This is a genomic window from Aeromicrobium sp. Root472D3 (assembly GCF_001426485.1).
Lineage (GTDB): Bacteria > Actinomycetota > Actinomycetes > Propionibacteriales > Nocardioidaceae > Aeromicrobium.
Map to the genome: position 1 here is coordinate 632,534 of NZ_LMET01000001.1, position 224,670 is coordinate 857,203.

225 protein-coding genes, 3 tRNA genes, 1 other RNA gene, 2 pseudogenes and 1 riboswitch (2 of these 232 only partly in view) are annotated in these 224,670 nt (G+C 70.5%); of the genes and pseudogenes, 118 read left to right on the top strand and 113 right to left on the bottom strand.

Going from position 1 to position 224,670, the window contains the following annotated elements; all coding sequences use genetic code 11:
• A protein-coding gene (locus ASD10_RS19000; RefSeq protein WP_056604447.1) for a hypothetical protein crosses the window boundary here: on the bottom strand, positions 1–467 show its 5' portion. It extends 103 nt beyond the left edge of the window; only the first 467 of its 570 coding nucleotides appear in the window; its start codon is at positions 465–467; the stop codon falls past the left edge of the window.
• Positions 468–591: 124 nt separating this feature from the next.
• On the opposite strand from ASD10_RS19000, the gene ASD10_RS03155 reads away from it, so the two are divergent.
• Positions 592–1,623, top strand: a complete 1,032-nt coding sequence (locus ASD10_RS03155; protein WP_056604450.1) for a sensor domain-containing diguanylate cyclase — start codon at positions 592–594, stop codon at positions 1,621–1,623.
• Here ASD10_RS03155 and ASD10_RS03160 read toward each other — a convergent pair.
• Entirely contained in the window at positions 1,613–2,041 is a 429-nt protein-coding gene (locus tag ASD10_RS03160) for a VanZ family protein (protein WP_056604452.1), read from the bottom strand. The genes ASD10_RS03155 and ASD10_RS03160 overlap by 11 nt on opposite strands.
• Positions 2,042–2,142: 101 nt before the next feature.
• On the opposite strand from ASD10_RS03160, the gene ASD10_RS03165 reads away from it, so the two are divergent.
• On the top strand, positions 2,143–3,048 hold the full coding sequence (locus tag ASD10_RS03165) for a sialidase family protein (RefSeq protein ID WP_157432426.1): 906 nt from the start codon (positions 2,143–2,145) through the stop codon (positions 3,046–3,048).
• On the opposite strand, the gene ASD10_RS18615 is transcribed toward ASD10_RS03165, so the two are convergent.
• On the bottom strand, positions 3,049–3,201 hold the full coding sequence (locus ASD10_RS18615; RefSeq protein ID WP_157432427.1) for a hypothetical protein: 153 nt from the start codon (positions 3,199–3,201) through the stop codon (positions 3,049–3,051). It lies immediately after the preceding gene.
• Positions 3,202–3,319: 118 nt separating this feature from the next.
• On the bottom strand, positions 3,320–3,769 hold the full coding sequence (locus ASD10_RS03170; RefSeq protein ID WP_056604462.1) for a MarR family winged helix-turn-helix transcriptional regulator: 450 nt from the start codon (positions 3,767–3,769) through the stop codon (positions 3,320–3,322).
• 62 nt (positions 3,770–3,831) lie between these two features.
• On the opposite strand from ASD10_RS03170, the gene ASD10_RS03175 reads away from it, so the two are divergent.
• Complete coding sequence (locus ASD10_RS03175) at positions 3,832–4,200, top strand: VOC family protein (protein WP_056604468.1); 369 nt, start codon at positions 3,832–3,834, stop codon at positions 4,198–4,200.
• A gap of 7 nt (positions 4,201–4,207) precedes the next feature.
• On the opposite strand, the gene ASD10_RS03180 is transcribed toward ASD10_RS03175, so the two are convergent.
• The 12 genes from ASD10_RS03180 to ASD10_RS03230 form a co-directional block, all read right to left on the bottom strand.
• Complete coding sequence (locus tag ASD10_RS03180; RefSeq protein ID WP_056604527.1) at positions 4,208–5,989, bottom strand: DUF4012 domain-containing protein; 1,782 nt, start codon at positions 5,987–5,989, stop codon at positions 4,208–4,210.
• Between the two features lie 97 nt (positions 5,990–6,086).
• The gene (locus tag ASD10_RS03185) at positions 6,087–6,470 is read right to left on the bottom strand and encodes a hypothetical protein (protein ID WP_056604530.1); all 384 of its coding nucleotides are present in this window, start codon (positions 6,468–6,470) and stop codon (positions 6,087–6,089) included.
• Between the two features lie 210 nt (positions 6,471–6,680).
• Positions 6,681–8,072, bottom strand: a complete 1,392-nt coding sequence (locus ASD10_RS03190) for a polysaccharide biosynthesis tyrosine autokinase (protein ID WP_056604531.1) — start codon at positions 8,070–8,072, stop codon at positions 6,681–6,683.
• A gap of 145 nt (positions 8,073–8,217) precedes the next feature.
• Complete coding sequence (locus tag ASD10_RS18230; RefSeq protein ID WP_082555989.1) at positions 8,218–9,492, bottom strand: oligosaccharide flippase family protein; 1,275 nt, start codon at positions 9,490–9,492, stop codon at positions 8,218–8,220.
• Between the two features lie 46 nt (positions 9,493–9,538).
• Positions 9,539–10,069 carry a DapH/DapD/GlmU-related protein gene (locus ASD10_RS03200; protein ID WP_056604536.1) on the bottom strand — a complete coding sequence of 177 codons (531 nt, stop codon included), beginning with the start codon at positions 10,067–10,069 and terminating at the stop codon, positions 9,539–9,541.
• Complete coding sequence (locus ASD10_RS03205; protein WP_056604542.1) at positions 10,066–11,394, bottom strand: hypothetical protein; 1,329 nt, start codon at positions 11,392–11,394, stop codon at positions 10,066–10,068. The genes ASD10_RS03200 and ASD10_RS03205 overlap by 4 nt, the downstream gene beginning before the upstream one ends.
• Positions 11,394–12,131, bottom strand: a complete 738-nt coding sequence (locus ASD10_RS03210) for a glycosyltransferase domain-containing protein (protein WP_162248819.1) — start codon at positions 12,129–12,131, stop codon at positions 11,394–11,396. Before ASD10_RS03210 ends, ASD10_RS03205 begins: the two co-directional genes overlap by 1 nt.
• A 55-nt stretch (positions 12,132–12,186) precedes the next feature.
• A complete protein-coding gene (locus ASD10_RS03215; protein ID WP_056604547.1) occupies positions 12,187–13,221 on the bottom strand; it encodes a glycosyltransferase family 2 protein in 1,035 nt (344 codons plus the stop codon).
• A complete protein-coding gene (locus ASD10_RS18235; protein ID WP_082555992.1) occupies positions 13,218–15,083 on the bottom strand; it encodes a glycosyltransferase family 2 protein in 1,866 nt (621 codons plus the stop codon). The genes ASD10_RS03215 and ASD10_RS18235 overlap by 4 nt, the downstream gene beginning before the upstream one ends.
• A gap of 81 nt (positions 15,084–15,164) precedes the next feature.
• The gene (locus tag ASD10_RS18240; RefSeq protein ID WP_082555993.1) at positions 15,165–16,244 is read right to left on the bottom strand and encodes a glycosyltransferase family 1 protein; all 1,080 of its coding nucleotides are present in this window, start codon (positions 16,242–16,244) and stop codon (positions 15,165–15,167) included.
• A 54-nt stretch (positions 16,245–16,298) separates the two neighbouring features.
• Positions 16,299–17,420, bottom strand: coding sequence for a DUF1972 domain-containing protein (locus ASD10_RS18245; protein WP_082555994.1), 1,122 nt, complete (start codon positions 17,418–17,420; stop codon positions 16,299–16,301).
• On the bottom strand, positions 17,421–18,980 hold the full coding sequence (locus ASD10_RS03230) for a sugar transferase (RefSeq protein ID WP_200938118.1): 1,560 nt from the start codon (positions 18,978–18,980) through the stop codon (positions 17,421–17,423).
• A gap of 190 nt (positions 18,981–19,170) precedes the next feature.
• Between ASD10_RS03230 and ASD10_RS03235 the strand changes: the two genes are divergently transcribed.
• Both ASD10_RS03235 and ASD10_RS03240 read left to right on the top strand, forming a co-directional pair.
• Positions 19,171–20,343, top strand: a complete 1,173-nt coding sequence (locus tag ASD10_RS03235; RefSeq protein ID WP_056604565.1) for a nucleotide sugar dehydrogenase — start codon at positions 19,171–19,173, stop codon at positions 20,341–20,343.
• Between the two features lie 356 nt (positions 20,344–20,699).
• A complete protein-coding gene (locus ASD10_RS03240; protein WP_056604566.1) occupies positions 20,700–20,882 on the top strand; it encodes a hypothetical protein in 183 nt (60 codons plus the stop codon).
• Between the two features lie 81 nt (positions 20,883–20,963).
• Here the strand turns inward: ASD10_RS03240 and ASD10_RS03245 are convergent, their stop codons facing one another.
• From ASD10_RS03245 to ASD10_RS03250, 3 genes are all read right to left on the bottom strand, one after another.
• The gene (locus ASD10_RS03245) at positions 20,964–21,158 is read right to left on the bottom strand and encodes a hypothetical protein (protein ID WP_056604568.1); all 195 of its coding nucleotides are present in this window, start codon (positions 21,156–21,158) and stop codon (positions 20,964–20,966) included.
• A gap of 73 nt (positions 21,159–21,231) precedes the next feature.
• Positions 21,232–21,387, bottom strand: a complete 156-nt coding sequence (locus ASD10_RS18620) for a hypothetical protein (protein ID WP_157432428.1) — start codon at positions 21,385–21,387, stop codon at positions 21,232–21,234.
• A gap of 34 nt (positions 21,388–21,421) precedes the next feature.
• The gene (locus ASD10_RS03250; protein ID WP_235501746.1) at positions 21,422–21,622 is read right to left on the bottom strand and encodes a hypothetical protein; all 201 of its coding nucleotides are present in this window, start codon (positions 21,620–21,622) and stop codon (positions 21,422–21,424) included.
• Between the two features lie 73 nt (positions 21,623–21,695).
• On the opposite strand from ASD10_RS03250, the gene ASD10_RS03255 reads away from it, so the two are divergent.
• Entirely contained in the window at positions 21,696–22,487 is a 792-nt protein-coding gene (locus ASD10_RS03255; RefSeq protein ID WP_056604573.1) for an MBL fold metallo-hydrolase, read from the top strand.
• A 13-nt stretch (positions 22,488–22,500) separates the two neighbouring features.
• Here ASD10_RS03255 and ASD10_RS18625 read toward each other — a convergent pair whose 3' ends face one another.
• From ASD10_RS18625 to ASD10_RS03265, 3 genes are all read right to left on the bottom strand, one after another.
• Positions 22,501–22,656: a hypothetical protein gene (locus ASD10_RS18625; RefSeq protein ID WP_157432429.1), complete on the bottom strand. Its 156-nt coding sequence runs from the start codon at positions 22,654–22,656 to the stop codon at positions 22,501–22,503.
• Between the two features lie 93 nt (positions 22,657–22,749).
• Entirely contained in the window at positions 22,750–23,175 is a 426-nt protein-coding gene (locus ASD10_RS03260) for a type II toxin-antitoxin system VapC family toxin (protein ID WP_056604582.1), read from the bottom strand.
• Positions 23,172–23,426 (bottom strand): type II toxin-antitoxin system Phd/YefM family antitoxin, encoded by a 255-nt coding sequence (locus ASD10_RS03265; protein WP_056604585.1) that lies wholly within the window; start codon positions 23,424–23,426, stop codon positions 23,172–23,174. The genes ASD10_RS03260 and ASD10_RS03265 overlap by 4 nt, the downstream gene beginning before the upstream one ends.
• 182 nt (positions 23,427–23,608) lie before the next feature.
• Here ASD10_RS03265 and ASD10_RS03270 point away from each other — a divergent pair, with 182 nt between their 5' ends.
• Positions 23,609–25,519: an NAD-binding protein gene (locus ASD10_RS03270; protein WP_082556245.1), complete on the top strand. Its 1,911-nt coding sequence runs from the start codon at positions 23,609–23,611 to the stop codon at positions 25,517–25,519.
• A 216-nt stretch (positions 25,520–25,735) separates the two neighbouring features.
• Here ASD10_RS03270 and ASD10_RS03275 read toward each other — a convergent pair whose 3' ends face one another.
• On the bottom strand, positions 25,736–26,635 hold the full coding sequence (locus tag ASD10_RS03275; RefSeq protein ID WP_056604589.1) for an SDR family oxidoreductase: 900 nt from the start codon (positions 26,633–26,635) through the stop codon (positions 25,736–25,738).
• Between the two features lie 89 nt (positions 26,636–26,724).
• Between ASD10_RS03275 and ASD10_RS03280 the strand changes: the two genes are divergently transcribed.
• From ASD10_RS03280 to ASD10_RS03290, 3 genes are all read left to right on the top strand, one after another.
• Positions 26,725–27,288 (top strand): TetR/AcrR family transcriptional regulator, encoded by a 564-nt coding sequence (locus ASD10_RS03280; RefSeq protein WP_056604596.1) that lies wholly within the window; start codon positions 26,725–26,727, stop codon positions 27,286–27,288.
• Between the two features lie 154 nt (positions 27,289–27,442).
• Complete coding sequence (locus ASD10_RS03285; RefSeq protein WP_056604599.1) at positions 27,443–28,891, top strand: MFS transporter; 1,449 nt, start codon at positions 27,443–27,445, stop codon at positions 28,889–28,891.
• Positions 28,884–30,329, top strand: coding sequence for an MFS transporter (locus tag ASD10_RS03290; protein ID WP_082555995.1), 1,446 nt, complete (start codon positions 28,884–28,886; stop codon positions 30,327–30,329). The genes ASD10_RS03285 and ASD10_RS03290 overlap by 8 nt, the downstream gene beginning before the upstream one ends.
• A 69-nt stretch (positions 30,330–30,398) precedes the next feature.
• Here ASD10_RS03290 and ASD10_RS03295 read toward each other — a convergent pair whose 3' ends face one another.
• The 3 genes from ASD10_RS03295 to ASD10_RS03305 form a co-directional block, all read right to left on the bottom strand.
• On the bottom strand, positions 30,399–31,160 hold the full coding sequence (locus ASD10_RS03295) for a hypothetical protein (protein ID WP_056604606.1): 762 nt from the start codon (positions 31,158–31,160) through the stop codon (positions 30,399–30,401).
• A 38-nt stretch (positions 31,161–31,198) separates the two neighbouring features.
• Complete coding sequence (locus ASD10_RS03300; protein WP_157432430.1) at positions 31,199–31,786, bottom strand: hypothetical protein; 588 nt, start codon at positions 31,784–31,786, stop codon at positions 31,199–31,201.
• Positions 31,787–31,957: 171 nt separating this feature from the next.
• Positions 31,958–33,316 (bottom strand): CDP-glycerol glycerophosphotransferase family protein, encoded by a 1,359-nt coding sequence (locus ASD10_RS03305; protein ID WP_056604612.1) that lies wholly within the window; start codon positions 33,314–33,316, stop codon positions 31,958–31,960.
• 94 nt (positions 33,317–33,410) lie between these two features.
• Between ASD10_RS03305 and ASD10_RS03310 the strand changes: the two genes are divergently transcribed.
• On the top strand, positions 33,411–34,376 hold the full coding sequence (locus ASD10_RS03310; protein ID WP_056604613.1) for an SDR family oxidoreductase: 966 nt from the start codon (positions 33,411–33,413) through the stop codon (positions 34,374–34,376).
• A gap of 9 nt (positions 34,377–34,385) precedes the next feature.
• Here the strand turns inward: ASD10_RS03310 and ASD10_RS03315 are convergent, their stop codons facing one another.
• Positions 34,386–35,144, bottom strand: a complete 759-nt coding sequence (locus ASD10_RS03315; protein WP_082555996.1) for a nucleoside phosphorylase — start codon at positions 35,142–35,144, stop codon at positions 34,386–34,388.
• Positions 35,145–35,197: 53 nt separating this feature from the next.
• Here ASD10_RS03315 and ASD10_RS03320 point away from each other — a divergent pair, with 53 nt between their 5' ends.
• Entirely contained in the window at positions 35,198–36,217 is a 1,020-nt protein-coding gene (locus ASD10_RS03320; RefSeq protein ID WP_056604615.1) for an LLM class flavin-dependent oxidoreductase, read from the top strand.
• 56 nt (positions 36,218–36,273) lie between these two features.
• A complete protein-coding gene (locus ASD10_RS03325) occupies positions 36,274–36,669 on the top strand; it encodes a tautomerase family protein (RefSeq protein ID WP_056604617.1) in 396 nt (131 codons plus the stop codon).
• Between the two features lie 266 nt (positions 36,670–36,935).
• On the opposite strand, the gene ASD10_RS03330 is transcribed toward ASD10_RS03325, so the two are convergent.
• Both ASD10_RS03330 and ASD10_RS03335 read right to left on the bottom strand, forming a co-directional pair.
• Entirely contained in the window at positions 36,936–37,223 is a 288-nt protein-coding gene (locus ASD10_RS03330; RefSeq protein ID WP_056604624.1) for a GIY-YIG nuclease family protein, read from the bottom strand.
• 425 nt (positions 37,224–37,648) lie between these two features.
• Positions 37,649–40,018, bottom strand: coding sequence for a GH92 family glycosyl hydrolase (locus ASD10_RS03335; protein WP_056604627.1), 2,370 nt, complete (start codon positions 40,016–40,018; stop codon positions 37,649–37,651).
• A 763-nt stretch (positions 40,019–40,781) separates the two neighbouring features.
• On the opposite strand from ASD10_RS03335, the gene ppc reads away from it, so the two are divergent.
• Complete coding sequence (gene ppc, locus ASD10_RS03340; RefSeq protein ID WP_200938119.1) at positions 40,782–43,604, top strand: phosphoenolpyruvate carboxylase; 2,823 nt, start codon at positions 40,782–40,784, stop codon at positions 43,602–43,604.
• An 89-nt stretch (positions 43,605–43,693) separates the two neighbouring features.
• On the opposite strand, the gene ASD10_RS03345 is transcribed toward ppc, so the two are convergent.
• The 3 genes from ASD10_RS03345 to ASD10_RS03355 form a co-directional block, all read right to left on the bottom strand.
• Entirely contained in the window at positions 43,694–44,128 is a 435-nt protein-coding gene (locus ASD10_RS03345) for a hypothetical protein (RefSeq protein WP_157432431.1), read from the bottom strand.
• A 91-nt stretch (positions 44,129–44,219) separates the two neighbouring features.
• Positions 44,220–44,534: a hypothetical protein gene (locus tag ASD10_RS03350; RefSeq protein ID WP_056604635.1), complete on the bottom strand. Its 315-nt coding sequence runs from the start codon at positions 44,532–44,534 to the stop codon at positions 44,220–44,222.
• Positions 44,531–45,400, bottom strand: a complete 870-nt coding sequence (locus ASD10_RS03355) for a helix-turn-helix transcriptional regulator (protein WP_056604640.1) — start codon at positions 45,398–45,400, stop codon at positions 44,531–44,533. Before ASD10_RS03355 ends, ASD10_RS03350 begins: the two co-directional genes overlap by 4 nt.
• Before the next feature lie 100 nt (positions 45,401–45,500).
• On the opposite strand from ASD10_RS03355, the gene ASD10_RS03360 reads away from it, so the two are divergent.
• Complete coding sequence (locus ASD10_RS03360; protein WP_056604641.1) at positions 45,501–46,298, top strand: SDR family NAD(P)-dependent oxidoreductase; 798 nt, start codon at positions 45,501–45,503, stop codon at positions 46,296–46,298.
• Positions 46,299–46,379: 81 nt separating this feature from the next.
• Positions 46,380–47,306 (top strand): NADP-dependent oxidoreductase, encoded by a 927-nt coding sequence (locus ASD10_RS03365; RefSeq protein ID WP_056604643.1) that lies wholly within the window; start codon positions 46,380–46,382, stop codon positions 47,304–47,306.
• Positions 47,307–47,788: 482 nt separating this feature from the next.
• On the opposite strand, the gene ASD10_RS03370 is transcribed toward ASD10_RS03365, so the two are convergent.
• Together ASD10_RS03370 and ASD10_RS03375 are read right to left on the bottom strand one after the other, a co-directional pair.
• Complete coding sequence (locus ASD10_RS03370) at positions 47,789–49,612, bottom strand: phosphoenolpyruvate carboxykinase (GTP) (protein ID WP_056604645.1); 1,824 nt, start codon at positions 49,610–49,612, stop codon at positions 47,789–47,791.
• Between the two features lie 273 nt (positions 49,613–49,885).
• On the bottom strand, positions 49,886–51,772 hold the full coding sequence (locus tag ASD10_RS03375) for a hypothetical protein (RefSeq protein ID WP_056604648.1): 1,887 nt from the start codon (positions 51,770–51,772) through the stop codon (positions 49,886–49,888).
• A gap of 146 nt (positions 51,773–51,918) precedes the next feature.
• Here ASD10_RS03375 and ASD10_RS03380 point away from each other — a divergent pair.
• Positions 51,919–51,991: transfer RNA gene (locus ASD10_RS03380), tRNA-Arg, on the top strand.
• Positions 51,992–52,061: 70 nt separating this feature from the next.
• Here ASD10_RS03380 and ASD10_RS03385 read toward each other — a convergent pair.
• Positions 52,062–52,436: a hypothetical protein gene (locus tag ASD10_RS03385; RefSeq protein ID WP_056604650.1), complete on the bottom strand. Its 375-nt coding sequence runs from the start codon at positions 52,434–52,436 to the stop codon at positions 52,062–52,064.
• Between the two features lie 297 nt (positions 52,437–52,733).
• Between ASD10_RS03385 and ASD10_RS03390 the strand changes: the two genes are divergently transcribed.
• Complete coding sequence (locus ASD10_RS03390; protein WP_056604652.1) at positions 52,734–52,994, top strand: hypothetical protein; 261 nt, start codon at positions 52,734–52,736, stop codon at positions 52,992–52,994.
• 11 nt (positions 52,995–53,005) lie between these two features.
• Here ASD10_RS03390 and ASD10_RS03395 read toward each other — a convergent pair whose 3' ends face one another.
• The 12 genes from ASD10_RS03395 to ASD10_RS03450 form a co-directional block, all read right to left on the bottom strand.
• Positions 53,006–53,776 (bottom strand): hypothetical protein, encoded by a 771-nt coding sequence (locus tag ASD10_RS03395; RefSeq protein ID WP_056604656.1) that lies wholly within the window; start codon positions 53,774–53,776, stop codon positions 53,006–53,008.
• A gap of 9 nt (positions 53,777–53,785) precedes the next feature.
• Positions 53,786–54,583 (bottom strand): ABC transporter ATP-binding protein, encoded by a 798-nt coding sequence (locus tag ASD10_RS03400; RefSeq protein WP_056604659.1) that lies wholly within the window; start codon positions 54,581–54,583, stop codon positions 53,786–53,788.
• A complete protein-coding gene (locus ASD10_RS03405; protein WP_235501747.1) occupies positions 54,580–55,623 on the bottom strand; it encodes an iron ABC transporter permease in 1,044 nt (347 codons plus the stop codon). Before ASD10_RS03405 ends, ASD10_RS03400 begins: the two co-directional genes overlap by 4 nt.
• Positions 55,620–56,669 (bottom strand): ABC transporter substrate-binding protein, encoded by a 1,050-nt coding sequence (locus ASD10_RS03410; protein WP_056604666.1) that lies wholly within the window; start codon positions 56,667–56,669, stop codon positions 55,620–55,622. Before ASD10_RS03410 ends, ASD10_RS03405 begins: the two co-directional genes overlap by 4 nt.
• Before the next feature lie 58 nt (positions 56,670–56,727).
• A riboswitch (cobalamin riboswitch) is annotated at positions 56,728–56,911 on the bottom strand.
• 104 nt (positions 56,912–57,015) lie between these two features.
• Positions 57,016–57,831 (bottom strand): ABC transporter permease, encoded by an 816-nt coding sequence (locus ASD10_RS03415; protein ID WP_056604669.1) that lies wholly within the window; start codon positions 57,829–57,831, stop codon positions 57,016–57,018.
• A complete protein-coding gene (locus tag ASD10_RS03420) occupies positions 57,828–58,754 on the bottom strand; it encodes an ABC transporter ATP-binding protein (protein WP_056604671.1) in 927 nt (308 codons plus the stop codon). Before ASD10_RS03420 ends, ASD10_RS03415 begins: the two co-directional genes overlap by 4 nt.
• A gap of 100 nt (positions 58,755–58,854) precedes the next feature.
• Entirely contained in the window at positions 58,855–59,364 is a 510-nt protein-coding gene (locus ASD10_RS03425) for a fimbrillin family protein (protein WP_056604674.1), read from the bottom strand.
• A complete protein-coding gene (locus tag ASD10_RS03430) occupies positions 59,361–59,852 on the bottom strand; it encodes a hypothetical protein (protein ID WP_056604677.1) in 492 nt (163 codons plus the stop codon). Before ASD10_RS03430 ends, ASD10_RS03425 begins: the two co-directional genes overlap by 4 nt.
• Positions 59,849–61,540: an Mbeg1-like protein gene (locus ASD10_RS18630; RefSeq protein ID WP_056604680.1), complete on the bottom strand. Its 1,692-nt coding sequence runs from the start codon at positions 61,538–61,540 to the stop codon at positions 59,849–59,851. Before ASD10_RS18630 ends, ASD10_RS03430 begins: the two co-directional genes overlap by 4 nt.
• Positions 61,537–61,833 carry a type VII secretion target gene (locus ASD10_RS03440; RefSeq protein WP_082555998.1) on the bottom strand — a complete coding sequence of 99 codons (297 nt, stop codon included), beginning with the start codon at positions 61,831–61,833 and terminating at the stop codon, positions 61,537–61,539. Before ASD10_RS03440 ends, ASD10_RS18630 begins: the two co-directional genes overlap by 4 nt.
• A 100-nt stretch (positions 61,834–61,933) precedes the next feature.
• Complete coding sequence (locus tag ASD10_RS03445) at positions 61,934–63,769, bottom strand: phosphoenolpyruvate carboxykinase (GTP) (protein WP_056609830.1); 1,836 nt, start codon at positions 63,767–63,769, stop codon at positions 61,934–61,936.
• A 147-nt stretch (positions 63,770–63,916) separates the two neighbouring features.
• Positions 63,917–64,327, bottom strand: a complete 411-nt coding sequence (locus ASD10_RS03450; protein ID WP_056604687.1) for a cyclic nucleotide-binding domain-containing protein — start codon at positions 64,325–64,327, stop codon at positions 63,917–63,919.
• Positions 64,328–64,486: 159 nt separating this feature from the next.
• On the opposite strand from ASD10_RS03450, the gene ASD10_RS03455 reads away from it, so the two are divergent.
• The gene (locus tag ASD10_RS03455; protein WP_056604690.1) at positions 64,487–66,028 is read left to right on the top strand and encodes an adenylate/guanylate cyclase domain-containing protein; all 1,542 of its coding nucleotides are present in this window, start codon (positions 64,487–64,489) and stop codon (positions 66,026–66,028) included.
• On the opposite strand, the gene ASD10_RS03460 is transcribed toward ASD10_RS03455, so the two are convergent.
• Positions 66,021–66,614: a TetR family transcriptional regulator gene (locus ASD10_RS03460; protein WP_056604693.1), complete on the bottom strand. Its 594-nt coding sequence runs from the start codon at positions 66,612–66,614 to the stop codon at positions 66,021–66,023. The two genes, ASD10_RS03455 and ASD10_RS03460, sit on opposite strands and share 8 nt — an antisense overlap.
• A 109-nt stretch (positions 66,615–66,723) precedes the next feature.
• Between ASD10_RS03460 and ASD10_RS03465 the strand changes: the two genes are divergently transcribed.
• A complete protein-coding gene (locus tag ASD10_RS03465) occupies positions 66,724–68,160 on the top strand; it encodes an MFS transporter (RefSeq protein ID WP_056604696.1) in 1,437 nt (478 codons plus the stop codon).
• Positions 68,161–68,169: 9 nt separating this feature from the next.
• Here ASD10_RS03465 and ASD10_RS03470 read toward each other — a convergent pair whose 3' ends face one another.
• A complete protein-coding gene (locus ASD10_RS03470) occupies positions 68,170–68,850 on the bottom strand; it encodes an NUDIX domain-containing protein (protein WP_056604699.1) in 681 nt (226 codons plus the stop codon).
• Positions 68,851–68,937: 87 nt separating this feature from the next.
• On the opposite strand from ASD10_RS03470, the gene ASD10_RS03475 reads away from it, so the two are divergent.
• On the top strand, positions 68,938–69,735 hold the full coding sequence (locus tag ASD10_RS03475; RefSeq protein ID WP_056604701.1) for a cyclase family protein: 798 nt from the start codon (positions 68,938–68,940) through the stop codon (positions 69,733–69,735).
• Between the two features lie 15 nt (positions 69,736–69,750).
• Here the strand turns inward: ASD10_RS03475 and ASD10_RS03480 are convergent, their stop codons facing one another.
• From ASD10_RS03480 to ligD, 5 genes are all read right to left on the bottom strand, one after another.
• The gene (locus ASD10_RS03480; RefSeq protein WP_056604704.1) at positions 69,751–70,089 is read right to left on the bottom strand and encodes an STAS domain-containing protein; all 339 of its coding nucleotides are present in this window, start codon (positions 70,087–70,089) and stop codon (positions 69,751–69,753) included.
• Positions 70,086–72,365 carry a SpoIIE family protein phosphatase gene (locus ASD10_RS03485; protein WP_056604707.1) on the bottom strand — a complete coding sequence of 760 codons (2,280 nt, stop codon included), beginning with the start codon at positions 72,363–72,365 and terminating at the stop codon, positions 70,086–70,088. Before ASD10_RS03485 ends, ASD10_RS03480 begins: the two co-directional genes overlap by 4 nt.
• Before the next feature lie 82 nt (positions 72,366–72,447).
• Positions 72,448–72,828 (bottom strand): TraR/DksA C4-type zinc finger protein, encoded by a 381-nt coding sequence (locus tag ASD10_RS03490; protein ID WP_056604710.1) that lies wholly within the window; start codon positions 72,826–72,828, stop codon positions 72,448–72,450.
• Between the two features lie 73 nt (positions 72,829–72,901).
• The gene (locus ASD10_RS03495) at positions 72,902–73,423 is read right to left on the bottom strand and encodes a hypothetical protein (protein ID WP_056604714.1); all 522 of its coding nucleotides are present in this window, start codon (positions 73,421–73,423) and stop codon (positions 72,902–72,904) included.
• Positions 73,424–73,488: 65 nt separating this feature from the next.
• Positions 73,489–74,469 carry a non-homologous end-joining DNA ligase gene (gene ligD / locus ASD10_RS03500; protein WP_056604719.1) on the bottom strand — a complete coding sequence of 327 codons (981 nt, stop codon included), beginning with the start codon at positions 74,467–74,469 and terminating at the stop codon, positions 73,489–73,491.
• Positions 74,470–74,725: 256 nt separating this feature from the next.
• Between ligD and ASD10_RS03505 the strand changes: the two genes are divergently transcribed.
• Together ASD10_RS03505 and ASD10_RS03510 are read left to right on the top strand one after the other, a co-directional pair.
• Positions 74,726–75,502, top strand: a complete 777-nt coding sequence (locus ASD10_RS03505) for a sigma-70 family RNA polymerase sigma factor (RefSeq protein WP_162248821.1) — start codon at positions 74,726–74,728, stop codon at positions 75,500–75,502.
• A 114-nt stretch (positions 75,503–75,616) separates the two neighbouring features.
• Positions 75,617–75,841: a hypothetical protein gene (locus tag ASD10_RS03510; RefSeq protein ID WP_157432434.1), complete on the top strand. Its 225-nt coding sequence runs from the start codon at positions 75,617–75,619 to the stop codon at positions 75,839–75,841.
• On the opposite strand, the gene ASD10_RS03515 is transcribed toward ASD10_RS03510, so the two are convergent.
• Positions 75,832–76,332 carry a hypothetical protein gene (locus tag ASD10_RS03515; protein ID WP_157432435.1) on the bottom strand — a complete coding sequence of 167 codons (501 nt, stop codon included), beginning with the start codon at positions 76,330–76,332 and terminating at the stop codon, positions 75,832–75,834. The genes ASD10_RS03510 and ASD10_RS03515 overlap by 10 nt on opposite strands.
• Before the next feature lie 212 nt (positions 76,333–76,544).
• Between ASD10_RS03515 and ASD10_RS03520 the strand changes: the two genes are divergently transcribed.
• Complete coding sequence (locus ASD10_RS03520; RefSeq protein ID WP_056604732.1) at positions 76,545–77,258, top strand: GAF and ANTAR domain-containing protein; 714 nt, start codon at positions 76,545–76,547, stop codon at positions 77,256–77,258.
• Here ASD10_RS03520 and ASD10_RS03525 read toward each other — a convergent pair.
• A complete protein-coding gene (locus tag ASD10_RS03525; protein ID WP_056604735.1) occupies positions 77,251–78,180 on the bottom strand; it encodes a Ku protein in 930 nt (309 codons plus the stop codon). The genes ASD10_RS03520 and ASD10_RS03525 overlap by 8 nt on opposite strands.
• Before the next feature lie 49 nt (positions 78,181–78,229).
• The gene (locus ASD10_RS03530; RefSeq protein ID WP_056604738.1) at positions 78,230–78,961 is read right to left on the bottom strand and encodes a CatB-related O-acetyltransferase; all 732 of its coding nucleotides are present in this window, start codon (positions 78,959–78,961) and stop codon (positions 78,230–78,232) included.
• A gap of 23 nt (positions 78,962–78,984) precedes the next feature.
• On the opposite strand from ASD10_RS03530, the gene ASD10_RS03535 reads away from it, so the two are divergent.
• On the top strand, positions 78,985–79,608 hold the full coding sequence (locus ASD10_RS03535; RefSeq protein WP_056604741.1) for a Pr6Pr family membrane protein: 624 nt from the start codon (positions 78,985–78,987) through the stop codon (positions 79,606–79,608).
• Between the two features lie 37 nt (positions 79,609–79,645).
• Positions 79,646–80,998, top strand: coding sequence for an NAD-dependent succinate-semialdehyde dehydrogenase (locus ASD10_RS03540; RefSeq protein ID WP_056604744.1), 1,353 nt, complete (start codon positions 79,646–79,648; stop codon positions 80,996–80,998).
• 83 nt (positions 80,999–81,081) lie between these two features.
• On the opposite strand, the gene ASD10_RS03545 is transcribed toward ASD10_RS03540, so the two are convergent.
• Both ASD10_RS03545 and gabT read right to left on the bottom strand, forming a co-directional pair.
• Complete coding sequence (locus ASD10_RS03545; RefSeq protein ID WP_056604745.1) at positions 81,082–82,521, bottom strand: NAD-dependent succinate-semialdehyde dehydrogenase; 1,440 nt, start codon at positions 82,519–82,521, stop codon at positions 81,082–81,084.
• Positions 82,518–83,849 carry a 4-aminobutyrate--2-oxoglutarate transaminase gene (gene gabT / locus ASD10_RS03550; protein ID WP_056604751.1) on the bottom strand — a complete coding sequence of 444 codons (1,332 nt, stop codon included), beginning with the start codon at positions 83,847–83,849 and terminating at the stop codon, positions 82,518–82,520. Before gabT ends, ASD10_RS03545 begins: the two co-directional genes overlap by 4 nt.
• A 70-nt stretch (positions 83,850–83,919) precedes the next feature.
• Between gabT and ASD10_RS03555 the strand changes: the two genes are divergently transcribed.
• Positions 83,920–84,810: a LysR family transcriptional regulator gene (locus tag ASD10_RS03555; protein ID WP_056604755.1), complete on the top strand. Its 891-nt coding sequence runs from the start codon at positions 83,920–83,922 to the stop codon at positions 84,808–84,810.
• Here the strand turns inward: ASD10_RS03555 and ASD10_RS03560 are convergent.
• Complete coding sequence (locus ASD10_RS03560) at positions 84,780–85,121, bottom strand: DUF3817 domain-containing protein (protein WP_056604757.1); 342 nt, start codon at positions 85,119–85,121, stop codon at positions 84,780–84,782. The two genes, ASD10_RS03555 and ASD10_RS03560, sit on opposite strands and share 31 nt — an antisense overlap.
• Before the next feature lie 55 nt (positions 85,122–85,176).
• Between ASD10_RS03560 and ASD10_RS03565 the strand changes: the two genes are divergently transcribed.
• Positions 85,177–85,821 (top strand): ACT domain-containing protein, encoded by a 645-nt coding sequence (locus ASD10_RS03565; protein ID WP_056604760.1) that lies wholly within the window; start codon positions 85,177–85,179, stop codon positions 85,819–85,821.
• Positions 85,822–85,911: 90 nt separating this feature from the next.
• On the opposite strand, the gene ASD10_RS03570 is transcribed toward ASD10_RS03565, so the two are convergent.
• Positions 85,912–86,793: an SDR family oxidoreductase gene (locus ASD10_RS03570; protein ID WP_056604761.1), complete on the bottom strand. Its 882-nt coding sequence runs from the start codon at positions 86,791–86,793 to the stop codon at positions 85,912–85,914.
• 58 nt (positions 86,794–86,851) lie between these two features.
• Entirely contained in the window at positions 86,852–87,241 is a 390-nt protein-coding gene (locus ASD10_RS03575) for a DUF4180 domain-containing protein (protein WP_056604764.1), read from the bottom strand.
• A 51-nt stretch (positions 87,242–87,292) separates the two neighbouring features.
• Between ASD10_RS03575 and ASD10_RS03580 the strand changes: the two genes are divergently transcribed.
• Positions 87,293–88,228 (top strand): 1,4-dihydroxy-2-naphthoyl-CoA synthase, encoded by a 936-nt coding sequence (locus tag ASD10_RS03580; RefSeq protein ID WP_056604767.1) that lies wholly within the window; start codon positions 87,293–87,295, stop codon positions 88,226–88,228.
• A 12-nt stretch (positions 88,229–88,240) separates the two neighbouring features.
• Here ASD10_RS03580 and ASD10_RS03585 read toward each other — a convergent pair whose 3' ends face one another.
• Entirely contained in the window at positions 88,241–88,660 is a 420-nt protein-coding gene (locus ASD10_RS03585; protein WP_056604770.1) for a hypothetical protein, read from the bottom strand.
• A gap of 116 nt (positions 88,661–88,776) precedes the next feature.
• On the opposite strand from ASD10_RS03585, the gene ASD10_RS03590 reads away from it, so the two are divergent.
• Positions 88,777–90,321, top strand: coding sequence for a Re/Si-specific NAD(P)(+) transhydrogenase subunit alpha (locus ASD10_RS03590; RefSeq protein ID WP_056604771.1), 1,545 nt, complete (start codon positions 88,777–88,779; stop codon positions 90,319–90,321).
• Between the two features lie 9 nt (positions 90,322–90,330).
• Positions 90,331–91,719 (top strand): Re/Si-specific NAD(P)(+) transhydrogenase subunit beta, encoded by a 1,389-nt coding sequence (gene pntB / locus ASD10_RS03595; protein WP_056604775.1) that lies wholly within the window; start codon positions 90,331–90,333, stop codon positions 91,717–91,719.
• Positions 91,720–92,190: 471 nt separating this feature from the next.
• Here the strand turns inward: pntB and upp are convergent, their stop codons facing one another.
• On the bottom strand, positions 92,191–92,832 hold the full coding sequence (upp, locus tag ASD10_RS03600; protein ID WP_056604778.1) for a uracil phosphoribosyltransferase: 642 nt from the start codon (positions 92,830–92,832) through the stop codon (positions 92,191–92,193).
• A gap of 113 nt (positions 92,833–92,945) precedes the next feature.
• Here upp and ASD10_RS03605 point away from each other — a divergent pair, with 113 nt between their 5' ends.
• The 9 genes from ASD10_RS03605 (at position 92,946) to ASD10_RS03645 (ending at position 100,754) form a co-directional block, all read left to right on the top strand.
• Entirely contained in the window at positions 92,946–93,413 is a 468-nt protein-coding gene (locus tag ASD10_RS03605) for a tRNA adenosine deaminase-associated protein (protein WP_056604783.1), read from the top strand.
• A 14-nt stretch (positions 93,414–93,427) separates the two neighbouring features.
• A complete protein-coding gene (locus ASD10_RS03610) occupies positions 93,428–93,859 on the top strand; it encodes a nucleoside deaminase (RefSeq protein WP_056609832.1) in 432 nt (143 codons plus the stop codon).
• 66 nt (positions 93,860–93,925) lie between these two features.
• Positions 93,926–94,951, top strand: a complete 1,026-nt coding sequence (locus tag ASD10_RS03615) for an NADPH:quinone reductase (RefSeq protein WP_056604786.1) — start codon at positions 93,926–93,928, stop codon at positions 94,949–94,951.
• Entirely contained in the window at positions 94,948–95,919 is a 972-nt protein-coding gene (locus tag ASD10_RS03620; protein ID WP_056604789.1) for an MsnO8 family LLM class oxidoreductase, read from the top strand. Before ASD10_RS03615 ends, ASD10_RS03620 begins: the two co-directional genes overlap by 4 nt.
• Positions 95,920–95,930: 11 nt before the next feature.
• Positions 95,931–97,016, top strand: a complete 1,086-nt coding sequence (locus ASD10_RS03625; RefSeq protein WP_056604792.1) for a GNAT family N-acetyltransferase — start codon at positions 95,931–95,933, stop codon at positions 97,014–97,016.
• A 24-nt stretch (positions 97,017–97,040) separates the two neighbouring features.
• The gene (locus ASD10_RS03630; RefSeq protein ID WP_056604795.1) at positions 97,041–97,817 is read left to right on the top strand and encodes an SDR family NAD(P)-dependent oxidoreductase; all 777 of its coding nucleotides are present in this window, start codon (positions 97,041–97,043) and stop codon (positions 97,815–97,817) included.
• An 87-nt stretch (positions 97,818–97,904) separates the two neighbouring features.
• Entirely contained in the window at positions 97,905–98,999 is a 1,095-nt protein-coding gene (locus ASD10_RS03635) for an LLM class flavin-dependent oxidoreductase (protein WP_056609834.1), read from the top strand.
• A complete protein-coding gene (locus ASD10_RS03640; RefSeq protein WP_056604798.1) occupies positions 98,996–99,601 on the top strand; it encodes a CE1759 family FMN reductase in 606 nt (201 codons plus the stop codon). The genes ASD10_RS03635 and ASD10_RS03640 overlap by 4 nt, the downstream gene beginning before the upstream one ends.
• Positions 99,602–99,701: 100 nt before the next feature.
• Positions 99,702–100,754, top strand: a complete 1,053-nt coding sequence (locus ASD10_RS03645) for a hypothetical protein (RefSeq protein WP_056604801.1) — start codon at positions 99,702–99,704, stop codon at positions 100,752–100,754.
• Here the strand turns inward: ASD10_RS03645 and ASD10_RS03650 are convergent.
• Positions 100,744–101,373: a nucleoside/nucleotide kinase family protein gene (locus tag ASD10_RS03650; protein WP_056604804.1), complete on the bottom strand. Its 630-nt coding sequence runs from the start codon at positions 101,371–101,373 to the stop codon at positions 100,744–100,746. The genes ASD10_RS03645 and ASD10_RS03650 overlap by 11 nt on opposite strands.
• A 63-nt stretch (positions 101,374–101,436) precedes the next feature.
• On the opposite strand from ASD10_RS03650, the gene ASD10_RS03655 reads away from it, so the two are divergent.
• Positions 101,437–101,523: transfer RNA gene (locus tag ASD10_RS03655), tRNA-Ser, on the top strand.
• Positions 101,524–101,679: 156 nt separating this feature from the next.
• Here the strand turns inward: ASD10_RS03655 and ASD10_RS03660 are convergent.
• From ASD10_RS03660 to ASD10_RS03670, 4 genes are all read right to left on the bottom strand, one after another.
• Positions 101,680–101,910 carry a hypothetical protein gene (locus tag ASD10_RS03660; protein ID WP_056604810.1) on the bottom strand — a complete coding sequence of 77 codons (231 nt, stop codon included), beginning with the start codon at positions 101,908–101,910 and terminating at the stop codon, positions 101,680–101,682.
• Positions 101,911–101,972: 62 nt separating this feature from the next.
• A complete protein-coding gene (locus ASD10_RS18635; RefSeq protein ID WP_157432436.1) occupies positions 101,973–102,212 on the bottom strand; it encodes a hypothetical protein in 240 nt (79 codons plus the stop codon).
• A 60-nt stretch (positions 102,213–102,272) separates the two neighbouring features.
• Entirely contained in the window at positions 102,273–103,463 is a 1,191-nt protein-coding gene (locus ASD10_RS03665) for an acyl-CoA dehydrogenase family protein (RefSeq protein WP_056604812.1), read from the bottom strand.
• A complete protein-coding gene (locus tag ASD10_RS03670; RefSeq protein ID WP_157432437.1) occupies positions 103,460–105,721 on the bottom strand; it encodes a bifunctional diguanylate cyclase/phosphodiesterase in 2,262 nt (753 codons plus the stop codon). Before ASD10_RS03670 ends, ASD10_RS03665 begins: the two co-directional genes overlap by 4 nt.
• 109 nt (positions 105,722–105,830) lie before the next feature.
• Here ASD10_RS03670 and nemA point away from each other — a divergent pair, with 109 nt between their 5' ends.
• On the top strand, positions 105,831–106,934 hold the full coding sequence (nemA, locus tag ASD10_RS03675) for an N-ethylmaleimide reductase (RefSeq protein ID WP_056604818.1): 1,104 nt from the start codon (positions 105,831–105,833) through the stop codon (positions 106,932–106,934).
• A 108-nt stretch (positions 106,935–107,042) separates the two neighbouring features.
• On the top strand, positions 107,043–107,579 hold the full coding sequence (locus ASD10_RS03680; RefSeq protein ID WP_056604820.1) for a hypothetical protein: 537 nt from the start codon (positions 107,043–107,045) through the stop codon (positions 107,577–107,579).
• Positions 107,580–107,857: 278 nt separating this feature from the next.
• Here the strand turns inward: ASD10_RS03680 and ASD10_RS03685 are convergent, their stop codons facing one another.
• The gene (locus tag ASD10_RS03685; protein ID WP_082556001.1) at positions 107,858–109,600 is read right to left on the bottom strand and encodes a CapA family protein; all 1,743 of its coding nucleotides are present in this window, start codon (positions 109,598–109,600) and stop codon (positions 107,858–107,860) included.
• Between the two features lie 50 nt (positions 109,601–109,650).
• On the opposite strand from ASD10_RS03685, the gene ASD10_RS03690 reads away from it, so the two are divergent.
• Positions 109,651–110,442, top strand: coding sequence for an adenylate/guanylate cyclase domain-containing protein (locus tag ASD10_RS03690; RefSeq protein ID WP_056604826.1), 792 nt, complete (start codon positions 109,651–109,653; stop codon positions 110,440–110,442).
• 16 nt (positions 110,443–110,458) lie between these two features.
• Here ASD10_RS03690 and ASD10_RS03695 read toward each other — a convergent pair whose 3' ends face one another.
• Together ASD10_RS03695 and ASD10_RS03700 are read right to left on the bottom strand one after the other, a co-directional pair.
• A complete protein-coding gene (locus ASD10_RS03695; RefSeq protein WP_056604829.1) occupies positions 110,459–112,039 on the bottom strand; it encodes an AMP-binding protein in 1,581 nt (526 codons plus the stop codon).
• 95 nt (positions 112,040–112,134) lie between these two features.
• Positions 112,135–113,112, bottom strand: coding sequence for an aldo/keto reductase (locus tag ASD10_RS03700; RefSeq protein WP_056604832.1), 978 nt, complete (start codon positions 113,110–113,112; stop codon positions 112,135–112,137).
• A gap of 229 nt (positions 113,113–113,341) precedes the next feature.
• On the opposite strand from ASD10_RS03700, the gene ASD10_RS03705 reads away from it, so the two are divergent.
• The 3 genes from ASD10_RS03705 to ASD10_RS03715 are packed head-to-tail and all read left to right on the top strand — an operon-like array spanning position 113,342 to position 116,569.
• Positions 113,342–114,592 (top strand): family 16 glycosylhydrolase, encoded by a 1,251-nt coding sequence (locus ASD10_RS03705; protein WP_157432438.1) that lies wholly within the window; start codon positions 113,342–113,344, stop codon positions 114,590–114,592.
• A 41-nt stretch (positions 114,593–114,633) separates the two neighbouring features.
• Positions 114,634–115,497 carry an aldo/keto reductase gene (locus tag ASD10_RS03710; protein WP_056604838.1) on the top strand — a complete coding sequence of 288 codons (864 nt, stop codon included), beginning with the start codon at positions 114,634–114,636 and terminating at the stop codon, positions 115,495–115,497.
• A 25-nt stretch (positions 115,498–115,522) separates the two neighbouring features.
• Entirely contained in the window at positions 115,523–116,569 is a 1,047-nt protein-coding gene (locus ASD10_RS03715) for a biotin/lipoate A/B protein ligase family protein (RefSeq protein ID WP_056604841.1), read from the top strand.
• A gap of 21 nt (positions 116,570–116,590) precedes the next feature.
• Here the strand turns inward: ASD10_RS03715 and ASD10_RS03720 are convergent, their stop codons facing one another.
• The 3 genes from ASD10_RS03720 to ASD10_RS03730 all read right to left on the bottom strand — a co-directional run bounded on the left by ASD10_RS03720 (position 116,591) and on the right by ASD10_RS03730 (position 119,347).
• Positions 116,591–117,010 (bottom strand): hypothetical protein, encoded by a 420-nt coding sequence (locus ASD10_RS03720; protein WP_235501748.1) that lies wholly within the window; start codon positions 117,008–117,010, stop codon positions 116,591–116,593.
• A complete protein-coding gene (locus ASD10_RS03725; protein ID WP_056604848.1) occupies positions 117,007–118,194 on the bottom strand; it encodes a fatty acid desaturase in 1,188 nt (395 codons plus the stop codon). Before ASD10_RS03725 ends, ASD10_RS03720 begins: the two co-directional genes overlap by 4 nt.
• Positions 118,195–118,258: 64 nt before the next feature.
• Entirely contained in the window at positions 118,259–119,347 is a 1,089-nt protein-coding gene (locus tag ASD10_RS03730; protein ID WP_056604851.1) for a ferredoxin reductase, read from the bottom strand.
• 110 nt (positions 119,348–119,457) lie between these two features.
• Here ASD10_RS03730 and ASD10_RS03735 point away from each other — a divergent pair, with 110 nt between their 5' ends.
• The 4 genes from ASD10_RS03735 (at position 119,458) to ASD10_RS18255 (ending at position 122,394) form a co-directional block, all read left to right on the top strand.
• Positions 119,458–120,609 (top strand): MalY/PatB family protein, encoded by a 1,152-nt coding sequence (locus tag ASD10_RS03735; protein ID WP_056604853.1) that lies wholly within the window; start codon positions 119,458–119,460, stop codon positions 120,607–120,609.
• Positions 120,610–120,694: 85 nt separating this feature from the next.
• The gene (locus tag ASD10_RS03740) at positions 120,695–121,654 is read left to right on the top strand and encodes a diguanylate cyclase (RefSeq protein WP_056604856.1); all 960 of its coding nucleotides are present in this window, start codon (positions 120,695–120,697) and stop codon (positions 121,652–121,654) included.
• 53 nt (positions 121,655–121,707) lie between these two features.
• Complete coding sequence (locus ASD10_RS03745; RefSeq protein WP_056604858.1) at positions 121,708–122,157, top strand: hypothetical protein; 450 nt, start codon at positions 121,708–121,710, stop codon at positions 122,155–122,157.
• Positions 122,158–122,220: 63 nt separating this feature from the next.
• The gene (locus ASD10_RS18255; protein WP_082556003.1) at positions 122,221–122,394 is read left to right on the top strand and encodes a CsbD family protein; all 174 of its coding nucleotides are present in this window, start codon (positions 122,221–122,223) and stop codon (positions 122,392–122,394) included.
• Positions 122,395–122,474: 80 nt separating this feature from the next.
• Here ASD10_RS18255 and ASD10_RS03750 read toward each other — a convergent pair whose 3' ends face one another.
• Together ASD10_RS03750 and ASD10_RS03755 are read right to left on the bottom strand one after the other, a co-directional pair.
• Positions 122,475–123,164: a 1-acyl-sn-glycerol-3-phosphate acyltransferase gene (locus ASD10_RS03750; RefSeq protein WP_056609835.1), complete on the bottom strand. Its 690-nt coding sequence runs from the start codon at positions 123,162–123,164 to the stop codon at positions 122,475–122,477.
• A gap of 20 nt (positions 123,165–123,184) precedes the next feature.
• On the bottom strand, positions 123,185–124,015 hold the full coding sequence (locus tag ASD10_RS03755) for a S9 family peptidase (protein WP_082556004.1): 831 nt from the start codon (positions 124,013–124,015) through the stop codon (positions 123,185–123,187).
• 107 nt (positions 124,016–124,122) lie between these two features.
• Here ASD10_RS03755 and ASD10_RS03760 point away from each other — a divergent pair, with 107 nt between their 5' ends.
• Complete coding sequence (locus ASD10_RS03760) at positions 124,123–125,613, top strand: potassium/proton antiporter (RefSeq protein ID WP_056604861.1); 1,491 nt, start codon at positions 124,123–124,125, stop codon at positions 125,611–125,613.
• Between the two features lie 18 nt (positions 125,614–125,631).
• On the opposite strand, the gene ASD10_RS03765 is transcribed toward ASD10_RS03760, so the two are convergent.
• Entirely contained in the window at positions 125,632–126,138 is a 507-nt protein-coding gene (locus ASD10_RS03765; RefSeq protein WP_056604864.1) for a LytR C-terminal domain-containing protein, read from the bottom strand.
• Between the two features lie 8 nt (positions 126,139–126,146).
• A complete protein-coding gene (locus ASD10_RS03770) occupies positions 126,147–126,449 on the bottom strand; it encodes a type II toxin-antitoxin system VapB family antitoxin (RefSeq protein WP_056604867.1) in 303 nt (100 codons plus the stop codon).
• Between the two features lie 48 nt (positions 126,450–126,497).
• Between ASD10_RS03770 and ASD10_RS03775 the strand changes: the two genes are divergently transcribed.
• A complete protein-coding gene (locus ASD10_RS03775; RefSeq protein ID WP_056604869.1) occupies positions 126,498–128,240 on the top strand; it encodes a helicase HerA-like domain-containing protein in 1,743 nt (580 codons plus the stop codon).
• A gap of 159 nt (positions 128,241–128,399) precedes the next feature.
• Positions 128,400–129,212, top strand: a complete 813-nt coding sequence (locus ASD10_RS03780; protein ID WP_056604872.1) for a phosphatase PAP2 family protein — start codon at positions 128,400–128,402, stop codon at positions 129,210–129,212.
• On the opposite strand, the gene ASD10_RS03785 is transcribed toward ASD10_RS03780, so the two are convergent.
• The 4 genes from ASD10_RS03785 to ASD10_RS03800 form a co-directional block, all read right to left on the bottom strand.
• The gene (locus tag ASD10_RS03785) at positions 129,209–130,786 is read right to left on the bottom strand and encodes a DUF2142 domain-containing protein (RefSeq protein ID WP_056604878.1); all 1,578 of its coding nucleotides are present in this window, start codon (positions 130,784–130,786) and stop codon (positions 129,209–129,211) included. The genes ASD10_RS03780 and ASD10_RS03785 overlap by 4 nt on opposite strands.
• A 78-nt stretch (positions 130,787–130,864) precedes the next feature.
• Complete coding sequence (locus ASD10_RS03790) at positions 130,865–131,815, bottom strand: NAD(P)-dependent oxidoreductase (protein ID WP_056609839.1); 951 nt, start codon at positions 131,813–131,815, stop codon at positions 130,865–130,867.
• The gene (locus tag ASD10_RS03795; RefSeq protein ID WP_056609841.1) at positions 131,805–132,782 is read right to left on the bottom strand and encodes a glycosyltransferase; all 978 of its coding nucleotides are present in this window, start codon (positions 132,780–132,782) and stop codon (positions 131,805–131,807) included. Before ASD10_RS03795 ends, ASD10_RS03790 begins: the two co-directional genes overlap by 11 nt.
• Before the next feature lie 219 nt (positions 132,783–133,001).
• Positions 133,002–133,089: transfer RNA gene (locus tag ASD10_RS03800), tRNA-Ser, on the bottom strand.
• A 64-nt stretch (positions 133,090–133,153) separates the two neighbouring features.
• Between ASD10_RS03800 and ffs the strand changes: the two genes are divergently transcribed.
• Positions 133,154–133,244: signal recognition particle sRNA small type (ffs, locus tag ASD10_RS18260), an RNA gene on the top strand.
• Positions 133,245–133,284: 40 nt separating this feature from the next.
• Here the strand turns inward: ffs and ASD10_RS03805 are convergent.
• On the bottom strand, positions 133,285–134,028 hold the full coding sequence (locus tag ASD10_RS03805) for a bifunctional 2-polyprenyl-6-hydroxyphenol methylase/3-demethylubiquinol 3-O-methyltransferase UbiG (protein ID WP_056604884.1): 744 nt from the start codon (positions 134,026–134,028) through the stop codon (positions 133,285–133,287).
• Between the two features lie 98 nt (positions 134,029–134,126).
• Between ASD10_RS03805 and ASD10_RS03810 the strand changes: the two genes are divergently transcribed.
• Complete coding sequence (locus ASD10_RS03810) at positions 134,127–134,912, top strand: hypothetical protein (RefSeq protein ID WP_056604886.1); 786 nt, start codon at positions 134,127–134,129, stop codon at positions 134,910–134,912.
• Here the strand turns inward: ASD10_RS03810 and ASD10_RS03815 are convergent.
• The 6 genes from ASD10_RS03815 to ASD10_RS03840 all read right to left on the bottom strand — a co-directional run bounded on the left by ASD10_RS03815 (position 134,902) and on the right by ASD10_RS03840 (position 141,595).
• On the bottom strand, positions 134,902–135,717 hold the full coding sequence (locus ASD10_RS03815; RefSeq protein ID WP_056604888.1) for an ABC transporter permease: 816 nt from the start codon (positions 135,715–135,717) through the stop codon (positions 134,902–134,904). The genes ASD10_RS03810 and ASD10_RS03815 overlap by 11 nt on opposite strands.
• Complete coding sequence (locus ASD10_RS03820; RefSeq protein ID WP_056604890.1) at positions 135,714–136,616, bottom strand: ABC transporter ATP-binding protein; 903 nt, start codon at positions 136,614–136,616, stop codon at positions 135,714–135,716. Before ASD10_RS03820 ends, ASD10_RS03815 begins: the two co-directional genes overlap by 4 nt.
• Positions 136,613–137,710 carry a sigma-E factor regulatory protein RseB domain-containing protein gene (locus ASD10_RS03825; RefSeq protein ID WP_056604892.1) on the bottom strand — a complete coding sequence of 366 codons (1,098 nt, stop codon included), beginning with the start codon at positions 137,708–137,710 and terminating at the stop codon, positions 136,613–136,615. The genes ASD10_RS03820 and ASD10_RS03825 overlap by 4 nt, the downstream gene beginning before the upstream one ends.
• 146 nt (positions 137,711–137,856) lie before the next feature.
• The gene (locus ASD10_RS03830) at positions 137,857–138,999 is read right to left on the bottom strand and encodes an acyl-CoA dehydrogenase family protein (RefSeq protein WP_056604897.1); all 1,143 of its coding nucleotides are present in this window, start codon (positions 138,997–138,999) and stop codon (positions 137,857–137,859) included.
• A 1-nt stretch (position 139,000) separates the two neighbouring features.
• A complete protein-coding gene (locus tag ASD10_RS03835) occupies positions 139,001–140,179 on the bottom strand; it encodes an acyl-CoA dehydrogenase family protein (RefSeq protein WP_056604899.1) in 1,179 nt (392 codons plus the stop codon).
• Between the two features lie 111 nt (positions 140,180–140,290).
• A complete protein-coding gene (locus tag ASD10_RS03840; protein WP_157432440.1) occupies positions 140,291–141,595 on the bottom strand; it encodes a threonine/serine exporter ThrE family protein in 1,305 nt (434 codons plus the stop codon).
• A 96-nt stretch (positions 141,596–141,691) separates the two neighbouring features.
• On the opposite strand from ASD10_RS03840, the gene ASD10_RS03845 reads away from it, so the two are divergent.
• The 13 genes and pseudogenes from ASD10_RS03845 (at position 141,692) to ASD10_RS03900 (ending at position 157,310) form a co-directional block, all read left to right on the top strand.
• Complete coding sequence (locus ASD10_RS03845; protein WP_056604902.1) at positions 141,692–142,675, top strand: alpha/beta hydrolase; 984 nt, start codon at positions 141,692–141,694, stop codon at positions 142,673–142,675.
• A gap of 16 nt (positions 142,676–142,691) precedes the next feature.
• Positions 142,692–144,188: a fused MFS/spermidine synthase gene (locus ASD10_RS03850; protein WP_056604905.1), complete on the top strand. Its 1,497-nt coding sequence runs from the start codon at positions 142,692–142,694 to the stop codon at positions 144,186–144,188.
• Positions 144,189–144,242: 54 nt separating this feature from the next.
• Complete coding sequence (locus ASD10_RS03855; RefSeq protein ID WP_056604908.1) at positions 144,243–146,231, top strand: DNA polymerase III subunit gamma and tau; 1,989 nt, start codon at positions 144,243–144,245, stop codon at positions 146,229–146,231.
• A pseudogene (locus tag ASD10_RS18265) lies at positions 146,209–148,173 on the top strand (aminodeoxychorismate synthase component I); the annotation flags it as partial. The gene ASD10_RS03855 and the pseudogene ASD10_RS18265, both read left to right, overlap by 23 nt.
• Before the next feature lie 147 nt (positions 148,174–148,320).
• Positions 148,321–148,893, top strand: coding sequence for an aminodeoxychorismate/anthranilate synthase component II (locus ASD10_RS19585; RefSeq protein ID WP_369797574.1), 573 nt, complete (start codon positions 148,321–148,323; stop codon positions 148,891–148,893).
• A 157-nt stretch (positions 148,894–149,050) separates the two neighbouring features.
• Positions 149,051–150,853, top strand: a complete 1,803-nt coding sequence (locus tag ASD10_RS03865) for an amidohydrolase family protein (RefSeq protein ID WP_056604910.1) — start codon at positions 149,051–149,053, stop codon at positions 150,851–150,853.
• 53 nt (positions 150,854–150,906) lie between these two features.
• Entirely contained in the window at positions 150,907–151,458 is a 552-nt protein-coding gene (locus ASD10_RS03870) for a TetR/AcrR family transcriptional regulator (protein WP_056604912.1), read from the top strand.
• Between the two features lie 60 nt (positions 151,459–151,518).
• A complete protein-coding gene (gene recR / locus ASD10_RS03875; RefSeq protein ID WP_056604915.1) occupies positions 151,519–152,115 on the top strand; it encodes a recombination mediator RecR in 597 nt (198 codons plus the stop codon).
• 81 nt (positions 152,116–152,196) lie between these two features.
• On the top strand, positions 152,197–152,631 hold the full coding sequence (locus tag ASD10_RS03880; protein ID WP_157432441.1) for a hypothetical protein: 435 nt from the start codon (positions 152,197–152,199) through the stop codon (positions 152,629–152,631).
• A 75-nt stretch (positions 152,632–152,706) separates the two neighbouring features.
• Positions 152,707–153,699, top strand: a complete 993-nt coding sequence (locus tag ASD10_RS03885) for a LysR family transcriptional regulator (RefSeq protein ID WP_056604922.1) — start codon at positions 152,707–152,709, stop codon at positions 153,697–153,699.
• 90 nt (positions 153,700–153,789) lie between these two features.
• Entirely contained in the window at positions 153,790–154,908 is a 1,119-nt protein-coding gene (locus ASD10_RS03890; RefSeq protein WP_056604924.1) for a S1 family peptidase, read from the top strand.
• A 93-nt stretch (positions 154,909–155,001) separates the two neighbouring features.
• The gene (locus tag ASD10_RS03895; protein WP_056604927.1) at positions 155,002–156,282 is read left to right on the top strand and encodes an aspartate kinase; all 1,281 of its coding nucleotides are present in this window, start codon (positions 155,002–155,004) and stop codon (positions 156,280–156,282) included.
• Positions 156,279–157,310 carry an aspartate-semialdehyde dehydrogenase gene (locus tag ASD10_RS03900; RefSeq protein ID WP_056604930.1) on the top strand — a complete coding sequence of 344 codons (1,032 nt, stop codon included), beginning with the start codon at positions 156,279–156,281 and terminating at the stop codon, positions 157,308–157,310. The genes ASD10_RS03895 and ASD10_RS03900 overlap by 4 nt, the downstream gene beginning before the upstream one ends.
• Positions 157,311–157,317: 7 nt before the next feature.
• Here the strand turns inward: ASD10_RS03900 and ASD10_RS03905 are convergent, their stop codons facing one another.
• The 3 genes from ASD10_RS03905 to ASD10_RS03915 form a co-directional block, all read right to left on the bottom strand.
• Positions 157,318–158,598, bottom strand: coding sequence for an HAD family hydrolase (locus ASD10_RS03905; RefSeq protein ID WP_056604933.1), 1,281 nt, complete (start codon positions 158,596–158,598; stop codon positions 157,318–157,320).
• On the bottom strand, positions 158,598–159,860 hold the full coding sequence (locus tag ASD10_RS03910; protein ID WP_157432442.1) for a helix-turn-helix domain-containing protein: 1,263 nt from the start codon (positions 159,858–159,860) through the stop codon (positions 158,598–158,600). The genes ASD10_RS03905 and ASD10_RS03910 overlap by 1 nt, the downstream gene beginning before the upstream one ends.
• 137 nt (positions 159,861–159,997) lie before the next feature.
• Positions 159,998–161,107: a hypothetical protein gene (locus tag ASD10_RS03915; RefSeq protein ID WP_157432443.1), complete on the bottom strand. Its 1,110-nt coding sequence runs from the start codon at positions 161,105–161,107 to the stop codon at positions 159,998–160,000.
• 241 nt (positions 161,108–161,348) lie between these two features.
• On the opposite strand from ASD10_RS03915, the gene ASD10_RS03920 reads away from it, so the two are divergent.
• The 3 genes from ASD10_RS03920 to ASD10_RS03930 all read left to right on the top strand — a co-directional run bounded on the left by ASD10_RS03920 (position 161,349) and on the right by ASD10_RS03930 (position 163,413).
• Positions 161,349–161,984: a hypothetical protein gene (locus ASD10_RS03920; protein ID WP_157432444.1), complete on the top strand. Its 636-nt coding sequence runs from the start codon at positions 161,349–161,351 to the stop codon at positions 161,982–161,984.
• A 93-nt stretch (positions 161,985–162,077) separates the two neighbouring features.
• Positions 162,078–162,710 (top strand): hypothetical protein, encoded by a 633-nt coding sequence (locus ASD10_RS03925; protein ID WP_056604944.1) that lies wholly within the window; start codon positions 162,078–162,080, stop codon positions 162,708–162,710.
• Positions 162,711–162,780: 70 nt separating this feature from the next.
• The gene (locus ASD10_RS03930; protein ID WP_056604947.1) at positions 162,781–163,413 is read left to right on the top strand and encodes a hypothetical protein; all 633 of its coding nucleotides are present in this window, start codon (positions 162,781–162,783) and stop codon (positions 163,411–163,413) included.
• Positions 163,414–163,546: 133 nt separating this feature from the next.
• Here the strand turns inward: ASD10_RS03930 and ASD10_RS03935 are convergent, their stop codons facing one another.
• Both ASD10_RS03935 and ASD10_RS03940 read right to left on the bottom strand, forming a co-directional pair.
• Positions 163,547–163,759: a helix-turn-helix domain-containing protein gene (locus tag ASD10_RS03935; RefSeq protein WP_235501749.1), complete on the bottom strand. Its 213-nt coding sequence runs from the start codon at positions 163,757–163,759 to the stop codon at positions 163,547–163,549.
• A 65-nt stretch (positions 163,760–163,824) separates the two neighbouring features.
• Complete coding sequence (locus ASD10_RS03940) at positions 163,825–164,148, bottom strand: hypothetical protein (protein ID WP_056604952.1); 324 nt, start codon at positions 164,146–164,148, stop codon at positions 163,825–163,827.
• A gap of 305 nt (positions 164,149–164,453) precedes the next feature.
• Between ASD10_RS03940 and ASD10_RS19115 the strand changes: the two are divergent.
• From ASD10_RS19115 to ASD10_RS04010, 15 genes and pseudogenes are all read left to right on the top strand, one after another.
• Positions 164,454–165,050: pseudogene (locus ASD10_RS19115) on the top strand (ABC transporter ATP-binding protein); the annotation flags it as partial.
• 414 nt (positions 165,051–165,464) lie between these two features.
• The gene (locus ASD10_RS19120; RefSeq protein WP_056609844.1) at positions 165,465–166,229 is read left to right on the top strand and encodes an ABC transporter permease; all 765 of its coding nucleotides are present in this window, start codon (positions 165,465–165,467) and stop codon (positions 166,227–166,229) included.
• 1 nt (position 166,230) lies between these two features.
• Entirely contained in the window at positions 166,231–167,070 is an 840-nt protein-coding gene (locus tag ASD10_RS03950) for an ABC transporter permease (protein WP_056604956.1), read from the top strand.
• Positions 167,067–168,365: an MCE family protein gene (locus ASD10_RS03955; protein WP_056604959.1), complete on the top strand. Its 1,299-nt coding sequence runs from the start codon at positions 167,067–167,069 to the stop codon at positions 168,363–168,365. Before ASD10_RS03950 ends, ASD10_RS03955 begins: the two co-directional genes overlap by 4 nt.
• Complete coding sequence (locus ASD10_RS03960) at positions 168,362–169,369, top strand: MCE family protein (RefSeq protein WP_056604962.1); 1,008 nt, start codon at positions 168,362–168,364, stop codon at positions 169,367–169,369. Before ASD10_RS03955 ends, ASD10_RS03960 begins: the two co-directional genes overlap by 4 nt.
• Positions 169,369–170,391, top strand: a complete 1,023-nt coding sequence (locus tag ASD10_RS03965) for an MCE family protein (protein ID WP_056604966.1) — start codon at positions 169,369–169,371, stop codon at positions 170,389–170,391. Before ASD10_RS03960 ends, ASD10_RS03965 begins: the two co-directional genes overlap by 1 nt.
• Positions 170,388–171,422, top strand: a complete 1,035-nt coding sequence (locus tag ASD10_RS03970) for an MCE family protein (protein ID WP_082556009.1) — start codon at positions 170,388–170,390, stop codon at positions 171,420–171,422. The genes ASD10_RS03965 and ASD10_RS03970 overlap by 4 nt, the downstream gene beginning before the upstream one ends.
• Positions 171,419–172,738, top strand: a complete 1,320-nt coding sequence (locus ASD10_RS03975) for an MCE family protein (protein WP_082556010.1) — start codon at positions 171,419–171,421, stop codon at positions 172,736–172,738. Before ASD10_RS03970 ends, ASD10_RS03975 begins: the two co-directional genes overlap by 4 nt.
• On the top strand, positions 172,738–173,943 hold the full coding sequence (locus ASD10_RS03980; RefSeq protein ID WP_056604972.1) for an MlaD family protein: 1,206 nt from the start codon (positions 172,738–172,740) through the stop codon (positions 173,941–173,943). Before ASD10_RS03975 ends, ASD10_RS03980 begins: the two co-directional genes overlap by 1 nt.
• Entirely contained in the window at positions 173,940–174,536 is a 597-nt protein-coding gene (locus tag ASD10_RS03985; RefSeq protein ID WP_157432445.1) for a hypothetical protein, read from the top strand. The genes ASD10_RS03980 and ASD10_RS03985 overlap by 4 nt, the downstream gene beginning before the upstream one ends.
• Positions 174,533–175,033, top strand: a complete 501-nt coding sequence (locus ASD10_RS03990; protein ID WP_056604978.1) for a hypothetical protein — start codon at positions 174,533–174,535, stop codon at positions 175,031–175,033. The genes ASD10_RS03985 and ASD10_RS03990 overlap by 4 nt, the downstream gene beginning before the upstream one ends.
• 90 nt (positions 175,034–175,123) lie before the next feature.
• Positions 175,124–175,588 carry an RDD family protein gene (locus ASD10_RS03995; RefSeq protein WP_056604980.1) on the top strand — a complete coding sequence of 155 codons (465 nt, stop codon included), beginning with the start codon at positions 175,124–175,126 and terminating at the stop codon, positions 175,586–175,588.
• 65 nt (positions 175,589–175,653) lie between these two features.
• The gene (locus tag ASD10_RS19290; protein WP_056604982.1) at positions 175,654–175,893 is read left to right on the top strand and encodes a biotin/lipoyl-containing protein; all 240 of its coding nucleotides are present in this window, start codon (positions 175,654–175,656) and stop codon (positions 175,891–175,893) included.
• 125 nt (positions 175,894–176,018) lie between these two features.
• Positions 176,019–177,095: an acyl-CoA desaturase gene (locus ASD10_RS04005; protein WP_056604984.1), complete on the top strand. Its 1,077-nt coding sequence runs from the start codon at positions 176,019–176,021 to the stop codon at positions 177,093–177,095.
• Positions 177,088–177,846 carry a hypothetical protein gene (locus tag ASD10_RS04010; RefSeq protein WP_056604987.1) on the top strand — a complete coding sequence of 253 codons (759 nt, stop codon included), beginning with the start codon at positions 177,088–177,090 and terminating at the stop codon, positions 177,844–177,846. The genes ASD10_RS04005 and ASD10_RS04010 overlap by 8 nt, the downstream gene beginning before the upstream one ends.
• Positions 177,847–177,850: 4 nt before the next feature.
• On the opposite strand, the gene ASD10_RS04015 is transcribed toward ASD10_RS04010, so the two are convergent.
• Both ASD10_RS04015 and ASD10_RS18640 read right to left on the bottom strand, forming a co-directional pair.
• Positions 177,851–179,095, bottom strand: a complete 1,245-nt coding sequence (locus ASD10_RS04015; protein ID WP_056604989.1) for an NADH:flavin oxidoreductase/NADH oxidase family protein — start codon at positions 179,093–179,095, stop codon at positions 177,851–177,853.
• Positions 179,096–179,150: 55 nt separating this feature from the next.
• Positions 179,151–179,297 carry a hypothetical protein gene (locus ASD10_RS18640; protein WP_157432446.1) on the bottom strand — a complete coding sequence of 49 codons (147 nt, stop codon included), beginning with the start codon at positions 179,295–179,297 and terminating at the stop codon, positions 179,151–179,153.
• Positions 179,298–179,518: 221 nt separating this feature from the next.
• On the opposite strand from ASD10_RS18640, the gene ASD10_RS04020 reads away from it, so the two are divergent.
• Positions 179,519–180,583 (top strand): DUF222 domain-containing protein, encoded by a 1,065-nt coding sequence (locus ASD10_RS04020; RefSeq protein WP_369797575.1) that lies wholly within the window; start codon positions 179,519–179,521, stop codon positions 180,581–180,583.
• On the opposite strand, the gene ASD10_RS04025 is transcribed toward ASD10_RS04020, so the two are convergent.
• Genes ASD10_RS04025 through ASD10_RS04045 form a run of 5 tightly spaced genes read right to left on the bottom strand, consistent with a single transcriptional unit; the run spans position 180,584 to position 184,771 of the window.
• Positions 180,584–180,973: a nuclear transport factor 2 family protein gene (locus tag ASD10_RS04025; RefSeq protein ID WP_056604994.1), complete on the bottom strand. Its 390-nt coding sequence runs from the start codon at positions 180,971–180,973 to the stop codon at positions 180,584–180,586.
• On the bottom strand, positions 180,970–181,839 hold the full coding sequence (locus ASD10_RS04030) for an acyl-CoA thioesterase II (RefSeq protein ID WP_056604996.1): 870 nt from the start codon (positions 181,837–181,839) through the stop codon (positions 180,970–180,972). The genes ASD10_RS04025 and ASD10_RS04030 overlap by 4 nt, the downstream gene beginning before the upstream one ends.
• Positions 181,839–182,648 carry a DUF1295 domain-containing protein gene (locus tag ASD10_RS04035; protein ID WP_056604998.1) on the bottom strand — a complete coding sequence of 270 codons (810 nt, stop codon included), beginning with the start codon at positions 182,646–182,648 and terminating at the stop codon, positions 181,839–181,841. The genes ASD10_RS04030 and ASD10_RS04035 overlap by 1 nt, the downstream gene beginning before the upstream one ends.
• A gap of 42 nt (positions 182,649–182,690) precedes the next feature.
• The gene (locus ASD10_RS04040; RefSeq protein WP_056605000.1) at positions 182,691–183,581 is read right to left on the bottom strand and encodes an SDR family NAD(P)-dependent oxidoreductase; all 891 of its coding nucleotides are present in this window, start codon (positions 183,579–183,581) and stop codon (positions 182,691–182,693) included.
• Complete coding sequence (locus tag ASD10_RS04045) at positions 183,578–184,771, bottom strand: acetyl-CoA C-acyltransferase (RefSeq protein ID WP_056605003.1); 1,194 nt, start codon at positions 184,769–184,771, stop codon at positions 183,578–183,580. Before ASD10_RS04045 ends, ASD10_RS04040 begins: the two co-directional genes overlap by 4 nt.
• A 112-nt stretch (positions 184,772–184,883) precedes the next feature.
• Here ASD10_RS04045 and ASD10_RS04050 point away from each other — a divergent pair, with 112 nt between their 5' ends.
• From ASD10_RS04050 to ASD10_RS04080, 7 genes are read left to right on the top strand one after another with little or no spacing between them, the layout of a single operon-like run.
• Positions 184,884–186,122: an acetyl-CoA acetyltransferase gene (locus ASD10_RS04050; RefSeq protein WP_056605006.1), complete on the top strand. Its 1,239-nt coding sequence runs from the start codon at positions 184,884–184,886 to the stop codon at positions 186,120–186,122.
• Between the two features lie 32 nt (positions 186,123–186,154).
• Positions 186,155–187,672: a carotenoid oxygenase family protein gene (locus ASD10_RS04055; protein WP_056605007.1), complete on the top strand. Its 1,518-nt coding sequence runs from the start codon at positions 186,155–186,157 to the stop codon at positions 187,670–187,672.
• A gap of 16 nt (positions 187,673–187,688) precedes the next feature.
• Positions 187,689–188,660: a helix-turn-helix domain-containing protein gene (locus ASD10_RS04060; RefSeq protein WP_056605010.1), complete on the top strand. Its 972-nt coding sequence runs from the start codon at positions 187,689–187,691 to the stop codon at positions 188,658–188,660.
• The gene (locus tag ASD10_RS04065) at positions 188,657–190,198 is read left to right on the top strand and encodes a long-chain-fatty-acid--CoA ligase (protein WP_056605013.1); all 1,542 of its coding nucleotides are present in this window, start codon (positions 188,657–188,659) and stop codon (positions 190,196–190,198) included. The genes ASD10_RS04060 and ASD10_RS04065 overlap by 4 nt, the downstream gene beginning before the upstream one ends.
• Entirely contained in the window at positions 190,195–190,908 is a 714-nt protein-coding gene (locus tag ASD10_RS04070) for a hypothetical protein (protein WP_056605016.1), read from the top strand. The genes ASD10_RS04065 and ASD10_RS04070 overlap by 4 nt, the downstream gene beginning before the upstream one ends.
• A 58-nt stretch (positions 190,909–190,966) precedes the next feature.
• Positions 190,967–191,785, top strand: coding sequence for an alpha/beta fold hydrolase (locus ASD10_RS04075; RefSeq protein ID WP_056605020.1), 819 nt, complete (start codon positions 190,967–190,969; stop codon positions 191,783–191,785).
• 1 nt (position 191,786) lies between these two features.
• Entirely contained in the window at positions 191,787–193,535 is a 1,749-nt protein-coding gene (locus ASD10_RS04080) for a bifunctional diguanylate cyclase/phosphodiesterase (RefSeq protein ID WP_056605022.1), read from the top strand.
• Between the two features lie 276 nt (positions 193,536–193,811).
• On the opposite strand, the gene ASD10_RS04085 is transcribed toward ASD10_RS04080, so the two are convergent.
• Positions 193,812–194,648: a helix-turn-helix domain-containing protein gene (locus tag ASD10_RS04085; RefSeq protein WP_082556013.1), complete on the bottom strand. Its 837-nt coding sequence runs from the start codon at positions 194,646–194,648 to the stop codon at positions 193,812–193,814.
• A 106-nt stretch (positions 194,649–194,754) separates the two neighbouring features.
• On the opposite strand from ASD10_RS04085, the gene ASD10_RS04090 reads away from it, so the two are divergent.
• From ASD10_RS04090 to ASD10_RS18650, 9 genes are all read left to right on the top strand, one after another.
• Positions 194,755–195,453 carry an SDR family NAD(P)-dependent oxidoreductase gene (locus ASD10_RS04090; protein ID WP_056609860.1) on the top strand — a complete coding sequence of 233 codons (699 nt, stop codon included), beginning with the start codon at positions 194,755–194,757 and terminating at the stop codon, positions 195,451–195,453.
• Positions 195,454–195,538: 85 nt separating this feature from the next.
• Complete coding sequence (locus ASD10_RS04095) at positions 195,539–196,705, top strand: CaiB/BaiF CoA-transferase family protein (RefSeq protein ID WP_056605026.1); 1,167 nt, start codon at positions 195,539–195,541, stop codon at positions 196,703–196,705.
• A complete protein-coding gene (locus ASD10_RS04100) occupies positions 196,702–197,508 on the top strand; it encodes a citryl-CoA lyase (RefSeq protein WP_056605031.1) in 807 nt (268 codons plus the stop codon). Before ASD10_RS04095 ends, ASD10_RS04100 begins: the two co-directional genes overlap by 4 nt.
• A gap of 8 nt (positions 197,509–197,516) precedes the next feature.
• On the top strand, positions 197,517–198,383 hold the full coding sequence (locus ASD10_RS04105; RefSeq protein WP_056605034.1) for a dioxygenase: 867 nt from the start codon (positions 197,517–197,519) through the stop codon (positions 198,381–198,383).
• Positions 198,384–198,386: 3 nt separating this feature from the next.
• Positions 198,387–198,905 carry a DoxX family protein gene (locus ASD10_RS04110; protein WP_056605038.1) on the top strand — a complete coding sequence of 173 codons (519 nt, stop codon included), beginning with the start codon at positions 198,387–198,389 and terminating at the stop codon, positions 198,903–198,905.
• On the top strand, positions 198,902–200,326 hold the full coding sequence (locus tag ASD10_RS04115; protein ID WP_056605041.1) for an amidohydrolase family protein: 1,425 nt from the start codon (positions 198,902–198,904) through the stop codon (positions 200,324–200,326). Before ASD10_RS04110 ends, ASD10_RS04115 begins: the two co-directional genes overlap by 4 nt.
• A 219-nt stretch (positions 200,327–200,545) precedes the next feature.
• Complete coding sequence (locus tag ASD10_RS04120) at positions 200,546–202,633, top strand: KAP family NTPase (protein WP_056605046.1); 2,088 nt, start codon at positions 200,546–200,548, stop codon at positions 202,631–202,633.
• Between the two features lie 451 nt (positions 202,634–203,084).
• A complete protein-coding gene (locus ASD10_RS18645) occupies positions 203,085–204,470 on the top strand; it encodes a hypothetical protein (RefSeq protein WP_157432447.1) in 1,386 nt (461 codons plus the stop codon).
• 340 nt (positions 204,471–204,810) lie between these two features.
• A complete protein-coding gene (locus ASD10_RS18650; protein WP_157432448.1) occupies positions 204,811–206,172 on the top strand; it encodes a hypothetical protein in 1,362 nt (453 codons plus the stop codon).
• 216 nt (positions 206,173–206,388) lie between these two features.
• Here the strand turns inward: ASD10_RS18650 and ASD10_RS04130 are convergent, their stop codons facing one another.
• Positions 206,389–206,880: a hypothetical protein gene (locus ASD10_RS04130; RefSeq protein WP_056605052.1), complete on the bottom strand. Its 492-nt coding sequence runs from the start codon at positions 206,878–206,880 to the stop codon at positions 206,389–206,391.
• Entirely contained in the window at positions 206,877–207,449 is a 573-nt protein-coding gene (locus tag ASD10_RS04135; RefSeq protein WP_056605055.1) for a TetR/AcrR family transcriptional regulator, read from the bottom strand. Before ASD10_RS04135 ends, ASD10_RS04130 begins: the two co-directional genes overlap by 4 nt.
• 84 nt (positions 207,450–207,533) lie before the next feature.
• Here ASD10_RS04135 and ASD10_RS04140 point away from each other — a divergent pair, with 84 nt between their 5' ends.
• The 4 genes from ASD10_RS04140 to ASD10_RS18660 all read left to right on the top strand — a co-directional run bounded on the left by ASD10_RS04140 (position 207,534) and on the right by ASD10_RS18660 (position 209,741).
• A complete protein-coding gene (locus ASD10_RS04140; protein WP_056605058.1) occupies positions 207,534–208,250 on the top strand; it encodes an SDR family oxidoreductase in 717 nt (238 codons plus the stop codon).
• A gap of 64 nt (positions 208,251–208,314) precedes the next feature.
• Positions 208,315–208,737, top strand: a complete 423-nt coding sequence (locus ASD10_RS04145) for a hypothetical protein (protein ID WP_056605062.1) — start codon at positions 208,315–208,317, stop codon at positions 208,735–208,737.
• 116 nt (positions 208,738–208,853) lie between these two features.
• Complete coding sequence (locus ASD10_RS18655; RefSeq protein ID WP_157432449.1) at positions 208,854–209,459, top strand: M48 family metallopeptidase; 606 nt, start codon at positions 208,854–208,856, stop codon at positions 209,457–209,459.
• A gap of 81 nt (positions 209,460–209,540) precedes the next feature.
• Positions 209,541–209,741, top strand: coding sequence for a hypothetical protein (locus tag ASD10_RS18660; protein WP_157432450.1), 201 nt, complete (start codon positions 209,541–209,543; stop codon positions 209,739–209,741).
• A gap of 67 nt (positions 209,742–209,808) precedes the next feature.
• Here ASD10_RS18660 and ASD10_RS04155 read toward each other — a convergent pair whose 3' ends face one another.
• Both ASD10_RS04155 and ASD10_RS04160 read right to left on the bottom strand, forming a co-directional pair.
• Complete coding sequence (locus ASD10_RS04155) at positions 209,809–210,453, bottom strand: CPCC family cysteine-rich protein (protein WP_056605066.1); 645 nt, start codon at positions 210,451–210,453, stop codon at positions 209,809–209,811.
• A 57-nt stretch (positions 210,454–210,510) separates the two neighbouring features.
• On the bottom strand, positions 210,511–210,912 hold the full coding sequence (locus ASD10_RS04160) for a DUF6855 family protein (RefSeq protein WP_056605069.1): 402 nt from the start codon (positions 210,910–210,912) through the stop codon (positions 210,511–210,513).
• A gap of 214 nt (positions 210,913–211,126) precedes the next feature.
• Here ASD10_RS04160 and ASD10_RS04165 point away from each other — a divergent pair, with 214 nt between their 5' ends.
• Positions 211,127–211,960, top strand: a complete 834-nt coding sequence (locus ASD10_RS04165) for an alpha/beta fold hydrolase (RefSeq protein WP_056605073.1) — start codon at positions 211,127–211,129, stop codon at positions 211,958–211,960.
• Positions 211,953–212,525 carry a TetR/AcrR family transcriptional regulator gene (locus ASD10_RS04170; RefSeq protein WP_082556014.1) on the top strand — a complete coding sequence of 191 codons (573 nt, stop codon included), beginning with the start codon at positions 211,953–211,955 and terminating at the stop codon, positions 212,523–212,525. The genes ASD10_RS04165 and ASD10_RS04170 overlap by 8 nt, the downstream gene beginning before the upstream one ends.
• A 7-nt stretch (positions 212,526–212,532) precedes the next feature.
• Here the strand turns inward: ASD10_RS04170 and ASD10_RS04175 are convergent, their stop codons facing one another.
• Positions 212,533–213,162: an FMN-binding negative transcriptional regulator gene (locus tag ASD10_RS04175; protein ID WP_056605076.1), complete on the bottom strand. Its 630-nt coding sequence runs from the start codon at positions 213,160–213,162 to the stop codon at positions 212,533–212,535.
• 265 nt (positions 213,163–213,427) lie between these two features.
• Here ASD10_RS04175 and ASD10_RS04185 point away from each other — a divergent pair, with 265 nt between their 5' ends.
• Positions 213,428–214,555: an HNH endonuclease signature motif containing protein gene (locus ASD10_RS04185; RefSeq protein ID WP_082556015.1), complete on the top strand. Its 1,128-nt coding sequence runs from the start codon at positions 213,428–213,430 to the stop codon at positions 214,553–214,555.
• Between the two features lie 13 nt (positions 214,556–214,568).
• On the opposite strand, the gene ASD10_RS04190 is transcribed toward ASD10_RS04185, so the two are convergent.
• Together ASD10_RS04190 and ASD10_RS04195 are read right to left on the bottom strand one after the other, a co-directional pair.
• Complete coding sequence (locus tag ASD10_RS04190; protein ID WP_056605085.1) at positions 214,569–214,931, bottom strand: hypothetical protein; 363 nt, start codon at positions 214,929–214,931, stop codon at positions 214,569–214,571.
• 2 nt (positions 214,932–214,933) lie between these two features.
• Positions 214,934–215,146: a PLDc N-terminal domain-containing protein gene (locus ASD10_RS04195; RefSeq protein ID WP_056605088.1), complete on the bottom strand. Its 213-nt coding sequence runs from the start codon at positions 215,144–215,146 to the stop codon at positions 214,934–214,936.
• A gap of 126 nt (positions 215,147–215,272) precedes the next feature.
• Between ASD10_RS04195 and ASD10_RS04200 the strand changes: the two genes are divergently transcribed.
• Positions 215,273–215,665, top strand: coding sequence for a hypothetical protein (locus ASD10_RS04200; protein ID WP_056605092.1), 393 nt, complete (start codon positions 215,273–215,275; stop codon positions 215,663–215,665).
• Here ASD10_RS04200 and ASD10_RS04205 read toward each other — a convergent pair.
• Genes ASD10_RS04205 through ASD10_RS04215 form a run of 3 tightly spaced genes read right to left on the bottom strand, consistent with a single transcriptional unit; the run spans position 215,658 to position 219,093 of the window.
• On the bottom strand, positions 215,658–217,277 hold the full coding sequence (locus ASD10_RS04205) for a long-chain-fatty-acid--CoA ligase (protein WP_056605095.1): 1,620 nt from the start codon (positions 217,275–217,277) through the stop codon (positions 215,658–215,660). The two genes, ASD10_RS04200 and ASD10_RS04205, sit on opposite strands and share 8 nt — an antisense overlap.
• The gene (locus ASD10_RS04210; protein ID WP_056605098.1) at positions 217,274–218,326 is read right to left on the bottom strand and encodes a dihydrodipicolinate reductase; all 1,053 of its coding nucleotides are present in this window, start codon (positions 218,324–218,326) and stop codon (positions 217,274–217,276) included. Before ASD10_RS04210 ends, ASD10_RS04205 begins: the two co-directional genes overlap by 4 nt.
• Positions 218,323–219,093, bottom strand: coding sequence for an SDR family oxidoreductase (locus tag ASD10_RS04215; protein WP_056605101.1), 771 nt, complete (start codon positions 219,091–219,093; stop codon positions 218,323–218,325). Before ASD10_RS04215 ends, ASD10_RS04210 begins: the two co-directional genes overlap by 4 nt.
• Before the next feature lie 112 nt (positions 219,094–219,205).
• Here ASD10_RS04215 and ASD10_RS04220 point away from each other — a divergent pair, with 112 nt between their 5' ends.
• The 6 genes from ASD10_RS04220 to ASD10_RS04245 all read left to right on the top strand — a co-directional run.
• The gene (locus ASD10_RS04220; RefSeq protein ID WP_056605105.1) at positions 219,206–219,937 is read left to right on the top strand and encodes an ABC transporter ATP-binding protein; all 732 of its coding nucleotides are present in this window, start codon (positions 219,206–219,208) and stop codon (positions 219,935–219,937) included.
• Positions 219,934–220,641: an ABC transporter ATP-binding protein gene (locus ASD10_RS04225; protein WP_056605108.1), complete on the top strand. Its 708-nt coding sequence runs from the start codon at positions 219,934–219,936 to the stop codon at positions 220,639–220,641. Before ASD10_RS04220 ends, ASD10_RS04225 begins: the two co-directional genes overlap by 4 nt.
• A gap of 10 nt (positions 220,642–220,651) precedes the next feature.
• Positions 220,652–221,548, top strand: coding sequence for a branched-chain amino acid ABC transporter permease (locus tag ASD10_RS04230; protein ID WP_056605111.1), 897 nt, complete (start codon positions 220,652–220,654; stop codon positions 221,546–221,548).
• On the top strand, positions 221,545–222,657 hold the full coding sequence (locus ASD10_RS04235) for a branched-chain amino acid ABC transporter permease (protein WP_056605115.1): 1,113 nt from the start codon (positions 221,545–221,547) through the stop codon (positions 222,655–222,657). The genes ASD10_RS04230 and ASD10_RS04235 overlap by 4 nt, the downstream gene beginning before the upstream one ends.
• Before the next feature lie 67 nt (positions 222,658–222,724).
• Positions 222,725–224,020, top strand: a complete 1,296-nt coding sequence (locus ASD10_RS04240; protein WP_056605117.1) for an ABC transporter substrate-binding protein — start codon at positions 222,725–222,727, stop codon at positions 224,018–224,020.
• Positions 224,021–224,029: 9 nt separating this feature from the next.
• A protein-coding gene (locus ASD10_RS04245) for a class I adenylate-forming enzyme family protein (protein ID WP_056609872.1) crosses the window boundary here: on the top strand, positions 224,030–224,670 show its 5' portion. 1,090 nt of this gene lie beyond the right edge of the window; only the first 641 of its 1,731 coding nucleotides appear in the window; it begins with the start codon at positions 224,030–224,032; its stop codon lies off the right edge, out of view.

Sequence of the window (224,670 nt, forward strand, 5' to 3'; positions counted from 1 at the left end):
TCGACGACGGCGGCAGCCCCCAGCGTCAGCACCGTCGCGAGGGCCACGTCGCCGAGGTCGGAGTCGCTGTCGGCCACCGCGAACAGCACGATGACCGCCAGCGCGGGGGTGAAACGGACGACGACGCCCACGACCACGACGGCCGTCAGGCTCGCCACGAACAGCACGACCGTGAGCACGTCCCACCGGCCACCCTCGTCCTCGACGTCGTCCGTGCCCGCGGACGCCTCTGCCTCTGCCGCCGAGGAGCTCCTCGGCGCGATGCTCGCGGGGTGGTTGCTCCGGTGCCAGAGCATGACGGCGGTGCACGCCACGGCCGTGAGCAGGGCAGCCAGTAGCGCGTCGTCGCGCGACCACGTCGCGACGACGAGGCCGGAGCAGAGGACCGCGGCCGTCACCGGCACGGCGAAGCTCAGCGTCTCGAGCGTGATCTTGCGCCGCGTCTGGCGACCGTCACGACCCGTCATGGGCCCATCGTCCCACCGAAAGGTGTCGCTCCGTCTCATTTCGCGTTCGACCTCCCGTGCTGCCCGGCGGAGGTACGCTGGGATCCGCTGCGGGGACTGGGCAGCGGCAACTGACCGGAGTGCGATGAGCGAGGCGACGAGCGGTCTGCAGAGCCTGGCCGCCATGGCCCACATGCTGGCCGACCAGCACGAGCTGGACGACATCCTCGAGACGGCCGCCGAGCAGGCGCGCACGGCCCTCGGGGCCGCGACGGTGTCGATCAGCCGCCTGAACGACTCGGGCGAGGACGTCCGCACCCTCATCAACGTCGGCGACCTCGGCGACGGCGAGGAGCGGTGGCCCGCCGACGAGACGTATCCGGTGTCGGGCCTCAGCCGTCTGACGTCGGCGATCCGCGAGCGTCGCACCTTCGTCGACAGCATCGACGACGAGGAGCTGCCCGAGGAGGAGCGCTACCTGCTCGAGCGCTTCGGCAAGGGCTCGTCGTTGTCGACGGCGATCGTCGTCGACGGTCGCTCGTGGGGCGAGTTCTACGCGACCCGGCACATCGGCGAGAAGGTGTTCGACGACGACGGCGTCGCCTACACCGACGTGCTGGTGGCGATCCTGGGCGCCGCCGTGTCGCGGGCGATCCGCGAGGCCGACCTGCAGAAGCTCGCCTACCGCGATCCGCTGACGAGCCTGCTGAACCGCCGTGCGCTCGACGAGCACGCGGCCAGGCTGTTCGACCTGGGCGACGAGGCGTCGCGCGAGATCGCGATCGTCGCGATGGACATCGACGGCCTCAAGCTCGTGAACGACACCGAGGGCCACCCCATGGGTGACCAGATGATCCGTGCGGTCGCGGCGGCGCTGACGTTCATGTTCGACCGCGTCGAGTCGAGCGTCGTGGCCCGGGTGGGTGGCGACGAGTTCACGATCCTGGTGTCGGGCGACGACGTCGGGGTGATCGAGAAGCTCGTGAACACGCTGTGCCGCGACGTGGCCGAAAAGAGCAACCGCATCGGTCTGTCGGCCGGCATGGCGTCGGTGGTGCTGACGCGTGACTCCACCAGCACGCTGACCGACCTGTTCGCGGCGGCCGACAAGGCGCTCTACGTGGCCAAGCGGACGCAGTCGACGATCGCCGTCCTGGCCGATCCGCTCAGCGACTGACGGGCTGCCGCGGGCGCAGACGACGTCCGGCCACCACCAGCAGGCCGCCGATCGCGCCGCCGGCGGTGTTGGCGACGACGTCGCTGACGCTCGCGAACCGCTCGGGTCGCAGCAGTTGCTGCAGGATCTCGATCGTCAGGCTGGTCGCGAACGCGACCCCTGCCGCGTGCAGCCACCCGCGGTGGCGCCACCACAGCAGCAGCAGGACGCCGAGCGGCACGAACAGCGCGATGTTGGCGGTGAACTCGACGAGGTCGTAGCCCTGCCACGGGTCGAGGCCCAGCCGGTCGATCGTCCACGCGACCGGGGCGAGGTCGACGACGGCGACGTTGCGGTCGACGGGGGTCTTCCAGAGGCCGATCAGGGCGAGTGCGAGCGCGTACGCCCCTGCTGCCAGCAGGAGCCATCGTGAGCGCATCCCTCGATCGTAGTGAGGGCGTGGTGGCCGGGCACGGGTCAGACGTGTCGGGTGGGACACGTGGGACCTAGGTCTCGGTGCCAGCGACTAGGCTCGGACAGGTGAGTCCCCTCGTGCAGCGCCTCCTCCTGGCCGTCTTCGTGGTCGTCGACGTGATCCTGGTCGTGGGCGCCGTGCGGCACGTCAACGGCACCCCGCCGGAGTCGGACGTGCCCCGGACGTCGGCGTCCGCGACGGCGCCGACCCCGTCGGCCAGCGAGCCGACCGAGGCCGGGACGACCCAGCAGATCCCCTACGACTTCACGGCGGCAGAGGCGGTCGCGATGTCGGCGGCGAACGACGGCACGATCGTCTACGGCACCCGCGGACGGTGCACCGACCCGGCCGCCACGGTGCAGGTCTCGACCGACGGCGGCGCCGACTTCGCACCGTCCGAGACCGGTCTGACCTCGACGCTCGCGGTGCGCGCGACCGACGCCAGCTCGATCGCGGTGGTCGGCACGACGTCCGACTGCGACGTCCGCCAGGTCACCAGCTCCGACGGTGGACGCACGTGGACGACCGCCGACGACGTCGACCTCTGGTACCCGCGCCCCGACGACACCGCGTCGGTCGTGACGCCCGACGGACGCTCGAAGCCGGCCGAGGGGTGCGTCGTCACGTCCGTCAGCCAGGTCACGGCCGAGTCGGGGCGCGTGTCGTGCGCCGACGGCTCGATCATCGGCTCGGGCGACGACGGCCGGACGTGGGTGGCGCTGGGGCGTCTCGACAACGTCCGGGTCAGCACCTTCCTGACGCCGAGCGCGGGCTTCGCGCTGGCCCGTTACAACGGCTGCGCCGCCAACGCGTTCACGACGGCCGACGGGGGAGTGACGTGGACGCCGGGCGGGTGCATCTCGGGCGAGCCGGCGAGGGCCATCGCCGCGACGTCGAGCGCGCTCTTCGCGGTCGTCGACGACGGCGTCTACACCAGCACCAACAATGGCCTGGCCTGGATGCAGCCCTGATCAGTCCGGGCGCCGTGCCGTCGACTGGTGCACCGGGTGCACGAAGATCACGGTGCGGCCGTCCTCGACGCTGACGTAGTACGAGTCGGGGCGGATGGCCCTGACGTAGACGACCTGGATGTCGGGATCGTCGGCGAGGAACCGCGCGAGCACCTGACGAACTCTGTCCGGAATGTCGCTCAGCCCTTCCCGTGCGTTCCGCCAGCCATGTTACTGACCGGTACGAGCTGCCATCATAGGCAGAACGCGGGTCAGCGCCAGAGGGCTTGCGTCACACCGGGTCGGCGGCGCGCAGCGATCGGGTCATGCTCTGCAGGGCCGCGAACGCCGCTGCCTGCTCGGTGCGGCTCATGCCCGCGAGCATCCTGATCTCGACGGACCGCACCGCCGCGGTGGCCTTCGCGAGGCTCCGGCGCCCGCGCGGGGTGAGCCGCGTCGGCAGCGCCTTGCCGACCGGCGCCTCGGCCGGTCGGGTCACGTATCCGTCGCGCTCGAGGGCCTGCAGCAGGACGTTCATCGACTGCCGGGTGACGAAGGCGCCGCGGGCGAGCTCGGAGTTCGACAGGCCGGGTCGTTGCGACAGCAGCTCGAGGCACGAGTAGTGCGTGACGGTCATGCCGAGCGGCCGCAGCACCTCTTCCATCGCTGCGCGCAGTGCGCTCGACGCCTCCTTCAGCAGGTACCCGAGGGATGTCTCGAGGTCGATGCCGTCTTGACTCATGTCAGTATTCTGACATATGTTTCACATGTCAGATAACTGACACACAGCGAAGGAGCAGCACCATGCCCGTCACCGGACCCGACTTCATCTCCCTGCAGGCCACCGACCTCGACGCCTCGCAGGCGTTCTACGAGCAGTACCTCGGCCTGGTGCGCTCACCGGCCGGACCGCCCCACGCCGTGGTGTTCGAGACCACGCCGATCGCGTTCGCCCTGCGCGACGTCGTCGAGGGCACCGACATCGCCTCGGCGCCGCAGCCCGGCATCGGTGCCGCGATCTGGCTGCACGCCACGGACGTCCAGGCGATCCACGACTCGCTGGTCGCCGACGGTCACACCATCGTGGCGGCACCGATCGACGGACCGTTCGGCCGCACGTTCACCTTCGCCGACCCGGACGGCTACCGGGTCACCCTGCACGACCGCGCCTGAGCGACGTCTAGCAGGCGCTGCGGATGACCGAGCTCTCGGAGCCCGGCTTGATCGACGGGGTGGCCAGCAGGCGCGTCGCCCAGCGCTGACCGTCCTTCCCGCTGATCGTCGCCTTCACCGTGACGGTCTGGCCCGGGTCGAGCTGCACCGTGGTGAGGTCGACGCCGCGTCCGTCCTGTGTCAGGGGGTAGGCGGCGTCCTCGCCGTCGATCGTCAGGGCCGTGACCTTGCCGCCGTCGGGCGCGTAGACGTAGTAGTTGAGCAGCATCGAGCCCGGCTCGGCGCCGAAGCCCGGCCCGCGGATCGACTCGGGCAGCTGGGCCGAGTCGGCGGGAGCGGACGACGTCAGCGTCGTGGTGGTCTCGAAGGACTGCGTGCCGCTCTCGGTGCACCGGGTGGCCTTGGCGGAGATGTCGTAGTCGAGGTAGTACTGCATCTTCGCGCCGGTGGCGTCGTTCAGGTAGATGCCGATGGAGGAGTCGGCGGCCGTGCCCGTCGGCAGCTTGCCGGCGACGGCGGAATCGCCGAGCGCGTCGGTGATCGCGCTGTCCTTCGTCCACACCTGCACGCGACGCTCGTCGGTCGCCTTGGTGAGCGCCTTGAGCAGGGCGGTCGGATCGCCTTGGCCCGCCAGCACCTTGTCGAAGATCTTCTGCGTGGCCGAGGCGAAGAACGCGTCCTGCGCGTCGGGCTCGGGGTAGTTCACGTAGACGCCGTTGAGCAGCACGTCGACGGCGTTGGACGACGTGAGCGTCGAGCCGTCGTCGAGCGTGATGGGGCCGATGCCGTCGAGCACGTACGACAGGGTCACGGGGTCGACCGACAGCACGCCGTCGACGTCGATGTTCTTCTCGCGAGCGAGGATGGCCGTGCCGATCTCGGCGGCGCGTGGGAAGTCGGGGGTGAAGTTGATGTCGCGGAAGTCGCTGACCAGCTTCGTGTCGAAGAGGTCGGTCTCCTCCTGCGAGATGGGCGTCGCTTCGTACGGCAGGTCGCCCATCGACGCTCCCGAGCCCTGTTCGCCGAGCGAGATCTTGCCGTCGTTGACGTCGAGCACGGCGTAGGCGCCGGGCAACCCGCCGGTTGCCCGGATCTCGGCATTGTTCTGGAAGATCAGCAGGTAGCGGTGCTTGCCCGTCAGCATCTGCGGCACGACGGTCGAGGCGGTGGTGGCGCGCTGCGCCACGGTGGCCGCGTGGGCCAGCTTGCTCTGCACGTCCTCGACCGGGCCCCGCAGCGAGCCGTTGAGCGACGAGGCGTCGATCGCGTCGACGTCGGCCGAGGCGGCCTCGATGACGCGGGCCGACGTCGTGACGTTGGGGCCGATCGCGGCGATGGCCGCGACGTCGATCTTGCCGCCGGCGGGGTTGAACGTCTTGCCGTTGAACTGGTCGGCGATCTCGACCAGGGGCGGCAGTCCGTCGTCGGCCACGGTGCTCAGCGACGAGGTGACGGTGCGTGCGGCCTTGACGTTCTTGCCGGCGACCGGCAGCTTCGCGGCGACGGAGAAGATCGCGCCCGAGAGGGTGGAGTCGGCGTCGCCGATGCTCCGCTGCAGCTGTTCGAGCGACGTCTGCGCGGCGGGCTGGTCGCCCGACTCGAGCGCGGTCTGCAGCTCGGACGCGCTGGTGGTGGCGACGTCGATGTCGTCACGCGCCGACGACAGCTGTGTGTAGGCGTAGACGGCGAGTGCGACGCCGATGACGACCAGCAGGCCGAGCACGGCCAGGACGATCGTGAGCCGGCGCGGCTTCTTCTTCGCCGTCGGCGCGGTGCGTGAGCTGCTCACGATGGTGTCCCCCTGCTGCTTGGTGCCCTACACACGCAGAAGTGGGGCTGCCGATGGGCAGCCCCACTTCTGAGATGAACGCTGGAGCGCTCGATGACTACTTCTTGATCTTGACCTTCGTCTTGCCCTTGCTCGCCTTGAAGACCGAGTTCTTCGAGGGCTTGAAGGTGTACTTGATCGCCTTCGTGCCGGTCGACTTGGGCGCCTTGCCCTTGAACTTCGCGACGCCGTTGCGCACCTTGACGGTGTACTTCTTGCCGTTGAAGACGACGCGCAGCGTGCCGTTGGCCTTGGCGTTGCCGGCCTTGATCTTGATCGTGATCTTGAAGTTCGAGCCGGGCTCGATCGTCTTGACCGGCGGGGTGGAGGGGGCCGTCGGAACGGTGCCCGGGTAGTCGGCTGCCGAAGCGCCGCTCACGAAGGCTCCCGTGCCGAGAACCAGAGCGATCGATGCGACGAGCGCAATCAGAATCTTCTTCATGGTTGTCCTTGTCTTTGGCAAAGGTGCCAGGTGGGTGGTGCTACAGGTGGAATTCTCCGCTAAGCGTAGGGGACTTTCGGCCCTACTAGTGCCGCTCTCAGCACATTTCATGAACACGAAACATGAAGTGCCCCTCATCTTCGGCGATTTGTTCGTAACTTCGGCGGTGTGAACTCGTTTCCGCCCTCCGCAGATGTGACTCAAATCACGTCAGGCTTTCGCAGATGCGTCCTGCGATGCGGACGCTTCGGGGGCGTAGCCGTACCCGTATCCATACCCGTAACCGTCCCCGCCCTTTGCCGGAGTGCGGTTGAAGATCACGCCGACGGGCGCAGCGCCGACGGCTTCGAGGCGCTCGACGGCGAGCGTGACCTGGTCGGTCGTGGTCTTGCCGTGCCGGACGACCAGCAGGGCCCCGTCAGCCTGGGCGGCCAGCAGTGCGCCGTCGGTGACGGGTAGCAGCGGCGGTGCGTCGATCAGGACGATGTCGTAGGTCTCGCGTAGCGAGGTGATGAGCGCGGCCATCGAGCTCGACTTGAGCAGCTCGGCGGGGTTCGGGGGCGTCGAGCCACTGGTGAGGACGTGAAGATCCTCGTTGGCCGTCGTCTGGATCGCGTCCTCCAGCGAGAGCTTGCCGATCAGCACCGTGGTCAGGCCGACGGACGACTCGAGCCGCAGGTACTCGGCGACCTTCGGACGACGCAGGTCGCCCTCGACCAGGATGACCTTCTCGCCACCCTCCGCAAGCGCGAGAGCGAGGTTGGCGGCTGTCGTCGTTTTGCCCTCGCCGGGCAGCGAGCTGGTGACGACAAACACCTTGTGGTGCGCGTCGGGATCGATGAACTGCAGATTGGTCCGCAGCACGCGGAACGCCTCGGATCGCGGCGCGTACGTGTCGAGATTCGTGATCAATGGGGTGTCAATGGCGTCGGAGTCATAGCTGATGGCACCGATAATTGGCGCCGGCACGAGCTTCTCAAGGTGCCCGGCCGACTTGATCGTGCTGTCGAGCGTTTCGCGCAGCACGGCTATCGCAACGCCAATAGCCAAACCCAAGACAAGTCCCAATGCAAGATTTCGCATCGCGTTGGGCGAGACGGGCGTGGTTGGCAAGGAGGCCTGATCGACCACCGTTGCCTTGATGGTGGCTTGGTCCTTGCCAGGGGGGGTCTCTAACTCAGCGACGTAGGAGACAAACACGTTGGCGACCGCGTCAGCGAGTACGCGGGCCCGCTTTGGATCGGGATCGGTGACAGTGACCGTGAGGATCACTGTGTCGAGCTTGGAGGAGGCCGAGATCTGGCTGGCCAGTGCTTTCGGCGACTGGTCGAGGTCCAGCTCGTCGACGACGCGCCGCGCGATCGCTTGCCCGTTCAGAAGGTCTGCATAGGACTTGACTCGCTGCAGAGAGAACTGTCCGCCCTGATTTGCCTGAGTGTCGTCGGTCGAGCCCTGCGTGGAGACGAATAGCCTCGCCGATGAAGCATACTGCGGGGTGGTTCTCCACGTAAGCAGAGCCGAGATGGCGACCAGCAGAAGTCCACAGACGAGAATTACGTTCCACTGCGAACGGCCCAACCTCAGGTAGTCGCGTAAGTCCACAGTGGCTCCGTCCGAATTGCGTTGATGCTGCTCGTCCGCTGGATTCTATCTGTCACGAAACTCTCTAGGACCGTCATTGCCCACCCCTCGCCGAGATGCTGCAGAAACTCACCGGGCCGTGGCCCTTGGGCAACGCCTGTCACCGCTAGCCGCCGCGTCGCTCGAACAGTTGGGTCTTGACGAGTGCCAGGTCGCGAAGACGCAGTTCGTAAAAGGCAAGAGGCCGTACCGCCGTCAGTCTCCACATGAATCCGATATTGATGTTGCTCGAGACCAGGTTCCCGACCAGGGTTGCGATGGCGGCGCCATTCGCCCCGAGGCTTGGCACAAGCACGAGGAGACAGGCTACGTTCGCGACGCAGGCGATGATGAGACTGACACTTCGACGGCCCGGGTAGCCCAATGCCGTCAGACCGACCCCGGCCATGGAGCCCGGGTTTCCTACCACGACCGCGATGATAAGGATCAAAGAGACCGGGATTGCGGGAGCGAAGTCAGATCCGAAGACGAGTGGCAGCAGGCCGATGCAGGCGGCAGCCGTGCACATCCCGACCCCCAACGCGGCCCACGTAGAGACTCTGGAGGCCACGGTCAACCGATGTCGGTCGAACTGCGTCGACAAGTTGGTGAACATTACTTCTCTAATCGATGTGTTGGCGACTAGGGCGAGCTCGCTGATCGACACCGCGACGGCGTAGTAACCGAGTTGCTCGGTGTCGCTGAGCGGCACGATCAAGGTTTGATCTATCCGCGATAAGAGAATGCCGGATATCGCGCCAACCCATATGCGCATGCCGTATTTCAGAAGGTCACCGTTAGCGGGTGTGTTGACCGGGTCTGTTCGGCGTCGTGGATGAATGTATGCAAGACCGCCGATCAACGGCGCTGTGGCTAGAACGGCGATGGCCGAGAGGGGTGTCAACCGATCGTTGAGCAGCAGGAGTGAAATAGTGAGAACACGGAGGAAAGATGAGATTGCTCGCTCCGCAAGGACCCTCTTCCACTGGTTTAAGCCTGCGGCGACAGCTTGAAGCAGGACAACTTGCATTGTCGGTACGACGAGCAACGCGGCGACGGCTATCATCCGAGCCAGCTCGACGTCCCCGTCGCTAAGCCATCCCCGTAGCGAGAAGATTGTTGTCGTTGCGATTACTCCAGATATGACCAGCATGAGTGCGGCAAATCTTGATACGTAACGGGAGACCGATGGCGCCCGAGCGACAAAGTAGGTCGCAGCGTTTGGTAGGCCGACTGTGGCTATTGTTGCGCCCAAGACGAGGGGTGCGACAGCGGCTGCTACTTCGCCTCTCCCATCGACACCCAGCCCGCGGGCCAACATCGGGGCTGTGAGAAGACTTGCAAGAGGGCCGAGCGCATTTCCAATTAACGTAGTAACGACCCGGCGAGAAATCGTACCCATCAGTTGGCTAGGATCGCCGGTCGGATTCGCAAGAATCGACCACGCATCACTGACCGAATCTCTTGACGAGTTCCTCGCGCCACCGAGGTCCGTAATCGCCCGGCTCCCACCTGAAGCTTTCTCTTATGGCCGAGGCACGATACTCATCGATGGTGCGGATCCGTCGTGCCGGCACTCCTGCCCACACCTCGCCCGCCGGTACGCTTCGGGTGACTACGCTACCGGCACCGATAATCGATCTGTTCCCAATGCTTACGTTTGGCATAATGATGGCGGACACACCGATGAAGACGTCGTCCCCCACCTTGATCGGCCCGTAGAGATGAAGGTCCGGAAGTTCGTCTCGAAGGACGCGCACGGCGCCATCGTGGGTTATAAATCTGACGCCGTCGGCGATCGTCACACGCGAGCCGAGACTAACGAGGAACGGTTCCGACCCGAAATTCACATCGCCGGTCAAGCGGACGTCGCGGCCATGTTCGACATCCGGGTAGTAGGCGATGCGTTCAGTCTCCGAAGCCGTCCTTTGCCTGAAGAGTCGAAGCATGGTCGCGAGTAGGAGGAAGAGATTTCTCATGGAACCAGTCGATTCGTCGAGGGTATGGCGTTGGCAGGGTTGATGTCATGCGTCGTCGCACTTGTAGTCGGCGAAGGTGAGGTCGTGGTGCCTGCTCCGAATGCCATCAGACCTAGGACGATCCACTGAAGCAGAGAAACGGCCGACTGGTTGGCCGTCGAACTGAACGTCTGCACGCTGATGAGCGCGAAGGCTGCGGACGTTGCCGCACCGGAGATAGGGACGAAAGCCTTCGATCGGAAAGCGCTTATAAAAATGAGGATCTGTCCGCCGAAGTACGCGATGCCGAAGAGAATCCCGAAACTGATTGTCAGACAGGCGAGGGCGCTCTCGAAACTCGTAGGCATTCCGAGAGACTGTGCAAGCCGCGCATCGGCACCCGGGCCCATGCCGTAAGGCGAGTAGCTGGACAGGTTGTCGAAGAAATTTGACCACGCGACGCTCCGCGCCCCAGCAGAGCCATTGTCGTACTGGAAGCGGGACGTCACACCGCTCGCGAGTCCGTACCGTGTTGTCGCTGCGTAGGCGATTGCTATCAAGATCGAAGCGGCGATCCGGGTCCGGAACGCAGACCGCCGTTGGAAGATTAGGAGAAGCACGCCGATGGCACACAGAGCGACGCCAGTGCGGGACTGGCTCGCCAAATTAGCGAAGATCGCCAGAGAGGCCAACGCTACTTTTGGCACCACGCGACGCTGAGATCCGATCAACGGCAAGGCGACGGTCCCGGCGAACGCCAGGACAAGCGGACCGTCCAAGGTGCTTGATTGCCGAGTGACGGCGACACTGGAATCGAACCAAAGATAGGTGGCTCTCATTTGCTCCGTGAACGGTGACGTGAAGTCTTGAAGCGTCCCGAGGATCGCGAAGCCTGCGACCGCGGCCGAGCCCCATACGACCGTTTTGACAACGGCCATGGTCGATGACGGTGACAGATGACTGCAGAGACCTATCAAGCTGAACGCGACAACTGGCGCAGCTAGTTGATTGAGTACAAGGGAGTAGCCGGTGCCGTAGGCGATGCAGGTCACGAAAGACCAGAGAACGCCGAACCAGACTATCGCCAAAGGCACGCGGTACCTGCTCGAGGCCTGCAGCACCTGATCGCCGCGAGTTGTCACCTGCACGAGGAACGTGAGAAACAGGATCGCTGTTGAAGGGTGCAGAAACGTGTTGCTGTCCAGAGTGGCCCCCGCGCTGACAGCCACCACCGCAGCGGGAACTAGCAACCACAACAGGATTGAGACCTGCACGGCCCGCCACGGCTTGTCGCGGGTCCAGGCAGCGACCGCGAAGCCGATGAAAAGACTCATCAGTGCGATCATCAGGCTTTTCCTCGGCTGGTCGCTGCGCGCAGCCGCCGTCTCGCGCCCACCGTTTTGCCGTGGGCTCGACTGGTAAGCCAGCGATCTCGGATGTCGTCGGACAACGGGTAGATGAACGAGCGATCCTTCAGGATTTTCTCGTCCTTCTTCACGCCGAGCCAGGTGTGATATTCGGACGTGAAGTTGTCGAGCGCGAGAGCGTTCACCGTCAGCGACGATCGGTTCAGGATCGCGTTGACGGACAGCTGATCCCGACGCGAGTGCCGAAGCACATGAAACATCCAATCCGTCATTGCGTCCTGCATAGAAGGACCGTGTTGACGGGCCAGAATGGCAGTCCAGTAGGGCTGCTGCGTCAGCACCTCAGGCTGGTGCGTGGTCATATGGTGCAGTTGTTCTCGGACGCGTTCGGCACGGTCGAAGCCGTGCTGCAGGACTGCATAGAACTCCTCCCGCACAGTCTCGCGGAAGCTGTGCAGAGGTAGAGAAATCTCGGCATCACGGATGAACGTCGGTAGAAAGAGCTCGGGCGGCATTGCGAGTTGAACACGATTGTCGATCCAGAGCGACGTTCGGTACTCGAGAATTTCCGGATGGCCCAGAATCTTGAGCTCTCGGGCTGAGCGGGTCGGGTCCCAGGGGAATCGAGGTTTTACTACGCGTAACTCCCACGTGTCGCTCTCTAGCCTGGGGTTGTCGGTGAAGCAGACGAATCGTAGATCCGACTTGTCAGCCACTGGCTGCTCATTCAGCTTTTCGTAGGAGCCGAAGAGGGCCGAGTACACCACAGCGCTATCTGTCACGAGTGTTTCGATTCGTCATGGATGAAGCCTTCCGCCAAACGGCGCGCAAAAGGTCAAGATCAGGGCGATGGGGCGGGAAGTCTGGGACCATCAGGGCTTCGATCTGCCCCAGGCTGAGGACGCTGGTTGAGAGGATATTCTCGCGGTCTTTGCGCTTCTCGACGAGAAGGCGAACTGCGCGCCCATGACCTGTCAGGGCTGCACGACCCTGATGGCGTCTAAAGGCCCAACAGGTCAGCAGAAGCTGAGAAAGGACGAACCGAGGCGCGATCTTGCACAGCAGTCTGGTGGGAACGTTCCGGTAGAGGACAAGCGGGAGGTTCTTCATCGTCTGATGTGTCGTGAAACCGTGTGATCTTGAGCTGGTCATGCCCATCACGTGGTGAACACGAGCCTTCGGGCAGTAGGTGATCTGCCACCCCGCGTGGCGGATCCGGAAGCTCAGGTCAATGTCCTCGAAGTACGCAAAGAAGTCCTCGTCGAACAGTCCGACCGCTCTTAGAGTGTCGGCTCTGAATAGGCAGGCAGCCCCACTCGCACCGAAGACGTCGGTCGGCGAGTCATATCGACCGTCGTCGACTTCTCCGCGACCCCGCGGGAACGCTAAGCCCCAAGTCGTAAAGCAGTCGCCAGCGCTGTCTAGCCGGGTGCCGTCGGCACTTAGGACCTTGCTGGTCGCCACGCCGACGTCAGGACGTTGCGCAAGTGTCGTAGCGAGCTCCTGCAGCCATCCTCGCTGAGCGACGGCATCATCGTTGAAGACTCCGACATACGTGAACCCTCTGCCCAAGGCCCACTGGACCCCCGGGTTTACGCCGCCAGCGTAACCCCGATTTGTGGAGTTCTCGATGATATGTACTGACGGGAAGGCGAACCTGACCTTCGAAATGGACCCGTCCGTCGAGGCGTTGTCGACAACTACAACCTGCGGAACGGGGTCCTGCGAGACAAGCGAATCGATCGCGTCGAGGAGCGCATCGCCTCCATTGAGGTTCGGTATGACGATGGCAGCGTGAAGAGTCACGTCGTAGCCGTCCTCCGGTTGAGGGGATCTTCCTCGGTCAGGACCGCCCGGTGAGTAGATGTGTAGCAGAGTTCGATCTGTCGATCGTTCAGGCCCAGATCGACGTTGTGGAGAGCCAAAGACTCACCCCCGGTACCCGGAATCGCGCGCACCGACGAAGCTTGGGGACGTACCTGGCGCGTCCTATAACGGTTCTCAATGGCGATCGAGTTCAACCAGACGTCGTCGGCCCTCGGGGCCTTGGTCAGAAACTGGCGTCCTTTCTCCCGAACGTGATGTAGGAAGGATGGCGGATAGAGCACGCCGCCGACACCCGTAGCGAAGGTTCGAAGACTTGCCTCGGACGACGTGCACTCCTGCCAGTCGATGTACGGCTCAATGTGGTCGTGTGCGATCCCTATGGTCCACCCGCGATGGCACAAGATGTCCTCTGGATGCGTTCGGTGCAGCTCAACAAGGTCTTCGAGCCAGGTCCTTGAAAGCATCGAATCGTCGTCCATGATTACCAGCGGAGATTCTGGGAAAGTGTCGAGGTCCTCGCTCACGTAGGGAAAGTACTTCTTGTGTGGTCCGAGATCCTGGCACTGTCGGATCTCTAGACCGCGACGCTCCAGCCGCCGAACGGAGTCCGGTAAGGGGCGGTCCTCATCTAGCCACAGCACGATGCGGGAGGGGAGGCGGCTTCCACGACCGACGCTTTCGATGGCGATGGCGACCACGTCGAGACGTGTGCCGTAGGAAGTCAGAGAAATAGTGGCACCCGAGTCGCCAAGTAAGGAGCGTCGGCTCCAGCGGCCCACCGTTCGGAGGTGCATACTCTGGCAGACCAGGCCCGCATAGCGGATGCGCTCATGAAGCGAGGGCTGCGAGCCGTTTTGGCTGGACTCGCGCAAAGGCTGCCTCAGGATCGCATGAGCATGGCTTCTGAACTTCAGCGATTCTTGCGTCCAGTCGATTGGCGACGGCTCTGGACAGTTCGCTGACTTCAGCGCACGCCGGCCGTAGCCGATGGCACGGCTCCACAGACCGGCGGCAACGACTGCGCGCCAAGTCCATGCCGTAATTCTGCTTGGTCGCCGACGCAGCTTGAACAAGTCGAACGTGTTGGTGACCCAGGCGTGGCTGACCGGACCTCCTGCGCCGCTGCCCGTTGAATCGCTCTGACCGATCCCATGTTCGGCCTTCGCCGATGTCAGAACTCGTATTGTGAAGCCGGCGTCGCGAACTCGGAGACATAGGTCGGTGTCCTCCGCATACATGAACCATCTCTCGCTTAACCCGCCCACGGCTTCCCAAGCCTCCCGCGAGACAAACATGCACGATCCAGAGACCCAGTCGACCTGACGCGAGTTTGGCACCTGGTCCGATCTCAGGAAGTGTCCTTCGAGCACTGGTAGGGCGCGAGCGAAGCGCGACAACCCACTCCAATGAGTCGCGACTCTCCAGAGCGTGGGTTCGCGCCCGGCCTCAAGCGTTTGCAGGCGCCCTTCGGGGTGCTCCACCAGCGGCGCAATGACTCCACTCGGAACTGGATCGTTGAACGCTTGTAGGCACACCTCAATTGACCGAGCAGAGATGTGAGCATCTGGATTGATGAGAAGCATGACGGGGGCGCGCGACGCTTGCGCCCCTATGTTGACGGCCTTGGCGAAGCCTAGGTTGGCGTCCATCGGCACAAGCAAGATCTCGGGAAAAAATTCTTTGATGTACGGGACGGACTCATCCGTGCTGCCGTTGTCGACGACGATGATCTCAACTCCGGGCACGGGTAGGAGTGACGCGAACAGCCGACCGAGGAGGTGACGACTATTGAAAGAGACGACGATGACGCTGAGACGAGGCGGCTCTAAATTCTGCGGCATCGACGAACCCTCTCTGGTGGCACTTGGGAAAGATGCAAAAAAGAATCCCTCTGACGGGCTTGTCCTCGCGATTGGACGCGGTCAGTCATTAACGAACTCCTCGGCTGCGTGCCGAATGGAGGACACCACCTGTGCCCACGTCAACGAAGATCCGTGCGCGCGAAGGGACTGAATGCGCTCTTGGGTCAATTCGGTCGACGCCTCATACGTCATCGCCTGTGCTATCGAGGCAACATCGGTTGGATCGGCATAGGTTGCGTGTATCCCCAAATTCTCGCGCATTACATCGATGTCGCTAACCACGACGGGTGTGCCCAGCGCCAAGGATTCGAGGGGCGGCATTCCGTAGCCCTCGTCCATCGACACGTAAACCGAAAGGCGTGCGTTCTGGTACAACCACTTCAGTTCGATATCGGTGACAAAGCCGGTGAATATCAAACGGCGGTCATTCACGGCTTCGTCTGAACCCGGGGGAAGGGCAGCCGAAGAGCCCTCTGCAGCGCCAACAACGACCAAAGGGAACTGGGGCGTGGCGAGATCAGCTTCGAGAGCGGCCGCAATCGTCCTTGCCAAGTTCTTGCGTGGCGTAAGTCTGCCGACCGCAAGCATGAAGCGTCTGCTGGTCAGCGTGCTGAATCCGTCAGTCGTGGGGGCTTCGAGCAGGCCGCCAGCAACGCTGATTCCCGCCGCCACGACAGGCGTTTCTCGAACAAAGCGCCGTATCCTTGAGGCTTCGTTTCTAGAGGACGCGATGACAACGTCTGAACGTCGTGCCAGCGGAATCATGGTTGAGAAGTAGATACGTTCCTTAATCGTGAACCACTCCGGGTTGGTCTTGAATAGAACATCGTGCAGAAATACTGCGGAGTTCTTGCTCAGCGAGGCGAAGTTGTGAGAGATCACGAGATCCGGTTTGAAGGTCCGTGCTGCGTACGACGTCCCTAGCACCGCCAAGGCTGCTTGAGGCCTCATCCGCGAGGGCACTAACAGTGTCTCAGGTGCGACTTCTTTGCGGACATCTTCGAGGTGCCTGCGACGAACTACGAGGCATATGTGGTCGTCGGGGAACTCTGCGGCCCAGGCGATGACGACTTCGCGCATCACTCGGCGGACGGCCGCTGACCCGCTGCACCACCAGTAGGCATCGAACAGAACTCTCATGCGATCAGTTTCCGAGGGTGGGTGGCTTCGACCCGGGACGTTGTCGCGGCCTTGCTAGCTGAGTGCATCGGACTTAAGAAGTGTCTCGTAGTCGGCGCAGACGCCGTCCCAGCCATAGTGCAGACGCGAACGCTCCACCGCTTTCACACTTGCGTCGCCAGGATTGTCGAGCATGTCGCGAATGCTCCGTGCGATGTCGTTCGCCGACGGTTCGCAGAAGATGCCGGTGTCGCCTAGCACTTCACGGTTGTACACGGTGTCGCGTGCGACGACGGGAGCACCCGCAGCCATTGCCTGAACGAGCGCGGGGTTAGTTCCTCCGACGCTGTGGCCGTGGAAATAGGCGCCTGCATGCTGCCAAAGAGAAAACAGTCGTTGGTCGTCGCTTAGGTGTCCTAGCCAGTGGATCGTAGGAAATGCTGCGTCGAGTTCTCTAGCCTGGTCATCGAGCGGTCCGCCATCCGACCCTGACGATCCAACGATGACTACGTCAATTCCACTCTCTGCTAGGCCCACTGATGCCTTGAAGAACTCGCTGACAGTGTTCTCAGGGACGAACCGAGCGACCATGAGGACGTACTTTCCAGAGGACAGCCCCGATTCGACGGGGAGGTCCGGCACGGGGTCTCCGCCGTACGGGATGAACGTCCCGTCCCGTCCGAACTCCCGCAGCCAGAAATCTTGAATGGCTCTCGCATCGAAGACGAGATGGTCGGCGTGCTTGGCGGTGAGTCGCGCCCCCCACCTGAATACGGCTTTAGCGAGCCGCCCCCATTTAGCTCTGTGCCATTCGATGCCGTCAACATTCACGACAGTGCGAATGCCACGAAGTTTCAGAAGAGGTAGCCAAAATCCGTTAGCGACATTCATAACGAGTGTTACATCGGGCTTGTGTCTTACCGCGTGGATCACCGACGTAAGACCGAAGGAGAGCGTGCTTAACGAGTTGCTACTGATCCCCCGCGTCTCGACTGTCTGTACTGAGGGGTGGGTTGAAGGGTCATCGTTCCGGGTTGCTCCAGGGCGGCCATAAACGACGACGTTCCAGTTGTTGTCAGCCAAGAACGGAGCCAACCTTCTCACTGCCGTCTCAAATCCTCCGTAGTAACTGGGGTACCCGCGGGTTCCGACAATCGCCACTGATCGTGGCGCAGCTTTGCCGTGCTGGCGCGTCATTCAGTAGGCCCCTTCACTTCTTGTAACCGCCTTCAAGGTCCGCCACACGATCTGCAGGTCTCGCAACATTGACCAGTTCTCGACGTAGTCGAGGTCGAGTCGAACGGTCTCCTCCCACGTGAGGTCGGAACGCCCACTGATCTGCCACAGACCGGTAATGCCCTGTTTGACTAGGAGGCGGCGCTGGGTCGCTCCGTTGTACTGCTCCACCTCGCGGCCCAGAGGGGGGCGGGGTCCGACGACGCTCATATCGCCGCGGAGGACGTTGATGAACTGCGGGAGCTCGTCTAACGAGTAGCGGCGCAGAAATCGGCCGACCCGTGTGACGCGGGGGTCCGACCTCATCTTGAAGAGGGGGCCAGAGCCCTCGTTCCTCGCGGACAGATCGGCCACCTGGCGATCGGCGCCTTCGGCCATCGACCGAAACTTCAGCATGAAGAACGGCCTACCTCCAACCCCGATGCGCTCGCTTCGGTAAAGAACGGCCCCGGGGCTGTCGAGCTTCACCGCAACGGCGATAGCGAGCAGCAACGGCAGCATGGTGACGAGGAAGAGTAGAGCAAATGTCTTATCGAAGGCTGACTTCGCGAACTTCGCAGCGCCGGCGTAGGTGGGGCGCTCCAAGTGGATGAACGGCATGTTGGAGACGCCGCGAACGTGGATGCGGGGCCCCGCCACATCAAACACGTTCGGCGAAACCATGAGGTCGATCGCGGCACCTTCAAGCTGCCATGCGAGATCCTTAAGGCCGTCGTGCCCCAGGTGTTCGGTGTCGGTGACGATGACGGTGTCGGCTTCGGAAATCGACAGGGCTCCGACGAGGGATCGCTGAGTCCCCATGACAGGGATGAAAGCAGTAGGGACGTCGAGCCACTCGTTTCGAGCGCCTTGGCGATCAGGCACCCAGACGCCGGTAACCCGGTACCCATCTGCGTCGCCTGCGATGAACCCCTCGGCGATACGCTTGGCCGATCGGACCCCGCCTACGACCAAGACGCGCGAATGCGCGCGTCCGCGTGCGCGCTCCCGGCCTAACCAGTTGCGCCACGATTTGCGGGCGGCGAGGAGTCCAACGAGGCCGAGAGGAAATGCAATGGCGAGGTAACCGCGAGAAGCATCTAGCTTGAATAGCAACGAGAAGATGGCAACCATACCGAACACCGAGACGGTCGTTTTGGCGACGCGGGTGTATTCCTCGGCGCCGTGACCCACGATGCGTTGGTCGCGCGAGCCCGAGATGGTGAGAGCCACCCACCAGAGCGTGGCTACGAAGATGCCAAGCATCATGTAGGACGTCGGATAACTACCAAGGTTGATGGAATTGGATGCGTCTGCTCCAAAACGCAGCACCCCGGCAGTCGCTGTCGCAAATATCAGCACAAGCGCGTCGGTCACCCGAAGGCGGCTGGCGTACCCGCTTTGCCACGAGCTCTCCCGAGGGTTGAGCTCGCTGGCGGAGGCGGGTACTTCGGGGCCGGAGGGGATGGACGTCACGGTCATGTACGTCTCTCCGGGTGTACGGCTCTGAAGCGTCTTGAAACCGCGCGAATGATCAGTCATGCTGCCCCCCTCAAGCCTTGAACCCACCCTGGAGATTCCCCCGTGCTCCCAGGGTCACCTTACGGGTGGATGAGGGCCGTAGGACCCTTGTTCACCAGATGGTTACGTGCTGTCTGGGTGATTCGTGTCTCTTTCGAGTTGCGGAGACGCGTTGCGTAGGCAACTTCGGCCCAGGCCCTAGGCTGGCGGGGTGAGCACCAAGATCGCTGTTGTCGGGCTCGGCTACGTCGGGCTGTCCATCGCTGTGCTGCTGTCGCAGAGCAATGAGGTCGTCGGCCTCGAGATCGACGAGGGCAAGCTGCGCCTGCTCGAGCAGCGCAGGAGCCCCATCCACGACGCCGAGATCGAGCAGTTCCTCGGTCGCGATGACCTTGACCTGACGTTCACGAACGACCCCGCGACGGCCTACGCCGACGCCGAGTTCGTCGTCATCGCGACGCCGACCGACTACGACGAGCAGACCAACTACTTCAACACCCGCACCGTCGAGAGCGTCATCGCCGACGTCGTGAAGCTGGCGCCCGACGCGACGATGGTCATCAAGTCGACGATCCCCGTCGGCTTCGTGCTCGACGTCCGCAAGCGGCTCGCCACCGAGAACGTGCTGTTCTCGCCGGAGTTCCTGCGTGAGGGCAAGGCGCTCTACGACAACCTGCACCCGTCGCGCATCGTCGTCGGTGAGCGGAGCGACCGCGCGCAGCGCTTCGCCGACCTGCTGATGGAGGGGGCGGCCGAGAAGGGCTGCCCCGTCCTGCTGACCGAGCCCACCGAGGCCGAGGCGATCAAGCTGTTCGCCAACACCTACCTGGCGATGCGCGTGGCCTACTTCAACGAGCTCGACTCCTTCGCGATCAGCCACGGCCTGTCGTCACGTCAGATCATCGACGGCGTCGGCCTCGACCCGCGCATCGGCACGCACTACAACAACCCGTCGTTCGGCTACGGCGGCTACTGCCTGCCGAAGGACACCAAGCAGCTGCTGGCGAACTACCAAGACGTGCCGCAGACGCTGATCAGCGCGATCGTCGACGCCAACAGCACGCGCAAGGACTTCATCGCCACCGACATCCTCAGCCGCAACCCGCGGGTCGTCGGCATCCACCGGCTGATCATGAAGTCGGGCTCCGACAACTTCAGGGCCAGCAGCGTGCAGGGCATCATGAAGCGACTCAAGGCCAAGGGCATTCAGGTCGTCCTCTACGAGCCCGAGCTGGCCGAGGACGAGTTCTTCCACTCCCGGGTCATCCGCGACCTCGACGAGTTCAAGAAGGTCTCGGACGTCATCGTGGCCAACCGCCGCGTCGACGAGCTCGAGGACGTCCGCGAGCGCGTCTACACGCGCGACCTGTTCGGCTCCGACTGACGCACGAAGGCGGGATGTACTCCGCGTTGCGTCTAGTGCGAGGTGAGGTGTCGTTTGCCGCTGACGAGCGGCTTGGTCGGTCGACTCGAGCGCTGGTCATGCAGAGTGCTCATCAGTCGGCGAGCAGGAAGAACCACCGCGATTCGACTGATCTCGACCACAGCGAGGCAGATCATGAATGAAATGCCTAGGACAAGCGCGGCGAAAGCGCTCGGGAGCATCCGTAGGTTCATGTATCGGTAGAGGCGGGAACTCCGAAGTCATGACGCGGGGCAATATCACTGCGCCGCTCGTAATTTGGCCAGTCCGATGAACGGCAGGCGTTACCTCTCCCGCTCAATGTCGTTGAAGACGTCATGGAAACGGTGCTGTGGGTGACGCTGGTGATCGTGGGCGTCAATGTCCTCGTGGTCGCGGCGCTGTTCGCGCACTACGTGCGGGAGCGCCGCTCCGACGACGACAACCAAGCCGCGCGCATGGTCGACCTCGCCGAGCGGTTCGAGACGTTCAGCCAACGCCGCGACTCGATCGCCGCTTGAACCTGCTGTCAGCGGTGCTTCGGACTGTGCGGGCAGGCGCTGCCGTACTTGACCTTGCAGCGGACCCTGCGACGGAACCGTCTAAGCGAGTGCGCGATCGCCATGGGCGGGCACCTTCGAACGGGCTGCAGCGGCGGCCGGGCGGATGGCGACGTCATGCAGCGGCTCGGCTGAGCCCCTGCGACGGTGCGAGCGCTCGTCGAGCACCACGATGACGGTGACGACCGCGCCACTGACCCCCCAGACAGCAGCGAGCACGACGAAGAGCTCACTCATGCGGCGAACCTACTGACCGCATGTGTCAGAGGAGTGAACGTGTCACATCGGTCGGGTCAACTGCGCAGGCCGATCAGGCGGCGCGGTTCTCGTCATCGTCGTCGACGGGCTTCGAGCCCGTCGAGCCGGCGTGGAAGCCGGGGTCGGACGAGCCGGCGCGCAGTGCGGCCAGCAGGACGACGAACGCGACGAGGGCCACGACCGCGAGGCTCACGACCAGGACTGTCACCACCTGAGGCTACCGGGGTGCCGGGTCAGGACGGTCAGCCGGCGGTGCTGGCGGCGAGCTGTCGCGCGGGGGCGTGGGGGGCGTGTCGGACGTCCGCATCGGCCGACCGGTCGTGCGGCGCCTGCTCCGTCGCGAGCCGACGGAACGCTCGCTCGTCGACGGCGAAGATCGCGACGACCACGACGGCGCTGACTCCCCAGATGACGGCGACCGTCACCAACAGCATGTGAAACACACGAGACACGGTATCTCCTATCGTGCCCGCGCTGAATGGCCCGAAAGGACCATGTTGCAGGGAGGATGAGGGGATGCGAGTCCACCACCTCAGCTGCGGAACGTTCACCCCACCGCTCACCGGCACGATCGTCTGCCACGTCCTGCTGTGCGAGACCGACGACGGTCTCGTGCTCGTCGACACGGGGCTCGGGCTCGGCGACTACGCCGATCCGCGGCGCATGGGCCCGGCACGGCACCTGCTGAAGGTCGCGTCGACGCCGGCCGCCTCGGCCGTGCTGCAGCTGCAGGCGATGGGCTTCGACGCCACCGACGTCGTCCACGTCGTGGTGACGCACCTCGACTTCGACCACATCGGCGGCCTGTCCGACTTCCCGGCCGCGACCGTCCACACGACCGCCGACGAGCACGCCGCCGCGGTCACCGCGCCCGATGCGCTCGACCGCCGTCGCTACCGTCCGGCGCAGTGGGCGCACGGGCCCGCCTGGCAACTGCACGGTGGCCGCGGCGACACCTGGATGGCGGGGCTGACCGGCCACGAGGTGCTGCCCGGCATCACGCTCGTCCCCATGCCGGGGCACTCGCGCGGGCACGCGGCGGTCGCCGTCGACGCGGGGGAGCGGGGTCTGGTCGTCCACGCCGGCGACGCGGTCTTCGACGCCGCCTCGTACGCGGACACGACGCCGTCGGGACAGCCCCTCCAGCCGATGCGGAAGCTGCGGGCGTTCGAGCAGGCGGTGGGCCGCGACCGGGCTGCGATCGCCCGCAACCACCACACGCTGCGTCAGCTGAACGCGACGGACGGGGTCACGGTCGTCCCGGCGCACGACCCGAGGATCTTCGACGACGTCGCTGGGAGTGCCTAGCGACGTCGGAACGTCAGTGGCGGCCGGCGGCGCGGGGCGTCGTCGAGGACGAGGAGGGCTTCGCGTCGAGCGTCTGCTTCTTGTCCTTCAGGCCCCAGTCCTGACGAATGGTGCCCACGACGGTCTCGAACTCCTCGATGAGGCGCTTCTTCTCAGCTTCGTACGACATGGGATTCCCTCCGGTGACTACTGCTTACGGTAGGCCATCGACGGGGCGGCGGCGCCACAGGACGAGGTTATGAGCCACTCGAGGTGCCGCGACTCAGCGAGTGACGTCGACGGTCGCGAGTCCGAGATCGTGCCAGGCGTCGAGCAGTCGGCGATCGCCCGCGGCCGCGACCATGTCGACGTCGGACACCGCGACCGCGCTGGCGCAGTGGACGGCGTCGTAGCCGCGGAGGGCCTGGGTGTCGGACAGGCGAGCAGCGTGGGCGACCAACGTCTCGTCGACCGGCACGACGGAGATCTGCGACCAGACGTCGTCGAGGCGGGCGACAGCGGCCCGGTGGTCGGAACGGGTGATGCGTCCGGCGTGTCGAGCCGCGGCCAAGGCGGCTGCGCCCTCGACGTAGGCCAGCTGGCTCGTCACCACGTCGTCGGCGGTGTCCCACAGCGCGGCGCACGCGGGGCTGGACGGCTCGGCGATCAGCAGCGGGACCAGGACCGACGTGTCGAGGTAGGCGATCAACGACGCTGCTCGTCCAGCAGGTCGGACACCGTCCCGGCCGTCTGCAGGGGTGCCTGTGCGACCCGCTTGCTCCGGTGGGGCTCGCGGACGTGCCCCGCGGCCCGCAGCTGCTCGAGCTTCGTGGGTTGATCGACCGGGACGATGCGGGCCACCGGCTTGCCGTGGGACGTGATGGTGACGGTGTGGCCGTCCCTCACCAGGGCAAGCTGCTCGCTGAGAGAGTTGCGAAGCTCTCGGATGCCGACGTCCATGCCTGCTCCTTTGTGTACACAACTGACCAGTCGAGTGTATCTACATCGCCCAGGACGGGATTGACGATTTCCACACGGGACACCCGCCCTTCCGCCAAGATGTCGTGTCGGGGGTCGACAGGCTCAAGGGGCATGCAGTGGGACAGACCGGACGACAGATGCGTCAGCGCACCGTCAAGCGCATGAAGACGACGAACACCAAGCAGGGCAGAGCCCGTCCGGAACCGTCGCGCGGGGCGAAGCTGCGCTACTGGTTCGACGCCACGATGGCCCGCGGCACGTCCGCGCTGGTGGCATGGCTCGCCGTCGTGACGCTCGCGCTGATCATCGTGTTCACGGTCATCGTGCAGGTCACCGGTATGGAGCCCGGGTCGCCCAACGCCAAGGGCGGCTTCTTCGGGCAGATGCTCGCGACGCTGTTCCACGCGCTCGACCCCGGCACCGTCGCCGGCGACTCCGGCTCGTGGCGGTTCATCGCGACGATGCTGGTGCTGACCGTGGCCGGCCTGTTCATCGTCAGCGCCCTGATCGGCGTCATCGCCACCGGCATCGACGACAAGCTCGCCGAGCTGCGCCGCGGACGGTCACTGGTCATCGAGCGCGACCACACCGTCATCCTCGGCTGGTCCGACTCCGTGTTCGCGATCGTCCGCGAGCTGTCGATCGCCAACGAGAGCCGCAAGCGTCCGGCGATCGTGATCCTCGCCGAGCAGGACAAGGTCGACATGGAGGAGCAGATCCGCGAGAAGCTCGACGACCTGCGCGGCACCCGCGTCGTCTGCCGCACCGGCTCGGCCCTCGACCTCGGCGACCTCGCCCTCAGCAACCACTCGCTGGCCCGCTCGATCATCGTCCTGTCGCCCGGCGGCGACGAGCCCGACAGCGAGGTCATCAAGACCCTGCTCGCCCTGACCCACGACGGCGACGGGCCGCACATCGTCGCCGAGATCCAGGACCCGCAGAACCTCGAGGCCGCCCGCCTCGTCGGCGGCGACCGCACCGTCATCGTCGACAAGCGCGAGACCATCGCCCGCCTGATCGTCCAGACGTCCCGCCAGTCGGGCGCCGCCGCCGTCTACACCGAGCTGTTCGACTTCGACGGCGACGAGATCTACTTCCACTCCGACGCGTCGCTGTCGGGCAGCACCTTCGGCGAGGCGGTCGCCGCGTACGAGTCGGCGTCCGTCATCGGGCTCGTGTCGCCCGACGGCTACGTCGAGCTCAACCCCGCGATGGACACCGTCGTCGGCGGCAGCGAGCTGGTCGTCGTCGCCGAGGACGACTCGGTGCTGGCGAGCGCCGCCCGCAGCACCGCGGCCGTCGACGAGTCGCGCATCAACACCGCCCCCGTCGAGCCCGAGGCGCCGTCGAAGGTGCTGATGCTCGGCTGGAACGAGCGCGCCGCCACGGTCGTCCGCGAGCTCGACGAGTACGCGCAGGAGGGCTCGACGCTCGAGATCCTCACCGAGCTCGGCACCCCGGACGTCCCGACGCTGGCCAACCTGTCGGTCACCGTCACGCGCGGGCGGACGTCCGACCGGGCGACCCTCGACCGCTTCGACGTCCGCCAGTACGACCAGATCATCGTGCTCTGCTACTCCGACGAGCTGCCCGTGCAGCGCGCCGACGCCCGCACCCTCGTGACGCTGCTGCACCTGCGCGAGATGGTCGGCGACCGCGCCAAGGGCGAGCGGCCGTCCGTCGTCAGCGAGATGCTGGACGACCGCAACCGGGCCCTCGCCCAGGTCGCGCACGTCGACGACGTCATCGTCAGCGACGAGATCCTCAGCCTGATCCTGTCGCAGCTGTCGGAGAACGAGCGGCTCGAGGCGGTCTTCCAGGACCTGCTAGACGCCGACGGTGCCGAGATCTACCTGCGGCCCGCGCGCGACTACGTGCTCGAGGGCGAGCCGGTCACCTACGCGACGGTCGTCGCCTCGGCCGCGCGCCGCGGCGAGACCGCGCTCGGCTACCGCGTCTCGTCCGAGGCGGACGACGCCGACGCGAGCTTCGGCGTGTACGTCAACCCGGCCAAGTCGGCGCGGTTCGGCGTCCTGCCGGCCGACCGGGTCGTGGTGCTCGCGGAGGACTGAGGCGACGTCGCGCTTCCCCGACCGGGCGTGAGGTGTGCGCGGTAGGTTAGGACGTGCGATGGGTGCCGGCCGCTGGGCCCCTCGGCGGCGCGTGACCTGGCCGTCTCCCCGGCCGCCACGACGGCACCGTCGCAGGCGTGTTTCAGGGAGGGAGTCCCAGATGCGCCGACGTCCCCGGAGTCGCGCGACTCCGGGGACGTCCTGCATCGGGGCGGCTCAGCCGTAGTGGCCCGCCTCGACGTCGTCGAGCAGCGTCGGGCCGGTGGGCGTCCAGCCGAGCGTCTCGCGGGTGACGGCGCTCGACGCGGGGATGTCCATGCCGACGAGGCGACCCAGCCAGCCGAAGTGCGCGGCGGCGTCGTCCGGCGAGACCGACCGTGCGGGCAGGCCGAGACGGCGGCCCAAGGCCTCGGCGAGGTCGCGGATGGCCACGCCCTCCTCGGCGCTGCCGTGCAGCACCGACCCGGGGGCGGCCTTCTCGACCGCGAGCCGGAACAGGGTCGCGGCGTCGGAGCGGTGCACGGCCGGCCACCGGTTGCCGCCGTCGCCCACGTAGCCGGCGAAGCCCCGGTCGCGGGCGACCTGGGCCAGCGTCGCGACGAAGGCCCCGTCACCCTCGCCGTGGACGCTGGGCGAGAGTCGCACGATGGACGCCCGCACGCCGCGATCGGCGAACGCCAGGGCGGCGGCGGTGTTGGCGACGCGAGGTGCGGTGTGACCCTCGGGCAGGGCGACGTCCGCCTCGGTCGCCACGCGGCCGGGTGACAGGCCGGCGAGACCGGCCGCGACGACGAGCGTCGGGTCGTCGCCGCCCACGGAGGTGCCGAGGGCCTCGATCGCGACGCGGTCGGCCTCGGCCGCCTCGGCGAACCCGCCCGAGAAGGCCAGGTCGTGCTTGAACGCGAGGTGGACGACCGCGTCGGCGTCGGCAGCGGCCGACCGCAGGACGTCGAGGTCGTCGAGCGAGCCGCGGACGACCTGCGCGCCGAGGGACGTGACGGTGGCGGCGGACGCGTCGCTGCGGGCCAGGCCGGTGACCTGGTGGCCGGCGGCGACGAGCTCGGGGAGGACGGCGGAGCCGATGAAGCCGGATGCTCCGGTGACGAAGATGCGCATGGGATTCCTTGGGTGGACGAAGTGATGTCAGTGACTGACATGAACGGTAGCAGGTGATGTCAGGAACTGTCATCGCCTAGGATCGACGCATGAGCCGATGGGATCCGGATGCGAAGGGCCGCCTGGCCGAGGCCGCCCGCACCCTGTTCATCGAGCAGGGCTTCGACCGCACCACCGTCGCCGACATCGCGGCGCGCGCCGGTCTCACCGAGCGCACCTTCTTCCGCCACTTCACCGACAAGCGCGAGGTGCTGTTCGCCGGCGACATGCTGAGCGGGCGGATGTCCGACGTCGTCGCGTCCGCGCCGTCCGACCTCGCCCCCATCGAGGTCGTCACCCTGGCCGTCGAGGACGCCTGCGACGCGATCACGTCCAGCCCCGACTGGTCGCGCGACCGCGCGCGCATCGTCGCCGAGCACGCCGACCTGCGCGAGCGCGAGCTCGCCAAGATGGGAGTCCTGGCGGTGGCGCTCGCCGACGGGCTGCGCGCCAGGGACGTCCCGACGTCCACCGCGGTCGTCGCCGCCGAGCTCGGCGTGCTGGCCTTCCGGCTGGCGTACGAGCGCTGGGCCGTCGGGCCGAGGTCCGAGCGGCTGGCACCCATGGTGCGGGTCGTGCTGGCCGAGCTGGCGGACGTCGCCGGCCACCGCTGAGCGTCCGCGCCTGGAGCGCGGTCGAGCGTGAGGCCGCCCACGTTCGGTGGGATCGGGAACAGGACCGCCCGTAAGATGGTTGCAGCAAGCAATCGCCTTCCGCGTGCTTGCTCACGCGCTCTCTTGTCGCCCTCCTGATCGTGAAAGTTCTTCTGTGTCCTCCTCTGCCGTCCGCCGCACCCACTACTGGGTGACGTTCGCCGTCCTCGCCGTCTCCGTCGCGTCCTACACGCTGATGCAGTCGCTGACGATCCCCGTCCTCACCGAGCTCGAGACCGAGTTCAACACCGACCAGAACACCGTCACCTGGCTGCTCACCGGCTACCTGCTGTCGGCCTCGGTGTTCACCCCGATCATGGGTCGGCTCGGCGACGCCTACGGCAAGCAGCGGCTGCTCGTCATCTCCCTCGCCGCCCTCGCGATCGGCTCGCTCGGCGCCGCGCTGGCCCCGTCGATCGGCCTGCTGATCGCCGCCCGCGTCGTCCAGGGCGTCGGCGGCGGCGTGCTGCCGCTGGCCTTCGGCATCATCCGCGACGAGTTCCCGAAGGAGAAGATCGGCGGCGCCGTCAGCGTCGTCTCGTCGCTGCTCGCGGTCGGCTTCGGGGCCGGCATCGTGCTGGCCGGTCCGATCGTCGACGCCCTCGGGTTCCGCTGGCTGTTCTGGCTGCCGTTCATCGTCACGGCCGTCGCCGCCGTCGTCGCCGCGGTCGTCGTGCCCGAGTCGCCCGTCCGCACCCCCGGACGCATCGCGATCCTGCCCGCCGTGCTGCTGTCGGCCTGGCTCGTCGCGCTGCTGCTGGCCCTCAGCCAAGCCCCCGAGTGGGGCTGGGGCGACGTCAAGACCGTCGTCCTGCTGGTCGCCGCCATCGTCCTGCTCGGCGCATGGATCCGCACCGAGCTCGTCGTCGACGTCCCCCTCATCGACATGAAGATGATGCGCCTGCCCGGCGTCTGGACGACCAACCTCGTCGCCCTGCTGCTCGGCGTCGGCATGTACGCGTCGTTCGGCTTCATCCCGCAGTTCAACCAGACGCCCAGCGCCAACGGCTACGGCTTCGGCTCGTCGATCACCGAGTCGGGCCTGATCCTGCTGCCGTCCGCGATCATGACGTTCCTGACGGGCCTCGTCGCGGCGCCCATCGCCCGCCGCATCGGCCCCAAGACCGTCGTCGTCGTCGGCTCGGTGCTCGGCGCCGTCGGCATGTTCATGATGGCCGTCTGGCACGCCGAGCCGTGGCAGGTCGCGGCGTCCAACGCCGTCACCGGCACCGGCATCGGCCTGGCGTTCGCGTGCCTCGCCGGCCTCATCGTCGCCGCCGTCACCCCCGAGCAGACCGGTGTGGCCAGCGGCATGAACGCCAACATCCGCACCATCGGCGGATCGATCGGCACGGCCGTCATGGCCAGCATCGTCACGGCGCACTTCCTGCCCAGCGGCTTCCCGAAGGAGATCGGCTACACCGCCGGCTTCGTCGTGCTGGGTGGCGCGCTGCTCGCCGCCGCGATCGCCGGGCTCATGATCCCGTCGATGTCGGAGCAGGCCATCGAGGACAAGCTCGAGCAGGAGCGCCTCGACCGCGAGCTCGCGGTCATGGGTGCCTGACCCCTCCGTGAACCGTCCTGCAGGAGCCCGGTCGACCGTCGCGGTGCTGGCGGTCGGCACGGGCGCGTTCGGGCTCCTGCAGTCGCTGATCGTCCCGGTGCTCACCGAGGTGCAGGACCGCTTCGACACCGACCAGTCGACCGTCACGTGGGTGCTGACCGCGTACCTGCTGTCGGCCGCCGTCGCGACCCCGCTGATCGGGCGCATCGGGGACGCCGTCGGCAAGCAGCGGATGCTGGTCGTGACGCTGACACTGCTCGCGATCGGCTCGGCCATGGCCGCCGTGGCGCCCAGCATCGAGTGGATGATCGTCGCCCGCGTGGTGCAGGGGCTCGGCGGCGGCGTGCTGCCGCTGTCGTTCGGCATCGTCCGCGACGAGGTCTCGCCCGAGCGGTCGGGGACGGCCGTCGGCCTGCTCGCCTCGCTCGTGTCGGCCGCCTTCGGCATCGGCATCGTGCTGGCCGGGCCCATCGTCGACGGGCTCGGCTACCCGTGGCTGTTCTGGCTGCCGGCCATCGCGACGGCCCTGGCCGCGGTGGGCGCCGTCCTGTTCGTGCCCCGATCGCCCGTCACCGCGAGCGGACGCATCAGCGTCCTGCCGGCCCTGCTGCTGTCGGGGTGGCTCGTCGCGCTGCTGCTCGCGGTCAGCGAGGGCAACGACCGGGGGTGGACGTCCGCGACGATCCTCGGGCTGCTCGCCGCCGCCGCGGTGTTCTTCGTGGGCTGGATCGCGTCCGAGCGACGGGCCGCCGTCCCCCTCATCGACCTCGACCTGATGCGCGAGCGGGGTGTCTGGACGGCGAACGTCGTCGCCTTCGTCGCCGGCTTCGGGACGTTCGCGTCGCTTGGCTTCCTGCCCCAGCTGCTGCAGACCCCCACGTCGTCCGGCTACGGCTTCGGCGAGACGATCTCGCAGTCGGGCTGGGTGCTGCTGCCGTCGTCGGCGTCCGCGTTCGTGATGGGGTTCGTCGCACCGCGGCTCGTGCGGCGGCTCACCGCCCGTCGGGTCATCAGCATCGGCGCCGCGGCCAACGCCCTGGCCTTCGGCGGCATCGCGCTGTTCCACGACGAGCTGTGGCACATCAGCTCGCTCATGGTGCTGCAGGGCATCGGGATCGGCTGCATCGTGTCGAGCATGGCGGGCGTCGTGCTGGCGTCCGTGCCGTCGCACCAGACCGGGGTCGCCAGCGGCATGAACGCCAACATCCGGCTGATCGGCGGCTCGATCGGCACCGCCATGATGGGCGGCGTCATCACGGCCCGCACCGGGGCCGGCGGCTTCCCGCTCGAGGCGGGCTACCGCGACGGCTTCCTCGTGCTGTCGGTGGCGGCGATCGTCGCCGTCGGGCTCGCGCTGCTGATCCCGCGGGTGCCCGGACGTCATCACGGAAGCGGCACCGTACGTACTGAAGTGATGACGTCCGCGGTGGGCGCCTAGGACGTCATCACCGATGCGGTGACGCAGGTACCGATGTGATGACGTCCCCGATGGGGCGTAGGCGACGTCCTACGGCTTCTCGCCGGGCGCGCGCTCGACGCGGACCTCCGCCGAGTCTCGGCGGGCGCGGATCGCCAGCTGGGCGCGCTCGTCAGGGGGCTCGGCCATGTATGGAACTGCGAAGGGATCGGCCTCGGTGTGAGCGAGAAGCGAGGCCACTCGGTCCACTGTCCTGCCCTGGACTGCGGATACAGCAGAGCTGACGCGCTGCCCCGCGCCCGCCGTGACCGTGGTGGGATCGCTGGGCGAGATGGGAACGATCGAGTCAGGGCTCAAGGCAACCCATCCGGGCACGCTGGTGTACGCGCTGGCACGAAGCTTGGTCAGCACCATCACGTACTCCGTCCCTACCTTGTCGAGCGCAGGTTGCCCCTCCATCCGTAGGGGAGCGGTTGACGTCGCGTCGAAAACTGACCCATCCAGTCCGAGGGCGACGCGAGCGGGGGCGTCGGGCGCGCCCTGGCGAGACCACACGACTCTGCGGACGTCAAAGGACACCTGGCGCGGGATGTACCCCTCGCCCGCCTTCTTCTCCTCGTCGCTCGTATCCAGGTCGCGGGTGGAGGTCAGCTTCGCCACGACGACGTGGTCGCCGTATGTGACCCAGTCGCGCAGGGTCTCGCTGGGGAGAAGATTGAGTCCTTCGGCGGTCAAGGGTGTGGCTGAACTCGTGGCCGCGACCGGCGTCGGTGAGGCGTGGTCGGGCGCCCCGTGCCGGGCGGGCAAGGTGTACGAGAGTGCCCCGCAGAGCACTCCCGCGAGAGCGGTCATGGCCGCAGCAGAAGATGTCCTCATCATGTGCTCCGCATCTAGTAGGTCGCGTTGATGTTGTCGGAGTTGTTGTCACCCAGATACTTGTTGTCGTGGTCGTGCGCGGCGACCATGCATGCAAGTCGCGGGTCGGTCTGTCCGAGCGCCGGAAAGGCCTGTGCGCCGTGCGTGAGTCCCACAGCGTGGCCCGTCTCGTGGCAGGCGGCCATCCGATCGATCCCGGTACCTTCGCGGAATCGGATGTAGTGCTGGTCACAACGTTCGATGTCGGTGGCGTCGTTGCACCACGTCCGTCCGAGGGTGCTTGATGGGAGGCCGGTCGAGTCCTGTTGGTAGATGACGTCCGTCTCTCCGGAGCCGCTCGTGACTGGCGACGACACCTCCCCGGTGTTCAGGTGTGTCGCGTCATAGCTGCCCGTGAGACCCGCTCGGACAGACGCTTTCGTACCGGCGTTGACCGAGCTCTGGAGGTAGACGGACAACTCTGCGTTGTCGGTCTGGCAGTAGTAGGGATCGGACAAGCTCGCGCCGTGGCAGTACCACGACGTGTTCGACGTGCGAAACATGTTGTCGGTGACTGCGGCAGTGGCCGATCCGAGCGGCAGGCAGAGAGCGAAGATGCTCACGAGGCCCGTCATCATTGCGGGAACCCTGTGTCGTGTTGCTTGCCCGGTCCGTCGATCATCGCTCATGAGCGATGATCCGCTCGGGAGGCGCATTCTCGTCAAGACGATGAGCGAACATTGGCCGTCGTTGAAGCGAAAGTTGTCAGCGACGTGACAACAATTCGCGCCAGGTCAGCGGCCCGCGAGCTCCTCGAGCAGGTCGATGAACGGCTGGGCCGGGTGGGCGCGGTCGGGGCCGAGGTAGTGGTCGGCCCGCTCGCGGCGGACGCTCGCGAGAGGGTCCTTGCCGAGGGCAGCGTCGAGCGCGGCGTCGAGCTGCGCCAGACCGCGGTCGACGACGTACGCGGCCCGCGCGGTCGGGTGCGCCGCGCGGAACGCCTCGACGTCGTCGAACTGCGCGGCGTACATCACCAGCGGCTTCAGGCTCGCCATGAAGTCGACCACGATGCCCGAGATGTCGGAGACCATCGCGTGGACGGAGTTGAACGTCGCGATGAGCGGCTCGTCCATCGCGTCGACGCCGAACCGGTGCGGACGTCCGGTGGCGCGCGCGTCGGCCGCGAGCAGGTCGTTGACGCGGACGATCATCGCCTCGGCCTCGACGTGGTTCTGCCCCGCGAAGTGCCGGCGGAACACGACGGTGCACCCGCGGTCGAGCAGCGCCTGCACGATGCGGTCGGCCACCGCGAGCGACGAGACGTTGAGGGTGTCGTCGGCGTGCCGCCACGTGGGTGCGTAGAGGACCGACGGGTGCTTCGGCATCCGCCCGGCCCCGACGTCGATGCCCTCGGTCTGCGGACGCCCGATCACCCGGATGCGCTCGGGCGGCACCACCAGGCCCGCATCGGCGAACCGGTCGATCGCCGCCTGCCCCGCGACCGCGACGACGTCGTACGCCAGCACCCGCTCGGACGCGCTCATCGGCTTGTCGCTGTCGCCGTGACCGAGGAACACGTGGGTCGCGTCGGACGCCTCGATGAACTCGGTGTTGCTCGCCGCACCGTGCGGGTAGAGCGCGACCCGCACGCTCGGCGGGACGGTGCCCTGCACGATCGGCGTCGTCGGGTACGTCGTCGCGAGCTGCTCGAACAGGGCAGGCGTGCGCGCCACCACGACCCACGGGATGCCGGTGCGCTCGATCCACGGCGACCACATGCCGATGTGGTGGCCCGCGACACCGGCGTAGGGCATCGCGATGCGCGGCTCGAACGCGTCGACCGCGGCCCGCACCTCGGCGCAGCCGCTGCGATAGCGACGGAAGATCGCGGTGATCAGCCCCAGCACGGCCAGCCCCAGGAACGCCGCCGCGACCTGGAACACGGGCTGGAACACGATCGCCACGAGCGTCAGGACGACCGACAGCCCGGCTGCGACCGCCCACACGCGGAAGCGGAACGGCGGTGCCTGCCGCACCCAGATCGGCTGGCCCGGCACGTGCGCCGCCAGTGGGGGACGGGCGACGGCACCGGAACGGGCGAGGGGAGCGGTCGCCAGCCCGAGGGCCAGGATCACGAGGGCGACGACGATCACGCCACGACTCTAGCCGTCCGACCGGTTGGGACCCTCCCACCACGGGTACCTGACGGGCAGGGCCGCCAAGGGTCCTCCCGAGGAGCGTGCAGACATGTCAGAGCCCACCCGACGTCCCGTCGTCGTCGTCACCGGCGGCAGTGCCGGCATCGGCCGAGCGGCGGTGCGCGAGTTCGCCACGGCCGGCTACGACGTCGCGATCATCGCCCGCGGCCAGGCCGGCATCGACGGCGCGGTCGCCGACGTCGAGGAGCTCGGCGGGACGGCCCTCGGGCTGTCGGTCGACGTCTCCAAGATCGACGACGTCGAGGCGGCGACCGACCGCATCGAGGCCGAGCTCGGCGAGATCGACGTGTGGGTCAACAACGCCTTCGTCGGCTCGCTGGCACCGTTCTGGGAGACGTCCCCCGACGAGTTCGAGCGGATGACCGACGTCACCTACTACGGCCAGGTCAACGGCACCCGGGCGGCGCTGCGCGTCATGCGCGCCCGTGACCGCGGCGCGATCGTCAACATCTCGTCGTCGCTGGCGCACCGCGCGATCCCGCTGCAGTCGGCGTACTGCGGGGCCAAGCACGCCGTGAAGGGCTTCACCGAGTCGGTGCGGGTCGAGCTGCGGGCGTCGGGCAGCAACGTCACGATCGGCCTCGTGACGCTGCCGGGCGTCAACACGACGCAGTTCAACTGGAACCTCAACCGCATGCCCGACCACCCGCAGCCCGTCGCGCCGATCCTCGAGCCCGAGACCGTCGCCAAGGCCATCGTGTCGGCCGCGCAGCACCCTCGTCGCAACACGTGGGTCGGCATCGCGACGGCGTACACCGTGCTCGGCAACCGTCTCGCGCCGTCGTTCCTCGACTGGTACCTCGCGCGGACGGGCATCGACGGCCAGCAGACCGACGAGGACGCCCCGCGCTGGGGCTCCAATCTGTTCGAGCCGCAGGACGAGGACGTCGACCGCGGCGCCCGCGGGCCGTTCTCCGACAAGTCGGGCACGTTCGACCCCGTGTCGCTGGTGTCGCGCAAGGCCGCCGCGCTCAAGTCGCGCATCGGCCTCTGACGGCCTCGGCTACAGCCGGGTCACGAGCTCGAGCGACAGCTCGAAGAGGTCGCGGCGGGCGCTCGACGACGACCAGTTACGGTGGTCCCAGGCCTCGCCGCTGACGTCGTCGCCCGCGTAGAGCAGCTGGACGAGGTCGACGCCGCGGAACTGCGCGATCGCCATGAGCGCGGACGCCTCCATCTCGACCACGAGGCAGCCCTCGTCGCGCCGGCGGCGGATCTTGTCGGGCGTCTCGCGGTAGATCGCGTCGGTCGTCCACGTGCGGCCCGTCAGGTGGGGGACGTCGCGCTCGTCGAGCAGCTCGACGGCCCGCGCGACGAGGGCCGCGTCGGCCTCGATCGTCCGGCCGGGCGGGACGTAGTGGAACGACGTGCCCTCGTCGCGGACCGCCGACGTCGGCACCACGACGTGGCCCAGCGCGAGGCCCGGCACGACGGCGCCCGCGCCGCCGCACACCACGAAGCGTCCGACGCCGGCCGCGATGCACTCCTCGAGCATCCCGCCGGCCAGGGGCGCGCCGACGCCGGAGACGTACACCGCGACGTCGACTCCGTCGCGCGTCACGCGGTAGAGGTCGTGGGCGCCGTCCTCCCAGACGAACGAGCCGATCCACGTCGCGCGGCCCGCGTCGACCTCGGCATCGACGACCTCGTGGAAGAAGCACACGACGGCCCGGTCGGGAACGTCGGTGAACCCGCCCGTGTAGGGCGCCACGATCGCGGCGCGCTCGGGGTCGAACTCGGTGAGCGCGATGTCGTCCGTCATAACCCTCATCATGCCTCGGGAACATCTGACCGTCCGAGATGGTTGAATCTTGTATGAAGAACGTCGGATTCCTGTCCTTCGGCCACTACCAGGCCGTCCCCGGCTCGCAGACCCGCACCGCGAGCGACGTGCTGCTGCAGTCGATCGACCTCGCCGTCGCGGCCGAGGAGATCGGCATCGACGGGGCGTACTTCCGCGTGCACCACTTCGCCCGGCAGCTCGCGTCGCCGTGGCCGCTGCTCGCGGCGGTCGGCGCGCGCACCAGCCGCATCGAGATCGGCACCGGCGTCATCGACATGCGCTACGAGAACCCCCTCGCGATGGCCGAGGACGCCGCCGCGGCCGACCTCATCAGCGGCGGACGACTCGAGCTCGGCATCAGCCGGGGATCACCCGAGACCGCGCTGAAGGGCTACGAGTCGTTCGGCCACGTGCCGCCCGAGGGCATGTCGGACGCCGACATGGCGCGGGCGCACGCCGGCCTGTTCCGGGCCGCGATCGACGGCGCCGGCGTCGCCGACTCCGACCCGCGGATGACCGGGCGCTCGGTGCGCCTGCCCGTCATGCCGCAGGCGCCCGGCCTGTCCGACCGCATCTGGTGGGGTGCCGGCACCCGCGCGACGGGTGAGTGGGCCGCGAGCGAGGGCATGAACCTGATGAGCTCGACGCTGCTGACGGAGGACACGGGCGTCCCGTTCGACGAGCTGCAGCTCGAGCAGATCCAGCGCTACCGGGCCGCGTGGGAGAAGGCCGGGTGGGACCGCGAGCCGCGCGTCTCGGTGAGCCGCAGCGTCATCCCGCTCCTGGACGCCCAGGACCGCGCGTACTTCGGCGAGCGGTCCGGCGACGACCAGCTCGGGCACCTCGACGGCGGCATCGCCCGCTTCGGCAAGTCGTACGTCGGCGAGCCGGACGTCCTGGCCGAGGAGCTCGCGAAGGACGTCGCGGTGCGCGAGGCCGACTCGCTGCTGCTGACCGTCCCGAACCAGCTCGGCGTCGCCTACAACGCCCGCCTGCTGCAGGCCCTGGCCGATCACGTCCTGCCCGCCATCGGCTGGTCACCGCGCACCTGACCCAGCCACACGCCCGCCCCGGGCGACATCCCACTGCACGACGAAAGGACGACGACATGCCTCTGGTCATGGTCGACACCATCCGCGGCGAGTACGACGAGCCCCAGCTGCGCACCCTGCTCGACGCGGTGCAGGACGCCGTCGTCGAGGCGTTCGACGTGCCCGCGTCAGATCGCTACCAGATCCTGACGCAGCACGAGCCGTTCGAGCTCGTCGCCCTCGACACGGGGCTCGGCATCGAACGCAGCGACCGCCTCGTCATGGTCCGCCTGTCGTCGAAGGCACGCACGCAGGAGGCCAAGGTCGCCCTGTACGAGGCCCTCGCGCGCAACCTCGCGGACCGTCTCGACATCTCCGGCAACGACCTCGTGGTCACGATCAACGAGAACGGCGACGCCGACTGGTCGTTCGGGCACGGCACCGCCCAGTTCCTCACCGGCGACCTCACCTAGGCCACCGGTCGCCAGGGAGGCCGCTTGCGGCCGACCGTGAGCGAAGCGAGGCGACCTACCCAAGCCTTCACGCTGTGATGCGCCTCGGGCTCCGCCCTCACGGTCGCTGCGCTTCCTGGCGAACGAGGGCATGCGGTCGCCAGGGAGGCCGCCTGCGGCCGACCGTGAGCGAAGCGAGGCGACGTGACGCAAGCCTTCACGCTGAGATGAGCCTCGGGCTCCGCCCTCACGTTCGCTCCGCTCCCTGGCGAGCGAGGGCTCATCACTCACGCGGATCCGAAGAGGTGGGTGTCGTCGTCGACCCTCACCCCCGGACCGTCTCGGACCAGCATGCGCTTCTTGCCGTGCGTCCAGCCATGGATCTTCTTCTCGCGGTAGAAGGCCTCGTTGATCCGTTCGTACTCCTCGTAGTAGACGAGCCTCACCGGCAGACGTCTGCTCGTGTACGCAGCACCTTCTCCTGACCGGTGCTGCCGAAGTCTGGTCAGGAGGTCCCAGGTGCTGCCGGTGTAGTAGGTCTTGTCGGCGCAGAGAAGGACGTAGGTGAAGGGCACCCGGCATGGTCGATCGCGCTGGTTCGGAGGGTCAACGCGATCGTCCACAGGCGGTTCGCGCGCGAAGCGAAGCGAGGCGACGGGATGCGAGCCTGATCGCTGTGGTTCGCCTCGGGCTTCGCCCTCAGGGGCCCCCACTCGCTGCGCTCGCGGGAGGTACCCCCAGCTTCGCTCCCTGGCGAACGGCCACTCGGTCGCCAGGGAGGCCGCCCGCGGCCGAGCGTGAGCGAAGCGAGGCGATCTGCGCAAGCCCGATCGCTGTGGTTCGCCTCGGGCTCCGCCCTCACGGTCGCTCCGCTCCCTGGCGAACGGGGGTGATCGGTCGCCAGGGAGGCCGCTTGCGGCCGAGCGTGAGCGAAGCGAGGCGACGGGACGCGAGCCTTTCCGGTGTGGTTCGCCTCGGGCTCCTCCCTGGAGCGGAGGAGTCATCGGTCCTTCGGGACGTCCTGCGGGCGCGAGCCCCACGACGTCGGTTTCGTGCCGACCCGGACGGTCACGGTGCCGCCCTCGTTGAGCACCCGCGACGGGATCCACGACCGACGCCACGTGCGTCCGTCGACCGTGGCCGAGCGGACGTAGACCGTCCCGGCCGCGGTGCCCGGTGCCTTGACCGTGATGGTCGGGCCGCCCTTGCGGTGGACCCAGGCCGTCGGGAACGTCGGGCTCGACAGCAGCATCTCGGCGCGGCTCGGCGTCTGCGGGTACATGCCGAGCGCACCCCAGACGTACCACGCCGACATCGTCCCGAGGTCGTCGTTGCCGGGCAGTCCGCCGGGACCGGTGCCGTAGACACGGTTCATGTAGTCGCGCACCGTCTTCTGCGTCTTCCAGGGCTGGCCCAGTGCGTTGTAGAGCCACGGGGCGTGGATGCCCGGTTCGTTGGTGGGGTCGTAGCCTGTCTGGAAGAACTCGTCGAGTCGCGCCGCTGCCTTCGCGTCGCCGCCCATGAGCCTCGACAGCCGGTGCACGTCGTGCTGGACCATCCACGTGTACGTCGCGGAACTGCCCTGCGCGAAGCCGAGGTCGCTCGTGGGGTCGAACGGCTCGACCCACGAACCGTCCGCGTTGCGCGCCTGCTGGTATCCGGCTCCGGGGGTCGCGGCCGGGTTGAAGGTGTTGCGCCACCAGCCGGAGCGGTCGTCGAAGTACCGTGCCTGCTTCCGGTTGCCGAGGCGCTCGGCCCACTGGGCGAGGCCGTAGTCGGCGGCGCTGTCCTCGAGGGTCTCGGCCGCGCCGCCCCAGCAGTGGCAGTCGTCCTGGGGTGCGTAGTGCAGGCGCAGGTACTCCTTGAGGTTCGGACGCATGCCGGCGCACTGCCCGGGGCAGCCGTAGTCGGACAGGCCCGCGGCGTTCGGCTTGATCGCCTGCTTGACGAGGGAGTCGTACGCGGCCTTGACCTCGAAGTTGTCGACGCCGAGCGCGGTGATGCCGGCCAGCGTGGGTGCGCTCGGGTCGCCGTTCATGACCCGCGTGGGGCCGTTCACGTGCACCCACCGGTCCCACACGCCGCCGTTCTGCCGCGACAGGTTCAGCAGCGACTGGGCGAAGTCGCCGGCGACCCGTGGCTCGAGCAGCGCGAGCAGCTGGGTGTGGGCGCGGTACTGGTCCCAGCCGGAGAAGTTGCCGTACTGGGCCCTCTGCCCGCGCTTGAGGCGGTGGACCTTGCGGTCGGCGCCCAGGTACGTCCCGGCGACGTCGCTGGTGACGTTCGGCTGCAGGAACGAGTGGTAGAGCGCGGTGTAGAACGTCGTCAGCTTCGCCCGTGACCCACCGGCCACCTCGATGCGGCGCAGCTGCCGGTCCCAGACCTTCGTGCCGGCCGCCGCGACCTTCTTGACCGTGGCGCGGGGCGCGACCTCGGCCCTCAGGTTGGCCTCGGCCGCCTTCTGACTGGTGTACGAGATGCCGATGCGCATCGTGACGGGACGCCCGCTCGTGAAGCCGACCCACCCACCCGATCCGCGTCCGGCCCGCGCGGCGCCCTTCTCGTAGCCCTCGCCGCCGCCGGCGGACCGGGTGCCCGGACGCACGCTGTCGTTCACCCACGTGCCGGTGCGGGTGAAGGCCCGGTCGAAGTGGGCCGTGAAGTAGAGGCGGTAGTAGCTGAACTTGTTGCTGCCGCCGCCGTTGCCGCGCCGTCCGCAGAACCCGCCCGTCAGCACCGACCCCGTCACGGTGCGCGCCTTCACGTCGATGCGCGTCGTGGCGTCCTCGCTGCCGTTCAGCGAGTTGGACGTGCGGAACAGCAGGTTCGCCTGCTTGCCCTTCGGGAACGTGATGGTGCCGACGCCGGCGCGGGTCGTCGCGGCGAACGACGTCCGCGCCCCGTTCGCGAGGTCGAGGGAGTAGCGTCCCGGCTTCGCGACCTCGTCGTCGTGGGAGAAGTCGCTGGCGTACGTCGCGTCCGTGGTGTCGGCCGTCGGCGACGACGTCACCGCCCCGACGTGCGGGAAGATCGGGACGTCGCCCGCGGCGCCGGGGTGGCAGCCCGCCCCGTTGACGTGGGTGAGCGCGAAGCCCCGGGTGCGGGTCGTGTCGTACTGGTAGCCGTTGGCCGCGCCGGTGTCGGTCTGGTCGCCCTTGGTCGTCGTCGGCGACCACGACAGCATCCCGAACGGGCGGACCGCGCCGGGATAGGTGTTGCCACCGTTGGAGCTGCCGATCAGCGGGTCGACGTACGACACCACGTCGCCGCGGGGTGCCGGCTTCGCGGCGGCGGAGGCGGGCGCGGTCAGGCCGACCGGGACGAGTAGTCCCATCGTCAGTGCGCCGGACAGCATCAGTCGTGCGTTCATCGATCCCCCGATAGTGGTCGGCACCTGCGTGACAGTGTGCGCAGGTCCGAGCGTCCAGCGGAAGACCTGGGGGCGAACGGGGGTGTGCGGTCGCCAGGGAGGCCGCTTGCGGCCGAGCGTGAGCGGAGCTGGGGGTACCTCCCGCGAGCGCTAGCGAGTGGGGGCGGCGACGTGACGCAGGCCTGATCGCTGTGGTTCGCCTCGGGCTCCGCCCTCACGGTCGCTTCGCTCCCTGGCGAACGAGGGCACCGGTCGCCAGGGAGGCCGCCCGCGGCCGACCGTGAGCGAAGCGAGGCGACGGGACGCAAGCCTTCACGCTGTAATTCGCCTCGGGCTTCGCCCTCACGGTCGCTTCGCTCCCTGGCGAACGAGGTGTGCGGTCACGGTCGCTGCGCTCCCTGGCGAACGAGGTGTGCGGTCGCCAGGGAGGCCGCTTGCGGCCGAGCGTGAGCGGAGCGAGGCGGCGTGACGCAAGCCTGATGGCTGTGGTTCGCCTCGGGCTTCGCCCTCACGGTCGCTTCGCTCCCTGGCGAACGGGGGCACCGGTCGCCAGGGAGGCCGCTTGCGGCCGAGCGTGAGCGGAGCGAGGCGACATGACGCAAGCCTGATGGCTGTGGTTCGCCTCGGGCTCCGCCCTCACGGTCGCTGCGCTCCCTGGCGAACGGGGGTGTGTGGCACGGTCGCTGCGCTCCCTGGCGAACGGGGCAGGCGCGGAAGTGAGACCGGACACATAGGCGTCACACGAGTTCGGCAGACTAGGGGCGTGACTCCTCAGAGCCGTACGACCGAGCAGATCCTCGCGTCCGACCGTCGCCAGCCCGACGCCGCCTCGTTCGGGGGCGGTCTGTCGTCCGACGCCGAGCACACCGCCCTGCGGGCGTCCGTCCGACAGCTGACGACGCTGCTGGGCGAGGCGCTGACCCGCCACGAGGGTGCCGAGCTGCTCGAGCTCGTCGAGACGGTGCGCGGCCTCGCGCGTCAGCCCGACGACGCCGAGCTGCGCCAGGTGCTCGACGGCATCGACCCGGCCACCGCGGTCGTCCTGGCCCGGGCGTTCACGGCCTACTTCCAGCTCGTCAACACCACCGAGCAGCTGCACCGCTGGCAGGAGCTGACCGCCGAGGGCGAGGGCCCGCTGGCCGGCACGATCGACCGCATCGGCGCCGCCCTCGACGACGGCAGCCTCTCGCGCGAGCTGCTCGAGCAGGTGCTGCAGCGCGTCGAGTACCGCCCCGTCTTCACCGCCCACCCCACCGAGGCGAGCCGTCGCAGCGTCCTGCGCCTGCTGCGCAAGGTCGCCGAGACCGTCCGGACGATGGAGGACCCGCGTCGTCCCGCGTCGCAGAAGCAGGCCGACGAGCGTCGTCTCGCCGAGCTGGTCGACCTGCTCTGGCAGACCGACGAGCTGCGCGTCGTCCGCCCCGAGCCCAAGGACGAGGCGCGCACCGCGGTCTACTACCTGCGCTCGATCGCCGACGAGGTCGTGCCCGACCTGCTGGCCGAGCTCGACCGCCAGCTCGCCCGCGTCGACGTCACGCTGCCCGCGACGGCCCGCCCGCTGCGCTTCGGCACGTGGGCCGGCGGCGACCGCGACGGCAACCCCAACGTGACGCCCGCCGTGACGCTCGAGATCCTGCACCTGCAGCACACGTCCGGCATCTCCCAGCTGATCGACGCCGTCGACGAGGTGCTCACCGAGATGACGGCCTCGACCCGCATCGTCGCCGCGACCGACGCCCTGCGCGACAGCCTCGCCGCCGACGCGGAGGCGCTGCCCATCACGTGGGAGTCGATCCGCCGCCTGAACGCCGACGAGCCCTACCGGCTCAAGCTCAGCTTCGTCCGCGTGCGCCTGCTGCGCACGCGCGACCGGCTCGTCGACGGCACGGCGCACGAGCCGGGCCGCGACTACCTGTCGTTCGACGAGCTCGTGCACGACCTGTCGCTGGTGCGCGACTCGATGCTCGCTGCGGGCGACCACCTGACGGGTGACGGCGCGATCCTGCGGCTCATCCGCACCGCCGTCACCTTCGGCGCGGGCCTGGCCACGATGGACGTCCGCGAGCACAGCGCCAAGCACCACGCGGCGCTCGCCGAGCTGTACGCGCGCATCGGCGAGACCGACTACGCCTCGCTCGAGCGTCCTGAGCGCATCGAGCGGCTCGCGCGCGAGATGGCGTCGCCGCGCCCCCTGACCGGCGCCGGGGTGACGGACGTCGGCGAGGCCGCGTCGGCGTCCCTCGGCCTGCTCGAGGTCATCCGCGAGGCGCTCGACACGTACGGCCCCGAGGTCATCGAGACCTACATCGTCTCGATGACGCACGACGTCGACGACCTCTTCGCGGTCGTGGTCCTGGCCCGCGAGGTCGGGCTGGTCGACCTGGCCGGCACGGACGTCGTGGCGCGCATCGGCTTCGCGCCGCTGTTCGAGACCGTCGCCGAGCTCGAGGCCGCCGGCCCGCTGCTCGAGGCCCTGCTGAGCGACCCGACGTACCGCAGGATCGTCGCGGCCCGCGGCGACGTGCAGGAGATCATGCTCGGGTACTCCGACTCGTCCAAGGACGCCGGCATCGCGGCCTCGCAGTGGCAGGTGCACCGGGCCCAGCGGGGCCTGCGCGACATCGCTCGCGAGCACGGCGTCGTCCTGCGGCTGTTCCACGGCCGGGGCGGGTCGACCGGCCGCGGCGGCGGCCCCACGGCCGAGGCGATCATGTCGCAGCCGTACGGCAGCCTCGACGGACCGATCAAGATCACCGAGCAGGGCGAGGTCATCTCCGACAAGTACTCGCTGCCGGGTCTCGGCCGTCAGAACCTCGAGGGTGCGCTCGCCGCGGTGCTCGAGGCGTCGGTGCTGCACCGCACGTCGCTGCTGCCGGCCGACCTGCTGGGCGGCTGGAACGCCACGATGGACCTCGTCGCCGAGAAGGGCAAGGACGCGTACCGCGCCCTCGTGCGCGACGACGCGCTCGTCCCGTTCTTCGTCGCGGCCACGCCGGTCGACGAGCTCGGCAAGATGAACATCGGCTCGCGGCCCGCCAAGCGTCCCGGTGGCGAGGGCGGTCTCGACGACCTGCGCGCCATCCCGTGGGTGTTCGGGTGGACGCAGTCGCGCATCATCCTGCCGGGCTGGTTCGGCGTCGGCTCCGGGCTCAAGGCGGCCTTCGACGACGGACGCGGCGAGACGCTGCAGGAGATGTACGGCTCGTGGGCGTTCTTCCGCACGTTCGTCTCGAACGTCCAGATGACGCTGACCAAGACCGATCTCGACATCGCGGCCGAGTACGTGCAGGCCCTCGTTCCGGACGACTCGCGGGCGATCTTCGACGTCATCCGCCGCGAGCACGAGCTGACGCTCGAGCAGGTGCTGCGGGTGACGGGCGAGCAGGCGCTGCTCGAGTCGGCGCCGATCCTGCGTCGCACCCTCGAGCTGCGCGACTCCTACCTCGCGCCGCTGCACGCCCTGCAGGTGTCGCTGCTGCGCTCGGTGCGGGACGTCGCGGACGGGGCCGAGCCCGACGACGACCTGCAGCGCGCCCTGCTGCTGACGATCAACGGCATCTCGGCGGGCCTGCGCAACACCGGATAGACGTCACGTGCCCGCTCGCTCGGCCGCCGGGCCGACTGACGAGACCATCAGGCGCGAGACGTGGTCCGGCTCCGCCGCAGGACGGTGCGTCAGCGCGCCGGGTGCGCGTCGAGCTGCACGGACGCCCGACGCGCCGCGATGCCCGCGTCGGTGCAGAAGCCGGACGCGCTGGACTTGAGGCACAGCAGGCCGAGCAGCAGACCGTGCTCGTCGACGACGGCCCGTCGCCGCTCGCCGGCCCGCGCCATCGCGTCGTGCAGGGGTGCCAGCGCCTGGTGCGGCAGGACGAGGCGGCCGACGAGGCGCGCGCGGGTCAGGGCAGGGGCCGTGTCGTCGGCCGCGTCCGGCAGGTCGTCGCGGGCGACGGTGCCGAGCAGGCGGCGACCCGACACGATCAGCAGCAGGTGACGGTGCGGGTCGGCGAGCGCGACACGGGCGTCGGCGACGGTCAGGGACGCCGGGTGCACGACGGGGTGACGCACCATGGCATCGGCCACGGTCGTCGGGCAACGGTTCGTGGTCATGGCTCACCCCCTGGCAGGACCTGTCGGACGGACGTCTCCCCTCCACGGTAAGCGGCCGGGCCGTGAACCGCTCACGGCGGGCGTGGCCGCCTCAGAGGTCGATCGTGCCGACCCAGCGCTCGCCCTCGTCGCCGCCCCAGGCGTCCCACGCGACGCGTCCCGGGGACGGGAACCCGTCCGAGCCGTGCGTGAACCCCTCGGCGTCCTTGTCGACGGAGTGCCGCTTGAAGTAGGCCTTCATCTTCTTGACGTCCTCGTCCGACAGCGCCTCGCCGTCCGCGAGCTGGTGGGCGCGGTGGTCGCCGGTGTCGGTGAAGCCCTGACCGGCCTTGCCGTCCTCGATCCAGCGGACGGCTCGCCGGCCGACCTCCTGCACGCCCTTCGGCGGTGTGTGTCCCGTGGTCATGACTCCATCGTGGGCGCGGCAGCGCGGCTCTGCACGTCGGCCTCCCAGCTCGCGACGAGGGGCAGGGCTCGGGCGGTGGGGGAGTCGGGTTGCACGGTGTAGACGATCAGGTGCTGGTCGGGCAGGTTCGCCATCGTGACGAGCTCGATGTCGAACGAGAGCGGGCCGGCGACGGGGTGGTCGATCTGCTTGGGCACCGACGCGTAGTCGCGGACGCCGTGGTCGTCCCACCACCGGGCGACGTCCGGGTCTGCCCCGCGCAGCTCGGCGACGAGCCGCTGCAGCTGGACGTCGTCGGGGTGCAGCCCCAGCTCGCGTCGCAGCGCGCCGACGGACGCCTGCGCGAAGCTCGGCCAGTTGACGATCCTCTGGCGCGCGTCGGGATCGAGGAACAGGTATCGCATCAGCGAGCTGCCCGGCTCGAACCGGCGGCCCAGCACGCAGCGGAGCAGGTGGTTGGTGGCCAGGATCGTTCCGCTGCGACCGAGCACGAGGGCCGGGACGTGGTCGAGCGTCGTCATGAGCCGCAGCAGTCCGGGATCGGCCTGCTGGTGCGTGGTCGTCGGGCGGGACGCGCGACGGCGCTGCGGGGCCGCCAGGGTGTGCAGGTGGGCGCGCTCGGTGTCGTCGAGGCGCAGGGCCCGCGCGAGGGCGTCGAGCACCTCGGCCGAGACGTTCGGCTGACGGCCCTGCTCGACCCGGCTGTAGTAGTCGGGGCTGAGGCCGGCCAGCACCGCGAGCTCCTCGCGCCGCAGGCCCGGCACGCGGCGGGCACCCGGGAAGGCGGTGATGCCGGCCTGCGGGGGGGTCAGCCGGTCGCGGCGGCTGCGGAGGAACGCTCCGAGGGCGCTGCGGTCGGCGGGCACCCGTCCACTGTACGAGCGCGGACGCCGTCGAGCCTGGTCACGTCCTGCCCAGGTTCGACGCGATCTGGTTGATCGCCGCGGACGTCCGTAGACAGGACGCATGACCTCACACGACACGACCCAGACCATCTCCCGTCCGGCGCGCCTCACGTCGCGCACGGCCCTCGTCACCGGATCGACCAGCGGCATCGGTGCCGCGACCGCTCGGCTGCTCGCCGCCGAGGGCGTCCACGTGCTCGTCAGCGGGCGCGACGCCGCGCGTGGGCAGGCGGTCGTCGACGACATCGTCCAGGCAGGCGGCCGCGCCGACTTCGTGGCCGTCGACCTCGGTGGCTCGTACGCCGAGCTGCGCGCCTTCGCCGCCGAGGCGACCGACGTGCTCGGCGGACGCGTCGACGTCCTGGTCAACAACGCCGGCATCTACCCCGCCACGCCCACCGCCGACCTCGCCGACGCCGACCTCGACGCGATGCTGGCGGTCAACGTCCGCGCCCCGCACGTGCTGGTCGCCGCGCTCGGTCCGGCGATGGCCGAGCGCGGCACGGGTGCGATCGTCACGATCGGCTCGTGGATGGCGCAGACCGGCATGCCGTTCGGTGCGATGTACTCGGCCACCAAGGCCGCGGACGAGCAGCTGACCCGTTCGTGGGCCGCCGAGTTCGGCTCTCTCGGCGTGCGCGTCAACGCCCTGGCCCCCGGAGCGACCCTGACCCCGGGCAACGAGTGGAGCCGTGACGTCCTCGACGCGATGACGGCCGGGACGCCGGCCGGCACGGTCGTCTCGCCCGACGACATCGCCCGCGGCGTCCTGTTCCTCGTGTCGGACGACGCGCGGATGGTGCACGGCACGACCCTCTACGTCGACGGCGGCATCTCGGCCACCCACCAGGTGGGCTGAGGGGCGGCGGTCACGCCGCGTGCACGGCGCAACCCGTAGGCTCGGCTCAAATTGTCAACAGTTTGTCGCCGAGGAGTGCTTGTGCGGATCGTGACCCAGAACGTGTTCGGCGGACCGGACGTCCTCGAGATGGTCGACCGGCCCGCCCCCGAGCCGGGCGACGGCGAGGTGCGCGTGGCGGTCACGGCGATCGGCGTCAATCCGCTCGACGTCGCGGTGCGCGAGGGCTGGTACCCCATGATCGGCGAGCCGCCGTTCAGCCTGGGGTGGGACGTCGCGGGGATCGTCGACGCCGTCGGCGGGGGCGTCACCGACTTCACGGTCGGCGACCGCGTCTTCGGGATGCCGCGCCTTCCGGGGGCCGGCAACACGTACGCCGAGCAGGTCGTCGTCCCGGCTGCGGAGCTCCTGGCCACCCCCGACGCGCTCGACGACGTGCAGGCCGCGGCGCTGTCGCTCGTCGCGCTGACGGCCCACCGATCGATCGTCGAGGTCGCCGACCTGCAGCCGGGCCAGCGCGTGCTGGTGCAGGCGGCCGGCGGGGGAGTCGGTCACGTCGCGGTGCAGATGGCGAAGGCGCTGGGGGCCGAGGTCGTCGCGACGGCCAGCGCCGGCAAGGTCGACTTCGTCCGCGGGCTCGGCGCCGACCGGGTCATCGACTATCGCGAGATCGACTTCGTCGACGAGCTCTCGGGCCTCGACCTGGTGATCGACCCGTTCGGCGGCGAGAGCGTCGGACGCTCGCTCGCCGTCGTGCGAGACGGGGGAGTCGTGGCGTCGCTGCTCGACGTCCGCGACGAGGACGTCGTCGCGGCCCGCGAACGCGGCATCGTGCTCGACCGCATCCGCATCGTCCCGAGCCGGTCGGCGCTGCAGACCGTCGTCGACCTGGTCGAGGCCGGGCACCTGACGGTGCACGTCGCCGCGACCTACCCGCTCGAGCAGGCCGCCGTCGCCCACGAGGAGCTGGGCCGGGGGGTGACGGGCAAGCTGGTCCTCATCCCCTGAGACCGGCCTGCGCTGGCACCGCGCCCGGTCGGCGTCGAACAGCAGCAGGAGGAGCTGGCTCGGTGCGGACCCCAGGACGTAGTCGACGTGGATGGCCCACACGGGGCTCGCGTCAGGCGCGTCCGGCACGGCCTCCTGGGCCCGTCGCCGCCGACGGATGCCGGAGAGGTTCGGCAGCTCCACGTACCCGGACTCCAGCACTCCCTCGGCGCCGGTCGAGCAGGGCTCGGTCCACAGCTGGGCGGTTTCGTCCGGACCGAGGTCGAGATCGAGGGGGAATCACCGTCGACCGCGCCGAACTCGACGTTCTTCTGCGCCACTCGGCACCAGGACGACCCGGGCGATCTCGCCCGGCCGGGCCACCTCGTCACCGAAGACCCGCCCGTGGGCCGGGGAGAGGACCGCGCGAGTCATGGCCGCGCGCGTATCGAACGACGGCGCCCCGAACCAGAAGGTCCGGGGCGCCGCGGGTGAGGGGACGGTCAGAGACCCAGGCGGGCCTTCAGGCCGTCGAGCTCGGTCCAGAGGACGGCCGGCAGGGTGTCGCCGAACTTCTCGAACCACTCGTTGATCTGCGGCAGCTCGGCCGCCCACTCGTCGGTGTCGACCGCGAGCGCCTTGGCGAGCTGCTCGTCGGTGACGTCGAGGCCGTCGGTGTCGATCGACGACGTCGGCGGGACGAGCCCGATCGGCGTCTCGTGGGCCTCGACCTTGCCCTCGACGCGGTCGATGACGTACTTCAGGATGCGGCTGTTCTCGCCGAAGCCGGGCCACAGGAAGCCGCCGTCCTCGTCGCGACGGAACCAGTTGACGTAGAAGATCTTCGGGAACTTCGACTCGTCGTTGTTCTTGGCCATGCTGATCCAGTGGCCGAAGTAGTCACCGGCGTCGTAGCCGATAAACGGCAGCATCGCCATGGGGTCGCGGCGGACGACGCCGACGGCTCCGGTGGCGGCGGCGGTCGTCTCGGACGACAGCGTCGCACCCATGAACGTGCCGTGGGTCCAGTCGCGGGCCTCGGTCACGAGGGGGATCGTCGTCTTGCGGCGGCCGCCGAACAGGATCGCGTCGAGCGGGACGCCGTTGGGGTCGTCGTACTCGTCGGCCAGCGTCGGGCACTGCTTGATCGGGGTGCAGAAGCGGCTGTTGGCGTGGCTCGAGAGCTGGTCGCTCTCAGGCGTCCAGTCGTTGCCCTTCCAGTCGGTCAGGTGGGCCGGCGGCTCGTCGGTCATGCCCTCCCACCACACGTCGCCGTCATCGGTGAGGGCGACGTTGGTGAACACCGAGTTGCCCTGCTCGATCGTGCGCATCGCGTTGGAGTTGGTGTCCCAGCCGGTGCCCGGCGCGACGCCGAACAGGCCGAACTCGGGGTTCACGGCGTACAGGCGGCCGTCGGCACCGACGCGGATCCACGCGATGTCGTCGCCGATCGTCTCGACCTTCCAGCCGGGGATCGTCGGCTCGACCATCGCGAGGTTGGTCTTGCCGCACGCGCTCGGGAAGCCCGCGGCGACGTACTTGACGACGCCCTCGGGGTTCGTCAGCTTGAGGATCAGCATGTGCTCGGCCATCCAGCCCTCGTCGCGGCCCATCACCGAGGCGATGCGCAGCGCGTAGCACTTCTTGCCCAGCAGGGCGTTGCCGCCGTAGCTCGAGCCGTACGACCAGATCGTCCGCTCCTCGGGGAACTGCACGATGTACTTGGTGTCGTTGCACGGCCACGGGACGTCGGTCGCGCCGTCGACCAGGGGTGCGCCGAACGAGTGCAGCGCGGGGACGTAGTCGGCCTCGGTCGCCTCGATCTTGTCGAGCACCTCGCGGCCGATGCGGGCCATGACCGTCATCGACGCGACGACGTAGGCCGAGTCGGTGATCTCGACGCCGAACATCGGGTGGTCGGAGTCGAGATGACCCATCACGAACGGGATGACGTACATCGTGCGGCCCTGCATGCAGCCGTCGTAGAGCCCCCGCATGAGCTCCTTCATCTCGTCGGGAGCCATCCAGTTGTTGGTGGGCCCGGCGTCCTTCTCGTCGACCGAGCAGATGAAGGTGCGGTCCTCGACGCGGGCGACGTCGTTGGGGTCGGACGCGCAGTAGAAGGAGTTGGGCTTCTTCTCGGCGTTGAGGCGCTTGAACGTGCCGGCCTCGACGAGCCTGTCGGTGATGCTGACCCACTCTTCGGGCGTTCCCTCGCACCAGTGGATGTCGGACGGCTGGGTGAGGGCGGCTACCTCGTCGACCCAGCTCTGGAGCTTGGCGTAGGACGACCGGTAGGTGGACTGGACGGTGGTGTCTGCAGACATGTGAACTTTTCCTTCTCGCGCATCGCGGGCCAAGCGCATTGACTCGCACCTCCCGGACCATCGGGGACCGGGACAGCTGATGTGTGACGAAAATCGTCACCGACGGGCGATGACGATTCGTGTCACGTTACGGGCGATCCGTGGGCAGTGGATATGGATGCACGGGTGGAGTTGGTCACATGAGTAGGACTATGTCAGGTGGGTAGGGCGGGACCCCGGACGCGCGAGAGGGAGGCACCGGACGGTGCCTCCCTCTCGTCGTGCGCGTGCGGTCTAGCGGCGGAAGGTGACCCGCACCTTCAGCGAGCCGTCGACGACGCTCGTCGCGCGCACGGTGCGCTCGGACTCGAGCTTGCCGCCGCCGTTCTTGTAGGAGAACGTGCCGACCAGGTCGTCCTGACGCGGCACCGAGCCGAGCGCCTCGATCAGCTGGGTGAGGTTCTTCGGGGGCTCGGCCTCGTCGGCGAGCAGCTCCTTGAGCATGTCCTCGTCGGCGAAGAAGAGCTCCTCGAGGTCGTCGAAGCTGAACGTCTGGTGCCCGGTGAGGACGATCTTGCCCGTGCCGCGCGCGCTCTTGGAGACGCGGTACTTCACGCCGCGCGTGAACGACGGGCGGGCCGTCGAGTCGGAGTCGGCGGCGCTGAGACGTGCCCGCAGGACGATCGTCGAGCCGCGCTTGGCCTTGACGCCGTGGCGACCGACCCAGCGCCACTTGCCCCGCGTGTACTGCTGGGCGCGAGCGGGCTTGACGGCCTTCGAGGTGGGCTGGAACGCCGACGAGACGTCGACGGCCGAGACCGTGACCTTCTCGAAGCCGTTGTCGATGAGCGACTCGACGTCGCTGGCGACGTCGTACGAGACGGTCTCGGCCAGGCTCGACGTCGTCGCGTACCGCTGCGTCCGCTTGAACGTCTTGACGCCGGCCGAGCGGGCCCGCGTGTACCTGATGGTCCACGACATCAGGGCGTCACCGGCGGCGTTCTGGTTGAGCGTCGTGATGGCGTCGCTCGCGACCTGGCTGGCCACGGTGTAGGGCAGGGCGGCCGGGTCGCTGACCGTCGTGCGCGACGTCTTGGGGGCGGCGAGGCGGGGGGCCGTCGACGTCGTGGTGACCTGGGCGACCTGGGTCGGGGCCTGGCCGAGCGTGCCGACGACGCCCTGCAGGCGGTCCTGCGTGACGACGCCCTTGACGCGCCCGATGTTGGCGATCTTGAACGACGGGCTCATGACGCCGTCCTCCTGGATCATCACGGTCTGGGCGCCGTTGAACGTCGCGGTCGACGCGCCGGTGAAGTTGCCCGGGTGACCGAAGGCGTAGACCTGGTCGCCGCACACCGCGGTGACGGTGCCGACCAGGCCCGTCGTGACGGTGCCCGTGCCGGCCGTCACCGCGATGCTGCCACCGGGGACGATCGGGTAGTCGACGTCGCTGCCGCCACCGCCGCCGCCGGCGCGGAAGCCGCCGGCCAGGGCGGGCGACTTCTGCAGCAGGCGCGACTTCTTGGCGATCTTGTTGGCGACCGTCGCGTTGACGCCGCTGACCTGCTTGGTCGGCTCGAGGACGCGGCCCACGCCGAGCGCACCGGGACGGTCGCTGGCGCGCTGGATCGCCGCGGCCTCCCGGGGGGACGCCTTGACGGTGGAGCGGGCGGTGGCCGAGGCGGAGTAGCCCGGCGCCGACAGGTCGTACAGGTACGTCGCGGGGGTGACGCCGGCGCGCGGTGAGAGCGCGGACGTGAACCCGTACGACACGCTGCCCACGAGGTCGCCGGTCGCGTCGTCGTAGATCGGCGAGCCGGAGATGCCGGCCCAGTTGCCGGCCGCGACGCTGCCGTCGGCGTTGGTCAGGCGCGGGCCCTTGAGGTCGAAGACCAGCATGTCGAGGCCGTCGGCGATGCCGTTGTCGATCGTGCCGACGTACGTGCCGGTGAACTGGACGGGCGCGCCGCTGTCGACCGAGGTCAGGCCCGTGACGGACTGGCCGGGGGTCAGGTTCGAGACGGTGCTGCCGTTGTCGACCTTCGTCAGGGGGTAGGCGGGGGCGCACGGCGCGAAGCTGGGCGCAGCCTGGGCCGGGACGGAGGCGACGGCGAGGCCGGCCCCGACCATGGCGACGGTGGACGTGAAGGTGGCCGCGATGCGCAGCCGGCGTGATGCCATGGGGGTGCTCCCGAGAGAAGTGACGAGTCGTGCCGCGTCAGCCTAGGTGAGCGCGGGCTTTCGCATGGTCGATTGCGCACACCCGGGGGCCGATTTTCACCCAGAGCGACGGCAGGCTAGGATTGCCAAGGCCCTTCGGGGTGGTTGCGCCCGTAGCTCAACGGATAGAGCATCTGACTACGGATCAGAAGGTTAGGGGTTCGAATCCCTTCGGGCGCGCAAGAGCAGTGACACCAGGCCCTCGATCCCCACCGGGATCGGGGGCCTTCGTCGTGCAGCGCGTCGAGGGTCAGTGCACGTACGTCACGCGATAGGCCGGGCCGAGCTCGTCCTGGACGCGCACCGCGAGGGCTTCGCCGGTGCGACGCATGTCCTCGTGCTCAGCCTCCGCCGATCGCTCGCGCGCCGGGTGCAGCAGTCGGCCCAGCGAATACTTCGCTCCCACGAGGGTCTGCGTCACCGGGACGCCATCCCATCGATCGTCGGTGACCTCCGGGTCGATCGCCGCGTCCCACCGATCGGCGAATGCCATGAGGTCGGCGCGCAGATCGTCGCTGAGGTCGAGATCGTCGACGTCGTCAGGCCACAGCGGCAGTCCACCGCCGTACTCGTTCATCACACGGATGTGGATCAGGTCGCCTGAGGAATTCGACTCGCCGTTCACGAGGCCAGTCTCCCTGCTGTGGGGGCCACGTTGCTCGTCAGCTTCATCAGTCTTCGACTCTTCTGGTCGTGGACGCACCCATCCGACGAAGGACACCGAGCAGCGAGCGGACGTTCTTGTCAGTGGCGTGCGGAACAATCACGACGAAGCCCACCCCGCGTTGATCGGGGTGGGCTTCGCAGTGGCGCTGGTTGCTCAACGCCACACCATGTCTCCTACCCCGAGGCTCGGTGCTCAATCGTCGGACGTGACGACGAGGGCGTGATTCGAACCTCGTCGACGGGGCATGAAGGCTCCATGACCGAACCCCAGACCATCACGATCGACCACGTCCACGCCCTCCTGCAGCAGCCGTCCGACGATGCCGTCCTCGGCCTCGTCGAGGGCCGGGTCGAGGCGATCGACCCCGACCAGCTGGCCACCGACGACTATCGCGGGGCCCTCGAGGTCATCTCGCGCCGCGACCTGGCCGAGCGTCTCGGGGACGACCCGACCGACGAGGCCCTCGCCGAGCAGGCCGGTGCCCTGACGGCGTCGGTGCAGCAGCTCGGCGGCTGACCCGTTCGGCGTCACCAGACGAACAGCTCGCCGGTCGGCGACCAGGCGCTGACGACGAGCAGCCCGTCACGGGTCAGCACGGCCTGGGTCGCGCGCCAGCGGCCCGTGGTCTCGGCCGCGCACGCGACGTCCGGCGCGAGCGGGGGGACCTCGGGCGTCACGGCCGGCGCATCGGCGTGCCGACCGAGGACGTCGAGCAGATCGGCGCAGTCGACGCCGGAGGCGTCCCAGGCCCGGGCGACGAGGTGGTACTCGACGGTCGGGGTGTACGCCCGCTCCTCCGCCGTCGCCGGCCGGGCCGTCCCGTCGGCGGGGAACGCGTCGACCCACGAGCCGTGGCGTCCGTCGGCGGTCTGGGCGACGGCGAGGAGCGCACCGGCAGGCAGAGTCGTCGCGAGGACGACCCCGCACAGCACCTTCGTCACGATCGGCCGACGCGGCATCAGCAGGGACGACAGCAGCGCCAGCCCGCACGCCGCGAGTGCGATCAACGAGAGCGTGGCGATCCAGCGGCCGGCCTCCTCCGACGACGCGAACCTGACCCAGAACCCGACGGCGCCGAGGACGACGGGCACCACGACCGTCGAGACGGCCACCGCGATCGGAGGGACGGGCTGCCGCCGCGCGAGGGAGATCGCGACCGCGGCGACCGCGGTCGAGACGATCCCGACGGCGACCGCGCCCAGCACCGCCCACGGGCCGTCCGCGCGCGCGAGCACCAGCACGACCAGTGCCGGGACGGCGAAGGACGCGGCCAGGGCGTTCCTGCGTCGACGCGACATGGCCAGACTCTAGGACGGCCCGGGGCCACCGCCACGTCGCGGAGCGCCCGGCTCGAACCGCACCGACGGCACGCCGCCTGGTCCCTCGGCCGTCACGACGGCCCGGACGCGGTAGACGTCCGCGATCAACGTCGGCGTCAGGACGTCCGACGGGGTGCCGGCCGCGACCACCGCACCGTCCTTCAGGACGACGAGGCGGTCGCAGAACATCGCCGCGAGGTTGAGGTCGTGCAGCGCCACGACGGACGTCATCCGCAACCGGCGGACGAGCCCCAGCAGGTCGAGCTGGTGGTGGACGTCGAGGTGGTTGGTCGGCTCGTCGAGCAGCAGCTCCTGAGGCTGCTGCGCGAGGGCCCGTGCGATGTGGACGCGCTGGCGCTCGCCGCCCGACAGGGTGTGCCACGAGCGTCCGGCCATCGACGTCAGCTCGACCCGCTCGAGGGCCTCGGCGACCGCGGCGCGGTCGGCGTCGCTCTCGGGCGACCACGTGCTGCGGTGCGGGATGCGCCCCAGCCTCACGACGTCCGAGACCACGAGGTCGAGCTCGGTCTGCGCGTGCTGCTCGACCACCGCGACACGGCGCGCGACGTCCCGGCGGCGCAGACGTGCGAGGTCGACGCCGTCGAGCAGCACCTGCCCGTCGCTGGGCGCCCGCGTGCCGGCCAGCAGGCGCAGCAGCGACGACTTGCCCGAGCCGTTCGGGCCCAGCAGGCCCACGACGGTGCCGGGCGAGACGTCGAGCGTGACGCCGTCGACGATGCGACGTCCGCCGATCGACCACGTGACGTCGCGCGTCGACAGGCTCATGCGGGACCCCTCCGGCGGTAGAGGATCACCGCGAACGCGGGCACGCCGACCAGGGCCGTGACGACGCCGACCGGCAGCTCCTGCGGGCTGAAGACCGTCCGCGCGACGGTGTCGACCCACACCAGGAAGATCGCCCCGATCAGCGCGGTCGCGGGCAGCAGTAGCCGGTGCCCCGGCCCGACGACGGCGCGGGCGGCGTGCGGCAGCACCAGGCCGACGAAGCCGATCGCGCCGGCGGCGCTCACGAGCGTCGCGGTGATGAGCGCCGTCACGACCAGGAGCACGAGGCGCACCCAGCGCACCGAGATGCCGAGCGACGACGCGGCGTCCTCGCCGAACGCGAACGCGTCGAGCGCCGGCGCGAGCGTGATGCAGACGACCAGCCCGACGAGGCAGACCGCGCCGCACGTCACGACGTCGACCCAGCCCGCACCGCTCAGCGAGCCGAGCAGCCAGAACAGGACGCCCCGGGTCTGCTCGGCGTCGGCCGACGACGTCACGATGAACGACGTCAGCGCCGAGAACAGCTGGGTCGCGGCCACGCCCGCCAGGACGACGCGGTCGGGGGTGCCGCCCGCGCCAGCGGCCAGCAGCAGCACCATCGCGAACGCGACGACCGCGCCGATGAACGCGCCCGTCGACAGCGTGATGATGCCGCCGCCGACGCCGAGGATCACGACCATCACCGCACCCGTCGACGCTCCCGACGAGATGCCCAGCACGAACGGGTCGGCGAGCGGGTTGCGCAGCAGCGACTGCATGATCGCGCCGCAGATCGCCAGGCCGGCCCCGCACACCGCGGCCAGGAGCGTGCGCGGCAGGCGCAGCTCCCACACGATGCCGTCGCGGATGCGCGACACACCGGCGTCGCCGAGCCCCAGGTGCTGGCCGACGACCCCGAACACGTCGCGCACCGACAGGTCGGCGGGGCCGATCGTGATCGCGACGGCGATCGACAGCACCAGCGCGACCAGGCCGGCGGCCCACAGCGCCCACCGGGTCCCGGTGGCCGTCGCGGCGGCCACCGCCCCGTCGCTCAACCCGTCAGCCCGAGGTCGACGAGCGCCTTCGCGAGCTTCTCGGTGCCGTCGACCGTCCGGATCGACGGGTTCATGTCGGCGCCGTTGAGCACGACGTAGCGCTTCTCGCGGACGGCCGTCAGCTGCTTCGTGACGGGGTCGGTCTCGAGGAACCGGATCTTGTCCTCGAGCCGGTCGCCGGTCTGCTGGTCGCGCGCGAGGTCGCCGAGCGCGATGACGTCCGGGTCGCGGTCGAGCACGCTCTCCCAGCTGATCTGCGGCCACTCGACGTCGGTGTCGTCGAAGACGTTCTCGACGCCGACCGTGCGGGACATGACGCCGGGGGAGCCGTTCGCGCCGGCCATGTAGGGCAGCTCCGTGTTGGCGAACCAGTAGGCGATCGAGACGTCCCCGCCGGGCGTCGACCCGGCGGCGTCGGCCATGCGCTGCTTCAGCTCGGCGACCAGGGCCTCGCCGCGCGACGGGACGTCGAAGATCTCCGCGAGCTGCGTGATCTCCTCGTAGATCACGTCCATCTCGAGCGGGTGGTCGCGCGGGCCGTCGCCGCTCGCGTCGGTGCGGCCGTCGCAGTGGGACGGCGCGAGGTACGTCGGGACGCCGAGCCTCGCGTACTGCGCGCGTCGGTCGGGGTCGTCGCCGTCGAGCGCGTAGGCGAACGAGGCGGTGACGAGGTCGGGCTCCTCCTTCAGCACGCGCTCGTACGAGACGGCGTCGTCGCCGAGCCGCGGCACCTCGGCGTTGGCCGCGGCGAGGTTCGGCCGGACGGCGTCGGTCCACGTCGCGGTGCCGACCATGCGGTCCTGCAGGCCCAGCGACAGCAGGATCTCGGTCGAGCCCTGGTTGACCGACACGGCTCTCTCAGGGGCCTTCTCGATCGTGACGTCGACGCCGCAGTTGTCCGTGATCGTCAGCGGGTAGTCGGTCCGGCCCTCGGTGCCGGCGAGGGTCGCCTCGGAGGCGGTTCCCGTCGTCGAGCCCGACCCGCAGGCGGTGAGGAGGGACGTGGTCAGCGCGGCCACGGCGAGCAGGGGGGTACGACGGTGCACAGGGGTGTCCTCTGATCTGAGGCTCGAGCGCGGAGCCTGGTGGATGATCCGGCCGACGTCGTGTCGACCGCGAACCAGCAGGTCTTCGGACTCGGGTTCGTCCGGACGGTGGCGCCTTCCCGGATCTCGCGATCCAGTGGCCGATGCCACCTCCGTCCCCCTCACCGCTGCGCGTCAGCTCCGGATTCGCACCGGATTCCCTGACCCAACGAATGGGTACGACTGGTTCGCCCGCAGCCTAACTGACCGGCTGTCGCGGACGTCCGCGAGTGGTGTGTTCCGGGCTTTCTGGGACGGCGTGTCTGTCCACACCGCAGCACTCGGGACCCGGAACGCACCACTCGCGCTACGTGACCTCGGCTCGCATCAGGACCCGGATGCCGACGGCGAGGGGGAGCGCCAGCCACACGACGGTCGTCACGGCGAGGTGGGCCCACTGCGCCGAGGTCAGGTTGCCGTCGAACAGTGCCGCCTGTGCGTAGTTGACGTCGACCCAGGGCCTCAGGTCGCCGAACCAGTCCTGCGACTGGGCCAGCAGCTCGGTGAGGCCCGACAGCACGAAGGAGTAGACGAAGTAGGCCACGATCGCGCCGGCCGAGTGTCGGATGACGGCGGCCAGCATGAAGCCGATCAGCATCCCGAGGGTCTGTGCCAGACCGATGCTCGCGATGTCGCCGGGCGTCATGTCCCAGACCTGGTCGACGCCGGCGATCGCCGAGCCGATCACCGTCCCGACCGCGCCGATCGCGAAGGCCAGCACGGTCGAGGCGACGGCGATGCCGATCGTGACGGCGGCCTTGGCCCCGATGACGCGGGCGCGGTGCGGCACGAGCGTGAACGTCGTCAGGCCGCTGCGCTGGCTCCACTCGCCCGTCACGAGCAGGATCGCGATCATCGGCAGCAGCACCGTCATCGGGAAGCCGACGGCCCCGGAGAACGTCGAGTACGTCAGCTGGGAGTCGGGGGACCACAGCAGCACCGCGACCGTGGCGAGCAGGCCGACGATGCCGACCGAGGCCAGGAGCCAGAAGCCGGCCCGGGTGTCGACGCTCTTGCGGAGCTCGACCGACACCAGCCGGCCGAACGGGATGGGGGCGGGGACGGGGCGGGGCTCCCGGTCGGCTGCTGCGGGGGACGTGACGGGGGTGGCGATGGTGCTCATGCCGTGGCTCCTTCTCGGACGGTGGTCTCGCGCTGGTCGTCGGCGGTCAGCTCGAGGAACATCTCCTCGAGCCCGGCGCCCTCGGCCGGACGCAGCTCGAGCAGCGGGACGCGCGCCTCGAGGGCGATCGAGCCGACCAGAGCGGGCTCGGCCTCGACCCGCAGGGCGTCCGCCCCGCCGACCGCGGCGCTGGGGGTGCAGGTGACGCCGGACGCCGTCAGGGCCGTGGCGAGCGCGGCGACGTCCGGGGTGCGCACCAGCGTCCCGGCCGACGCCAACAGCTCGGCCTTCGTGCCCTGCGCGACGATGCGGCCGTTGCCGATCACGACCAGGTCGTCGGCGACGACCTCGATCTCGTGCAACAGGTGCGACGACAGCAGCACTGTGGCGCCGAGGTCGGCGTAGCCGCGCAGCAGGTCGCGCATCCAGCGGATGCCGGCCGGGTCGAGGCCGTTGGCCGGCTCGTCGAGGATGAGGACCTCGGGCTCGCCGAGCAGGGCGGTCGCGATGCCGAGCCGCTGGCGCATGCCGAGCGAGTAGTGGCGCACGCGCCGGTCGGCCTCGGCCGGTGTCAGGCTGACCTGCTCGACGAGCTCGGCGACGCGCTCCTTCGGCAGGCCCATCGTGCGCTGGGCGATCGTCAGGATCTCCCGACCGGTCCGCCCGGCGTGCTGGGCCGAGGCGTCGAGCAGCACGCCGACCTCGCGCCCGGGGTTGGGCAGGTCGGCGAAGCGGCGTCCGCAGACCGTGACGTGCCCGGACGTCGGTGGCGTGAGGCCGACCATGACGCGCATCGAGGTCGACTTGCCGGCGCCGTTGGGCCCCAGGAAGCCGGTCACCCGACCGGGTCGAGCAGTGAAGGAGACGTCGTCGACGGCCCGGAAGCCGCCGTACGTCTTGGTGAGGTCGTCGACGGTGATCATGAGGACGACTGTGGCGTCCGGGGGCGTCCGGCCACATCGGGGACGTCACCGATCTCGACCCTGCGGAGCACCCTGACGTCGTCGCCGGGTTTGGCGGTCGTCAGTCGGGGTCGATGCAGCGGACCAGGTCGTAGGCGACGTCGGACTTGTCGATGCCGTCGGCCCAGGCGGTCCATCCCGGATCGGACGGGGGCTGGATGTCGAAGAACGGCTGGGAGTACGTGCCCAGCGGGCCGAGGGGCTGGCCGTCGGCGTCGAGCACGACGTACACGGGGCCCTGGATGCCCTGCAGGTCCGACGGGACGTCGGGGTCCTGCACGTAGACGGAGACGAGCAGGACCATGAGCTCGGCCGCCCCGTACTTGCGCTTCGACTCGGGGATGGGGCCCGTCGCCGCCTTCACGAGCTCGAAGTGGTCGGTGATGCTGTCACCGTCCTGGAAGTTCGTGCGGGCCGTGTCCATGATGTCGTCGACGACGGCCTCGTCGGCGGTCTCGCACGTGCCGCTGCCGTCCGTGGCGCGTGGCTCGTCCGACGACGACCCGCAGGCCGACAGCAGGAGGGCGCTCGCGACGGCGGAGGCGACGAGGAGGCGTGGTCTGGAGGTCATGTCTCGTCCCAGGTCAGGTCGCCGGCGGCGAGGTCGAAGTCCTCGAGCTCGATCGGCTCGAAGGTGTGGTCGAAGGCCATGCACCGGACGACGAGGATCCGGCCGGTGTCGGGGTGGCTCACACCATAGGTCACGACGTCCTGGCTCGCCCCCGCGCCGGTGCGCCGGTCACGCAAGGTGGCGTAGCCGCGCTCGTGGGCGATCGACTGGCCCTCGACCCCCAGCCGGGCACGGAGCCCCTCGAGCGAGGGGTCGCCGCTCGACTCGCGCGGGGGCCAGATGAAGGCGATCGCCGCGGCGCTCCTCGACTGGACGCGCAGCAGCAGCGTCGAGGCGCCGGCCGCCCGCAGCGACTCGAGCCAGGCCTCGCCGCCCGGATGGTCGTCGGGCAGCAGGCCACGCAGGGTCGAGACGGCCTCGGGATCGTCGAGCTCGGCCTTGACCCAGCGCCCCGGCAGGGCGAACCGGACGGAGGGGACCGTGGTCACTTGACCCCCACCTCGTCGAAGTCGAACGAGTCGAGCGCGTGCGAGTCGACGGCGGAGGTCGACGTGCTGCCGACCGTGAGCTGTGCGCCCGAGGCGGGCTGCACGTCGAACTGGTCCTGGGCCGTCGTCAGGATGTCGATGTCGGTGTGGAAGTTCACGATCTGCTCCTCGGACGACCCGGCGCCGCCGGCATCGATGGCCTGGTCGTAGTTGCCCGTGCCCACGCCGGCCGCGTTGAACGTCGTGGCGGGGCTGCCCGTCGCGATGCTCGCGGTGCTCGCCAGCGATCCGCCGAGCGAGTGCCCCGTGTAGCTGATGTCGTACCCCGCGAGGCGCGGGTCGTCGGCGATCTGCCGGGCCAGCTCGATCGCCTGGCGGCCCTGCGAGTTGGGCAGGTTCGCGGCGTTGAGGGCGTCCTCGCGGATGTCGTCGATCTCCTCGGGGTTGGTGCCGCGGTACGAGATCACGACCTCGTGGGTCTCGGGATTGCGGAAGACCGTCGCGGAGAATCCGTCGGTGCCGGGGTACTCGTCGACGACCTCCCAGCCGTCGGGGATGTCCTTCGGCCCGACGCCGTAGGCCAGATCGGCCAGGTCGCGCCGGTCCAGCACGTACTGCCGGTACTCGGGATCCCGGCGCCACCGGCGGAACGCGCCACTGTCGAGCGCGACGTCGTCCTCGACGCGGCGCTCGGCCGGGCCGCCGTACTTGTGGCGCGCCAGGATCACGAGGATCCCGAGCGCCGTGACCCCGAGGTCCGCCAGGAAGTCGATGATCTCGGCGACCGTCTTGCCGACGGAGATCAGGAAGTCGACCGTGGCGTCGAATGCGGTCGCGACGGCGTCGAACACGATGCGGGCCGCGTCGGTGACGAGGTTCGCGACGGACGCGGCGATGTCGCGACCGAGGTCGAGCAGGGCGTTGACGGCGTCGCCGGCGATGCGCAGCGCGTCCGAGATGGCGTCGGCCAGCGTCTCGCCGACCGCCTTGAGCGCGTCGACGGCCCACTGGATCGCACCGCCGACGAAGTCGACGACGGCGTCGACGCCGTCGAGCAGACGGTCGACGCCCCACTCCGCGGCGTTGCCGATCGCGCTGGCGACGCTGGCCGCGCTGTCGACCACGACGTCGTCGTCGAGCACCGGCTCGTAGACCGGGGTGGGGGTGGAGGGGTTCCAGTCGAGCAGCCGCTCGATGAGCTCCTCGGCCATCCAGCCGAGACCGTCCGTGGCGGCGCCCGCGACGGTGCTGAGCGCTCCGCCGATGACCGGTATGTCGTCGACCGAGTCGTCGAGCCGCTCGATCGCCGAGCGGATCTCCGACGCCAGGGTCTGCGCCCGCGACGTGCCGTCGCGCACGTAGGCCCCGAACGCGTCGTCGATCGACTGGTGGGCGCGGCGGGACGCCTGCTCGGCGGTCGACCACTCGGCGCAGTAGCTGCCGATCAGTCGGGCCGCCTCGCGGTGGGTGTCGGAGACGCAGTCGATGGCCACCCGCGCGGCCCCGACGCGCACCGCGAAGCTCTCGGCGGTGAGCCCGACCCAGTCGGCGGAGACCTGCTGCGCGATGCGGTCGAGCTCGATGCCGTCGGCGCGGACCGAGGTGGCGCGCAGGTCGAGGTCGCGCTCGGCCGCGCGCATCGTCGCGAGGTCGCCACCCGGGGTCGGGACCTCCGGCCACTCGCTCACGGCGACTCCGGGGCCGCGCCGGCGAGCTCGACGTCGGTCTGGTCGATCGCGTCGGCGGCGATCCGCACCTCGTCGGCGAACGTCGACAGACCCGTGACGACCCGCGGGTGCGCGCCCTGCAGCGTCGTGAGGAGGTCGCGCAGGGCCGACGCGAGCGCGGGCTGGCCGGCGTCGTCCGCCGCCGAGCGCAGGGACGCCTCGGCAGAGGTCATCGTGGAGCCGAGACGGTCGGCCATGGTCTGCACCTGCTTGCCGCCCCCGCGTACCACGTCAGTATCGACGCGCAGATTCATGCCTGGAGGCTAGCAGCGTCCGGACCGTCCTGGCGGGTAAAGGTGAGAGCCTGCACCGATCCCTCGCGGGACGGTGCAGGCTCTCGTGGGGCCGGACGGATCAGGCGTCGGCCTCGAGGTCGGCCCTGACCCGGCGGTGGGCCTCCCAGATCTCCTCGGGCAGGTCGGTGAACGCCGTCAGGTGCACCTCGCGGTTGGCGATCTCCTGCTGCCACCGCTCGTTGTCGATCGTCAGGATCGTGTCGAGGTCCTCGGGCACGATCTCGAGGCCCTCGAGGTTCAGCTCGTCCTTGGTCGGGATGACGCCGACCGGCGTCTGGCGGCCCGTGACCTCGCCGGCCTTGAGCTGCATGAGCCACAGCAGCGGACGCAGGTTGTCGCGGTAGCCGGGCCACAGGAAGTGCCCGTCCTCGCCCCGCTGGAACCAGTTGACGTGCGCGAACAGCGGCGCCTCGGTGGCCTGGCCGATGATCGTCAGCCAGTGCGCCGCGTAGGCGCCCTCGGGGTACGACATGAACGGACGCATCGACATCGGGTCGTAGCGCAGCTGGCCGTCGACGCCCTCGGCCGCGAACGTGGCCTCGGCGCCCAGCGTGAGGCCGTCGTAGACGCCCTCGGCCAGGTCGGTGATCGCACGGATCAGCGGCTCGCGGTCACGCGTGCGTCCGCCGAAGATGATCGCGTCGATCGGCACGCCGGCCGGCGAGTTGAAGTCGGGCGCCACGTTGGGGACGTTCGACAGCGTCGTGGTGAAGCGGCTGTTGGGGTGCGCCCACGGCGAGTCGTCGCCCTCGGCGCGCTCGGCGATCTTGTCGCCCTTCCAGTCCTCCCAGCCCGTGACGTCTTCCGGCGGGTTCTTGGTCTTGCCCTCCCACCAGACCTCCTGGGTGTCGGGGTTGTAGGCGATGTTCGTGAAGATCGCGCCGGAGCCCGCGTCGATCGAGTGCAGCGCGCCCGGGTTGGTCGCCTCGTTGGTGTCCTTGGCGACGCCGAACACGCCGAACTCGGGGTTCATGCCGTAGAGCTTGCCGTCGTTCTCGTCGACCCAGAGCCACGCGATGTCGTCGCCGTAGAAGTCGACGTAGTAGCGGTCGCCCAGGGCGTCCGGCGCCAGCGTCATCGCGAGGTTGGTCTTGCCCGAGGCGCTCGGGAAGCCGCCGCAGATGTGGTACTTCTTGCCGGTCTGCTTGTCGGTGATGCCCAGCAGCATGAACTGCTCGGACAGGAACTTGCCCGACGCCCAGCCGTCGTACGCCGCCTGGCGCAGGCCGTGGGCGATCTTGCCGAGCAGCGCGTTGCCGCCGTACGACGAGCCGAAGTGCAGGATCGTGCGCTCGTCGGCGACCGTCACGAAGTAGCGGGCGTCGTCGGGCGTGCCGTGACCCAGGTTCTCGAGGTCGCCCGTCACGTGGACCGCGCGCACGAAGCTATTGGGATCGGCGAGCTCGTTGATGTAGTCGATGCCGACCCGCGCCATGCGGATCATGTGCATCACGACGGTGCGCGAGTCGGTCAGCTCGACGCCGGCGGCGAACGCCTCGAGCGGCGAGCCGGGGGGCGCCATCAGGTAGGGGACGACGTACATCGTCTTGCCGGCCGACGCACCCCGCATCTTGCCCTCGAGCAGCGGCTTCATCTCCGACGACGGACGCCAGTTGTTGTAGACGCCGGCGTCGGACGGGTTGCTCGTCGCGACGATCGTCCGCTCCTCCGAGCGGGCCGTGTCCTTGTGGTAGCTGCGGGAGTAGTAGAGCCCCTCGCCCGCGGGGAGCAGCTCGCCCGCGGCGAGTGCCTCCTCGGCCAGACGGGCGTCGTCGGACGCGCTGACGACCTCGACCCGCTCGGCTCCCGTCAGGTCGGCCCAGTACTGCACGTACTCGCGCACGTGGGGGTTGGTCAGTCCTGCCTGGTCCAGTGCTGCCTCAACGTCTGCCATCGCCTGCATGCCTCTCGTCCGGTGAACGCGCCCGCGTGCAGCGCATTTCACCAGAGAGTAGCCGTGGTCGGCGGGGCGTCGCGCGCGCACCATTTGTGCTCCGCGGACAACAAATTGCTTCGCCCGAATGGCGGGCCGGCCGGTGGGTCAGGTGGTCTGGATGCGGCTCTCGGCGTTCGAGCGCAGCGTGTCGGCGAAGTCGGTGTCGTGCTCGACGAGCGTCGCGATGGCGTCCTCGCCCAGGCGCAGCACCCGGATCGGCGTGGCCGCGACCGCCGACGCGTTGCGCAGGCTGTGGTTGACGAGCGCGATCTCGCCGAAGACGTCGCCGGGCCCGAGCTCGGCGATGGTCTGGTTCGCCTTGCGGATCTCGACCGAGCCGGCCAGGACGATGTACGCCGAGTCGGCGGGCGTCGTCTCCATGATGACCGACCAGCCCTGCGGGATGTTGACGGCGTTGCCGACCGTCGCGAGCTGCTTGACGAGGCCCTTGGAGAAGGACGTGTGCTCGGTCAGGGCCGTGACGACCTCGGGGTCGGCCTTCTGCTTGGGTGCCATGACAGCTTCTTTCGGGAGTCGGACGAGCGGTGGTCGGTGCGATCCGCGGGCCCGTGACGTCGGACGGTCGGGTGTCGTTGGTCACACCGTAGCGGCTGGCGTCACTATATTGGCTGCGGCGGGGAACGTGGGCCCTCCACGACGAGAGACGGAGTCACCGTGGCGCGAGCTCACCGACGGGGCAGCGACTGGCTGCTGGGCTCGCCCGACCAGCCGAGCGGACGGCTGCGGATCCGCATCCAGGTGCTGCTCACGACCCTGCTGGTCGGCACCAACGTCATCGGTGCCGTCATCGTCGTGGCGATCGCCTTCCTCGTGACGCCCGGCGGCGGACCCAATGCCGGCTACCTCAAGGCCATGGCGATCGCGGTCCCCGTCTACGTCGGCGTCGCGGTCGTCATCGGTGCCAGCGCCGTCACGGTCAGCGCCCTGCGGGCCCTGCGGTGGTCGATCGAGGACCAGGAGCCGACGGTCGACGAGCGCCGGACGGCCCTGCGGCTGCCCTGGCGCATGACCATGATCCAGCTCGCGCTGTGGATGGGCGGGGTCGCGACGTTCACGATCCTCGCGATCATCCTGCAGCCCGAGGCCGTGCTGGGCGTCGTGTTCGCGGTCGGCATCGCGGGGCTCGTGGTGTGCGCGATCGCCTACCTGTTCACCGAGTTCGCCCTGCGCCCGATCGCCGCGCGGGCCCTGCAGGGGCGCGCGTCGGTCGACGAGCTGGGCTTCGGGGTGCAGCGTCGCATGCTGGTGTTCTGGGGGCTCGGCACGGCGGCGCCCGTGCTGGGCCTGGTCGTCGCGGCGATCGCGGCGATCTCGCGCGACGACACGAGCGTCGTGCGGCTCGCGTCGACCGCCCTGGGCCTGGCGGCGGTCGTCCTGCTGTTCGGCCTGCTCGTCACGGTGCTGACGGCGCGGGCCGTGGTGTCGCCGATCAGCGACGTGCAGGAGGCCCTCGAGCGGGTCAAGGAGGGCGATCTCGACGTCGAGGTGCGGGTCGACGACGGCACCGAGCTGGGCCTGCTGCAGTCGGGGTTCAACGAGATGGTCGTGGGGCTGCGCGAGCGCGAGCAGATCCGCGACCTGTTCGGCCGGCACGTCGGTCAGGCCGTCGCGAAGGCGGCGACCGACGGCAACGTCGAGCTGGGCGGCGAGACGCGCACCGTCTCGGTGCTGATGATCGACCTGATCGGCTCGACGACGTACGCCGCGACGCGGTCGCCGGCCGAGGTCGTCGAGATGCTCAACCGGTTCTTCGCCGTGATCGTCGAGGAGGTCGACGGGCACGGCGGCCTGGTCAACAAGTTCATGGGCGACGCGGTCCTCGCGATCTTCGGGGCGCCCGCCGACCTCGACGACCACGCCGGGGCGGCGCTGGCGACGTCGCGGCGCATCGCCGAGCGGCTGGCCGACGAGGTGCCCGAGATCGGCGCCGGCATCGGCGTCTCGACGGGACAGGCCGTGGCGGGCAACGTGGGGCACCGCTCGCGGTTCGAGTACACCGTGATCGGCGACGCGGTCAACGCCGCGGCGCGCCTCACCGAGCTGGCCAAGGACGTCGACGGCCGCATCCTGGTCGCGACGGCGAGCGTCGCGGCGTCGTCGGCCGACGAGCAGACGTGCTGGACGCCTCATGGCTCGCCCGTCCTGCGGGGCCGCACCGACCCCACGCCCGCCTCGCAGCTGGCCCGCCTCAGCTGAGGGGTGCGACGGCGCCCATCGCCTCGTCGAGCAGTGCCGCCAGCGACGTCCCGGCGTCCTCGGCCCACGCGACCTGCGCCGCCTCGAGGCACGCGACGGCGCTGGCCGCGACCGCGACGGCCCGCACGTCGCGGGGGGCGTCGGCGCCGCCCGGCAGGCGCACGGCCACGAGCGGGGCGAGGCGCTCGACCCACAGGCGGCGCCGCGTCTCGGCCGTGGCACGCAGGGCGGGCTCGGCCCGGAGCATGAGCTGCAGGGGGCGTGACTTCCGGTGGTGCTCCTCCTGCAGCGCGACGGACGCCGAGAACGCGGCCCGCAGCGCCGGCCACGCGCCCTCGCCGGCCGGACGCTGCTCGAGCGCCGTCGCGATCGCGTTGCCCGACTCGACGAGCCGCTCGAGCACGAGCTCGTCCTTGCCCGCGAAGTAGCGGAAGAACGTGCGGCGCGACATGCCCGCGGCATCGGCGATCTGGTCGACCGTCGTGGCCTCGTAGCCGTGCGCCGCGAACAGCGTCCAGGCGTGCTTCGCGACCTCGTCGCGGATCGCCTCGCGGGCGTGGTCGCGCAGCGTCATGTCGGGGCCCATGCCGGCATCCTACCGGCGTGTGTCACCAGGAGGCGAAGTTGGCACTCGGTGACACGTGCGGTTAGGGTCATCGTTGCACCGCCCAACCATGACCCCCGGAAGAGCCATCATGACCGATCACGACGTCACGTCCCCACCCGTCGCCGGGCACACCTCGCCCGCCCGCGCGACCCTCGAGCTGTTCGTCGTCGGGCTCGGCGCCCTCGTCGTGGCACTGGCCCAGTCCGTGCTGATCCCGGTGCTGTCGATCCTGCCGGCCGATCTCGACACCTCCGCCAGCAACGTCAACTGGCTGCTGACCTCGACGCTGCTCGTGGCAGCCGTGTCGGTGCCGATCCTCGGACGCCTCGGCGACATGTTCGGCAAGCGCCGCATGCTGCTGGTCGCGATCGGCGCGCTGGTCGTCGGATCCCTCGTCACGTCGTTCACGGACCACATCGGCCTGCTGATCGCGGGCCGCGCGATCCAGGGCGCGTCGGCCGCGGCGATCCCGCTGGGCATCAGCCTGCTCGCGACCGTCATGCCGCGCGAGCGGGTCGGCTCGAGCATCGCCCTGATCAGCGCGATGCTGGGCGTCGGCGGATCGCTGGGCCTGCCGCTGGCCGGCTTCGTCGCCGAGCACGCCGACTTCCACGTGCTGTTCTGGATCACCGGTCTCGCGGGCGTCGTGGCGTTCGTGGGCATCCTGCTGATCGTCCCCGAGGCCCCAGGCCGCAGCGGCGGACGCGTCGACGTCGTCGGCTCGGTCCTGCTCGCCGCAGGCCTGGTCTGCCTCCTGCTGCCGCTCGCGCAGAGCTCGACGTGGGGCTGGGACGACGCGCGCATCTGGATGCTGCTCGCCGCGGCCGTCGTCCTGATCGCGGTGTTCGGCTGGACGCAGGTGCGCACGGCCGACCCGCTCGTCGACCTCAAGGCCCTGCGTCGACCGCCGATCGTGCTGACGAACGCGGCCTCGATCCTGTTCGGCTTCGCGCTGTTCGCCTCGTTCATCGGCACGGCGTCGTACATCGAGGCGCCCGAGTCGAGCGGCTACGGCTTCGGCTCGAGCCTGCTCGTCGGGGGCCTCGCGATGCTGCCGGGCGGTCTGATGATGCTGCTGCTCGCGCCCGTCGCCGCCCGGCTGATCGCCGGGCGCGGGGCACCGCAGACCCTGGCGCTCGGTGCCCTCGTCGTCGCGGTCGGCTTCGTGGCGCGCATCGCCGTGCACGACTCGCTGTGGCAGGTCGTCGTCGGCTCGACGATCATCGGCGCGGGGACCGGCATCGGCTACGCCGCGATGCCGTCGCTGATCAACGCCCACACCCCGCCCGACGAGACGGGCGCGGCCAACGGGCTCAACACGCTGTTCCGCAGCCTGGGCAGCTCGCTGGCCAGCGCGATCGGCGGCAGCATCCTGGCCGGCTCGACCGTCATCGTGGGCGACTTCGCGGTGCCGTCGCTCGACGCGTACCAGCTGATCTTCGCCCTGTGCGGCGGAGCGGCCGTGCTGGCGGCCGTCCTGGTCATGCTGATCCCGCACCGACCGGCGCCGGTCACCGCCGCCTGAGCCACGGTCTCAGTCGGTCCGGTCCTGCGCGGTCGCGGGGTGTGCGAAGGGGCCGCCCAGGACGGCCCACTGCAGCAGCATGATGGTCTTGGCGTCGACGACCGACGTGCCCACGCCGGCCAGCGCCTCGTCGACGTCGATCTCGACGAGCTCGATGTCCTCGCCCTCGTCCTCGACGCCGTGATGGGTGCCGTCGAGGTCGTCACGGCGGTAGGGCGCGGCGTAGAAGTGGATCTTCTCGGTCACCGAGCCGGGGCTCATGTAGACGTCGAAGACGTGCTCGACCTCGCCGACCCGGACCCCGGTCTCCTCGGCGGCCTCGCGGCGGATCGCGGTCTCGGGATCGTCCTCGTCGAGCAGCCCCGCGGGCGTCTCGAGCAGCATCCCGTCGGGGTGACCGTTGACGTAGACGGGGTAGCGGAACTGGCGCGTCAGCAGCACCGTCCGGCGCTCGACGTCGTGCAGCAGGATCGTCGCGCCGTTGCCCCGGTCGTACGTCTCACGTCGCTCGGTGCGCCACGTGCCGTCGGAGCCCCGGATGTCGAGCGTCGTCGCCCGCACGACGTACCAGTCGCTGGCGAGGAGCTCGACGTCCTTGACGACGACGTCGGGGTTGCGGTCGAGCCCGAGGCCCGTCAGGTGCAGGCCCGTGCGGCCGCGGCGGTCGGGTTCGTCCACTCCGGCAGTCATGCGTCCACCCTGTCACGCGCCCGACACGACGGGCGCGCCTCCTCGGGCCGTGCGAGTGTGGAGACCGAACCGCCGAGGGGATCCACCATGACGACGCCGTCCGAGTCCGCCGACCGCCACCCGCTGTGGGCCATCCACCGACACCTGGCCGAACGGCACGTGTGGACCGACCTGACCCACGCCTTCCACCCGGGCCAGCCGCACTTCCCGGCCTTCCCGGACGAGGAGCGCAGCCAGGTCTTCGACGTCGGGCAGGACGGCTTCACGGTGCACCGGCACACGATCGTCGGTCAGTGGGGGACGCACGTCGACCCGCCGTCGCACTTCGTCGAGGGTGCGCGGACGCTCGACGAGGTCCCGGTCGAGCAGATGATCCTGCCGCTCGTGGTGCTCGACATCTCGCACCGCGTCGCGGGCGATCCCGACGCCGTGCCGACGCTCGACGACGTCGCGGCCTGGGAGCAGCGCAACGGCTCGGTCCCCGCCGGCTCGTTCGTCGCGCTGCGCACCGACTGGTGGAAGCGCTGGCCCGACGCCGCCGCGATGGAGAACCGCGACGCCGACGGCGTCAGCCACGCGCCGGGCTGGTCGCGCGAGGTCGTCGAGCACCTGGTCGCGGCGGGCGTGACGGCGCTCGGTCACGAGCAGACCGACACCGACGCGGGACGCTCGACGTCCGCGGGCGACTACGACCTCGAGCTGCTATGGCTGCAGAACGACCGGTGGCAGATCGAGCTCATGGCGCGGCTCGACGAGGTGCCCGAGGTGGGCGCGCTGATCGTCGCGTCGTGGCCCAAGCCCTTGGGCGGCTCGGGCTTCCCGGCGCGGGTCGTCGCGATCCACCCCGCCGAGCCCGAGCCCGCCGACCCGCCCCGCTGGGCCTGAGCCCTCCTCCGGCCGTCAGTCGGTCGTCGCGGTGGCGTCCTCGACGGTCGGGTAGAGCGCGAAGACGTCCTCCAGGCCCGTGATCGACAGGACGCGTCGGACGACCGGATTGGCGCCGGCGATGCGGAACCGTCCGGAGTCACGGGTCAGCTGCCAGCCGCTCACGAGCGCACCGAGACCCGACGAGTCCATGAACGCGACGTCGGAGAGGTCGACGACCAGCCGCACGGGCGACTCGTCGAACCGGTCGACGATGTGGGCGCGCAGCGTGCGGGCCGTCTCGACGTCGATGTCGCCCGACAGCTCGACGACGTGGAAGTCGCCGCTGACGCGGTCGACGATGGACAGGCTCATGCGGGACCTCCCGGTCGCGCGGTGGAGCGCCGGAGCGCGACGACCGTCAGGTCGTCGTCGAGGGTGCCCGGCACGGCCGTGAGCAGGTCCTCGATCCACGTGTCGAGGGTGTCGGAGTGGTCGGACCCGGAGGCCGCCGACGCCAGGTGCGCGATCGAGTCGTCGATCTCGACGCCGCGTCGCTCGACCAGGCCGTCGGTGTACGCCAGCAGGATGTCGCCCTCGCCGAGCGTGATGCGGTCGGTGCGGGCCGCGCCGGCCGCGACGCCGAGCAGCGGTCGCCCGGCCTGCTCGAGCGGACGGCACGTGTCGCCCGACAGCACGAGCGGCGGCGGGTGGCCGGCGTTGGCGAGCTCGACGACGCCCGTGACGGGGTCGAGCACGACTACCACCGCGGTCGCGGTCTGGCCCGGCAGCAGCGACTGCACGAGGACGTCGAGCCGGTCGAGGCACGCGGCGGGCGAGTGGCCGTCGAACATGTAGGCGCGCAGCGCCGTGCGCACCTGCGCCATCGCGGTCGCCGCCGTGACGCCGTGACCGGCGACGTCGCCGACGCTCACGACGAAGCGTCCGTCGGGCAGGTGGAACGCGTCCCACCAGTCGCCGCCCAGCTGGCTGCCCTTGGCGGGACGGTAGCGCGCCAGGACGTCGTGGCCCTCGACGGTCGGGGCCTCCTCGAGCACGACGGTGCGCTGCAGCGACTCGGCGATCGCGGTGTGCTCCTGGCTGCGGCGCAGCAGCTCGCCCGACAGGTGCTCGCGCAGGCCCTGCGCGACGCCGACCTGCCAGCCGTGCCACGGCTGGCTGCGGCCGCGCACGACCTGGCGCCACTTCGCGAACGACCTGCGCGGGCTGAGGCGCACGTTGGGGTTCTCGGCCAGCGCGAGCGCCTTGTTGGTGGGGTCGCCGCCCCAGTCGACGGTCCGCTCGATCTCGGGGCGCACCCACATGAGCCAGCGGTCGGGACCGTTGCCGATGCGCAGCGCGCCCGCCGCGACGTCGGAGACGCGCGCCAGGTCGGGGTCGAGCGCCGTCAGGTGGTGGCTCGCGACGGGTCGTCCGCCGGGGACGTCGAGCTGGCGGGAGATGAAGTGCAGGTAGGCGTCGGGCGGCACGACGCCACGCGTCATCATGCGTCCGTCGACGTGCAGCGCGACACCCTGGGCGTCGACCAGCTCGAGCAGCCGCGGGTCGTCGAGCAGGGCGTCGTAGACCGGGCGCGAGTCGGCCGCGAGCGCCGCGGTGATGCGCGCGAGCGTCACGCTGGCCTTGAGCTCGTCGCTGTGGTTGTCGGCCTGCTCGCGGTCGTCGATGAGCTGCGACGCCGTCTGGCCGAGGAACTCGGCCGCCGAGCGCGCGTCGTACGGGACGCGGTGCGGGCCGGAGTAGTGGTGGCAGGCGACGAGACCCCACAGCAGGCCGTCCTTGACCAGCGAGACCGACATCGACGCCGACACGCCCATGTTCGACAGGTACTCGATGTGGATCGGCGAGACGCTGCGCAGCACCGAGTGCGACAGGTCGAGCGGCGACCCGGTCGAGGGGTCGATGACGGGCTCGAGCGCGACGGGTGCGTAGTGGATGTCGGCGATGAGGCGCGTCCAGTTCACGGTGTACAGCCGCCGGGCCTGGGCGGGGATGTCGGTCGACGGGTAGTGCAGCCCGAGGAACGGGTTGAGGTCGTCGCGACGGTCCTCGGCGACGACCTCGCCGTTCCACTCCTCGTCGAAGCGGTAGACCATGACGCGGTCGAAGCCGGTCAGCGAGCGGATCTCCGACGCGAGCTGCGCGCACAGCTCGGCCGTGGTGGCCGACTGGGTCAGACGGGTGACGGCCGCGCGGGCCGAGCGGTACGAGACCGCCTGGCTCGGCAGGGGCACCGAGACGGGCTCGAGCTCGACGACGACACGCCCGCCCGACCGGTGCACGATGATGTCGACGTCGACGCCGGCGAGGTCTCCCGGGCCGCCCGGCATGCGGGTGCGGATCGGGGTGCTCATGTCGTCGGCCGCCACGGCCTGGGCGACGGACGCCGAGGGCTCGTCGCCGATGGCCTCGCGGACGTCGAGGCCGATCAGGTCGAGGGCGGGACGTCCGAGGAGCTGGGCGCAGTTGCGCGACGCCGTGACGACGCGGTGCTCGGCATCGAGCGCGAGCAGCAGGCCGTGCGGCTGGATCGCGCCCGGGATGTGGATCGGCTCGCGCTCGCAGTTGGTGAGGTCGGGCGCCGAGTACGCAGGGGTGTGGTCGACGGCATCGCTCAGGTCATGGGTCACTAGGCGTCTCTCGTAGAACGTACCGCCTGGTGGCTCAACCGGTCCGCCTGCAGTTTAGCGCCCGTGGGGCCCGTGAGGTGACTCAGGCCACGCAGCCCACGCACAGCGTCGCCCGCGGGAAGGCCTCGAGGCGGGCGCGGGCGATCGTGCCCGAGCAGGCCTCGCACACGCCGTAGAGGCCGTTGTCGAGACGGTCGATGACGTGCTGGACCTGCACGAGGATCGCGGCGGCGTTCTCGGCGCGGACGGCGTCGGCCAGCAGCTCGGAGCGCTGCGACGCGACGTCGAGCTCGTCGTGGAGGACCTCGCCCGTCGGGCCGGACACCCCGAGGGCGGTCCCGCCGCCGAACTCGGCGAGCTCGGCCTCGAGCCGGGTCACGGAGTCCTCGAGGAGCTCGCGGACAGCCGCCAGCTCGGCGGGCGTCCAGGTCGGGTCACTGGTGGGGTCGAGCTCGATCGTCATGGGAACCTCGGCGGGCGGGAGATGGGGTGGTGAACCCCCTTACCCGCCCGCCGCGGTTCTCAATCGCGTGACATCAGGACTTGTCGGTCGGTGCCTGCGTCGTCGTGGTGGGCTCGCCGACCGCGTCGCCCGGGGCGGGGCGGGGCGTCGTCGACGCCGGCGGCGGGACGGGCGCGACGTACGGCGCGGGGGCGTCGCCCTTGCGCTTGAGGATCGCGAACGCGGCGGCACCGGCACCGGTCAGGATGCCGACGGCGGCGACGCGACGCAGGCGCTTGCGCTGCGGCTTGACCTTCTCGGGCAGGCGGTCCTGGACGTTCTCGGGCAGGCGGTCGAACAGGTCGTCCCGCAGGTCGAGCAGCTGGCCCTTGTCCGGCAGGTGCGACACGATCTGGTCGCGCACGGCGGGCGCGCGGTCGGCGACCTGCTTGCGCAGCTCGTCGGTCTGCCCCGAGATCTGGTCGGCGATCTGGTCGCGCACGGCGGGCGCGCGGTCGACGACCTGCTGGCGCAGCTCGTCGGTCTGCGCGGCCAGGTCGTGGAGCTGGGCCTCCAGCTTGTCGCGGAGTGTCTTGTTCTTGAACGGCCTCGTCATGTCGTGCTCCCTTGTCATTTCTGGTGTCGGCTGGTGGTGGTCTGGGTGGTTCGTGGTCGCGCCGGTCAGGACGACGGTGCTGGGTCGAGACTTTCACTTCTCGGCCCGCGGCGCGCGGTGGTCCCGGATGGTGGCGCGTCGGCGTCCTCCAGGGGTCCGGTCTCGTGCCCGAGACCGGCGAGCGGGTCGGTGCGTCGCTTCATGCGTGTCAGCACCTCGTCGAGCGTCAGGTGGCGCAGCCCCGGGCCCAGCTCGCGCCACGTGCGTGGCACCGCGACCCGGGGCTCGAGCGTGCCGCGCAGCGAGTACGGGGCGACGGTCGTCTTGTTGCCGTTGTTCTGGCTCCAGTCGACCAGCACCTTGTCCTGGCGCTCGCTCCGGCGCATCGAGCTGACCACGAGATCGGGCATCTGGGACTCCAGGGTCTTGGCGACCTCGTGCGCGAACGCGTTGACGTAGTCGGAGTCGTGCGTGCCGTCGAGGGCCGCGTACAGGTGGATGCCCTTGCTCCCGCTCGTGACGGGCATCGCCTCGAGCCCGACGTCCTTCAGCAGCCTGCGGGCTGCCCGGGCGACGTCGACGCACTCGGGCAGACCCGTGCCGGGCCCGGGGTCGAGGTCGAGGACGAGCCGGTCGGGGTTGCGCGGGACGCCGTCGTCGTCGAGCCGCCACTGCGGCACGTGCAGCTCGAGGGCACCGACCTGGCCGGCCCACGCCAGCGCGGCGTCGTCCTCGAACACGGGGTAGGTCGTCGTGTGCTCGCGGTGGTCGACGACGACGCGGCGGATCCACGACGGCGCGGAGTCGGGGAGGTTCTTCTCGAAGAACACGTCGCCGGGGTGCTCGACCGTGCCGACTCCGTCGACCCAGCGCTTGCGGGTGAGGATGCGGCCGGCGACGTGGGGGAGCAGGTGGGGGGCGATCGCGACGTAGTACGCGATGACGTCGGCCTTGGTCGTGCCGCTGGCGGGGTACACGACCTTGTCGGGGTGCGTCAGGCGCAGGCGGCGTCCCGAGACGACGACGTTCTCGGTGCTCGTCGCCATCTGATCTCCTCTCACCGGCCGTTCGGGGTCGCGATCGGTCGATTTCGTCGCGATTGCGGGAAAAACTTATGTACCCGGTCCCCGGTCACCGAAACCCCTGCGGCTCCGGCGAGTTCGTGGACGGATAGTTCATTCGAACCAGGCTGTCTAGCTCGAAATGGTTGAACAAGTCTTGCGCAAGGTTGCTCGAAGGTGCGATGGTGATCCCGCTGGTTGAGCAGAAGCCCGCAACGGATCGAGACCCAGGAGGGTCATCGTGAATTCTGCTCCCGCACGCGCATCAGAGATCGACACCGACGACGTCACGTCGTTGCTCCAGGCCGCCGCCGCGGCCGAGCCCGCCGAGCGCGCGCGTCTGGAGGACGAGGTCGTCCGCCGCCACCTGGGTCTGGCGCGCCACCTCGCGGGACGGTACGCCGGTCGCGGCGTCGACCGCGACGACCTCGTGCAGGTCGCCAACTTCGCCCTGGTCAAGGCCATCCGCGGCTTCCACCACGACCGCGGCGAGTTCGTCCCGTTCGCGACCGTGACGATCCTCGGCGAGATCAAGAAGCACTTCCGCGACCACTGCTGGAGCGTCCGCCCGCCCCGTCGCATCCAGCAGATGCAGGCCGACATCACCGCCGCGTCCGAGCGCCGGCTGCAGACCGACTCGCGCACGCCGCTGGTCGCCGACATCGCCCGCGACATCGACGCCTCGGAGTCGGACGTCCGCGAGGCGATGGCCGCCCGCGGCTGCTTCTCGCCGACGTCACTCGACCAGCCCATGCGCGACGGCGGACAGCCGCTCGGCGAGACCCTGAAGTGGGAGGAGTCGGCGTACTCCTTCATCGACGACTGGGTCACGGTCGGCCCCCTGTGCCAGGAGCTCGGCGACGACGAGCGCGAGCTGCTGCGCCTGCGGTTCGTCGAGGACCGCACGCAGCAGGAGATAGCCGACATCGTCGGCGTCAGCCAGATGCAGGTGTCGCGCCGCCTCACCAAGCTGCTCGAGCAGCTGCGGTCGCGGGCCGCGATGATCGACGCCGCGTAGCGCACGGCGCACGGGGAGCCCGGGTTCGCGCTGCCGCCGCGAGCGTTCGTTGGTACGGTTTTCCGGCCGGTTCAGCAGCAGCCGTCTGCTTCAGCGATCCGGAAAGAGCGCACGTTGGCACGCATCACCTTGGTGTTCACCCTCAGTGACCCCCGAGCGCAGGTCGATCTCCTGCACGAGTTCACCCTCCACGACGGAGTCGTCGCCACGCCCGACGACGTCGACGGGTCGCCGGCCATCCGGGTCGAGACGCACGACTCGGTCAGCACCGTGTGGGACGTCCGCGCGACCATCGGGATGTTCGACGACCGTGCCCGCGAGCAGCAGGATCAGGGATGACCGCGGTGACGACCGGGCTCGAACGTCTTGCTGGAGTACGACGGCGCCGAGGTCCAGGCCTCCTGCAGGCCGATCTCGTCGGCGATCGTGGTCGCGAGGTCGGACGCCCGCAGGATCGCGCCGTCCAGTCCCTCGGTCGGCAGGCCGAACGGCGAGTGCCAGATGACCGAGACGTCGTGCTGGTCGCCGCACTGGCGGCACAGCTGGTCGAGTCGCGCGACGAGTCCCTCGTCGTCGGACGTCGCGCACACCGCCACGACGTGGGTCGCCGGCATCCGCTGGGACGTCAGGTCGGCCATCGCCCGGTCGCCGCTGACGGTGTCGAGGCGGATCACGGCGTTCGTGACGGAGCTCAGCCAGCCCATCGGGGTGGTCACGACGTGCGTGGCGCAGCCGCGTCGGCCGAGCTCGTCGCTGAGAGCGGCGTCGAGCGCGTCGCGGCTCCCGAACATCGTGACGGTGGGGCCGGAGAGGTGAAGGTCTGTGGTCATGTGGCCCGTCCCTTCATGGAGAGTCGTGCATGGAGAGCCGGGAAGGCTGGTGCCCTCCGCCCCTCGAGCCCCATATGCTGGGGAGGGAGGTACTCGATGGTGCAAGTACCCTTGGCCTGCCCGGTCAAACTGCACGCTCCGACCGTCCGGCGCCCTCTCGACACGATGTGGTCGTCGCGATGAGGCGCCTCGATCTCAGAAGGGGTTCCTCGATGGACAGCTCGACCTTCTTCTCGCAGATGGCCCTCGACCTGCACGACGCGCCGACGTCCGAGAGCACGCTCGAGCGCATCGCGGAGTACGCCAAGCTCGCCACCGAGTGCGACGAGGCCGGCATCATGCTGGTGCACGCGCGCAACCAGATCGAGACCGCGGCCGCGACGTCCCGCCGGGTCGGCGAGTCGCACAACCTGCAGATCGTCCACGACGAGGGGCCGTGCCTCGACGCGATCGAGGGCGCCGACCACTACATGTCCGACGACATCAGGGTCGACCCGCGATGGGAGAAGTGGGGTCCGGCGGTCGCCGCCCTCGGCATGCGCAGCGTGCTGAGCCTGCGTCTCGCGACGCGGTCGCGACGCTACGGCTCGCTCAACCTGTACGCCGAGCGCGTCGGCGCGTTCGACGACGACGACCTGGCCGTCGCGACGATCTTCGTGCGCCACGCCTCGATCGCGATCGCCAATGCCCACAACGAGGAGGGTCTGCAGGTCGCGATCGACGCCCGCAAGCTGATCGGCCAGGCGCAGGGCATCCTGATGGAGCGCTTCAGCATCGACGCCGACCGTGCGTTCGAGTTCCTGCGTCGTCAGTCGCAGTCGCACAACGTCAAGCTGCGCTACGTCGCCGAGTGGGTCGTCGACCACCGCAACTCGCCGAATGCGACGTTCTCGGTGCCCGACGACGACAGCGCCTCGGTCAGCTAGCCTTCGGCCGCGACGCCTTCTTCTTCGTCGCGGCCTTCTTGGCGGGCGCCTTCTTGGCGGGCGTCTTCTTCGCGGCCGTCGCCTTCTTGGCGGGGGCGGTCTTCGTGGCGGGCGCCTTCTTGGCCGTCGAGGCCGGAGACTTCTTGCGGTCGATGCTGCGCTTGAGCGCCTCCATCAGGTCGACGACGTCGGCATCGTCGTCGTCGCCGTCCGGTGCGCCGAACGTCGCGTCGGTGTCGAGGGCGGCGCCCTGCTCGAGCTTGGCCTCGACGAGCGTGCGCAGCTGCTCCTGGTACTCGTCGGTGAAGGCCGCGCTGTCGAAGTCGCCCGCCAGCGAGTCGACCAGCTGGGCGGCCATGTCGCGCTCCTTCTGGCTGATGCGCGGGCTCTCCTTCAGCACGTCGAAGGTGGGCGATCGCACCTCGTCGTCCCACAGCAGGGTCTGCAGCAGCAGCACGTCGCCGCGCACGCGCAGGGCCGCGAGCCGGGTCTTCTGGCGCAGGGCGAAGCGGACGATCGCGGTGCGGTCGGAGTCCTCGAGCGCACGACGCAGCAGCGTGTACTGCTTCAGCGTCGAGCTCTCGGGCTCGAGGTAGTAGCTCTTGTCGAGCCGCAACAGGTCGACCTGCTCGGCGGGGACGAACTCGACGACCTCGATCTCGTGGTTGCGCTCGGCCGGCAGCGACTTGAGGTCCTGCTCGGTCAGGACGACGGTCCGGTTGCCGTCGTCGTACGCCTTGTCGATGTCGCCGTAGTCGACGACGTGGTCGCAGACCTCGCACCGACGCTGGTAGCGGATGCGTCCACCGTCGGCCGCGTGCACCTGGTGCAGCGAGATGTCGTGGTTCTCGGTCGCGCTGTAGACCTTGACCGGCACGCTGACCAGACCGAAGCTGATCGCGCCCTTCCAGATGGATCGCATCCTCCAGTCAAGCGCGACCGGCGTGCCGTCGCAAGGTGGGGGGAGGTGGTCAGCGGCGCGGCAGCGAGAACCGCCGGCGCGGCTCCTGCAGCTTCGGGATCTCGACGAACCCGGGGTCGTACGGCTCGAGGCCCCGCTCGAGGCGCGGACGCAGCGCCGCGACGGCGGCGGCCGGGTCGTCGAACGGGATGCCGGCCAGCTGGTTGGGGGAGTGGCGCCACCACTGCAGCGCGACGAGCTCGTCGCGCACGTCGTCGGGCAGCCGCTTCTTGATGACCTTGGCCGGCAGGCCGCCGCAGATCGTGTACGGCGGGAGGTCCTTGGTGACGACGGCGTTGGCGGCCACGATGCACCCGTCGCCGATCGTGACGCCCCGCAGGACGACGACGCCGGCGCCCAGCCACACGTCGTTGCCGATCCACGCCCGGTCGGGGCCGACGCTGCGGAACGACTGACGTCCGCCGGCCTCGGGGTCGATGACCTGCGACTCGGCGGCCGACGGGTGCCAGCCCCACGTGGCGTGCTTGTACTGGAACGCCGAGACGCCCATCCACGTCAGCGGGTGGCCGGTGGCGCCGATCGTGGAGTTGTTGCCGATCTCGCTGTACCGGCCGATGTCGGCGGCCTGCACCTCGACGTGCTGGCCGAACTCGGTGAAGCAGCCGACCCGCGTGTCGGACCGCAGCAGCAGGTCGCCCAGCACCCGCACGGGCGGCTCGACGAGCAGGCGTGACGCCCCGACGCGCCGGACGTGGTGGTCTCCGCGGATGTGCTCGCTCACCCACGGAGACTATCGTCAGGGGTGTGACCCGACTCTGGCACGGACTCGTCGCGGTGCTCGCGGCCGTCGCGCTCGTGGGCCAGGCGGTGATCACGATCGACCAGGACCGGTCGTTCGCGAACTTCGCCAGCTACTTCACGATCGAGTCGAACCTGCTGGTGCTCGTGACGAGCGTCCTGCTGGTGCTGCGGCCCGACCGCGGCGGCACGGCCTTCGGGGTGCTGCGCCTGGCGAGCCTGACCGCGATCACCGTCACCGGTCTGGTCTACGCGACGATCCTGGCCGGCAACGGCGACTTCGACGGTGCCGAGTGGTGGTTCGACAAGATCTTCCACTACGTCGTCCCGGTGATGTCGGTCATCGGCTTCGTGGCGTTCCGTCCACGCACGCGGCTCGCGTGGACGGCGATGTGGTCGTTGGCCTTCCCGGTCGCCTGGCTGGCGTACACGCTGGTGCGGGCCGAGGTTACCGAGCCGGTGTTCGTCCTGACGCCCACCACGACGGCCGTCGTCCCCTACGGCTTCCTCGACGTCGCGGAGCTCGGGGGGCTCACGGTTTCGGCGATATGTGCGGTGATGACCGCGGGATTCGTCGTCATCGCCTCGATCTACGTCCGGATCAGTCGCGCATCGGACGTCCGCCTGTAACGTCGGGACCACGACGACCACCAGAAGGAGCACCCCCATGACCAGCCCCACGTACCAGGTGACCGATCCCTCGACCGGTGAGGTCCTCGAGTCGTTCGACCACGCGACCGACGAGCAGGTCCAGGCGGCGCTCACGGCGTCCCACGCGGCCTACTCGACGTGGAAGGACGTGCCGATCGAGGAGCGCGCGGTCGTCGTCAAGCGCGTCGCGGCACTGTTCGCCGAGCGGGCCGACGAGCTCGCCGCGATCGCGACGCAGGAGATGGGCAAGCCCGCCTCGGAGGGCGTCGAGGAGGCCGAGTTCTGCCAGGCGATCTTCGACTACTTCGCCGACGAGGGACCGGGCCTGACCGCCGACCAGGAGATCAAGAGCATCTCGGGCGGCCGTGCCGTCATCCAGCGCCTGCCCGTCGGGCCGCTGCTGGGCGTCATGCCGTGGAACTTCCCGTTCTACCAGATCGCCCGCTTCGCGGCCCCGAACCTGATGCTGGGCAACACCATCATCCTCAAGCACGCCGAGAGCGTGCCGCGGTCGGCGCTGGCCGTCGAGCAGATCATGAAGGACGCCGGGCTGCCCGAGGGCGCGTACGTCAACGTGTTCGCGACGTTCGACCAGGTCGAGACGATCATCGCCGACCCCCGCGTCGCGGGCGTCTCCCTCACGGGGTCGGAGCGCGCCGGTGCCGTCGTGGCCGCGCTGGCCGGCAAGAACCTCAAGAAGTGCGTCCTCGAGCTGGGTGGCTCCGACCCGATGGTCGTCCTCGACACCGACGACCTCGACTCCGTCGTCGGCGACGCGTGGGACTACCGCACCTACAACACGGGCCAGGCCTGCAACTCCAACAAGCGCATGATCGTCATGGACGACCTGTTCGACGACTTCGTCGCCAAGATCACCGAGAAGGCCCTCGCGGTCGAGTCGTTCTCGCCGCTGTCGTCGCGCAAGGCCGCTGAGACGCTCCACGAGCAGGTGCAGGACGCCGTCAGCAAGGGCGCGACGCTGCACGCCGGCGGCGTGCTGAGCGACGGCCCCGACGCGCACTACTCGCCGGCCGTGCTGACGGGCATCACGAAGGACATGCGGGCGTACTCCGAGGAGCTGTTCGGCCCCGTCGCGGTCGTCTACAAGGTCGGCTCGGACGACGAGGCCCTCGAGCTCGCCAACGACACGACGTACGGGCTCGGCGGCTCGGTGTTCAGCGCCGACCCCGAGCGGGCGCGGTCGCTGGCGCAGCGCCTCGAGGTCGGCATGGCCAACGTCAACACGACGGCCGGCGAGGGCGCCGACATCCCGTTCGGCGGCGTCAAGCGCTCCGGCTTCGGCCGCGAGCTCGGCCCGCTCGGCATGGACGAGTTCGTCAACAAGCGCATGTTCTACGTCGCCGACTAGGCCTCACCACGAGATGTGGGCACCTTCCGTCGGTCTCGCACAGCGATTCCGACAGGAGGTGCCCACTTCTCGGGGGGCCGGGCTCAGTCCTCGGGCCAGGCGATGCTGAGGTACTGGGTCTCCTGGAACTCCTCCAGACCCATGCGGGCGCCCTCGCGGCCGATGCCGCTCTGCTTCATGCCACCGAACGGCGCCGCGGGGTCCGACACGAGCCCACGGTTGACGCCGACCATCCCGGCCTCGATCGCCTCGCCGAGGCGGATGCCACGCTGCAGGTCGCCCGTGAAGACGTAGGCCGCGAGGCCCATCTCGGTGTCGTTGGCGTAGCCGATGACCTCCTCGTCGGTCGTCCAGGAGACGATCGGCGCGATCGGTCCGAAGATCTCCTCGTGGACGATCTCGGCATCGGCGGGCACGTCGACCAGCACGGTCGGCGCGAACCAGAAGCCGTCCGCGTGGTCGGACGGCACGGACGCCTCGTGCGTCACGCGCGCACCCGCCTCGAGGGCGCCGGCGAGCAGCTTCGAGGTCTTGTCGACGGCCTTGGCGTTGATGAGCGGACCGATGTCGGAACCGTCCGCCGCCGGCCCGACCTTCAGCGAGGCGACCTTCGCGCCGAGCCTGGCCGCGAACTCCTCGACGACGTCGGCGTGGACGTACAGGCGGTTGGCCGCCGTGCACGCCTGGCCGCCACCGCGGAACTTCGCGATCATCGTCCCCTCGACCGCCGCGTCGAGATCGGCGTCGTCGGCGACGATCAGCGGGGCGTTGCCGCCGAGCTCCATCGACGAGTTGACGATGCGGTCGGCGGCCTGCTTGAGCAGCACCGATCCGATGCCTGTCGAGCCGGTGAACGAGATCTTGCGGACCCGCGGGTCCTCCATCCACCGCGTCACGACCTTGGACGCCGAGCTCGCCGGGACGATGTTGACGACGCCCTCGGGCAGACCCGCCTCGACCATCAGCCGGGCGATCGCGAAGGCCGTCAGGGGCGTCTCGGCGGCGGGCTTGAGCACGACGGTGCACCCGGCGGCGAGCGCGGGGGCGATCTTGCGGGTCGCCATCGCGGCCGGGAAGTTCCACGGCGTGACGAGGGCTGCGACGCCCACGGGGTGGTGCGTCACGAGCGTGCGGGTGCCACCCGCGGGGGCGACGCCGTAGTCGCCGCCCATGCGCACGCCCTCCTCGGCGTACCAGCGGAAGAACTCGGCCGAGTACGTGACCTCGCCCTTGGCGTCGGTCAGCGACTTGCCGTTCTCGGCGGCGATCAGCTCACCGAGCTCGTCGCGGTCGCGGATCATGAGCTCGAACGTGCGGCGCAGGATCTCGCCGCGCTCGCGGGGCGCGACCCGGCGCCACGTCGTCAGCGCAGCGGCGGCGGCATCGACCGCGGCGACCGCATCGGCCTCGCTGCCGTCGGACACGGGCCGGATGGTCCGGCCGGTGGCGGGGTCGACGACGTCGAACGTCCCGTCGCCACCGGCGCGCCACTCGTTGTCGATGAACAGGTCGGTAGCGGTCATGCGTTCGTCTCCTCGAAGGCGTGGGTGAGGATCTGGAGCCCCTCGGTGAGGAGCTCGTCGCTGATGGACAGCGGGGGCAGGAAGCGCAGGACGTTGCCGAACGTCCCGCACGTCAAGACAATCACGCCGGCCCGGTGGGCGCTGGCCGCGACGGCCTTCGCGAGGTCGGCGTCGGGCTCGTCGGTGCCCGGGCGGACGAGCTCGACCGCGATCATCGCGCCGCGTCCACGGACGTCGCCGATGCGGTCGTCGTCGGCCTGCAGCTTCTGCAGGGCCGGGACCATGAGGCGCTCGATCTCGCCGGCACGCGCCACGAGGCCGTCCTGCTCGATCGTCTCGATCGTCGCGAGGGCCGCGGCGCACGCCAGGGGGTTGCCGCCGTAGGTGCCGCCGAGGCCGCTGACGTGCGAGGCGTCCATGACGTCGGCACGACCCGTGACCGCCGAGAGGGGCAGCCCGCCCGCGATGCCCTTGGCCGTGACGATCAGGTCGGGCACGACGCCCTCGTGGTCGCAGGCGAACATGGCGCCGGTGCGCGCGAAGCCCGTCTGCACCTCGTCGGCGACGAACACGACGCCGTTGTCGGTGCACCACTGCGAGATCGCGGGCAGGAAGCCGTCGGCCGGGACGATGAAGCCGCCCTCGCCCTGGATCGGCTCGATCACGACGGCGGCGAGGTTCGCGGCGCCGACCTGCTTCTCGATGATCGTGATGGCCTCGCGCGCGGCCTCGGCGCCCGAGACCGCGTGGTCGCGGTAGGGGTACGACATCGGCGCGCGGTACACCTCGGGGGCGAACGGGCCGAACCCGCTCTTGTAGGGCATCGACTTGGCCGTCATGGCCATCGTCAGGTTGGTGCGCCCGTGGTACGCGTGGTCGAACACCACGACGGCCTGGCGCTTGGTGTGCGCGCGGGCGATCTTGATGGCGTTCTCGACGGCCTCGGCGCCCGAGTTGAACAGCGCGGAGCGCTTCTCGTGGTCGCCGGGCGTCACACGGTTGAGCGCCTCCGCGACGGCGACGTACCCCTCGTACGGCGTCACCATGAAGCACGTGTGGGTGAACGACTCGACCTGCCGCTGCACCGCCTCGACGACGCGGGGCGCGCTGTTGCCGACCGTCGTGACGGCGATGCCGGAGCCGAGGTCGATGAACGTGTTGCCGTCGACGTCCTTGACGACGCCGCCGCCGGCCTCGACCGCGAAGACCGGCATGGTGGTGCCGATGCCCTGCGCGACGGCGGCGTCCTTGCGGGCCATCAGCTCGATCGAACGGGGTCCCGGGACGGCGGTCACGAGCTCGCGGCGTTGCTGGAGATGAGCAGTCATGCGTTCATTCTCGACCTCGCGCCCCATGCCGTCCAATACTCAGGTGCGATCGCGCCTATGCTCTGCAGGCATGGAGCTGCGCACCCTCGGGTACTTCGTCGCCGTCGCCGACTCGGGCTCGGTGAGCGCCGCCGCCGACGTCGTCCACGTGACGCAGCCGGCGATCTCGCGGCAGCTGCGTCAGCTCGAGCACGACCTCGGGGTCGACCTGTTCGTGCGCAGCGCCGGTCGGCTCCGCCTGAGCGCCGCGGGGCGCGAGCTGCTGCCCTACGCGCGCGACGTGCTGCGGCGGGCCGACGGCGCGCGGGCCGTCGCTCGGTCGTACGCGGCCGGACGCCTCGAACGGGTGACGATCATGTCGCCGACCACGACGCTCACCGACGTCATCGCGCCGTTCCTCGCCACGCTCGAGCCCGACGATCCCATGCCGACGGTGCTGGAGTCGGGTCCGCGGGACGCCCACGCGGCCCTGCGCGGGGGTGCCGACCTCGCGATCGTGACGGAGCGACCGCCCTCCTCGCTGGCCGGCGCGCCCATCGCGGTGCTGCCGGTGTGGGCCTACGTCCGCGACGGTCACCCGTGGACGGGGTCGACCGTCCGACTCGGCGACCTCGTCGACGAGACGCTGCTCGTGCTGGGGCCCGGGCTCAAGCCGCGGCAGATCCTCGACCACGCGCTCGACCGCGCCGACCTGGTGGCGCGTGACGTCGTCGAGTGCAGCCACCCGCAGGTCGCGCAGGCGCTGGCGGCCGCGGGTCGAGGGGTCGCGATCGTGACGGACGACCCGCGCTTCGACCTGCGCGGCAGCGAGATCGTGGGCCGCGACGGCCCCCTGCGCATCGAGCTGTTCGCGGCGTGGGAGCCCGAGCACCACGCCGCCGCGACGCTCGCGGGCCTGGCCGAGCGGCTGACGGCGTTCTGCGTCGAGCGCTACGGCGCCGAGGTGGCGCCGGCCCGCTGAAGCAGGCCCGTGCGGTCGGCCCACGTCTCGAACCAGACCGTGAAGAACGGCGGGATGCTGGCGGCGAGCGCCAGCACGAGGGTCTTGAGGTCCCAGCGGAAGACGACCTTCGACACGACGGCCATGGCGACGTACAGCACGAAGACGCCGCCGTGGATCGGTCCGGCCACGGGGACGCCGCCCTCGTGGAGCCCCAGCGGCTCGGCGTCGAGGACCCACTTGAAGAACATCGCGACGAGCAGCAGGGCCCACGAGACGGCCTCGGCGATGGCGACGGTGCGGAAGACGGTGCGGACGACGGCAGGATTCACGCCACCACGCTACCCGCGTAACCGCAACGAAATGCCGACCGGTGAGAATGGTCATATGGCCTTCCTGCTGCGTGTCGAGCTGCCTGACGTGCCCGGTTCGCTGGGTGCGCTGGCGACGGCGCTCGGTTCCGCGGGCGCCGACATCGAGGCGATCGAGATCGTCGAGCGGCGGACCGGCGGCCTGGTCGTCGACGACGTCCTGCTCGAGCTGCCTCCGCAGGTCATGCCCGATGCGCTGATCACGGCCTGCCACGAGCTCGAGGGCGTCACGGTCGAGTGGATCTCGCGCTACGCCGCGGGAGCGAACCTGAGCATGGACCTCGAGGCCGTCGAGCGGTTCACGGAGGACCCTGCCCGGGCCATCGCCCGCCTGGTCGAGGTCGTCCCCGAGACGTTCCGCACCGACTGGGCCGTGGCGCTCGACCGGGTCGACGGGGTGACGCACGTGATGGCCGAGTCGCCGACCGCGCCGACGCTCGTGCCCGAGGCCGACGACTGGCTGGGCCTGCGCCGGGCCAAGGTGCTGCGCGCGGTGCCCGCGTGGGAGTCGACCGTGCTGGCCGCCGCCCCCGCCCGCGACCGCAAGGGCCACCAGCTCGTCGTCGTGGTCGGCCGCCACGGCGGACCCGAGTTCCTCGACTCCGAGGTGGCCCGCCTGGGCCACATGGCCTCGCTCGCCGCATCGGTGCAGGTCGTCTAGACCGTCCCGCACCCAGCGGTCCGCGGATTCCCAGGTTGACCCGAAGCCTCCGGGGTTCACCCGGGAAACTGCGCGGGGGCAGGGGCAGGGTTACTCCGCCGCTTTGCTCTCGGGCACGTGCGCGTGGTGGAAGCGGCCCAGTGCCTCGACCTCGCGCTCCATGCCGGGGACCGCCCTGCCCGCCATGCGCTTGAGCACGGGCCAGGCGACGGGGGAGTTCACGAACGACTTGGTCCAGTTCGACACCACGACGTTCTTCGGGACGTAGACCCGTCCCTTGCGCTTCGCGAACCCCTGCAGGATCAGGTCGACGCACTCCTCGACGCTCGTCGTGCCGTTGGCGGGCCACGGCAGCTTCTGGCGGATGTCGCGGAACGTCGGCAGGTCCTTCTCGGCGTTGCGGACGATGTCGGTATCGATCCAGGACGGGTGGCAGACGCCGACGTCGATGCCGAGGTGGGCGACCTCCTGCTTGTAGGCCATCGCGAGCGACTCGGCGCCGGCCTTGCTCGCGTTGTACGACGCGAGGCCGGCCAGCGGCGTGAACGACGCCTGCGAGGCGACGACCAGCGCGTAGCCCTTGGACCTCACGAGGTGCGGGGTCGTGTGCTTGAGGGTGCGGAAGACGCCGTTGACGTTGATGTCGACGACGCGCGCGAAGGCCTCGTCGTCGATCTGGCGCACCGTGCCGTACGACGCGATGCCGGCGTTGGCGAGCACGACGTCGAGGCGCCCGAAGTGGTCGGCGGCGGCGTCGACCGCCGCCTTGACGGCGGCGCCGTCGCGGACGTCGGCCTCCCACCAGGCGGCGGCGTCACCGAGCTCGTCCGAGAGGGCCTCGAGCAGCTCGGGCTCGAGCCCCACGAGCGCGACACGTCCGCCTCCCCGCACGAACCCGCGGGCGACGCCCGCTCCGATGCCACGTGCGGCACCCGTGACGAGTGCGACCTTGCCGGTGAATGTCTGAGCCATGCCGGTCAAGATACCGTCGGTATCTGAACTGCGCCAGAGGGTGTGCGCGCCGCTCGCGTCACATCGGCGGGGTGGGGCGCCGCCGGTCGAGCCGGGCCTGGAAGTCGTCGAACGTCGGGCAGAACCACAGGGACTGCCCCCGGTTGGACGCGTCGACCCACTCCGCGAGGCGGTCGCTGCCGGCGACGCGCTGGGCGATGTCGCCGACGACGGCCAGCCGCATGCGGTACGTCCCGAACTTCTGCGCGAAGACGTCGGCGGTGCCGGTGCCGAGGTCGAAGAAGTCGTCGGTCAGGCGCTCGGTCGGGACGACGACGATCTCGGCGCGCTGCCCGATCGCCTCGCCGACGAGCTCGGTCGCGGCCCCGTCGGTGTCGAGCGGCAGCCCGTCGGGTGCGCAGACCATCACGGGCGTGCCGTACACGGTGACCACGTGCTCGTCTGTCATGCGCCGACCATAGCGACATGCGGGGGGTGCGCGCCCGGTAACGTCGCCGCCATGAGCGCCCTCGACCACGTGTCCGACACCTTCGACCCCTCGGCCTGGCGTGAGATCCCCGGCTTCGAGGGCCTCACCGACCTGACGTACCACCGGGCCGTCGACCACGGGACCGTCCGCATCGCGTTCGACCGTCCCGACATCCTCAACGCGTTCCGGCCGCACACGGTCGACGAGCTGCTCACGACGCTCGAGCACGCGCGGACGTCGGCCGACGTCGGATGCGTCCTGCTCACCGGCAACGGTCCGAGCCCCAAGAACGGCAAGCACTCGTTCTGCACGGGTGGCGACCAGCGCATCCGCGGCAAGGCCGGCTACCAGTACGAGGAGGCCGGGCACCACGACGAGGGCGCGCCGCCCAACCCGATCGACACGGCGCGGCTGGGGCGCCTGCACATCCTCGAGGTGCAGCGCCTCATCCGGTTCATGCCGAAGGTCGTCATCTCGGTCGTGCCCGGCTGGGCGGCCGGCGGCGGGCACAGCCTGCACGTCGTCTCCGACCTGACGCTCGCCAGCGCCGAGCACGCCCGCTTCAAGCAGACCGACGCCGACGTGGGCTCGTTCGACGGCGGCTTCGGCTCGGCCTACCTCGCCCGCCAGGTCGGCCAGAAGTTCGCCCGCGAGATCTTCTTCCTCGCCCAGGAGTACTCGGCCGAGGACGGCGTCCGCATGGGCACCGTCAACAAGGCCGTCCCGCACGCCGAGCTCGAGACGGTCGCGCTGGAGTGGGGCCGGCTCATCAACGCCAAGAGCCCGACCGCCCAGCGCATGCTCAAGTACTCGTTCAACGCGATCGACGACGGCCTGGTCGGCCAGCAGGTGCTGATGGGCGAGACGACGCGTCTGGCCTACATGACCGACGAGGCGCAGGAGGGGCGTGACCAGTTCCTCGAGAAACGAGAGCCCGACTTCAGCCCCTACCCCTGGTACTACTGACCGGCGGCGGTCTCAGCAGACGCCGGCGACCTGACGGGCTGCGTCGTCGTACTCGGCCTGGGCCTGGGCGACGACCGTCTCGTCGACGCTGCTGCCGTCGGCGACCGCCCGCGCCTCGTCGCGCAGGGAGTCGAGGGCCTCGACGGCCTGACCGACCTGGGTCCGGACGTCGTCGCTGAGCCCCTGCTCCGCGGCGGCGAGAGCCTCGCGCGTCGCCGTGAGCTTCGCGCGCGCGGCCGTGGGATCGGCGCCGAGGTCGGTGGCGATGTCGCCGACGAGCGTGCGGCCCTCGTCGACGACGCGTGCGGCCACGGCGCAGCCGGCCCGGTTGCCGGCGTCGGAGGCGGCGTCGGACGCGGCCTCCTGCACGTCCGAGCACGCGCCGAGGGCGAGGACGGGCAGGAGGGCGGCGGTGGCCAGGAGTCGGTTCACACCGTCGATCCTGACAGTCGGCGACAACATCCCCCAGCGGTGAGGCGTGGCCCATCAAGTGAGACGCGTGTCTCACCCAGTGGTCGGGATGATGACGAACGGATAACGTTCGCCGGATGAGCGTTGTGGGAGTTGTCACAGAGACCGTGGCGGGCGAGACCCGCGTAGCGGCCACCCCCGAGACCGTCGGCAAGCTGATCGGACTCGGCTACGAGGTCGTGGTCGAGTCGGGCGCCGGCGAGAAGGCGTCGTTCACCGACGAGGCCTACGCCGAGGCCGGCGCCGCGATCCGCGGGACGGCCGAGACGTGGGGCAGCGACGTCGTGCTCAAGGTCAACGCGCCGTCCGCGGGCGAGATCGGCCAGCTGGCCGACGGCGCGACGCTCGTGAGCATCATCAGCCCCGCGCTCAACCCCGAGCTCGTCGAGCAGCTGTCGGCGCGTCCCATCACGGTGCTGGCGATGGACGCCGTGCCGCGCATCTCGCGGGCCCAGTCGATGGACGTCTTGAGCTCGATGGCCAACATCGCGGGCTACCGCGCCGTCGTCGAGGCCGCGAACGTGTTCGGCCGCTTCTTCACCGGCCAGATCACCGCGGCCGGCAAGGTGCCGCCCGCCAAGGTGCTCGTGGCGGGTGTCGGCGTGGCCGGCCTCGCGGCGATCGGCACCGCGAACAGCCTCGGCGCGATCGTGCGGGCCACCGATCCCCGCGCGGAGGTCGCCGACCAGGTCAAGTCGCTGGGCGGCGAGTACCTGCAGGTCGAGGTCGAGACCGAGCAGTCGACCGACGGCTACGCCAAGGCCACGACCGACGCCTACAACGCGCGCGCCGCCGAGATCTACTCCGAGCAGGCCGCCGACGTCGACATCATCATCACGACCGCGCTGATCCCGGGACGCGCCGCGCCCGTGCTGATCACCGAGGCCGACGTCGCCTCGATGAAGGCCGGCAGCGTCATCGTCGACATGGCCGCGGCCAACGGCGGCAACGTCGTCGGTTCGGTGCCGGGCGAGGCGGTCGTGACGGCCAACGGCGTCACGATCATCGGCTACACCGACCTCGCGGGTCGTCTTCCCACGCAGGCCTCGCAGCTGTACGGCACCAACCTCGTCAACCTGCTGAAGCTGCTGACGCCGGCCAAGGACGGGCAGCTCGTCCTCGACTTCGACGACGTCGTGCAGCGCACCATCACGGTCGTCCGTGACGGCGAGACCACGTGGCCGCCGCCGCCCGTGCAGGTCTCGGCCGCGCCGGCCGCTGCTCCGGCAGCCGCGGCGCCGGAGCCCAAGGCGCCCAAGGCGGTCATGACGCAGCGCGCCAAGCTCGGCCTGGTGGGTCTCGGCATCCTCGCGCTGTTCTTGGTCAACGCCTACGCGCCGGCGCCGCTGCCCGAGCACTTCACGGTGCTGGTGCTGGCGATCGTGATCGGCTACTACGTCATCGGCAAGGTGCACCACGCGCTGCACACGCCGCTCATGAGCGTCACCAACGCGATCAGCGGCATCATCGTGGTCGGCGCGATGCTGCAGATCGGGGTCGACGGCTCCGAGAACGACACCGTCATCCGCGTCCTCGCGTTCGTCGCGATCCTGCTCGCGTCCATCAACGTCTTCGGCGGATTCGCCGTGACCCGCCGCATGCTCAGCATGTTCTCGAAGTAAGGGCTGATCATGGACTCCTTCAGCATCGCCACCGCGGCGTACATCGTCGCCTCGCTCCTGTTCATCCTGTCGCTCGCCGGCCTGTCGAAGCACGAGACCGCCTCGCAGGGCGTCCTGTTCGGCATCTCGGGCATGGCGATCGCGCTCGTCGCGACGTTCATCGTGGTCGCCGACGTCGCCGACACGACCTCGGTCGTCCTGCTGCTGATCGCCGTGGCCATCGGCGCCGCGATCGGCCTGTGGCGCGCCCGGGTGGTCGAGATGACCGGCATGCCCGAGCTCATCGCGCTGCTGCACTCGTTCGTCGGCCTGGCCGCCGTGCTGGTGGGCTGGAACGGCTACCTCGAGCACGGCTACTTCGAGCTCCAGTCGCTCGAGGACATCCACAACGCCGAGGTGTTCGTCGGCGTGTTCATCGGCGCCGTGACGTTCACGGGCTCGATCGTCGCGTTCCTCAAGCTGTCGGCCCGCATCAAGAGCACCCCGCTGATGCTGCCGGGCAAGAACTACATCAACCTCGGCGCCCTCGCGCTGTTCGTCGTCCTGACGATCTGGTTCGTCATCAGCCCCGCGCTGTGGCTGCTGGTCCTCGTCACGATCGTCGCCCTGGCGCTCGGCTGGCACCTCGTGGCGTCGATCGGCGGCGGCGACATGCCCGTCGTCGTGTCGATGCTCAACTCGTACTCGGGCTGGGCCGCGGCGGCATCGGGCTTCCTGCTCGACAACGACGCCCTGATCGTCACCGGCGCGCTGGTCGGCTCGTCCGGTGCGTACCTGTCGTATATCATGTGCCAGGCGATGAACCGCTCGTTCATCTCCGTCATCGCCGGCGGCTTCGGCATCGAGGCCGGGCCCGCCGACGACAAGGACTACGGCGAGCACCGCGAGATCACCGCTGAGGACACCGCCGAGCTGCTGAAGAACGCGTCCAGCGTCATCATCACGCCCGGCTACGGCATGGCCGTCGCGCAGGCGCAGTACCCCGTCGCCGACCTGGTGCGCAGGCTGCGCGAGCGGGGGGTCGAGGTGCGCTTCGGCATCCACCCCGTCGCCGGCCGGCTGCCGGGGCACATGAACGTCCTGCTGGCCGAGGCCAAGGTGCCGTACGACATCGTGCTCGAGATGGACGAGATCAACGACGACTTCAAGGACACCTCGGTCGTCCTGGTCATTGGCGCCAACGACACCGTCAACCCCGCCGCGACCGAGGACCCGTCCTCGCCGATCGCCGGGATGCCGGTGCTGACGGTGTGGGAGGCGTCGGACGTCGTGATCTTCAAGCGGTCGATGGCCACGGGCTACGCCGGCGTCCAGAACCCGCTGTTCTTCCGCGACAACTCGCAGATGCTGTTCGGCGACGCCAAGGAGCGGGTCGAGGACATCCTGAAGGCGCTGTAGGTCACACGTCGCGGAGTCGTCGCGGGGTCAGGTCCTGACATACCCTCGGTATGGAGGGAGTTCGCCCCACGATGCAGGAGCACTCCATGGACAAGACCCAGTACGACCGACCCGACGACACCAAGGGAAGCCGGGGACTCATCTTCCTCGGCATGGCGATCGTGGTGATCGGCGTCTTCTACTTCGGCTACTACCGCTGAGGCGACGTGACGTAAGTCTGATCGCCGCGGGCTTCGCCCTCACCCGCTGCGCTCCCTAGCGAACGACCACTCGGTCGCCAGGGAGGCCGCTTGCGGCCGAGCGTGAGCGCAGCGAGGCGACGGAACGCAAGCCTTCACGCTGTGGTTCGCCTCGGGCTTCGCCCTCACGGGCCCCCACTCGCTGCGCTCGCGGGAGGTACCCCCAGCTCCGCTCCCTGGCGANGGTGGTACCCCCCCCAGCTTCGCTCCCTGGCGAACGGGGGGCGAGGTGTCAGCCGACGACGCCGTAGAGGCGGTCGCCGGCGTCGCCGAGGCCCGGGACGATGTAGCCCAGCTCGTTGAGCTTCTCGTCGAGCCCGGCCGTCACGAGCGTCACGGGGATGTCGAGGTCGGCCAGCTCGGCCTCGATGCGCGCGACGCCCTCGGGCGCCGCGAGCAGCGTCACGGCCGTGATGTGGTCGGCGCCGCGCCTGACGAGGAAGTGGATCGCCGCCGCCAGCGAGCCGCCCGTCGCGAGCATCGGGTCGAGCACGTAGCACTGGCGTCCGGTCAGGTCGTCGGGCAGACGCTCGGCGTACGTGACCGGGTCGAACGTCTCCTCGTTGCGCACCATGCCGAGGAATCCGACCTCGGCCGTCGGCAGCAGGCGCTGCATGCCCTCGAGCATGCCGAGCCCGGCCCGCAGGATCGGCACGACCAGGGGCCGCGGGTCGCTGAGCCGGACGCCGCGCGCCATCGCGACGGGCGTCTTGACGTCGACGGCCTCGACCCGCACCTCGCGCGTCGCCTCGTACGCCAGCAGGGTCACGAGCTCGTCCGCCAGACGCCGGAACGTCGGGGAGTCGGTGCTCTCGTCGCGCAGCAGCGTGAGCTTGTGCGAGATCAGCGGGTGGTCGGCGACGTGTACGTGCATGCCCCGAGCCTAGTGGTGCGGGGGCCGGGGCTGGCGGCGGCGAGGGGAGGTCTGTCACCATCGCAGGGAAGACGTTCCCCACCGGGGAGACCTTCCCTCACGAGAGGCACACCATGGCCGAGGACGATGTCGACTTCGCCGTCGCCGCCTACCACGACGAGGGGCAGTGGCAGGTCGTCGAGCTCAACCCGCGCCTGGGTGAGGACGTCGACGACCTCAGCGACGCGCTGGGCCGCTTCCCGTCCGACGTCGGGGTGCTGGGGCTGGTGTCGATGAACGACGACTTCTTCGTCATCGTGCGGCGCTCGGGCACCCAGGTCAGGGTCATGCTGTCGGACGTCACGGCGATCGACGACTGGCCGCTGGCGGGCGGCGTGGCCGACCTGCTCGACCTCCCGCCCCTCGCCGACTCCGACGACCCGCACGCGGTGGGCGACCTCGGGATCCTGAGCGACCTCGGCATGACGGCGTCCGACCTCGACGAGCTGTGCGACGACGACGACCTCTACCCCGACGACATCCTGCTCGACGTGGCCGGACGCCTGGGGTTCGGCGGCGAGCTCGAGGCCGTCCTCGGGTGAGTCGCGACCTCTGGATGGGTGAGGCGCTCGAGCTCGCCCGGCAGGCCGTCGTCGACGGTGACGTGCCCGTCGGCGCTCTCGTGGTCGACGCCTCGGGCGCCGTGATCGGGCGCGGGCGCAACACCCGTGAGCGCGACGGCGACCCGACGGGCCACGCCGAGGTCGTCGCGATCCGCGAGGCCGCGGCGGCGAGGGGCGAGTGGCGGCTCGAGGGCTGCACGCTCGTCGTGACGCTCGAGCCGTGCACGATGTGCGCCGGGGCGATCGTCGTGGCGCGCCTCGACCGGCTGGTCTTCGGGGCGTTCGACGACAAGGCCGGTGCGGTCGGGTCGCTGTGGGACGTCGTCCGCGACCGACGGCTCAACCACCGGCCCGAGGTCGTCAGCGGCGTCCGGGCCGCGGAGTCGTCCGAGCTGCTGCGGGCCTTCTTCGCCACCCACCGCTGAGCACCGCGAGGCCGCGGGATCGCGGCACCGGTGGAACAACCACGCTCCGTCGACGTTGCACTTGGCATGAGAGCAATCGTGTACAGCCAGACCGGTGACCCGTCCGTCCTCGAGCTCGTCGAGCGGGAGCCGGGAGAGCCGGGTGACGGCGAGGTGCGCGTGCGGGTCGTCGTGTCGGGCGTCAACCCGACGGACTGGAAGTCGCGCGCGGCCGACCCGGGCCAGCCCACCCCGTTCGCCGAGGTCGTGCCCAACCAGGACGGCTCGGGCGTCGTCGACGCCGTCGGCGCAGGGGTCGAGGGCCTAGCGGTCGGCGACCGCGTGTGGGTGCAGCTCGCGGCGCACGGACGTCCGACGGGGACGGCCCAGGAGCTGACCGTCGTGCCGGCCGAGCGCGTCGTCCGCCTGCCCGACGGCATCTCGCACGACGTCGGCGCCTCGCTGGGCGTCCCGGCCGTGACGGCGCACCGCGCGCTGACGGTCGCCGACGGCGGCCCGATCCGCCTGTCGCCCGGTGCGCTCGAGGGCCGGACGGTGCTGGTCGCCGGCGGCGCGGGAGCGGTCGGGCACGCCGCGATCCAGCTCGCCCGGTGGGCGGGCGCCACGGTCGTCACGACGATCAGCAGCGACGAGAAGGCCGCGCTCGCGACGGCGGCCGGCGCCCACCACGCGATCGACTACACCGAGGGCGACACCGCCGACCGGATCAGGGCCGTCGCGCCCGACGGCGTCGACATCGTCGTCGAGGTGTCCCCGGCGGTCAACGCCCGCCTGAACCAGGCCGTCATCAAGAACGGCGGCACCGTCGCGGTCTACGCCAACAACGGCGGCGACACCGTCGAGCTCGACGTCGTGCAGACGTTCGTGCTCAACATCCGCTACCAGTTCCTGCTGCTCTACACGCTCGACCCGGCGGCCCTGCGCAACGCCGCCGAGGACGTCACCGCGGCGCTGCAGGACGGCGCGCTGCCGGTCGGCGAGGACGCCGGCCTGCCGCTCGTCCGCTTCCCGCTCGAGCGGACCGCCGACGCGCACGCCGCGGTCGAGGACAGCGTCGTCGGCAAGGTGTTGATCGACGTGTCGGCGGAGTGAGGCTCTCGCTGCTCGACCGGTCGCGGACGCGGGACGGTCGCCCCGAGGCCGAGGGGCTGACGGGATCGGTCGAGCGCGCGGTCGAGGCCGAGCGCCTTGGCTACGACCGCTTCTGGGTCGCCGAGCACCACGCCGTCCCGGGCATCGCCAGCGGCTCGCCGCCGGTGCTGCTGGCCGCGATCGGCGCGCGGACGTCCCGCATCCGGCTCGGCTCGGGAGGCGTCATGCTGCCGAACCACCAGCCGCTCGTGGTCGCCGAGCAGTTCCTGATGCTCGAGGCGCTGCACCCCGGCCGCATCGACCTGGGGGTCGGGCGGTCGGTGGGCTTCACCGCGCCCGTCCGCGAGGCGCTGCGGGCCGACCTCGCCGCGACCGACACGTTCGAGGCGGACGTGACGGAGCTGCGACGTCTGCTCGACGGAGACGCCGCCGTGACGGCGCACCCCGTCGCGACGTCGTCCGTGCCGATGTCGTTGCTGGCGACCGGGCGGGGCCTGTCGATCGCCGCGCGGCTCGGGCTCCCCGTCGTCGTCGGTGGTCCGGTCCTGCACACCGACGAGGGCGCCGAGGCGATCGCGGCGTACCGGCGCGACTTCCGTCCGAGCCCGATGGCCGCCGATCCGTACGTCACGATCTCGCTCGACGTGCACGTCGCGGTCGACGACGCGACGGCCCGCGAGCTCGCGCTGCCCGAGGCGTGGGCCATGGCGCGGTCGCGGCAGACCGGCGAGTTCCCGCCGCTCGAGCCCGTCGCGTCGATCCGCGCCCAGGCGTGGGGATCGCAGGTGACCAAGCGCGTCGAGAGGTCGCTCGCCCAGGCCGTCGCGGGCTCGCCGTCGACCGTCCGCGGCCTGCTCGACGACATCGTCGAGCGCACGGGGGCCGACGAGCTGATGGCGTCGACGTCGACGTTCGACCGCGCCGACCTGCTCGCGTCCGACGCGGCCCTGCGGGAGATCGTGACGTAGCGTCGGGCCGCATGAGCCTCACGATCGACGAGCTGGCGATGCCCGATGCGCTGGACGGCCCCGGCGGCCACGCGTTCGCGGAGTACGCCGCGCTGTGCAACGACGTCGAGTCGCACACGCTGGGCACCGACCTGCTGGTCATGGGGCCGCAGGAGATGCTCTCGGAGTACGTCAGCACCCCTACCCGGGTCCGCCGGCACCTCGTGGCGCGCGACGGCGCCGCACTGATCGGTCGCGCGATGATCACCACGCGTCCGCTGACGCCCGAGGCCGGGGCGCACCTGATGGTCGACGTGCTGCCGATCCACCGACGTCGAGGCGTCGGGACGGCGCTGCTCGCCGCAGCCGAGGCGGCCGCCACCGACGTCGGCGCGCCGGTGCTCAAGGTGGCCGTCGCGCACTCGGTGCGTGATGGGGGCGAGCGCGTCGAGCCGCCGACAGGCTTCGGCGACCTGCCGGCGGACGACCCGGGAGTCCGTTTCCTGCAGGCGCACGGCTACGCGCTGGAGCAGGTGAGCCGCATCAGCCTGCTCGCCGCCGATCGGCTGCGAGCAGGCCGGTCGCCCGAGGCGCCGGACCTCGAGGACGACTACGGGCTGCTGGCGTGGGCCGGGCCGACGCCGGACGAGTGGGTCGACCAGCTGGCGGCGCTGCGCACCCGCATGAGCACCGACGCCCCGTCGGCCGGGATGGTGGCGGTGGTCGACCCGTGGGACGGCGACCGGGTCCGCGAGCACGACGACCGCATCGCGTCGAGCGGCCGGACGGTCCTGACGACGGTCGCCCGGCACGCGTCGTCGGGCGTCCTGGCGGGTTTCACGGAGATCGTGGTGTCGGCGGGGGACGCGGTCGCGGTGCAGGAGGACACGCTGGTGGTGAGCGATCATCGCGGTCGTCGTCTCGGGATGCGGCTCAAGAGGGCCAATGCCGATCAGCTCGTGGCGGCGTTCCCCGCGGTGGAGGCCGTCGTCACGTGGAACGCCGAGGAGAACCGGCCGATGCTCGACGTCAACGAGCAGCTGGGATTCCGGGAGGTCGGCCGCGAGGCCGGCTGGCAGAAGCACGTGCACCGAGACGTGGCGGCCCGGAATGGTTGACGTCCGCGACTCGTTGAACCGGGCATGACCCACAACTCGTACGACTTCGCCGGCCGGACCGTCCTCGTCACCGGAGGTGGGACCGGCATCGGACGCGCGATCGCCCTGGCCTTCCTCGACAACGGCGCCAACGTCGCGATCTCGGGCCGCCGCGAGGACAAGCTGCGCGAGACCCTCGAGGGCCGGCCGGACGACCGGACGCTCGCCGTGGTCTCCGACATCGGCGATCCCGACGACGCGAAGGCGCTCGTGGCGGCCGTGGTGGAGCACTTCGGCCGGCTCGACGTCGTGGTCAACAACGCCGCGGCGTTCGCGAGCGGCGAGTTCACCGAGACCGCCGGCGAGCACTGGGAGCAGATCCGCACCACGAACATCGACGGGTTCGTGCACCTCGCGCTGCACGCCCTGCCCGAGCTGGAGAAGACCGGTGGCAACCTCGTGGGCGTCTCGTCGGTGTCGGCGCTGCGCGGCGACTGGGGCCAGTCGCTCTACAACGCGAGCAAGGCGGCGGTCCGCAACTTCATCGAGTCGCTCGCGCTCGACTACGGCAGCCGTGGTGTGCGCCTGAACTCGGTGGCACCCGCCTTCACGATCACGCCGATCACCGAGTCGATGACCGAGGACGAGGCGCTCATCGCGAAGTTCACCAACCGCGTCGCCCTGGGGCGTCCGGGCCGGCCGGACGACGTCGCGCCGGCGGTGCTGTTCCTCGCGAGCGACGACGCCGCCTACATCACGGGTGCCACGCTGGCGGTCGACGGCGGGACGAGCGCGTCGACGGGCCAGCCGCACGTCGAGTAGCGGGGAATACCGGACGTGCTAATCTAGTTGAAATTTAAACAAGCCACCGAGGGCGTGGCGGAGGAGTTCGACATGGGCGGCAACAGCATGCAGTTCGGCATCTTCAGCGTCGGCGACCTGACGGTCGACCCGACCGACGGCGCGATCCCGACCGAGAACGAGAAGCTCAAGGCGCTGGTCACGATCGCCAAGAAGGTCGAGGACATCGGCGGCGACGTCTTCGCGGTCGGCGAGCACCACGACTCCGGCTTCGTCCCCGGGGCCATCAGCACCCTGCACGCGTTCATCGCGGCGCAGACCGAGCGCATCATCCTGTCGACGTCGATCGCGCACATCACGACCAACGACCCCGTCAAGATGGCCGAGGACTACGCGACCCTGCAGCACCTGTCGGACGGTCGCGCCGACCTCGTCCTCGGCCGCGGCAACACCGGCCAGGTCTACCCGTGGTTCGGCAAGGACCCCTCGAAGGGCGTCGAGCTCACGATCGAGAACTACCAGCTGCTGCGCCGACTCTGGGACGAGGACGTCGTCAACTGGGAGGGCAGGTTCCGCACGCCGCTGCAGGGCTTCACGTCGATCCCGCGGCCGCTCGACGGCGTCTCGCCGTTCGTGTGGCACGGCTCGATCCGCACGCCCGAGGTCGCCGAGATCGCCGCGTACTACGGCGACGGCTACTTCGCGAACAACATCTTCTGGCCCAAGGAGCACTACATCCGGCTGATCAACTTCTACCGGCAGCGCTACGAGCACTACGGGCACGGCACGCCCGAGCAGGCGATCGTGGGCCTCGGCGGCCAGTTCTTCATGCGCAGGAACAGCCAGGACGCCGTCAACGAGTTCCGTCCCTACTTCGACAACGCCCCGGTCTACGGGCACGGGCCGTCGCTGGAGGACTTCCAGGCGCAGACGCCGCTCGTCGTCGGCAGTCCGCAGGAGGTCATCGAGAAGACGCTGGCGTTCGCCGACTACTTCGGCGACTACCAGCGCCAGATGTTCCTCGTCGACCACGCGGGCCTGCCGCTCAAGACCGTCCTCGAGCAGCTCGACCTGCTGGGCGAGATCCTGCCGACGCTGCGGGCCGAGTTCGACGCCCGTCGCCCCGCGGGCGTGCCCGACGCGCCGACCCACGCCAACCGGGTCGCCGCCCGCGACGCGGCCCTCGCGAAGGCCGACGCATGACCACCGTCGTCGCGATCACCGCGGGCCTCAGCGAGACGTCGAGCACGCGGCTGCTCGCCGACCGGCTCGTCGAGTCGCTGGGCCGGCAGGCGGCCGACGTGTCCGTCGAGGTCGTCACGCTGCGCGAGCTGGCGCACGACGTCGTCGACGCGACCCTGACGGGCTTCGCCTCGCCGCGGCTGCAGGACGTCCTCGACATGGTGACCGCAGCCGACGGCCTGATCGTCGCGACGCCGATCTACAAGGCGTCGTACCCGGGGCTGTTCAAGTCGTTCTTCGACGTCATGGACACCGACGCCGTGATCGGCAAGCCCGTCCTGCTCGCGGCTACGGCCGGCACGGCCCGGCACTCGCTCGCGATCGACCACTCCCTGCGACCGCTGTTCGCGTACCTGCAGGCGCTCGTCGTGCCGACCGGCGTGTTCGCGTCGACGCACGACTGGGGCTCCGAGGGCGCGCCGGCGCTCGAGCAGCGCATCGAGCGGGCCACCGGCGAGCTGGCGAGCCTGCTCGCGGGCACCGGCACCGGACGGTCGAGGGACGACGAGTTCGACCTGTTCAGCGAGACGTTCCGGTCGATCGCCGAGGGCCCCAAGGCCTGAGCCGGCCGCGCAATCTGTGACGCCCACGGCGTCATCCCCGGTCCGTGACGCCGTGAGCGTCACGGATCGCGGATGGTCGCGGCCCGCCTAGGGTGGATCCGTGCCCGACGACCTCGCCTCCCGTTTCCGTCTCGCCGCGCTCGGACCGCTGCGCGAGCTCGGGCGGGGCTTCCGGCGGGTCGGCCTGCGGGCCGTCCTGGCCGACACCAACCGCACGGGCCGGCGCGTCGAGGTGCCGGGCGAGGCGGCGACCGAGGGCTTCACGTGGGACGCCCGCGACGGCGCCACCGACCGCTGGTGGCCGCAGGGCATCACGACGTCCGCCGACGCGTACGGCCACGACGAGTCGTCCGGCACGGTCGACGGGCGCGGGGTGCTGCTGACGAGCTGGTACGCCCACGGCAGGTTCGCGCGGCGGCTGCTGGGCTCGCGCATCACGGTCGTGGCGGACGTCGACGGGCCCGCGCCGACGTACCGCCACGTGCTGCTGGTCGAGCCCGTCAAGGTCGGGCCGGTGCACCTGCTGCGTCCCGTGCGGGTGCACGCGGGCGGCATCGTCTGGTACGGCGACCACCTCTTCGTCGCCGGCAGCGGGGCGGGCGTCAGGGTGTTCCGGCTCGACGACCTCACGCACGTCCGCAACCGGGTGCGCTCGCGCGGCTACCGCTACGTCCTGCCACAGGCGTCGGCCTACGCCGCGGAGCAGGACGCCGATCACCCGCCGCTGACGTACTCGTTCCTGTCGCTCGACCGCGGGGCCGAGACCGACAGCCTCGTCGCCGGCGAGTACGGGACGAAGGACAGCCCGACCCACCGGCTCGTCCGCTACCCGCTCGACCGCGACACCCAGCTGCTGAGCTGCGACGAGCACGGTCGGTCGACGGCCGCCGAGCTGCACGATGGGCAGCCCCGCATGCAGGGCGCCACGCTGGTCGGCGACACGTGGGTCTTGACGGCGAGCGCCGGGGAGGGACGCCCGGGCGACCTGTGGGTCGGACGACCGGGGCACCTGCACCGGCACCGCGGCGTGCTGCCGACGGGCCCCGAGGACGTCGCCCACTGGCCGCAGCGCCGTCAGGTGTGGTCGCTCACGGAGTGGCCCGGTCGTCGCTGGGTGTTCGGGGTCGACGTCGACCCGTGGGTCACACCCTGACGACCAGGTCGGCCTGACCGCGGCGGGCGATGACGCGCTGCGCGTTGGGCTCGTCGACCGTGTCGACCCAGGCCTGCGCCTCGGCCTTGGTCTTCCCGTGCTTGACGTGCCGGCCGACCAGGCGCGAACGGCGACGGTCGTCGTCGAGGTCGACGAACCACACCGCGTCCATGACGGACCGCGCCTCGGGCCACGGCTCGGTCTCGTCGAGCAGGTAGTTGCCCTCGGTCACGACGATCGTCGCGGCGGGCGGCACGGTGATGGCTCCGGCGATCGGTTGCTCGAGCTCGCGCTCGAACGTCGGCGCGAGCACGTCGTGGTCGCGGTCGTCGCGGATGCGTCGCAGCAGCGTCAGGTAGCCGTGGCCGTCGAACGTCTCGATCGCCCCCTTGCGGTCGAGCAGGCCCCGCTCGACCAGCGCGACGTCCGCGAGGTGGAAGCCGTCCATCGGCACGTGGACCGCCTCGACCCCGGTCGCCCGCATCTTCTTGACCACCGCGACGGCCAGCGACGACTTGCCGACGCCGGGTGCGCCGCAGAGGCCGAGGACGGCGCGGCGCCCTGGCGTGACGAGCCCGACGGCGCGTCCGACGAGCTCGTCGATCGTGGAGGTCTGCACCTCGTCATTGTCGCGCAGGACGCGGGTTCGGCCGCTCGGCAGGCCTCGGGTAAGGTACTCGGCGGTGGCGTGTCCGAGCGGCCGAAGGTGCAACACTCGAAATGTTGTGTGGGTTCACGCCCACCGTGGGTTCAAATCCCACCGCCACCGCACGACAGAGGCTCCATTTCCTCCTGGATTCCAGGCAGAGATGGAGCCTCTTCGTCGTGCGTGGCCGACGTGGTCGGGTCCGACCATCCGCAAGCGCCTGGCGTCGCGGAGGGTGACCCTCCACCGGGCCGAGCAGGATGCGACGACGTCGTGAGGTCAGACGTTGAGCACGACGAGCCAGGCGGCCACCCAGACGGCGGCAAGACCAGCGCCGATCACCAGCAGCCGAGGCTTGATCGACGTGTCGGGTGTCCTCTTGAGCATCGCGTTCCGTGCACCTTCGCTCTTCAGCTGCTCGTGCTTCTGTCGAAACTGGCCCAGCGACGTCGGCATGATGAGGAACATCACGGCCCCTCCGATCAGCATCCCCAGCTGGTCTTCGCTCATGCGGCGAACGTACTGGTGGGCCAGTGCCCGTGCACGTCCAGATGGACGACGACGTGGTGGGGTCAGCGACCGGCGTCGTCCTTCATCGACCGGTAGAGGACCGACAACCTCAGCATCAGCGCCAAGAAGGCCACGGCGACCACGACGAAGGCAGCTCGGTAGGCCACGCGCCAGGAGTGGTCGGTGTCCGCGCCTGTCGGCGTCGCGAGGACGACGAGCAGCACCAAAGCTGGTAGGACCTGCGTGCGCCACTGGCGGATGAACGTCGGCCAGCGAGGGTCGTCGCGAACAGGACTCGGCATGCCACGAACCTACTGAGCCGCCAGCTGCCTCGCAGGTCGTTCGCGCGGAACGGGTTCGCCCTACCGGAATGCCGGGATGCCGGTGAGGGCCTGGCCGATCGAGAGGGCGTGCATCTCGGACGTCCCCTCGTAGGTCAGCACCGACTCGAGGTTGTTCATGTGCCGGATGACCGGGTACTCCAGGCTGATGCCGTTGGCGCCGAGGATCGTGCGGGCGGTGCGGCAGACGTCGAGGGCCTCGCGGACGTTGTTGAGCTTGCCCAGGCTGACCTCGACGGGCAGCAGGCCGTGGGCGTCCTTGGCGCGGCCGAGGTGCAGCGCCAGCAGGGTGCCCTTGACGACCTCGAGCGTCATGTCGGCGAGCTTGGCCTGCGTCAGCTGGAAGCCGGCGATGGGCCGGCCGAACTGGGTGCGCTGCCCGGCGTACTCCAGGGCGCACTGCAGCGACGCGCGCGCGGCGCCCATCGAGCCCCAGACGATGCCGTAGCGGGCCTCGTTGAGGCACGTCAGCGGCCCCTTGAGCCCCACGACCTCGGGCAGGACCGCGTCGGCCGGCAGGCGCACGCCCTCGAGCACGAGCTCGCTGGTCACCGAGGCGCGCAACGACATCTTGTGCTTGATCAGGGGAGCCGAGAAGCCGGGGGTGTCGGTCGGGACGACGAACCCGCGGACGCCCTCGTCGGTCTGCGCCCACACCACGGCGACGTCGGCGACCGAGCCGTTCGTGATCCACATCTTGCGGGCGTCGAGCACCCAGTCGTCGCCGTCGCGGCGGGCACGGCTGCGCATCGAGACGGGGTCGGAGCCCGAGTCGGGCTCGGTCAGGCCGAAGCAGCCGATCGCGCGACCGGCGGCCATCTCGGGCAGCCACTGGTTCTTCTGCTCCTCCGAGCCCCAGTGGTGGATCGCGAACATCGCGAGCGAGCCCTGCACCGACACCAGCGACCGAAGCCCCGAGTCGGTCGCCTCGAGCTCGAGGCACGCGAGCCCGTACTCGGTCGCCGTCATGCCGGGGCAGCCGTAGCCGTCGAGGTGCATGCCGAGCACGCCGAGCGTCCCGAGCTCGACCGCCAGCTCGCGGACGACGGGCAGCTCGCCGTCCTCGAACCACGTCGCGACGTGCGGCTCGACGCGGTCGTCGCAGAAGCGGCGGACGGCGTCGCGCACGTCGCGCTCCTGCTGCGTGAGGACCGCGTCGATGTCGGCGGGATCGGCCGGGCTGAACGTTCGCTTCGTGGGCGCGGTGCTCATGCGAGCTCCTTCGGTGTGCCGCTGCGGTGCGGGACGAGATCTGCTGCCAGGGGGCGCGAGAAAAGATAACCCTGCGCGGAGTCGCACGCGAGCCCACGCAGGGCGTCGAGCTGGTGCCGCTCCTCGACGCCCTCGGCCACGGCGAGCAGGCCGCACGCGTGGGCGGCGTGCACGACCAGCGCGAGCAGCTCGCTCGCGCCCTGCTCGGTCGAGGCGACCAGGCTCCGGTCGATCTTGACGACGTCGGCCGGCAGGGAGCGCATCCGGGCGATCGAGGTGTACCCCGTCCCGAAGTCGTCGATGCCGACGCTGACGCCCATGCTGCGCAGCGCCGCCATGTGCAGGGTCGCGCGTGGCTCGTCGACGAGGACCGTCTCGGTGACCTCGACCGTCAGTCGGTGGGGCGCCAGGCCCGACGCGCGCAACGCGTCGGCGACGTCGTCGACGATCGTGCCGGAGGCCAGGTGACGGCCCGACACGTTGACCGCGACGGTCAGGTCGCCGGCGCCGATGGGGTCGCCACGCGTCCAGTCGACCAGCTGGCGGGTCGCCTCGTGCAGCACCCAGCGGCCCAGCTCGCAGACGAGGTCGGACCGCTCGGCGACCGGGATGAACGTGTCGGGCAGCAGCAGGCCGTGGCCCGGGCGGTCCCAGCGGACGAGGGCCTCGTAGCCGTCGACGACCTCGGTGCGCACCCCGACGACGGGTTGGTAGTGGATCTCGAGGCCGCCCGTGGCGAGGGCCTCGACCAGCCCCGTCTCGACGTCGAGGCGGTCGGCCTCCTCCTGGCGCAGCGTCGCGTCGAAGAACTCGATGCGCTCGGACCCGCTCGACCGGGCCCGGCGGGCGGCGAGGCGCGCCTGGTGCAGCAGGTCGTCGGCGTCGGTGCTGCCGTCCAGGCTGACCGAGATGCCGACGGCGGCGGAGACGCCGACCTGCCGGCCGCCGATCAGCAGGGGCGTGTCGACCGCCCGCACGACGTCGCGGGCCAGCCCGGCCAGGTCGGACGACGGCGTGAGCCGCTCGACGAGCACGACGAGCTCTTCCGGCCCGACGCGGGCGAGGACGTCGTCGGGCGCCAGTACCTGCTCGATCCGCCGGGCGACGGCGTGCAGGGTGTCGTCGCGGTGGCCGAAGCCCATGTCCTCGAGGATCCGCGCCACCCCGCCGAGGTGGACGTCGACGAGCGCCGACGGGGTGCCGTCGCGCACCCCCCGCTCGAGCGCGGCGGAGATCTGCTGCAGGACGAACGGGCGGTTGGCCACGCCGGTGACGGGATCGGTCGTGGCCCGGTCGAACAGGTCGTCGCGCAGCGAGTCGCGCTGGTGCGCCGTCGCGCGGATCTCGTCGATGTCGCACGCCATGCGGCCCATCGCGAGCAGCGCCAGCACCGCCGACGCCACCACCAGGGTCGTCGGGTCGACGGGCACGCCGACGAGCTCGCGACTGGCGAGCAGCGCGGCCGGGAGCAGCACGACGGTCGCGAGCACCCCCAGGCGTCCCAGCGTGAACGGCGTCGGCCCCCGGGGCGCCGGACGGGTCAGGGTGACCATGTCGGGGTGCAGGGCGGCCGCGCCCCACAGGACGTACGAGCCCAGCCAGAAGGCCTCGATGACGGCCGACGATCCGGCGTGGCTCCCTGCGGACGCCGCGAACATCGTGTCGGCCGCCACGGACGTGCCGGTGGCGGACACCAGGAGCAGGAACGCGGGGCTCCACGTGTGCTGCCCCGTCATGAGGCGCAGCACGAGGGCCAGCAGGACGACGTCGGCGGCGGGGTAGGCGATCGCGACCACGAGACCGAGCTGTGTCGTCGTGCGGTCCTCGATCAGGGGCCCCGCGATGAACGACCACGACAGCAGCCCGAAGCCCACCGTGATGATCGCGGTGTCGACGACCCCGGCGAGGTCGCGGGTGCGGCGCTGCGTGCGCATCAGCAGGACGATGCCGCCGGCGAGCAGGGGGTACGACGCGAGGTACGGGACGTCCGCGAAGGACGGGTACGGCGTGCTGCCGTCGGCCGCGAGCCCGCCGTAGACCACGTCACCGGTGACCCATGCGCCCTGTCCGGCCGCCAGCAGCAACCACGGCGTCGCCGTCGAGGGCCGGTTGCGGGCGGCGCCGAGCACGATCGCCGCGACGCACGACAGGCCGACCGCCAGGTACAGCAGATCGGCCGGGGTGCCCGACGGCATCGCGAGGTAGACGACGGCGACGGTCGTCGACGCGGCCGCGTACACCCGCCACCCAGACCTCACGGCGTCTCCTCACCGGCCCCGCCGCGACGTCGCCGCGGCTGAATGGGCTCATTGTGTCGGACGGAACGGCTCACGGAGGCCGCGACGCGGTGTTCCGTAGGCTCGGCGCATGACCTCTGCACCCGACGTCCTGCACACCCCGCTGCGCGTGGGGGCGCTCGACCTGCCCAACCGTGTGCTCATGGCGCCGCTGACGCGCATGCGCGCCACCCCGCCCGGCGACGTGCCGAACGACCTGATGGTCGAGTACTACGTGCAGCGCGCGGGTGCCGGTCTGATCGTCTCGGAGGGCACGCAGATCTCGCCCGAGGGCAAGGGCTACATGGACACGCCGGGCATCCACAGCGCCGAGCAGGTCGCCGGCTGGCGCCGGGTCACGGACGCCGTGCACGCCGCGGGCGGACGCATCGCCGCGCAGCTGTGGCACGTCGGCCGCGTGTCGCACGAGTCGTTCCACGGCGGCGAGCCGACGGTCTCGGCGAGTGCGCTGCCCTACCGCAACCGCACGACGGTGCGCGGCGAGGACGGCACCCCCCAGCGGGTCAACTGCCCCACGCCCCGGGCCCTGCGCGCCGACGAGCTGCCGCGCCTGGTCGACGACTACCGCGCCGCGACGCGCAACGCCCGCGAGGCCGGCTTCGACGCCGTCGAGATCCACGCCGCCCACGGCTACCTGCTGCACCAGTTCATGTCGGCCGAGTCGAACCACCGCGACGACGAGCACGGCGGATCGCTCGAGAACCGCGCGCGTCTGCTGCTCGAGGTCGTCGACGCCGTGATCGGGGAGTGGGACGCCGCGCACGTCGGCGTCCGCATCTCGCCGAAGGGCACCTTCAACGGCCTGGACGACACGGAGGGTGGCGAGATGGGCCTGTACGTCGCGGCGCGGCTCGCGTCGCGCGACCTCGCGTTCCTGCACCTGTCGGAGCCCGACTGGGCCGGCGGCCCGTCGCTCGACGAGTCGTTCCGGCGCGAGCTGCGCGAGGCGTTCCCGGGCGTCATCGTCGGCGCCGGCGGCTACAGCGCCGAGAAGGGCGAGACGCTGATCGCGGCCGGCCTGGTCGACGCCGTCGCGTTCGGCCGCCCGTTCATCGCCAACCCCGACCTGCCGCTGCGCCTGGCCGAGGGCCTGCCGCTCAACGAGCCCGTCCCCGCGACGTTCTACGGCGGCGGGGCCGAGGGTTACACCGACTACCCCGCGCACAGCGCCTGACGGTGGACGGGACGCGGTGACGGCGAGGACGTGACGGTCCCGACCGCGTGACCTCCGGTGTCGTGGGTACGACCACGAGAACTCCCACCCCCGACATTGGAGCACCCGTTGATCCCGACCCTCGTCAAGCTTCCCCTCCACCTGACCCAGCAGCTCGCCGGCGTGGTGCTGCGCACCGGCGTCGGCGTCGCGACCGGCCTGCTGCACCGCGTGCTGCCCGGCGGCAGCGGCGCGCACGACGAGCCGGTCAGGCGCCCGGAGGAGCCGGCACCGGCGCCCACGGACGTCGCACCGGTCGTCGACATCACGCCGCCGAAGCCCTCGGTCGTGGCCGACCCCATGACCCAGCCGGCCGCGCCGACGCCCGAGCCCACCCCTGGTGCCACGACGACGCTCGCCGATCCCGCCCCGGCCACCGCCAACCCGGCGACGCGCTCGACGGCCAAGCGGGCCACGGCACGTCAGGGTCCGGCCAAGAAGGCGACGCCCAAGAAGCCCGCCGCCGGTGCGACGAAGGCGCAGAAGGCCGTAGACCAGAAAACCCCGGCCCCGAAGGCCAGGCCGACCAAGCCGGCCTCGGTGCTCGACGAGCCCGCCGCACCCGTCGACGACGACCCGATCGTCTACAGCACCGGCCCCGAGTAGCCCCCACCCCGAGCCCCACGACCCGCGAGTGGTGCGGACCGGACATTCCGGGACGGCGTGTCTGTCCGGACCGCACCACTCGGGCTCGGGAATGCAGCACTCGCGTGGGTCGAAGACCCCGTGACGCACCGAAGTCCCCGGCCGGAGCGGTAACGGCGGGGACTTCTGCGTGCACCGGAGGCCGTGCTGCCCTCCGACTCGTGTTCCACCGTACGGGCGCCGGATGACGCGGGCGGCAACCTCGGGCCAACGTCCGGTGAACGATCAGCGGCCCCGCGTCACGCGTCGGGCAGGCTGAAGTGCTGGTAGTCGGGATCGGTGAACAACCCGCCCCACTGCCAGCCGATGCGCTCGAACTCGCGCCGCACGACGTCCCCCTCGCGGACGACTCCGGGCTCGCCGGTGGCGCCGGCGGAGCGGTCGGCGTCGAGGTACGCCCGGGCCGCGGGCGGGCGCACGTCGTCGCCCACGACGTAGGGGTTCTGCACGGGGTTGGTGTCGATCGCGCGGCCGTAGGCGTGGTCCGACCAGCTCGTCGAGCCGGCGACCCGGCGGCAGTTGAAGCCCGACGAGTTGTTGCCCGCCATCGACAGGTCGTCGTCGCCGGCGTAGTCGTCGATCAGCAGCATGCGCTCGATCGGGAACCGTTCGGTGTACAGCGCCTCGAAGACGCCGACGACGTCGGACGCGACGTCGGCGTTGACCACCAGCTCGCCCCGGTGCGCCCGACCGTCGAACCCGACGTGCGTGACGGTCAGGTGGCGCAGGTCGGCGAGCGGGACGGGGCACGCCTGCGCGTCGTACGTCCGCATCGCGCGGCGCACCGACGTGCCGATCGGCTCGACGGTCGACGCGAACGCCGGCAGAGGGTCGCCGGGCGGCGGGGGAGGGGCGGACGCCTGCGAGGCCGGCCCCGGCCCGGGCGCGAGGTCGGTGCGCGACCTGAGTGCGTCCCACTGCTGCACGGCCGCGGTGGCACGCTCGCCGCTGAGCGGTCGCGGGCCGCCGCCGGCCCGGGGGATGCGGCCGGGGACCCACTCGTCGGCGACGACCTCGCCGCCCCGCACGGACAGGTTCAGCACGCCCGACTCGGCCTGCCGGCCGTGGTACCAGTAGAAGTTGCCGAGGCCGTAGCTGACGTACGTCGAGCCGCGCCGGCCCGCGCCGAGCGGGGTGTGCGCGTGCGTGCCGACCACCACGTCGGCGCCGGCCGCCTCGAGCGCCCCGGCGGTGCTGAGCTGCGAGCCCGTCGGATCGGCGTCGCCCTCCTCGCCCCAGTGCAGGTAGACGACCACGACGTCGTCGGTGCGCGCCGACTCGGCGACCGCGGCGACCAGCGCGTCCATCTGCGCACCGCTCGCCGAGGCGATGCCGGGGCCGGTGCCCGGCGCCGCGGCCCATGTGACGTCGCGGCTCTCGCGCGGCGACGCGTCGGCCGCATGGATCGCGACGTCGGTGCCGCGCACGCGCACCCGGTGCGGCGCGTAGGCCTGGCGGTCGTTGCGACCGATGCCGACGACCTCGACACCACTGCCCTCGGCGGCGCGGATCGTGTCGCGGACGCCCGTGAGCCCGTAGTCGGCGCCGTGGTTGTTGGCGACCGAGACGACGTCGACGCCCGACCGCTCGAGGACGTCGAGGGCGCGCGGCCCGGTGCGGAACCAGTAGCGGGCGTCGGGGTCCTCGAGCTCCTTGTCGGCCGGCTCGCCCCGCTCGGTGACGGCCGACTCGAGGTTGACCATCGCGACGTCCGCGGCCGCCAGGACGTCCGACATCGGCCCGAGCGTGGACGTGCCGTCGTCGGGGACGCCGGCGAGGTCGCCCGCGAAGTGCACGTCGCCCGCGAATGCGAACGTCACGACGGGACCGTCGGTGGACGCGGCCGCCGGCGTGCCACGCTCGCGTCCCTCGCGCGACGACGAGGCGGATCCTCGCACCGTGACCTCGGTCAGCAGGGCGCACACGACGATCGCGGCCATGGCGACGCCCGCTGAGGTGGCGGTGCGAGAGCGTCGCGGCATGGACCCATGATTCTCCGGCGCGCCAAATCGACAGGCGCTAGCGTGGCGCTGTGTCCGTCCTGGAGATCGTCCTGGCAGCGCTGTGCGGCGCCCTCGCGGTGCTCGTGGTCGTGCTGCGGGCGATGCTGGGCCGGGCCCGCCGACGCGTCCGGTGGCTCGAGGACCAGTCGTCGCGGCCACGCCTAAGCGTGCCGACGCCGACCGAGGCCGTGCGCGGCGTCGTCGGCACCGCGATCAAGCTGCGCGACCACGGCGTCAAGGGCGTCATCCGCAGCTCGATCGACGACCTGGCGCTGTGGGCGGACGTCGAGCGCCCCGACCTCGCACGCCTCGCCGCCGCGGACGGCACCGTCACGATCATGTTCTCCGACATCGAGGGGTCGACCGAGCTCAACCACCGTCTCGGCGACAACGGGTGGGTCCAGCTGCTCGCGCGGCACGACCGTCTCCTCACCAAGGCGATCGATCGTCAGGGCGGCCACGTCATCAAGACGCAGGGCGACGGCTTCATGGTGGCGTTCGCCGAGGCGTCGCAGGCCGTGGCGGCGGCGTGCGACATCGAGCGGTCGCTGGCGGGCGTGCGCCGCGGCCGGCTGGCGGGCGTCCGGGTGCGCATCGGCGCCCACCGCGGGTCGGCGGTGCACCGCGACGGCGACCTCTTCGGTCGCAACGTGGCCCTCGCGGCCCGGGTCGCGGCGCAGGCCGACGGCGGCGAGGTGCTGGTCAGCGAGGCCGTCGTCGACGCGCTCGGCGACGACGAGGTCACGGTGCTCGAGGTGCGCGAGGCCGAGCTCAAGGGCGTCCCCGGCGTGCAGCGCCTGCACCTCGTCGACTGGGCCTGACGCCCACCGCCCGGCGTCACTGACCCCGGCGGACCTTGCCCGTCGCCGACCGCTGCAGCTCGTCGACCAGCTCGACGTCGCGCGGCACCTTGAACCGCGCGAGCCGGTCGCGGACGTACGCGCGGATCTCGTCGGGGGACGGGCCGCCGTCCGGTTCCGGCACGACGACGGCCCGCAGGCGCTGCCCGTGCTGCTCGTCGTCGACGCCGTGCACCATGACGTCGCGGATGCCGGGGTGGCCGTGGAGCAGGTCCTCGACCTCGCCCGGGAACACGTTCTCGCCGCCCGACACGATCATGTCGTCGTCGCGTCCGTCGACGAAGAGGCGACCGTGGTCGTCGAGGTGCCCGACGTCGCCGGTGCCGACGTGCCCGTCGACGACCTCGCGACTGCTGGTCGCACCCGACGGCGCGGTCATCGGGCTGCGCACGACGACGCGTCCGACCGCGCCCGTCGGCACGTCGCGCGCGTCGTCGTCGACGACACGGACCGACACGCCCCGCAGGGGACGGCCGACCGTCCCGGGTGCCGCGCGCAGGTCGTGCGGGGCCGCGATCGTCGCCCAGCCGATCTCGGTCGAGCCATACATGTTGAGCAGCACGTCGCCGAACGCGTCCATGAAGCGTCCGGCCAGGACGGGGTTGAGCGGCGCCGCTCCCGACGGGACGGCGTGCAGCGAGCCCAGGTCGAGCCCCTCGCGGACGGCCGCCGGCACGTCGAGCATGCGGTGCAGCATGACGGGCACCGCGAACATGACGCGCACCCGATGACGCTCGACGGCTCGCAGGGCCTCCTCGGCGTCGAAGCGCCGCGTCAGCACGACGGGGCAGCCGAGGGCGATCGCGATCACGAGGTACGCCAGCCCCAGGCCGTGGAACAGCGGCGGTAGCACCAGGACGGGGTCGCCGGTGCGCAGGCCGATCGACCGCAGCATCGTGCTGAGCGGACCGACGTAGGCCGCGCCCTGCGATCGTCGCGGTGCGCCCTGGGGCGTGCCGGTGGTGCCGGACGTGAGGATCACGAGCCGCCCCGTGTGACGGCGGCTGGGCGGTGCGGGGTGCCCGAAGTCGCACGCCCCCCTGACCGAGCCCGAGCCGTGGCCGTCGCTGACCAGCGTCGGGACGTCGAGGCCCGACCGGGCGACGACGCGCTGCAGCCCGGCGTCGTGCACCAGCAGGTCGAGCCCCTCGCGACGGCCGACGTCGCCCAGCTGGTCGGCGCCGAAGTCGGTGTTGAGCAGCACCAGGTCGGCGTCGACCCACATCGCCGCGAAGGCCGCCTCGACGAATCCCGCGTGGTTGCGGCACAGCAGCCCGATCGTGCTGCCGCGACCGATGCCGCGGGCGTGCAGCACGCCCGCGAGCAGCCGGACGCGCTGGTAGAGCTCGCGCGCCGTGACGGTGCCGAGGTCGTCGACGACGGCCGGACGGTCAGGCCACCGGCTCGCGCTGTGCGCCAGCAGCACCGCGGGCGACGACTGGTGGCGCACCAGCCCCTTAGCCAGCCCCACGGCGGCGCGGGGACCCACGGGAGCGACGACGCGCGACGACAGCGCGGCGTCCAGCGCGCCGATGACCGTCCCGGCGAAGGGGATCACGGGCGTCGACCCGGGACGTCAGGTGTGTCCTGCGTCACGTCGGCCATGCGTGGACGGTACCGCCACCGGCGCGGCCCCGGCAACGGCCGCCGGGCTCAGAAGCCGGGGCGTCGCGGCACGTACGGCTCCTCGAGGGAGGCGAGCTCGGCGTCGTCGAGCACGAGGTCGACCGAGGCGATCGCGTCGTCGAGGTGCAGCGGCTTGGTCGCCCCGACGATGGGGGCCGTGACGACGTCCTGCTGGCGCACCCACGCGAGGGCCACCTGGGCGCGGGAGACCCCGCGGGCGTCCGCGATCGACGCGACCGCCCCGGCGATCGCCCGGTCCGACTCGTCGGTGTGGCCGTAGAACTTCTCCATGACGTGGTCCGAGCCGCTGCGCGCGGTGCTCTGGTCGTCCCAGTCGCGGGTCAGCCGGCCGCGGGCCAGCGGGCTCCACGGGATGACGCCGATGCCCTCGTCGAGGCAGAACGGGTGCATCTCGCGCTCGTCCTCGCGCTGCACCAGGTTGTACTGGTCCTGCATCGAGACGAAGGGCGTCCAGCCGTTGAGGTCGGCGGCGTGCTGGGCCTGCGCGAGCTGCCACGCCCACATCGACGAGGCGCCGATGAAGCGGGCCTTGCCCGACTGCACGACGCGGTCGAGCGCCTCCATCGTCTCCTCGATCGGGACGTCGGGGTCCCAGCGGTGGATCTGGTACAGATCGACGTAGTCCGTGCCGAGGCGGCGCAGGCTGTCGTCGATCTGCTGCGCGATCGCAGCCGCCGAGAGACCCCCCGTGGACGGGTCGCCGCCCATCGGGAAGAACACCTTCGTCGCGATCTCGACGTCCTCGCGGCGGGCGAGGTCGGCCAGCGCCCGACCGAGGATCTCCTCGCTCGAGCCGTCCGAGTACATGTTGGCGGTGTCGAACGTCGTGATGCCGGCCTCGAGGGCCCGGCGCACGTACGGACGGCTGTCGTCCTCGGGCAGCGACCACGGGTGCGTGCCCCGCGCGGGGTCGCCGTAGCTCATGCAGCCCAGGATGATCTCGGACACCTGCAGGTCGCTGTCACCCATCGCCACGCGTCGCATGGGCCCATCATGCCCGCCCCGACCATGAGTGCATCCTCGGATTTCAGGTGACGCCTCGGCGTGTCCTGCACTAGGCTCCGGTATCAGAGGGAGTTCTGCAGTTCCTGCACGCTGCTCGGCACATCGATGGGAGACCCGCTTCGCGGGGTTCGAGATGTCGTGGCGGCGATTCGTCGTCTCGTCGGCCGCAGGTGGGGCGTCCTCTGCTATCTGGCTGGAGGGGGCACGGATGAGACACATCGATCCTGCACGGCGCACGCGCGCGGTGCTCGTCGCGGCGAGCCTGGTCGTCGGGGGGATCGCGGTCGGCGCGCCGGCGCACGCCGGTCCGTCGGCGGTCACGATCAAGACGTTGAGCGCCCGGACGGTCTCGGCGAGCGCCACGGCCGCCGTCGCGCCCCGCTACTCGGCGCGCAAGGGCGTGCGGGTCAAGAAGGCGACCGTCGACGTCCGCCGCGGGTCGGCCTGGATGGTCAAGGGCGTCCGGCAGGCGCGCGTGCCGGCCGGCTCGTACACCGTCACGACGAAGGTGACCTACCGCGAGGCCCGCAAGGGACGGCTCGGGCCCGTCCGCACCGCGAGGCGCACGCAGGCCTTCCGGGTGAACGCGGCCCCGGCGCCGACACCGTCGACGTCCGCGCCGGCCACGACGACCACCCCGGCGCCCGCGGTCGCGCCCGTGTCGAGCCTGGCGTCGACCAGCACCTCCTGCCGCGGCTCGTCGCTCGTCAAGCCCGACGGCACCGCGTGGGCGTGCACCTTCGACGACGAGTTCGACGGCACCGAGCTCGACCGGACGAGGTGGCTGCCGCAGCAGACCGCGTTCAACGCGGTCGACGGCTACCAGATCGGCGCCGACTGCTTCGTCGACGATCCCGACAACGTCTCGGTGTCGGGCGGTGCCCTGCGGCTGACGGTGCGCAAGGAGTCCGCCCCGTTCACGTGCCGGGGAGCCGGTCCGACCGGTGACGCCCGCGTGCAGCACACCGCGGGCTCGGTCAGCACGGTCGGCATGTTCGCGCAGGCCCGCGGGCGCGTCGAGTTCCGCGCCGCCTTCCCCGCGACCAAGGTCGCCGGCCACCACGGGGCCCTGTGGCTCTACCCGTCCAGCCCCGCCGCGGCCTTCCCGTACTCGGGCGAGATCGACGTGGCCGAGTTCTACTCGCAGTACCCGGACCGGGCCATTCCCTACGTCCACTACGGGCACTGGGACCCGAGCGTGACCAACAACTACTGCACGATGCCCGACCCGGCCGCGTTCAACACCTACACCCTGGAGTGGACGCCGTCGACGATCTCGATCGCCTACAACGGGGTGCCGTGCGTGACGCACGAGGTCTCCGAGTCGGCCAAGGCGGCGTTCGAGGGCGAGTTCATGCTGGTCATGACGCAGGGTCTCGGAGCGGGCGGCAACGCCGTGACGTCGGCGACGCCCGACGTCGGCACCACGAGCGTCGACTACGTGCGGGTGTGGAAGTAGGCGGTCGGAATATCCGCCGCCGGCGGTTCCTTGACCTTGGTATGACTTCCACACCTTCTGCCACCCCGTCCGGAACCTTCCAGCTCGGCGGCGACCTGCCCGTCACGCGTCTGGGATACGGCGCGATGCAGATCACCGGCGAGGGCGTCTGGGGCGAGCCCCGCGACCGCGCCGAGGCCGTCGCCGTCCTGCGCCGGGCCGTCGAGCTCGGCGTGACGTTCTTCGACACCGCCGACTCGTACGGTCCCAACGTGTCGGAGGAGATCATCCGCGAGGCGCTGCACCCCTACGCCGACGACGTCGTGATCGCGACCAAGGCGGGTCTGACGCGCACCGGCCCGGGGGAGTGGATCCCCGTCGGCCGTCCGGCCTACCTCAAGCAGCAGGTCGAGCTGAGCCTGCGCAAGCTCGACGTCGAGCGCATCGACCTGATCCAGCTGCACCGCATCGACGCCGAGGTGCCGGTCGCCGAGCAGGTCGGCGCGTTCAAGGAGCTGCAGGACGCCGGCAAGGTGCGCCACATCGGCCTGAGCGAGGTCAGCGTGGCCGAGCTCGAGCAGGCGCAGGAGACGGCCGAGATCGTGTCGGTCCAGAACCTGTTCAACCTGACCGACCGCTCGGCCGAGGAGCTGCTCGACCACGCGACGGCCGCGGGCATCGCCTTCATCCCGTGGTTCCCGCTCGCGACCGGTGGCCTGGTCAAGGACGGCGGACCGCTCGAGAAGCTCGCCGCCGAGCACGACGCGACCCCGTCGCAGCTCGCGCTCGCGTGGCTGCTGAAGCGCTCGCCGGTCATGCTGCCGATCCCCGGCACGTCGACGGTCTCGCACCTCGAGGACAACGTCGGCGCCGCGGCGATCGAGCTGACCGACGAGCAGTTCGCGGCACTGGACGCGATCGCCTGATCGGGTCGACGGCAGGTCGACGACGATGCACGGTGAGTACAAGGTCTCGGGCGGCAAGCTCGTGGTGGCCGACCTGGAGGTCGTCGACGGAGCCATCCGGGACGTCGTCCTGAGCGGTGACTTCTTCCTGGAGCCCGACGAGGCACTGGGTCACATGTCCGAGGCGCTCGAGGGCCTGCCCGCGGACGCGAGTCTCGGCTCGCTGGTCGAGACGGTCGACCGCGCACGGGGCGACGCCGTCATGGTGGGCTTCGACCCGCCCGCCGTGGCCCACGCGGTGCTGCGGGCGCTGGGACGTTCGACGGCGTGGCACGACCACTCGTTCGAGCTGCTCGAGGCCGGGCACCAGCACCCGGCGATGCAGATGGCGATCGACGAGGTCGTCGCGCGCCAGGTCGGTGACGGCCTGCGGAGCCCGACGCTCCGGGTCTGGGAGTGGGCGTCGAACGCCGTCATCATCGGCTCGTTCCAGTCGTTGTCGAACGAGGTCGACGTCGAGGCGGCGACCCGGCACGAGGCGACGGTCGTGCGGCGGATCTCCGGTGGCGGTGCGATGTTCGTCGAGCCCGGCAACACCATCACGTACTCGCTGTACGTGCCGGCGACCTTGGTCGAAGGGCTGTCGTTCGCCGACTCGTACGCATTTCTGGACGCCTGGGTCATCCGGGCGCTGCGAGAGCTCGGAGTCGAGGCGACCTACGTGCCGCTCAACGACATCGCGTCGCCGCTGGGCAAGATCGGCGGGGCCGCGCAGAAGCGGCTCGCGAGCGGAGTCGTCCTCCACCACGTGACGATGTCGTACGACATGGACGCAGCCGCGATGCTCGACATCTTGCGCATCGGCCGCGAGAAGCTCAGCGACAAGGGGCACGTCAGTGCCGCCAAGCGGGTCGACCCGATCCGTAGCCAGACCGGCATGAGCCGCGCAGACGTCGTGTCGGCGATGCTCGGCCACTTCGAGGCCAGCTACGGCCTGACCACGGTGCAGATCGACGACACGACGCTGGAGCAGGCGAGCGCGCTCGCGGTGTCGAAGTACCAGGATCCGGGCTGGACGGCCCGGGTCCCCTGACACCGCCCGCGGGCAGCCGGCTCAGTCGCGCAGCTGGGTCTCGAGGACCGAGTTGGGGTGGAAGGCGACCGGGTCGCCGCGGCGGGTCGGACGGATGAGGTCGAAGCCGCCCGTCGTCACGAGCGCCCACGTCAGCGGCGCCTCGGGGTGGCCGAGGTGCCTCCCGCCGATCGGCACGAACAGGTCGAGCGCCTCGTGGGCGCAGTCGAGGTGGACGGGCGGGAACGCGAACAGGCCCGCGTCGGCCTCGTCCGAGCTGCCGATGAAGGCGACCGGACGGGTCAGCGGGTCGCCGCAGATCCCGCACACGCGGCTCAGCGCACACCGGATGGCGCGGCGTTTGACCACCGAGGAGTGGTCGAGCGCCCCGCCGTCGTCCTCGCACGCGAACGGCACGGGGAGCCCGCCGAGCGACGGACGCCCGGCGAGCCCCGCCGTCACACCGACGCCGCGCCCGACCACTTGCCGAGCTCCGAGCGGCGCGTCGGACGCTCGTCGTCGCGCAGGCGTCGCTTCTCGCGGGGTGCGACCGGCGCCGGGTTGTCGCTCGTGCGACGGTTCGGCAGCGACAGCTTCATGATCGTGCGCAGCGTCTGCCCGTACTGCTTGTAGAGCGGTCCGGTCGTGTACGGGATGTCGTAGCGCTTGCAGATGTCCTTGACCTTGACCGAGATCGCCGCGTAGCGGTTGCTGGGCAGGTCGGGGAACAGGTGGTGCTCGATCTGGTAGCCGAGCTGGCCGCTCATGAGGTGCAGGAACTTCCCGCCGTCGAAGTTGGCCGAGCCGAGCATCTGGCGCAGGTACCACTCGGCGCGCGTCTCGTCCTCGAGCTCCTCCTCCGTGAAGTGCACGGCACCGTCGGGGAAGTGGCCGCAGAAGATGATCATGTACGACCAGAAGTTGCGCATGATGTTGGCCGTGAAGTTGGCGGTCAGCGTCTGCAGGAAGAACGGCCCGGTCAGCGCGGGGAACATGACGTAGTCCTTCAACGCCTGCTTGCCGATCTTGTCGCCGATCTGCTTGAGCTGCTTCTTCAGCAGCTTCGGGTCCTTCTCGCCCTTGCGGATCGACTCGATGTCGAGGTCGTGCAGCGCGACCCCGTACTCGAAGAAGGCGGCGAGCATGAAGTTGTAGATCGGCTGGCCGAGGTTGTACGGCGTCCACTTCTGGTCGCGCGACATGCGCAGGATCCCGTAGCCGACGTCGTTGTCGTGGCCGAGCACGTTGGTGAACTGGTGGTGGATGTAGTTGTGCGAGTGCTTCCACTGCTCGGCGGGCTGGGTCGTGTCCCACTCCCAGTTGGACGAGTGGATCTCGGGGTCGTTCATCCAGTCCCACTGGCCGTGCATCGTGTTGTGGCCGATCTCCATGTTCTCGAGGATCTTGGCCGAGCCGAGCATCAGCGTGCCGATCAGCCACGCGGGCGGGAAGAAGCTCGCGAAGAGCGTGATGCGGCCGGCGGCGGCGAGCCGGCGCTGCAGCGTGATGACCCGCGTGACGTAGTCGCGGTCGGCCTGGCCCCGGGACGCCTCGACCTCGCGGCGGATCTCGTCGAGCTCGGCGCCGATCGCCTCGATCTCCTCGTCGGACAGGTGGGTGTACTCACGGACGTCTGAGAACGCCATGCTGGTTCTCCTTCGGTGGGTTGGGTCGTGCAGGGGTGCACGTGCGGGAGCACGCGCTGGATGACTAGAGCGACAGGGTGCAGTCGCCGGCGGCGACCGACACGCAGGTCTGGATGTACTCGCCGGGCTCGCCGTGCTCGTCGCCGTTGCGCAGGTCGCGGACGCGGCCGGACGCGAGCGGGACGTCGCACGTGTGGCAGATGCCCATGCGGCAGCCGAACAGCATGTTGACGCCGGCCTTCTCGCCGGCCTCGAGCAGGGTCGTGGCGCCGTCGACGTCGACGGTGGGACCGCCCACGCCGAACGTCACCTCGCCGCCGGCCGCGGAGCCGTCGGCCGTCGCGAGCGTGAACCGCTCGACGTGGATCTGGTCGGACAGCCCGTACGTCTCGTAGTGCTGCGTGAACGCGTCGAGCATGCCGGCGGGTCCGCAGGCCCAGGTGGTGCGCTCGGCCCAGTCGGGGCAGACGTCGTCCAGCTGGTCGGCCGTCAGCATGCCGTCGGCGTCGGTGAACCGCTCGTAGAACGTGAAGCTCTGGTACCGCAGCGCCAGCACCCGCAGCTCGTGGACGAACATCATGTCGTCCTCGTTGCGCGCCGAGTAGACCAGCACGGCGTCGGGGATCGAGTCGCGGCGGTCGAGCGTGCGCAGGATCGACATGACGGGCGTGATGCCGCTGCCGCCCACGAGGAAGAGCATCTTGGCCGGCGGCGGGTCGGGCACCGTGAAGTCGCCCTGGGGCGCGGCGAGCCGCACGATCGTGCCGGGCTCGAGACCGTTGACCAGGTGGTCGGACAGGAAGCCCTCGGGCATCGCCTTGACGGTGATGCTGACGGTCTTGCCCTCGACCAGCGGCACGGACGACAGCGAGTACGAGCGCCAGTGGTAGCGGCCGTCGATCTCGACGCCGATGCCGATGTACTGGCCCGGCGCGTGGTCGAACGTCCAGCCCCAGCCGGGACGGATGACGAGGGTCGCGGCGTTCTCGGTCTCGGGGACGACCTTCTCGACGCGGCCGCGCAGCTCGCGCTGCGACCACAGGGGGTTGATCAGGGCGAGGTAGTCGTCGGGCAGCAGGGGCGTCGTCATGGCCTTGCCGAGCTGACGCAGACGGCGGACCGCCGATGATCGCTCGATGAGTGGTGCGGTCATGGACGTCCCCTTCGGTGTACAAGTGTTCACTAAGGCCTGTAACTCAGAGTGACACTTTGCCTCCGGCTATGCAACAGGACCTGTGTCACGTTCGCAGCGATGATGGAATCATGCGCCCGCTCCATCCCCTCCGCGACCTGAACGAACAAACTCTTCGCCGTCGTACCAGCATCAAGTGGCGGCAGTACCCCGACGACGTCCTGCCCCTGTGGGTCGCCGAGATGGACGTCGTCCCCGACGCGTCGATCAGGGCCGCGCTGACCGCGGCGATCGAGAGCGGCGACACCGGATACCCCCACGGCACGGGGTACGCCGAGGCCCTCGCCGACTTCGCCGCGCGGCGGTGGGGGTGGGACGGTCTCGATCCGTCGCGCACGGCGTACGCGGCCGACGTCATGACCGGGATCGCCGAGGTGCTGCGGCTCGTGTCGGAGCCCGGTGGGCCGGTCGTGGTGAGCCCGCCCGTGTACCCGCCGTTCCTCGACGTCGTCGAGCACGTGGGTCGCGCCGTCGTGGAGGCGCCGCTCGGGGACGACGGCCGTCTCGACCTCGCGGTCCTCGGGGACGCGTTCCGTGCCGCGGCGGGCCGCGCCACCTACCTGCTGTGCAACCCGCACAACCCGACCGCCGTCACGCACACCGCGGACGAGCTGGCGGCCGTCGCGTCCCTCGCCCGCGAGCACGGCGTGCGGGTCGTGGCCGACGAGATCCACGGCCCGCTCGTGCCCGACGGCTTCGTCCCCTACCTGTCGGTCGCCGGCGCGGAGGACGCGTTCGTCGTCACGTCGGCGTCCAAGGCGTGGAACCTGGCGGGTCTCAAGGCGGCGGTGGTCGTCGCGGGTCCCGAGGCCTCCGCCGACCTGGCGCGGCTGCCGGAGATCGTCTCGCACGGACCGAGCCACCTCGGCGTGCTCGCCCACACCGTGGCCCTGCGCGACGGCGTCCCCTGGCTCGACGCCGTCGTGGCCGACCTGGCCGACAACCGTCGGCTGCTGGGCGACCTGCTCGACGAGCACCTGCCCGACGTGCGCTGGGCGCGGGGGTCGGCGACGTATTTGGCCTGGCTCGACTGCCGGGCGCTCGGCCTCGGCGACGACCCGGCGGCGTTCTTCCTCGAGCACGCCCGGGTCGCGCTCAACTCCGGTCCCACGTTCGGATCCGGTGGCGCAGGGCACGTCAGACTGAACTTCGCGACGTCGCCACCCCTTCTCGACGACGCGATCCGTCGCATGGCCCACGCGCTCGAGGTCCGTTCGGACTAGACCACCTGGCCCGGTCGGGTGGTTCTGCCCCGACCGCTCGCCCCGCCCCTCGCGGTGCTCCTACGATCGCGTCGGGAGAGATGTCATGGAGTGGACGAGCACGAGGGTGGGGCGGGCGCTGCGGGCGCTGCCGCCGCTGACGACCGCGACGGCGGCGATGTACGGCAGCGGGGCGGTGCTGCTCGTGGCGGGAGCCGTGTGGTGGACGCCCGGCAAGAACCCCCGAGGGGTCATCGCCGCGCTGGCGCTCGTGGCCGTCCTGATGTTCGTGTGGACGCTCGCACGGGGCGCGCGGTTCACGGTCGACGAGGCCCTCGCCATGACGGTCGTCCAGCTCGCGATCGTCGGCTGCCTGACGTGGACGACCCACCTGATGCTGGGCGCCTTCGCGAACGGCACGATCCTGCCGATCGTCGGCGTCTACACGATCTGGTTCCTGCGACCCGTGGTCGGACGCGTCGTGCTCTACGCGGGGGCGCTCTGGTGGCTCGTCGCCGTGCTGCACCACGACCGTCCGACGCTCGTGCCGTTCGCGGCGTCGGTGCTGATCCAGACGGTCGTCGCGACCGAGGTGTTCGCGCGCGTCAAGGCACGGATGGACCGCCTCGCCCGCACCGACCCGCTGACGGGCACGCTCAACCGGCGCGGGATCACCGAGGTGCTGGCCCGCGAGCTGGCCCGGGCCACGCGTCGTCAGCGGCCCATCTCGGTCGTCGCGATCGACCTCGACGGTCTGCGCGAGGTCAACAACGCCCACGGGCACGGCGCGGGCGACGACATGCTCGCCGCCGTCACGCGGCACTGGATCGGCGGCGTGCGCCAGCACGACTCGGTCGGTCGCACGGGCGGTGACGAGTTCCTGCTCGTGCTGCCCGAGACGACGATCGAGCAGGCCCGGGCGATCGTCGACCGGCTCAGGGCGGGCTCGCCGGGCGCGTGGTCGGCCGGGGTCGCGATGGCCAAGCCCGAGGACTCGGCCGAGTCGATGCTGGAGCGGGCCGACACCCGCCTCTACGACGCCAAGGCGTCGCGGCAGGGCGTCTGAGGCGTCCGGCTCCCTGACGTGCCCCGTCGGTCGATCCGACCTAGCGTGAGGACATGAGCGACGCACCCGATGCCCACCACGTACGACCCCCCGACGTCAGCGACGCGACGGTCGAGGCGCTCGGCAAGCTGAGCGAGGCGCTCGAGACCGTCGAGGAGGCCCGCGGGCACCTGTACGCCTTCCACCGCCGGTGCGGCACCGCCGACCTGGCGCTGGGCGAGGCCGTCGACCTGCTGCGCGAGGCGGGGCACGCCGACGTCGCCGACTCGATCGAGACCGACCTGGTGGGCCGCAACATCCTCGAGGGGCGGTGGTCGTTCCAGGTCGTCGAGGAGTACGACGCGGGCTACTACGCGGCCTTCGCCGAGCACGAGCGCGCGGCGCGCGACCGGCTGGCGGCGGGCCGCCGGCACCTGTTCGAGGCGGAGATGAAGGAGGACCGGCGCACGCACGGCCGGCGGCACCACGAGGCGACGCCCGGCACTTCAGCAGATTCTCAGTGATCGGCCCGATTGAGGCCCCGCAGCCCGGGGTACCGCGCCAGCAGTCGACGAAAGGAGCCCCCCATGGGACTCGGTGACAAGATCAGCAACGCGGCCGAAGACGCCAAGGGCAAGATCAAGGAAGCCACCGGCAAGGCGACCGACGACGAGTCGCTCGAGGCCGAGGGCAAGGGCGACCAGACCAAGTCTGACGTCAAGAAGGCCGGCGAGAACATCAAGGACGCCTTCAAGAGCTGAAGTCGTTCCCGAGACGGGCGCACCGACCACACGCTGGTCGGGCGCCCGTCTCCTGCGTCCGGGGGGCGTGCGACGGGGTGTCAGTGGCCCGCGGCGTCGAGCGCGTCGGCCTCCGCGAGGGTCGGCGCCGACCCGCCGAGCCGAGCCGGGACCCAGTCGGCCCCGGCCGGGTGGTCGCCGTAGGCGTCCTGCACCTCGTGCAGCAGCGCGTTCATGGCGGCGTGCAGCGTCTCGGTCAGCTGCTCGGGCGTCCCCGCCGGCGGCACGGGCTCGCCCAGCGCCACCATGACGGGCGTGCCGGTGCGGCCCCAGTGCTTCGCCGCGCCCTTCGGCGCGATGCGCTGCGAGCCCCAGACGATGCACGGGACGATCGGCACGTCGGCCTCGAGCGCCATCCGGGCCGCTCCCGTCTTGAGCCGCTTGATCTCGTAGCTGCGGCTGATCGTCGCCTCGGGGTAGATGCCGACGACCTCGCCGGTTCGCAGCTCCTCGACGGCCGCGAGGTACGCGTCGTGACCGGCCGACCGGTCGACGGGGATCACGCGGCAGCCCCACATGAGCCAGCGGACGACGGGGTTGCGCCGCAGCTCGACCTTGCCCATGAAGCGGATCAGGCGGCGGTCGACGTCGCGGACGCTGATGCCCAGGTACGTGAAGTCGACGTAGCTCGTGTGGTTGATCGCCAGCACGGCGCCGCCCTCGGCCGGCAGGCGCTCGCGGCCGACGCGCACGGTGCGGTGCCCGCCGAAGGCGTTGACGCCCCGGAACATCAGCACCAGCAGACCGTAGATCACAGCGCGTCCAGGATCTCCAGCGTCTGGGCCCACGCGCGCGAGGCCGGGTCGATGACGACGAAGTGGTCGCCCTCGACCTCGGTGAGGGTCGCGTCGGCACCCGCGGCCGTCGCCCGCTCGACGTAGCCGGTCGACTGGCTCAGCGGCACCGTGGTGTCGTCGGTGCCGTGGACGCAGCGCACGGGGACGCCCAGCGGCACGAGGGCCGCCGGGTCGGCCTCGGCGTAGCGGTCGTCGACCGTGCCGCCCATGAAGCGCTGCACCGCGCCCGAGCCGAGGTCGGCGGCGATCGCCGCGGCGAGGTCGAGCACGCCGGCCTGCGAGACCGCCGCCGTCACGGGCACGGCGGGCGACGTCCAGCGCTCGTCGGTCAGCCGCGGGCGTCCGGCTGCCCAGACGGCCAGGTGGCCGCCGGCGGAGTGACCGAGGGTCACGACCTTCGCGGTGTCGACCCCGTCGACCTCGGCGAGCCGGTCGATCGCCGCGGCGACGTCGTCGAACGTCTCGGGCCAGCCGCCGCCGTTGCCGACCCGCCGGTACTCGACGTTGTAGGCCGTCCAGCCCTCCGCGACCAGCGACGTCGCCAGGGGGCGACCGAGCGACAGGTCGTACTGGTCGCGCCAGAATCCACCGTGGATCACGACCACGACGCCCTTCGACGACCCGGACGGCCGGGTGAGCTCGGCCCGCTGCGACGGGTCGTCGCCGTACCTGATGACCTCCACGCGGGTCTCCCGTCCACCGTCGTCGTCCGTGCCGCCCCGCCCCGAGCAGGCCGCGGCGAGGGCGCCGAGCGCCAAGGTCGCGAGTGCGCTGCGTCGGTCCACGGTGCCAGTCAAGGCGAGCGCGGGGTCCACCGCCACCCGAACCGGTCGGGACACGTCGTCGCGACCGATAGAATCAGGGCTCGGTCGAGCCCGTGGAAGGAGGACCCGTGGACGTCCATGATCTCGACCGGTACCTCCTGGTGGGCGCGGCCGTCCTGATCCTCGCGATCCTCGCGGTGCGGCTGTCGGTCAGCATCGGGCTCCCGTCGCTGCTGGTGTACCTCGGCCTGGGGCTCGTGCTGGGCAGCTCGGGCCTCGGCATCGAGTTCGCCGACGTCGAGCTCGCCCACGCGCTGGGCTTCGGCGGCCTCGTCCTGATCCTGGCCGAGGGCGGACTCACCACCAAGTGGGAGCACGTCCGGCCCAATCTCGGCTACGGCCTGCTGCTGGCGACGCTGGGGTCCGCGATCAGCGTCCTGGTCGTGGCCCTGGGGGCCCACCTGCTGCTGGGCATGGACTGGGAGCTCGCGGTGCTGATCGCGGCGGTGCTGACGCCGACCGACGCCGCCGCGGTGTTCTCGGTGCTGCGCACCGTGCCCCTGAAGTCGTCCGTGACGGGCTCGCTCGAGGCGGAGTCGGGGCTCAACGACGCCCCGATCGTCGTGCTCGTCGTCGCGATCAGCGCCGGCGAGGTGGCCGACAAGGGCATCGGCTACCTGATCGGGCTCATCGTGTTCGAGCTGGTCGTCGGCGCCGCCATCGGCATCGCGATCGGCTGGCTCGGCGGGTACCTGCTGCGCCGGGTCGCGCTCCCGGCGTCCGGTCTCTACCCGCTGGTGGTCTTCGCCTTCGCGGTGCTGGCGTACGGCGCGGCAGCCGGCATCCACGCGAGCGGCTTCGCGGCGGTCTACGTCGCGGCCCTGATCCTCGGCAACGCCGAGCTGCCGCACCGCACCGCCACGCGCTCGTTCGTCGAGGGCATCGGCTGGTTGGCGCAGATCGGCCTGTTCGTCATGCTGGGCCTCCTGGCGAGCCCCGACGAGCTGCAGTGGTGGCACGTCTGGCACGGGCTCGTGGTGGGCGCCATCCTGACGTTCGTCGCACGCCCCCTGACGGTCATGGCGTGTGCCGTGTGGTTCGGCCGCAGCCCGCGCGAGCAGGTGTTCGTCGGCTGGGCCGGTCTGCGGGGCGCGGTGCCGATCGTCCTGGCGACGATCCCGCTGTCGGCGCAGGTGCCGGGATCGCGCGACCTGTTCAACGTCGTCTTCGTGGCCGTCGTGATCTACACGCTGCTGCAGGCCGCGCCGCTGGCCCAGCTCGCGGCCGCCTGCGGCGTGCTGACCGACGAGGCACGCGACGTCGAGGTCGAGGCCGCACCGCTCGAGCGGGTCTCGGCCGACCTGCTGCAGATCCGGGTGCCGACGGGATCGCGTCTGGCCGGCGTCGAGGTCGGCGAGCTGCGGCTGCCGGTGGGGGCGTCGATCTCGCTGATCGTCCGCGACGACCGCACGTTCGTGCCGCACCGCACCGACCGGATCGCCGTCAGGGACGACCTGCTGGTCGTGGCGGAGCGCTCGGTGCGCGAGGAGGCCGAGGCGCGGCTGCGCGCCGTGGGCCGCTACGGACGTCTGGCCGGCTGGGGCCGCGACTCCCGCTGACCCGCGGTGCGGGCGGGGTCAGGCGAGCGGGACGACCGGCACGCAGACCGTCATGTCGGTCGCGCTGGTGGTCGACGTCGCGGCGCCGGTCTTGAGGCCGCGGTAGCGGTCGCCGACGACGACGATGATGCCGTCCTCGACCGTGATGTCGGGGGCGGCGTACTCGACCTTGTCCTTGAACTGCGCGGCGACCAGGGCCACGCGGGGGTCGTCGGGGGTGTCGGTGAGGATCGCGACGCGTCGCGGTGCCGCGGCGCTGTCGCTGTTGCCGATCTGACCGCCGCGGAAGCCGTTGGCCTGCAGCTCGATCAGCGCGCGGTTGGCCAGGCCCGAGCGCGACGAGGCGTTGAAGACGTTGACCGTGATGACGTTGCTGTCGATCGGGTTGCCGGCCGTGATGACCTCGTTCCTGCAGGTCGGGGCGGCCTCGACGGCATCGCCGGTGCTCGCGGTCAGCAGCCGGAAGCCGACGACTCCTCCGAGCAGGAACACGGCGGTGGCGACCGTCAGGGTCAGGACTCTCATACCGGTTCTCATACGTGCTTGCCGATCGTGTGGACGCGGGCGTGGAGCATGTTGCGCTGCTGCAGGGCCGCGCGCAGGGCGCGGTGCAGCCCGTCCTCGAGGAACAGCTCGCCCCGCCAGCTGACGACGTGCGCGAACAGGTCGCCGAAGTAGGTCGAGTCGTCGTCGAGCAGGTGCTCGAGGTCGAGCGTGGTCTTGGTGGTCGTGAGATCGTCCAGACGCACCTGGGAGGGGGAGATCTCGGCCCACGAGCTCTGCGTCAGCCCGTGCTCCGGATAGGGGCGCCCCTCGCTCACCCTCCTGAAGATCACCGGATCAGTGTAAGCAGTCGGACCGCCGCCCGGCGGTAACCTGACGCCATGACGACGAGTGAGGACGCCCAGGCCGCTGCGGACGAGGCGGCGCGGGCCGCAGCCGACGCGCTCGCGGCCGCGCAGGCGGCGCAGCAGCGGGCCGACGAGCTCGCGGCCGCCGCGGCCGATGCGAGGGCGTCCGCCGCCGCGAGCGCCCCGACGACGTCCGACCCGGCGGCGTCCGACCCGGCGGCGGGGTCGCAGATCGCCGACCTCGTGCGGGCCGGCTACGCCTTCGACGGCGTCGCGATCGAGATGGGGGCCCTGCTCGTCGGTACGCCGCCCGACCTGGTGCCCGTCCCGTCGGCGCCGGTGCGCATCCCGCTGGCGATGCTCAACCGCCACGGCCTCGTCGCGGGGGCGACCGGCACGGGCAAGACCAAGACGCTGCAGGTGCTGGCCGAGCAGATCTCGGCCAACGGCGTGCCGGTCTTCGCGGCCGACATCAAGGGGGACCTCTCCGGCATCGCGACGGCCGGGAAGCCCGACGACGCGCTGCTGGCGCGGACGCGGAGCGTCGGCCAGGACTGGCAGCCCGTCGCCTCGCCGACCGAGTACTACGCGCTCGGCGGCGTCGGCACGGGGCTGCCGGTGCGGGCCACGATCGACGCGTTCGGGCCGACGCTGCTGGCCAAGGTGCTGGGGCTCAACGCGACGCAGGAGTCGTCGCTCGGCCTGGTGTTCCACTACGCCCGGTCGGCCTCGCTGCCGCTGGTCGACCTCGGCGACCTGCGCGACGTCCTGACCCACCTGACCGGCGACGCCGGCAAGGCCGAGCTCAAGGCGCTCGGCGGGCTGTCGTCCGCGACGGTCGGGGTCATCCTGCGCGAGCTGATCGGCTTCGCCGACGAGGGGGCCGACGACTTCTTCGGCCAGCCCGAGATCGTGGTGTCCGACTTCCTGCGCACGGCGCCCGACGGCCGCGGCATCGTGTCGCTGCTCGAGGTGCCCGGCGTCCAGGACAAGCCGGCGCTGTTCTCGACGTTCCTGATGTACCTGCTGCGCCGCCTGTTCGAGGAGCTGCCCGAGGTCGGCGACTCCGACAAGCCCAAGCTGGTGTTCTTCTTCGACGAGGCGCACCTGCTGTTCGCCGACGCGTCCGACGACTTCCTCGAGACGATCACGCAGACCGTGCGGCTCATCCGCTCCAAGGGCGTCGGCATCTTCTTCGTGACGCAGACGCCCAAGGACGTCCCGGGCGACGTGCTGGCCCAGCTGGGCTCGCGCGTGCAGCACCAGCTGCGGGCCCACACGCCCGACGCCGCCAAGGCGCTGCGGGCCACCGTCTCGACGTACCCGACCACGTCGTACGACCTCGAGGAGGTGCTGACGTCGCTCGGCATCGGTGAGGCGATCGTCACGGTCATGAGCGACCGCGGCGCCCCCACGCCGGTCGCGTGGACGCGGCTGCGCGCGCCGCAGGGCTCGATGCAGCCCACGCCGTCCGACCAGGTCGCCGCCGCCGTGGCGGGCTCGCCGCTGCTCGCCCGGTACGGCGCGGCGATCGATCCCCGCTCGGCCAGCGAGATCCTCGGCGAGCAGGGGGCGGCGCAGGCCGATCGCGCGGCCGAGGACGCGCGCGTGCGCAAGGAGGCCGACCGGCTCGAGAAGCAGGCGCCCCGGCGGGCGCCGCGATCGTCCTCGCGCTCGCGCTCGCGCAGGATGTCGCCGGTCGACCGCGCGGTGGGCGAGGCCAGCCGCACGATCGCGCGCGAGCTCGTCAAGAACCTGTTCAGGCGTCGGAGGTGACAGGCAGTATCGTGTTCTGAATCGCACGACCGGGGTACTCGGGGAAGAATTCCGGGCGAACCCCGGTTGCCTGAGGGGTAACACCTCAGCAGAATCGACACGGGACGAGTCACCTGGGCCTCGTCCGCACGTGTGAGACCAGGTGCCACAGGAGGCGCGATGGCGCAGACGACACAGCAGGCGCAGAGCGTCGCGCGATCCCGCACGGCTGCGCTGCTGCCCGTCGTCGGTCGTGCCGGCGTCGAGATCGCGCTGATCGCGGTGCTCTACGTCGGGTACGTCGTGTCGCGGACGTTCGCCGACACCGCGTTCGCCCCGGCCCGCGGCCGCGCCCTCGACATCCTGACGTTCGAGAAGTCGTGGCGCATCGACATCGAGTCGTGGCTCAACGACATCTTCTTCGCGCACGACTGGATCGGCGTGGCGAGCAGCTACTGGTACGCCACGACCCACTACTTCGTGACGCTCGGCGTGCTGGTGTGGCTCTACCGCCGCAGCCGCCCCCTGTACGTCACGGCGCGTCGCGCGCTGGTGCTCGCGTCGCTGATCGGTCTGTCGTTCTACCTGCTGATGCCGACGGCACCGCCGCGGCTGGTGCAGTACGGCTACCACGACATCCTCAGCCTGCACTCGAACATCGGGTGGTGGAGCCAGAACGGCTCGGCGCCCAAGGGCATGGGCGACATCACCAACGACCTGGCCGCGTTCCCGTCGCTGCACGCGGGTTGGTCGCTGTGGGTCGCGATCGTGCTGATCATGGCCGGCGTGCCGAGGATCGTGCAGCTGATCGGCCTGGCCTACGCGTTCATGATGTCGGTCGTCATCATCGGCACCGGCAACCACTGGGTCGTCGACGCGGTCGTGGGCTGGATGGTCGTCCTGGTCGCGTTCGGTCTCGTCACGGCGTGGGAGCGCGGACGCGGGTCCGGCTCGCACGACGACGAGCCGGACGAGGCAATCGGCGTCCGCTAGGACGCGCCGACGTGCGTCCCGGCCCGCGGGCGGGAGCGGAAGATCACGACGGCGAGCAGGACGGCCGAGAGCGCTGCGAGGATCAGCCAGGGGGCCCAGCCGAGCTTCGGCTCCCACAGCGCGTCGGGGAAGTACCACACGTCGCCGCCCCGACCGACGGCATAGCGGCGGCCGTTCCAGTAGATCGACACGGCCTGCGAGGCGCCCACGAGCACCGCGACGACGCCGAACATCCGCCGGGCCGCGACGACGCTGACGCGCGTGAGCCGTTCGGCGAACACCGCTCCGGCGAAGATCAGCACGAAGGTCAGCGCGGGCAGGAGGTGACGACCCTGACCGTTGACGCCCAAGGGGTAGTAGCCGCTGGCGTAGACGCTGAAGGCCAGCAGCCAGACGCCCACGAACGCCGCGAGGAGCGTCCAGATCTCGCGGCGCCGCCCGAGCAGGAGGGCGCCGCCCAGCAGCACGACCCACATCGCGACCCACAGGCCCACGACCGGCCGCGGCGCAGGCGTGTCGAGCCAGCCGAACAGGCCGATGCTCGAGTCGATCAGCGGGTAGGCGCTGGCGAGGAACGGCTCCACGGCGCCCGGGGCCAGCACCGTGCCGGTGCCTGCGGGGTGGTCGAAGGTGAGCTCGTACCAGCCGGTGAGCGCGCCGGCGGCGATCAGCCCGAGCGACGCGACGATGAACGACGGTGACCGCGTCACGAGCAGGTGGCGCACCCGCGACCAGCCCAGCGTCACGAGCATCAGGATCAGCAGCGCGGCGAGCACGAGCGCGCCCAGCTGACGACTCAGGGCGAGCACGACACCGACCCCCAGGAGGGTCCAGTGCGTGGCCGGGACCTGGACCGACTCGGGGCGCAGCACCGCCGCCGTGACGATCGACGCGACCGCCACGGCGGACGTGATCTCGATGCCGCTGGGGTTCAGCGACCCCGTGATGAAGACGGCCACGGGAGTCATGGCGGCCACCGTGCCGAGGATCGCTCCGCGACCCAGCCACTTGATCAGGTGGGCGGTCCCCACCATCAGGAGCCCGGCGCTCATCAGGGCGACGGCGATGCGGCCGAGGATGAAGGCCTGCGCCGGCGTCGACCCGAGGTGGGCGGCGATGCCGATCGGCACGTACGTGAACGGCGGGTAGGCGCCGACCTCGGTGGGCACCTCGACGTCGCCGACGTCCTTCGGCAGGGCGTTGGGCTGGCAGTCGGCGGTGATGTCGGTGTAGTACGCGAAGCACGTCATGCCGCGCTTCGGCACGAGCCGCGACGGGACGTCGTAGATGCGGATCGTCGAGTTGTTGCGGTTCTCGAGCGTCGGCTCGTCGGGGACGGGGGGCCCGGCCTCGCCGAACTGGAAGTCGCCGTTGCCGAGCGCCTTGACGATGTGCAGCGTCTCGTCGGGGGCGGCCGCGGGCGGGTTGCTGAGGGCCCACGACAGGCTCAGCAGGAGGTAGGGCACCACCAGGAGGCCCGCGAGTCGCCAGTGGCGGGTGCGCGGCGCGGCCTCCGGTGCCGGCGCGGTGGCCTCCTCGTCGGGCGTCCCGTCGTCGAGTCGACTCGTCGTCACTGGTGCTCCTTGCCGGGGCGGATGGTGTCGGGGCACGGTATCAAGCGACAGGCTGCAGCTCTCCCGCGCCGCCGGTGGTCACCGACGGCCGGGACCGGTGTCGAGGGACGAGCGGAGGTCGGCGAGGGTGGCGGCCACGCCGACCTGGAGGGGGGTCGCCGCGAGCAGGTCGAGATCGGTCCAGACCTCGGAGTCGAAGCGCAGGTCGCGGGTCTGCAGGCTGGTCATGGGCGACTGGCCGAGGGTGACGTTCGGCCGGCGGTGGGTGACGCGCCGGATCTCTCCGAGGATCGATGCCAGCGTCGTGGGCCGGTGCGACGCGAGGATCTTGACCACGACGGCCCCCGCCGCCTCGTGGGCCGCTCGGTCGACGGCTTGCAGGACCATCGCGGCCGCGTCGTCGACGAAGAGGTAGTCGCGGACGGTGTCGAGCGAGACGTAGATCGACAACGGCGTGCGCGTGAGCTGGGCCAGGCACAGCTGCGTGATGAGCCCTTGTGGCTTGCGGACGTCCTGGCCGGGGCCGTACAGGTTCGACAGGCGGCCGAGGACGACGGGCACGCCGCTGCGGGCGGCGAAGGTGCGCACGAGCTCCTCGGCGCGCAGCTTGCCCTCGCCGTACGCGGAGATCGCGCGGGCCGTCGAGTGCTCGGAGAAGGGCGGCGATCCCGCTCCCGCGTACACCCCGCCGGCCGACGACGCGAGGAGCACGGCTCCGTCGGCCGAGCGGGCCCCACCGCGCACGGGCAGGTGGTCGAGGAACGTCCGGAGCTGGTGCAGCTCGTCGTCGATCGCCGACGGTGCCGTGCCGGTGACGGCGGCGCCGGCGCACCACACGACCCGCCAGTCGCCGTCGCGGCCGACCTCGTCCGCGGCGGCGGCCAGGGACTCGGCGGCCCGGTCGCGGTCGTGCCACGGCACCCGCACCGTCCGGACCTCGCGTGCCGCACCGCGCGCCGCGGCGGTGACGGCGCGGCCCAGCAGACCGCCCGAACCGATGACCCAGACGGTGGCCGCGTCAGGTGACACGATCGGCACGTCGGCCCAGCGGCCCGTCGGAGCTGTCGCCCGTGATGACGTACAGAGGCTTGCCCATCGCCATCTTGACGGCGACGCCGACGTACTCCGCGACCACGCCGAGCACGAACAGGATGGCGCCGGTGCACACGAGCATCACGACCATCAGCGACGTCCACCCGGGGGTGACGTCGTCGCCGAGGAACTTGTCGGCCGCGACGTAGGCCGCGAGGACGACCCCGAGGACGGCGAAGACCACGCCCAGGACGCTGACGGTGCGCAGGACCCGGGTGCCGCTCGTGAGGACCATGCGCCAGAAGTGCGACAACAGGGTGCGGAACGAGTACCCGGACTGCCGATCGCCCTCGTCCCGCAGGCGGACCGGTGCCGTCGAGGGGCGGCCGGAGACCCATCCGAGCGCGACGTCGAGGTACACCCCGTCGCCGGCGTACGCCGCGACGCTGCGGCCCGTCTCGCCGAGCACGAGCCGGTAGCTGTGGAACAGCGAGGCGTCGGCCCCGTTGCTGCTCAGCGCGTTGACGACCCGCTTCGAGGCGATCGACGTGATGCGGCGGAACGGCGAGTGCGGAGCCTGGTTGGTGGGTGCCGCGTAGACGAGCCGGGCACCGTCGCGCATCGCGGCGTCGAGCAGGTGGCCGATGTCGGCGGGGTCGTGCTGGCCGTCCTCGTCGAGCGTCACGATCCACTCGCCGCCCGCCGAGGCCATGCCGGCGAGGGTCGCCGGGTGCTGGCCGAAGTTCCGGCTGAGCCACACCGGGCGGACCCACGGGTGCCGCGCCGCCAGCTCGCGCATGACGCGTGCGGAGTCGTCCGGCCCGCAGTCGTGCACCAGGACCGTCTCGACGACGCGGAACGGGTGACCGTCGGGGCTGTGACGCACGTCGGTCAGCAGCGCGATCTCGTCGACGACGGCTGCCAGGTGCGCCTCGCCGCGGTACACGGGGATGACGACGGACATCTCGTGCACGGCCGGCTCCGCGGAGGGACGGCCAGGATCAGGCGTGGTCATTTGCCTCATCATAGGGGCGGCGGGTCGGCCGCAGGCCATCGTGGCCGACAGGCTGTCCACGACACCGGGCCGCGGCGCGGGGACCGCCGTCGGCCGGACGCACGAGACCCCGCGCGGAGCAGGTCCGGACGGGGTCTGGGCGGGGACGACGACCTCGGCGTCCCCGGGTGGCGGAGGATAGGGGATTCGAACCCCTGAGAGCTTTCACTCAACCCGCTTTCCAAGCGAGCGCACTAGGCCACTATGCGAATCCTCCGTCGAGAACGTTACCCGTCGTGCCCGGCTTGGGTCGCACCGGGATCGATCCGTATGATGGTGCCAGCCCCTCGCGTGGCGACACATCACCCAACTCCCCCAGGGCCGGAAGGCAGCAAGGGTCAGTGAGCTCTGTCGGGTACGCGGGGGGTCCTTCACGTCCGGGCACGTCGCCGGCGCGCGACGGCCGCCGCCGCTACCGGGCTGACGTGGGCTTCGTCGTCGCCAGCACGACCGACGACCCGAACGGCAGGTCGAAGCGTCGCAGGAGCCGCCGGTCGATGCGGCACAGGCGCATCAGGAGCGACGAGACGGACGGCGAGACCGACGGGAGCGCGACGACGTCCGCCGGCGACTCGGTCGACGACCTCGACAGCATCCCGCCCAGGCGGGAGACGACGCGCTGCGCGGCGAAGAACGGGAACACGGCCGCGAAGGCGTAGGTGGACCGGTCGACCGTCAGGCCCGCCTGCTCGACGGCGTCCCGGGCGCGACGACGGGTGTAGCGGCGGTGGTGGCCGTTGGCGACGTCGAAGCTCGACCACGCCCAGGTGTAGGCCGGCACCGACATCATCATCGTGCCGCCCGGGCGCAGCACCCGGGTCAGCTCGGAGAGGACGGTGGACTCGGGATCGCAGTGCTCGATGACGTCGAAGGCGCCGACCAGGTCGAAGGTGCCGTCGGCGAACGGCAGCTCGAGGGCCGATCCGCAGACGCCGCCCGCCTGCAGCCCGCGGGGGTCGATGTCGATCGTGACGTGGAGGCCGTCGTGCTCGCGGAGCCACGTGACGCTCGGCCCGTCGGCGCTCCCGACGTCGAGGACGCGCCGGGGCGCACCGACCCTGCTCGACAGGACGGCCTCCAGGAGGGTCGTCCGCGCCCGGTACCACCAGTAGTCGGTCGATTCGAGCGAAGCCGACCCACCGTGGTTCGTCGTCATGGAGACACGCTAACGCAAATGGGTGTCACGACCTGTCCGCTCGCCGCGAGCCGGCGGTGTGCCCGGCGCGGCGTGGCGATCGGGTCCACGATGGAGGGGTGCTCGACCACCTCTCCGGCCCGCGTCGTCGTCTGGTGCTGACCGTCGTCGCCGTCCTGGTGGCGGCCGCGGTCGCCGTGTCCGTCGTGGTGGGGGTGCGCGTGACGGGTGAGGACGACGTCGCGGCGCAGGACGAGCCCGGGCCCGTGCTCGTCGTGCCCGGCTACGGCGGGCGTGTCGCCTCGCTCGACCCGCTCGTGGCCGAGCTGAGGTCGCAGGGCCGGGACGTCGTCGTGGTCGCACCGTCGGGCGGCGGGACCGGCGACCTGCGGGCCCAGGCCGTCCGCCTGGGCACGGCGGCGACGCGGGCCATGCGTCGCACGGGCGCCGCCTCGGTCGACGTCGTCGGCTACTCGGCGGGTGGGGTCGTCGCGCGCCTGTGGGTGCGCGACGAGGGAGGCGCCGCCGTGGCGCGACGGGTCGTGTCGATCGGGTCGCCGCAGCACGGCACCGACGTCGCCGCGCTGGCCGCGGAGGTGGCCGGCAGCTGCCCGACGGCCTGCGAGCAGCTGGCCCCCGACAGCGACCTGCTCCGCGCGCTCAACGCCGGCGACGAGACGCCCGCGGGCCCCGCGTGGGTGACGCTGCGATCGACGTCCGACCGTGTCGTGACGCCGACGGAGTCGTCACGGCTCGACGGCGGTCTCGACCTCGTCGTGCAGGAGTTCTGCCCGACCGCGACGACGTCGCACGGTGACCTGCCGGGCGACCCGGTGGTGCTGGCTGCGCTGCGGACGACGTTGCTGCCCGCGCAGCCGCGCATCCCGCAGGACGTCAGGTGTTGATGTCCTTGGTCGTAAAGTTGGCCCAGGCGGCCCCGAGGAACACCACCAGGTAGGCGCCCTGCGAGGCCAGCCCGCGCAGCACGCCGTCCCACCGGATCGGGTCGCGGAACAGGTCGACGAAGGCCAGCCAGTAGCGGGTCGGCAGGTAGGGCTGCAGCACGTCGGCGGCGTCCAGCCCGAGCAGGACGGTCGAGCCGATCAGGATCGCGACGGTGCCGAGCGCGGCCGAGACGCCCGACTCGGTCACGGTCGAGAAGAACAGCGCGATCGCCGCGACGCCCAGCATCATGACGGTGACGTAGCCCAGCGCGACGACCGTCCGCTGGATCATCTCGGCCTGGCTGAGGGTCGAGCCCGAGACGCTCGTGACGCTGCCGGAGGGGTCGGCCGAGCCGAGCAGCACGCGGCCTTCGACGTAGGCGGCGACGGCGACGACCAGGACCGCGAGCAGGACGAACGCGATCGTGCTGGCGAGCTTGGCGACCAGCAGCCGGGTGCGGCCGACCGGGCTGATCAGCAGGTAGCGCAGCGTGCCGGCCTGGGCCTCGCCGGCGATCGCGTCGCCGGCGATCACCGCGACGGCGACGGGCAGGAACAGGGGGAGCACGATGCCGAGGGCGGCGAGCGGGAACAGCGTCCCGTCGGTGAGGACGGCCGAGAGGAACGGCGGCCCGGTGCCGGGCCGTGGGCCGAGGTCGGTGACGGCGAGCAGGATCGCCACGACGAGCGGCAGCGCGTTGAGCATCGCGATCGTGACCCATGTGCGCGGCCGGCGCAGCATGCTGGTGAGCTCGAGGCGGATCATGCGCGTGCCCCCGCGTGCTCGGTGCTCGCCCGCAGGACGACGTCCTCGAGGCTGACCCGCAGCGGGCCGATCTCGTCGACCCGCAGACCCGCCCCGACGAGCTCGGCGTTGACGCCGGCGGCGTCGTCGGACACCACGACCAGCCGGGGCCCGGAGACGTCCTCGACCCGCGCCCCCAGCACCTCGGCGGCCCACTCGGGGGTGGGGGTGTGCACCGCGACGCGGCCGGTGGGGGCGACGAGCGACGCGACGTCGTCCTGCAGCACCATCCGCCCGCGGTCGAGCACGCCGACCCGGGTGCACATCTGCTCGATCTCGGCCAGCAGGTGGCTCGACAGGAAGATCGTGGTGCCCTGGGCGTTCAGCGCGAGGAGCAGCTCGCGGATCTCGCGGATGCCCTGCGGGTCGAGGCCGTTGGTGGGCTCGTCGAGCACCAGCAGCGCGGGACGACGCAGCAGCGCCGACGCGAGACCCAGACGCTGCCGCATGCCGAGCGAGTACGTGCGGACGGGACGTCGGTCGGACGGGTCGAGCCCGACCTGGTCGAGCGTCTCGGCGATGCGCCGGGACCTCACCCGCCGCGACGTGGCCGACGCGGCCCGGTCGAACGTCGCCAGGTTGGCCCTCCCGGACAGGTGCCCGTAGGCGCCGGGCCCCTCGACGAGGGCGCCGACGTGGGGCAGGGCCGAGGCCCTGGACGCGGGCATGGGCCGCCCGACCAGCTCGATCTCGCCGGACGTCGCCAGCACCAGGCCGAGCAGCATGCGCACCGTCGTGGTCTTGCCGGATCCGTTGGCCCCGAGGAAGCCGTAGACGTCGCCCTCGCGGACGTCGAGATCGAGGCCGTCGACCGCGGTGAGGGCGCCGTAGCGCTTGGTCAGTCCACGGGTGCGGATCATCGGGACGTCACCTTCTGCGCGAGCTCGGTCGACGCCTGCGCGAGCGTCTCGGGGGTGACGGTGCCGGCCAGCAGGAACGTGCCGCGTGACCGTCGCCCGCCCTCGGTCAGGAGCACCGACAGCGGGCCGACCTCGAGAGCCGTCCCGGCGTCGCCGCCGCGGGCCGAGGCGACCGTCGACAGCTGGTCGCGCACCTGCCCGGCGAGCCCGCGCCGCAGCGGGATGACGATGAGCGCGGTGGGCCCCCGACCGTAGACCCCGACGGCACCGAGCTCGTCCTCGTCGCCCGTGCGCTCGAGGCCCGCCACGGCGTCCGGCAGCTCGAACGGGGCGAAGGCGTTGGCGCCGGCGGCGACGTCGATCACGTCGCGACGGCGCACCGTGGCGGTGGCGGGCGCCTCGAACGTCGTGACGTCGGCGGACGGCCGGTCGAGGTCGACGTCGGTGAGCGCCGACGTCACGACCGGCAGCACGTCGCCCTTGCCGTAGACCTCGACCCGCAGGGGCAGCCCCGACTCCTCGTCGGCCCACACGTCGGCGCGGTCGATCGTCGAGGCGGGGTCGGCGGGCGTCAGCCGCAGGCCCGCCGCGCTGCGGCCCGCCACGCGGCGCGACGGCAGGCGGCTCAGCTCGTCGGTCGTCGCCCCGCCCAGCAGGCGTGCGGCCAGCCGGCTCGGCAGCACGTCGGACGTGTCGGGCAGGCGCACGGTGGCGTACGGCGTGATGGTCGCGGTGCCCGACTCGAAGACCCAGCGGGTCAGCGACGTGCCGTCGCGGACGAGGTCGGACTCGCCGGTCTGCCGCGTGTCGTCGACCCGCCAGTGGGTCGCGTCGCGCCACCAGACCCGGAGGGTCTTGCTCTCGCCCAGCAGGTCGACGACCCCTCCGAACGAGTCGGTGTCGGGCACCTGCAGCGTGCCGCGGGTGCGCACCTCGCCCGACCACGGCACCGACGACGACGCCGCGATGCGCTCGCCCAGCGCGGCCGCGGTGACGTCCGAGCCGGAGGCCGGGAGCACGCGGACGACGATCGGGGCGGCGACCAGGGCGGCGGCCACCCCGACCACGAGCAGCCATCGACCGGTGGAGTTCATCGTCCCGCCACGCTACGTCGGCGGTCCCAGCCGCGCTCATCGAGCCGAACCGCCGAGGGGCGGTGCCCCGGCCACGCGTCCGCGAGCGGACACGTGGGTGGGACACCGCCCCTCGGGGTGGTGCGTGGCCGGGCCACCTGCCGGGGTTACGGCAGGGGCTCGAGCACCTCGTGGTCGTCGAGCGTCGCCGAGAGCGCCCCGAGGTGGTGGCGACCGTCGCCGAGGGCGTGGTCGATCGCCGTGAGGCGGCTCGTGTAGTGGCCGACGCTGTACTCGGCGGTCATGCCGATCCCGCCGTGCAGCTGGATGGCCTCCTGGCCGATGTGCCGCCCGGCCTTGCTGACCTGCAGCTTGGCGCGGGAGGCCGCCTCGATCGTCGCGTCGGCGTCGCCGTCGAGCAGGACCAGCGTCGCCCACGTGACCGTGCTGCGGGCGAGCTCGAGCGACACGTACATGTCGGCCGCCCGGAACGTCAGCGCCTGGAACGTCATGAGCGGGACGCCGAACTGCTTGCGCGACTTCAGGTACTCCGTCGTCGTCTCGAGCGCGAACGCCATCGCGCCCAGCGCCTCGTGACCGTACGCGATCTGCGCCGCGGCGACGGCCTGCGCGATGACGGCCGACTGGTCGGCGCCCGCCTCGCCCAGGGGCGTGGCCGGCGTCGCGTCGAACGCGACGTGCGCGGCCCGTCCGCCGTCGAACGTCGAGTACGACGTGCGGGTCAGGCCCGCGGCGTCGGGCTGCACGAGGAACAGCGCCGTGGCACCGTCGACGTCGGCGCTGACGACCAGCAGGTCGGCGCGGGCGCCGCCCAGCACGGGCTCCTTGACGCCCGACAGCGTCCACGCGTCGCCGTCGTGGGAGGCCGTCACGGCGTAGGCGCGCTGACCGTAGCGGCCCTGCGCCTCGGTGTGCGCGAAGGCCGGCACGAGGGTGCCCTCGGCCAGGGCGCCGATGATCTCGGCGCGCTGCTCCGCGGTGCCCGCGGCGGCGACCAGGCCGCCGGCGAGGACGACCGCCTCGACGTACGGCTCGGGCGCGATGACGCGTCCGATCTCCTCGGCGACGACCGACACCTCGACGGGTCCGGCGCCGAAGCCGCCGTCCTCCTCGGCGAAGGGCAGCCCGAGGGCGCCCATCTCGGCCAGCCGCTGCCAGGTCTTCTCGTCCCAGCCGGGATCGGTCTTGGTCACCTCGCGGCGCGTCTCGGACGAGCCGTAGGCCTTGCCGAGGAGTCCTCGGACGGCGTCGCGCAGCGCGGTCTGCTCGGAGTCGAGTGTGAAGTCCATGTCAGCCCCTCAGTCCCAGGATCGTCCCGGCGATGATCTGTCGTTGCACCTCGTTGGAGCCGCCGTAGATCGACGCCTTCCGGTAGTTGAGGTAGTTGGTCGTGGCGACGCGCGCCAGGTCGGGCACGTCGGAGCCGTCGCCGGCACCGGTGGCCAGCGCGTTGGGGCCCGCGAGGTCGACCCACAGCTCGGTGACGGCCTGCTGCAGCACCGTCCCCTGCAGCTTGAGCACCGACGAGGCGGGGTGCGGCTTGCCGTCGGCGGAGTTGGCGACGACGCGCAGCGCCGTCAGCTCGAGGGCCAGCAGGTCGTTCTCGAGGTCGACGATCTGCGCCGCGACCAGCGGGTCGTCGAGCAGCGACGTGCCACCGGGGCCGGCGGTCTTGGCGTACTCCTTGGCCTGGGCCAGCGTGCGCTTGGTCGAGCCCACGGGGGCGACGCCGACGCGCTCGTTGCCGAGCAGGAACTTGGCGTAGTCCCAGCCCTTGTTCTCCTCGCCGACGAGGTTCTCGACCGGCACGCGCACGTCGTCGAAGAACACCTCGTTGACCTCGTGGCCGCCGTCGATCAGCTCGATCGGGCGGACCGTCAGGCCCGGCGACGTCATGTCGATCAGCAGGAACGAGATGCCGGCCTGCTTCTTGACGTCGGGATCGGTGCGCACGAGCGTGAAGATCCAGTCGCCGTACTGGCCGAGGGTCGTCCACGTCTTCTGGCCGTTGACGACGTACTCGTCGCCCTCGCGCACCGCGGTCGTGCGCAGCGACGCGAGGTCGGATCCGGCGTCGGGCTCGGAGAAGCCCTGCGACCACCAGATGTCGAGGTTGGCGGTCTTGGGCAGGAAGCGCTCCTTGACCTCCTGCGAGCCGAACGCGGCGATGACGGGGCCGACCATCGAGGCGTTGAACGCGAGCGGCGGCATGACGCCGGCCAGCTGCATCTCCTCGTGCCAGATGTGGCGCTGGAGCGGGGTCCAGTCCTTGCCGCCCCACTCGACGGGCCAGTTCGGCACCGCGATGCCGGCGGCGTTCATGGCCTGCATCGAGCGGACGATCTGGTCCTTGGACAGCTCGCGGCGTGCGGCGACCGTGTCACGGATGTCTTGCGGGATCTGGGTGGTGAAGAACGTGCGCATCTCGTCGCGGAATGCGATGTCCTCGTCGGACAGCTGAAGCTTCATGGGTCTCCTCGGCCTACTGGCAGGTAACACGCCATTCCTACCACTCGCGGTCGAAGGCCGCCTCAGGGACGCGGGCGGTGACCGGCTCACGGCGCCGCCGCGCCGTGGCGGCTACTTCCGCTTGGTGCGGGCGCGGAGCGGGCCGACCAGTCGGGGCCCGGCCAGGCGCTGCTCCAGACGACGCGCCTCGCGCCGCAACGGCTGCGCGACGTACTCGCCGAGGATGACCCCCGCCGCGAGCGAGATGGCCACCGCGATCGCGGTGATCATGGCCAGGATGCCGGCGAGGTCGTCGGCCGCCAGCAGGCCCAGCCCGCGGTAGATCGAGACGCCGGGCAGCAGCGGGACGATCGCGGCCGTCACGATGACCAGGGGTGGCACGTTGACGCGTCCCGCGACGCCGTAGCTGACCAGCCCGACGAAGATCGCCGCGACGGCCGCCGGCCACGCGCGTCCGACGTCGCGCTCGGCGATCAGCAGGTAGATCGCGGCGGCGGCCCCCGCGATCGCCGCGATGGGCAGCAGGACCCGGCGGGGGGCGTAGGCGGCGAAGGCGAACGCCGCCGCGGCGACGGCGGCTCCCGCCACCATCAGGGGCAGCCGCGACAGGCCGGACGCGCCGGGCTCGACCGTCAGCTCGACACCGACGAGCCGTCCGAACGTCAGCCCGCCGCTGACCCCGACGATGACGCCGATCGTCGACATCATGACCTCGAGCACCCGGGCGTTGGCGGTGACGTAGAAGTTCGTGAGCGCGTCCTGGATCGCACCGATCAGGCCGAGGCCCGCCAGCAGCATCACGATGCTCGCGGTGATGACGAGCGACGAGTCGGCCTCGACGTGAGAGGCCGCGACGCCGACGGCCAGCAGCGACGCGAACAGCCCGCCGGCCGCCTGGGCGTAGAAGTGGGGGAGCCGCAGCCGCGAGATGTAGCGCTGCAGCACCTCGATGCCCATCGCGGCGATCGCGGCGATGACCGTCACGACGAGGTCGCCGCCGATCAGCAGGGCGATGCCGGCCCCGACGACGCCGGACGCCAGCGTGACGGCCCACCGGGGGGCCCGGTGCCCCGTCGACGAGATCTGGGCCAGGCGGATGCGGGCCTCGTCGAGGTCGATCGTGTCGTCGAGCAGGTCGGCGACGAGGTGGTCGACGCGGGTCAGGTCGTCGAAGTCGGTCTCGCGGTGCGTCACGTGCCGCGTGAGCGACAGGGGCGCCTCGTCGAACGAGGCCTGGTGGCTCAGCGTCAGGGTCGTGAACGTGACGTCGACCGTCACCTGGCGCATGCCGAGGTGGTGGGCGACCGAGTCCATCGTGGCGGTCACGTCGGCGGCACCCGCGCCGTTGGACAGCAGCATCTCGCCCACGCGGAGGGCGAGGTCGAGGGTCTGGTGCATCTGGCGCGTGCTCGTCACACGTCCATGATGGGGGGCGGGCGTCGTGCACCCAACCCGGTCCTGCCGTCCGCCGCGTAGGGTTCGGCTGACGGCCCGCGAGCGCAGGAGAAGCACATGACACGGTGGGAGCCCGACGAGCTCGGGGACGGCTACGAGCAGCACACCATCGCCCTCGGCGACGACCCGGACGGCGAGGGGGTCGTCGAGGCGACCCTGGTGCGCCGCACCGCGCCCGACGACGTCCGCGGCGCCGTGATCTACGTGCACGGGTTCAGCGACTACTTCTTCCAGAAGGAGATGGCCGAGTTCTTCACCGAGCGCGGCCTGGCGTTCTACGCGCTCGACCTGCGCAAGTGCGGCCGCTCGCGCCGCGAGGGCCAGACGGGCCACTACGTGTCCGACCTCGCGCTGTACGACCGCGAGCTCGAGGCGTCGCTCGCGATCGTGCGCGACGAGACCGGCGGCAAGCCCGTCCTGCTGTCGGCGCACTCGACGGGCGGGCTGATCCTGCCGCTGTGGCTCGACCGGCTCAACCGCCGTCCGGGTGGTTCGCGGGGCGCCGGCATCGCGGGCCTCGTGCTCAACAGCCCGTGGTTCGACCTGCAGGGCAAGCCGTGGATGCGCACGGGCGGCACGCAGGCGATCGCGCTGGTCGCCAAGGTCAGGCCCACGTCGATGATGAAGCTGCCGTTCACCGACGCGTACGGCTCGAGCCTGCACGTCAGCGGGCACGGCGAGTGGGAGTTCAACACCGCGTTCAAGCCGCTCAACGGCTTCCCGGTGTCGTACGGCTGGCTGACCGCGGTGCGCCGCGGGCACGCGCGGCTGCACCGCGGGCTCGACATCGGCGTGCCCTCGCTCGTCCTGCGCTCGACGACGTCGTGGTTCGCGCGCGAGTGGTCGCCGCGGGTCGACGAAGCCGACGCGGTGCTCGACGTCAAGCAGATCGCGCGCTGGGCCGGCTGCCTGGGCGACGCCGTCACGGTCGTCCCGATCGACAAGGCACGCCACGACGTCTTCATCTCCAAGGCCGAGCCCCGCGAGGCCGCGTACGCCGCCGTCGACACGTGGATGCGCGCGCACGACATCACGGCCTGAGGACGGGGCCCGCGACGTGACGGACCACGACGGCCGGGAGGCCGCGACGCTCGGCGACGCCGCTGCGGCGGGCCTCGTCTTCGGCTCCTCGGCGGCGGTGCTGGTCGTCGAGCTCGTCGCGCTGCGCCTGCTCGCGCCCTACCTGGGCCTGACGCTCGAGACCAACACCCTGGTCATCGGCATCGCGCTGACGGCCATCGCGATCGGGTCGTGGGTCGGCGGCCGGGCCGCCGACACCGTGCCGCCGCGGCGCACGCTCGGGCCCCTGCTGGCGATCTCGGGAGTCGTCGTCGCGGCGACGCCGTCGACCGTGCGGGCCGCCGGGGCGAGCGGCTCGGACGACCTGGTGCTGCTGGTCGCGGCGGCGGCGATCCTCGTGCCCGGCATGCTGCTCTCGGCCGTCACGCCCATGGTCACGAAGCTGCGCCTGACCGATCTCGACCGCACCGGCGCCGTGGTCGGGCGGCTGTCGGGCATCGGCACGGCCGGTGCGATCTTCGGCACCGTCGTCACGGGGTTCGTGCTGGTCTCGACGGTCCCCGTGACGGGGATCCTCGTGGGCCTCGGCGCGGCACTCGTCGTGTCGGCCGTCGCGGTCGAGGTGCTCGTGCGGGGCTGGAGGTTCGGCATCGGTCCGGCGGCGCTCGTCGTCGTCGGGGGCCTGGCGACCGCCGTCGTGCCCGACGCGTGCGACGTCGAGACGACGTACCACTGCGCCTCGGTCGTGGCCGATCCCGAGCGCGACGGGGGGCGCACGCTCGTGCTCGACGGCCTGCGTCACTCGTACGTCGACGTCGACGACCCCACGCACCTCGAGTTCGAGTACGTGCGGACGATCGCGGCGGCCGTCGACACCGTGCACCCGGACGACCGGCCGGTCGACGCCTACCACCTCGGCGGGGGCGGCCTCACGATCCCGCGGTGGCTCGCGGCCACCCGTCCGGGGAGTCGCAGCGTCGTCTCCGAGATCGATCCCGGTGTCGTGCAGGTCGACCGTGACCGGCTCGGCCTCGAGACCGGCCCCGACCTGCAGGTGCGGGTCGAGGACGGGCGGCTGGGCCTCGGCCGGCTCGACGCCGCCAGCCGCGACCTCGTGGTCGGCGACGCCTTCGGCGGCATCAGCCCGCCGTGGCACCTGACGACGTCCGAGGCCATCGCCGAGGTGCGGCGCGTGCTGACCGACGACGGCACCTACGTCGCCAACGTCATCGACTACGGCCCGCTCGACTTCGCGCGGGCGGAGGCCCGGACGATCGCCGGGGTCTTCGAGCACGTCGCGGTGGCGGGCGACCCCGACGCCTTCCGGTTCGAGGGCGGCGGCAACCTCGTCATCGTGGCGTCCGACGTCCCGATCGACGCCGCCGGGCTGACGTCGCGCCTGTCCGAGCGCGACGTCCCGTGGCGCGTCGTGACCGGGACCGAGCTGCGCACGTGGATCGGCGACGCGCGGGCGCTGACCGACGACCGGGCCCCGACCGACCAGCTGCTGACGCCGTACGCCGTCGCGTCCTGACCGCCGGGACGCCGTCGCCGCCGCGATGTCGCGGGCGGTGGCTAGTCTCTACGTGTGGATGCCCCCCTCGCGCTGTACCGCCGCTACCGGCCCGAGACGTTCGCCGAGGTGATCGGCCAGGAGCACGTCACCGACCCCCTGCGCCACGCCCTGGCGGCCAACAAGGTCAATCACGCCTACCTGTTCTCCGGTCCGCGCGGCTGCGGCAAGACCACCAGCGCCCGCATCCTCGCCCGGGCGCTCAACTGCGAGAAGGCGCCGATCTCCGATCCGTGCGGGCAGTGCCAGAGCTGCCGCGACCTCGCGCGCGGCGGGCCCGGCAGCATCGACGTCATCGAGATCGACGCGGCGAGCCATGGTGGCGTCGACGACGCCCGCGACCTGCGCGAGCGGGCGTTCTTCGCCCCCGTCAGCAGCCGCTACAAGGTCTACATCATCGACGAGGCCCACATGGTCTCGCCGCAGGGCTTCAACGCGCTGCTCAAGCTCGTCGAGGAGCCGCCGCCGCACCTGAAGTTCATCTTCGCCACGACCGAGCCCGACAAGGTCATCGGCACGATCCGCTCGCGCACGCACCACTACCCGTTCCGGCTCGTCCCGCCGAAGGCGCTGGGCGACTACCTGCTGCAGCTGTGCGCCGCCGAGGGCGTCGCGCTGGCACCGACCGCGCTGCCGCTCGTCGTGCGTGCCGGCCAGGGATCGGTGCGCGACACGCTCAGCGTCCTCGACCAGCTGCTCGGCGGCGCCGGGCCCGACGGCGTCACCTACGACCTCGCGGTGCAGCTGCTCGGCTACACGCCCGACTCGCTGCTCGACGAGGCCATCGACGCCTTCGCGGCGAGCGACGGGTCGACGGTGTTCGGCGTCGTCGACAAGGTCATCGAGTCGGGCCAGGACCCGCGCCGCTTCGCCGAGGACCTCCTGCAGCGCCTGCGCGACCTCGTCATCGTCGCGGCGGTGCCCGACGCGCTCGACAAGGGCCTGCTCGACGTGCCGGGCGACCGTGCCGAGCGGCTCGTGACGCAGTCGAACGGCTTCGGCCCGTCCGAGCTGACCCGCGCCGCCGACATCGTCAACGCCGCGCTGATGGAGTTCCGCGGCGCGACGGCGCCTCGGCTGCTGCTCGAGCTGATGTGCGCGCGCATCCTGGTGCCGGGCGCCGACAACTCCACGCAGGGCTTCCAGGCCCGGCTCGACCGGATCGAGCGGCGGCTCGGGGTGGACGGCGGCGCGCCCGCACCGGCGGCCGTCGCGGCCCCCGCCCCCACCCCCGCCCCGAGCGCGGCACCCGCGCCTGTCGCGGCACCGACCCCGGCGCCCGCCGCCGTCGAGGCCCCCGCCGAGCCGGCCGCGCCCGCCGAACCCACCCCGGCCGCGGCGGCACCGGCCGCCGAGCCCCCGGCCGTCGAGCCCACCCCGGCGCCCGAGCGGGCCGAGCCCGCCCCGGTCGAGCCGACGCCCGTCGCCGAGTCGGCCGCGGAGCCGGCCCCGGCGCCGGCCGCGGCGCCGGGCCAGCTGACGATCTCCGACGTCCGGCGCCTGTGGCCCGAGATCCTCGACAAGATCCGCGACATGCGCCGCTTCGCGTGGATCATGCTGAGCCAGAACGCCCAGGTCATGGCGCTCGACGGCCAGGTCCTCACGATCGCGCTGGTCAACACCGGCGCCCGCGACTCCTTCCTCAGCAGCGGCTCGGACGACTACGTGCAGCGCGCGCTGCACGAGGTGCTGGGCGTGACGTGGCGCATCGAGGCGATCGTCGACCCCGGGGCACGACCCGGTGTCCCCGACGACCACGACGACGACCACGGCCGGCCGGCCGCCCCCGCCCCGTCGGCGCCGACCCGCAGCGGCCCGCCCGTCGCGGTGCCCGACTCGGTGCGTGCGGCGATGAGCGAGCAGCACTCGCCGGCGACCCGCGAGGACCCCGACGCGTCCGCCGACCGCGACGACCCCGTCGTCCAGGTCGAGGAGCTCGACCCCGAGGCGCTGCTCAGTCGCGAGCTGGGCGCGAAGGTCATTGACGAGACGCGCACCGACTGAGATCGCGCGTCGCCGCCTCGACCTGCAGGCCGACCCGCTCGACGTGCTGCGCCGGTTCAGGGGGCGCGAGCGACTCGTCGCCCTGATGGGTGCGTGGCACCACGGCGAGGCGCTGATCGCCTTCGACCCCGTCGAGGTGCTGGAGGGCGACCCCTTCGACGGCATCGACGTCGACCCCGTGGCGGCCGGCGCGGGCTTCGGCGGCGGGTGGATCGGCGCGTGGGGGTACCGGCTCGGGCGGCGGCTCGAGCAGATCGGCGACACCGCCCCTCGTCCGCAGCCCCAGCCCGAGCACCGCCTGGCGTTCTACGACCACGTGCTGCGCCGGTGCGACGGCGCGTGGTGGCTCGAGTCCCTGACGTCCGACCCCGAGCGTGACGAGCGCATCGTGCGGGCGCTGGCCGGGCCCGACCCGTCGCCCCGGCCGCACGTCGTCGGCTCCTTCGAGATGACGCCGACGCCCGCGGGGCACCGGGCGGCGGTCGGCCGCGTGCTCGCCCACGTCGCGGCCGGCGACATCTTCCAGGCCAATCTCTGCGCCCGGCTCGAGGCGCCGTTCTCGGGCGACCCCCTCGACGTCTTCTGCGCCGGGGTCGAGCGGCTGCGACCCGCGTACGCGGCCTTCGTCGACGCCCCCGACGGCGCCCTCGCGAGCTTCTCGCCCGAGCTGTTCCTGCGCCGCACGGGCGACGAGGTGCTGACGTCCCCGATCAAGGGCACGGCGCCCCTCGGGTCGGATCCCGACGAGCTGGTGGCCTCGGCCAAGGACCGGGCCGAGAACATCATGATCGTCGACCTGATGCGCAACGACCTCGGCCGCGTCAGCGTGCCGGGCTCGGTGCGGGTGCCGTCGGCCGTCCGGGCCGAGCGCCACGCGGTGTGGCACCTGGTCTCCGACGTCGTCGCCCACCTCGAGCCGGGGGTCCGCGACTCCGACCTCCTGCGGGCCACGTTCCCGCCGGGCTCGGTGACGGGGGCGCCCAAGGTGCGGGCGATGCAGGTCATCGACGAGCTCGAGGCGACGGGCCGCGAGGCGTACACCGGTGCGATCGGGCACGTCAGCCCCGGGGCGGGGCTCGAGCTCAACGTCGTGATCCGGACGTTCGAGTTCCCGGCCTCGCGCGACCTCGTGTGGCTGGGCGTGGGCGGGGGCGTCGTCGCCGACTCGACGCCCGCGGCCGAGTACGCCGAGTGCCTCGTCAAGGCGCGGCCCTTGGTCGAGGCGATCGGGGGAGTGCTCGACCTCGTCGCCGACGACACCGCCGACGATGCCGACGACGCCGGGCCCGCGCCGGCCGCGGACGTCGAGGCGCCCCGCACGGTCGCGGCCGACGAGCGACTCGGTGTGTACGACACGCTGCTCGTGCTCGACGGGAGGGTCGTCGACCCCGACGCCCACCTGGCCCGCCTCGACGCCAGCGTGCGCGCGGTCTACGGGCGTCCGGTCCGTGGCGGGCTCGACGAGGCGGTCGCCCGCCGGGCCGCGGCCCTGCGGGGCCCGCACCGGCTGCGGATCGACGCGGTGCCACAGGCCGCGGCGGGGTCGATCGACGTCGACGTCACGATGACGTCCCGCCCGCTCGACCCCGCGGGCGACTCGTGGACGCTCGAGCCGCGCGTGGTGGCCGACGGGCTGGGCCAGCACAAGTGGGCCGACCGGCGGGCCCTCGAGCACGACGGTCCGCCCGACCACGACCTGCTGCTCGTCGCCGCCGACGGCTCGGTGCTCGAGACGTCGCGGGCGAGCGTGTTCGTCGTCCACGACGACGCCGTCCTGACGCCGCCCGTCGACGGTCGCATCCTGCCGGGCACGGCGCGCGAACGGGTCGTCGAGATCCTGCGCGAGGCGGGCGTGCCGGTGCTGCAGCGCCGGCTGACCCTCGCCGACGTGGCCTCGGCGACCGAGGTGTTCGTGACCAACGCGCTGCGCGGTGTCGTGCCCGTGACGTCGTGCGCCGACGTCGGTACGTGGCCCGCGGGCCGCACGACGTCGTGGCTGCGCGCCGAGCTGCGGGCCCGCTGGGGCGATGGCTCCGCGACCCGTCAGGCGCCGCGACGGGTCGCGGGCCCACCGCCCACGGGGGCGCGGGTGCTGTTCATCGACAACTACGACTCGTTCGTCTACAACCTCGTGCAGTACGTCGGCGAGCTCGGTGGCGCCGCCGAGGTCGTCCGCAACGACGCCGTGTCGGTCGACGAGCTGGTCGCGGCGCGGGGGCGGGGGGACTTCACCCACCTGGTCGTCTCGCCGGGGCCGGGTGCGCCGTCCGAGGCGGGCATCAGCGTCGAGGCGATCCGCCGGCTCGGGCCGTCGACGCCGACGCTGGGGGTGTGCCTGGGCCACCAGGCGATCGCGGAGGTCTACGGCGCGACGGTCGTGCGGGCGCCCGAGGTCGTCCACGGCAAGCCCTCGCTCGTGCACCACGACGGGCTCGGCGTCTACGCGGGCCTGCCGTCGCCGCTGGTGTGCGCGCGGTACCACTCGCTCGTCGTCGACCCCGCGACCCTGCCCGACGAGCTGCTCGCGACGGCGCACACGGCCTCGGCCGTCGTCATGGGGCTGCGGCACCGCACCCACCCCGTCGAGGGCGTGCAGATGCACCCCGAGTCGATTCTGACGCCCCGCGGCCACGACCTGCTCCAGACCTTCCTCTCGACCTGACCCCCTCTCGCCGAGTGGTGCGGGGTGGACGTTCTGGGACGGCGTGTCCGACCACGACGCACCGCTCGGCGCCGGGTTTCCAGCACTCGACGACGCGACCCCTAGACATAGCGAGTGAACACTCGCTATGTTGGGCTCCCGATGTGACGGAGGCCACATGTACGAGCTCGATCTCATCATCAGCGGCGGCACCTACTACGACGGCACGGGTGCGCCCGGCGTCGTGGCGGACGTCGGCGTGATGGACGGCCGCATCGCCGCCGTCAGCACCGACGGACGACTGCGGGCCGGCCCCGCCACCCGGGTCGTCGACGCGACGGGCCAGTGGGTCATGCCCGGCTTCGTCGACGCGCACACCCACTACGACGCCGAGGTGCAGGTCGCACCGGGCCTCAACGAGTCCGTCCGCCACGGCGTCACGACGGTGCTCGTCGGCAACTGCTCGCTCTCGACGGTCTACTCGTCCCCGCTCGACATCGCCGACCTGTTCAGCCGCGTCGAGGCGCTGCCGCGCACGCACGTCCTCGGCGCCCTCGAGGACGCCAAGACGTGGTCGACGCCGCAGGGCTGGGTCGACGCGCTCGAGCGCCTGCCGCTCGGCCCGCACGTCGCCTCGTTCCTCGGGCACTCCGACGTCCGGGCCAGCGTCATGGGCATGGGCCGGTCGACCGACCCGGCGCAGAAGGCCTCGCGCAGCGAGCAGGCCGAGATCGAGCGCCGCCTCGAGGACGCCCTCGACGCCGGCTTCCTCGGCATCTCGACCATGACCAACCCGTGGGACAAGCTCGACGGCGACCGCTACCGCTCGCGCTCGCTGCCGTCGACGTACTCGAGCTGGAAGGAGTTCCGCGGTCTCAGCCGCGTGCTCCGCCGGCGCGACCGCGTGCTGCAGGGCGTCCCGAACCTGAACAAGAAGTACGACATCGCGTTCTACCTGACGACCGCGATGGGCCGCGTCCGCAAGCCGCTCAAGGTGTCGCTGCTCGCGGCCGCCGACACCAAGGCCGAGCCGTGGGTGCAGCGCATCTTCGCCCCGCTCGCGATGATCGCCAACAAGCTGGGCGGCGGACGCTTCACGTGGCAGCACCTGCCGACGACGTTCCGCGTGTGGGCCGACGGCATCGACCTGGTCGTGTTCGAGGAGTTCGGGTCGGGACGCGAGGCGCTGCACCTGCGCGAGGAGATGGGGCGCAACGAGCTGCTGAGCGACGAGGCGTACCGCCGCTGGTTCCGGCGCGACTTCGACCGCCGCTTCTCGCCGCGCGTGTGGCATCGCGACTTCGACGACGCCGAGGTCACCGAGTGCCCCGACGCCGAGCTGGTCGGCCTGATGATCGGGCAGGTCGCCCGCGACCGCGGCCTGCACCCCGTCGACTGCTACCTCGACCTCGTGGTCGAGCACGGCACGCGGCTGCGCTGGAAGACCAACATCGCCAACGCCCGTCCGAAGGTCCAGGACCGGCTGATCAACCGCTACGGCATCACGATCGGGTTCTCGGACGCCGGGGCCCACCTGCGCAACATGGCGTTCTACAACTTCGGCATCCGCCTGCTCAACCGCGTGAACCAGGCGCAGTCGACGCGGCGGCCGTTCATGTCGGTCGAGAAGGCGGTCTTCAAGCTGACCGGCGAGCTCGGCGACTTCTACGGCATCGACGCGGGACGCATCCGCGTCGGCGACCGGGCCGACGTCGTGGTCGTCGACCCGGCGGGGCTGAGCGACGAGGTCGACGGCTACCACGAGGCGCTGATGCCCGCGTTCGGCGACATGAGCCGGATGGTCAACCGCAACGACGACGCCGTGACGGCCACGATCGTCTCGGGCGAGGTGGTGTTCGAGCGCGGCGAGTTCGTCGAGGGGTACGGCACGACGCTCGGCACCGGACGCTTCCTGCGGGCGGGCGAGCCGCGGGGCACCGTCGCACCCGTGCGTCGCGCCGAAGCGGTGGTGGCACAGTAGGGGCCGTGACCGCGCCCGCCCGACGAACGCAGAGCGAGCGCCGGGAGGGCACCATGACGGCCGTCGTCGACGCGGCGGTCGAGGCGCTCGGCGACGTCGGCTACGCCCGCACCACGACGGCCGAGATCGCGCGACGTGCGGGGGTCTCGCAGGGTGGCCTGTTCCGGCACTTCGGCTCGCGCCTCGACGTCATCCTGGCCGCGGCCGACCGCGTGCGGGCCCGTCAGCTGGTCGACTTCGGCGAGGGCCTCGAGTCGCTGGACGACATCGATCTCGCCGAGGTGGTGCGCCGTCTGCGCCGCGCGACGCGTGCCCCGATCAACGCCGCCTGGTACGAGCTGGTCGTCGCGGCCCGCGCCGACGACGAGCTGCGGACGGTGCTCGAGCCGCTGGCCGAGCGGTACCACGGCGAGATCCTGGCCCTGGGGCGCGCGCTGCCGATCGCCGGCCGCATGACCCCCCTCGAGCTCGACACGATCGTGCTCGGCATCGTCCACCTGCTCGACGGCGAGGCGCTGATGGCGTCGCTGCTGCCGCACCCCGAGCAGGAGGACGTCCGCGTCGACCAGCTCGTCCGCATCCTGCAGGGTCACCCCCTCTACTGAGCGACCGCCGCAGGCGAGTCGGGGCGCCGGTGCTGGGACCGACGGCATAGGTTGATCCCTGTGTATGACGGCGTGATCCAGGATCTGATCGATGAGCTCGGGCAGCTGCCCGGCATCGGTCCCAAGAGCGCGCAGCGGATCGCCTTCCACCTGCTCGACGCCGATCCCGAGGACGTCCGCCGCTTCGCCGCGACGCTCGTCGAGGTCAAGTCGAAGGTGCACTTCTGCTCGATCTGCGGCAACGTCACGGTCGACGCCGAGTGCCGCATCTGCGCCGACCCGCGCCGCGACCTGAGCGTCCTGTGCGTCGTCGAGGAGTCCAAGGACGTCATCGCGATCGAGCGCACCCGCGAGTTCCGCGGCCGCTACCACGTGCTGGGCGGGGCGATCTCGCCGATCGCGGGCGTCGGTCCCGACCAGCTGCGCATCAAGGAGCTGCTGCAGCGCCTGCAGGACGGCGCCGTCACCGAGGTCATCATCGCGACGGACCCGAACCTCGAGGGCGAGGCCACCGCGACGTACCTGATCCGCATGCTGTCGCCGTACGGCCTGCGCGTCAGCAAGCTCGCCAGCGGCCTGCCCGTCGGCGGCGACCTCGAGTACGCCGACGAGCTCACGCTGGGTCGCGCGTTCGAGGGTCGCACGACGATCGGTTGAGCGGGCGGCGCGTCCGGACGCTCTGGTAGCGTCCTGGCACCGGCGGCTGACAGGCAGTCGCCAATGGATCCGGGGGATCACATGACGACTCGTTCACGCATGGGCGGCCTCGCCCTGGCACTCACGCTGTCGCTGACCGGCACGCTCGCCGCCTGCGGTGGCAGCGACGACGACAGCGCCGCGTCCGACCCGACCTCGTCGGCCGCGCCGACGGCCGAGGCGGAGACGACGACGCCCGAGCCGACGGCCGACTCCGGTGGCGACGCCGCGGGCAAGCCCAGCCGCGACGACGTCATCGCGGGCTACACGAAGGTCATCACGGGCACGGCGGGGGCCAACCTGCCCGACGACATCGTCAAGCAGGTCGTGACGTGCTTCGTCGACGAGCTCTACGAGCCGGCGTCGGCGCAGACGCTGCAGGCCATCGCGGACGCCGACCCGTCCGGTGTCGACCCGGCCGACGCCCAGCTGTTCGGCGACGCCTCGACGACCTGCACCGCCAAGATCACCGGCTGACGCGGGCCGCGGCGAAGCGGCCGGCCGGGCGCGACGGGCGTCCGGCCGGCTGCATACCCGCGGTATCGTGAGCCGATGGAGCTCGAGCTTCGGCACCTCAAGGTCGTGTGCGCCCTCGCCGACGAGGGCAGCGTCACGAAGGCCGCCGCGAGCCTCGGCCTGGCCCAGCCCGCACTGAGCGCCCAGCTCGGCCGCATCGAGAAGTCGCTCGGCGGTCCGCTGTTCGAGCGCGACCACCGCGGCGTCCGGTCGACGGCCCTGGGCGATCTCGTGCTGGCGCGCGCCAGGGTCATGCTGCCGGCGATGTCGGGGCTCAAGGAGGAGGCCGCCCGCCTGGCCAGCCACGAGGAGCGCGACCCCGGCACGCCGACGCACCTGACCCTCGGGGCCTCCACGAGCGTCGTGCTGGGCCGGCTGATCCGCTCGTTGGCGCTCGAGCACCCCGACGTGCACGTGTCGACGCGCGCCTCGTGGTCGAGCGACGAGCTCGCCGAGGGCGTGGTCGACGGACGCGTCGACGTCGCGGTCGTCGGTGTCTGCGCCGACGCCCCGCCGCCGACCCGCCACGGCCTGACGTGGCGCACCGTGACGACCGACCCCGTGTTCGTGCTGCTCCCGGAGCACCACCGCCTCGCCGGCCGCGACGAGGTCGCGCTGGCCGACCTGGCCGACGAGGACTGGGCCGCGATCCCCGTCGACGGCTGCTTCACGGGCTGCTTCGCGGCCGCCTGCGCCCGGGCGGGCTTCACCCCGCGCACGCTCTACGAGGCCGACGCGGCCAGCTGCATCGACCTCGTCGCCTCGGGTCTGGCCGTCGCGCTGTGCCAGCCGACGCGCGAGGTCCCGGGTCTCGTGACGGTGCCGGTGGCCGACGCACCGCTGCGCTGGAACCACCTCGTCGGGTGGCACGCGGACGCCGCCGTGGCCCCGTTCGCCGACGAGATCGTCCGTCTGACGTCCGACGCCTTCGCCGAGATGATCGCCGAGAGCCCCGTGTACTCCTCGTGGTTGCGGGGCAGATCGGGCTTCGGCGTGCTACCGGCGGCGGCGATCACGCCGACGGTATGACGCGATTGGTATGTCCCCGCACGCCGTCCCCGGCACTAGGTTTCTGGCATCCCCTCGGGGGGGATCAGGACGACGACAGAGGGGGACGACATGGAACGACGGGTGCGGATGATGACGGGGGCGGCAGCCCTCGTGGCCGGAGCGGCCGCGGTGTTCGGGCAGCAGGCGGTGGCGTCCGAGCCGGACGCCGGACAGCAGGTCGACCGGACGTCGATGGCCGGTGCGATGCAGCGCGACCTCGGCCTCAGCGCATCGCAGGTGGAGGCGCGGCTCACGGCCGAGAAGCAGGCCGCGCAGGCCGAGGAGCGGGCGCGCCGACAGCTCGGGCAGGGTTTCGGCGGCGCCTGGTTCGATGCCGCGAGCGGCCGCCTCGTGGTCGGCGCGACGGGTGACGCGGCATCGACGATGCGGTCGTCGTCGGCCACCGAGGTGCGGCAGGTCGCCCGGTCCGAGCAGCAGCTGACCGCCTACCAGGCCAGGCTCGACGCGGCCAAGGCCAGCGCGCCCGACACCGTGCCGGGCTGGTACGTCGACGTCACGACCAACACCGTCGTCGTGCAGACGCGCGAGTCGGGCGTGCGCCGCGCCGAGGCGTTCGCGAGGAAGGCCGGCGTGCCGGCCGGTGCCGTGACGGTCCAGGTGACGTCGGAGGCGCCCCGTCCGCTCGACGTCGTGGGCGGCAACGCCTACTACATCGGCGGCTCGCGCTGCTCGATCGGCTTCGCCGTCACCGGAGGATTCGTGACGGCCGGCCACTGCGGCAGCCGCGGCGACACCACGAGCTCGCCGAGCGGCACGTTCGCCGGCTCGAGCTTCCCGGGCAACGACTACGCCTACGTGCAGACACCGGGCCAGGCGCTGATCGGTGCGGTCAACAACTACGCCGGCGGCACGGTGCGCGTGCAGGGATCGTCCGACGCCCCGGTCGGCTCGTCGATCTGCCGCTCGGGGTCGACGACGGGGTGGCGCTGCGGCACGATCCAGGCGCGCAACGCCTCGGTGACGTACGTCGAGGGCACGATCACGGGGCTCATCCGCACCAGCGCCTGTGCCGAGCCGGGTGACTCGGGCGGATCGGCCATCTCGGGCACGCAGGCCCAGGGCGTGACGTCGGGCGGTTCGGGCAACTGCAGCAGCGGTGGCACGACGTACTTCCAGCCCGTCAACGAGATCCTCAACGCCTACGGGGTGAGCCTGGTCACGAGCTGATCCGGACGGCTTCCGAGACGACGCTGCGCGACCGCTAGACTTGCGGTCGCGCAGCGTCGCGCGTCCGTACGTCTCCACAGGTAGGGATGAACCGTGGGCATTGTCGTCCAGAAGTACGGTGGCTCCTCGGTCGCCGACGCCACCAGCGTCAAGAGGGTCGCCCAGCGAGTCGTCGCGACCCGCAAGGCCGGTCACGACGTCGTCGTCGTGGTCTCGGCCATGGGCGACACGACCGACGACCTCATCGACCTCGCCAACCAGGTCTCGCCGCTGCCGCCCGCGCGCGAGCTCGACATGCTGCTGACCGCCGGCGAGCGCATCAGCATGGCGGTGCTGGCGATGGCGATCGGCAACCTCGGCCAGGAGGCGCGCTCCTTCACGGGCTCGCAGGCCGGCGTCATCACCGACTCCGAGCACGGTCGCGCCAAGATCATCGACGTCACGCCCGGACGCATCGAGGACGCGCTGTCCGAGGGGGCCATCGCGATCGTCGCGGGCTTCCAGGGCGTCTCGCAGACCACGAAGGACATCACCACGCTCGGTCGCGGCGGCTCCGACACGACCGCCGTCGCGCTCGCGGCGGCCCTGGACGCCGACGTCTGCGAGATCTACACCGACGTCGACGGCATCTTCACCGCCGATCCGCGCATCGTGCCGTCCGCCCGTCAGATCCCGCGCATCTCGTACGAGGAGATGCTCGAGATGGCAGCCAACGGCGCGAAGATCCTGCACCTGCGGTGCGTCGAGTACGCCCGCCGCAACGACATGCCCATCCACGTCCGCTCGTCCTTCTCCGACAAGGTCGGCACCTGGGTCGTGCGCAGCGAAGACGTCACCTTGGAAGGCCAGCCCATGGAGCAAGCAATCATCAGCGGCGTCGCGCACGACCGCAGCGAGTCCAAGATCACCGTCGTCGGCGTGCCCGACAAGGTCGGTTTCGCCGCGGCGATCCTGCAGGCGCTGGCCGACGCGCAGATCAACATCGACATGGTCGTCCAGAACGTCTCGGCCGCCGCGACGAACCTGACCGACATCTCGTTCACCCTGCCGCGGGCCGACGGCCAGACCGCCATGACCGCGCTGGCGCGCCTCAAGGACGAGGTCGGCTACGAGCGCCTGCAGTACGACGACAGCGTCGGCAAGGTCTCGATCGTCGGCGCCGGCATGCGCTCCGAGCCCGGCATCACGGCGAAGTTCTTCCGCGCGCTCGCCGACGCCGGCATCAACATCGAGATGATCTCGACGTCCGAGATCCGCATCTCGGTGGTCGTCACCGAGAGCCAGGTCGACGCGGCCGTCAACGCCGCCCACACTGCCTTCGACCTCGGCACCGACGAGGTCGAGGCCGTTGTCTACGGAGGTACCGGACGATGAGTCGATCCACCACCCTCGCCGTGGTCGGCGCCACCGGCCAGGTCGGCGTCGCGATGCGCAGCATCCTCGCCGAGCGCGACTTCCCGGCCGACCGGGTGCGCTTCTTCGCGTCGCCGCGCTCGGCCGGCAGGACCCTGTCGTTCCGCGGCGAGGACGTCGTCATCGAGGACGCCGACACCGCCGATCTCTCGGGCATCGACATCGCCCTGTTCTCGGCAGGTGCCACGACGTCGCGCGCGCAGGTGCCCCGGTTCGCCGAGGCCGGCGCGATGGTCATCGACAACTCCTCGGCGTTCCGCAAGGACCCCGAGATCCCGCTGATCGTCAGCGAGGTCAACCCCGAGGACATCGCGCTCGCTCACCGTCGCATCATCGCCAACCCCAACTGCACCACGATGGCCGCGATGCCGGTGCTCAAGCCGCTGCACGACGAGGCCGGCCTCGTCCGGCTCGTGGTCAGCAGCTACCAGGCCGTGTCGGGCTCGGGCATCGCCGGCGTCCGCGAGCTGCACGGGCAGGCGCGGGCCGTCGTCGAGAAGGCCGACGAGCTGGCCTACGACGGCTCGGCCCTCGAGTTCCCGGCGCCGCAGGTCTACGTCGACTCGATCGCGTTCAACGTCCTGCCGATGGCCGGATCGGTCGTCGACGACGGCTCGTTCGAGACCGACGAGGAGCAGAAGCTGCGCAACGAGAGCCGCAAGATCCTGCACATCCCCGATCTGCGGGTGTCGGGCACGTGCGTGCGCGTGCCGGTGTTCACGGGACACTCGCTGTCGATCAACGCCGAGTTCTCGTCCGCGATCACGGCCGAGCGGGCCACCGAGATCCTCGGGACGGCCGACGGCGTCCGGCTCGTCGACGTGCCGACGCCCCTGCAGGCGGCCGGCACCGATCCGAGCCTGGTCGGGCGCATCCGCCAGGACCAGTCGGTCGACGGCGACCGCGGTCTGGTGCTGTTCGTCAGCGGCGACAACCTGCGCAAGGGCGCGGCGCTCAACACGATCCAGATCGCCGAGCTGCTGGTCTGACCGGCGGTCAGGCCGCCGTGGCGACGAGCGCCGCGACGGCGTAGATCGCGACGGCCGCGACCACGGCGACGACCGGGCCGGCCAGCCCGGTCGCGCCGACGGCGGCTCCCACGAGGCCCAGCGTCGTGGTGACGGTGCGCGCCCGCCTCACGCGCGCCGCCGTGGCGCGTCCGATCGTCAGGGCGTCAGCGACCCGCGCGGGCGAGCAGTCGTCGACGTCGATCGTGGGAGCATCGCCGAGCACACCTCCCGTCGTCACGGCGAGCGCGGCACCTGCGCGGGCCGACAGGCCGATCGTGGCGACGGCGCGGCCGCTAGAGACGAGGTCGCGCACGACCCCGCCGGCGTCGCCCGTGACGTGGACGGTCTCGATGCCGGCCAGCTCGGCCACGTGGCGCGTGCGCTCGGCGGTGTCGTCGGAGACCAGCACGAGCTCGACGTCGAGGGCTCGGAGGCGCCCGACGTCGCGGGCGAGGTCGGGCCGCACGTCGTCGGCGACCGTGATGCTGCCCAGCCGCCGCCCGTCGACCTCGACGCCGACCGTCGTCCAGATCGTCGGCTCGGCCTCGAACCCGATCCACTGCGGCGAGCCGACCCGCACGGGGTGGCGGTCGACCGAGCCCCGCACCCCCATGCCGTCGACGACCTCGACGCCGGTCAGCCGGCCGCGCGCCGAGAGCGTCGCGACCGCCCGCTCGACCCGGTGGTCGGACGCCTTCGAGAGCGCCCCGGCGAACCACCGCAGGTTGCGGTCGTGGTCGGGCTCGACGGGGTCGACCGAGACGACCGTGAGGTCGCCGGTCGTCACGGTGCCGTCCTTGGCCAGCACCAGGGTGTCGACCGAGCGCGCGGCCTCGACGGCGGAGAGGTCGGTGATGCGCACGCCGGCTCGCTCGGCCCTGGCCGTGCCCGTGCGGAACGCCACCGGCACCGCCAGCACCGCCGCGGCCGGGCCGGCCGTCACGAGGGCCGCCGCACCCACCGCGACGCCGTCCGTCGTGCCGTCGGCGGCACCCCAGCCGACCGCCGATCCGGCCGCCACGAGCAGGACGACCGGGACGAACCAGACCGGCAGCACCGGGGTGCGGGCCGGCAGCCCGCTGCGCGACCTGACCACGAGCGCCACGACCGCCAGGGCCGTCGTCGTCACGGCCGGCGCAGCAGCGACGGCCGTCCGTCCGTCGAGCAGCGCCGTCACGGCCCACGCGACCGCGGCGAGCACGGTCAGGGCGACCAGAACGTCGGGCCCGACCAGCCACCACGTCGGGGCACGGGACGCGCGAGCCATCAGGCGCTCTCCTCCTCGCGGAACCGCTCGAAGTCGCTCTGGTCGCCGGCCTGCCACAGCGGCACGCTGGCCTTGAGCAGCATCGTGATCTGCACGATGAACTCCGGGTCGTGCAGGTCGTCGCCGAACAGCTCGTTGATGCGCTTCCAGCGGTAGCGGACGGTCTGGGCGTGGACGCCGAGGTGGGCCGCGATGGCCGGCGCGCTGTCGCGGGTCTCGAGCCAGACCAGCAGGGTCTGCGAAAGGATCTCGCGCGAGTTGGGGGTCTCGGCGAGCAGGGGCTTGAGCATGTCCTGGCACATCCGCTGACGCAGCGCCGGCTCGGAGTGCAGCCAGATCTGCGTGCGGTGGTCACGGCACCGGACGACCGGCTGGGCCGGGATGACACCCCGCCGCACGAGGTCGAGCGCGCGTCGTGCCCACCGGTAGGCCGACGGGATGAGGGGTGGGGCCACGGGCCAGCTCGCGGCGATGGGTGTCTCGGCGTCGGTGAACGTCGAGACGACGTCGGCCTTGCGGCACGCATCGACGATGACGACGACGCGTTCGCCGTGCCGCACCGCGAGGTGCTCCGACGCGAGCTCGGCGACGTCGACGCTGCGGTGCGCGTCGGGCTCGGACACGACGACGACGACCGATGCCGGCGGGGTCCAGACCGCGGGGTCGACGGCGTCGAGCTGGCTGGCTCGACGTCCCGTCAACAGCTGGTCGGCCAGTCGGGCGCGCGCCTGGCCCCGGTCGTTCTGCATGGCCAGACGGCCGGCGGTGAAGCCCGTCTCGGCCTGGTCGACGAGGTGGTCGATGTAGCCGAACAGGCCGTCGGCGAGCCGGCCGCGCGTCTCGTCCGACATGGGCTGACCGGGGTTGGCGCGGCGCAGGGTGTCCCAGGTGACGGTCGCGGCCAGACGCAGGGCCGCGCGCATCGCGGCGAGGTCGCCGGAGTCGGACGCCTCGGCGCGGCCCATGGCCTGGAACATCTCGTCGACGCCGCGGTCACGGTGGGGCAGCCCGTCGAGGGTGTCGAGGAACCGGTGGGTCGCCTGCTCGACGGCGTGGGCGATGATGTCGCGCCGGCGCCCGTCCGGCTGGCCCGCGTAGGCCGGCACCTCGGTCTGGATGCGGTCGGCGACGTCGGCGGCGAAGGCGGCCACGAGGGGGCGCAGGGCCCTCGCGTGCTCCTCGACCGTGACCGGGCGACCGGGTGACGAGCCACCCGTCACGTCGCCGACAGATGACTCGTGCCACCCTCCCACGTCTCCCATGAGCCCCCCTCAAGGCCTGTGCTGCGTGAGCGCATCGTATCGGTCCTGACGTCGGGGGGAAGGGGGTGAAGAAGGGTGGATCGCTGACGGATGAGGTCGGGTGGAGGGAGACCCCACCCGCCAGCGAGCTGGGGCGACTACTCGGGCGGTTGCTCACCGGGCGCGTGGTCGGGGATGGGAGCCGGATCCGGCTTGGCCTTGATCTTGGGGTTGAACGGATAGAAGTCGAAGCACTGGAGGTCGGCACTGGTGGTGCCGGGGGCGGGCGGCCTGCTGCGGCCCTGGTCGTCGTACTCGGCGCAGGAGAGCGCGCCGACCTGCAGCACGACGGGATTGTCGGGGCCCGACACGGCCGAGGTGAGGAGGGGCGAGAGATCGTCGCCCGTCTTCGTGGTGCAGTGGCGGAACGACGGTATGTCGAGCGTCCCGCGCAGGGTGCCACCCAGCAGGGCGCTCATCGCCTCGGCCGGGTCGTACTCGAGCTGCAGCACGCTGGCTGCCCCCTCAGATCCTTCAGGCGGCGTCCAGTCGGGGGGAGTGGTGCGTTCGAACCGTCCACTCGCGGCGCTGATGGCAGCGGTCGGGCCGGTCTCGCAGGTGCCGTCCAGCTGGGTGTCGACACCGTCGACGACGACCTTGCGGATGCGGACGTTGAGCGTGTCCTCGATCGATGTGGGGTGGACGATCTCGGTGAACCCCCCGCCCTCCAGGTCCTTCCTCTCGTCCAACGTGTTGAGCTGGATGGGGATCGGCAGGTCCTCGGCCGTCCGGCGCTGGCTGACCTGGAGCGTCACCTCGACGGGGATCGACCCGAACGCCACGGTGCGGACCACGATGGGGACGGTGTCTCCGTAGGTGTCGTCGGACACCGTGGGAGAGACGAAGAAGGCCCGGCTGTACGCCGGACTGAGCTGGTCGAACGTGAATCCCGGCTGCGGGTCGACGATCTGGATGTCGAACGTCGCGTTCACGGCCAGGACCGTCGTGGGGATGCTGATCCACTGCTTCGCAGCCGGCGAGCCGGCCAGCCCGTTCTGCGCCGTGTTCAGCCATCCGTAGTCGTTGGCCGTGTCGGGTCCGAGGCTGCAGTTGTTGCCCGAGTAGTCGATGCACTCGACGTACGGCAGCCCGGGATAGCGACCCTCGCGCTGGCCGTCCGCGACCGAGGACGACGGCAGCGCGGTGAGCCCGGCGAGTGCCAGGCCCACCACCACGGCCAGGCGCACGGGACGGGAACGACGTGTCATGCAGGCACGCTCTCAGCGGCCGCCTGCCACGTCAACGGCGTGTGGCGACTTTGCCGTCGATCGGGGCACAACTTGTCACGCGCATGACAAATCTCTGGACCGTCGACCGCCGCGACGGTGCCGGGGACCCGTCGTGATCCTCATGCGTAGCNGCGTCCCTTGCCGGGCCCGGTCCGTGCGTGGGCGTAATGACGTCGTGACGCCCGTCACTCCAACGCACAGCACAGAAGTGGAGCACCAGATGAAGATCAAGCACGCAGCCATCGGTACCGCGGCCCTCGCCCTGGCCGGCGTCGCCGTCGCCGGCCCGGCCCTCGCGACCGGCAGCGCCTACACCGTGGCGGTCGGCGGCAGCTCGGCCGCCGGCACCCACACCATCACCGCGGCGTCGTCCGGCACGCTGTCCTTCGCCGTGCCGACCCTGACGATGGGATGCTCCAGCGCGGCCGTCCCGGCGTCGCCGGTGTCGACCGTCGCGAGCGGGACCGGCATCACCGACCTCGCGTCGATCAACAAGATCAACTTCTCCGGCTGCACGGGCCCGGGTGGATCGCTCACGGTCACGACGGTGGGCTCGTGGAAGCTGCACGGCACGGGCGCCGCGACCTCGGGTGCCACCGATGTGGTCGCCGGTCACGTCGACAACATCACGGCCACCGTCAGCAACGCGGTCTGCCGGTTCACCGTGACGGGCAAGGCCGACGGCTCCTTCGACGAGGCCGCCCAGAAGCTCACGGTCGCCGAGACCGGCTTCACCGGCAACCTCAAGGTGTCGAACGTGACCGGCTGCCTCGGTCAGGTCGTCAACGGTCAGAACGCCAACTTCAGCGGCGTCTTCAACGTCGCCTCCGCCGACGGCGCGATCAACGTCAGCTGACGCACCCCCCCGACGTCCCGGGCGGGAACGGACCTCCTTCCGCTCCCGCCCGGGCGTCGTCCGCACCGACCTCACTCGATCCAGGAGAACCACATGACCACCACCTCTGGCTGGCGCCGCCGCATCGCCGTCGTCGCCTCCGCGTCCGCCCTCGGGCTCGTCCCGATGGCCGCCGCGCACGCCGCCACGATCGTCACGCTCAAGCACGACGCCGTCGGCAGCAGCTACATCAAGAAGACCAAGTCGACGGTCGAGCTGAAGGCCACGACGTTGACGACCGATCTCGACATCGACACCGGCGACTTCACGGGTTCGCTGCCGCTGCCCGGCACGTCGACGGAGTTCAAGGCGGCAGGCTTCCTGCCGGTCAAGGCCAACGTCGACTTCATCCCGGCCGGTCCCGTGACGGGGCACATCGACCTGACCCAGACGCAGGCCAAGGTCAACGCGACGGCGACGTACTACGTCAAGCTGTCGAACATCAGGATCGTCGGGTTCCCGACGTTCACCGGCAGCAACTGCAAGACCGCGGCACCCGTGAGCATCCCGGTCGGCACTCCTGCCGACGAGGGCTTCGACATCATCGCGGGCGGCAACCTCACCGGCACCTACACGATCGGCAGCTTCGCGAACTGCGGCCTCAACACGGGCCTGATCAACGCGCTGGTGCCCGGCGGCGGCAACACCGTCAGCATCCAGGCCAGCAACGGCGTCGTCGTCGAGTAGGCATCACCCCCCCCGGACCCGACCGGCTCGCGACGCGAGCCGGCCGGGTCCCGTCACGAGAGGGCACCCCATGAGGCTCCAGAAGACACTCGCCGCGGTGGCGCTCGGCACGGCGTCGTTCGCCGCGGCCGGACCCGCGCTCGCGAGCGGCAGCGCCTACACGGTCGCCGTCGGTGGCAGCTCCGCCACGGCCGCCCACCCCTTCACCGCTGCGACGACGGGGGCAGTCGCGTGGAGCACGCCGACGCTGAGCTTCGGCTGCAGCGGCGCATCCGTGCCGGCCAGCCCGCCGTCGACCGTCTCGTCCGGTGCAGGTGTGACAGACGTGCTGACGGTGAACGAGGTGTCGTTCACCGGGTGCACGGTGCCGTTGGGTGCGCTGTCGGTGTCGGCGCCCACCCCGTGGCGGTTCCACGGGTCGAGCCCTTCGGCGCCCGGATCTGCCGACGTGGTGGCTGGTCACGTCGAGGGCTTCAGCGCCACGTGGTCCAACGCGGCCTGCAGGTTCACGGTGACCGGCACGGCCGACGCTTCCTTCGACGAGGCTGCACAGCGCCTGACGATCGCCGAGACAGGACATACCGGCGACCTCGTCTCGTCGAACGTCGTGGGCTGCTTGGGACAGGTTCGCAATGGTCAGCCGTTCGACGTCAAGGCTTACTTCGCGGTCTCGTCGCCGGACGGGGTCATCGACCTGAGCTGATGTGCACAGGTGCCTCGGATCCGGCCTCACCGCGACGCCGGGATGGGATGATGAGGGGGCGGGCCCGGGCAGCTGATCCTTCGTGCGTTGGAAACGGTGACCGCCCGGGTCCGCACCCCGGGACGTCGGGGCGTCAGTCCTTCAGCAGGTCGAGCGGCGCCATGTCGAGGCTCGCCGCGAGCTGCTCGACCGACGCGAGCGTCAGGTTGCGCTCGCCGCGCTCGACCGACCCGAGGAACGTGCGGTGGTAGCCCAGCCGCTCGGCCATCGCCTCCTGGCTCAGGCCCAGCGCCTGGCGCTGCTCGCGCAGTCGCCGGCCCACGATCTTCTGCAGCTCAGATGTCACCCTGCCACTGTGGGGCATGCGCTACTCATCGGTCTACACACCGATGAGTAGCGCGCGGACGCTTCTCAGCCCGCATGGGTGAGCAGGCTCGTCAGGGCGCTGGCGACCCGGGCCGCGCTGTCGCGCGCGAGGTAGAGGTGCTGCCCGTCGCGCTCGGGCTCGCCGACCAGCACCCAGTCGTCGAGCTCGTCGCAGCGCCGCGACATCACGACGACGAGATCGGTCGTCGCCGCGTGGCTGGGGCCCGGTCCGAGGGTCGCCGGGACGTGCAGCGTGACGCTGTCGTGGTAGCGGTCGTCGGGCGGATCGTGCTCGGCGTGCACGACGACGCACCAGGGCGGGCAGGTGTCGCGCTGCCACGAGGGGCGCGAGGTCGAGTGTGCAGTCATGAGATCCCTTCGTCGCACGGTGTGCGACTTCTCATCCGACGGTAGAGACAGCCCCGGACACGACACGCGGGGTGGAGGAGGCGTTGTGGACGATGCCAGTATGGCGACTCATGAGTAGCAACGGTAGTCGCCGGGCGCGCGGCGGCAAGAACTTGTGAGGTGCATGACAAGAAACCGACGAGTTCGGCACAGATCGTCCCGAAGGTCTGGCGTCGTGACGCGTGACACACCTAGGTTCTGCGGAGGCACCCCCGTCGGGGGACGGGCGGTGCCGTGAACCACACCGTCGAAACGCGAGGGACACCATGGGTGGAAGTGTCGAGGTCACGGGCCTGACGAAGAGCTACGGCCGGCAGAACATCTGGCGCGACGTCTCGCTGACGTTCCCGCCCGGTGAGATCACCGCGCTGCTCGGTCCGTCCGGCACGGGCAAGTCGGTCTTCCTCAAGTCGATCATGGGCATCGTCGAGCCCGAGGCCGGATCGATCCTGATCGACGGCGAGGACATGGTCGCGGCCAGGGAGTCGCAGCGCCTCGAGATGCGCAAGAAGTTCGGCGTGCTGTTCCAGGACGGCGCCCTGTTCGGGTCGATGAACGTGTACGACAACGTGGCCTTCCCGCTGCGCGAGCACACCCGCAAGGGCGAGGCCGAGATCCGCGAGATCGTCATGGAGAAGCTCGAGATGGTCGGCCTCGTCGGCCAGCACCACAAGGTGCCCGGCGAGATCTCCGGCGGCATGAAGAAGCGCGCCGGCCTGGCCCGCTCGCTCGTGACCGATCCCGAGATCATCCTGATCGACGAGCCCGACTCGGGCCTCGACCCCGTCCGCACGTCGAACCTCGCCCAGCTGCTGGTCGAGGTCAACACCGCGACCGACGCGACGATGCTCGTCGTGACGCACAACATCGAGCTGGCGCGCACGATGCCCGACAACCTGGGCATGCTCTACCGCCGCGAGCTCGTGATGTTCGGCCCGCGCGAGGAGTTCCTGCTGACCGACCACCCGGTCGTCTCGCAGTTCATGAGCGGCGACCCCGACGGCCCGATCGGCATGAGCGAGGAGACCGACCACCGCAGCAGCGACCTGTTCGACGAGCCCGTCGACTACTCGGCCGGCCCCAGCGGCACGGCCGTCATGTCGCGGCACGCCGGGGCGCGGGCCATCGAGGTGCTGCCGCGCCAGCTCGAGCCGCGCTCGGGCGCGGTCCGCGCCGGCCAGCAGCGGCACCGCGAGCGCGTCAGCTCCGGTGGCGCACGGCTGTACGTCGCCGACGACGAGGAGAAGGAGCGAGTCGCGGGCGTCCCCCTCCTGGGCATGGTCGGGCGCGGCCTGACGGTCGTCGGCGACGTGTTCGCGCTGGGCCTCGACACGGCCCGTGCCTCGGTGCGCCGGCCGTTCGCCACCCGCGAGGTGCTCGAGCAGTTCTGGTTCGTCGTCAGCGTCTCGTGGATCCCGGCGATCCTCGTCGCGATCCCGTTCGGCGCCGTCATCGCCCTGCAGCTCGGCACCCTGACGGTGCAGGTCGGAGCGCAGTCGTTCACGGGCGCGGCCAGCGTGCTGGCCGTCATCCAGCAGGCGGCTCCCATCGTCACGACGCTCGTCATCGCGGGGGCCGGGGGCGCCGCGATCTGCGCCGACCTCGGCTCGCGGCGCATCCGCGACGAGATCGACGCGATGCGCGTCATGGGCGTCTCGCCCGTGCAGCGGCTCGTCGTGCCGCGCGTGCTGGCCTGCATCGCCGCGGCGGTGCTGCTCAACGGGCTCGTCTCGGTCGTCGGCGTGCTCGGGGGCTACGTCTTCAACGTCATCGTGCAGGGCGGCACCCCCGGTGCGTACCTCGCCAGCTTCACGGCGCTCGCGCAGATCCAGGACCTCTACGTCGGCGAGCTCAAGGCCGTCGTCTTCGGCTTCATCGCCGGCGTGATCGCGTGCCACCGCGGCCTCAACACCGCGCCCGGGCCCAAGGGCGTCGGCGACTCGGTCAACCAGTCGGTCGTCGTGACGTTCCTGATGCTGTTCTTCGTCAACTTCGTGATCACCACGCTGTACCTGCAGCTGGTGCCGGGCAAGGGAGCCTGACATGACCGCACACGCGCCCCGCGAGCCCCGCTGGTTCGACCGGCCCGTCGACCGCCTGGCCGACATGGGCCAGGACATCCGCTTCCACGGCCGGGTGCTGGCCTGGATCCCCGCGACGCTGCGCCGTTACCCCAAGGACGTCCTGCGGCTGCTGTCGGAGGTCAGCTTCGGCTCCGGCGCCCTGGCCGTGATCGGCGGCACGATCGGCGTGATGCTCGGCATGACGCTGTTCGTCGGCAGCGTCGTCGGCATGCAGGGCTACGCGGCCCTCGACCAGATCGGCACGTCGACGCTCAACGGCTTCATCTCGGCCTACTTCAACACCCGCGAGATCGCGCCGCTCGTGGCGGCCCTGGCCCTGTCGGCGACCGTCGGCTCGGGCTTCACGGCCCAGCTCGGCGCGATGCGGATCAACGAAGAGGTCGACGCGCTGACGGTCATGGCCGTGCCGAGCGTGCCGTACCTCGTCACGACACGCGTCATCGCCGGCTTCATCGCGATCATCCCGTTGTACGTCGTCGGCCTGCTGACGTCGTACGCCGGCGCGCGCTTCGTGACGATCTACCTGTACGGCCAGTCACCCGGCACGTACGACCACTACTTCAACCTGTTCCTGCCGCCGATCGACATCCTGCTGTCGTTCGTCAAGGTGCTGATCTTCTCGGTGCTGATCATCCTGATCCACTGCCGTCTGGGCTTCAAGGCCGCGGGCGGGCCTGCCGGAGTGGGCATCGCGGTCGGCACGGCCGTGCGACGCAGCATCGTGACCGTCGCGGTGCTCGACCTCCTGCTGTCGATGGCGCTGTGGGGCACCACGACCACGGTCAGGATCGCCGGATGAGCCGGCGACTCGTCGACGTGGGCCTCGGCCTGGGCTACGTCGCCCTGGCGCTGGGGCTCGTGGCCGTCGCGGTGCTGACGTACGACCGCGCCTTCGTGGCCAGCACCGACGTCGACCTGCGCACCGGCCCCGTCGGCAACGCGCTGCAGAAGGGCTCGGACGTCAAGCTCAACGGCGTGCCGGTCGGCACGGTGGCCAGGGTGTCGTCCGACGCCGACGGAGCCGTCGTCGAGCTGGCCCTCGAGCCCGGCACGGCCGAGCAGCTGCCGCGCGACACCACGGCCCGGCTGCTGCCCAAGACGCTGTTCGGCGAGCGCTACGTCTCGCTGGTGACCCCCGCGTCGGCGACCGACACGGGCCTCTCGTCGGGCGACGTGATCCAGCAGGACACCAGCGACGAGTCCGTCGAGCTCGAGCAGGTCTTCGACGAGCTGCTGCCGGTGCTCAACTCGATCCAGCCCGAGAAGCTGTCGGCCACGCTCGGCGAGCTGTCGACGACGCTGCGGGGCCGCGGCGACCAGATCGGCGACACGCTGACGACGTTCGGCTCCTACCTCGACAGGCTCAACCCGCTGGTGCCGCAGATGACCGACGACCTCGACCGTCTCGGCCGGGTCGCCCGCGTCTACGACGCCGCGGCACCCGATCTGCTCGACGCCCTCGACACCCTGACCACGACGTCGCGCACGCTGGTCGCCCAGCAGACGACGCTCAAGGACATCTACGCGACCGTGATCGGCTCGGCCGACTCGGCCGAGGGCTTCGTCAGCGACAACCGGCAGACGATCGAGGTCCTGGCCGACGAGAGCCGGGCCGCGCTCGAGGCCGTCGAGCCGTACGCCAGGCAGTTCCCGTGCCTGTTCAAGTCGGCGCGCGAGTACATCCCCGCGATGGACAAGGTGCTCGGCAAGGGCACCGACGAGCCCGGCCTGCACGTGCGGCTCAACGTCGTCCCGAGCCGCGGCAAGTACCTCGCCGGCAAGGACGCCGTGACGTTCGCGTCGGGGCGGCAGGCACGCTGCCCCTACGTCACCGGCAAGGTCGGCACGACGCCGGCCCGGAGCACCGCCGCCGCGGCGGCGGGCGAGCCCGAGACCATCGCGCCGCCGCGCACGACGATCCCCGAGCGCATCGGCGCCGGCGCTGGGCTCGGCCAGGCCAACTCGCCCGCCGAGAACCAGCTCGTCGCCGAGATCGTCGCCCCGTCGCAGGGCATCGCGCCCGACGACTACCCGTCGTGGAGCAGCCTGCTCCTCGGACCGTCGCTGCGCGGCACGCAGGTGGTGCTGAGATGACCAGGCTCCTGATCAAGAGCATCACGTTCGTCGTCGTGACGGTGCTCGCCACCGTGGCGCTGGCCGCGACGATCCGCAACGACAGCGGAGGGGCGACCCGCGAGTTCCACGCGGTCTTCACCGACGCCACGAGCCTCAACCGCGGCGACGACGTGCGCATGTCGGGCGTCAAGCTCGGCACCGTCACGAAGGTCGAGGTCACCGACCGGCGCCGGGCCCTCGTCACCTTCAGAGTCTCGCGGTCGGCTCCCCTGGTCGAGGGGACGGTCGCCGAGCTGCGCTTCCGCAACCTGATCGGCCAGCGGTACATCTCGCTCGATCCGCCGACCGGATCGGCGCCGTCGTTGCGGGCCGGCCACACGTTCGACCTCGACCACACCCGGCCGGCGCTCGACCTCACGATGCTGTTCAACGGCTTCCAGCCGCTGCTGCAGCTGCTCGACCCCCAGGACGTCAACGCCCTGAGCGGGCAGATCGTGGCGGTGTTCCAGGGCGAGGACGCCACGGTCGACGGTCTGCTGTCGAGCACCGCGAGCCTCACGTCGACGCTGGCCCGCAAGGACGAGGTCATCGGCGAGCTCATCACGAGCCTCAGCTCGGTGCTGCAGGTCGTCAACGACCGCTCGGGCCAGCTCGACACCACGATCGTCACGCTGCAGCAGCTCGTCAGCGGTCTGGCCGACGACCGCAAGACGATCGGCAGCACGCTCGACGGCCTGGGCGACCTGACGACGTCGGTCGCCGGACTGCTCGAGGACGGCCGCGCTCCGCTCAAGGGCTCCATCACGGCGCTCGACGGGCTCGCGGGCAACCTCGCGAAGGCCGAGCCGCAGCTCGACTCCTTCTTCGCGACGCTGCCGGTCAAGCTCGACCGCATCGGACGCACGGCGTCGTACGGCTCGTGGATCAACTTCTACGCCTGCTCGATCGAGGGCAAGATCCCCCGACCCGAGGGCTACTTCGGAGACCTGGGCGCCCAGCCCGTCGCGGAGAGGTGCCGCTGATGACCACGACGTTCCCCACCGCGTTCGCCGAGCGCAACAAGATCGCGATCGCGCTGATCGGCATGACCATCATGGCCGTCGTGTTCGCCCTCACCTTCAACGCGGCCTCGCTGCCGATCATCGGGGGCGGCAAGGTCTACACGGCCCAGTTCGCCGAGGCCGGCGGGCTCAAGGAGGGCAACGAAGTCCGCGTCGCGGGCGTCAAGGTCGGCAAGGTCGTCGACATCTCGCTCGACGGCGCCGTGGTCAGCGTGAAGTTCCGCGCGAAGATCGACGACCTCGGCGACCAGTCGACCGCCGCCGTCAAGGTCAAGACGATGCTGGGCCAGAAGTTCCTCGCGGTCGACCCGCTGGGCTCCAAGGACCTCGACGGGCCGATCCCGCTCGCGCGCACGACGACGCCGTACGACGTCAACGAGGCGTTCTCCGACCTGTCCGACTCGATCGGGACGATCGACACCGACCAGCTCGAGGCCAGCTTCACGGCCCTGAGCGACGCGTTCCGCAACACCCCCGAGTCGGTGCGCACGATGGTGTCGGGCCTGACCGACCTGTCACGGACGATCTCGAGCCGCGACGCCGAGCTCGACCAGCTGTTCGCCGCCACCAGCAAGGTCAGCGGCACGCTCAAGGAGCGCAACGCCGAGTTCGCCAAGATCATCACCGACGGCAGCTCGCTGCTCGACGAGCTCGAGCAGCGCCGCGACACCGTCTCGAAGATGCTCGACGGCACGGCACGCCTGGGCGTCCAGCTGCAGGGCCTGGTCAAGGACAACGAGAAGGCACTGCGCCCCGCGCTGGCCAAGCTCGACGACGTCTCGCGCATCCTGCAGGACAACCAGGCCAACCTCGACGCCGCGCTGAAGAAGCTGGGCCCCTACTACCGGGTGCTGTCGTCGGCGCTCGGCAACGGCACGTGGGTCGACTCCTACGTCTGCGGCCTGTTCGGCGACGACCAGCGACCGCTGCTCGAGAACGACGTCGCACGCAACTGCAAGCCGGCCAAGGGAGGCGGACGATGACCGCGACACGCAGGACGATCGGGGCGGCCGTGGTGCTGCTGGTGGTGGTCGCCGGGCTCCTGGCCTGGCGCTCGTCGCACGGCGGCGGCACGACGGTCGACGCGCTGTTCGAGTCGACCGTCGGCCTCTACCCGGGCTCGGAGGTGCAGGTGCTGGGCGTCAAGGTCGGCACCGTCACCGACGTCGACCCCGAGGGGCCGGTCGTGCGGGTCTCGATGCAGCTCGAGCGCGGCCAGCACGTCGAGGCCGACACGGCCGCCGTGATCGTCGCGCCGACGCTCGTCAGCGACCGCTTCGTGCAGCTGACCAAGCCCGACACGGGCGGCACCCGGCTGAAGGACGGCGCCGTGATCCCGCGCGACCGCACCGCCACGCCCGTCGAGATCGACGACCTCTACACGAGCCTGACCGACGTCGCGACCCAGCTCGGCCCCGACGGGGCCAACCGCAAGGGCGCGCTGTCCGACCTGCTCGACGTCGCGGCCCGCAACCTCGCCGGCAACGGCACCGGCATCAACCGCACGATCGACGAGTTCGGCCGTGCCACCGGCACGCTCGCCTCGTCCAGCGACGACCTGTTCGCCACGATCGCGAACTTCAAGGAGTTCAACGACATGCTCGTCGCCAACGACCAGGGCGTCGCCGACGTCAACCGGCAGTTCGCGGCCGTCACCGACTACCTCGCCGACGACCGCGAGGACCTCGCCGACGCGATCACCAACCTGGGCGACGCGCTGGCGATCGTCGACGACTTCATCGGCGACAACCGGGCGACCATCAAGACCAGCGTCGACAACCTGCTCGGCCCGACCCAGGTGCTGGTCAAGCAGAAGGACTCGCTCGAGGAGTCCGTGCGGCTCGTGCCGCTCGTGCTGCAGAACTTCCTGCGGTCGTACAACGCGCAGAACAACACGCTCGACGGCCGGGCCAACCTCAACGAGACGTCGATCTGGTCCGACGGCGGCCAGACCCAGAAGTCGTCGGGCTCCGCACCGCCGCTGCTGCTGCCGACCCAGGGGGACGACCGATGAGGCGGCTCGCGGCCATCGGGGCCGGCGTCGCGGCCGCTCTGACGCTCGGTGGGTGCGGCGTGCTGTCCGGCGGGGTCTACGACACCCCGCTGCCCGGCGGTGCCGACGTCGGATCGAACCCGCTGCACATCACGGCCGACTTCGAGGACGTCCTCGACCTCGTGCCGCAGTCGAGCGTTAAGGTCGACAACGTCGCGGTCGGCCGCGTCCAGAGGATCACGCTCAACCCCGACGGCCGCAGCGCGCGCGTCGAGCTCGTCGTCAACCGCGACGCCGAGCTGCCGGCCGGCACGACGGCGCGTCTGCAGCAGACCTCGCTGCTGGGCGAGAAGTACGTCGGCCTCGTGCGCCCCGACACCGCCGTGGCCGGGCCCGCGATCGCCTCGGGCGACCGGCTCGGGCTGGCCGACACGTCGCAGGCCGCCCAGGTCGAGCAGGTGCTCGGATCGCTGTCGATGGTGCTCAACGGTGGCGGCATCGGCCAGTTCCAGGAGATCTCGCGCGAGCTGCAGAAGGTCTCGGCCGGCCGCACCGACGACGTCAAGAAGTCGTTGCGACAGATCGAGGCCTTCGTCTCGACCCTCGACGACCGCAAGGAGTCGATCACGTCGGCCCTCGACGGGCTCGCGGCGCTGTCGACGACGCTCGACTCCGACAAGGCCAAGATCGCCTCGGCCCTCGAGGGCCTGAGCCCGGGCATGAAGGTGCTGGTCGACCAGCGCAAGCAGCTCGTGTCGATGCTGCGCTCGCTCGACCGGCTGTCGTCCGTCACGGTCGACACGCTCGACACCGCGCAGGACGACATCGTCGCCGACCTGCAGGCGCTCGAGCCGATCCTCCAGCAGCTCGCGAAGTCCGGCCAGGACCTGCCCGAGTCGCTGCAGATCCTGCTGACGTACCCGTTCCCCGACTCGGTGCTGGGGGCGATCAAGGGCGACTACCTCAACGTCTTCCTCGAGACCAACTTCCGCACGCTCCCGACCGGCTGCGACGCGATCGGCTGCTCGTGGCCGCAGGTCGAGGACCCCAACGCCTCGGCACCGGCGACATCGGCCGACCGGCGCAGGCTGCCGCAGAAGGCGCCGTCGCCCTCGCTGCTGCCGCCGACCGACTCGGCCGTCCCCGGCATGCCGCGGCCCACCGTGTCGGTGCCGTCGAGCCCCGCGCCGACCACGCCGAGCCCGACGACGCCCGAGCCGTCGAAGCCCTCGCCGTCCCAGCCGACGGCGGCACCGTCCGCGTCACCCACGCCGACCCGCGACGAGCCCACGGCGACACCGACACCGACCCCGACGCCGAAGGACGGTGGTGAGTGATGCTGACCGCAGGGATCAGGGCCAAGCTCCTGGTGTTCGTGGCCGTCGCGCTCCTCGCGACGAGCTACCTGGGCGCTCGCTACGTCGGGATCGACTTCACCCGGTCGAGCTACTCGGTGACGGTCGACCTGCCCGATGCCGCCGGGGCGTTCGCGAACGGCGAGGTCACCTACCGGGGCGTCCCGGTCGGGCGCATCAGCTCGCTGACCGCGACGCCGCAGGGCGCCGAGGCGGTGCTGCGGCTCGACGGTGGCACCGACATCCCGGCCGACGTCAGCGTCAAGGTCGCCGACCGGTCGGCGATCGGCGAGCAGTACATCGACCTGCGCAGCGACTCGACGGGCGGGCCGACCCTGAAGGGCGGCGACCGCCTGACCGCCGGCGGCGACTCGTCGCCGCCCCCGGTCGAGGACGTGCTGCGCAGCGCCCGCGACTTCGCCGGCTCGGTCGACACCGGCTCGCTGACGACCGTCATCGACGAGACCTACGACGCGACGCAGGGCGCCGGGCAGAACCTCTCGCGCCTGCTCGACACGTCGCAGACGTTCATCGAGGCGGCCGACACCAACTTCCTGGTGACGTCGCAGCTGATCCAGAACTCCGGTCGGGTGCTGGCGACGCAGGAGGCCGCAGCCGGCAGCATCCGCGGCTTCAGCCAGGACCTGCGGACGATCGCGTCGACGCTCGAGAGCTCCGACGGCGACCTGCGGGCGCTGATCGAGAGCACGCCCGCGGCGGCCCGCGAGATCGACAAGCTCTTCACGCAGGTCGGCACGCCGCTGGGCCTGCTGATGAGCAACCTCGTCTCGACGGCCCAGGTCTTCGGCACGAACGCCGACGGGGTCGAGGACGCCCTGATCACGATCCCGACCGCGTTCAGCATCGGCTGGGCCGTCAACGGCTCGCGCGGGCTCAACCTGGGTCTCGCGCAGGCGTACTTCGACCCGCTGCCGTGCACCAGCGGCTACGGCGACACGCAGGTGCGTCCGGGCCTCGACACCGGGGAGGGGCGCCCGTTCAACACGCGGGCGGGCTGCACCATGGCACCGTCGTCGGGCGGCGAGGTCCGCGGGCCGAGAAGCGTCCCGAAGAAGCCGGGCGCCACGGCGGCCGTGGGCGACAATGGCTCGCGCGGCACGACGACAGCGGCACCGAGGGTCGGCGTCGCCGACTCGCTGAGCGATCTCATGGGGGGAGCACGATGACGAGCCAGGTGGACACACCGGTCGACGAGACCGGGGCAGACGACGTCGACGGCCACGAGCAGCGGACGCCCGAACCGGCGGCAACCCGGACGGGGCAGGGCCGGGCGCGATGGGCGCTGGTGCTGGCGGCCGCGCTCGTCGCGGCGTCCGGCGTGTTCATGGGGTGGCACGCCGATCGCGATCCCGACCGTGCGGCCGCCCAGACGCGCGACACCGTGCTGATCGAGGCGCGGCAGGCGATCGAGACCATGAACACGCTCGACTACCGCTCGGTCGACGCCGGGGTGAAGGCGTGGTCGCAGGTGACGACCGGCACGTTGAAGGACCAGCTCACCGGCGTCAGCGCCGACGACCGCAAGCTGCTGGCCGATCAGAAGAAGATATCGACCGGGCGCGTGGCCGACGCCGCGGTGATCGACGCCGACGCCGACACCGCGACCGTCATCGCCGCCGTCGAGGTGACGGTCAAGGACGCCGCGGCGCCCGACAGCGAGCCGACCGTCAAGCGCAACCGCTTCTCGGCCGAGCTGGTCAAGATCGGCGGGCGCTGGAAGCTCGAGTCGCTGCAGCAGGTGGCGGTGAGCCTGTCATGACGACCGTCCGACGCATCCTCCCGCTGGCCTTGGCCACGATCCTGCTGGCCGTCGGCATGGTCGCCTGGTGGACGTGGTTCGACCTGCGGGGCGACGACGCGTCCGCCAACGCCGCCGTCATCGACGCCAAGACTGCCGAGGTGCAGTCGAGCGTCTCGCAGGCGCTCGGCCGCATCCTGACGTACGACTACCAGGACCCCGCGACGACCGAGGCGGCTGCCGACGCGGTGCTGGCCGGCAAGGCCCGCACCGAGTACGACACGCTGTTCGCGTCACTGCAGCAGCGGGCACCGGGGCAGCAGCTCACGCTGACCGCGCAGGTGCAGGCGATCGGCGTCAAGGAGCTGCGCGACGGCCGGGCGACGCTGCTGGTCTTCCTCGACCAGTCGAGCCGGCGGGCCGCCGACCAGGAGTCGAGCGTCTCGGCGGCGCAGCTCGCGGTGACGGCGCAGAAGAAGGGTGGCACCTGGAAGATCACGGGCCTCACGCCCCTGTGATCTTTCATGGAGACGCCGTGTCCGTGAAAACGCCCCGCGGAGGCGGCGCCGTCGCTACGGTGTGGGTCCATCCCTGATTCAGGAGCTCCCATGTCCGCGTCCGCACCCCCGCCGTACGGCACCCCGAACCGTCCGTACGCGAGCTGGATCGCCCGCGTCGGTGCGCTGATCATCGACAGCCTGCCCACCGGCATCGTGTTCACGGTGCTCGCCGCCGCGTTCGGCGAGAGCCAGACGAGCGAGAACGGCTTCGCCTTCCAGCTCAGCGGGCTGCCGTTCCTGGTGTACGTCGTCTTCGCGATCGGCTGGTTCGTCTTCAACTGGGTCATCCGGCAGGGCTCGACGGGCCAGACGATCGGCAAGAAGATCGTCGGCATCACGGTGCTCGGCGAGTCGACCCACCAGCCGATCGGCGGCGGCCTGACCTTCGCCCGCCAGCTCGTGCACGTCCTCGACGGGCTGCCCTGCGGCCTGGGCTACCTGTGGCCGCTGTGGGACCGCGAGAACCGGACGTTCGCCGACATGATCATGAGCACCCGGGTGTTCAAGGCCTGACGCACCGTCGCGGTACCGTGACGGCGGCGCCGCAGGTCGGGGCGCCCCGACCCAGGAGGGGCACCGTGGCGCCAGAGAAGGCCGATGCCGGCAACCCGCGGCACGTCGCCGTCCCGTTCGCCGGGATCGTGCAGGCCGTCGTCGCCGAGGGCGACGTGGTCGAGGCGGGCCAGACGGTCGCGACGATCGAAACCATGAAGATGGAGGCGGCGATCACGGCGGCCACCGCCGGGACGGTGGTGCGCCTGGTCGTCGCCGACCCGCGGGCGGCCGAGGGCGGCGATCTCCTGCTCGTCCTCGGCTGAGGCGTTCTGCCGAAGTTCACAGGTTTCGGACACCTGCTCGACACGCACCCGTGCCACACTCAAGGGGCACCGCCTCGCCGTGGCCGATCCGGTCCTTCGAGGTACCAGCCTTGAGGGGGCGGCCGATGACGACCGAGCTGAGTTCCACCAGGACTGGGGCGTCCGACTACGTCAGCCAGTTCACCGACCTGATGCGGGCCGTGAAGGACGAGGGCCTGCTCGAGCGCCGGCACGGCTACTACTGGGCGCAGATCGGCGTGCACGTCGCTGCCTTCTTCGGCATCTGGGCCGCGTTCTTCGTCCTCGGCAACTCGTGGTGGCAGCTCGCGCTCGCTGCGGCGCTCGGCGTGATCGTGACGCAGTTCGGCTTCCTCGGCCACGACGCGGCACACCGGCAGATGTTCGCCTCGGCCTCGTGGAACTCGTGGACGGCGCGCATCCTCGCCGGCGGCTTCGCGGGCCTGAGCTTCGCGTGGTGGCGCGCCAAGCACAACATGCACCACAAGGGCCCCAACCTCGAGGGCTACGACCCCGACATCGGTCCCGGTGCGATCGCGTTCACGCCCGGCATCGTCGCGCAGCGCACGACCGGCTTCGCGGGATGGTTCGTCAAGCGACAGGGTTGGCTGTTCTTCCCGCTGCTGACGCTCGAGGGACTCAACCTGCACGCCGAGAGCATCCGGGCGGCGCGCGACAAGACGTCCAACCAGCCGTGGCGCCGCACCGAGCTGTGGCTCGTCGTGACCCGGCTCGCGGTCTACGTCGCGATCCTGCTGACGTTCCTGCCGCTCGGCAAGGCCGTCGCGTTCTTCGCGGTGCAGATGGCGGTGTTCGGCTTCTGCCTCGGTGCGTCGTTCGCGCCGGCGCACAAGGGCATGCCGATCATCCCGCCCGAGATGAAGCTCGACTTCCTGCGCCGCCAGGTCATGGTGTCGCGCAACGTCCGCGGCAACCCGGTCGTCGACTGGGCCATGGGTGGGCTCAACTACCAGATCGAGCACCACCTGTTCCCGAGCATGCCGCGCTGCAACCTGCGCAAGGCGCAGCCGCTCGTGAAGGCGCACTGCGAGTCGATCGGCGTCGACTACATGGAGGTCGGGCTGTTCCGGTCGTACGCGATCGTCGTCGACTACCTGAACAACGTCGGCCTGCGGGCGCGCGATCCCTTCGACTGCCCCCTGGCCGCTCAGCTGCGTGGTTGAGGGCGGGCGTCCCGGGGCGTACCGCCGCTGGCTCGACAACGCGGTGCGGCGTGGCGTCGAGCCCGAGACGGTCGGCGACGTCGTCCGCCGGCACGGCATCCTGCCCGACGACGTCGGGGTGCTCGACCGGTTCGAGGAGCTCGTCGACCCCGACGGCAAGACGTTCTACCTGCTGCCCGACGACATCGGCGCCGACGACGCCCGCAGAGCCGTGCTGATGACGTACGTCGTCAACGCGGGTACCGGGTACGGCACGTCGGGCACCGATCTCGACTTCGACGAGACGCCCTACTCGGCCGACGAGGTGGGGCGCATCGCCGAGCGGCAGCGCGCCAACGACTGGACGTACCGCCGGGGCGTGCCGGTGGTGCACTTCCGCGGTGGTCGGCTGGTGACGACGCCCAACGGGATGCTGATGGGCCTGGGCGGCGACCGTCTGCTCGACGTCCTCAGCCAGCGCGGCGGCACCACGTACGGCGACCTGTTCCTGCTGAACATCGCGCGGGTCGACGCGCCGGCCGAGCTGCGCGCCCTGGTGCGGTCGGGGCGCTCACGCCACCAGGCCGCGGACGGGTCGACCCGGGCGGGACGCCTCGACCTCGACCGTCTGCTGCACCACGAGGAGCGGCACGCGCGGCAGTGGGCCGACAAGGGTCCGGCCGGCTTCGTCGCGTCCTACCTGTGGGAGCGGCTGGTGCGCCGAAACGACACCGAGGAGGACGCCGGACTGCGCGACGGCGGCTACCGCTGAGCGCTCAGCCGCGCCGTTTCGCGAAGGCGTCGCGGCCGTTGCGGCGGACGAGCGAGGCCGCGGCGGCGAGCTTGGTGCGCGAGACGTCCGGCTGCAGGCCGGCGCCCATGCGGTGCAGCTGGTCCTCGTGCCAGCCGAGGTCGATCGCGCTGTTGACGGCCTTGACGTCCGTGACCCGGCTGAGCAGGCCGGTGGTGCTGAAGCCGATGCGGTGCGACGCGATGCGCGCGTCGGCGCCGGCGAGGATGACGTTGGCGGCGTCCGGGGTCGTGCAGGTCGGGCGGCCGAGGCCGATGACGTCGCAGTCGCCCGACGACAGCGCCGACTCCATCGCGGTGCGCGAGCGGAACCCGCCGGTGACGGCCAGCGGCACGTCGCCGGCGACCTCGCGGACGGCGCGGGCGTACTCGAGGAAGTAGGCCTCGCGCTCGACGGTGCTGGCGGCCGCGCCGAACATCGCTGTCGACTCGTAGCTGCCGCCGCTGACCTCGATGAGGTCGAGGCCCTCGGTCGACAGCGCCGCGACGACATCCTTCGACTGCTCCTCGGTGAAGCCGCCACGCTGGAAGTCGGCCGAGTTGAGCTTGATGCCGACCGCGAAGCCGGGGGAGACGCGCGAGCGGACGCGCCGCACGACCTCGATCGCGAACCGCATGCGTCGTTCGGGGTCGCCGCCCCAGTCGTCGGTGCGCTGGTTCGACAGCGGCGACAGGAACTGGGCGACGAGGTAGCCGTGGGCGGCGTGCACCTGCACGCCGTCGAAGCCGGCCTTCTCGGCGATCGCGGCGGTCGTGGCGAAGCGCTCGATGACGTCCTCGATCTCCGCGCCCGTCAGCTCGCGGGGCGTGCTGGCGCCGGGGATCTTGACGGCGATGGGGCTCGGGGCGACGGGGGTGCTGCGCAGGGCCATGGGGTTGGCCTGGCGGCCGGGGTGGTTGAGCTGCATCCAGAGCGGGACGCCGTGCGCGCGGGTCGCCGCGGCCCAGCGCGTCAGCTGGGGGAGGTGGCGCTCGTCCTCGGCGACGACGTTGCCGGGCTCGCCGATCTGTCGACCGTCCACCATGACGTTGCCGGTGACGAGCAGGCCGTACCCGCCGGTCGCCCACGTGGCGTACAGGCGCTCGAGCCGGTGGTCGGGTGCGCCGTGGCGATCGGCGAGCACCTCGCTCAGCGCCGACTTCATGAGCCGGTTCGGCAGCACCTGCCCGCAAGGGAGAGTGAGTGGTGCGGACAGATCGCTGACAGTCATACTGTCAGTATCGTGGATGGGTACGGGCTTGTCAGTCAGACGGGCCGCCCGGCTATTAGCCCCGCGCCAGCATGACGACCAGCGCGACGATCACGGCGACCAACAGCGCAACCGCGGGCAGCACCCAGCGTCGCCGCGGAACCTCCGTCACCACGGCCGCCCGCATGCGCCGCGCGAGCTCGGCGGCGTCGTTGGGGTCCATGGGGTCAGGGTAGTTGGGGGAGCTTGGTGGGGCATGGGCGTCATTCCACCGCGAATGACGCCTCTCCTCGCCATGGTTGGGGGACCGAGGGGACGGTCAGACATCGCGTCTTGATCGTTGTGCACAATGCGGAATCGCTACGGTTACGTGTCGGTGGTCGCGTCTAGGTTGGATGTATGGCCACCGCTACTGCTGCTCCGATCGACGTCCTGGGTGACGTCATGCGGGAGCGTGCTCGGGCTGAGGCGCGCGAGGTCGTGGCGATGTTGCACTTCCGTGATGTGGAGTCTGACCGGATCGACAACTCGGGCGAGTCGCCGATGCGGCAGCTGGTCGAGCGCGCTGCGATCGCGCTGGCGATCGGTGAGGCGATGGGGTTCAGCGAGGGGCAGGTGCAGCACCGGTTGTCGTTCGCCGACACCGTGCGCGACCAGTCGCCGACGTCGTGGGAGGCCTTCGTCGAGGGGCGGGTCGATCTGGCGCGGGTCCGCGAGATCGGGCACGCGATCGACCAGCTGAAGCGCACCGAGTCGGTGCACCGGCTGGACGCCCGCGTCGTCGAGTTCGCCGAGACGCACACGGTCGCCGAGCTGCGCGACTGGCTCAAGCGGTTCGTGCGGCGGGTCGAGGCTGACCTGGCGATCGAGCGGGCCGAGGCCGAACGGGCCAACCGGTACGTGGCCACCCGGCACGAGGACGACTCGATGGGGTTCCTCGGCGCCCACCTGGCGTCGCACGAGCTCGCCGCCATCGCCGACCGGCTCCGCCGCGAGGCGCGTCGACCCGCCGACCCCGGCGATGAGCGCACGGTCGCGCAGCGTGAAGCCGACCTGCTGGTGGCATGGCTGCTGGACGAAGAGGCCGCCGCCGGTGTGGTCGACGCGAACATCGGTGTGGCCGTCGACGCCGACGTCCTGGCCGGTGCCAACCCCGGTTTCGCCGAGTCGACCGACGGCTCGTGGGCCGTCCCGGCCGAGTGGATCGCGGCCGTGATCGCGTCCGGCTCCACGTTCTGGCACCGCATCCTGATCGACCATGTCACCGACGACGTGCTCGCCCACGAATACCTGGGTCGATTCGCCCCCGACGTCCTGGCCGTCGCCCTCAGATTCCTCTACGGAACCTGCCAAGGCCCGGGCTGCATGGTGCCGGCCGAACGGTGCGACATCGACCATCGGGTGCCGTGGCCACACGGACCCACCCGGGGTGACAACCTCGGCCCACTCTGCCGACGGCATCACGGATACAAGGGTCACGGCCTCCTGCGCTGGACGACCCAGCCCTAGTCAGGCGAAGCGCGCTGCCTCGGCGGAGTCGAAGTACTCGTCGAGACGGGTGATGCGGCCCTCGTCGTTCACGGCGATGACGACGCACGCGTGCAGGGCGACCTCCTCGCCCGTCGAGCGGTTGGTGCCGCGCAGGACGTGCTGCTGCACCGCGCCGCCCTCGAACGCCGTCACGCGACGCTCCGTGTACCGGCGGTCGGTCACGAAACGGTCCATCGCCTCGAGCACCTTGGCATTGCGCTCGACGGTCTGGGTGCGGTCGTCCGTGTTGTGCCAGATGACGGCGTCGTCGGCGTAGATGTCGAACAGGTCCGACGCGTCGCCGGCCTCCGCCGCGACGATGATGCGGTCGAGCAGCTGGACGTTCGGGTGCGAGTGGTCGATGGTCATGGGTCCTCCAAGGGGTTGAGCGGTTTGACGAGGGCTTCCTGGGCGACGTGGCAGATGCTCGTGCCGCGCGCGTCGAACACCGCGGCCTCGATCAGCGCGCGTCCCGCACCGGCCATCGGGGTCGTGTGCTCGAAGAGCATCCACTCGTCGGCGCGGGGCAGGCCGCGGAACCACATCGTGTGGTCGAGCGACACCGCGTTCCACGTGCTCGCGAGCGAGCGCTCGTGGCCGGACGTGTGGCCGTGCGGGGTGACGGCGGTCGACATCAGCATCAGGTCGCTGGCATAGGCGAGTGCCGCCCGGTGGACGACCGGATCGTCCGACAACGGCTCGACCGACCGCATCCACACGCCGTTCGCGGGCGAGGCCGAGTGCGGGACGACGCCGGGCACGTCGGGCGCGAGCCGCACCTCGATCGCCGCGAAGTCCTCCCAGAACTCGCCGAGCCCGCCGTCGGCCGCCGCGACGTCGCGGATGTCGGGGCACTCGTCGGGTCCGGGCGTGGTGGGGGCCGGACGGCTGTGGGTGATGCCGTCGGCCGCGATGGCGCACGACACGATCGACCGGCACAGCAGCCGCTCGCCCTGCCACGCGCTGACCTCGCGGGTCGAGATCTGGCGGCCGTCGCGCAGCCGCTCGACGCGGAACGTCACGGGCACGCCGGGCGCACCGCCGCGCAGGAACGTCGTGTGCACCGAGTGCACGTCCTTGCCCTCGACGCTCGCGCCCGCCGCGATCAGCGACTGGCCGACGAGCTGGCCGCCGAACAGCTGCGGCAGGCGGACGCCGTCGGTGCGCCCGACCCACGTGTCGTCGTCGCGCCGCTCGAGCGCGAAGACGTCGGCGAGCCCGGCGGTGCCCTGCATCAGGCCCGCTTGGGGGGCAGCGGGAAGAAGCCGCTCGTGCGGGCGACGTAGGCGTCGTACGCCTCGCCCTTGCTGCGGCGCATGCCCTTCTCGAGCAGGGCCTTGCCGCTGTAGCTGACGAGCAGCTTGGTCATGACGATCGGCGACACGATCGTCAGCAGGCCCCACGGCGAGCCGAGCGCCAGCAGGAACAACCCGGTCCAGACCGCGGCGTCGCCGAAGTAGTTGGGGTGGCGCGTCCACGCCCACAGGCCGCGGTCCATGACCCGCCCGGCGTTGGCGGGGTCGGCCTTGAACCGCGCGAGCTGCCAGTCGCCGACGGACTCGAAGACGAAGCCGATCGCCCAGATCGCGATGCCGATCGCGCCGATGACGCCGAGCGACGCGCTCTCGTACATCGCGACCTGGACGGGCAGCGACACCAGGATGATCAGGAAGCCCTGCAGCCCGTAGATCTTGCGCACCAGGAAGCCCACGAGCGATCCGGTCTGGTGGCGCATCAGCGCCGTGTAGCGCTTGTCCTGCCCGTGACCGCGGTTGCGGTTGCCGATGTAGAGGCCGAGCCGCAGGCCCCACACCGCCGTCAGCGCCAGGACGACGAGCCGCCGGGTGTCGTCGCCCTCGGAGCCGGACGAGACGAGGTACGAGACGACCGCTGCCAGGACGAACCCGGGCCCCCAGAAGATGTCGATGATCGACTGGTTCTCGATGCGGATGGCCACCGCCATGATGACGCCGATGAACACGACGACCGCGGCGGTCACCGCGAGGAGGTTGAGGGCGATGTCGCCCCAGGGCAGGTCGTTCATGGAGGTCCTTGGGTGTGGGGTGGGAGAAGAAGAGGAGAGGTGTCAGGTCAGCTCGGACGCGAAGTGCTGGAAGGCGTCCTGCGCGTGCGCGTACGTGTGGGGCGTGCCGGCGCGGCTGAACGCGACGAGCTCGGCGAGCCCGGCACCGTCGAGCGCCGACGGGTCGGGCAGCGTGACCGTGCCGCCCTCGACGGCGTCCGCGACCCGGATGCCCGAGCCGGCCGCGACGACGACCTGCCCGTTGAGGGTCGAGGCGGGGTCGACCAGCGCGCCGACGACGGGCGCGACGCTCGCGGACGTCATGGTGTCGGCGAACCGCGGGTCCATGCCGTCCTCTGTCATCTGGGTCGTGGCGTAGGGCAGCAGGACGTTGGTGAGCACGCCGCGGCGGGCCCCCTCGGCGGCGGCCGTCCGGCCCAGCGCGATGACGGCGCCCTTGCTGGCGGCGTACGCCGAGACGGTGGGCTCGCCGTGCAGCCCGGCGGTCGACGCGACCATGACGATGCGCCCGTGGCCGGCGTCGCGCATGACGCGCATCGCGGCACCGGCGACCAGCGCCGTGCCGGTCACGTTGATCGCCATGACCTGCGCAAAGTTCTCGGCCGTCGTGCTGTGGAACATCTGAGGCGCGCTGACCGCGGCGCTCGTGACGCAGACGTCGAGCCGGCCCCACGTGTCGAGGGCCGCCGCGACGAGGGCGTCGGCGGTCGTGGGGTCGGCGACGTCGCCGTGGTCGGCCACGGCCCGTCCGCCGGCCGCGACGATCTCGTCGACGACCTGCTCGGCGGCGCTGCGCCCGTCGGGGCCCGGCACGCGGTTGCGGTTGTTGACGACGACGGCCGCACCCAGCGAGGCGAGGTGCAGCGCGAAGGCGCGCCCCAGCCCCTTGCCGCCGCCCGTGACGATCGCGACCTGCCCCTCGAGCATGGTCATGACGCGATCCGCTCGACCAGCACCGCGACCCCCAGGCCGGCGGCGCCGCTGACGGCCGCGACGCCGTAGCGTCCGCCGCGCCGCTCGAGCTCGTCGACGCAGCTGCCGACGAGGATCGCGCCGGTCGCGCCGAATGCGTGGCCCATCGCCATCGTGCCGCCGTTGGGGTTCATGCGGTCGGGGCCGGCGTCGAGGTCGCGGCGGAACCGCAGGCACAGGGCCGAGAAGGCCTCGGCGAACTCGAAGACGTCGATGTCGGCGGACGTCAGGCCCGCGCGGGCGATGACCTGCTCGACGGCCGACTGCCCGGCCGTCAGCATCACGACGGGGTTGACCGAGGTGGTGGCCGAGCCGACGATCCGCGCCCGGGGCGGCAGGCCCGCGCGCTCGGCCGCGGCGGCCGAGCCGATCAGCAGCAGCGCCGCGGCGTCGGCCATCGCGGGGGAGGTGCCGACGGTGTGCAGGTGGTCGATCGACGAGACGCCCTGGTACGCGCCCAGCGCGATGGCGTCCTGGCCGCCGGCACCCAGCTCGGCGAAGGCCGGCGGCAGCGCGGCCAGGCCCTCGAGCGTCGTGTCGGGGCGGACGAGCTCGTCGTGGTCGAGGGTGCCGACGGGGACGAGGGAGCGTCCGAACGCGCCGTCGGCTCTGGCCTGCGCGGCCTTGAGCTGGGTCTCGAGCCCGTAGGCGTCGAGCTCGGCGCGGGTGAACCCGTCCATCGTCGCGTTGAGGTCGGCGGCGATGCCCATGTGCACCGAGCCGATCTGCCGGACGACGTCGTGGTCGGTCCACAGCGGGCCGCGGTCGACGAACATCGGCACCCGCGAGACGCTCTCGACCCCGCCGGCCACCGCGAGCTGCAGGTCGTCGGCGCGGACGCGGGCGGCGGTCTGGCCGACGGCGTCGACGCCGGAGGCGCAGAACCGGTTGATCGTGACGCCGGGCGCGCTGTCGCCCCACCCGGCGAGCAGCGCCGCGGTGCGGGCGATGTTGGCGCCCTGCTCGTCGACCTGCGAGGCGCAGCCGAGGACGACGTCGTCGACCGTCTCGACGTCCAGACCGGTGCGCTCGACGAGGGCGTCTTGCAGGTGCACGACGAGGTCGAGCGCGGAGTGCGCGTGCAGCGATCCCTTGGGGCTCGCCTTGCCGCGCGGGGTGCGGACGTAGTCGAGCACGTAGGCGTCTGTCATGTCTTCCTCATCGGATTGGCTGATTCAACTGGTGGAGATACTCTGTTAGTTGTAGTACGTTTTGTGTGAGCAACGCAACCCTCACGACTGAATCCGACGACAGGAGAGCGGCATGGGCCAGGAGAACATCTGGGTGCTGGGCGGCTACCAGAGCGACTTCGCGCGCAACCTGACGCGCGAGGGCAAGGACTTCGCCGACCTGACGTCCGAGGTCGTCGACCACACCCTCGAGAACTCCTCGGTCGACGGCTCCGACATCGGCGTCGTGCACGTCGCCAACGCCTTCGGCCAGCTGTTCGCGGGCCAGGGTCAGCTCGGCGCGATGCCCGCATCGGTCCGCGACGACCTGTGGGGCCTGCCGTCGTCCCGCCACGAAGCCGCCTGCGCGTCCGGCAGCATCGCGGTGCTCGCCGCGATGGCCGACCTGCGCGCCGGCAACTACGACAGCGCGCTCGTCGTCGGCATCGAGCTCGAGAAGACCGTGAGCGGCGACCAGGCCGCCGGGCACCTCGGTGCCGCCGCGTGGATCGGCCACGAGGGGCAGGACGCGACGTTCATGTGGCCGCACATGTTCAGCGAGGTCGCCGAGGAGTACGACGAGCGCTTCGGCCTCGACGAGGTGCACCTGCGCGCGATCGCCCAGATCAACTTCGCCAACGGTCGCCGCAACCCCAACGCCCAGACGCGCGGGTGGGACGTCCCCGACCTCGTCGCCGGCGTGGGGCGCGACGACCCCGTCAACCCCGTCGTCGACGGACGCATGCGCCGCTTCGACTGCAGCCAGGTCACCGACGGCGGCGCCGGCGTCGTGCTGGTCAACGACACGTGGCTGCGCGCGCACCCCTGCGCCCAGGTAACGCCCGCCGCGCAGGTGCTCGGCTGGGGCCACCGCACGGTGGGCCTCGGTCTGCAGCAGAAGCTCGACCGCGACCGCGACAACCCGTACGTCCTGCCGCACCTGCGCCAGGCCGTGCTCGACGCCTTCGACCGCGCGCACGTCGGGCTCGACGACCTCGACGGCCTCGAGACCCACGACTGCTTCACGCCGAGCGAGTACGTCGCGATCGACCACATCGGGCTGACCGGCCCGGGCGAGTCGTGGAAGGCGATCGAGAACGGCGAGATCGAGATGGGCGGCACGCTGCCCATCAACCCCAGCGGCGGCCTGATCGGCGGCGGCCACCCCGTCGGCGCGAGCGGCGTCCGCATGCTGCTCGACGCGACCAAGCAGGTCAGCGGCACCGCCGGCGACTACCAGGTCGAGGGCGCCTCGACCTTCGGCACGCTCAACTTCGGCGGCAGCACCGCGACGACCGTCAGCCTCGTCGTCGGCGCCGCACCCGCCGCCTGACCACCCACCAGCACCGCAGCTAGGAGACCCCCATGGACGTTGAAGTCGTCGGACGACTGCTGTCGACGCTGCCCGCGGACGACGACCACCCGTACCGCACGGGCCCGTGGCAGCCGCAGACCACCGAGTGGAAGGCCGACGACCTGCAGGTCGTCGAGGGCGAGATCCCCAAGGACCTCGACGGCGTCTACCTGCGCAACACCGAGAACCCCGTGCACCCGTCGCTGAAGAACTACCACCCGTTCGACGGCGACGGCATGATCCACGTCGTCGGCTTCCGCGACGGCACGGCGTTCTACCGCAACCGCTTCATCCGCACCGACGGCTTCCTGGCCGAGCAGGAGGCGGGGCAGGCGCTGTGGGCCGGGCTCGCCGAGCGCCCGTCGAGCTCCAAGCGTGACCAAGGCTGGGGTGCCCGCACGCGCATGAAGGACGCGTCGAGCACCGACGTCATCGTGCACCGCGGCCAGGCGCTGTCGACGTTCTACCAGTGCGGCGACATGTACCGGATCGACCCGATGTCGGCCGAGACGCGCGGCAAGGAGGACTGGAACGGCCGGTTCCCGTTCGAGTGGGGCGTCTCGGCGCACCCCAAGGTCGACGACCGCACCGGCGAGATGCTGTTCTTCAACTACAGCAAGGAGGCGCCGTACATGCACTACGGCGTCGTCGACGAGAACAACGACCTGTCGCACTACATCGACGTCCCGCTGCCGGGCCCGCGCCTGCCGCACGACATGGCGTTCACCGAGAACTACGCGATCCTCAACGACTGCCCGCTGTTCTGGGACCCTGAGGGGCTCAAGCAGGACGCCCACATCCCGCGGTTCCACCCCGAGCTGCCGACGCGTTTCGCGGTCATCCCGCGCAAGGGGCAGACGTCCGACATCAAGTGGTTCGAGGCCGAGTCGACGTTCGTCCTGCACTTCGTCAACGCGTACGAGGAGGGCGACGAGATCGTGCTCGACGGCTTCTTCCAGGGCGACCCGGAGCCGGCCGACAACGGCATGGGCAACCACTGGGAGCGGGCGTTCCGCTTCCTCGCGCTCGACCGCATGCAGTCGCGCCTGCACCGCTGGCGGCTCAACCTCGTGACCGGGCAGGTCAAGGAGCAGCAGCTCAGCGACTCGATCACCGAGTTCGGCATGATGAACGGCTCGCACGCGGGGCAGAAGTACCGCTACGCGTACGCCGCGACCGGCAAGCCGTCGTGGTTCCTGTTCGACGGTCTCGTCAAGCACGACCTGCTCGACGGCACCGAGGAGAAGTACTCGTTCGGCGACGGCGTCTACGGCAGCGAGACCGCGATGGCACCCCGCGTCGGCAGCACGTCCGAGGACGACGGCTACCTCATCACGCTGACGACCGACATGAACGACGACGCCTCGTACGCCGTCATCTTCGACGCGGCCCGCGTCGGCGACGGCCCGGTGTGCAAGCTCAAGCTGCCCGAGCGCATCTCGAGCGGCACGCACTCGACGTGGGCTCCCGGCGCCGACCTGCGCCGCTGGCAGACTGCCGACACGGCCGCGGACGCGGTCGGTCTGTAGCTGCGAGGAGTCGACCATGGCCGAGGCGGAGCCCACGACGTTGGAGCCCGGTGGCACGAATGCCGTCGGACGGATGCTGGGCCTGCTCGGTGACGAGTGGACCCTGCTGATCGTCCAGCAGGCGCTGCAGGGGGTCAGCCGCTACGGCCAGTTCAAGGCGGCCCTGCCGATCTCCAACTCGGTGCTGACGGCTCGGCTGTCGATGCTCGAGCGGGAGGGCCTGCTCGAGCGCCACGTCTACCAGTCGAACCCGCTGCGGGCCGAGTACCTGACGACGGCGCGCAGCCGGTCGCTGTGGCCCGTCATGCTGGCGATCTGGGACTGGGAGCGCCACTGGGTCGCCGAGCACGTCGACGTCCTGCCGACGATGCACCACGTGACGTGCGAGCACGCCTTCTCGCCGATCCTGTCGTGCGGCTCGTGCGGCAAGCCCGTCGCCGCCAAGGAGATCTCGGCGACGTGGGGCCCGAGCGGCACGTGGGAGCGGTCGGTGCCCGAGTCGGTCACGCGCCGGCGGTCCGAGGCCGACCCGACGCACGGCGGGGCCGGCCTGTTCCCCGAGACCATGACGATCTTCGGCAACCGGTGGGCGTCGGCCCTGATGGGTGCGGCGTTCCGCGGCGTCACGCGCTTCACCGACTTCGAGACGAGCCTCAAGGCGCCCCCGACGCTCGTGGCCGACCGGCTGCGCGCGTTCTGCGCGATCGGCGTGCTGGTGGCGACGCAGAACGAGAAGCGTCCCGACTGGGCCGAGTACCGCCTGACCGAGAAGGGGCGCGCGTTCTTCCCGGTCGTCGCCGCGACGCTGCAGTGGGCCGAGTTCTGGTTCCACGCGCCCGAGGGGCCCTCGCTCGTCCAGACGCACCGGACGTGCGGTGGCGACTTCGTCGCGACCTTCAGCTGCGACCAGTGCGGCGAGGCCCTCGCCGGACACGACATCACGATCGTCCCCGCCCTCGTGGGCGCGGCACCCAGAGGAGAGCCATGAGCCAGGAGCGCACGATCGCGGACGTCATCCGCACCAGCGCCAAGCACCACCCCGACTCCGTGGCGATCACGGGCGAGGGGCGGGGCGTGACGTACGGCGAGCTGTCGACCCGCTCCGACCGGGTGGCGTCGGGGCTCGTGTCGATGGGGCTCGTCGCGGGCGACCGCGTGGCCTACCTGGCCCGCAACGCCACGGAGTACTGGGAGCTGTTCTTCGGCGCGGCCAAGGCCGGGGTCGCGATCGTCCCGCTCAACTTCCGCCTGTCACGCGACGAGATCACGTGGATCCTCGGCGACGCCGAGCCCGCCGCGATCCTGGTCGAGGACCACCTGACCGACCTGCTGCCCGAGACGTACGCGGGCCACCGGCTGGTGTTCTCGCAGGCCGGCGGACCCTCGTCGTACGAGGCGTGGGTCGCCGAGCAGCCCGCCAGCGACCCGCAGCGCGATCTCGGCGGCGACGCGCTGTGCTCGCTGATGTACTCGTCGGGCACGACGGGCCGGCCGAAGGGCGTCACCACGACGGTCGAGGGCTTCCTGTGGGCCGTCGACGCGTTCAGCGCGCAGTTCGACATCACGCCCGACTCGGTGAGCCTCGTGCCGACGCCGTACTACCACATCGCCGCCGGCGGATGGTCGCTCATCGCGCTGGCCGCGGGCGGCACGATCGTGCAGTTCACCGAGGTCACGCCCGTGAACATGCTCTCGCTGCTGCTCGAGCACCGGGCCACGCACGTCATCATGGTGCCGACCGTGATCCAGCTGTTCATCACGAGCCCCGAGGCGTCCGCCGCCGACTACTCGAGCGTCCAGCACGTCGTCTACGGCGGGTCGCCGATCTCCGAGACCGTCATGGTGCGGGCCAAGCAGGTGTTCGGCGCCGAGCTGTCGCAGAGCTACGGGCTGACCGAGACGGTCGGCGTCACGACGATCCTCGGACCGTCCGACCACGTGCCCGGCACCACGAAGCTGCGCTCGGCCGGCCGCGCCGTGCCCGGCGTCGAGGTGGCGGTCGTCGACTCCGAGACCGGCGAGCCGATCCCGGCCGGCGAGATCGGCGAGATCGTGACCCGCGGCCCCGGCGTCACCCGCTCGTACTGGCGCCGTCCCGACGACACCGCCGCGGCGTTCTGGCCCGGCGGCTGGTTCCGGACGGGCGACGCCGGCTACGTCGACGAGGACGGCTACGTCTTCCTCAAGGACCGCATCAAGGACCTGCTGATGTCGGGCGGCGAGAACATCTACCCGGCCGAGGTCGAGAACGTCATCATGGCGCACCCCGACGTGCAGGAGGTCGCCGTGATCGGCGTGCCGTCCGAGCGCTGGGGCGAGACGCCGCTGGCGGTCGTCGCCGCGGCCGCCGGCCACGAGATCGACCCGGAGGAGCTCATCTCCTTCACCCGCGAACGGCTCGCGCACTACAAGTGCCCGACCGGCGTCGAGATCGTCGACGCCCTGCCCCGGAACCCGTCCGGGAAGGTCCTCAAGCGTGAGCTGCGTGCTCCGTGGTGGGCCGGACACGAGAGGAACATCGGATGAAGCACGGCACCCTTCCCATCATGCGGCAGGTCATCATCGGCACCAGCGAGATGGAGACCGCGAGCAAGGAGCTGCGCTCGGCGTTCGGCCTGGCGCCGGGCTTCGCCGACCCGATCCTCGAGACGATCGGCATGGACGACGAGACGCTGCGCGTCGGCGGCGAGGCGCACCTCGAGCTCGTCGGCGCGCTGACGCCCGAGGCCTCGATCGCGACGTGGTGCGCCAAGGTCGGCGGCGGCGGTGGTTACGGCCTGTCGATCCAGGTCGGCGACCTCGGGCCGTTCCTCGAGCGCGCCGAGGCGCTGGGCATCCGGACGATCGCCGACCAGGTCGTCTACGACCACCGCATCGTGCAGCTCAAGCCCGGCGACCTGGGCCTGCTGGTCGAGCTCGACGAGATCCCCGACGCGTCGGAGTGGTTCTGGGACGACATCGAGGGCGAGACGTCCGAGAACCCCCTCATCGACGACGTCCTCGCGGTCGAGATCAGCTCGCACGACCCGCAGGCGCAGGCCGAGAAGTGGGCGACGCTGTTCGACGTGTCGGTGCAGCACATCGACGTCCCGCAGATCGCGATCGGCGAGCGCACGGTCCGCTTCGTGCGCGGCGACGTCAAGATGATGACGGGCATCGACGTGCAGGTCGCCGAGGGCGCCGCGCCCGAGTCGCCCCAGGTCGTCGTGAGCGGAGTGACATTCACCCTGCTCTGAGCGGTTCCGCGCCGGGCCGACGATCGTGAGAGGCTTGCACGGTGTCGGGGGGTGTGAGATGAGGCTGCAGTCGCAGGACGTGCTGGCGCTCAACAACGTCAGGATCGTCGGTCGGGAGGGAGCCCCGGTCGTGCTGATGGTGCACGGCTTCGGGTGCGACCAGACGATGTACAGCCGGCTCGTCCCGTACCTCGACGACACGTTCCGGATCGTCCTGTTCGACCACGTCGGCTCGGGCGGCTCCGACGTCGACGCGTACGACCCGGCGGCGTACGGCACCCTCGACCGCTACGTCACCGACCTGCTCGAGGTGTGCGACGCGCTCGCGCTCGCGGACGTCACGGTGGTGGCGCACAGCATCGGCGCGATGATGGCGATCGCCGCGGCCGTCCGGCGCCCCGACCTCATGAGGCGCATGGTGCTGCTGGCGCCGTCGCCGTCGTACCTCGACGACGAGGCCACGGGCTACGTCGGCGGCCTGTCGTCGCTCGACGTCGACGACCTCCTCGCGTCGCTGGACGACAACCACATGGCGTGGGCCTCGGCGATGGCCCCGGTGGTGATGGGCGCCGACAACCCCGCCGAGCTGAACGACGAGATGGAGGACAACTTCTGTCGCGTCGACCCCCGCGTCATGCGGACGTTCGCCCGCGTGACGTTCCTGTCGGACGTCCGCGACCTGCTGCCGTCCGTCTCGGTTCCGAGCCTCATCGTCCAGTGCTCGAACGACGCCCTGGCACCGCTGTCCGTGGGCACCTACCTCGACGCCCACCTGCCGCAGAGCACGCTGCTGGTGCTGACCGCGTCGGGTCACGTGCCCCAGGCGAGCGCCCCGGACGAGACCGCGCGGGCCATCCTCGCGTACACCGCCGCCTGACATGACGCACCCGTCCGGTCCCGACTTCGAGGTGGTCTTCCGCACGGCCGGGGCGGGGCTCGTCATCACCGCGGCCGACGACACGATCGTGGACGTCAACGACTGGTTCCCGCGGTGGAGCGGGTTGTCGCGCGAGGAGCTGCTGGGCACCCCATTCATGCGGCTGCTGTCGGTCGCCGACCGGGTGCTGCTGTCGACGCGCACGGCGCTGCTCGTCGAGCTGACCGGTCACGTGCCGGAGTTCGCCGTGACGGTCCTGGGCGCCGACCGCGCCCGCCTGCCCGCGACGCTCGGTGCCTCGCGGGTCATGACCGACCCGCCGTTCACCCTGTTCGTCGTCGCGCCGCGCCGCGAGCAGTCGTTCGAGGAGGCGCAGCTCATCACCGCGGTGCGTCGGGCCGACGACTCGGACGCCCGTCGCAAGGCGGCGGAGGACGACCTCGAGCAGGTCGCGCGCCGCGACACCCTCACGGGTCTGCTGAACCGGTCGGGGGTCGTGGAGGCCGTGGCCGAGCGGGTCGTCGCCCTGCGGCCGGGCGAGACGGTGGGGGCGTCGTGGATCGGCCTCGACCACTTCCGCGTCGTCGTCGAGAGCCTGGGCAGCGCGGCCGGCGACGACGTCCTGATGACGATCTCGAGCCGTCTCGCCGCCCGCTTCGGCGACGACGCCCTGCTGGGCCGCGTGGGCGGGGACGAGTTCGTCGTCGTCCTGCCGGACGTCCCGTCCGACGCGGTCGCCGACGAGATCCTCGCGCTGGTGGCGGAGCCCGTCGTGGCCGACGACGTCGAGATCGTCGTCTCGGCCAGCATCGGGCTGGCGTCGAGGCAGCGACCGCAGCCCCTCGGACCGCGGGGCGCCCTGGACGTCGCGGAGGCCCTCCTGCACCACGCGGGCAACGGCATGTACGCGGCCAAGGCGGCGGGACGCAGCCGGTGGAAGCGGCTCGACGCCGACGACGACGAGTCGGCGCTCGACGAGATCCGGCTGCTCGGCGAGGTGCGCACGGCGATCGCGCAGTCGCAGCTGTTCCTCGACTACCAGCCGCAGCTCGACCTCCGCTCGGGTCGGCTGCACGGTCTCGAGGCGCTCGTCCGGTGGCAGCACCCCGAGCGGGGCCTGATCCCGCCCGCGGGATTCATCGACGCGGCCGAGAAGAGCGGGCTGATCAGCCAGATCGGTTTGTGGGCGTGCGCCACCGCGATCGCGAAGGCGGCCGATCTCGCGAGCGGCCCGCTCGGGCCCGTCCAGATGTCGGTGAACATCGCGGCGCGCCAGTTCGGCGAGGCGCGTTTCGCCGACAGCGTCGTCGCCCTGCTGCGCGCCGCCGACCTCGACCCCCGCCTGCTGACCCTCGAGCTCACCGAGACCGGGCTCGTCACGGACGGGCCCCAGATCGCCGAGACCTTCCGCCAGCTGCACGAGCACGGCGTGAAGCTGTCGATCGACGACTTCGGCACGGGACACGCGAGCTTCGCCTACCTGCGCGACTTCCCGGTCGACGAGATCAAGATCGACCAGTCCTACGTCGAGCGGATCGACTCCTCGGCCGAGTCGGCGGCACTCGTCGTGGGGTGCGTCGACCTCGCGCACGCGCTCTCGGTGTCGGTCGTCGCCGAAGGCGTCGAGACGGTCGCGCAGCTCTCGCGGCTTACCGAGATCGGCTGCGACGTCGTGCAGGGCTACCTGTACTCGCGTCCGCTCGGCGACGAGGCGCTCGACGCGTGGATCGCCGGCCGGCACGGCACCTGATCGCGCCTCGAGGCGGTAAGAACTTGTCACGCACATGACAAGTTTTCCGAATCCGACCACACGATGCGACCGATCAGTAGCGGTGTGACCTCTGTTCGTGACAGACTCTCGCGGTGACCTGCTCCCGCCACTTCCGCCCGCGCTTGCACGCATCGATGCGTCGGGGTGCAGCGTGAGGCGCCGCGTGCGCGTGGCACTGGTCCTCGCGATGGCGGTGGGTGCGCTCCCGCACTGCCAGGCCGAGCCGGACTCGCAGGCCGTCGACCGGCCGCCCGGTCACAGCGACAGCAGCCGCTCCTCGTCGACCGACCCGGGTGCCGCGGAGTAGACGATCGCCCGCACGTCGGAGCCCGCGGGCTGGAAGACGTCGCCGTCGAGGGTCATCGCGCCCGCAGTGGGATGGTCGACGGTCTTGCGGGCGCCCCGGTAGACCGACGGACGCACGGTGCGCCATCGGTCGGCGAAGTCGGGGCCCGTGCCCATCAGCGACCGGACCAGCTCGCCGAGCTCGGCGTCGTCCGGGTGCGCCACGCGGGCCACGCGCAGGTCGCCGACCAGGGCGTCGCGGAACCGCTCGCGCTCGAGCGGGTCGACCCACATCGCCGAGGTGTCGTGCGTCATCTCGTACCAGGCCTGGTTGTGCGACCGGCCGGTGAGCCGCAGGGGGTCGCCCATGAGCGCGGTCCACGCCGGGTTCCACCGCAGCAGCCACCAGTCGGCCGCGTAGACCGCGGCGGGCCAGCCCGGGGCGCGGGCGAGCAGCCGCTCGACGCTGTCGGGGACGGTGCGGTCGACGGCGGACGTCGGCGCCGCCAGCCCCGCCGAGCGGTACAGGACGGCGGCGTCGGAGAGGTCGAGCGTCATGGCGCGTGCCAGTGCCGCGACGACCGCCGCCGACGGGTTCGCCGCGCGTCCCTGCTCGAGCTGGACGAGGTAGTCGACCGAGATGCCGGCCAGGGTCGCGAGCTCCTCGCGCCGCAGACCGGGGGACCGGCGGGGCCGGCCGGACGTGTCGCGGACGGCGGGGGTGCTGCGGTCGCGCCAGCCGCGCAGCAGCGACGCGAAGCCCGGCGACAGGTCCGCGTCGGGCTCCTCGACGCGGTCGACCGACATGACGTCAGTGTGCTCCTCGCGCCTTCTGGTCGCGAAGGTGGTGCTGCCGGTCCTACCGACGACCAGCATCTTCCGCGCCCCGTGGCGCAGACGTAGCGTCGAGGTCATGACCGACATCATCGTGATCACCGGAGGCAACAAGGGGATCGGCCGCGAGACCGCGCGTCGACTGCGGGAGGCCGGGCACACCGTCGTCATCGGGGCCCGCGACCCCGAGCGGGGCCGGGCGGCGGCCGACGAGCTGGGCGTCGCGTTCGTCCAGCTCGACGTCACCGACCAGGCCAGCGTCGACGCAGCCGCCGAGCACGTCCGCTCCGAGCACGGACGTCTCGACGTCCTGGTCAACAACGCGGGCGTCACGGGCACGTTCGCGCCCGTCGAGCAGACGCGGGCCGACGACGCCCTGGGGGTGCTCGACACCAACGTGCTCGGGGTGCTGCGGGTGACCAATGCGTTCGTCCCGCTGCTCGAGCTGTCGGACCACGCGCGGATCGTCAACGTCTCGTCGGGCGTCTCGTCGATCCACGACACGATCGAGAAGGGTTACGCCGACTGGACCGTCATCCCGCCCGTCTACGCGATGTCGAAGACCGCGCTCAACATGCTGACGGTCAAGTACGCGGCCGCGCTGCCGGCGATGCGCGTCAACGCGGCCGACCCGGGCTACACCCGCACCGACCTGAACGGCGGTGAGGGCGCCCACGACGTGACGGAGGGGACCGACGATATCGTCCGGCTCGCGACGATCGCCGTGGACGGCCCGACCGGCACCGTCAGCAACAGTGCGGGGCCGCTGCGCTGGTAGGCGTCGGCGAGGGGTGACGGCGGTCACAGCGCGTGCTACGGTGACGTTGTGACGGACAGGTGTCCGTACAGCGGACAGGAGCAATGTGTCAGACCAGAAGACTGCAGGCCCGCTCGCCGGGCTCGTCGTGGCCGACTTCTCGCGGATCCTCGCGGGCCCCTACGCGACGATGCTGCTCGCCGACATGGGCGCCGAGGTCATCAAGGTCGAGAGCCCCATCGGCGACGACACGCGCACGTGGGTGCCGCCCGTGCGCGACGAGGTGTCGACGTACTACCTGAGCATCAACCGCAACAAGAAGTCGATCGTCCTCGACCTGAAGGACCCCGACGACCTGGCCGCCGCGCAGCGCCTCGCCGCGCGCGCCGACATCGTCATCGAGAACTTCCGGCCGGGCCTGATGGCGCGCTTCGGCCTCGACTACGAGAGCATCGCCGAGGCCAACCCGGGCGTCGTCTACGCCTCGATCAGCGGCTTCGGCACCGGCGCCGGCAAGGACTACCCCGGCTACGACCTGATGGTGCAGGCCATCTCCGGGCTCATGAGCCTGACGGGCTCGCCCGACGGCCAGCCGTTCCGCGCGGGCATCTCGGTGTTCGACGTCATGACCGGCATGCACGCCAACATCGGCATCCTGTCGGCGCTCAACGTCCGCCACGCCACCGGCAAGGGCCAGCACGTCGAGGTCAACCTGCTGGCGTCCGCGCTGTCGGGTCTCGTCAACCAGACGGGTGCGTACGTCGCGGGCGGCACCGTGCCGACGCGCATGGGCAACGCCCACCCGAGCCTGTTCCCGTACGAGCCGCTGCCCGCGTCGGACGGCGAGATCATCATCATCGCCGGCAACGACGTGCAGTTCTCCCGCCTGTGCGCGGCCCTCGGCGTCCCCGAGCTGGTCGAGGACGAGCGCTTCGCGACCAACGCCAACCGCACGAAGAACCGCGAGGAGCTGCGGCCCCTGCTCGAGGCCGAGCTCGCCAAGCGCACCAAGGCCGAGTGGTTCGAGGTGCTGCTGGCCGCGGGCGTCGCGTCCGGCCCGATCAACACGATCGCCGAGGGCGTCCAGTTCGCGGACGGCCTGGGGCTCGCGCCCGTCGTCGAGGTCGGCGAGGGCGACGCGATGGTGCCGTCGATCCGCAACCCGATCACGTTCTCGTCCAGCGACCTGCGCTACGACCTGCCGCCGCCGACGCTCGGCGAGCACACCGACGAGATCCGCGCCTGGCTCGACGCGGAGGAGGAGGACGCATGAGCGACGACACCGAGGTCAGCTACCCGTCCTCGCTGGGCCGGTCGACCCGCACGACGATCACGCTGTTCGACGAGCAGATCCAGGACCTGATGGGCAACGTCGGCTTCGGCGAGCTCGCGTTCTGGCTGGCCGCCCGCCGGCGTCCGACGCCCGAGCAGGTCACGCTGTTCGAGGCGTGCCTCGTGGCGCTGGCCGACCACGGCTTCACGCCGACGGCGATCGCGACGCGCATGACGTACCTCAGCGCGCCCGACTCGATCCAGGGCGCGCTGGCGTCCGGCCTGCTCGGCGGTGGATCGCGATTCCTCGGCGTCACTGAGGACTGCGGCAGCTACCTCGCCAAGGCCGTCGACGAGTCCGGCCTCGACGACAGCGCCACCGACGACGACTGGGACGAGCTGGCCCGCCGGCTCGTCACCGAGGCGCGCGAGACCAAGCGGTTCATCCCCGGCCTCGGGCACCCCAACCACAAGGACGGCGACCCCCGCACCCCGCGCATCTACGAGATCGCGGAGCAGACCGGCACGTACGGCCCGCACCTGGCGCTGTTCGCCGCGATCGGCCGCGTGCACCCCGAGATCATGGGGCGCACCCTGCCGCTCAACGGCGCGGGCGTGTGCGGCGCCGCGCTGGCCGACCTGGGCCTGCCGGTCGACCTGCTGCGCGGGTTCGCCCTGCTGGCGCGCACTGCCGGGCTCGTCGGCCAGATCGCCGAGGAGAAGCTGCACCCCATGGCGATGGACGCGTACCTGCACATCGACCGCCACTCCACGTACATCGACCCCGCGACCGATCCGCAGTAGGAGCACGCATGGCATACGCGACGGAAGACAACATCACCGATCTCGCGATCGAACGCTGGGCGACGGCGAAGGACCCGCGCCTCGCCGAGCTCATGACGGGCCTGGTCGCGCACCTGCACGACTTCGCCCGCGAGGTGCGGCTGACCGAGGAGGAGTGGATCACCGCGATCGGCTGGCTCACCAGGACCGGTCAGATCAGCGACGAGAAGCGTGAGGAGTTCATCCTCGCGTCCGACGTGCTGGGGCTCAGCATGCTCGTGGTGCAGATGAACAACGGCTTCGTGCCCGAGGCGACGCCCGCGACCGTCCTCGGCCCGTTCCACATCGACGGCTCGCCCGCCGCGCCGTACGGATGGGACATGTCGGACGGCATCGCCGGCACCCCGTTCTTCATCACCGGCACGGTGCGGTCGACGGACGGCACGCCGATCGGCGGGGCCGTGCTCGACGTCTGGCAGGCCGACGCCGACGGCAACTACGAGGCGCAGCTCGGCATGGACGAGGCGCGCCTGCGGGCCAAGTACGAGACCCGCGAGGACGGCACGTACTGCCTGCGCAGCATCGTCCCGCTCGGCTACGCGATCCCGATGGACGGCCCGGTCGGCGACCTGATCGCCCGCACCGAGATCAGCCACTTCCGTCCCGCCCACATCCACTTCCTGTTCGAGGAGGACGGCTACGAGCGGCTCGTCACGCACCTGTTCGCCGAGGGCACGCAGTACCTCGAGGACGACGTCGTGTTCGGCACCAAGGCCGAGCTGATCACCCCGTTCGTCCTGCACGACGGTGGTGTGGCGCCCGACGGCACGACGATCGACGGACCGTTCGTCACCGCCGAGTACGACTTCGTCCTGCAGCCCTCGGCCGCGGTCTGACCCATGGACCAGACCGACGTCGGGCTGCTGCTTCTGCGGGTCGTGCTCGCCGCGCTCATCGCGGGGCACGCGCTGCAGAAGAGCGTCGGCTGGTTCGGCGGGGGCGGACGCAGCCAGACCGCGCCGGTCTTCGAGGCGTGGGGCTTCCGTCCCGGCACCGTGATGGTGACGGTCGCGGCGGTCTCCGAGCTCGCCGGCGCCGCCCTGATCGTCACGGGCCTCGCGTTCCCGCTGGGGTGCGCGATCGTGCTCGGGACGATGATCGTCGCCGCCTCGCCCACCGCCAAGAACGGGCTGTGGGCGCAGCAGGGCGGCTGCGAGGTGCCCGTGTTCTACGGGCTGCTCGCCGCCTGCCTGGCCGTCACGGGCCCGGGCGACGCCTCGCTCGACCACGCCCTCGACGTCCCCCTCGACCACTGGTGGGTGCCCGTGGCAGCCATCGTCCTCGGCGTCATCGCCGCCGTCCCACCCATCGTGCGCAGCCGCCGGCTGCTGTCACCGATCGCAAAGGATCCATCGTGAACCAGCCCGCACCGCACCAACCCATCGTCTTCCGTGGCGGCACCGTCCTGACCATGGACGACGCCGGCACCGTCCTGACCAATGCCGACGTGCTCGTCGTCGACGACTCGATCGTCGCGATCGGCGAGGGCATCGAGGTGCCCGAGAACGCGTTCGAGATCGACGCCACCGGCGGCATCGTCATGCCCGGCATGATCGACACGCACCGTCACATGTGGCAGACCGCGATGCGCGGCTACGGCGCCGACTGGACGCTGACGCAGTACTTCGTCTGGAACTACCTCGAGCACGGCAAGAACTTCCGGCCGCAGGACATCTACGCCGGCAACGTGCTGGGCGCGCTCGAGGCGCTCGACGCCGGCGTCACCACGACGGTCGACTGGTCGCACGGGCTGCAGACGATCGAGCACGCCGAGGCGGCCGTCGACGGCCTGCTCGAGACGGGCGGACGGTTCGTGCTCGGCTACGGCAACATCCACCAGGCGCCGTGGGAGTGGGCGACGTCGCCCGACCTGCGCTCGTTCGTCGAGCGTCGCATCCCGCGCGACGACATGCTGGGCTTCCAGCTGGCGTTCGACGTGACGGGCGACCCCGAGTTCCCCGAGAAGGCGGCGTTCGAGGCGGCCCGCGAGCTGGGCGTCTTGGTCACGACCCACGCCGGTGTGTGGGGCGCGACCGACGACGGCTCGATCAAGCTGATGGCCGACAACGACTGCATGGCACCCGGGACGGTCTACGTCCACGCAGCCACGCTGTCGGAGGACTCGTACCACCGCATCGCGGCGTCGGGCGGCGTCGCATCGGTGTCGTCCGAGAGCGAGTCGACCTGTGGGCAGGGCTACCCGTCGAGCTGGGCGCTGCGCCGCCACGGCATCCCGATCTCGCTGTCGATGGACACCAGCGTCTGGTGGAGCGCCGACATGTTCTCGGCGATGCGCTCGACCCTCGCGTCCGACCGCGCCCGTGAGCACCAGATCGCCCACGAGGCGGGCGACACCGTCACCAACATCGGCCTGCGCTGCGAGGAGGTCGTCCGCTGGGCGACCCGCGGCGGCGCCGACGCCCTGGGCCTCGGCTCGACGGTCGGCCAGCTCAAGCCGGGCATGAAGGCCGACATCGTCCTGATCAAGAACGACCACTCGCCCGTCATGCTGCCGATCCTCAACACGTACGGCCACGTCGCCTTCCAGGCCCAGCGCGCCGACGTCCAGACCGTCGTCGTCAACGGCAAGCTCGTCAAGCACGATCACAAGCTCATCGGCGACGCCCTCGCCAAGGCCCGCACGGCCGTCGAGCAGACCGTCGAGCACCTCGAGTCGACCCTCGGCCCCGACGAGTGGGAAGCCGGCAAGCACCCCGACATCCCCGAGTCCAAGGTCCTCGACAACCCGTACATGTACACCGACTACGTGGGGGAGTAGGGCTCGCGTCCTCGCGCCTGACCATAACTGCGACGTTCGACTAGCCCATGGGCAGGTCGGACGTTGCTGTCGGGGGTGGTGCATTCCGCCCAGTTGGACGCAAATTGGGCCGGGCCTGGGAAGTTGTCGGCACTCCGCTGGGTGCCGGGAAGCGATGCGAATCCCCGCGACATCAGCCGATCGAGAGACAGTCGGGGAGCCCCCGACGACACTGTTCATATGGCCGAGGCGCAGTGGACAGATGAACCCCTCGGATCGGCGAAGCAGGACACCCTCGACCGTGCGCTCTACGCGAAGCGGGCCGCAGAACGAATTCATGCGAGCCACTCGTTTGAGTCAAGCTCTGTCTTCGGCCTGAGCGGACCTTGGGGCAGCGGCAAAACGTCGTTCATCAACATGATTGTGGAAGAGTTGAAAGAGGCGCATCCCCAATGGGTAGTCGCGCGCTTCACTCCTTGGGCGACGAGCGACGTCGCCGGGCTCTTGGGTGAGTTCTACTCGTCCCTGATTGCGGCGCTACCCAAGAAGAAGTCACGGCATGTGAAGCGCGCTCTCGCCGCGACGGCCAGAGTGGCTGCGCCCGCTGCGACCGCTATCCCGTATGGGGGTGGCTCGGTGTCGCGGCTACTCACCTCGATCAGCGGCCTGCTCACCAAATCGCCGTCGTGGGAGAAAGCTTTCCGAAAAGCGGAGGCGGAACTGAAGAAGTTTCAGTTGCCGATCCTTCTTGTAGTAGACGACATCGACCGCCTCCACGTAGACGAACTGATGGCCGTGCTCCGGGTGGTGCGGCTCCTGGGACGTTTCGACGGCGTCCAGTACCTTCTGGCCTACGACGACGAGACTCTGTTTCGAAGCCTGTCTACTGCTCAGGCCGCTGGAGAGAACGATGGTTCCGCTGAACGCTTCATGGAGAAGATCGTCCAGTATCCGCTCTTGGTGCCACCGCTCTTGAGGCACCAGCAGTTGACTCGGCTCAATGCTGGATTGGGGCGTGTCGCACGGAGGGATCTCGATGAAGACGGCCGTATCAGTGCGCTGATCGATTCGTTTTTGGCGCTCTTGCAGACACCCCGCTCGATCGACCGGTATATCGCGCAACTCGAGCACCATCTGCCGTTGATCCCGCCGGACGAAATTGATGACGTCGACGTTGTACTTCTAACTCTGATCAGGATGAGTTTTCCTCGACTGTTTGGCGAGATCCCACCAAGTAAGAACGAACTCATCGCTGGTCACACGGGCGAGATGGACCTGAAGAGTCAACCGTTCGAGTACGTGAGGTTTAATCCGGAGCCGCTATTCAACCTAGTTCCAGATCATCATCGAGCACACGCCAAGAAGCTCCTTGTCTCGCTCTTCCCCAATCTCAGAGAGAAGGGCCAGATTGGGGTCAATGGAAGCCGAACCCGACGGGGTGTGGGAACCGAGGAGTACTTCGATAGGTACTTCGCGATGGGCATTCCCGCTCATGACGTCAGCGACGCGGCAGTCCACGCGGCTGTTGATGCTGCAGCAAGTGGTGATGGCGAAGGCCTAACCGCGCTACTGGTCTCTGCCGACGACGCCCGACGCCTCCTGATCCTTGGCAAGGCAGCCGAGCCTAGGCGACAGCCATCGACCGACTCCGGCCGACTGAAGCTCGTCGAGGTGCTGACCATGATCGTGAACGATATGCCAGACGAAGGAGGCACGCCGTTCGGTGGCCAGGACCAGATTCTGAGCTGGATCGGTCGTCTACTGATCGAAGTCGACCGAAACGCACCGCCCACGAAGATTCTGGACGCTCTTGCTGGTCTTTCGAGCAGCGCCCTTCGTATTCGCGTTTGGCGCCGCGTGGGCCATGAGCTCGAGAACCGAAGTAGGGAGACCGCGCCGGGTTGGTATGGGGCAGTCAATCAAGCGCTCGCTGATGAAGCGGTGAACGGATTCCTCCATCATCTGGAACTACGCGATGAAGCGCCCGATCACTCGAGCGTCGGCTATCAGCTACATTTCGCGATGGGTGCTGGACGAAATGACGAACTCAAGCGGGAGATCGGGATGCTTGTCGAGACTGGCCGCACCGACCGAGCAACACTAGCTTCCCGCCTGGTCGCGGCGCGCACCTACACCGGTATGAAGCCAGACTGGACGTTGTCGGAGGATTTTGATCAAGAGACCTTCGACGCACTTGCGCCCCCCGGCCACGATCCTTGGTATGACAAGCCATTGGTAGAGGTCGACGCCCGGGATCTGACCTGGGCGAATCGTCGTCGTTTCGTCGCAGGACGTGTGAACGCGCCCCCGGTCGAGTCGACGTCCTAAGTGTCAAGAGCAGAACGAGTTTCGGCCACTCGCGACACCTCTGGGTCCGTTATGCCGCCGTGTTGCGATGCGAACACTTAAAGGAGTCTCTCCGCCGAGTTGCATCGACGTGCCGTCGGTGGAATGAGGGCACGCCGCGGCTGGCGTGACGCACGACGAAGCAAACGGGCTACGCGACCGACTGCTAGCTAAGCTGGGCGGAGTCGCCGAGCATTCGGGGGGGGGGGGGGNGAGATCCGACGGTGAAGAGAATGCGTGCTGACCGATTCCTACCCTTTAACGCTATGCGTGCCGATCCACGCGATATTCCGCTTCGCGTCGGGGCACGAGCCAACCGTGACCCTCGCGGTGTTCAATCCCCACGGCCTACCGAAGAGGGTCTGACGTCCACCTCGTGCGGCAATGTCACGCCGCGAGACTCAGAAGGTTCTTTCCCGCCTACGATCGTCGCGTGAAAGACAACATCTTTAGCGCGCACGCTCAGCACGAGCGACCGCTCTCGAGCTATCTCAGTCAGGACGTTCAGGAACTTGCAATATCGGCCGCACGTGCCGAGTCGTTAGACGAGCTCGAAAAGTTTGTAGGTGGTCGTCTTGTGGAGACCATCGCGGCTCACCGCCGCGAGCTGCCTTCGCTTGGGCAGCCGGGGCCGCCCAGACGAGGCGTAGGCGTCTTCCGAGAGATCGCCCCTGGGCATCGCGTACCGACAACCAGAATCTTCCTCACGCTCCCAGTCTCCGGCGAGCCGGAAGTGCTGGGATGGTGGCCCGACAAAGCCGACTCAGAACTGAATGTCTCAAATCAGGCTTTCATTGATCGCATAGGCGGCTACGACGAGTTGCAGAAGCAGCCAGATGACGTTGCGAAGGAGTACTACTCCACACTGGACATCTGGGTACTGGACGATGTGAGTCTGGGTGCAAGCTCGGTTGGGCTCATAACGTATGCGGACCTCACGCAGGATGAGATCGAAGCCGCAGTAAGCGACAACAGCCTCAGGGATTTGTTCGATTCTCGGCGCTCAGAGGCGGAGGCGATCGTGGCTGCCATTCGCGACCAGATGATCAATTTCTACGAGAAGGAATTACCTGCGGAGCTCGTGGCACGAGCGGAGGCGAACCGCCGTCGTCTCGAAAGCATCAACGCGCTTTACAACACTCTTGGTCTTCCAGCCAGCTGGAAAACCCCCGAGCCAAAGATCGTTCCGACGCCTGAGCCCGTCAGTCCTGTGCAGGGTTTGGCGGTACGGCCAAGGTGGCGCCTAGAGCCTGTGAGTTACGAGGATATTCTCGGCATCATTCGACTCTGGTCCAATGCAGTTGAAACTTATCCGAATGCATTTAGAGGGCTGGTAGAAGACAGGGTGAGCGACTTGCTTGCGGCAACGCTGAACGCGACTACCTCTGGTGCCGGACGGGAGGTGTACTCAAGAGGGGGCAAAACCGATATCGCGATTAGAGCCGATGTATTGGGCGAGGCCAATGGGCCAGCTTCGATCTTCATATGTGAGGCCAAATGGGTCGCCGGCAATGATGACGTCACCTCGGCAATCGAAGACCAACTGATGCGCTACGTCCCTGTCGCGGCGACGTCCACCGTGTTCTTGGCACTAAGCAAGAATACTGACTTCCTCGGCGCCGTCGACAGCATCCGTGGCTGGGCGCGCCGTGTACCTGGCTATTTGCGTGAGCGCGAAAGCTCGGTAGAGGGATGGCCGATCTTCACCTTTGAACTTCCTGACATCGATGGTGTTGAGATGGATGTAGCGATCGCGACGGTCAACGTCGGGCCAGTCCCTCGCACGCGGAGGCAGCGAAACGAAAACAAGACCGTCTAGCGGCGACTCGCAATAACTCCCGAGCGTTGCTAACGCCGCCAATGTCACGGCGTCCATTTCCTGACGGCGTACGTCGCCGGTGTCTGATCATCGCTGACGCCTCATACGCCCAGATTGGCACGCCACTCGGCAGAATTGGCCTGCCTTGGCCACAGCTTGCAGGACTCGTTGCCCGAGGTCGGCTCTTGGCTTTCAGCCGCGTCGCGCGGTCGCGAGGGTCCGCAGCACGTTGGTGGCCGGAAGCCTGGGCCGGCTGCCCACGTCTCCGAGCGACGCCCATCAGAAGAGAGTTATTGAACGTGATGGCGAGTCATCCTGATTACGGTGGAATGATGCCAGCATGCGCGACATGGATTCATTGCTCAGTTCTGTACGAAACCCCGCAAGTCGGGGTCAGCTTCGGGAAGTTGTTCGCGCCTATCAGGCCGGTGCCTTTCGCGCAGCGATCATCTCGACCTGGGTGGCGGTCGCGCTCGACCTAGTTAGCAAGCTCCGTGAAATCGCCGACGACGGAGATGCTGCGGCTGCATCCGAGATCGCCGCCATTGATGCCGCCATCATCAATGGCGATTTGAGCAAACTTCAGAAATTTGAGAACGGACTGTTGGACATGTGCCGGGACAAGTTTGAACTGATCAACGGGCGGGATTATCTTGTCCTGTCTCGACTTATGCATGACCGCAACAGCTGCGCTCACCCAGCATTCGTGGCACCGGACGACGTATTCGCGCCCACCGCCGAACTTGCGAGATCACACATAGTTTCGGCCGTTGATGCCGTCCTCCAGCATCCACCGACACCGGGGAAGAGGATTGTTCAGCGCTTCATAACCGAGATCGGAAGCATTGCTTGGCCCTCAGATGACGATGATCTGGTTGGCTACCTTCGTGAGCGGTACTTGGGGCAACAGCGCGAGTCCGCTAAGCGCCAACTTGCGGGTCTGATACTGAAATGCTCACTCGCCCTCCCCGACGACGTTCCGAATCGCTCACGGCTGATGCTGCGATACCCGCAATGCGCGCGAGCTCTCAATGAAGTCGCACCTGCGCTATTCGAGGAGGTGCTAGCTGATGTTGTGCGGAAGAAAGAGGAGACAGTCGGACTTTCCGAGGACGAGATTAGGTTTGGGATTGGCGCTCTCGGCGACATCGCTGCGTTCTGGGAGGCACTTCCAGGCGGTTCCGGTCCGCGGATCGTTGAGTGCATCCAGACTTCGACGAGCGCCCAGCTTGTTGAGGCGGGTGCACTCTCAGTGACACCGCCAGATGCCGGTGTTGGTGAGGAGGTGAACGTCCTTCTCGGCGAACGGCTCAAGGACATTGAGGCCAGACTCTTGGTCGACGCCCTGTCCCTTCGTTCCGTGCCGAAGCTTGTGGACCAAGCGGTAGCGCGCATAGAAAACAGTGGGTCCTGGTCCACGACCAACACGCTTATGCCCCTCATGCCTGCACTTGTGCCGACTTTGACCGTTCAACACGTGAAACGGCTCTGCGTAGCTGCGACGACGAACTATGAGATCTACCAAGCGAACTCAGCGGACTTCGAATTCACCCGGTTGTTCGAGCTGACGAACGAATGGGTCGGCGTTAGAAACGAATGGATCGAGCTGGCCCGTTTTGAGCACCCGTACAACAACAATCTGCCAGCTTTCCCTGATGCGCGCGCCGCGGTCATCGCGAGGTGGGGGGCTGGGGTTCTGTAGGGCCGAGGAAGCGTCGTTGTACTCAACATCTGGGCTCAGTCGACCTGCTCCGCGCACGCCCACCGCACGAATGTAAAGCAACGAGGCGCGGCCTTCTCGATATGCGCTGACCCGATGGCGACAAAGAGTTCGCGAGCTACCGCTTACGCCCCTCGCCCGCCCGCGTCATTTCACTGCGAGTGACGCAATGCTCATCTTCAGCAGCGAGCGATAGGGCTATCGCTCCTCGGCGAGGGTCTTGAGGTTGAGGAGCTGCTTGCGGGCCATGACGAGGTCGCCGACGGCGATAAGGGGGCCGAGGGCGCGGCCGTTGCGGGCGGCGAGCTTCAGGAGGAGTCGGGTCGACTCGCCGTCGTCCCTGAGGACGTATGACATGTACGCGCCCACGAGCTTGGCTGTCAGGTGGACGCCCGGCTCCACCGACAGGACGGTGCCGATCGGACGTCCGGCGGTGGCGGTGAACGGGTCGCCGACCTCGGGGTCGCGCAGTCCTTGCAGCTCGCGGGGTGAGCGGCGGCCGAGGTTGTCGATCCAGTCGTACGAGTAGGGCGCCAGCCGGAGCTGGACGATCCACGGCCACACCTTGTCGGGGGTGGCGTCGACGGTGACTCCCCGCCAGGCCTGCCACGCGGGCCGGGGGACGACGTCGTCGCACGGGTAGTGGCGGCGCGTCTCGGCGTCCGTCACGCCCCAGCGGTCACCGATCACTCGTCGATCGTACGGGCGTTCTCGGCCGGGATCGCGGCCATCGCGGTGCGGGCGATGGCGAGGACCTCGTCGGTCGAGCCCCCGTCTCTGGCGGCGCCTGACATGCCTCGCATGACGGCCAGGAGGAAGGACGCCAGCTCGTCGGGGCGGACGGACGCGGGCAGGTCGCCGTCCGTGACGGCTCGCGCGATGCGATCGGTGAGCTTGCCGTGCAAGGTCTCGCGCTGCGCGGTGAGACGCGGCTCGGTCAGCAGCAGGCAGCCGAGCGGGGTGTCGCTGGCGGTGTGCGCGCGGGCGGTGTCGCCGAGCATCTTCGCGATCGCCTCGTGGACGGACGTGCGGGTCATCGCGGCGTCCACGGCCTCGCACGTCCGGCGGAAGTACAGGTCGGACGCCTCGGTGAAGAGGCTGTCCTTGTCGCCGAACGCCGCGTAGAGGCTCGGGGGAGTCACGCCCATCGCGCTGGTCAGCATCGCGATCGACGTCTCCTCATAGCCGGTCCGCCAGAACTGCTCGACGGCGGCGGCCAGCGCGGTGTCGCGGTCGAAGCTCCTGGGTCTGCCTGCCATCTGGCCAGCATAACGTAGTGACCGTTATGGAATGTGTTATGTTCGAGATCTAATCCATAGTGATCGCTACAGAAAGAGATTCCCATGCAGCTGAACAACGCCGTCGTGCTGGTGACCGGAGCCAACCGAGGCATCGGTGCGCAGTTCGTCGCCCAGCTCAAGGAGCGCGGAGCCTCCAAGATCTACGCCGCGTCGCGCGACGGCGCCGTCGACGTCGAGGGCGTCGAGGCGATCAGGCTCGACGTCACCGACCCCGCCCAGATCGAGGCGGCAGCGGCCGCGGCCGGCGACGTGCAGGTGCTGATCAACAACGCGGGCATCTCGACCGGCACGTCGGTCGTCTCCGGCGACCTGGCCGACATCCGCCGCGAGATGGACACCAACTTCTACGGCCCGCTGCTCATGACCCAGGCCTTCGCCCCGATCCTCAAGGCCAACGGCGGCGGCGCGATCGTCAACGTCGTCTCGGCGCTCTCGTGGTTCACCGTCCCGAGCGCCGGCGCGTACGCCGCGTCGAAGGCCGCCGCCTGGAGCCTCACCGACAGCACGCGCCTCGAGCTCGCCGACCAGGGCACGCAGGTCGTCGGCGTCCACATGGGTCTGGTCGACACCGACATGGCCGCCGCCAGCGACGCCCCCAAGATCTCGCCCGCGTCCCTCGCGGCCGCCGGGCTCGACGCGATCGAGTCGGGCGCCGACGAGGTGCTGGGCGACGACTGGGCCAAGCTCGTGAAGTCGGGCCTGACGCTCAGCCCGTCCGCGCGGTACGAGCAGCTGTTCTCGGCGCTGTCCGGCAGCTGACGGCTTCAGGGCACGGAGTAACCTCACCGATGGTCATCCAACTTATCGAGAGGTTCCTCCACTCATGAAGAACGTGTTCACCACCGGCGGTCACGACACCCTCTCGACAGTTCTCGTGAGCGTCGCCGTGGCGCTGTTCGTCCTCGGCGTCCTGGCCGGCGTGCACCTGTTCTTCACGGGCAAGTCGCGCGCCGCCGGTGCCGTGGCGTCGCTGGCGATCGCCGGAGCCGTGGTGGCGTTCATCTGCTCGACCGACGCCGTGCTCGTCGACCAGGACGCCCGCGTCGACGCCTTCGTCAAGGAGGCCCAGTCCTCCTACGGTCTGCCCCTGACCCACGCGGACGGCGAGCGGGCCTACCGCGCCTACCGCGCGGGCGACGACTCGTTCAAGGTCGACGTCCAGGGCAGCGAGTACGTCCTGGGTCTGGAGGAGAAGGGCGACAAGCTCGTGCTGCTGGTCCTCGGCTCCGAGGCGCGCACCAGCTGACGTCGACTGACGGCGCCAGAGCCTCTGGCCACCTCCGGGTGTGACCAGAGGCCCTCGTCCGGTCGAGGGGGCGGTCGAACAATCGCGGGAAGAGCCCCCGCGAACCGGAAAAGCCGATGAGCCTGCACGAGGAAACGTCTCGTCCGACGGACCGCCCGAGCGGATCGGGGCTGCCGCCCGTCCGCGAGCTCAGGCACCGGGCCGAGGTGCCGATGCTGGTGCTGGCCGGGGTGTCGAGCGTCGTGGCCGTGGCGGTGTTCATCGTCCTGGTGGCGACCAATGCCGACCAGCCCGGCTGGTTGACGTCGGCCGTCGTGCTGATCGTGCTCGGCCCGTTGCTGGCCGGCCTGTTCTTCATCCGCTACATGTACTGGACGACCATCAGCAACGGCGTCGAGGTGACGCCGCGACAGCTGCCGCAGCTCTACGAGCTGTTCGCCGAGCTCGGCGGACGTCTGGGCATGACGCCTGACGGCGAGGGGCTGCTGAAGCTGCCGCGTCTGTACGTGACGAACGGCAACGGCGTGTTCAACGCCTACGCCACCAAGTGTCGGATCCGGCGGGGCTACGTCGTCATCTACTCCGACCTGCTCGACATCGCCTTTCTCAACGGCGACTTCGAGACGATCCGGTTCGTCCTCGGGCACGAGCTCGGCCACATCCACTGCCGCCACGTGAGCGTCTGGCGCACGATCCTGCGTCCGATCTCGCGGATCCTGTAGATCGGGCCCAGCGTCTCGCGCGCCCAGGAGTACTCCGCCGACCGGGTCGGGAGCCTGCTGGCGCCCGAGGGCGTGATGGGCATGATCGGCCTCTTCGCCGGCAAGCACATGAGCAAGCACGTCGACATCGACGCCTACTTCGACTCCGTCGCCGACCACGAGGACGGGTTCTGGCTCAAGCTCGCCAACTTCCGCGCTGACCACGCGGTCGGGTTCCGCCGCATGACCGCCCTGCGCCGGGTGCCCGACGAGGGCTGGGACGTCCACGGACGGATGCTCTGACGTCGGGTGCTGCTCGGACTGCGCCGTTTTGAAGGTGCCCCAGCGAGTCTGGCCCGGGCAGATGCCGCTACCTGGCGAAGCTGAAACGGATCGTGCCCGTGCGCACTTCCTCCCACCGCTGCCGGTAGGTGCGCGGTCGGGCGTGCCGGACCATCCACGCAGCGGTACGGAGGGGGTGTCCGCGGTAGTAGCCCTCGTCGGTCATCAGCCGGGACGCGAACCGGATGTGTGTGGACGACATGGGCACCCCGTGCTCGCTCGTGATCTGGCGCAGCCGGTCCCTCACCTCTCGGTAGGACAGGTCGGGGGCCTCCGCGCGCAGCGTCTCGACGTCCGAGTTGTACCCCTCCATCGGTCCTTCCGGATCGGCAGCCGTCTCCTTGGCGTGGCGCCGGCGATCTTCGTCGAAGCTCCGCATGTAGTCAGCGCCAGCTTGGTCTGCGCGTGCCATCAGCTCGGGTGTGCGCTCGAGCGGACGCCAGGCCGGGTCGCGTGCTTTCTTCTTGCGGGGCGCGCGGACCGTGCCCTCCCGTTGCCGGTAGGGGCGATCGTCCGTCAGGAACGCATGCTGGGCCTCGACGAGCGACTGGCCGTTGGGGCCGCTGATCTCCCAGGGTTCAGTGCCCTCGTCCTCCCACCAGCAGACCGGGCACAGCTCGTAGTCGCCGCGGCTGGGCAGGGTGCGGTAGCCGCAGCAGGGGCACGGATGCATGGGGCGATTGTGTCCTACTCGGTGCCAGCTCCAGCGTGGCGGCGAGCTTCCTGCCCTTCACGTCGCCCGCATGCGGTTGTTGCGCTTCTCGTGGGTCAGCTCGGCCAGGCCGAGCTCCTCGAGCAGCGGCGGCAGGTACATGCCGAACCGCCCCCGGTAGCCCGTGCGCCGGCCGTACCACCCGCCGACCGGGTTGGCGTCCGACCTGCCCCAGGCCTCGACGCTGCCGGGAGCCGCGGGCTTGTTCTCGTCGGCCGCGCCGAGCGGGACCCAGTCCTCTTCAGTCTGCAACCAGGCGTGGAGGTCGCCGATCGCGCGGGCGAGGTAGGTCAGCCGGGTCGAGCCCACCTGACAGACGAGCAGGGCCGGCTCCGACTCCTCGTCGAGGTGCATCGTGTACGTCGACGACCCGGGGGGAGTGGTGAGACGCCACGGGTCTTTGCTCGTTCCGTCAGCCATGGGTGGCCCCTCCCTGAAAGGCCGGGGTCGACTGCCCGGCGGGTCCGTCGGCCTCCTGCCATGGTGCTCGCGCCGCGCGGACTTCGGCCTGGCCACAGGGCCCGGGAGGAGGGGGCCTTGGTCGCCAGCTGGCGGCGTCTCGTCATCACTGGCTAAGTGTGTTAGCTTATGGCTAACAACATAAGCCAGCACGACGACGCACACGGAGGACGACATGACCGAGTTCCTGGAGATCGACGGCGGCACCCTCGCCTACGACCTGACCGGCACCGCCGGCCCGCTGGTGGTGCTCGCCCACGGCATGGGCGACAGCCGCGAGGCCTACCGCTTCCTGGCGCCGATGCTGGTCGAGGCCGGCTACCGCGTCGCGGCGGTCGACCTGCGCGGCTGCGGTGAGTCGAGCGTCGACTGGCCGGCGTACACGCGCACCGACATCGCCGGGGACCTGGTCGCCCTGGTGCGCCACCTCGGCGGGCCGGCGGTGCTGGTCGGGCACTCCATCGCCGGCGGCGCCGTGACCATTGCGGCGGCGACGGCACCCGAGCTGGTCGCCGCGGCCGTCGAGCTCGCGCCCTTCACCCGCAAGCAGTCGATCGGCCTCGGCGACCTGCGGTCGTCCGCCTTCCGTCGCGGCATGCTGCGGCTGGTGGGTACGACCGTGCTCGGCAGCACGAAGCAGTGGGCCAAGTACCTCGACGTCGCGTACCCCGGCACCAAGCCCGCCGACTGGGACGCGCGCCTGCAGCAGGTCACCGCGATGCTCGAGCAGCCGGGACGCATGAAGGTGCTGCAGAAGATGGGCAACGCGTCGCCCGCCGACGCCGGCGAGCAGCTGGCCAACGTCCGCTGCCCCGTGCTGGTCGTGCAGGGGAGCGCCGACCCCGACTGGGCCGCGCCACTGGCCGAGGGCGAGGCGGTCGTCGCCGAGCTGCCCGCCGGCCTGGGCCGGCTCGACGTCATCGACGGCGCCGGGCACTACCCGCACGTCCAGTACCCTGCCGAGGTGGCCGCCTCGATGCTGACGTTCCTGGACGGCGTCCGTGCCTAGGGCGGGCCTCGACACCGACACCGTCGTCGCCGCCGGCGCCGACCTCGCCGACGAGATCGGGTTCGCCAACCTGACGATGGGACGGCTGGCCGAACGGGTCGGCGTCCGCACCCCGTCGCTCTACAAGCACGTCGCCAGCCAGGACGACCTGGTGCGTCGCATCGCTGCCGTGGGGCTGACCGGTGCCGGTGACGCGATCGGCTCGGCCATCCAGGGTCGCTCCGGCCGTGACGCCCTCGGCGCCGCGGCCCGCGCCCTGCGGGAGTTCGTGCTCGCCCACCCCGGCCGGTACGCCGCGACGGTCGGCCTCGAACCCACCGGGCCGGACGACCCGCTCGCCGTCGCCGCCGCCACGAGCATGGGGCCCTTCACCGCGGTGCTGCGTGGCTACGACATCGCCCCCGACGACATGACGAACGCCCTGCGCGCGCTGCGCAGCGCCTTCCACGGCTTCGCCACGATCGAGTCGGCCGGGGGCTTCCAGTGGTCGACCGACACCGACGAGAGCTTCGACTGGCTCGTCGACCTCATCGACACCGGCCTGCGCGCCAAGCCTGCGGGGTAGGTGTCTCTCACTCGCGTGCGAGTGAGGCGGCCATCGCCTCGGCCACGCCGAGGTCGCCGGGACGACCGTCCGCCCGCAGGCCCTCGACGACGCCGGTGCGGTCGGCGTCCGAGCGGTTCTGGCTCAGCTTCGCCTTGCCCTCGACGCCGGTCACCGTGATCTCGACGCCGACGATGCCGCGCAGCTGGCCCTCGACGTAGGAGTCCGGCGCGTCACTGACGTGCCACGGCTCTGCACGCCGACCCTCGTGGTGGTCGGTCAGCTCGGTGACGGCGGCGCGCAGCCACTCGGGGTCGTCGTGCACCCGGGCCGTCCCGGTCAGGTGGACCGCGCTGTAGTTCCACGTGGGCACGACCTTGCCGTGCTCGGCCTTCGCGGGGTACCAGCTCGGCGAGACGTAGGCGTCCGGACCCGTCACGATCAGCAGCGCCGGTGTGTCGTCGTCGATCTCGCGCCAGTGCGGGTTCGCCCTCGCGAAGTGGGCGACGACGGTGTCGCCCGTCCAGACGAACGGCAGCAGCGTCGCGGCCGGAGGCGCTCCGGCCCGGCTGGTCGCCAGCCAGCCCACGCGGACGGCGGCGGCGAAGTCGCGCAGCTCGGTCTCGTCGTCTGCGCGGTTGAACGGTGGGGTGTACATGCGCCCGACTCTACGGAGAGGCGGTGGCTGACTTCAGGCGTGTACGGCGAAGAGCGCGGCGACAGCAGCGATCATGAGGACGGCGTTGACCGTCCAGCTGCGCCAGCCGCTCTTGAGCGTGTCGGGCAGGGAGCGGGCCTGATACATGACGTGAGCGTAGCGACAGTCGGTCGCGGACGCACCCGGAAAGAAGCCGTTCAAGGCGTCGTGCACAACCTTGGTCTCGCTACGGTTGAGTGTCGGTGGTGGCGTCTAGGTTTGAGGTATGGCCACTTCGACTGCTGCTTCGATCGACGTCCTGGGCGACGTCGCTCGGGAGCAGGCGCGTGCTGAGGCGCGGTCGGTGGTGGCGATGCTGGAGTTCCGTGACGCCGAGATCGAGCGGACCGCGGCGCTGGAGTCGCCGATGCGTCGGCTGGTCGAGCGCGGCGCCATTGCTCTGGCCATCGGCGAGGCGATGGGTCTTTCTGAGGGTCAGGCGGTGCACCGGTTGGCGTTCGCCGACCGCGTGCGCGACCACTCGCCCACGACGTGGGAAGCGTTCCTCGACGGTCGTGTCGACCTGGTCCGTGTGCGCGAGATCGGGCACACGATCGGCCAGCTCAAGCGCACCGAGTCGGTCCACCGGCTCGACCGCAGGGTCGTGGAGTACGCGCAGACCCACACGGTCGCCGAGCTGCGGGCGTGGTTGAAGCGGTTCGTTCGCCGGGTCGAGGCCGATCTGGCGATCGAGCGGGCCGAGGACGAACGCACCAAGCGGCACGTCAGCATTCAGCACGGTGACGACTCGATGGGCTACCTGGGCGCCTACCTGCCGTCGCACGAGCTCGCCGCGATCGCCGACCGCCTCCGCAAGGGCGCCCGTCGTGGCGTCGACCCCGACGACGACCGCACCGTCGCCCAGCGTGAGGCCGACCTGCTGGTCGCGTGGTGCACCGACTCCGAGGCCACCGAGGCCGCGATCGATGCGAACATCGGCGTCACGATCGGCGCGGACGTCCTGGCCGGCGCGAACCCCGGTTTCGCCGAGTCCACCGACGGCACCTGGGGCGTCCCCGCGCAGTGGATTGCCGACGTGGTCGGTTCGGGCAGCGTGTTCTGGCACCGCATCATCACCGACCCGGTCGGCGACGACGTCCTGGCCCACGAGTACCTCGGACGGTTCGCCCCGGATGTTCTCAATGTGGCGTTGAGATTCTTGTACGGGACCTGTCAGGGGCCGGGCTGCATGGTCCCGGCCGAACGATGCGACATCGACCATCGGATTCCATTTCCCGAAGGCCCCACCCGGGGCGACAACCTCGGACCGTTGTGCCGACGACACCACACCTACAAGGGCCACGGCATCCTGCACTGGACCACCAGACCCGAGCCGGCACGACCGGCCGCCTGACCGACGTAGATCGTCAGCTCCGACGGTCTGCGTCGGCGCGCTCGCGGATGCGGGCGCGGAACAGCACCACGACCGCGGTCAACACTGCTGACGGGATGGTCAGCCACAGCGACCAGAGGGCGGCGGTCCGATAAACGTCGCGCCCGGACGTGGCGTGGGCAAGGAAGAGCGTCGCCGTCGCGGTCCTGAAGTGGCGAACGATCGCCCAACCGCTGGCCACGATGAGTGCGCCCGGGAAGTACACGGCGACCAGAGGCGCCGACGAGCTCAGCGGCTTGATCAGACTGAGTGTGAAGCAGGCCAAGAGCTCCGCGTGCAGCTTCCACGACCCGAGCCAGAGGTGAGAGAAGTCTTCGTCCTCCTGGTGCTCAGTCACCCCTAACGTCGGCCGGCCGCGAAGTACGCGAGCGGGCCGACCGGCTGGACGAACAGCGCAAGTGCCCAGACGGCCTTCGGCCCGCGCACCTGAGGAGACGGACGGCGAGCGAGGTCGCGCAGCGCTGCCGCCGTGAGCGCCGCCTCGACCGCCCCGACGACGCTGATCGCCCTTCGCTGGTTGACGGGCAGATCGGACCACCTCTTCTGTGCCATGGCCTGACGCTAGCCGAGCCGCCAAGCGCGGATCTTGTCACCGGCATGACAAGAATCGACGTGTCGCGCCACAGATTCCGACATTCCCTGGCGCGCAGGAATGCCTGCGGCCTACGTTTGAGGGAGATGATCAGAATTGAGCCCCTGGTGCGCATCGCGTCGACGTCGGCGCTCGCCACTGCACTCGGGCTGGCAGCAGTGAGCGCGGTCTTCCTGATCGATGGCACGAATGTGCCGGTCGAAGATGCGCGGCAAACTGTTGACGTCATCACGCCGCCAGCAACTGCCGACGAGCTGGACGCCGCCGCGCAGCGGCTGGTGCAGTCGGCTGTGGGGCGGCGTGTGGGGGTCTCGACCGTCTCCCGCCGGGACGGAGGAGGCTTGCAGGTCGATCTCGTCGGGCGGGAGCCGAGCGTTGACGACAAGCAAAAGCTTGCCCGGGCAGCAGGCGTCCCGCTGTCGGGCATCAGCTACACGCCCGACAACGGGTTGACCTACCTGCCCGAGAAGCTCAGCTGAACTGCTCGCGCAGGCTCCGCTTGAGCAGCTTGCCGCTCGCGTTCAGGGGCAGGGTATCCACGAACGCGACGGCCGTCGGGCACTTGTAGTGGGCCAGACGCTCACGGGCCCACGAGATCAGCTCGGCCTCGGTCACCTCGGCGTTGGGCGCGGGGACGACGACGGCCAGCGGCGACTCGCCCCACGTGGCCGACGGGACGCCGACGACGGCGACCTGGGCGACGGCCGGGTGCTCGGTCAGCAGGCTCTCGACCTCGGCGGGGAAGATGTTCTCGCCGCCCGAGACGATCATGTCCTTGATCCGGTCGTGCAGGTAGAGGTAGCCGTCGGCGTCGATCGAGCCGCCGTCACCGGAGCGCAGCCAGCCGTCCGGGGTGATCGTCGCGGTGGTCGCCTCCTCGTTGCGCCAGTAGCGCTTCATGACGTGGGCGCCGCCGATCCACACCTCGCCGCGCTCGCCGACCGGCTTGTCCTCGAGCGTCACCGGGTCGACGATGCGGATCGGGATGTTCGGCATCGGACGCCCGACCGACCGCAGCCGCTGCGCCGTCTCGGGCGTCGGACGGTGGTCGTCGGGCGACAGCATCGTGACGCCGCCGGTCGACTCGGTCAGTCCGTAGCTCTGCAGGAACTTGCAGCCCAGCAGCGCCGTCGCCTCGCGCAGGACGGGCTCGGGCATCGGTGACGAGCCGTAGACCATGTACTTGAGCGCTGACCAGTCCGCGGTCTGCGCCTCGGGGATCGCGATGAGGAACTGGATGACCGTCGGCACCGCGACGGCGTGCGTGACCTTCTCCTCCTGCAGGATCTGGCACAGGTCGGCCGGTGAGGTCGGGTTGCGCAGCAGCAGAGCGCTGCCGTTGACGTTGCTGACCAGGGCCAGGCCGAGACCCGAGACGTGGAAGAACGGCACCGGCGCCAGCGCGATCGACGTCGTGTCGAGCTCGAGCACGTAGTGCATCGCCGCGATGGCCTTGCCGAGGTTCGGCCCCGTCAGCTCGATGCCCTTGGGGCGTCCGGTCGTGCCGGACGTGTAGAACATCAGCGCCGTCTCGTCGGGCCCGCGCGAGTAGCCCGGGTCGTCGTCCGAGACGCCCTCGAGCCACGCGTCGTACGCGACGCTGTGCGGCCCGGCCTCGACCGTCACGACGGTGCGGACGCTCGGGACGGCGGCAGCGGCCTCGGCGAGGCGCTCCTCGCCGCGGCCGAGCACCACGACCGACGGCTCGCCGTTGCCGAGGATGTACTCGATCTCGGGCACCGCCAGGCGGAAGTTCAGCGCTGTCGGCACGGCACCCATCTTCGAGGCGCCGTAGAGGACGGCGAGGAACGACGGCGCGTTCTCGCCGATGTAGGCCACCCGGTCGCCGGCCTGCACGCCGTCGCGCAGCAGCGCCTGCGCCACGCGGCTCGCGTGCCGGTCGAGCTCGGCGAACGACGTCACGCCGGACGGCTGGATGATCGCGGGCAGGTCGGGGGTCGCCGCGGCACGACGTCGCGGGACGTCCTCGAGCCGCTCGACCCGCGAGCCGTCCGCATGCAGCGCGTACTCGGGATCGCGGTACTCCGGCGGGACGGGGGTCAGGACGTGGGAACCCAGCTGCGTGCTCATCGTGCCTCCATCTGGAACGGTGCGAACACCGGCGGTTCGAAGATCCCGGCCGGCGCCTCGACGACCGGGCGGATCGCGCGCAGCGCTGGGCCGGCGGTGACGTACTGGCCGGCGGTGGTGCGGCTGCCGGGCTCGTCCGGCTCGACCATGTTGAGCGTCACGACCATCTCGGGCTTGCCGTAGAAGTGGATCGTCCACTCGTCGCGACCCGCGTACTCGGGCAGGTCGGGCTCCATCGTCCAGATGATCGCGAGGGTCAGGAACGGCTTGCCGCCGACCATCGCGTGCCAGCGCCACTCGGTGCTGCCGACGGTGCCGGCGGGGATGTGGCCGGCGGCGACCTCGAGGTCTCGGCTCGCGGGGACGACCCGGTGGTCGGGCTTGATCTCGTCGTACGTGACGCCCATGCGCTCGCACATGAACGCGATCGTCTCGAGGTACAGGGACGCGTAGAGCGTCGGCAGGGGGCCGGATCCGTCGAGCTTGGCGGGGTCGGAGCCCATGCCCATGACGGTGAACGCGAAGTCGGGGTCGGGCATCTTGCGGGCGTCGAGCACCTCGTCGATCGTGATGGCGTCGAGCTCGTACGACGCGCCCGTCAGGCCCAGCGCCAGGCGCTCGCCGATGATGCCGGGGCTGACGCCGATGCCGAACAGCGTGCTGTCGCCCTCGGTGCACGCGTCGAGGAACATGCGCTCGCGCTCGCTGCCGTGCGCGCGGGGGAAGTGCTGGCCCGCCGTCGTGATGACGTCGATGCCGGCGCGCAGCAGCTTCAGCAGGTCGGCGTCGTGCTTCTCGTACGGCACCTGCAGGCGCGGCGCGTGCATCAGGACGTCCGGACGGGTGGCGATCAGCTCGTCGACGTCGCGGGTCGCGATGACCCCGGTGGTGTCGCGGCGGGCGATGTCGCCGGCGTCGCGGCCGACCTTCTTGTCGCCGTAGACGTATAGGCCCACGAGCTCGAGGTCGGGACGGTCGATGACGCCGCGCAGGATCGTCTTGCCGACCGCACCGGTCGCCCACTGGGCGACCCGGATCGGGGCGCTCATGCCTTGGTCCGCAGCTCGGTCGCGAACAGCAGCTTGCCGAGGCCGCGCTCGTAGCGGACGGGGTCCATCGCCAGGCGTGCCCGCGACTCGACGGCCATGCGGTCGGTGTCGGTCGTCCACTCGCCGCGCGACATGGCCTTGAGGCCGGCCTTCGCGATGTCGCGCGGGTCCTCCTTGTCGCCGTCGACGTGCGCCGCCATGCGGGTGTCGACCGAGCCGACGATCAGCGACGTGACGGTGATGCCGTCGGGCTCGAGCTCGGCGCGGGCGATGCCGCCCAGGTAGAGCGTCGCGGCCTTGGCGGGGGAGTAGCCCCCCATGAACGCGGTCGGCGCGATCGCCGCGACCGACAGGACGTTGACGATCGAGCCGCCGCCGTTGCCGGCGATGACCGGCGCGAACGCGCGGATCGCGGCCAGGGGGGCGAAGTAGTTGACCTCCATCTCGCGACGGGCCGCGTCGGGGTCGGTCGCCTTCACGAGGCGGTCCTGCGCGTGCAGGCCGGCGTTGTTGACCAGCACCGTCGCGTCGCTGCAGTGGGCCGCGGCCGCGGCGACGTCGTCGGCGCTCGTGACCTCGAGCTGGACGATCTCGGCACCCGTGGCCCTCAGCCCGTCGGTGACGTCGGACGTGTCGCGCACGCCGGCGTAGACCTTGGCCGCGCCCTTGGCGAGGGCCTCCTGCACGAAGGCCAGGCCGATGCCGCGATTGGCCCCGGTGACGACGAGGACGGCTCCCTCGACAGGTGCTCCGCGCAGCGTGCTCATGGATGTGGTCCTTCCGGTTGTGGGGCGCAAGCATGGTTGACGACTCGCTCCGTTTACTGTAGTAATCTGTATCACACTGTTAACTGAAGTGTCACGCACAGAGAGGTCCCCGGTGTCCCCACACACAAGCGTCCTGACCCTCGACGAGGTGTCGATCGAGTTCGGCGGCATCACCGCGCTCGACGGCGTCACGTTCGACGTCAGGGCCGGCCAGATCTGCGGCCTGATCGGTCCCAACGGCGCCGGGAAGACCACGCTGTTCAACTGCATCACCCGCATCTACCAGCCCAGCGGCGGCCGCATCACGTGGAAGGGCGACGACCTGCTGAAGGTGCGCCCGCACGCGCTGGCGTCCGCCGGCATCGCCCGGACGTTCCAGAACCTCGCGCTGTTCGGCGGCATGACGGTCTTCGAGAACACGATGGCCGGCGGCTCGTCCGTCAAGGGCGGCAAGCGGCAGATGCGTGACCGCGCCTGGGCGCTGATCGAGCGCCTCGAGCTCGTCGACGTCGCCGACCACCACGCCGCCGGCCTGCCGTTCGGCACGCTCAAGCGCGTCGAGCTGGCCCGCGCCCTCATGTCGGAGCCGCAGCTGCTGCTGCTCGACGAGCCCGCCGGCGGACTGACGCACAGCGAGGTCAAGGAGCTCGGCGACCTGATCGTGTCGCTGCGCGACGAGTTCGGCTTCGCGGCCCTGCTCGTCGAGCACCACATGGGTCTCGTGCTGGGCATCTCCGACCACGTCGTCGCGCTCGACTTCGGCCACAAGATCTTCGAGGGCACGCCCGCCGAGGTCAAGGACAACCCCGCGGTCGTCGCGGCCTACCTGGGACGTGCCGCATGACGCTCCTGACGATCGAGGACCTGCACGCGGGCTACGGGCCCAGCGACGTCCTGCACGGGCTGTCGATGACGGTCGAGGCCGGCGAGGTCGTCGTCGTGCTCGGCGCCAACGGTGCCGGCAAGACCACGACGATGCGCGCCATCGCGGGCCTGATCGGCCGCCGCGGCACGATCGAGCTCGACGGCGTCCCGCTGGGCCGCCGCCCCGAGCAGGTCGTCGGCAGCGGCATCAGCCTCGTGCCCCAGGGCCGCGGGACGCTCGGCCAGCTCAGCGTGCTCGACAACCTGCTCGTCGGCGCCGCGCTGCGCACCGACAAGGACGGCGTCCAGGCCGACATCGACCGCTGGTGCGAGGTCTTCCCCGTCCTCGGACGCCGGCAGGGCCAGCTCGCCGGCTCGCTGTCGGGAGGCGAGCAGCAGATGCTGGCCGTCGCCCGCGCGCTCATGTCGCGTCCGCGCCTGCTGCTGTGCGACGAGCCGAGCCTCGGTCTCGCGCCGATCGTCGTGCAGGAGCTGTTCGCGACGCTGTCGGAGATCAACAAGACCGACGGCACCGCGCTGATGATCGTCGAGCAGAACGCCGAGCTCGCGATGGACCTGGCCAGCCGCGTCTACCTGCTGGACGTCGGCACGATCGCCGCGACCGGCACCCCCGCCGACTTCCGGGCCGACGACGCCGTGCGCGCCGCCTACCTGGGCTACTAGGAGACAAGAGATGGAACTCTTCCTCGAACGACTCATCTCGGGTCTCACGAACGGCTCGATCTACGCCCTGCTCGCGCTGGCGCTGGTCGTGGTGTTCCGTGGCACCGGGACGCTCAACTTCGCGCAGGGCGAGCTGGCCCTGTTCACGACGTTCGTCGCGTGGTGGCTCACGACCCAGTCGATCCCCGTGTGGATCGCGATCGTCGCGGCCCTCGTGCTCGGCTTCGTCATGGGGGCGCTGATCGAGCGGACGCTCATCAGGCCCGTGCAGAGACGCAACGACATGGCGGTGCTGATCGTCGCGCTGGGCCTCTTCACGGGGCTCAACTCGCTGGCCGGCCTGCTGTGGGGCTCGGAGACCAAGATCATGCCGAGCCCGTTCCCCAACGGCCTGGACGACTACGTGTCGATCGGCGGCGCCCGGCTCTACTTCGACGCCCTCGGCGTCTGGGGCGCGCTCATCGTCCTGATGTTCCTCATGACGCTGCTGTTCAAGAAGACCAAGATCGGCCTGCACATGCGGGCCGTGGCCGACAACCCCGAGTCGGCGACGCTCGCCGGCGTCCGCACGAGCCGCGTGCTCGCGATCGGCTGGGGCCTGTCGGGAGCGATCGGCGCGCTGGCCGGCGTCCTCGTGACACCCCTGGCGCCGCAGCAGCTGGGCCTGACGACGATGTTCTCGATCTTCATCGCCGCCTCGGCCGCAGCCCTGTTCGGCGGGCTCGACAGCCTCGTCGGCGCGATCGTCGGCGGGCTCGTGATCGGCGTGCTCGAGGCGATGCTGACCGGCTACATCTCGATCATCGGCGGCTCGCTGCAGCAGACGTCCGCGCTCATCATCATCGTCGCGATCCTCTTCGTGCGACCCAACGGCCTGTTCGGCACCCAGAAGCTGGTGAGGGTATGACGACCATCGACACCCCCGAGAAGACCGTCGCGCCGCGTCCGTCCAGGACGCCCAAGCCCCGGCGACGCATCGTCGTCGAGGGGTCCGCCAAGCACCGCGGCATCCAGGCGCTGTCGGCGCTGCTGGTCGTGCTGTTCCTGCTGTGGGCGGCCTCGCAGCCGCTGTTCCGCGTCGGCCAGTTCACCAACGTGTTCATCATCGCGATCGCGATCGTCGGGCTGAACCTCGTGACGGGCTATACCGGCCTGCTGTCGATCGGCCACTCGGCGTTCTTCGGCCTCGGCGCCTACACGACCGGCATCCTCATCACGAAGTACGAGTTCGCGCCGATGAGCACGATCCCCGTCGCGGTCGTGCTGAGCTTCGTCGTCGGCCTCGCGGTCGGTCTGCCGTCGCTGCGCATCAAGGGGCTCTACCTCGCCCTCGTGACGCTGGCCGTCGGCGTGTCCTTCCCCGAGATCGTGCGCCGCGCCGAGGACCTGACGGGCGGGGCGACCGGCCTGGTCATCCGCTCGCGGTTCCTCGCGCCCCCGGAGTGGACGGGCCTGGTGCGCGCCGAGCGCGGCATCTGGATGTTCTGGCTGTCGGCCGTGACGCTGATGCTCGTCATGCTGCTGGCCCGGTTCCTGGTCCGCAGCCGGTTCGGCCTGGCGATGATGGCCTCGCGCGACCACGAGATCGCGGCGGCCGCCAACGGCGTCAACGTCGCGCGCACCAAGATCCTGGCGTTCGGCATCTCCGGCGCCATCACGGGTCTGGCCGGCTCGCTGTTCGCGCAGTACATCGGTGCCCTGTCGCCCGACGGCTCGTTCACGCTGCTCAAGTCGATCGAGCTCGTCACGGGTCTGGTGCTCGGCGGCATCGCGACGCAGATCGGGCCCGTCGTCGGCGCGTTCGCGGTCGTGTTCCTGCCGTACTACACGGCGTCGTTCACGTCCGGCCCGCTCTCGGGCGTCGTCTTCGGCGCCCTGCTCATCGCGATCGTCTTCGTGATGCCGGAGGGGATCGTCGGACGCCTGACGCTGCTCAGCCGCAAGGTCGTCACGTTCCTGCCGGCCGACCACCCGTCACGCCGGAAGGGGGAGCGGCCACCCGAAGAACCCACCTGACCTCATCTCTCTCGGGACACCGCACCACCCACCAGCACCACCACCCCTTCACAGAAATTGGGAACACATGAAGCGACTCGCACAGATGGTCTCGGCCGTGGCCGTGTCCACGCTCGTCCTGACGGCCTGCGGCTCCAACTCGGGCGGCTCCGACGGCGGAGGAAGCGGAGGCGGTGACGCCTCCGAGGTCGTCTCGGCCGACGACTGCGCCGACCCGGACGCGGCGACCGAGGAGATCACCAAGACGCTCAAGGTCGGCTGGACCGCCGCGACGTCCGGCCCCCTGGCCGACGCCGTCGGCAACGTCATCGAGGGCATGGAGGCCCGCTTCGCGGTCGAGAACGAGGCCGGCGGCATCGACGGCGTGCAGCTCGAGGTCGTCGTCAAGGACGACGCGTTCAACCCCGAGCGTGCCAAGGCCAACGTCGGCGAGCTGATCCAGAAGGACAAGGTCCACGTCATCGACACGTTCGGCTCGGGCCAGCTCGACGCGATCGCCGACGACCAGAACGACGCCTGCGTGCCGCTGCTGTTCGCGCAGGCCAGCGTGCCGGCGTACCGCGACATCGAGAACTTCCCGTGGACGACGGAGTACCTGCCGTCGGCCGACGTCGAGATGGGCGTCGTCGTCGAGAGCCTGAAGAAGAAGTACCCGGACGGCGCCACCGTCGCGATGGCGGTCAACCAGACCGAGTCGGGCCAGGGCGTCGCCGACGGCTTCACCAAGGCCGTCGAGGGCACCAACCTCAAGATCGTCGCCGAGGAGCCGCTGACCGACCCGAAGACCGCGGCCTCGACGCTCAAGGCCAGCAACGCCGACATCCTCGTCGACGCCGGCGTCACGACCGACTGCCTCGCGCTGAGCCAGGCCATCGGCCGCGTCGGCTGGAAGCCCGACACCGTCATCCAGCCGTCCAACTGCGCCGACGGCGCGACGCTGTACGAGCCCGCCGGCGACGCCGCCGACGGCCAGCAGATCCTGCGCTGGCTGAAGGACCCGAACAACGTCGAGTTCAAGGACGACGCGGCGGTCAAGGAGTACATCGAGCAGGCCGGCGCCAACGGGGCCGACTCGCCGCTGAACAGCTACACCGTCAACGGCTGGGCGATCGCCGACCTCATGGTCGACAACTTCAAGCGCGCCGCCGCGTCCGACGACGGTCTGTCGCGCCTGTCGATCATGCAGGCCGCCCGCACGCAGGACTACCAGCCGCCGATGTTCATCGACGGCGTCAAGTTCACGATGACGCCGACGCAGGCCCTCGGCATCCTTGCGTTCAAGCCGTACACGTGGGACGCGGCGGGCAAGACGTTCGTCGCCGCCGGGGACGTCATCGACATCTCCGACGACTACGACAAGTAGGGAGTGACGATGACGCGAGGACTGCACCCCCAGGACAAGGTCGACGACTACACCGCCAAGGGATGGTGGGCCGACGAGACCGTCGACCAGCTGTTCCGGCAGCAGGTCGCCACCAGGGGAGGTGACCTCGCGGTCGTCGACCCGGCCAACCGGCCGGCGCTCCTCGGCACCGAGCCGCGTCGCCTGACGTGGGCCGAGCTCGACGGCGAGACGACGCACCTGGCGTCCCGCCTGCTCGAGCTCGGCCTGCGGCGCGGCGACGTGCTCGGGGTGCAGGTGCCCAACACCGTCGAGCTCGTCGAGGTCTACCTCGCCGCCTGGACGGTCGGCGTCATCGTCTCGCCCCTGCCGATGCAGTACCGGGAGGGCGAGATCGTCGGCATGGCCAACCAGGCCGAGTTCGCCGCCTTCCTCTCGGTGCCCCACTTCGGCGGCCGGTCCCCGGTCGCCGAGGTGGCGGCGGTGCGCGCCGAGCTGCCGAGCGTCCGGGCCGTCATCGCGTACGCGCCCGACGCCGAGGTGGTCGGCGGCCTGCCCGCCGACGTCCTGCACGTCGCGCCCCGCGCGGCGACCGACGACGAGGCCGAGGCCGTGCAGGTGCACGTCGCGCTCGACCCCAACGACCCCAACGACTGCCTGACGATCTGCTG

Bases quoted from the DNA above. Each gene is read 5' to 3' on its own strand.
- ASD10_RS03155 (WP_056604450.1), top strand. From the start codon at position 592: ATGAGCGAGGCGACGAGCGGTCTGCAGAGCCTGGCCGCCATGGCCCAC.
- ASD10_RS03160 (WP_056604452.1), bottom strand. From the start codon at position 2,041: ATGCGCTCACGATGGCTCCTGCTGGCAGCAGGGGCGTACGCGCTCGCA.
- ASD10_RS03170 (WP_056604462.1), bottom strand. From the start codon at position 3,769: ATGAGTCAAGACGGCATCGACCTCGAGACATCCCTCGGGTACCTGCTG.
- ASD10_RS03175 (WP_056604468.1), top strand. From the start codon at position 3,832: ATGCCCGTCACCGGACCCGACTTCATCTCCCTGCAGGCCACCGACCTC.
- ASD10_RS03185 (WP_056604530.1), bottom strand. From the start codon at position 6,470: ATGAAGAAGATTCTGATTGCGCTCGTCGCATCGATCGCTCTGGTTCTC.
- ASD10_RS18230 (WP_082555989.1), bottom strand. From the start codon at position 9,492: ATGGGTACGATTTCTCGCCGGGTCGTTACTACGTTAATTGGAAATGCG.
- ASD10_RS03200 (WP_056604536.1), bottom strand. From the start codon at position 10,069: ATGAGAAATCTCTTCCTCCTACTCGCGACCATGCTTCGACTCTTCAGG.
- ASD10_RS03205 (WP_056604542.1), bottom strand. From the start codon at position 11,394: ATGATCGCACTGATGAGTCTTTTCATCGGCTTCGCGGTCGCTGCCTGG.
- ASD10_RS18235 (WP_082555992.1), bottom strand. From the start codon at position 15,083: ATGCCGCAGAATTTAGAGCCGCCTCGTCTCAGCGTCATCGTCGTCTCT.
- ASD10_RS18240 (WP_082555993.1), bottom strand. From the start codon at position 16,244: ATGAGAGTTCTGTTCGATGCCTACTGGTGGTGCAGCGGGTCAGCGGCC.
- ASD10_RS18245 (WP_082555994.1), bottom strand. From the start codon at position 17,420: ATGACGCGCCAGCACGGCAAAGCTGCGCCACGATCAGTGGCGATTGTC.
- ASD10_RS03230 (WP_200938118.1), bottom strand. From the start codon at position 18,980: ATGACTGATCATTCGCGCGGTTTCAAGACGCTTCAGAGCCGTACACCC.
- ASD10_RS03240 (WP_056604566.1), top strand. From the start codon at position 20,700: ATGGAAACGGTGCTGTGGGTGACGCTGGTGATCGTGGGCGTCAATGTC.
- ASD10_RS03245 (WP_056604568.1), bottom strand. From the start codon at position 21,158: ATGAGTGAGCTCTTCGTCGTGCTCGCTGCTGTCTGGGGGGTCAGTGGC.
- ASD10_RS03255 (WP_056604573.1), top strand. From the start codon at position 21,696: ATGCGAGTCCACCACCTCAGCTGCGGAACGTTCACCCCACCGCTCACC.
- ASD10_RS18625 (WP_157432429.1), bottom strand. From the start codon at position 22,656: ATGTCGTACGAAGCTGAGAAGAAGCGCCTCATCGAGGAGTTCGAGACC.
- ASD10_RS03265 (WP_056604585.1), bottom strand. From the start codon at position 23,426: ATGGACGTCGGCATCCGAGAGCTTCGCAACTCTCTCAGCGAGCAGCTT.
- ASD10_RS03270 (WP_082556245.1), top strand. From the start codon at position 23,609: ATGAAGACGACGAACACCAAGCAGGGCAGAGCCCGTCCGGAACCGTCG.
- ASD10_RS03275 (WP_056604589.1), bottom strand. From the start codon at position 26,635: ATGCGCATCTTCGTCACCGGAGCATCCGGCTTCATCGGCTCCGCCGTC.
- ASD10_RS03280 (WP_056604596.1), top strand. From the start codon at position 26,725: ATGAGCCGATGGGATCCGGATGCGAAGGGCCGCCTGGCCGAGGCCGCC.
- ASD10_RS03295 (WP_056604606.1), bottom strand. From the start codon at position 31,160: ATGACCGCTCTCGCGGGAGTGCTCTGCGGGGCACTCTCGTACACCTTG.
- ASD10_RS03310 (WP_056604613.1), top strand. From the start codon at position 33,411: ATGTCAGAGCCCACCCGACGTCCCGTCGTCGTCGTCACCGGCGGCAGT.
- ASD10_RS03315 (WP_082555996.1), bottom strand. From the start codon at position 35,144: ATGACGGACGACATCGCGCTCACCGAGTTCGACCCCGAGCGCGCCGCG.
- ASD10_RS03320 (WP_056604615.1), top strand. From the start codon at position 35,198: ATGAAGAACGTCGGATTCCTGTCCTTCGGCCACTACCAGGCCGTCCCC.
- ASD10_RS03325 (WP_056604617.1), top strand. From the start codon at position 36,274: ATGCCTCTGGTCATGGTCGACACCATCCGCGGCGAGTACGACGAGCCC.
- ASD10_RS03335 (WP_056604627.1), bottom strand. From the start codon at position 40,018: ATGAACGCACGACTGATGCTGTCCGGCGCACTGACGATGGGACTACTC.
- ASD10_RS03345 (WP_157432431.1), bottom strand. From the start codon at position 44,128: ATGACCACGAACCGTTGCCCGACGACCGTGGCCGATGCCATGGTGCGT.
- ASD10_RS03350 (WP_056604635.1), bottom strand. From the start codon at position 44,534: ATGACCACGGGACACACACCGCCGAAGGGCGTGCAGGAGGTCGGCCGG.
- ASD10_RS03360 (WP_056604641.1), top strand. From the start codon at position 45,501: ATGACCTCACACGACACGACCCAGACCATCTCCCGTCCGGCGCGCCTC.
- ASD10_RS03370 (WP_056604645.1), bottom strand. From the start codon at position 49,612: ATGTCTGCAGACACCACCGTCCAGTCCACCTACCGGTCGTCCTACGCC.
- ASD10_RS03375 (WP_056604648.1), bottom strand. From the start codon at position 51,772: ATGGCATCACGCCGGCTGCGCATCGCGGCCACCTTCACGTCCACCGTC.
- ASD10_RS03390 (WP_056604652.1), top strand. From the start codon at position 52,734: ATGACCGAACCCCAGACCATCACGATCGACCACGTCCACGCCCTCCTG.
- ASD10_RS03395 (WP_056604656.1), bottom strand. From the start codon at position 53,776: ATGTCGCGTCGACGCAGGAACGCCCTGGCCGCGTCCTTCGCCGTCCCG.
- ASD10_RS03400 (WP_056604659.1), bottom strand. From the start codon at position 54,583: ATGAGCCTGTCGACGCGCGACGTCACGTGGTCGATCGGCGGACGTCGC.
- ASD10_RS03415 (WP_056604669.1), bottom strand. From the start codon at position 57,831: ATGAGCACCATCGCCACCCCCGTCACGTCCCCCGCAGCAGCCGACCGG.
- ASD10_RS03420 (WP_056604671.1), bottom strand. From the start codon at position 58,754: ATGATCACCGTCGACGACCTCACCAAGACGTACGGCGGCTTCCGGGCC.
- ASD10_RS03425 (WP_056604674.1), bottom strand. From the start codon at position 59,364: ATGACCTCCAGACCACGCCTCCTCGTCGCCTCCGCCGTCGCGAGCGCC.
- ASD10_RS03440 (WP_082555998.1), bottom strand. From the start codon at position 61,833: ATGAATCTGCGCGTCGATACTGACGTGGTACGCGGGGGCGGCAAGCAG.
- ASD10_RS03445 (WP_056609830.1), bottom strand. From the start codon at position 63,769: ATGGCAGACGTTGAGGCAGCACTGGACCAGGCAGGACTGACCAACCCC.
- ASD10_RS03450 (WP_056604687.1), bottom strand. From the start codon at position 64,327: ATGGCACCCAAGCAGAAGGCCGACCCCGAGGTCGTCACGGCCCTGACC.
- ASD10_RS03460 (WP_056604693.1), bottom strand. From the start codon at position 66,614: ATGGGCCCCGACATGACGCTGCGCGACCACGCCCGCGAGGCGATCCGC.
- ASD10_RS03465 (WP_056604696.1), top strand. From the start codon at position 66,724: ATGACCGATCACGACGTCACGTCCCCACCCGTCGCCGGGCACACCTCG.
- ASD10_RS03470 (WP_056604699.1), bottom strand. From the start codon at position 68,850: ATGACTGCCGGAGTGGACGAACCCGACCGCCGCGGCCGCACGGGCCTG.
- ASD10_RS03475 (WP_056604701.1), top strand. From the start codon at position 68,938: ATGACGACGCCGTCCGAGTCCGCCGACCGCCACCCGCTGTGGGCCATC.
- ASD10_RS03480 (WP_056604704.1), bottom strand. From the start codon at position 70,089: ATGAGCCTGTCCATCGTCGACCGCGTCAGCGGCGACTTCCACGTCGTC.
- ASD10_RS03490 (WP_056604710.1), bottom strand. From the start codon at position 72,828: ATGACGATCGAGCTCGACCCCACCAGTGACCCGACCTGGACGCCCGCC.
- ASD10_RS03495 (WP_056604714.1), bottom strand. From the start codon at position 73,423: ATGACGAGGCCGTTCAAGAACAAGACACTCCGCGACAAGCTGGAGGCC.
- ligD (WP_056604719.1), bottom strand. From the start codon at position 74,469: ATGGCGACGAGCACCGAGAACGTCGTCGTCTCGGGACGCCGCCTGCGC.
- ASD10_RS03515 (WP_157432435.1), bottom strand. From the start codon at position 76,332: ATGACCACAGACCTTCACCTCTCCGGCCCCACCGTCACGATGTTCGGG.
- ASD10_RS03520 (WP_056604732.1), top strand. From the start codon at position 76,545: ATGGACAGCTCGACCTTCTTCTCGCAGATGGCCCTCGACCTGCACGAC.
- ASD10_RS03525 (WP_056604735.1), bottom strand. From the start codon at position 78,180: ATGCGATCCATCTGGAAGGGCGCGATCAGCTTCGGTCTGGTCAGCGTG.
- ASD10_RS03540 (WP_056604744.1), top strand. From the start codon at position 79,646: ATGACCAGCCCCACGTACCAGGTGACCGATCCCTCGACCGGTGAGGTC.
- ASD10_RS03545 (WP_056604745.1), bottom strand. From the start codon at position 82,521: ATGACCGCTACCGACCTGTTCATCGACAACGAGTGGCGCGCCGGTGGC.
- gabT (WP_056604751.1), bottom strand. From the start codon at position 83,849: ATGACTGCTCATCTCCAGCAACGCCGCGAGCTCGTGACCGCCGTCCCG.
- ASD10_RS03555 (WP_056604755.1), top strand. From the start codon at position 83,920: ATGGAGCTGCGCACCCTCGGGTACTTCGTCGCCGTCGCCGACTCGGGC.
- ASD10_RS03565 (WP_056604760.1), top strand. From the start codon at position 85,177: ATGGCCTTCCTGCTGCGTGTCGAGCTGCCTGACGTGCCCGGTTCGCTG.
- ASD10_RS03570 (WP_056604761.1), bottom strand. From the start codon at position 86,793: ATGGCTCAGACATTCACCGGCAAGGTCGCACTCGTCACGGGTGCCGCA.
- ASD10_RS03575 (WP_056604764.1), bottom strand. From the start codon at position 87,241: ATGACAGACGAGCACGTGGTCACCGTGTACGGCACGCCCGTGATGGTC.
- ASD10_RS03580 (WP_056604767.1), top strand. From the start codon at position 87,293: ATGAGCGCCCTCGACCACGTGTCCGACACCTTCGACCCCTCGGCCTGG.
- ASD10_RS03590 (WP_056604771.1), top strand. From the start codon at position 88,777: ATGAGCGTTGTGGGAGTTGTCACAGAGACCGTGGCGGGCGAGACCCGC.
- pntB (WP_056604775.1), top strand. From the start codon at position 90,331: ATGGACTCCTTCAGCATCGCCACCGCGGCGTACATCGTCGCCTCGCTC.
- upp (WP_056604778.1), bottom strand. From the start codon at position 92,832: ATGCACGTACACGTCGCCGACCACCCGCTGATCTCGCACAAGCTCACG.
- ASD10_RS03605 (WP_056604783.1), top strand. From the start codon at position 92,946: ATGGCCGAGGACGATGTCGACTTCGCCGTCGCCGCCTACCACGACGAG.
- ASD10_RS03610 (WP_056609832.1), top strand. From the start codon at position 93,428: ATGGGTGAGGCGCTCGAGCTCGCCCGGCAGGCCGTCGTCGACGGTGAC.
- ASD10_RS03615 (WP_056604786.1), top strand. From the start codon at position 93,926: ATGAGAGCAATCGTGTACAGCCAGACCGGTGACCCGTCCGTCCTCGAG.
- ASD10_RS03625 (WP_056604792.1), top strand. From the start codon at position 95,931: ATGAGCCTCACGATCGACGAGCTGGCGATGCCCGATGCGCTGGACGGC.
- ASD10_RS03630 (WP_056604795.1), top strand. From the start codon at position 97,041: ATGACCCACAACTCGTACGACTTCGCCGGCCGGACCGTCCTCGTCACC.
- ASD10_RS03635 (WP_056609834.1), top strand. From the start codon at position 97,905: ATGCAGTTCGGCATCTTCAGCGTCGGCGACCTGACGGTCGACCCGACC.
- ASD10_RS03640 (WP_056604798.1), top strand. From the start codon at position 98,996: ATGACCACCGTCGTCGCGATCACCGCGGGCCTCAGCGAGACGTCGAGC.
- ASD10_RS03660 (WP_056604810.1), bottom strand. From the start codon at position 101,910: ATGAGCGAAGACCAGCTGGGGATGCTGATCGGAGGGGCCGTGATGTTC.
- ASD10_RS18635 (WP_157432436.1), bottom strand. From the start codon at position 102,212: ATGCCGAGTCCTGTTCGCGACGACCCTCGCTGGCCGACGTTCATCCGC.
- ASD10_RS03665 (WP_056604812.1), bottom strand. From the start codon at position 103,463: ATGAGCACCGCGCCCACGAAGCGAACGTTCAGCCCGGCCGATCCCGCC.
- nemA (WP_056604818.1), top strand. From the start codon at position 105,831: ATGACCTCTGCACCCGACGTCCTGCACACCCCGCTGCGCGTGGGGGCG.
- ASD10_RS03685 (WP_082556001.1), bottom strand. From the start codon at position 109,600: ATGCCGCGACGCTCTCGCACCGCCACCTCAGCGGGCGTCGCCATGGCC.
- ASD10_RS03700 (WP_056604832.1), bottom strand. From the start codon at position 113,112: ATGCGACGCGTGGCGATGGGTGACAGCGACCTGCAGGTGTCCGAGATC.
- ASD10_RS03705 (WP_157432438.1), top strand. From the start codon at position 113,342: ATGAGACACATCGATCCTGCACGGCGCACGCGCGCGGTGCTCGTCGCG.
- ASD10_RS03710 (WP_056604838.1), top strand. From the start codon at position 114,634: ATGACTTCCACACCTTCTGCCACCCCGTCCGGAACCTTCCAGCTCGGC.
- ASD10_RS03715 (WP_056604841.1), top strand. From the start codon at position 115,523: ATGCACGGTGAGTACAAGGTCTCGGGCGGCAAGCTCGTGGTGGCCGAC.
- ASD10_RS03725 (WP_056604848.1), bottom strand. From the start codon at position 118,194: ATGGCGTTCTCAGACGTCCGTGAGTACACCCACCTGTCCGACGAGGAG.
- ASD10_RS03730 (WP_056604851.1), bottom strand. From the start codon at position 119,347: ATGACCGCACCACTCATCGAGCGATCATCGGCGGTCCGCCGTCTGCGT.
- ASD10_RS03735 (WP_056604853.1), top strand. From the start codon at position 119,458: ATGCGCCCGCTCCATCCCCTCCGCGACCTGAACGAACAAACTCTTCGC.
- ASD10_RS03740 (WP_056604856.1), top strand. From the start codon at position 120,695: ATGGAGTGGACGAGCACGAGGGTGGGGCGGGCGCTGCGGGCGCTGCCG.
- ASD10_RS03745 (WP_056604858.1), top strand. From the start codon at position 121,708: ATGAGCGACGCACCCGATGCCCACCACGTACGACCCCCCGACGTCAGC.
- ASD10_RS18255 (WP_082556003.1), top strand. From the start codon at position 122,221: ATGGGACTCGGTGACAAGATCAGCAACGCGGCCGAAGACGCCAAGGGC.
- ASD10_RS03750 (WP_056609835.1), bottom strand. From the start codon at position 123,164: ATGTTCCGGGGCGTCAACGCCTTCGGCGGGCACCGCACCGTGCGCGTC.
- ASD10_RS03765 (WP_056604864.1), bottom strand. From the start codon at position 126,138: ATGAGAGTCCTGACCCTGACGGTCGCCACCGCCGTGTTCCTGCTCGGA.
- ASD10_RS03775 (WP_056604869.1), top strand. From the start codon at position 126,498: ATGACGACGAGTGAGGACGCCCAGGCCGCTGCGGACGAGGCGGCGCGG.
- ASD10_RS03780 (WP_056604872.1), top strand. From the start codon at position 128,400: ATGGCGCAGACGACACAGCAGGCGCAGAGCGTCGCGCGATCCCGCACG.
- ASD10_RS03795 (WP_056609841.1), bottom strand. From the start codon at position 132,782: ATGTCCGTCGTCATCCCCGTGTACCGCGGCGAGGCGCACCTGGCAGCC.
- ASD10_RS03805 (WP_056604884.1), bottom strand. From the start codon at position 134,028: ATGACGACGAACCACGGTGGGTCGGCTTCGCTCGAATCGACCGACTAC.
- ASD10_RS03815 (WP_056604888.1), bottom strand. From the start codon at position 135,717: ATGATCCGCCTCGAGCTCACCAGCATGCTGCGCCGGCCGCGCACATGG.
- ASD10_RS03820 (WP_056604890.1), bottom strand. From the start codon at position 136,616: ATGATCCGCACCCGTGGACTGACCAAGCGCTACGGCGCCCTCACCGCG.
- ASD10_RS03825 (WP_056604892.1), bottom strand. From the start codon at position 137,710: ATGAACTCCACCGGTCGATGGCTGCTCGTGGTCGGGGTGGCCGCCGCC.
- ASD10_RS03830 (WP_056604897.1), bottom strand. From the start codon at position 138,999: ATGGACTTCACACTCGACTCCGAGCAGACCGCGCTGCGCGACGCCGTC.
- ASD10_RS03835 (WP_056604899.1), bottom strand. From the start codon at position 140,179: ATGAAGCTTCAGCTGTCCGACGAGGACATCGCATTCCGCGACGAGATG.
- ASD10_RS03845 (WP_056604902.1), top strand. From the start codon at position 141,692: ATGACACGGTGGGAGCCCGACGAGCTCGGGGACGGCTACGAGCAGCAC.
- ASD10_RS03865 (WP_056604910.1), top strand. From the start codon at position 149,051: ATGTACGAGCTCGATCTCATCATCAGCGGCGGCACCTACTACGACGGC.
- ASD10_RS03870 (WP_056604912.1), top strand. From the start codon at position 150,907: ATGACGGCCGTCGTCGACGCGGCGGTCGAGGCGCTCGGCGACGTCGGC.
- ASD10_RS03880 (WP_157432441.1), top strand. From the start codon at position 152,197: ATGACGACTCGTTCACGCATGGGCGGCCTCGCCCTGGCACTCACGCTG.
- ASD10_RS03885 (WP_056604922.1), top strand. From the start codon at position 152,707: ATGGAGCTCGAGCTTCGGCACCTCAAGGTCGTGTGCGCCCTCGCCGAC.
- ASD10_RS03890 (WP_056604924.1), top strand. From the start codon at position 153,790: ATGGAACGACGGGTGCGGATGATGACGGGGGCGGCAGCCCTCGTGGCC.
- ASD10_RS03900 (WP_056604930.1), top strand. From the start codon at position 156,279: ATGAGTCGATCCACCACCCTCGCCGTGGTCGGCGCCACCGGCCAGGTC.
- ASD10_RS03905 (WP_056604933.1), bottom strand. From the start codon at position 158,598: ATGGCTCGCGCGTCCCGTGCCCCGACGTGGTGGCTGGTCGGGCCCGAC.
- ASD10_RS03910 (WP_157432442.1), bottom strand. From the start codon at position 159,860: ATGGGAGACGTGGGAGGGTGGCACGAGTCATCTGTCGGCGACGTGACG.
- ASD10_RS03915 (WP_157432443.1), bottom strand. From the start codon at position 161,107: ATGACACGTCGTTCCCGTCCCGTGCGCCTGGCCGTGGTGGTGGGCCTG.
- ASD10_RS03920 (WP_157432444.1), top strand. From the start codon at position 161,349: ATGAAGATCAAGCACGCAGCCATCGGTACCGCGGCCCTCGCCCTGGCC.
- ASD10_RS03925 (WP_056604944.1), top strand. From the start codon at position 162,078: ATGACCACCACCTCTGGCTGGCGCCGCCGCATCGCCGTCGTCGCCTCC.
- ASD10_RS03930 (WP_056604947.1), top strand. From the start codon at position 162,781: ATGAGGCTCCAGAAGACACTCGCCGCGGTGGCGCTCGGCACGGCGTCG.
- ASD10_RS03940 (WP_056604952.1), bottom strand. From the start codon at position 164,148: ATGACTGCACACTCGACCTCGCGCCCCTCGTGGCAGCGCGACACCTGC.
- ASD10_RS19120 (WP_056609844.1), top strand. From the start codon at position 165,465: ATGGTCGGGCGCGGCCTGACGGTCGTCGGCGACGTGTTCGCGCTGGGC.
- ASD10_RS03950 (WP_056604956.1), top strand. From the start codon at position 166,231: ATGACCGCACACGCGCCCCGCGAGCCCCGCTGGTTCGACCGGCCCGTC.
- ASD10_RS03955 (WP_056604959.1), top strand. From the start codon at position 167,067: ATGAGCCGGCGACTCGTCGACGTGGGCCTCGGCCTGGGCTACGTCGCC.
- ASD10_RS03960 (WP_056604962.1), top strand. From the start codon at position 168,362: ATGACCAGGCTCCTGATCAAGAGCATCACGTTCGTCGTCGTGACGGTG.
- ASD10_RS03965 (WP_056604966.1), top strand. From the start codon at position 169,369: ATGACCACGACGTTCCCCACCGCGTTCGCCGAGCGCAACAAGATCGCG.
- ASD10_RS03970 (WP_082556009.1), top strand. From the start codon at position 170,388: ATGACCGCGACACGCAGGACGATCGGGGCGGCCGTGGTGCTGCTGGTG.
- ASD10_RS03975 (WP_082556010.1), top strand. From the start codon at position 171,419: ATGAGGCGGCTCGCGGCCATCGGGGCCGGCGTCGCGGCCGCTCTGACG.
- ASD10_RS03980 (WP_056604972.1), top strand. From the start codon at position 172,738: ATGCTGACCGCAGGGATCAGGGCCAAGCTCCTGGTGTTCGTGGCCGTC.
- ASD10_RS03985 (WP_157432445.1), top strand. From the start codon at position 173,940: ATGACGAGCCAGGTGGACACACCGGTCGACGAGACCGGGGCAGACGAC.
- ASD10_RS03990 (WP_056604978.1), top strand. From the start codon at position 174,533: ATGACGACCGTCCGACGCATCCTCCCGCTGGCCTTGGCCACGATCCTG.
- ASD10_RS03995 (WP_056604980.1), top strand. From the start codon at position 175,124: ATGTCCGCGTCCGCACCCCCGCCGTACGGCACCCCGAACCGTCCGTAC.
- ASD10_RS04005 (WP_056604984.1), top strand. From the start codon at position 176,019: ATGACGACCGAGCTGAGTTCCACCAGGACTGGGGCGTCCGACTACGTC.
- ASD10_RS04015 (WP_056604989.1), bottom strand. From the start codon at position 179,095: ATGACTGTCAGCGATCTGTCCGCACCACTCACTCTCCCTTGCGGGCAG.
- ASD10_RS18640 (WP_157432446.1), bottom strand. From the start codon at position 179,297: ATGGACCCCAACGACGCCGCCGAGCTCGCGCGGCGCATGCGGGCGGCC.
- ASD10_RS04020 (WP_369797575.1), top strand. From the start codon at position 179,519: ATGCGGGAGCGTGCTCGGGCTGAGGCGCGCGAGGTCGTGGCGATGTTG.
- ASD10_RS04025 (WP_056604994.1), bottom strand. From the start codon at position 180,973: ATGACCATCGACCACTCGCACCCGAACGTCCAGCTGCTCGACCGCATC.
- ASD10_RS04030 (WP_056604996.1), bottom strand. From the start codon at position 181,839: ATGCAGGGCACCGCCGGGCTCGCCGACGTCTTCGCGCTCGAGCGGCGC.
- ASD10_RS04035 (WP_056604998.1), bottom strand. From the start codon at position 182,648: ATGAACGACCTGCCCTGGGGCGACATCGCCCTCAACCTCCTCGCGGTG.
- ASD10_RS04040 (WP_056605000.1), bottom strand. From the start codon at position 183,581: ATGACCATGCTCGAGGGGCAGGTCGCGATCGTCACGGGCGGCGGCAAG.
- ASD10_RS04045 (WP_056605003.1), bottom strand. From the start codon at position 184,771: ATGACAGACGCCTACGTGCTCGACTACGTCCGCACCCCGCGCGGCAAG.
- ASD10_RS04050 (WP_056605006.1), top strand. From the start codon at position 184,884: ATGGGCCAGGAGAACATCTGGGTGCTGGGCGGCTACCAGAGCGACTTC.
- ASD10_RS04055 (WP_056605007.1), top strand. From the start codon at position 186,155: ATGGACGTTGAAGTCGTCGGACGACTGCTGTCGACGCTGCCCGCGGAC.
- ASD10_RS04060 (WP_056605010.1), top strand. From the start codon at position 187,689: ATGGCCGAGGCGGAGCCCACGACGTTGGAGCCCGGTGGCACGAATGCC.
- ASD10_RS04065 (WP_056605013.1), top strand. From the start codon at position 188,657: ATGAGCCAGGAGCGCACGATCGCGGACGTCATCCGCACCAGCGCCAAG.
- ASD10_RS04070 (WP_056605016.1), top strand. From the start codon at position 190,195: ATGAAGCACGGCACCCTTCCCATCATGCGGCAGGTCATCATCGGCACC.
- ASD10_RS04075 (WP_056605020.1), top strand. From the start codon at position 190,967: ATGAGGCTGCAGTCGCAGGACGTGCTGGCGCTCAACAACGTCAGGATC.
- ASD10_RS04080 (WP_056605022.1), top strand. From the start codon at position 191,787: ATGACGCACCCGTCCGGTCCCGACTTCGAGGTGGTCTTCCGCACGGCC.
- ASD10_RS04085 (WP_082556013.1), bottom strand. From the start codon at position 194,648: ATGTCGGTCGACCGCGTCGAGGAGCCCGACGCGGACCTGTCGCCGGGC.
- ASD10_RS04090 (WP_056609860.1), top strand. From the start codon at position 194,755: ATGACCGACATCATCGTGATCACCGGAGGCAACAAGGGGATCGGCCGC.
- ASD10_RS04100 (WP_056605031.1), top strand. From the start codon at position 196,702: ATGAGCGACGACACCGAGGTCAGCTACCCGTCCTCGCTGGGCCGGTCG.
- ASD10_RS04105 (WP_056605034.1), top strand. From the start codon at position 197,517: ATGGCATACGCGACGGAAGACAACATCACCGATCTCGCGATCGAACGC.
- ASD10_RS04110 (WP_056605038.1), top strand. From the start codon at position 198,387: ATGGACCAGACCGACGTCGGGCTGCTGCTTCTGCGGGTCGTGCTCGCC.
- ASD10_RS04120 (WP_056605046.1), top strand. From the start codon at position 200,546: ATGGCCGAGGCGCAGTGGACAGATGAACCCCTCGGATCGGCGAAGCAG.
- ASD10_RS18650 (WP_157432448.1), top strand. From the start codon at position 204,811: ATGCGCGACATGGATTCATTGCTCAGTTCTGTACGAAACCCCGCAAGT.
- ASD10_RS04135 (WP_056605055.1), bottom strand. From the start codon at position 207,449: ATGGCAGGCAGACCCAGGAGCTTCGACCGCGACACCGCGCTGGCCGCC.
- ASD10_RS04140 (WP_056605058.1), top strand. From the start codon at position 207,534: ATGCAGCTGAACAACGCCGTCGTGCTGGTGACCGGAGCCAACCGAGGC.
- ASD10_RS04145 (WP_056605062.1), top strand. From the start codon at position 208,315: ATGAAGAACGTGTTCACCACCGGCGGTCACGACACCCTCTCGACAGTT.
- ASD10_RS18655 (WP_157432449.1), top strand. From the start codon at position 208,854: ATGAGCCTGCACGAGGAAACGTCTCGTCCGACGGACCGCCCGAGCGGA.
- ASD10_RS18660 (WP_157432450.1), top strand. From the start codon at position 209,541: ATGATCGGCCTCTTCGCCGGCAAGCACATGAGCAAGCACGTCGACATC.
- ASD10_RS04155 (WP_056605066.1), bottom strand. From the start codon at position 210,453: ATGCATCCGTGCCCCTGCTGCGGCTACCGCACCCTGCCCAGCCGCGGC.
- ASD10_RS04160 (WP_056605069.1), bottom strand. From the start codon at position 210,912: ATGGCTGACGGAACGAGCAAAGACCCGTGGCGTCTCACCACTCCCCCC.
- ASD10_RS04165 (WP_056605073.1), top strand. From the start codon at position 211,127: ATGACCGAGTTCCTGGAGATCGACGGCGGCACCCTCGCCTACGACCTG.
- ASD10_RS04175 (WP_056605076.1), bottom strand. From the start codon at position 213,162: ATGTACACCCCACCGTTCAACCGCGCAGACGACGAGACCGAGCTGCGC.
- ASD10_RS04185 (WP_082556015.1), top strand. From the start codon at position 213,428: ATGGCCACTTCGACTGCTGCTTCGATCGACGTCCTGGGCGACGTCGCT.
- ASD10_RS04195 (WP_056605088.1), bottom strand. From the start codon at position 215,146: ATGGCACAGAAGAGGTGGTCCGATCTGCCCGTCAACCAGCGAAGGGCG.
- ASD10_RS04200 (WP_056605092.1), top strand. From the start codon at position 215,273: ATGATCAGAATTGAGCCCCTGGTGCGCATCGCGTCGACGTCGGCGCTC.
- ASD10_RS04205 (WP_056605095.1), bottom strand. From the start codon at position 217,277: ATGAGCACGCAGCTGGGTTCCCACGTCCTGACCCCCGTCCCGCCGGAG.
- ASD10_RS04210 (WP_056605098.1), bottom strand. From the start codon at position 218,326: ATGAGCGCCCCGATCCGGGTCGCCCAGTGGGCGACCGGTGCGGTCGGC.
- ASD10_RS04215 (WP_056605101.1), bottom strand. From the start codon at position 219,093: ATGAGCACGCTGCGCGGAGCACCTGTCGAGGGAGCCGTCCTCGTCGTC.
- ASD10_RS04225 (WP_056605108.1), top strand. From the start codon at position 219,934: ATGACGCTCCTGACGATCGAGGACCTGCACGCGGGCTACGGGCCCAGC.
- ASD10_RS04230 (WP_056605111.1), top strand. From the start codon at position 220,652: ATGGAACTCTTCCTCGAACGACTCATCTCGGGTCTCACGAACGGCTCG.
- ASD10_RS04235 (WP_056605115.1), top strand. From the start codon at position 221,545: ATGACGACCATCGACACCCCCGAGAAGACCGTCGCGCCGCGTCCGTCC.
- ASD10_RS04240 (WP_056605117.1), top strand. From the start codon at position 222,725: ATGAAGCGACTCGCACAGATGGTCTCGGCCGTGGCCGTGTCCACGCTC.